Source organism: Bradyrhizobium huanghuaihaiense (assembly GCF_025200885.1).
Taxonomy (GTDB): domain Bacteria; phylum Pseudomonadota; class Alphaproteobacteria; order Rhizobiales; family Xanthobacteraceae; genus Bradyrhizobium; species Bradyrhizobium huanghuaihaiense.
In genome coordinates this window covers 8,183,051-8,413,736 of record NZ_CP104172.1, presented here as the reverse complement: position 1 = coordinate 8,413,736, position 230,686 = coordinate 8,183,051, and the positions used below count along the sequence as shown (strand labels likewise).

Here is a 230,686-nt window from a genome sequence, read left to right as displayed (position 1 = left end):
GCGGATTTCAGACGGGTCCTGAATGGCACAATTCGATCTCTTGCCGCTTCGATAGAGGCTCGCGCTGAGGTCAATCCATGCACGGCTTTGACATGCCAAAAGCGAAACCGATCACCTCTGACGCACCTCCAGGAGCACCTGTGGTTCTTGGCGCAGCTTGATCCATCTGCCAAGAACTACATCATTCAAGGCGGGCTGCGGATTAAGGGAACTATCAATTTAGCTCGGTTCAATCGCGCCTGGACCGAGGTCATTCATTCCCACCAGGCACTTTCGGCGCGCTTTATCGACGAAGATGGTCCGGCTCAATGCTTTGATGCTCCGCCATGCACCAGTCTTGAATTGATCGATGTATCTCATCTCACCTCCTCCGAGGCTGAGAAGCTCATCGCACAGTTTCGGCGAACGGAGCTGAAAGACAATTTCGATCTCGGACAAGGCCACTTGTTTCGCGCGCGTATGATCCGGCTTGGTCCTGACAATCATCTCATATTGATCACCGCTCACGAAATCATCCTCGATGCCTGGTCGATCTCTATTCTGCTCAGAGATCTTCAGCGAAGGTATTCAGATGCCGCCGCGCCTTGGCCAGAGAACCGGGCGTCACTCTCGGCATACGCTGCGTGGGAAAAACAACACGTTTCTCCAGAGGCGCTGGAGAACCAACGTCACTATTGGCGTCGTCAGATCGGTGATGATCCGCCGGTGCTTTCGCTCGGAAAGGCGCGCCCGCAAACAAATTCATACCGCGGCGGCTCGCATCCAGTGCTGCTTGGCAGCGATCTCTCCAGTCGAGTAAGAGAATTCGCGCGCCGAAATGGCTGCACCACGTCGACAACACTGCTGGCGTGCTTCCAGCTGCTGCTACGAATGTATGGCGGTCAGGATGATATTATCATCGGCATGCCACACGCTGTACGGGATCAACCTGGCAGCGCCGACATCATTGGCTTCTTCCTGAATATGCTGCCGATCCGTGCCGCGATCGATGCCGGTCAGTCCTTTGCTGCTCATGCCACGCGCATCCAGGGCCTGGTCAGCGATGCCATCGCAAACTCGGCCTATCCATTCGGATGGATGGTCAGGGATACAAGGTTATGTCGCGAACCTGGTCGATCACCGATCTTCCAGGTCATGTTCAACATGTACTCTGAGGCTGCCGAGCCACTTGGTCAAGACGAGTTGGCTCTGACATTCCGCGAATACGACACAGGCTATGTCAAATTCGACTTAACATTGTACGCGCAAGATCAGGGCGATGAAATTGCGCTCCAGCTGGCGTATGCGGAAGACATATTTTCGAGTGATTTAGTTGTTCGCATGGCCAACAATCTGCGCTGTCTGATTGCCGCCTGCGTTGACAAACCGCTTGCGCCCATTGAGGAACTGAGCTGCCTCAGCGCGTCAGACGTCACTCTACTGAACTCGCTGGAGGGGTCCAGGCAGCCATATGAGTCGGAATGTCTGCTTGTTGAAGCCTTCGAGCAGATCAGTGTCTCTAATCAGAGCAAGGTAGCATATTTTGGCGAGTTCGGTGAAGTCACATTCGGCCAGCTGCGTGAGCGCGTAGCAGCTATCAGGTTCTTCCTGCGGGATTTGGACGTGGGCGTTGGCGATATGGTCGCCATGCTGGTCGACCGGTCGCCTGACGTTGCCGCTGTTATGCTGGCGGCGCGAGCTTTGCACTCTATTGTCGTGCCGATACCGCCGGATTATCCGCCTGATCGGATCCAACATATCCTGCGAGATAGTCAGGCAAAGGTGTTGGTTGACGCAAATACCACGGAGACTGGCTTTGACATACCTTCGATTTGTCTATCGACGTTAGACAGTTGCAGGGCGCTGATGGATAATTTCGAATCCAGCGACTCACCCTCAGATCACCAAATTGCGAACCTCATATACACGTCGTCCTCAACAGGGCGGGCGAAGGGGGTTCTTATTCCGGAATCGGCCATTCTCAATCGGCTGAACTGGATGTGGCGACGCTTTCCTTTCGATAGTACCGACGTGATGGTTGTCCAGAAGTCCGCTTCCCTTGTTGCGTCCGCTTGGGAGTATTTTGGTGGGCTTCTGAGAGGTGTGCCCACGCTGATCCTCACTTATGGGCAGGTGCTAGATCCGGATCTATTGTTGTGCAGTTTGGCAAAACATCGTGTGACACGCATTTTTGCCTCTCCGCCACTCCTGTCCGGTCTCATCGGGTCCCAGGAACGACGACCGCAAAGGACCGCCGTGAGATTGGTCACAAGCAGCGCCGAACCGATGCCGTCCTCGCTGCCCGCTCGCTGGCGTGCGTTTTTTCCGGGCGTGCCGTTGTGGAACTTCTATGGTGCGACGGAATGTGCGTCCAATGCAGCCGTGCACGAAACGTCGGATGCCGATGACAACTCGGCGCTTGTGCCGGTGGGGCGGCCAATCGACAACGTCAAACTCTACGTGCTCGATGCACGATTGAAGAGAGTGCCTGTTGGAGCCCCCGGCGAACTGTGCATCGCGGGCCGTTGTCTCAGCGCTGGGTACTGGCGGGATCAAGATCGGACTGACCGCTGTTTCGTGCCGAATCCGTATGATGGCGGACAATATAACGTGCTTTATCGAAGTGGGGACATCGCACGCATCTCAACCAGCGGCCTTCTCGAGATTTGCGGCCGATCGGACAACCAGATCAAGGTGAGGGGCTTTCGCATCGAGCCGGAGGAGGTCGAACTTGCCCTTGAGTCTCATCCGGCAATCGCAAAGGCCGCGGTCTTCGCAGAAGGCATCGATGAGGATCGCCGCTTGACGGCGAGCGTGGTGCCCGCTCGGGAAAATCTAAGCACTGGAGAGATTCTCGCCCACCTGCGCAACAGATTGCCATCTCCCATGGTTCCCACAGCCTTCAGGTTGGTTGACAGTGTTCCCCTGACGACAAGCGGAAAGATAGACCGTGCTCGCCTTTCCTCCGTTCCTTACCGCGAGATAGAAACTCGTCCATCTGCTGAGCCCCGCACCAGGAACGAGCGAGTTCTTGCTCGGATCTGGGAGGATCTATTAGGCGCCAAGGGGGTGGGAATCGACAGCAGTTTCTTTGATATCGGCGGCGACTCTCTTCTGAGCGTACGTTGCGTCACGCTGGCGCGCAAAGCCGGGCTGAATCTCACCGTCAACCAGCTTTATCGAACACCAACCATCAGGGAGTTGGCCGCCGGGGAAGCGGAGGCGGCACCCCACAACGTCGCTTCCGCGGACGGCTTACTGCCTGTGCCCCCTGTAATATCGTTCTGGAATTCTCTTCTCGGCTTTGACGAGCATTTTAACATCGGCGATCTGTTCTTCTTGCGCGGCGGCATCCTGAACATCAAGATCCTGGACCGCGCTCTCGCCCATGTCATCGAGAGGCACGAAGGCCTCAGGCTCCGCGTTGCCCGAACCCAAGATGGACTACGGCTGGGGATTGGGCCTTGTCCGGCCGAGCACATCGTGGAGGAGATCGATCTTGTCCGGATGACCGGCCCAGACCAGCGCAGGACAATTGAGAGCGTCTCGGCAAGACGTCAACACATATTTCGGTTTGACGGCTACACGCCTCTTGTTCACGTCGTGGCCTTCCGTACTTCGGAAAGGGGCGATTACTATCTGCTGGTGTTGATGCATCATTTCGTAGCGGATGGGATGGGCTATCGGCTATTTCTGGAAGCATTGGAGAGCGCATACCACGCTCTTGCTGCAGGCCACCACGATGTGAACGGTCCCGCGACCGTACAAAGGCTCTCTCCCTGGTTGAAGCGCCTCGAGCACTACGCGAACAGCGAAGCACCAGACGAGCTCAAGTACTGGGAGGGCATCGACTACGACCAATTCAACTTGCGTATCAGCGACGCGTCATCGCGGGGCACGAGTGTTGCCGAAGGAAGCGCGAGAGAGTTTCACGATGCAAGTGTCGGAGGTCATCGGGAGGATGCGAACGGCCGTTCGCTTTGCGTAGATCAGGCCAAGTACCATCTTGAGATCGACGGGGAAGCGACAGCGGGTCTCCTCAGTATTGGAGCCAGATCAGCGCATTGTCAGGACTTTGATGTCTTTCTTGCTGCCCTGTCCGGTGCGTTTGGCGCCCTGTTCGGCAATTATTCGCTCTGGATTGATAGCCTCACCTCGACACGAGGTCGGCTGTTTGACGATTTCGATTCATCTCAGATCATTGGACTTATCAGCGAGCTCGTTCCGCTTTCATTGAATGTCACAGGAAGGGAGTCGCGTGCCGACCGTGCTCGCTTAATATATCGGCAGCGCAATGCGCTGCCGCGTGGGGGAATAGGCTTTCGGGCCCTGAGATTCCTAAACCGAGATCCAGCCGAGCGGTGTCGGCTCGATCGCCTGCCACTGCCCAGAATTGGGGTGAATTATCGCGCCCGTTTGCAGCGCCATTTCCCACGCCGTTTTCTAGACACAGACCCTTATCCACTTTGGATCGGCGAGCACATGCATCAAGCGGCGGCGATCCACGTCTTCTGGTTCGATGTCGGATATCAATCGGGCAATCTACAGATTGACACCACGTATGATTCGAGCGTGGTCGATTATGAGGTGACCCGCCATCTTTGCACGGTCTTGCAACAGGAGCTGTTGCAGACAATCAGCGAAATTCCGAAGCTCTCGGGACACCTTCATCCATGAATGAGCCCGATGCGGAATTCGCCGCCGAGGTCGATCACGATGTGATGCCGAACAAGAACGCGCGCATCGATCTATCAGACCCCAGTCTGTTCAGACTTATCCTACGGCTCGCTATTCCGTCTGTTGTTGGCTTGTCGATCAACGCGTTGCAGCAGGTCGTCAACGCAATCTTTGTTGGCACACTCGGCGCGCCGGCGATCGCAGCCGTCAGCATGACCTTGCCGATCGTGGTCCTGCTCGCGGCGGCCGGACAGGGGATAGGAGTTGGAGCAGCGTCGTTCATATCTCGTCATCTTGGTGCTGGTGAGTACCTAGAAGCGAGTCGAGGCGCCAGTACCGCTCTCGCGCTCGCCGCGCCGGTCGGCATCGCGGTCACAGTCGCTCTGTTTCTAAACATGCGAGAGATCTTCCTAGCGCTCGGGGCAACTCCAACCATCATGCCCCTGGCGCTCGACTACGCGACGACGCTTTTGTTCGGATGCACCTTAATGCTTCTGAATATCGTCAACGGTTTCATCGTCCGAGCCGAGGGCAACACACGATTCAGCATGTGGACGATGATGACCGCCTTCATACTGAACGCTGGCCTTGATCCGCTGCTCATATCCGTGCTGGACCTCGGTGTGCGAGGCGCCGCTATCGCAACGCTTGTTTCTCAAGCTGCGGCTATTGGCCTTTATATCGCGTATTTTACCAAGCGACGCGGAATGGTCGTCGTCAGGATGTCTCACATCTCTTTGCGAGCAGATCGCATCAGACAGATCGCGTTCGTGGGGGCGCCAGCGACCGTGACCAGCATCTTATCTGCTATCGCCGTTATGCTCTTGTACGGAGTAGCTGCGCCCTTCGGCGAGGAGTCCATCGCAGCCGTGGGAATAGCCGTACGAATCCTAACGATTGGCGCGCTGCTTATCAGCGGTTTCTGTATGGGTTCTCAAGCTATCCTGGGTTTTGGCTGGGGCGCACGCGATTTTTCTCGTGTATTGAGGGCTGCAAAAGTCATGCTTTCTATGACTGTCGCTCTTTCGGTGACATATTCAGCAGCCGTTGTGATTTTTGCCCGACCTTTGGTCAGGCTGTTCAGCGATAGCGATAACGTCAGGGAAATTGCCGTTTCTGCCTGCACTGTCTTCCACCTTTTTTTTGGGCTGTATGGTATTGAGAGTGTCGTCACGGCGATGCTTCAATCGCTCGGCAGAGCGCGTCTCAGCGCGGTTGTGTGTTTTGCGAGGCATTATCTCTTCATTCCGGCTGTACTGTTATTCCCTGCCATATCGGGCTTTAGCGGAGTATTGGCCAGTCAAGCCATCGCTGAGCTGGGCGCCGGAATGATCGCGCTGTTTGTGATGTTCCGCCAGTTCGCTGAGCTCAGACAAGGAGACCGGCACATTCAGCCTGGAATTGAAAGTGCTCTTTGATCTGATAAGGAGATGATCGGAGCCGGCATTTAAGCCTGGATGGCTGGCGAGGGGGATGGCTCCAAAATTAGTGTGATGAGCAAGAGCTAGTCGCTATGTGTCGGTCTTTATCGCTGCGACCGCGATGAAGGCAAAGCCGAATGTTACACGCGGCGGAAGCGACGCCGATGGACGTTTTCATAGCGGTCAAGGCGGAGGCGTGCTTGTCAGGTGCGAACCAGGTTGCGATCGCCAAGTAGTCCAGCTCGGCGCCGCCGGCGTCGGCCTCGTTGCTACCACCTCACGCGCCGATCGCATCGACGGACCTCACCATACACTCCTTGGAGTGGACCCATCTCAGCGCCGGACTCCCGACGGGCTAGTGTAAGCCACCGGTATAGCGCCTTGACACTGCGATGATTGCGCACCTCGGCGCTCGCGCGACTTGTCGCAGCTGTGACGGGTCTTGTCGGCTCTCCGGCGTGGCCATGGAAAAAACATCGAATACGCAGCGTTCAGGGCGGCGCGGAAACTGCTCACTGCGACCGTCCTGGGAGCGACGCCAGAGCAACGACCGTTCGGGCTACGTTGCGGATGGCGCGCATGTTATTGTGAGGTGATATGCGACCTGGAGTTCTTGTTTGCGGCGCGGCAGTAGTTTCGCTTGCAACATGCAGTCTGGCTAACTCAGCGGAGCTGACCCCGGCGGCGAGGGTCTCGTCGACATTGTGGAGCTGGAATGGAGGATTTGGCTTTCACGGCGGTGGTGGTTATGGCCGCACGTCCTTCACTGATCCCTACGGGCCGTCAATCTATGGCGACATCGTCAACACCCCAATATTCATGGCCGGCGGTCAGATCGGCTATAATTGGCAAAGCAACGGATGGGTTCTTGGCGCCGAGTTGGATGTAAGCCATGCTGTGTCCGACAGCACAAATAGCTGTATTGCCTTCTCCGGTAATGTTGTGATCGCCACCTGCAAGGCAGGTCCGAACGTCTTTGTCACAGGCACCGCCCGGGTCGGTTACACTTTTGGTGCCCAGGGTCGCACGCTCACCTATGTGAAGGGCGGCGCAGCTTGGCAGAACAATCGCGGGAGCATCGCTAACAACGACGAATTTCACGACGACGGGTCTCCTGGATTTCCGTAGCACACTACGCAATTTAACTACGGTCGTTTCGGATGGACTGTCGGATTCGGTGTGAAGCAAGCCTTGACGGCCGCTTGGTCCCTCAAATTTGGATACGACTATTTGAGGTTTGCTGGACCGCACCTGGCGACGCCCCCGACCATGCAGTCCCCGCCGCTCGCCATCATCCCCGCCAGCGCAAGCGATTTATCGAGCAGTTATCAAGTTGGAAAGGTCGGCTTGAATTATCATTTCGGAAGCAGCCCGAGTCAGCCGGAATGGTCCCATGGATCGCTGTTCCCCGACAGAGGGTGGGCCGGTCATCGTCCATATCCCGATGATTGGTCGATTGAAGGCGGCTCACGGGTTGCGAGCTCGCGACCGTCGGCGCCGCTTTGTAGTCCGGAAAGACTCCGGGCATCGGTACGACTGCCGACGTAGCGGTTGACCACGCGGATCAGGGCGCTGATCGCCGCCTCGTTGAGGTGATGAGGCACATCTTCACGTTTCTCGAGCAGCGTGACCTGACCGCTGCGCAAGCTATAGCAGGGTCGCCGAAGGGCGGCGGCGCACTTGCTGCAGCGGAGTCGGCTGGCCAGGTCTTGACGAACGTCGTGCGCGGGTGGCGCAGCGCGGCAAGGTCGACGTCGCGCCTGGTCTCGGCGAGCACTCGATCTCAAGCCAAGGATAAGAGAGAGCGATCATGAGGAAGCTACATCGGTGGCTTTTGATCTGAAATCCGACCGCCCTGCAGTGTCGTGTCGCTCATAGTGAGGCAAGACAGCCAGCCGGAATTTGCGGCTTGCAGCCAGAGAACGCAAAGGCGCCTTCGGAGCGATATTCCTGGCCGTGGGCGCTCTGTTTCGATTGTGTGTGCTCAACTACCGCGAAGCCAAGCGGCATGTACGCCAGAAGGAAAATCTACGTCTCCGGGTACAACGAAAGACACGGCATCACAGGGACGACCTGCATTCGTGCCGAGTGCAATTTCGAAAATCGAGGGATTAAGCCCGTTGTTTAAGCTGCATCTGAAGTTGCAGCCTTCTTATTTTGCGCTTCTCCCGCTAGTCCAAGGCATGACAGCAAGTGATCAGCTGATGAAACAGTCGCGCATTGAACAACTCCAACTCGCAAAAATATGATTAGAAGCGCGTTGAAGTAGTGTGTATAATATCATACATCTTTAGGTAGATGATTTCGAGGCGGTGGGTCCCGACCGCTTCGCCGGTGCATGCCGCGAACCAGTTCTAATCTTCATCGTGCGCATGAGGCCTTGCGGGATGAATGAGGTACGACGCAGTCGGTGTTCGAAGATTTTCCAAGCATGAGTTCTGGGACGAGGCGAACGTTGCGCGAGCTTAAAAAGAAAGCTGGTTTCGTTTCATGGACTGGACATGGATCGCCTCTATGATCTGCACTGTTGATCAGGCTGCAAATCGATCTGCTGGCCTTACATGCGAGTGTCCTTCGATGAGAACGGCACTGGCCGTGCAGGCACGCAGAGGGAGTCGGATTCTAAGATGCTGGCGGTGTGTATCAGAATTCAGCCGCCTAATTGAGCGGCGCGGTGACCGCATGCTCAGACAATTCGGGTGTGTAGCAAGCTTGTTTTGCCGGGTTTGTCGCCAGACGCGACCACCACTGAGCTTGTTTAGACATTCACAGAAAGAGGCACCGTCATGAGTGGAGCAATGGCTGTTGAAAATGTCATTCCGCGAGCAGACATCGTCAAGCACGCGGATCGGCTTGGTGCCGAAATCAAGAACATTGCGCTGTCGGACGATTTGCCTGACGATGTCATCGTAGCGTTCAACCGGCTTCTGCTAGAGCATAAGGTCATCTTCTTCCGTGATCAGGGACATCTCGACGATGCCCAGCAGCAGCGTTTTGTGCTCCGTCTTGGCTCGCTGGTACCCAATCCCACAATGGCGGACACAATGGGCGGTTTAACGATCCGGCAGGAACTGCCTGGTCGCGCCTGCAATCATCTCAACCAGATGAACGATGAGCGGATCCCTGCAGCCATTTCGGTGCTACGGCTTGCAGCGGTCCCGCCTTTTGGCGGCGACGTTGCTTGGTCGAGCAGGGCGGCCGCGTATCTTGATCTTCCCGATCCCCTGCGGATGCTCGCAGATAACCTCTGGGCTGTGAGCTACGTCGCATCTGATCTCACTACGACAGAGAGGGCCGCCGAAACCAACAAGCGGCCTTGGTGCGGCGTATCCACTGGAACGATCTACGAAACGACACATCCGATTGTTCGTGTTCATCCCGAGACCGGCGAACGCTTGCTATCGCTCGGTCGTTCCGTGAACAACTTCGTCGGCCTGCAGCGCTATCCCAGCCAAAGACTGTTTGAACGGCTGCAGTCCTATCTCATTGCGCCCCGGAACACCTTGTGCTGGAACTGGAGATCAGGCGACGTCGTAATCTGGGACAATCGCGCGACTGAGCCGTACCCTGCGAACAACACCGGCAGTCCTCACTGGGCCATGGACCAGCTTGCGATTGACGCCCGCGTACGGCACGTGAAGAGGCCAAAATCAAGGGCCGCAGAAGCTGCCTGACATTGTCCACATCTCCCTGATTTCGCAAGAAGCCGCGAGACCTAACACTAAGTTGCGGCCCTGCAATGTCGAGCGGTGCCGGCCTTCTTATGCGCCAGACCGGCTAACGGCGCAGCTGCCACCTGCCAGGCTTCTTCCAGGCCCAACAGCATTGATCTTCAGGCATCGGCTCTGCTCGCCGGTCAAACCAATGACGCTGCATATTTGATAATCTGATGCATCCGTTGGCTCTCGCTACGCGAGCAGCATCCCTTCATCGCATCGTGATCGTCAGGCTCGGCCGAGCTCACACCCAATTCAGAACATATTCGCCACCATCTTGCGACGCGTCGGATGACCTTGTTCACGGCGCCTCGGCGCCGGCTGAAACTATCCCGCTCGCGATCGTGCCGACATCTGTAAGCGACAATGAGACCCATCTGGCGGACTGGATGAGCGATCGGCTAGGCGCCGCAGGTAGGCGCAGAGCCAGGTGAAGGCAAAGGCTGAGGGCCGCTACAAGGGAACGCCCCGAGGACATCGAACGCAACGAGGGCATCGCTCGCTTGCTCGCTGCTGGCCGGTCATGAGGCGCCATCCAGCGGGGCCACAGGATGCAGCCGCGCCACAATTGCCCAGATTGCCAAGCGTCAAGAGGAGCCGGCGTGAGGAACTGGCGCTAAGCCCCTCGCTCCGCCTTCTCCCTCTGGCGACCTAGAGAAGCACGCATTTGGCGCGAGAAACCTTCGTATTGGGAAACAAGAGCGCCCCGTATTGTGCTGACGAAGTATCGGTTCCACTTTGACGACCGCGCGGGCCGGTAGTGCCGGCCATCTGTTGTGAATCGTGCCCGAGCGGCTCCGCAAATATCGCGTTTGCAGAGCCGTGGGACGGTCACTGTCGCGTGAGACCTGGAAGACAGCTGCGTCTAATACTGTCGGCTTACCCAACTTTACCCCGATGCTGAGTTCGTGCGCTGTGACAAATCCGACAACTTTTGAACAATAGGGACCCGGGGCCAGAATTCCTTTCTTATCTCTTCTCCGCTGGCAGACCGGTTCGTCGGCTTTCTCCCAAGACTTGAGCCGCTGCCGGAGAAATCCGGCGGCGGTTTTTTGGAGCGTCATCATACCACTTTGCAGTCGAGATATACAGCCGGTCCAATGGACGGACAGCGTAACGATAGTCGTGCCTGACACATCCCGCCCGTTGCGGCGTGTCATGTAACGAAAAGGCGGGCTACGAACAAGATCATGGGACGGAGCAGCACCGGAAACGATGTGATAAGTGGTTCATGCTCATCCGAGCCCCAGAGCCGGCGAGTTCATCGAGCTGGAAGTGCGCGCTGTCGCTGCGTCCCGATGCTGTGCATCCCCGCTGCAAAGTCGCGCGCTCGGAAATCTGTAATCCCATGCGGTTCTTCAGCGGCGTCACCACGATCGCCTTGACCATCTACCACCCTCGTTTGTGGCGGGGAATATGTGCTCGGGTCCGGGGCGCGCATCGATAAAAACGTCGGCCCCGACCCGCGACATCCTCGAGAGGGCGGCCGGGTTCGAGTTTGGTGAGCCCCGGCGGAGGGGGAGATCGCCGCACCAACTGTCTTCGATGTATCGCAAAGAGCTGGGCTCCCAACAGGTGTTCCAAGACATATGACAGCGGGTGAAAACGATCGTTCAACAGCTAGGCGGCGTGGTGAGGAGTCGAAAATGTCAGGACAAGCGGCGCAGGCGTCTGCTTTCCCGACGCGATCGCAATCCGCTGGCCGCGAGGCAGTGATGCAACTCGACAAGATCGATTTTCGTCTTCTTGATCTCGTCCAACGAGACAATCGCCTCTGTAGTGAACAACTTGCAGGGAAGGTCGGCCTATCAGCATCCGGAGTTCAACGGCGGCTGAAGCGCCTTCGATCGACGGGTGTCATAGAGGCCGACGTTTCCATCATTTCTCCAAAAGCAATTGGGCGGAATGTGACCGCAGTGGTTCTCATTTCCTTGGAGCGCGCGCGGGCCGATACCGTTGATCGTCTAAAGAGGCAAATTACCAAGAAGCCTGAAGTGATGAGCGCATTCTACGTTACAGGTCTGGCTGACCTCGTCTTGCTAGTTACCGTAAACGATATGGAAGATTACGAGCGGTTTGCCCGGCGCCTTACAGACGAAAGTTCAGACATCAAGCGCATTGAAACAATGGTTGTCATGGATCGGTTCAAAGTAGGATTTAGTTTGCCAATAGCCTCCATCGCATGGTGTTGAGCGACTGACGAAGAGGACATTGGCTTGCTCAACTGCCGTCGACCGCAGTCCGGAATGCTAGGCTTTGCTCTTTACGGCTAGATCGATCACAATCGTCGGATAGGGGACACGTTGCGTCGCTCGCGTCACGCGCCAAGATCCTGGCAACAGTCGGTCCGGCAAGTGCCGAGCCTGAGAGGATACGTGCTCTCTACCTTTCTGGGGTAGATATCTTTCGGCTAAACGTCAGTCACGGAACCCACGAAGATCACGCCAAGAGTTATGTGTGTAGTCGCCGATCTCGCCGTTGACAGCTGGGCACTCCTCTCAACGCAGAACTCCGGTGGCTCGCCGTAGCGATAGCTCGCTACGTGACGAATACGGCCGCCCTGGCCGCACGTCCTCGAGGTTGACGAACGCAAGGTTCATTTCGATAATTTTCGCGATCGGGCTCTCGGCCGGAACAGCAACCGCGACTTGTCAAAAAAGGTCCGAATCGGTCATAATGAGGTAAATCCTTGATTTGACACCGAAACGTTTTTGAAACTTAGCCCTTGTAGGGTGTCAGAAGTTCTCCTATATTTCTGACACTTGGAGTGAGAGCCATGACCGCCCTTAGCACCCGGATTTTAGAAGTCACCAAAGAACTGCCCGAAGGCGCACCGATTGCTGCCAAGGCGCTTTTGCATCTTGGAAAGCGTGCTGCTGTTGATCAGGCCCTTTCGCGTCTTGCCGAGCGAGGAAAACTTCTGCGCGCGAGGCGAGGGGTGTATCTGCGTCCGGTCGAAAGCCGTTTCGGGGTTAGAGCTCCGTCGGTCGAAAAAGTCGTTGAGGAAACCAAGGCTCGCAGCGGTGAGACCATTGTTTCCAGCGGCGCGGCGGCGGCCAACCATCTTGGCTTGACAACGCAGGTACCTGTCCGTCAGGTTTACCTGACCTCTGGTCCTTCGCGCGAGCTCCACCTTGGCAAGCAAGTTGTCCAGCTCAAGCATGCGCCCCTTTGGCAGCTTACGCTGGCCAATCGTCGTGCTGGTGAGGTGGTGCGTGCGCTTGCCTGGGTTGGTCCCAAGACGGCAGAACGAGCATTGCGGTCGGTCAGTCAGAAACTAACCCCAACCGAAGTGAGTGAACTAAAGTCCGCGGCGTCTTCATTGCCGACTTGGCTTGCCAAGCCGGTAAGCGAACTGCATGTCTGACAAGTTCCTAAATCTGTCTGACGCCGAGCGCCGAGAGGCGCTCGGCGTTGCTGCTTCCAATTCAGGACGTCCGGCACATCTTCTTGAGAAAGATGTCTGGGTTGTTTGGTGCTTGAATGCACTCTTTTCCTCTCCCCTAGGAGAGCACCTCGTTTTCAAGGGCGGAACGTCCCTTTCCAAGGCATACGGCGCAATCCGCCGCTTCTCAGAAGATGTCGACCTTACCTACGATATTCGGGCAATAGCCCCTGATCTCGTGAAAACAAGCGAGAGCAATCCCGTCCCTCAGACCCGTAGCCAGGGCAAAAAATGGAGCGACCAGGTCCGAGAGCGACTTCCAGTTTGGGTGAAAGAAAAGGCGCTTCCCGTTATCAATCAGTGTCTGGAAAACGACAAGCTGAGTGCGAAGGCGGAAGCCGACGATGACAAAATCTTCGTCCGATACGCTCCCTTGGAGACAGGCAACGGCTATCTGAGCCCCGCCGTCATGCTTGAATTCGGCGCAAGATCCACCGGCGAGCCGAGCGAGCTTCACGACGCGGTTTGCGACGCCGCCCAGTATCTTGAAACGCTCGAGTTTCCAACTGCCAAGCCAAGAACCATGAAAGCGGAGCGCACCTTCTGGGAGAAGGCGACTGCCATCCATGTTTTTTGCGCCCAGGGTAAACTGCGAGGCGAACGTTTCGCTCGCCACTGGTACGATCTCGTGAGGCTGGATGACGCGGGGATCGCGGACGCTGCATTGAAGGACCGAAAGCTGGCTGACACGGTGGCAGAGCATAAAACATGGTTCTTCTCTGAAAAGGACCGTGCCGGCACGACGATTGACTATCACAAGGTGATCAATGGTGCGCTGAAGCTCGTCCCTGAAGGCGAAGCGCGAGCCGTTTTAGAACAGGACTATCAACACATGGTTGACGACGGGCTCTTGCTGGACGAGCCAGAGACCTTTGATACGCTAATGCAACGGTGTGCGGACATCGAAAGCCGAGCGAACAGACCAGCCTAAACCTCCAAAGATGGTCGGAGTTCATGCGCTGGCCTCGATCAGATATCGTGCAGATCACCCAATTGGCCTCCACCGAGTGCGAATGATCGATGTCAATCAAATGCGCGAGCCCGTTCGGCTTGACGGTGGGAAAGCTCATAAATCTGCTTAACGACACGTTGCTTCAACAGACGCGAAACGCCTCGAAGGTGTTCTGCATAGAGCTGCGCAATTTCACCACCAGCCGGCCGACGGCAGGTTGATCGGCGGCTATGCGCGCGCCTGAATTCAAGTTCTAGGGCCGGGCTCAGGCGGGTAGTCGATCTCGTCCATTTGCGCGAGCTCGCGCAGCATCTGCTCCTGGTTCTGCCGAATGGTCTCCGACGAGACGACGCCACGATCGGTGCCCTATCGGATTGGCGCCGGTTAGTTGGAAGATGTGGGGCATACTCGGCAGGTTACCGACTCAGCCGTGCCTCGAAGAGGCCGAGGATCGCCTCAACGTTCGTTGTCATCGAATGATGGTTCGCGGCTTCTCGTGGACGGCTAGCCGTTGCCGTTTTCTTTCCGCGGCGACATCGAAGCGCTATCCCCGAGGTGCCGCCGCCAGCGAGGCAGTTTCTATCTCGCGGTCCAGGCGCAAGCTCAGGAGCTGAGACAATCATAAATTGTAGCGATTGTTGCGTTCCGGTCACAGACTCTGCCCGCCTTCGGGCTCTAAGTTGGTGCCAACGGGCTCGCAAAACCCATGGCAGCCGCCGCAAGGAGCGCTGCCGCACGGGGATGGGAGCGTCGCAGGACGATTTTAGGCTGGTTTGAGCTTGGCTTGCCGTGATGAAACGGTGCGCCGGCAAAAGGCGATGTTTTCATGAGATTGCTGCACCTCATTTTCGGGGCCGTTTGCCTGTCGCTTACCGGCTGCGGCACTTACATTCCAAGCCAGCGGGATTGGCCAAGATCCAGCTCACGTGAAGTCGAAGACATGAATTCGACGCTCATTCGCAGCATCGTTTGCGAGTTGAGCTACGCCGTGACTTTGACGGTCAAGGAGGATCTGGCCCAAGCCCGCGAACGAGCCAATCATCGCGCCTACAGCAGCTTCCTCGCCGGCTGGGGTGTCGAGGTTGCGACCGACTTGACGGTCTCGGAAAACTCGACGGTCAATCCGACCGGCCTCTGGGAGCCAGTGTCTCCACTCTCGCCGGTATTCAGTCTCGCAGGCGGCATCAGCGGTGGGGCCGTTGCGACGAACGAGAACAACTTCAACGTCTTCTATCCGATCGCAGCGCTCTACAAGCCAAATCTCTTTCAACGCAACAGCACGGAGCGTCCGTGCCGCGATCCTTCCGGAAACAAGGAGGGTTCGCCGCTGGTCGACATCGATCTGAAGATCCTGCCGCTATTGGAGTCCCGCATCCAGATCGTCAAGCTCGGCCTGGCCAACGATCCGGACAACGTCGAGCTGATCAAGGACGAGAAGAACGTCCTGACGCAAACAGTCTCGATCAAGGAGACGGTTTCAGGAGACATCACGCCGACGTGGAAGTTTACGACCGGCACGGTGAATCCGTCTGAAAAGCTGTTCAGCACAGGGCGCGAACGAACGCATCAGGTCGTCTTCACCTTCGGCCCCCTGGCAAAGGGCGGCAAGTCGTTGTCACCGCTCGCGCAGGCGTTTCACATCAATCAACAGCTCAGAGCCGGTCTTCGTGTACCCGCATAATTCCGTAAGAGGAGGAACGCAGTGAACGCCTCGCGCAAAAAGGCTGGTCGAGCGGCAAAGCCGAAGAAGGACAAGGCGAAAAAGCCCCAAGCGATTGCAGCAGTGCAACCGCCTGCCGCCAATCCGCCCGCTGCCAATCCGGACGTGGACAACGGTCGTCAACGCGTGCGCACGATTATCACAAGCCTGGACGTGCCGTCTCTGCACAGCGATGACATCACCGATATCCTGCTGCACTGCGCATCGGTGCTCAATTTGCGAAATGCTATCGACAATCCAAACGCCTCATTGGCGCAGTCCTCCGCCCGCTACTGCTACACGAAATCGGGAGATGATCCGACGGTCAGTATCTGGAGCGGCGGCTTCAAGGTGGGAGAGACCACGGAGGCGAATGCCAAAGCCAGCGGTATCCCGCCCTGCGGGTGATCGCACAGTGCTCGCAGGCAGAGTTCTGAGCGCTGAAAATCTCCGCATCGGGTATGTTGCATTCCAGCAAGGGCCAAAGCGTCGTGTGCTGCTAACATTATCGGCTCAGTCGCTTCACTGTTGGGCCGAAATCGCCGGCCGACCGCCGAGGCTGCCACAGATGACCGGCTTGCCTCGATGGAGTACCAGCCCTTGGGCGAAAGAGCTTAATCCAAAGGCGGAGTCATAGATCGAGATGGCTGTTCCATCGACACCAAGCTTGAGTTGAGAACTCCAGTAATTCATCGCCGCCGTCGCCCCAGCGCTTGGTCGCGACACTTCCAGTGTCGCAGTCGCCCAACCGTCTCACGCCAATCGGTCGCTGACGCTTGACGGCGAAGAGGATTTGGTCGGTCGAGGTCGCGACCGGACGGAAACGCATAATCATCTTTCCAGACTGTTGAGGATCTGAGCCCCGGAGTCACCCGAAGAAGAATTCCTTTGCCGCCATCTTCGCACGATCCGCGCGTCTGCCCGCCGATCTTGAGTTCTTGATCCCCGGCCGTCCGCCGCAATAACCTGCAGATCCGAAATCTTGAGCGTCTTGCTCACTTGGAAAGTCGGCGCGTCGAGCAGATAGACCGTTGCTTCGAGAGGTCCCTGGCAGAGGGTCGGCAAGCCGAACGAAGGCCTCGCTGGTGCCGAAATTGCCAAACTGCCGCGAATTAACAATCAGCGCGAGATCGGCGCCGAACCGGGAAAGAAGTGCCCATTGCCCGATGATGAATTCGGACATCCCGACCTTAACCTCCTTTCGCGCAACCTCGTTCCCATCGCGGTCAAATCGGACGAAACGCGCTATGCGCTCGTCCTTTATAAGCTATCCTACTCGCTGATTTCGAGAGTATTTCCCAAGAATCCATAGGGAAATGGGATAGGGCGACGAAGGACGAGAAGGGCGGTTTGATCGAGATCGGAAGGATGCCTGCAGAGCATCGGGCGCCATTAATCGGGTGCCTGACAATCTCGTCGGTCCCCCCTGGCTGTCTGCATCTGACCCAATTTCGATCCGAATCGCGCGGTCAGCTTTAGTCACCCATGTTGTTCCGACGCTCGCCGAGGTCGGTGAGCTGGACGAACGCGGGCGTCGATCAAACAAGGACGGTGATCAAGCCGCCGCCGCGACCGAGTGCCTGCCGTCGATGGTGGCGTGATTGGCGCGCCCTCTATCCATAGAGTCGCCAAGATGCGGGGTATTCGAGGCGGGAAGGCCGCGCGGACGTCTTAAGTCGGATCGAAAGTCTATCCGACTTGGTATCCTGTCTCGGAGTGGCCGACATCGAGCTCGCGCGACAGAGAAAAGGGCAGCTCGGTCCTCCAGATTGCGTTCGACTGCGATCTGCTCTTGGGAATTAAGGCGTGCAGCAGGCGTCAGTCGACCTCGTACAGCCGCGATCTCGCCCGCAGGAGTCCTGGATTCGACGAGTCGGCAGCCTACGACCGTCACGTCAAGAACAGTCTCGAACGTTCAGTCGGGCAGTGGCCGAGATACATATCCGACATCTGGCACTGCTGGTGTGCTGATGGCACCGGCACGGACGCAGACAAGCCGAGATCACATGTTCCCGGTGGCGGACAAGCAGGTTGCAGATCGGTCAGCTCGCAGGCGTGAGGTCGCAAAGCTTCAATAAAGTAGCGGATTGCCTGACGCGGTCTGCGCGTCCGTAAGCATTGAAGCCCGCGTCCGGTGGTGACGACCTGCGGTCGACCGATCACTAGAGTGAGGTGCGGGCATGCGGCTTTATTGCGTTCTAAGCAAATGAGTGAAGAAAAAATGCGCAAGGTAACCGGATCGAGAGCGCAAAACGTCGACATCACAGGTTTGATCCTCGGCATCTAAAATCTCTTGACGATTCAAGAGAATATTCGATAAATCGCGCCACTACTGTAGGTTACATTCTCAATTTAAGCAGAGCAACGCGGATTGCTTGCAAGTGAAATTGTTTCACCTTTTGAATGGATCCGTCGCAGCTGCATTCGAGGCTTAGGGACGCCAAGCTTGCAAAGGCCGCTTACGCCGATAAGTTGGAGAAGGAATACAGGCCCGCTTCAAAGATCAAGCCGCAACCGTTACTTGCTTGCTATGAGAGCAAGTGGGTCGGCTTCCCTGCGACCGATGTCACCGGAATACGAGACAAGGTCGAGAAAGACCACGATCGGACGATCATCGACTTCCGCTACCGGCAAGTACCGTACTCGGTCATTTTCCTAGAGAGAGGCCATCTCTACCTGGAATAGGGACGACATGAACACCTACGCCACGCTCGAGATCGTGGCGTCCTATAAGTCGGTGCTCGGGCTGGATATATCGCGCGACATTTCCAAGGACTTTGACCGCTGGCATTTCGATAACGTTTTCGCCTTCGAGCCGGGTGAATGGATGAAGCATATCGTGGAAATGGCCGCGTATATCGACGCCAGCCAGTCTCAGCGGATGAACAACTTTGTCGACGAAGACGCGCTCCGCCGCGCTTCGAGGATCAATCTCTGAACCGAACACTCACTGTTTCGCTCTACAACGGCCTGTCCATCCCTCATTGCTCTCTCTTTCTATTCTCCCCGTCTATATCCGCTGCCCGCTCCGCGGGCTGATATTGCTTGCTTTTCCGCCCTGTTTCGCCACGCTTCCAGCTGCGACTTCCTTATTCTGGTTTGCTCTCTTTCCCTTGCTGCCCTTCATCTTCCTTCTCGTCGATGAGGGACACCCCGTCACCCAAAGCTATCGGACACCTCCCTCCGGTCGGCGTCGCGATAGCTTGTGCGCCGTGTGTGTCCCTGACATGTCCATTACTCCGTAATGGGACGGGCTCCGTTCCAGAATAAGGAAGTCGCGGCTGTGCTCCACTGGGCGGTCACTTCACAGTGCCGACCACGGCAGTGCAGTTGTCCCCAGTGCCACCAAGCCCGCAAGCGCGATTGCACACGTTCGCATGATACGATGGAGCGACAACAGTTCATTTATCACTATGGAGCAACAAACACAGAGGGTTATCAAGTTCAGGGCGTCGAACGGCAAAGTGCGCGACGCCGTCGTTTCTCTGACCACGCATCATTGGCGGCCCTGACGGATTTCGGAGTGTTGGCCTCGACCGCTGCACCCTTCAGCAGTTCACAGGCCTCCACGACAAGAACGGGAACGGGATCTACGAGGGGACATTGTTCAAGCGATGTCAGTTCGCTGGCAGATCGCCTGGAGTAAACAGTCACACCAATGGTACGGCAAAGGAGTGGGCGGTCACGATGACGTTCCTCTTGATGTAATTCAGCACACTGAGCACTTGATCGTCATCGGCAACATTTACGAGAACCCCGAGCTCTTGAAATAGATATGGAGCATTGCACACACAGAGGGGCTACCGGCCAAAGTTACGTAAATAGCATCGACGGACGTTGCGCCGTTTGTGGCGAAAAAGTTGGCTCAAGTTGCGGGGACCGCGCCTCCCCAACATGCCCAGGGCTTGATCTATGCCAGACTGCCACGCCTGCGGACATGCAGCGGCCCACCACCAGTGGGCCGTTCGCCCTATGTGGGGAAGGTGCGAAATCCGCCACAACGGACGGCGGTGCCTGTGCTCCCGATATTTGCCACCGCCTGACAGGCGGCCCAGCCAATCCCCTTATCGGAAGGCTGCGCAAACGGACGTAATGGACGTCCTGAACGGAGCTCGCTCCGCTCGCTCAATCCATCCGCCTCAAAAACACTCACGAACAGCTCCCTCCGGTCGCCGTCAGGTGAGCGTCCACGAGGCGCCGGCCACAATTTTCCTGACAGTTTTTAACGACTTTCTTAACCATCTGCGCCTATGTTCAGGGTGCCGAAGTGCCGAATCACCTGCAATTTGAGGCCCGAAATGAGTAACAACAGTAAGAATGTCCAGAAAATGGACGTTCACCCCGTAGACGCCATCCGATCCGCTCTAAATCAGGGCCTGAACCGGCTCAGCATCCGCAAGCGATCGTTCCGGCTGGACTTCTGGCGGGGGTCCTTTGCCGCTGAGGAAATGGTCACCACTGTGGAGCCGAACCATGACCGGAAGTGAACTCCGGGAGTGGCGGAAGCGCAACCGCTTCACCCAGGACATGCTCCGCGAGAACCTCAATCTGGGTTCGCGGCAGACGATCATCACCTGGGAAAAGTCCGAGGCGCCGATCCCGCGGACCGTCGAGCTGGCGTTGCTCGCCCTGGAATATCTGCCGGAGAAGTGCCGGAAAATGGACGGTCATCGGTTCACTGCGGCTGAGCTGCCGGCTGTGCGTGAGAATGTGCGGATGCGGACTTAGCCTTTTTGTTTTCCGCTTCTCTGGCCTCGGTCGGTCGCCAGCATGATGAACATGCCGCAGTGGTGGATCGCGCTCATCACGACCTGCGTGTGGGTCACCTCCCGGACGGCTTTCTTTTCCGGCTCGGTTTCCATCTGGGCGACGTACAGTTCGCGTACGTTCTCACTCAGTCTTTTGCTCTCGTCATCATTGAGGGATGCGCAAGTTCGTTTCGCACCCACGAGCATTTTGACAGCAGGTGCCAGATCGGCTGCTCGACTTCCGGCGGATCGATCTTTTTGCACTCTTTGATTTTGTTCTTCGTGAAAAAGAAGTGCTTCGAGTCTCTGCCATGGGCTTCGAGTAGGGCGATCATCTGCCGTTCGATGACGATCTGCGCCTTTAGCGCCGTCAAGATCATGTCGTCGACCCGCTTCAGGTCCTCGTCAAACCGTTTGCGGTGTTCTGCGAAAAACAGCTCACGTTCAGTCGGCACCCGCTCCTCAAGCTCCCATATCTCTTTAGCCATCAGCTTCCTCCCAGGTTGAAGTGAACCATGACATAATTCTGAGGGCAGTTCTATTTCCGGTCGGCGATCCCGCAGGACTTGGCACGGAGACCAGCCTGCCGTGACTGCCGGCCATGAACATCTTGAAAATCGGCTTAGCCGACAAACACTTTTCATATCCAAAGGGCTCGCTCGCCATTTGCGATGAGCCCATTTTGAAGCGGGGCGAGAAAGCTATTTGACCCCGCCAAGCACGGCCTCAACCCGCTCCCGATGCCATACCGAGAAGCTCGAGAATTTGCCGCTGCAGTATTCCCCGACAAAGACCTGATGACCTATCGAGAAGGCCGCCGCGCGCTCACCCGCTTGGTCATGAATGCCGATCGCCTTGACCGGCTAAAATACACCCGGAATGACGACGACGAGGAAGCCAAGGGGGTATGGAGGATCTTCTGCTCTCGCCGCTGTTACGGGAGGCGCTGCGCAAACCGATCCCCCGATGGTTTTATTCCGGCGCCACGGTCATGGTGCGGCTCAATCGAAAAGAGATCGGCGACGAGGACGCCAAGATCATCGCTAGCATTCTCATTTCTCAATTCAAGGGTCAGATCGCTATCGAGGACTTCGGCTGCTATGCTCGACCATTCCACTCTGCCCTGGTCCGTGAGAACCGCCTGATCGCCGGCGTCTATACGCTCTCCGAGCTCGACGACAAGCTGCGGCAGATGTGCGTGCTCATGGAAAACCGAGGCGGCCGGATGCACCTATGAGGACGCGGAAATGTTGGCCAGGTACGAGGAGCATATACCCGGCACCAACGCGTTCAATTCGTTTGTGATGCGGGTAATGGTAGCGTAGAAACTACATAGAAGGGAGAGGTTGGGGCGCTCAATTGGCGGGTCAGAAGCATCACTACCTTCCCGAGTTTTATTTGAAGCAGTGGGCCGGTCCCGACGGCCGCCTGTGCGAGTACGCGCGTCCCTATGACAAAGTGAAGGCGCAGATGAAGCATCCCGGCGGGACGGGATACGTGCGCGGGCTCTACACACTGAAAGGCGTCCCGCCCGAACTCGAAGACGCTTTTGAAAACCAGTTCTTGAGCATCGCCGACGGGACCGCTGCGGTTGCGCTGCGCATCATGCTCGACGACCGGAAGATCCCGCCGATGCGTGAGAAGTGGGCATGGGTTCGCTTTATTCTTACACTCATTCACCGTAACCCCGAGGGGGTCGAACGCAATTTCGCGAAGCTGAAAGCATGTTTCGATGGCGAGCGAGTTAGAGAGTTATTGAAAGACTATGACAAGCTGAAGCAAAAGGACGACCCGCCCACTGCGGAAGAATGGCTGGAAAGGAACAAAGATCGAGTTGCAGAGATCAGCAAATTGGAGGTGATGGCGAACGTCATGCAGAGCGAGCTGGTCGGAAATCGACTGCTCAGCATGTGCTGGCACCTCGGCAGGTTTGAAAATCTTAAGCACACAATCCTCACGTCCGACAGACCGATCATCATGACGAACGGGTTGAAGGCCGACGATTCCCACATGGTGATGGCTCTGTCGCCGCAGCACATGCTCGTCATTGCAGCCACTGAAAAGGTGGCGAAGGAAGTCACATCCATGCCGTCGCTCGAAATTGTGCAAACGTGGAACGACCGTATGGCACGCCAGGCGCGGAAGTATGTCTACGGCACCAATAACCGGCATCTCCGCTTCGTAGAAAACCGTCTCGGAGAAAAACTCGTCTGGTCTCCGTTCGAGTAGTTAGAACGCGAACGCTTCAAGTGCGCGGCGCACAACTTCGGCCTCGCTCAACTTCAGCGTGCGCGGTGCTTTCTTGATAATGGCGCGAAATCGCTGGAAGACCGTAGTCATTGCCTCGTCCACATCTGAGTTCACCGTCGCCCACATTCAGGTTGGAGGTTTGCGCTCGCCGTGCGGAGTGGTCGCGCATCCGTTCAACCGCCTTACCTGATACCATTGGTCGAGGTCGCCGCGGCGTAGCAGCTGCTACCGCCGCGGACGAGACGAGCATGTCATGAGTGTTCTCCTGCTGATCTGCGCCCAGCTCGGAGGAATCCCGCCAGCAAGCGATGTGGTTCGCGCTCGTGTATTTCGCCCTACTGCTTCGAAGACCCGCGGAACGTCAAACATTGGTCTCAGTCTCATCCCGGAGCTTCCGATTTCCGGAGGCGCAGTGAAATAGCCCAAGCGCCACCCAGTGATCGCTAGCTCCTTCGAGAATGTGTTGACCACGATCGTCCGTGAACGCACGCCGGGGTGCGCGAAGACGATCGACTCATGACGACCTGCGCCGGTGAATACAAACCCAGAGCTGCACTCGTCGGAAACGATCCAGAGCTGAGAATTGATTGCAAGCTCGCCAACACTTTGAAGGCCCATCATCCGCCATCGGTCTGAAGATGATCTTCCATTCCTCGGGGAGGTATTGCAGCGCCTCTTCGGGCAGAACGCAGTATTCTCCCGCATCTTCCCGATGAGAGATCAGATCGCCCTACGTCTGTGCCATCAGCGTGGATTCCTTGTTCATTGTGGCGGCGACGCGTTCTGCGTGAACTTTTGTGAGGAAGCAACCTAGCGAGTTGCAGTAGGTGTTCCTTACGATCCAGAGGGGCCAGGACTTGTTGCCCTTCATGCTGGCCGTGTCGGCGTAGAATGCTGGCCTCACGCCGATATCGCGCCGTGTCTTCAGCATCTCTTTGGCGAAGTCATCAACGTCTTCGTCGTCCACTTGCGATGTTTCCGATACAGAGGTTCGCGGCTTGTGCGGTCGACTAGACCTCTTTTTTCCTTCATGCCCCTCGCGACAATCTTTAGGGAGTCCGGCAGCGGCCGCTGCAATGCCTTGGCTTCTGCCCATGACGCGGTCATCCAAATTTCGACCTCATCGAGCGCGGCCAAGAACACCGGCATCGCTTTCGGGTGGATAGCGCCCACCTTCCCGTTGGGCTGGCGCCGGTCCGGACGATCGGCGCTTTGTAGTCCGGAAAGACTCCGGGCATCGGTACGACTGCCGACGTAGCGGTTGACCACGCGGATCAGGGCGCTGATCGCCGCCTCGTTGAGGTGATGAGGCACATCTTCACGTTTCTCGAGCAGCGTGACCTGACCGCTGCGCAAGCTATAGCAGGGTCGCCGAAGGGCGGCGGCGCACTTGCTGCAGCGGAGTCGGCTGGCCAGGTCTTGACGAACGTCGTGCGCGGGTGGCGCAGCGCGGCAAGGTCGACGTCGCGCCTGGTCTCGGCGAGCACTCGATCTCAAGCCAAGGATAAGAGAGAGCGATCATGAGGAAGCTACATCGGTGGCTTTTGATCTGAAATCCGACCGCCCTGCAGTGTCGTGTCGCTCATAGTGAGGCAAGACAGCCAGCCGGAATTTGCGGCTTGCAGCCAGAGAACGCAAAGGCGCCTTCGGAGCGATATTCCTGGCCGTGGGCGCTCTGTTTCGATTGTGTGTGCTCAACTACCGCGAAGCCAAGCGGCATGTACGCCAGAAGGAAAATCTACGTCTCCGGGTACAACGAAAGACACGGCATCACAGGGACGACCTGCATTCGTGCCGAGTGCAATTTCGAAAATCGAGGGATTAAGCCCGTTGTTTAAGCTGCATCTGAAGTTGCAGCCTTCTTATTTTGCGCTTCTCCCGCTAGTCCAAGGCATGACAGCAAGTGATCAGCTGATGAAACAGTCGCGCATTGAACAACTCCAACTCGCAAAAATATGATTAGAAGCGCGTTGAAGTAGTGTGTATAATATCATGCATCTTTAGGTAGATGATTTCGAGGCGGTGGGTCCCGACCGCTTCGCCGGTGCATGCCGCGAACCAGTTCTAATCTTCATCGTGCGCATGAGGCCTTGCGGGATGAATGAGGTACGACGCAGTCGGTGTTCGAAGATTTTCCAAGCATGAGTTCTGGGACGAGGCGAACGTTGCGCGAGCTTAAAAAGAAAGCTGGTTTCGTTTCATGGACTGGACATGGATCGCCTCTATGATCTGCACTGTTGATCAGGCTGCAAATCGATCTGCTGGCCTTACATGCGAGTGTCCTTCGATGAGAACGGCACTGGCCGTGCAGGCACGCAGAGGGAGTCGGATTCTAAGATGCTGGCGGTGTGTATCAGAATTCAGCCGCCTAATTGAGCGGCGCGGTGGGACGCATGCTCAGACAATTCGGGTGGTGTAGCATCAAGCTTGTTTTGCCGGGTTTGTCGCCAGACGCGACCACCACTGAGCTTGTTTAGACATTCACAGAAAGAGGCACCGTCATGAGTGGAGCAATGGCTGTTGAAAATGTCATTCCGCGAGCAGACATCGTCAAGCACGCGGATCGGCTTGGTGCCGAAATCAAGAACATTGCGCTGTCGGACGATTTGCCTGACGATGTCATCGTAGCGTTCAACCGGCTTCTGCTAGAGCATAAGGTCATCTTCTTCCGTGATCAGGGACATCTCGACGATGCCCAGCAGCAGCGTTTTGTGCTCCGTCTTGGCTCGCTGGTACCCAATCCCACAATGGCGGACACAATGGGCGGTTTAACGATCCGGCAGGAACTGCCTGGTCGCGCCTGCAATCATCTCAACCAGATGAACGATGAGCGGATCCCTGCAGCCATTTCGGTGCTACGGCTTGCAGCGGTCCCGCCTTTTGGCGGCGACGTTGCTTGGTCGAGCAGGGCGGCCGCGTATCTTGATCTTCCCGATCCCCTGCGGATGCTCGCAGATAACCTCTGGGCTGTGAGCTACGTCGCATCTGATCTCACTACGACAGAGAGGGCCGCCGAAACCAACAAGCGGCCTTGGTGCGGCGTATCCACTGGAACGATCTACGAAACGACACATCCGATTGTTCGTGTTCATCCCGAGACCGGCGAACGCTTGCTATCGCTCGGTCGTTCCGTGAACAACTTCGTCGGCCTGCAGCGCTATCCCAGCCAAAGACTGTTTGAACGGCTGCAGTCCTATCTCATTGCGCCCCGGAACACCTTGTGCTGGAACTGGAGATCAGGCGACGTCGTAATCTGGGACAATCGCGCGACTGAGCCGTACCCTGCGAACAACACCGGCAGTCCTCACTGGGCCATGGACCAGCTTGCGATTGACGCCCGCGTACGGCACGTGAAGAGGCCAAAATCAAGGGCCGCAGAAGCTGCCTGACATTGTCCACATCTCCCTGATTTCGCAAGAAGCCGCGAGACCTAACACTAAGTTGCGGCCCTGCAATGTCGAGCGGTGCCGGCCTTCTTATGCGCCAGACCGGCTAACGGCGCAGCTGCCACCTGCCAGGCTTCTTCCAGGCCCAACAGCATTGATCTTCAGGCATCGGCTCTGCTCGCCGGTCAAACCAATGACGCTGCATATTTGATAATCTGATGCATCCGTTGGCTCTCGCTACGCGAGCAGCATCCCTTCATCGCATCGTGATCGTCAGGCTCGGCCGAGCTCACACCCAATTCAGAACATATTCGCCACCATCTTGCGACGCGTCGGATGACCTTGTTCACGGCGCCTCGGCGCCGGCTGAAACTATCCCGCTCGCGATCGTGCCGGCGTCTTTGTCCCATGAACAAGCCGCCAGTCGAGCCTTCCCAGGAGCGCCTTAACTGCGCGCGTGCAAGCGCATCACACCTTCCGATCTTCGGCCAGCGGAAAGGTCCCATAGTCGAGGCGCACACCAGCTTGCTCTCATGCTCTTGCGCACCAGGATAGCACAGTCCCTCCGTACCCTCGCGGACTCCCGGTTGGGGCGCGGCCATCAACCGAACCGCACCCGTCGCCCCCAACCAGGCTCTTCGAAAACCTCGGGTTCAAGCCACCGCCGGTAGGTTTACGCGAGCGGCGCAAGCCCTCATTTCGAAGATGCTCAACAGACCGTTCCGAGGGAGCGCTAAGCGGAACTCTGCTGGGGCCACATCGGCTGGAGTAGGAGATCGGAAGCGTCGGTTGTATATCGATAAAACACGTGGGCCGCTCCGGCTCGATTCCGCCCAAGCGTTAGCCGAAACATGGCTCGCTCAAGAATTACGTCTTGTTTCGGCCAAGCCGTGCCGGCTTGCGTCCTCTGGACATCGTCTTGGGGGGCATTGCACCTTTAGCCGGCTGTGTGAATAATTCGGACAAGTGAACGCCCAAAGTCGCAGCGATGCGTTCCAGGAGATCAAATCGTCGGGTTCTCTTTCTTCTGCTCAATGCGTCCCATGTATGAACGGTCGATCCCGGCATCATAGGCCGATTGGTCCTGCGCAATGCCGCGCTCTACGCGGATCCGGCGCACATTCCAGGCCACAAGCGCACGAGCGTTCATGCGCAGAGGCAGCCATTCCGATGATTATAAAACCACTGGTTATAGCCAGACTATTACGATAAGCTCGCAACACTAGTGGCTGTCTTTCCCAATTGCTTCGAGGAATCAGGCAACGGTGGATGCAGGCGCAGCTAGCGCGTGCCCGTCTTCTCGTTGACCATCACATGCGTGCTAGCGGGCAATAGCTTGCCATTAGCGGCAGAGAAGAAATAGCGCTCAGGGGTACCTGCGGCGTTTTCCCGAGACTGCGACGAAATAGGACGGATGTGCAACTGTGGGTCGAAACGGAAACGAATATTCTCCAGGTTATTGTCTTTCACGAGTGCGGCCGGGCTCGTCACCACGGATCACCACGCCTTCCGCCAGGAACAACCGAGTTACAGGGCACATCTGCAATCGCTTGCAGTATGGACAGCGATGAAAAGGAAAAGCGCAGGATGGAGCCACCCCAGCTCGATGTGAGCCGATATGCGATTGCCGTCTCGGCGCGAAAAAGGAGGTCGGCGTGCGGCCATTGGACGAGTACCAAAACGACATCAGATTAGTTATCGTTGCTCTGATTTCGGTAGATTTTTCAGCCGGGTAGGAGTTTCAGGCAGTGCCGGCCGAGCCGAAGATCGCAGAATTGGCGCCCAGCGTCGACGAACTCACGTCATATGACAGGGAGCACGCTGTTGCCTACATGCGACTGCTTGATGCGGACGCTGACAAGGCAGATTGGCGCGAAATCGCACGAATTGTGCTTGGGCTTGACCCCATCGTTGAACCGGATCGAGCGCGACGCACATTCGAAAGTCATCTGACTCGGGCCAAGTGGCTGGCGGGCCACGGCTATCGCGATCTGCTACGTAGCGGTTGGCCGAAACAATGATCCCCGCGGATGTCAGGGGCGCCTTAATGCGTCCGATCGCAAAAGTTGATCATTCCATCGATTAAGTGCATGCAAGGCGTGCACACGGTACGCCAGCAACCGGAAAGTGCCACAATCATCGGATGCATTTCGACGCGTCTGAAGATTGTGCGGGAAAGGTGCGATGCCGGATACTGACTGGAGATCTGAGGAAGCGTACAGCGCCCTGAAGAAGGCGGATGCTGCCGACCTGGCCTGGGAGTGGCTGCGCCGGGATCGCGCCTACCAAGAGGATTACAAGCGGCTATCTCGCCGCGAACGTTCAAGCGCAGCGGCGGGCGAGTTCCGACGCAAGTGGGGGCTCTCGTTTTCCTGCTGATCCGCAAAAGACGTTCGACAAGCAAGCAGTCTTTTGGGCACCCGAGGTGCTGCCGACCGTACTGGGTGTGCGGGCGGCCAATTGCATTGCGCCCAGAAGTTATCAGCTCGATTTCGACAGTCTGCCGGGCAGCGAGCTTCGCCATGCGCCGGATGGATGGCATGCGATCGTGTCGCTCGGGGGCACGAAGCATCGCCTCTGGCTAAGAAAGCTTCCGGTGAGCGCACATGCTGTCGTCGTTGATCTGCCGCTCGATGCCGATTTCGAGCTTCGTTTGGGGGCCGCACGTCGATTTTGGCTCGCCCTTGAGCGCCGGGCGCTCGGAATGTCCCCTCTTGCTTTGCCTGCCTTGAAGCAGCGTCGGTTAATCCTTGCGCTACGCGCAGTGGATGCATGGCAGAAAGGGAATAGCTACCGCCAAATCGCGCAGGGCCTGTTTGGAAGCCGTCGTATTGCCGAGCGCGCCTGGAAAACAGACGATTTGCGCAGCCAAACCATTCGACTTGTTGAGCTGGGGCGGCGCCTCATGCGCCTTCGCTGGCGAGCATTGCTCCACAAACGCAGGCGCAGGGATGACAAGTAAAATGGTTGTGGCGAAAAATAAATGGCCTACCTTCCGCTCTGTCAGCCAATTCTTCTCCTGCCATGGCAAGATGGCGGACAGGATAAAGTCTTTGCGCTCCGACGTCTAACTGTTGGAGGCGCTGCACCAGAGCAGCGCCATCTCCGTAGGCTTTGACGACTGTGCTCGAGGTTTTCTTAAATTGAGCGCTCAACTTGAGCATTGATCTCCCGCTGTACCGGATTGAGGGACACCGCTAGACCTCAGGCAGCCTGCGGAAGTGCGACCTTTTTGCAAAGACGAGCCAGCCATCGGCAAAAAGAACGCGCGATCTCGGGGTGCGCGCTGCGATCTACGGCATAGGCGCGATATTGCATGCCACTTGGAGCGCGGGTGCCTGGGATGACTTGCAAAGCGCCCCCTCGCACGAGGTCACTGACGATGATTTCCGGCGCGACAAGAAGGCATTTTCCTGTCATGACGGCCGGCAGAGCAAGATAGTTGTGGTCATACCGCGCGCCCGCTCGTATGTCACTCGAAGACAGGTTCATGGCCCTCAGCCATGTCGGCAGGATGTCGGGGCGGGAGGTGATGTTCAGTATAGGGGTTGAGCGAACAATCGAGAGCTCTTTGCCCCCGACGAGATTTGGCGGGCCGACGCACACCAGCACCTCTTTGTAGATCTCCCAACTGTCGGCGGGCTCGATGATGGAAAGATCCCGTGTAATCAAAATATCGAAATCATCCGAAGATGTCGGCGGCGCCAGCGAGCTGACGATGTCCACGATAACGCCACCCGCTTCAGAAGAGAAAGCCTGCAGATTCGGAATAAGAAGAGAGAAAGCAAAGGTCGATAGTGAGGTGCGGACCACAATCCGATTCGTTCCTGCGCCTGCACGGCGTCGCATTCTCTTCGCGGTGAAGCTGACGGTTTCGAGCGGCTCAGACACCGCGTTTGCGAATAGCCTCCCGAACTCGGTCAAATCGCTGCCCCGTCTACGCCGCTCGATGAGATCAGCACCCAGATAATCCCGCAGTACAGCCAAATAACGGCTGACCGAACTTTGCGTTGTTCCCAAAGTGGTGGCCGCGCGCGTGGCGCTGCCTTCGCGGGCAACGGTCACAAACGCGCGGATGGCATTTAAAGGAACTTCCTCGTCTTGAGCCGCCATTGTCTGCTCCGGTGCCAGAATGAACATCCATCACATTATTCGATGCCCATAGCCGGATCGCCGCATATATGGGGCGGCCACGCGTGAAATCCTCGTGGGAGCGTGATACCGGCGCCAGTACCGCACAAGATCTGCGTCTCAGCTGGTGTTTGTCAGGGGCTAAGTCCTTTCGCCGCGTGCCGGCTTCGGCTCGCGACCTTTAGGTAATGTTGCAGGTGGCGGCGCGCCCTTGGATGGCCGAACAAACAGCTCGGAGACAGCTACGCCGAGCGTCTCGGCAAGGCGATCGAGAAGATCGATTGTGGGGTTCGCTTGTTGGCGCTCAAGTCCGCTCATGTAGGAGCGATCAATTCCTGCATCGTAAGCCAATTGCTCTTGCGGAATACCGCGCTGGACGCGGATCCGGCGCACATTGTAAGCCACAAGCGCACGAGCTCTCATGCGCGAAAGCAGCCATTTCGATGGTCATCAAACCACTGGCTATAGCCTACCTAAAACATCAGCAAATTGGAGGTATTCGCTCGAATTATTCGATGCGTTTCACTTTCCCGGACGCTACTGGGGCGGCCCGCACAAGCGCCAATATGTCGACCCGTCTTTCAATTCGCGCCGGCGCAGGTTTTCTGGGCGCTGGCCGAAGCTCACCCGAACTGCTGCCTCGGCAGCGGTTCCGCTGCCCAACTCGCACGAACGGCCTCGAAGCAAGGAAAGATGCTGACTGAGGGAGGCGATGCTCCTCCATTCATCGAAATGGAGTTGCAGCTCCGATGAAATGAGCCGGCGCAGACTATCGCGATCGCAGCGACAGCCGTTTTGTTCAGCGATAGCGATAACGTCAGGGAAATTGCCGTTTCTGCCTGCACTGTCTTCCACCTTTTTTTTGGGCTGTATGGTATTTAGAGTGTCGTCACGGCGATGCTTCAATCGCTCGGCAGAGCGCGTCTCAGCGCGTTGTGTGTTTTGCGAGGCATTATCTCTTCATTCCGGCTGTACTTCCCCATCATCTTTTACTTCAGCGGAGTGTTGGCCAGTCAAGCGATCGCGGAGCTAGGCGCCGGAACGATTGCACTGTTTATCATGCAGTGAGTTCGCTGAGCTCAGGCGATGCGACCGACACATTCGGCAAGGAGGAATGGGGAGTGCTTCTTGGCCTGATTAGACATCTTCGGAGCCAACATCAGACCGGTGAGTGCTCCAGGGTGACGACGAGCGTGATGTGCGAGACTGACGCGCTATATGACATCCATTCTCGCCGGCACCCGTGATTAAAGAAAAAGCGACTGTCGCGCGGGCCGGAAGCGAACGCTGGGCGAGAGTTTCGGGCCCGTCAAGACTGAGGCGCTTGATGGGGCGAGACCAAAGTCAAGACTACCGAGTGGTGCAAGTGGCCGCTGGAGGATTCCGCATCGCTGCGTGATGGAGCTACTTGGTGCTCCGTTAAGAAGGCTCATGAGCGGGATGGGAGGGCGGAACGTGCCCGATAACTTGACCAGAATGAGGCACAAGAGTTCTCTGAGCCAAATGAGGATGCGACTGAAGTCGTGGCCGACGGCTGAACTGATGACGTTAGCCGCGGCCGCAGTGACCATCGGCCTTCAGGTGTCCGATGGTCGGTTCGATGGCGGAGCGGCGGCGCAGCTCGCGCTTGATCACAAGGAAGGCGCCGCGCTTCTGGGGCTGCGATAAAGACGTGCTGGGGATTTGTGCCTCGTGGCTACGACATCCTTATCGAGTCGGCCCGCTCGCTCGCAGTCGGTGACTGTATCGGTGACGTGGATGACGGCTCGCAAGGTGTAACCGTCGTACTGGGGCAGCGCCCTGGCTTGCAGCACGAACAGACCGCCGGAAGAACGGCGGTTTGGTGACGATGGAGACGCAACGTGCGGATGCTTGCCTTTGCCAATGCAGGCCACCTGCACGGCCTGGAAGGAATAAGCTTCCAGCCGCGCTCGCGCTGCTGTTGCGGCGGATCTGCGAGGCCCGGCTGAGCGGGGGAACGCGTTCTCGAGCACAGCCGACCTTCGATCTTGCGATGGATGTCGCGGATGATCCGGCCCAGCTAGCTGTGCAGGATGCGCAACTGCCTCTGATGCCCCTTGATTTGCTTGGCGTGGGCGTAGCGCGCAGCCATCATTGACGCGGTTCTGGTGATGCGCAGATAGGACTGCTGCAGCTTGATGCTTGCTCGCCAGAAGGTCGAGCCCCTTGATGCCCCGTGCAGCAGCTTGGCATCAGCATGAAGGTGATCGCCTTCGGTTGCACGGTTGTGTCGACCGTGAGCGGCTTGAGATCTGGCTGCGCAACCGTGCCGGCCTCGTGCGCCGCCCCGCAAGCTCTCGGCCAGTAATAGTTCCAGCTTGTCGCTAAGCCGCTTGCGCCGGTGGCTCAGGTCCGAGCGCTCGTTCGGGAATGTGAGCTGGAAGAGTTCTTCGCCGGTGAAGCACTGGAAATATGGGCGCGGACCCAGCGCTCGCACACCCTTCTCCGACAGGCCGTAAATGTCCTCGAGCAGCAACGACCCGATCATGGAGCGGGTTGCGATCCTGGCCGACCATCTCGGTGTAGAGCGGCGCGATCTCGCAAGCGTGGCAGGGTGTTGTTGCACACCTCCAGAATAACTCCAAAAAGGTCACGTCGAACGACGAGATCGCCCAGGTCGCCACCATCTCCGCCAACGGTGACGCCGAGATCGGCAAGTTCGCCGCCGACGCGATGAAGAAGATTGGCAACGAGAATGACGATACTCGCAGGCCCTTCTCCGAAACCCGGATGTAAGAAACGCGACAGTTGGAGTATTGCGAGCGGCCCAGATCCGCTCGTCCTCACATGAACCACAGCGTGGACCTTTGGACATTGGTTGCGAACCCGACAGTGTGGGTACGACGTATTGCTTTTGAAGATGAGTGCAGGGGAGGCTGTGCGCGATCACCTGTTGGACCCCTCCTCGAAAAGATCGTCCAGACCTCGGCGAAACATGTCCGGCCGTTAGGCCTGACATTCGTGCCGACAAGGTAGGGTGCGGCTCACCATTGCGATCTCCGATCCTTGTTAAAAGGAAAACTGGATGCTTATGCGACTGAACACAGCAGGCTCCTCGAACCCGTCGAAACCGCAGCATTGATACGCACATACTCGAAGCCTTTATCCACACTGATCATCGAAGGCGGGCGGAACGGGTGCGAAGTGGTCAACGTCGACCGGATCTGACCAGCAACACTCGCAACGTTCGGAAAGTTCAAGTTTTCAGACTTGTTGCTCCCCTTCCCCTCCCTGGACGAGAAGGCCATCCTTTGGGACTCTGCGCGATTCATCTCGGCTTCAATCTTGACGACCGAGATCATGCGGAGCTTCGCGACGGGAGGAACTCGTTAGACTTTCTCCGTTGCTATTGAGCACTACGGCAGCGACGACGCTTACCTGCCGCGGTGCGCTCATTGGTACAGTGAGCGGATGTGCCGTCGACGTCCTCTTCCGAAGCCAGCATCGGGAGGGTTATTGCTCGGATGAATGGGAAGCTGATCGTTATTGGAACAACCGAAAGCGTTGGTGATTGGCGCCAGGTCAGCTCGTCGGACAGCCCGGTGAGGCGCCGAAATGCGTGCGGAAGTGATCCCGCCGCAGCTCAGAAACGCTGCCGCTGTTGCTAGCAGCTACCTGCGAACGCCGCTTCCTCAACATATGATTCCAAGTTTCCATACCAAGTTAAGTAGGTTTCGATACGTCGTTCACTGTGTACCATCGGTGAGTAAATGGCCTGCGGGTCAGGACGCAGCTCATCACGATAGGACAAGATGTAGCAATGACGAGCGCAGCTAATTCCCCGCCCGTTGGAGGGCATGTCATGAAATTCATCGAAGGGACGCGGGTCGTCACTGAGGGTGAATTGCAAGCCAACAACATCACCCGCCATCATGTCACGAAATACTACCGCAATCAGATTACTAAGGGTGGTTACTACGAGCAGCTCAAAAACATTGTGGAGCCCTCACTTCAGGAGTTCGAGAGTCGTGGCAGTTTAGATACGAGCGGCGAACACGATAACACGGTCGTGCTCGGCCTCCAGCATAAGTATCCCCAGACCGGTTTGTTGCTTGTCACGGACCGATGCGCTTCATATTGCCGCTATTGCTTTCGCAAGCGCCTGGTCGGCACGGAGTCCGATGAAGTGGCACCCGATTTCGCAAGGGTTGCCCAATATATTCGCGACCACCCAGAAATGACGAACGTGCTGCTATCTGGAGGCGACCCATTCGTGCTCAGCACCGCCAAGCTCAATGAGATTCTTGATCATTTGCTGCCCATCAGACATTTAGAGTCAATTCGATTCGGCACGAAAATGGTGGCCTTTGAGCCCAAGCGTTTTGACGATTCCGCTCTACCGGCCTTGTTCCAACGACTCCAAAAAACGGGTAAGACTGCAATAATCGTCACACATTTCGATCACATCGGTGAAATTTCGGGCGATGCGGTGCGCCGAATTCAGTCCTTGCGCGCACAGGGCGTACAATTCCTCAATCAGTCCGTTCTTCTCGCGAAAGTCAATGATGATCCCGAGGTGTTGGCGGCGACCTTTGCCAAATGTCATCAAATCGGGGTGCGTCCTTACTATCTTTTTCAGGGCAGGCCGGTCAAGGGCGCTTCGCACTTTCAGGTTTCATTGCGTCGCGGACTAGAGATTACGCGCGGCATTAACCAACGTCTCAGCGGCATCCAGAAGACATTCAAATACATCATGTCCCACTACACGGGCAAGATCGAGATCCTCGATCTGGGAGAAGATGGCCGCGTGTATATGCGATACCATCAAAATAAGATGCCCGAAAAGATCGGAAGGATCTTTTCCCGGCCGCACCTGGAGGATGCTTGCTGGTTGGACGACTTGCCCGAGGGATGAGATCGGTGGGACGCAATGATGAGTACTGCTGCACTGCGCGGGGACTACCAAAGTGCCGCCGGTATACGGTCAGCGCGGGTGGTCTGCTAGCCGCGCTCTCCAGAGGAATGGCCACGCCGCGGCGACGTGGGTAGGACATCTGCATGTGTGAGCCGAGTGCGTGTCCGACTGGCGGCAAATCGTGTTGCTCCTTTCATTTCGTGAATGATCGAATGTAGTTATCAGTGGGGCGCGGTCAGTCCCAGCGTTACTGCCAAGCGTAGTGGCTCCCGCGAGCAGGCGCGCAGAAATTCCCGTGCTGCTCGATGTAGGGCGGCAGAAAGGCGGGTGTGGCCCGCCCAATGACACAAGTCGGCCTCTGCGTCGGCCACAAGCATGCCGGTATAAGGCGCGAGAAGCCATCAACGTTCCGTCGCCTCCTGCTGGCATAAATCCTGCTCCGCCCCTAATCACCAAAAGTTGGAAGGACCTCATGCCGTTTCGCAACTTGCCTCAGCTCATTTTTGGCAAAGTCAAAATAAGTGTATCCTCCTACTGCAATCTTCATTGCAAGCACTGCTATGTTCCCGAACAGTATAGATATCAATCCAAGAGACGCCGGGATCCATCACAGTTGACTATCAAGGAAATCACTAATTTTGTGGACCTCCTCGTTGAACGACATAGGTTGGAAAAAGTCATCGTAACCGGTGGTGAGCCGCTTCTCAAAATCGTGTTTCCGCGTTCTGCAGCCCTGATGGCGCACGCTGCAAACAGACGAGGCATTCATGTCCAGTTGAACACTGGGGGACTTGGTCAGGTTCCAATTCGTGATGTTGCATCAATCTTCGACGATCGCGAGAAGCTCGCCTTCCAATTCAATCTTGATGCTGCAAACGCGGAGGCGCTTGACCGCGTTCAGACAAAGCGGGGAGTTCACAAAACGGCACTTCGGCAGATGGCAGAGGCAGTTAATTGCGGGGCCTTGGTGCAGGCTAGGATGATTGTGAATCGGCACAACATCCATGGGGTGTTGGACGCCTATCGCACATTGTCATCGATCGGGGTCGACACTTGCACAATCATGCCGCTGTTCGCCGCAGGCGCCGCTCTCGACTACGAAGACGCATGTTTGGACTCGGCTGAGGAAGTTAGAGAACTTCAGACGGCACTAATTGCAATGGCTGCACAGGCCTCGACGCGCCTTGAGCTGCTAACGCCAATTCTCGTCGAAGTGGCAAAGCAGCCACCGAACGTTCGATTCACCGAATGTAACTGTTATTTCGCTTCGGGCTATCTCTCTACAAACGGCGACCTCTATCCCTGTTCCTGCGCGATCGGCGATCCCGACAGCCATAAACTTGTTGTCGGAAACGTCCGGTACCCGGGGTTTGACCTAGAAACTGCTTGGGGAGCCGCCCTTAAGAAATACCAGACGAACAGCTGCGCCAAGAGTCCCATAGCCCTTCTCAATCATATTGAGAGCCGAGCGCGTGCTTGCGCTTAAACAAGAGAACGCCCTACGCCACATGCCTCGACTTCAGCGGTAGTCGAGAGTGCCTCGGGCCTTTCGATTATCAGCTTAAAGTGAGGCAACGATCCGCGTCGATCAAGGCAGCGAGTTCGTATCGCGCGATCTTGACCTGGGCCCATCGGCGCGCCGCCACGCTGGTCTTCTCGCGGCTCGGAAAGCCGACCGATAGCGCCTTCATCGAGCCTTCAACGGCCGCCTTCGAGTCGAATTCCTCAACGCCCATTGCTTCATGTCCCTCGCGGAGGCTCAGGAAAAGTGGAGACTTGGCGCAGTTGTCAGTAAGCGCTAAGCGGGAACCCTTGCTTCGGGACTGGGATGGCTGTGCGAAGAAGCCTCCGGTTAGGACGGAGGCTTCGGATGGGATTGGACAGCAAAAAGGACGTCTATTTGGACGGCTCATCGGCGGGGTCGGTGAGCCGGCTGGAAGTTCTTGAAGGGCCGTCAGGACGTCGTGTGCGGTCGGAAGCTGAGAGAGCTCGGATCGCCGCGGAGAGTCTGTTGCCCGGCGTCCAGGTATCCGAGGTGGCGCGCAAGCACGGAGTGACGCGCTGGCAGGTCTACGATTGGCGACGGCGGCTTCGACAGCGAGGTATGTTGCCGCCGTGCGAGGCGTCTCCACCAACGTTTGCGCCGCTGGTTGTTGAAGATGCGTTGGAGGAGCGTCAGGCTCCGGCGGTCAAGCTTGAGATTGCGATCGGCGATGTCGTGCTGCGGACTGACACAGCCATAGATGCTGACCAGCTATCCCGGGTGATCCGTGCGGTGCGAGCGTCACGATGATCGCGGCCGGTGCTGATCTGAAGATTTACGTTGCCACGCGGCCGATCGACTTCCGCTGTGGCCACGACGGGCTTGCGGCGAAGGTACAGGGGATGCTTCGTCTCGATCCGTTCAGCGGCGCAGCCTTCGTGTTCCGATCGAAACGAGCGGACCGGATCAAGATTTTGGTCTGGGATCGAACGGGTCTGGTGTTGGTGCACAAACGCCTCGAAGGTTGCAAGTTCGTTTGGCCAACGATCGCGGACGGAGTGATGCGCATGTCGCCGGCGATGTTCGCTGCCTTGTTCGAAGGGCTGGATTGGAGATTGGTCCGCCCGGAAGAAGCGCGGCGCCCGCAGGCGGCGGGATAACTGCGGCAGAATGACTCGGCAGCTATTTTGAGCGTGGCACGCGCGGCGGCGATGCGCTCGAAATAGCGCATGAGCATCGCGACACTACGCGACGAAAACGAACGCCTAAAGGCGCTTCTGGCGCAAACGCAGGCGGCCTTGAGCGAGCATCAGGGGGCACTGGCGGTATCGGAGGAAGCGCGGCGTCGGCTGGAGGTCATTCTCGGCGAATTGCGACGCGACAAGTTCGGCTCGAAATCCGAGAAGCTACGACCAGATCAGTACCATTTGCCGCTCGAAGACGTGGAGATCGCGCAAGGCATTCTGGACGCGGCGCAGGAAAGAGCCGAGAAGGTCATCCAGGGTCGATCGCGCAGCGATCCGGATCGAGGCTCCCATCGCAATCGCGGCTGTCTGCCTGCCCATTTGCCGCGAGTGGAACGGATCATCGAGCCTGCGAGCACGCTCTGTCCGTGCGGTTGCGGCGCCATGACGAAGATCGGCGAGGACGTCAGCAAGCGACTCGACGTGATCCCGGCGCAATGGCGCGTGCTGGTCACACGCCGCCCGAAATACATCTGTCGCCGCTGCTCGGGCCCTGTCGTGCAGGCGCACGCACCGGAGCACGTCGTGCCTAGCGGGCTGCCGACCGAAGCGGCTATCGCGCATGTGATCGTCTCCAAGTTTGGCGACCACACGCCGTTTTACCGTCAGGCCGAGATCTATGCGCGCCAGGGCATCCGACTTGATCGGGCGACACTGGGCAACTGGTCCGGTCGCGCCTGCTTCCATCTTCAGCCCATAGCCGACCACATGCGTCGCCGCCTGGCCATGGCGGATCGTCTGTTCATGGACGAGACCACGGCGCCGGTACTCGATCCGGGGCGAGGCCAAACGAAGAAGGGCTACTTCTGGGCGATCGTCTCCGACGACCGCGGCCATAGCGGCCCAAGTCCGCCGATCGTGCTGTTCCGATATGCTCCCGGTCGCAGCGGCGCCTTCGCGGAGCAGTTCCTGGACGGCTTTGGCGGAAGCTTCCTGCAATGCGATGCCTATGACGGATATGACCGGCTGACCGAAGTCGTTCGACCGCAAAGGCCTTGGACGCTCGTGCATTGCTGGAGCCATTTGCGTCGGCGCTTTGTGAAATTGGCCCGCAACAGCAAGTCGCCGATCGCCGAGGCCGCCATTCGGCACATCGCCCAGCTTTACGCCATCGAAGCCATGGTGCACGGCGCATCGCCGGACATCCGGCTGGCCGCGCGCAAGGAGCACTCGCTGCCCATGGTCGCCGCGTTGAAGTCCTGGTTCGAGAAACAGCTGTCGATGATCTCCAGCGGTTCGACGCTCGCCGAGGATATCCGCTATGCGCTCAATCATTGGCAGGGGCTGACCCGCTTCCTCGAAGACGGGCGTCTCGAGCTCGACACCAACCCGGTCGAGAACGCCATCCGGCCGATCTGCTCGACCAGGAAAAACGCGCTCTTCGCCCGACATGAAATCGGGGCGGAAAACTGGGCTTTGCTCGCCTCGATCGTCGCCACCTGCAAACTCAACGACGTAAACCCTGCTGCCTACATCGCCGAAACACTCGAGGCGATCATCGACGGCCATCCCCACAGCAGGATCGAAAACCTCATGCCGTGGCGATTCCGCAAAGCGTCAAGCCCGCATCAATAGGGTGACGCCTAAGCGCTTACAGTTGTCAAACCTCCATCGGAATACCCGCCTGCCTATGTGATTGATGAGAAGAGATTTCGCTGGTTGCGAGGCGATCCTGTGGGAGCTTTGGGTTTGCCGCGCCCTCCGGTGATGGATTGTGCGGCGGACGTTGTGAGGGCGGCGCGGGCGAAGATCTAATGACCATCCAACAGAGATGAGAGATTGGATCTGAGCTTGCCCCACGGGGCTTAATCCAGTTTGAAGTGCGCTCTGGCCCACAAGGACCAGAGCATGAAGCGCCTTGCGCTCGGGTAGTGTGCGGAAGGTTCTGCAAAAGCTGAGCGGCTGAAGCGGTCATGGTAAGTCCGGTGGTTGCGAAGATCACCGCTCGTAGAGGAGCAAGGACCACCATGACCGTGACAAAGATTAGGACGGATGTATCTGCCGTCAAACAGCTTTTGGCGTCGGACATGGAGTTCCTCAAGCCACTGATCCATGCTGCAGTGCAGGAGACGCTGGAAGCCGAGATGGCGGAGACGCTGGGCGCGGAGAAAGGGGAACGCACCGAAGCGCGGCTCGGCTATCGCTCCGGCTACTACACGCGCTCGCTGATCACCCGGGTTGGCAAGATCGAGCTTAAGGTGCCGCAGGACCGTCAGGGGCGGTTCTCGACGGAGCTGTTCGAGCGCTATCAGCGGTCGGAGAAGGCACTGGTTGCGGCGCTGGCCGAAATGTACGTGCAGGGCGTTTCGACGCGGAAGGTGAAGCAGGTCACCGAGGAACTGGTCGGACATGCCTTCTCGGCCTCGGCGATCAGCGCCATCAACAAGCGGCTCGATGCATCACTGAAAGCGTTCTGCGAACGCAAGCTGAGGGAGCCGTTTCCCTATCTGATCCTGGACGCCCGCTACGAGCGGGTGCGGGAAGACGGGATCATTGCCAGCCAGGCGGTGCTGATCGCGATCGGCGTCGACTGGGAGGGCCGGCGTCAGGTGCTTGCGGTTGAGCTCGCCAACCGGGAGAGCCGATCGAGCTGGAAGGAGTTTTTGGAAGCGTTGACGGCCCGCGGCCTGCACGGCGTCGAGTTCGTCGTCTCCGACGATCATCCCGGGCTGAAGAAGGCGATCGCTGAAGTCCTCGCAGGGGTCTTCTGGCAGCGCTGTTATGTGCACTTCCTCAGAAACGCGCTCGACTACGTGCCGCGCAGGGTCGACGACGATTGTCTGCTCGAGCTCCGATGGATGTACGACCGGCGTGATCTTGGCGAGGTGCGGCGCGATCTCGCCGCCTGGCTTGCCAAATGGGGCGGCAAATACCCCAAGCTCACCGGCTGGGTCGAGGAGAACATCGAGGAGACGCTGACCTACTTCCGTCTGCCGCTGGTGCATCGCAAGCACATGAAGTCGACCAATATGCTGGAACGTCTCAACGAGGAAATCCGGCGGCGCACCTATGTGGTGCGAATCTTCCCCAATGCCGAGAGCTGTTTACGGCTGGTGCGGGCGCTGACCGTCGAGCGCCATGAGGCGTGGCTCGAGGATCATCGCTATCTCAACATGGATCTGTTGAAGGAGCACAAGAAGGAGGCGTTACGCCAGGCGGCCTGACGATGCTCAGGCTCACCAAGGGGATGGGCCACCCCTCTCCGCCGCCGTCGCTCGCCAGCGCTACGCTTTTGGGCAAGCGAGCGACGGCGGCTCCGAGGGGATGGCTCGGCCGGACCCCATGATCAATTTTGCTGAACTTGACGCACAGAACTTTGCGCTCGAATGCTGGCGGGTCGACTACAACGACGCACGACCATACTCGCAGCTAGGGTGGAGGACGCCCTCCGAGTTCGCCTTCACCTGCCATCCGCGCCGGGATTTGGCGCTGCGCTAGGCCGAGGGCTCCTCGCCAGCTCCCGTCGCTACCACCGCCCAACCGGGCAAATCCAACAGCCGGGCGAACTCAGGACTGGATAAAACTTGGGGGCAAGGTCAGATCTCTGCCCCTTCAGCCGCCAGCCGGAGCGTCTTGGGGGCGTGACGGCTAAGGCGATCTGACCGGCGCAGGCCGGCAGAGGGCAATGTTCAACAACAGGCGATGAACCATGCGATGAAATCCCGAAACGAGTGAAGCTACTGCCCCCATGCGCTCAAGCGCGTAAATTTGGTTTAGCTCAAGGCTAGCACCATGTGCCGCGCGAAGGCCGGAGATATATGACCGCACCGTTCCGATGTGTGAAATCAACTGAAAAGCTCGTGCCACGTCGGCCGTTCCAGCTGTTGCGGGCGAGGTCAGCGTCTCTGCAACAAAAACTACCCAGCCTAGTAGGTTCGTTGTTCGCCATTCTTGGATAAAAACTCGCCAGGGTGTGAATCGACGAAATCAACGATCTGGAATGCATCATGATGACCCGGTCGCTACAGTCTGAACATTTGTCGCCAACTAAACGTGTTCAGTCCCTATCGCTCAATGAGATGCATGCACACGGATCTCCAAGATGAATATCGACGTCTTCTCCGCTCATGAATCTAATGTTCGTCGCTATGGACGGTCGTTTCCCACTGTCTTTACGAGGGCGCTTGGGGCGACGGTTTGGGACGAGGGCGGCAAGAGCTATATTGATTTCCTCGTGGGGTCCGGCGCACTCAACTACGGGCACAACAATCCCAGTATCCTTGCGCCGGCAATTGATTATCTCGCCGGCGGCAACATTCTTTTGTCACTCGATATGCAAACTGCGGCGAAACGTGAATTTATTGAAGTATTTGTTGATACGATCCTGAAGCCGAGGGGCCTTTCGTATAAAATACAATTTCCTGGACCGACTGGCACAAGCGCTAACGAAGCGGCCCTTGCGCTGGCCCGTAAATATACCGGCCGTTCCAGTATCATGGCCTTCACAAATGCGTTCCACGGAATGTCACTCGGCTCCCTGGCTGTATCAGGTTCAGCCTCTACCAGGGAGCTCGGCGGCGTGGCTCGCCACGATGTGATCCGCGTCCCTTACGACGGTTATGCACACGGAGCTTGCGATTCAGCGAGTTACATCGACTACGTCCTGGGCGATCTCGGGAGCGGCATAGAAAAACCCGCCGCAATCATTCTGGAGACCATCCAGGCAGAGGGCGGCATGAACACTGCGTCCGCACGTTGGCTAAAGGAAATTCAGCGAATTTGTCGTGACTATGGCATAGTTTTCATCGTCGACGACATTCAAGCAGGAGCAGGCCGAACAGGTGATTTCTTCTCGTTCGAATTCGCAAAAATCGAACCCGACATCGTCTGTCTTTCCAAGTCCCTGAGCGGTTCAGGAAATCCGTTCTCCATCGTTTTGATTCGCCCCGACATAGACATATGGAAACCCGGAGAACATAGCGGCACGTTTAGAGGCAACAATCTTGCTTTCGTGTCCGCGGGCGCCATGTGCAAAATGTGGTCAGAGAGCAAATTTACTGCTGGCGTCGAGCGGACAGCTGTCAAACTGCAACGACGTCTTGATGATCTCGTCGCCAAATTGCCGAGTTGCATTGAAGAAAAGCGAGGCCGCGGTCTGATGGCAGGCCTCAAGTGTCGCTCAAGCGCGATTGTCAACCGCGCACACGACGTCGCTTTCGCAAACGGACTGCTGATCGAGTCTTCGGGACCAAACCGAGACGTCATCAAAGTGCTCCCGCCGATAACAATCACGGATGACGAGCTCGACCGTGGCATCACGATTCTCAAGCAGGCAATACAGGAGTAAGACAATGGCAACTGCCCAGCTGTCTCAAGTGCCAGCGATCTCTCTTATCACGACCAAAGAACGAACCGGCTCGATCAGGATTGGGGAGATCATCTCAGTCCTCAAGGGTGAGATCACCGGTCTGCACATCAAGCAGGCATTCAGTCCCGAGCTGGCCGAGGAGATTACCACGAACTTTAAGCGAAACCCCGGTCTCAAGGAGCGCAAGGATGGCGTTCCCGGCCAATATGTCGGCGCATCGCACTACAGCAGGAATGCAGCCACCTATTTAGCCGAGTCGGAAAGTGCGCGTCCTTTCGTGGAAGCCCTTTTTGCGGATCTGGTAGATCCAGTTCGCGCGCTATTCGACGCGCTGAAACGCGAGCTTCACAAACAGGAAATTGAGTTGCGGCCGGCTCGTTCGGAGCACGGTCAAGCTAATCTTTGTCGTGCCATCTGCTGGTCTGGCACAGGGATGTATTCTTTAGAACCCCACGACGACGTCGCCCAAGTTCTATGGGCTGGAAAAGATAGCGAGATTCCGCCGGTGGCGAACAATACGGTTGTAGCGCTAAACTTTTACCCCAGCATGCCCGATGAAGGTGGCAATCTGCGCATCTGGAGCCATAAGCCGACGGAGAGTGACCGAAAATCGCAAGGCCTGGAGACTACAGGCTATCCCTTTTCAACTGCTTATCTTGAGGACCTTCCTTATCACGATTTTCAGCTCAAAGCAGGAGATATCGCGCTCATCGACGGCGGCTACGTTCATGGGGTGACCCGACAGGCAGGCAATGGGAAGCCTCGCCTTCTGCTGAACTGTTTTCTCGGGTTTGCGAGACCGGATTTGGTCCTTTGGTGGACTTGAAGTCGGGCTTGCACGGACGGACGGCTCTACCTGCGGCCATGCTGTCTGACATTGTGGCGAGGAGGGCTTCTATCTATCGAATGTCCGGCTTCAATTGGATAGCGTTGCCGCACGCGCGCAGACACATTGAAACGCGTGGCTCCGAGCATATGCTGGCCTGATGATCACGAGGATCCACCAGCATGCTGAGCTGCTGCCGGTTTGATGGACACCAGGTTAAGCTAATCCCAGCTTGCGCTCGAACTCAACCGGGCTGAGATAGCCGATGGTCGAGTGCCTGCGGACCGTGTTGTAAAATCTTTCCATATAGTCGAACACATCGGCTCGTGCCTCGTCTCTGGTTCGGTAGATCTTGTTGGCGGTCCGTTTGGTCTTGAGCGACGAGAAGAAGCTCTCCATCGCCGCGTTGTCCCAGGCGTTGCCGGAACGGCTCATGCTGCAGAGAATGCCGTGGTCGGCCATCAAGCGCTGGAACTGCTCGCTGGTGTACTGACTGCCCTGGTCGGAGTGGTGCAACAGGGCGTCCGGCTTGCCGCGTCGCCAGACGGCCATCAGCAGGGCATCGGTTACCAACTGAGCTGTCATGGCGGCGCTCATCGACCAACCCACCACCCGGCGTGAGAACAGGTCGATCACCGCTGCGACGTAGAGTCAGCCCTCGGCCGTCAGAGATACGTAAAGTCGGCGATCCACTTCTGGTTCGGCCGCTCGGCGGCGAACTGCCGGTCAAGGAGGTTCGCCGGCACGGTCTCGAGCTGTTGATCGCCGCTGTCCTTCGGCAAGCGCCGGCGTCGCGGCCGCGCCCGCAAGCCTTGCAGGCGCATCAGCCGTTCGATTTGGTGCAGGCCACAGTCCGCCCCATCGGCGAGCAGATCACGCCACACCCGGCGCGCACCATAGGTGCGGTCGCTCGCCATGAAGCTGGCCTTCACCTTGCCGCCGAGCTCTTCGTCGCTGCGGGATCTGGCGCTGGGCGAGCGATTCAGCCAGGCATGGAAGCCCGACCGCGACACCCAGCGCATCGCATAGCCATGCCACCGGCCAGATCGCCCGGTGCTTCGCGATGAAGACGAACTTCATGTCGCTTCCTTCGCGAAGAAGGCTGCGGCCTTTTTAGGACATCCCGCTCGGCCTTCAACCTGGCGACCTCACGGCGCAACCGCTCGATCTCCTGCTGCTCCGGCTTCATCTGCCCGTGGCCGGGAAAGGCCTGCACCGGATCGGAGCCGAACTCTTTCACCCATTTGCGCAGAACGTTCTCATGAACATCCAGGTCGCGCCCGGCCTGCGCCACCGACACCCCACGCTCCCTAACCAGCTTGACCGCCTCGAGCTTGAACTCGCGACTGAACTTCCGTCTCTTCATCGCCCACCTCCGGCTTCATGAAACACCTAATCTCGCTGTCCATCAAACCGGCAGCAGCTCATGCGTAGAGAACGGCGTTAAGATACTCTGGGAGCCGGGTCGCTTTCAGCCTTCAACTTAACGCATGCGTAATAGCGTCTTCGGAGCGAGTCTACCGTTGCGATAAACTGAAGAGAGACGAAGCGAATGTGACTGAATAGGGACCCCATATCTTCACCGGCTCTCGTGAGGTGAGAAGCGAATGCTCCCAGTCTCCTCACGACTGCAAACTCATCAATTAACGGCGGACGTACGGCGCGCCTAGAACTCGGGTACTCAACGGAGTTTGGTCGCGGGGGTGAAAGAGATGAGGATTTCCAGCGCCTGAACGGAGCCAACGTCTACGCACACAGGTGACCTAATCACCTGAGTGTTGATGAACTGTAAAGTGTGCCTCTCTGGAGCAGCCTAAATCATGGCCAGTAGCGGGGATGTTGACTTTGCTCACCGCCCAACCTCCAAAAGTCGTTTACTTGTCGGATTGGCCGCCGACATCGACTACACCGAGACACTCACCGGCTGCGCGATCGAGCGGGCCTAAGTCGACAAAGGATACCGCGACCACGACGCACAAAATCCCCGCCGAATCTTCATCGCTGGCCAGAAGGGCGGCATCTTCGGTGTCATCAAGCGCGAGCTGCGGCGCCGCTCCGCCATCGAACCCGTCATCGGACACCTGAAGGCCGATGGTCACCTTGGCCGCTGCTACCTCAAAGGCCGCGCCGGCGATGCGGCCAACGTCATCCTCTCCGCCGTCGGCCACAACTTCCGCCGCATCCTCGCCTGGCTCAGGGAGCTCTTGCGCTTTATCCTGATCGTCCTTTGGCGCGCCTTGCAAACCTAATCGCCCTTAACCCCATTTGTTAACGGACGACTCGCACGTGAGAATAGTCGGCGATAGAATGCTCCGAGGGCCTTATCGCTGGCCCGTTGTTGTTGCTGTCAACCGGCCGCCCGACTGGAGAATCTCCCTGTCCGCGAAGATAACACCTAAAGCCAGAGAATTTGTTGCCGGTTGCGGGGTAGAGCCAGAACGTGAAGTGCTTGGGGCTTGACCACGCCTTATCTGAGCTGCATTCACCGACTAGCTTCAGTGCGAGCGACGGTCATAATCCGTGGATCCCGTGAGATCGACGCCGAGCATTCCATTGAGTGCCGTTTGTTGCCGGCGAGTGCCGCGCGGGAAGAGCGGCATCGGCCGTTAGATTGCCAAAGATCAGGTGCTATTGAACGTGCCGAAGAGCCCACTGAGTTGTGGGACGCCGCAATGCGCGACACCGGATCCAGCCCCGGCTCCCAACCACCGGCGAACACTGAATCCGGCAGCGCAGTTCCTTGACGACCCATGTAACTGAGCCGCCGTGCGACAGGACGAGCCCGAGCCCAACAACCTTCCGCTTATACTCCCTGGTAAACGGCCGACGCCGACGTTCCATTCGATACCTCCGGGTTCAACGCGCCTACTGCAAGTGTCCACTCATTTGGAGGAGAGGTTCATACGTCACCCAATTCCGAAGAGAGTGTCCGCTCACCTCAGCCGTGTTGCCCGGAGCTACATCCTGTCGGTGACTTATCCTAATCTCTCGACGCAACTAAGCCACCCACTCATATTGGGAGCTATCCTTCTTGGGCGGGTCTCCGACGCTGGATAATAAGCTACTCTTCACTCTCGAACTTGAATGAACGTCGACTGAAAGGCAAGAATTTCGTTCGATATCACCGGAACAACGACCTGTCGTGAGGAATGGAACGAAGGGAACGATCAATGTTCAAAAATAGTAAGGCACACTCAATGGGAGAAAAGGTCTTTGATCGCGGTAACGCGCTGTACGTCAAAACTGTGCCACGAAAGGGCCGCGGCGTATTTGCAAACATTGCGTTCAAAACCGGAGATGTAATCGATCGCGCTCCTACTTGGGGATTTGATCATGCTGCGGCCAAGCTGCTAGATCGTACGGGACTCTTGGAGTATTACTTTGTGCGGCACGAAAGGAATAAGGCGGAGCATCTGACGGGGTACGTTGTGTTCGGTTTGAGTTCGCTAATGAACCACTCCGCGAACCCAAATGCACAAAGAGTGTGGGCTGATAAAGAGTCCGGCACGTGGGTGAGCATTGTGGCGATACAAGACATCGCCGTTGATGAGGAAATAACGCATCGCTATATCAATGTTTCCGCTTATCCTCATAGCATCAAATTCATCGACTAAAGGGGAAGCAACGTTGATCAAAGCGATTTACGACTTGGCTGTGACCGAGAGAGACTCAGCCGGGCTTTGGCCTGCACGACGGCTGGCAGGTCAAACCCGCATCGTATTGGCCAATGCCTCGAACTTCGAGAACCAATGATGGCTTGACAAATTGTGGAGGTAAGGGGCGACGCGCGCTACATAAGAGAGTCGTAGCTCTGCGTCGAAGACTCCCAGGTCAGACCTGCTATGCAGATGGAATGTGGAGCATAAGACGCCATCTGTTGCCCGTCAGTGCCGATATACAGATTTCGCTGAATACGTTCTGCAGGTAGTCGCGTGCAACAAGGCCAAGGCTCCAGTCGCAGCCGGGTGTTTACAGCGACCGGGAGGCGCGATTGCACGAGAGTACTTGTAGGCTAGGGCCATGACGTGGATGAGAGAGCGGCGAATCAAGGCGGCGCGCGACACATGCCCGAGCCTCCAAGGAGAGCGATACGCCTGGGACCGAGACCATCACTTTACCCCTTGGGTGGCCATCTCCGAGGCTCACCGATAGAGTATTTGCGCAGTGTGAGTTGCTCGCCGAACGCCTACACGATGCCTGGCGGAAACTGGACGGCTTTATCGTGCGCGCGACATCGTCACGAAAACCGGCGCAAGGGAGGTCGCCTGGCCCAGGCCAAGCCAAGACGAGAGCAGCCTTGCCGCTGTCATCGCCATTCCGCCGCTGGGGCGGCCTGATCCCAGAGGTCCTCCTTGGGACGCTTCCTCCCTGACTTGCGGTCACTCTTTCGGCGTGCTCCCCCCTTCTTAGTGGCGTCCTCACTCGGATTTCTGCAAGCGGAGATCAAGTACGTACAAAAAGGGGCGCTCGCCATGCGTGATGCCAACTGTGCGACTCATCAAAGGAGACAGGCCGCGTCGCTGCACACACTCACAGCTGCTGGGCTTGTACGAAGATATTCTTTGAATACCTGGAAAATCGAACATGTGTCCGTAACCCGAGTACACGATCGCGGTGCATTAGGCTTATCTCGGAATCCAGAAGCTCGGATTCGAGAGTTTCGCCGTAGTCCGAAACCGTAGTGGAGAATAGCGTTAGCCATTGTCGGGCCGTATTTCGGACGCAGCATAGTCGGGCACGTCTTCTTTCCACCGCACTGATCCGAATGGGCGCTCCAGCATGCGGCGGACGCGCACCGGGTCAGGACCAGCATGGAAAGCCGCCGCGCGCCGGTCTAGCGCGCGCTCCGACTTGGTCGAGCGATTGCGTTGGTGCAAATAGTCTAGCCAAGTCGGGCAGTGATAGCGCTCGGTCCATAGTTCGGGGTCGGCGATGTCGCGCGCAATCGACCAGCCATAGGCTCCGTTGCGTTGCCGCAATAGCTGCACATCCCGCATGACGTTGTGAAACGCCCGCGCATTTTCCTGCGAGACGCGATATTCGCGCGCGATAAGCGGCATCAGCGCTGAAATTGAACCGCCTATCACACCGGTTAAGCACGTGCGCGTCAGCACGATCTTTGATCGACGGCGAGTTGGTAATATAGCGCACGCCTGAGACAATGGCGTGACCCAGTTGTTCGCGCGGCAGCCACGATGGCTCGGCGACACACTTCGAGGAATAGTGCGATCAGCAGTGGCAGGTAGAACCATGCGTTTGAGCGCGAATGCTGCAACTGCGCCCGCCATTGCAACCACAATACCACCGATTGCAGGACCAAAGCTGCGCGCAATATTGTAACTTATCCCATTGAGCGCAACCGCAGCCGGCAACGAGGCGGGCGGCACCTGCTCGCTGACAGAGGATTGCCAAGCCGGCCCACCTCAATGCCATGCCGCTGCCCATCACAAAGCAAAGTAGGTGCAATACAAATGGCGTGGTGAAACCTGACCATTCGAGTACAGTCAGTGCGACTGCGCCGCAAAGCTCAATCGAGAGCGCAACCAAAGCCACGACGCGACGATCGTGCATGTCAGCAATAGCCCCAGCTGGCATCGCAATCAGCATTATCGGCAGCAGGAGCGCCGTCTGCACCAGTGCGACCTGGTTCGCGGACGACGCCATCTGGGTCATTGCCCAAGCCGCTCCGACGCCTTGCATGAGGATGCCAAAAATTGGCCAGCAGGCTGGCAAGCCAGACACGTCGGTAGGTCCGAAAGCGCAACGGAGCAAAGATAGCGTCGGAGCTGAATGTTTGTGGTCTGAGCGGATCGATCATTGCTCTCGACTTCGCCTCTAGAGCCTGATTTTCGGACCAGATGTGCCATGTGAATCTTATCGCGAGCGCAAGTACTTTTCATATTCCGCAAGTACTTTTCATATTCGTTGGCGCACCTCGCGTTTGAGAGCGAGGGCAAGTCTGGATTGGTGCTTGCCTCCTTGCACGCGTGAACTCAACCTAGCTTCGGGCGTGCATACCTATGAAAGTTGTGAGAGGCTTGGGCGGAGCAGGATCATCATCCGCAGCAGTGCCGTAGTGTCCCGTGTTCGCAACAGAATCGCAGCACGTGAAGACCACGCTCCTACGTCTGGCGCTTGAGTTGGAGGAGGCGTATGCCGACTGCATGACGTCGTGACCGCCACATTGAGATCTCGCTGTCTTTGTTGTCGCAGCGATGAGCAGCGATGCTCGTTCTCTTTGAAGCTTGAAAGTAGCAAACCATACGGCAGCGCGACTGCAGAGTTTTCGCGTTCTATGAGCGTGAGCGGTGACAGCGCGCGCAAACGCATCACTCTCTGGAGCAAGATGCCGAAACCAGCGTTGCTTAATCCTCTGCAGGCTCGATTGGAATTGCAAAGCCCACCTTTACGCGATCTACGATAACCATCGTCTTAAACCCCTTGATGTTTGGATTTTCATAGAAGAAGCGCCGTGTGAATTGCTCATAATCGTCCATGGTGCGCGCTGTGACGTACAGGACAAAATCAGCATCGCCCGTGACATAAAATCCATTGACGACCTCAGCTGACGATTTGATAGCTTTCTTAAACCTATCGATGATATCCGTGCGCTCTCGCTCAAGGCTCACTAGCACGAGCATCTGAAGAGGTCTTCCTACGGCTTTCGGCGAGACGATAGACACATCGGCCTCAATGATGCCATCGGAACGAAGTCGCTTTAGTCGTCGTTGACACGCAGTAGCAGAAAGTCCTGCCATCTCCCCAATCACCTCGGAAGTTAGACGATTGTTTTTCTGCACGATCTCGAGGATGCGGGCGTCTGTTCGATCATACTGCATAACGGCTCCGGCCTTTGGGTGAATCGCAGCGCCGATCGCCTATACGATGCAGGAAATCTTCTGAACGACAGGAGATACGACGCAAATATGTGCATCACATCAGTATCCTGAATGCATAGGCATTTCAACAAAAGGGGCGAGTCGGACTTAAAGATGGTCGTTCGAACTATTCAGCAGCCGGTGCACACTCCGCCGGATGGAGTGGGGCTGCGCGGAGTGTCCGTCATGGCGGCTCTCGCGCTGCAGGAGGTGAGTGAAGGCTTGCTGAGTGCAGCGGGAGATGAGCTAGGACGGACTGTGCCTATCCTTCCCTTCGCTGATGCGCGTCTCGTGGCTGCCGGAGAATTGGAAAGTTGGCGTGCAGTCTTTGTCTGTATGTCGAGCTCCGGCAGGCTCATGCGTCCTAACTTAGGTGAATATAATGCGGGTGATAATCGCCTGAATGTTGGTTGGTCGCTCCGCTGCCGGAGCTAGGGAGGTGGCCGACCTCGTCCATCAAGAATCGGCGCATACTACGTTGAGTCCCGATACGTCTGCTTTGCAGACCTCGCAGCTTAAACAGAGAGTGGTGCACAATGGCAATCGATATCAAAGAAATTAGCGAAAAAGACAAAAACAGCGTCCTGCATCCCTTCACGCATCTCAAGGACTTTGCGATGGGTAAGCTGGGCGAGCCGACGATCATTGAAACCGGTAAGGGTATCCGTATCCAGGACGCCAGCGGCAATCAGCTCATCGACGGCTTTGCCGGCATGTACTGTGTCAATGTTGGCTATGGTCGAACCGAAGTAGCCGAAGCCATCTCGCGTCAGGCCTACCGTCTCGCGTACTACCACTGCTACGCAGCGCACACCACGGACGAGCTGGCGATTCTCTCCGACCGTCTCGTCAAGATGGCGCCAGGGAAAATGAGCAAGGTCTTCTACGGCATGTCTGGTTCGGATGCTAATGAGACGCAGGCCAAGCTCGTCTGGTACTACAACAATCTTCGAGGTAGGCCCAACAAGAAGAAGATCATCGCGCGAGAGCGCGGCTATCATGGTTGCAGCGTGCTTTCCGGATCGATGACCGGCATGAGCTTCTACCATGACTATATGGATCTCCCGCTGCCGCACATCGTGCGCACAGGCGCTCCGCATTACTATTGGGGATGCGCTTCTGGTGAGACCGAGCGCGAGTTCTCAGCCCGTCGCGCTGTCGAGCTGGACCAGCTTATCGAGCGACTCGGCCCGGACAACGTGGGCGGCTTCATCGCCGAGCCGGTGCTCGGCACAGGTGGTATCACGCCGCCTCCGGTGGGCTACTGGGAGGCGATCCAGGCTGTGCTCAGGAAGCACGACGTTCTCTTGATTGCCGACGAGGTAATCACGGGCTTCGGTCGCACTGGCTCGATGTTCGGCTCCGAGCACTACGGCATCGAGCCCGATCTGATAACGATCGCGAAGGGGCTGACTTCGGGCTACTTCCCGCTCTCTGCCGCGATTGTTGGGGACAAGGTTTACAAAGTGTTCGAAGACGGTGCTGACAAGGTTGGCGCATTTTCGCACGGCTACACATATTCGGGTCACCCGATCGGCGCGGCAACGGCGAATGCCGTTCTTGATATTGTGGAAAAGGAGAACCTTCCTGCTAATGCGCGCGAGGTGGGCGCCTACTTCCAAGCCCAACTCAAGGAGAAGTTTGCGCAGTTGCCGATTGTCGGTGAAGTGCGCGGGGTCGGACTGATGGGGGCCATCGAGTTCGTTGCCGATCGCGATAAGAAGAGGCGATTTGATGCGTCTCTTAAATTCGGTGCTCGCGTCTCCAAGGCGGCCCGTGACCGGGGACTTATTGCCCGCCCCATGCCGCATGGAGACATCCTAGGCTTCGCTCCCCCGCTTGTAATCACCAAGGCGGAAGTTGATGACATTGTTTCGATCGCCGAGAGTGCCGTCCGCTCCGTGATGGACGAGCTCGTGCGCGAAGGTGAAAAAGTCTAGCAAATGGTGGTTGGATACTTCGGCCACCTTACCCAGATCGCCTCCAGTGAGAGCTGATATGGAGCAGCATCCGCTTCTTGCGCGCGCTTGAAGTCGTGGGCTGCTCATCACCATCGGGGAATGGGGCACCGAGAGAAAAGCTGGGTCGTAGGGGCGAGTTCAAGCGGTACGCTTGAACTCGAAACGATCAAACGAGACAGGCACCGAACGGCAGAGCTGCGAGCACGCATGTCCGATAGCACGAACTGCAAACTCTTTATCGATGGTGGTTGGCGCCCAGGCGGGGGTGGCGTCGATCTGCCTCTTCTCAATCCTGCCACTGGGCATGAACTCGGGCGTGTCGCTGTCGCCTCGGCGTCGGATCTTGAGGATGCATTGGCTTCCGCGCAGGCGGGTCTGCTACAGTGGTCGAATACACCGGCCGAGGAACGGGGGGCGCTTCTCATCCGCGCTGCACGAATCCTGTCGGACAAAATCGAAATTGCGGCGGCGTCCCTTTCGGCGGAACAAGGTAAGACGCTGGCGGAAGCGAAGGGGGAGTATGCTCGCGCAGTCGAAATGCTCGAGTGGAATGGTGTCAACGCTGCCAAAACGTCGGCTCCATTCTCGATAGACGAAAAACGGGTCATCATACCAGAACCGGTTGGTGTGGTGGCCGCGTTCACGCCTTGGAATTACCCGGCCGTCCTCAACGCACGAAAGCTCGGCGCTTCGCTCGCTGCCGGCTGTTCGGTCATCCTGAAAGCGGCAGAGGAAACGCCTAGCGCCGGGATCTATATGATCGAGGCGCTACAGGAAGCAGGGATTCCGCCGGGTGTTGTTAGTCTGGTCTTCGGACATCCGCCTATGATCTCCGAACGCCTGCTCGCCTCGCCTGTTGTTCGAGCTCTGTCGTTCACGGGCTCCACACCGGTCGGAAAACAACTGGCAAAAATGGCCGCAGAAAATCTGCAGCGATGCGTTCTGGAGCTTGGTGGTCATTCCCCCGTTGTGGTCTTTGAAGACGCGGATCTCGCGAAGGCCGCCTGGGCAATATCGGAGTACAAGTTTGAATGTGCAGGTCAAAGCTGCAATGCTCCAAGCCGCATTCTAGTAGCAAGATCAATTTACCGGGAGTTTCTCTGCAAGCTTGTTCACGCGGCAGAAAAGATCAGGGTGGGGGCGCCCGATGATCCTGAGACAGACATGGGACCAATGGCGAATGCGAGACGCATTGAAGCGATGGAACGGCTGACGAAGGATGCTGTCAAACGCGGAGCGAAGGTTGAAACTGGTGGGGAACGCCTTGATCGACCGGGCTTCTATTGGGCCCCTACAATTCTAAGCAACGTCCATCCTGAGTCACAGGTGCTTCACGAAGAGCCCTTTGGACCCATCCTTACTGTTGCCCCCTTCGACACCATTGAAGGAGCGATTGAGGAGGCGAATAGGAGCCAATATGGCCTTGCGTCTTATTTCTTCACCGGATCTCCTGCAATTCAAGAAAAGATGATCCGAAGCCTTGCGGCCGGAGCAGTGAGCATGAACCACCTCAAGGGTGTGTCTGCCGATGCGCCAAATGCTGGGGTCAAACAGAGTGGTTATGGGTACGAAGGTGGATTGGAAGGCGTGAGGGCATTCCAAAACCTGAAGCTCGTTAACGGGATCAAAGCTGCTTCTGTCTCATGAGAGTGAAAATCAAGAACACACACGCGTGGTCCTGATGCACTTGTGCGGCAATAGTCCAAGTGCTTCTCAGCGCGGAGTGCCTCGTACAATTCGGTTGCTTAACGAATCGCCTCTCCCGGCGGAAGCCCTGGCTGTTCATAAACGCTACGGCCGAATGTCTACGGGTGGAGCGTACGACCCACGTGGACGTGGGTTCTTCGGCGTGAATGGCAGTCGATATGGCTGCGTGGATTGAGGCGCAATGAGAAACTCTCCTACGATAAAAGATGTGATTCTGGCCCCCGGAAACGGTAGCTTCTTCTATGACGATCAAGCTGCAATACGCTCCGGCTCTGCTCAGGACGGATTTCGCTATCTGGGTGCGCCTCTGACGCCGGGTTTCACGACCATCCGCATGCCATCGCGTTCGCTCAGCATCGGCCTCGTCATGTCCGACGATACGATCGTGTGGGGCGACATGATGAACGTGCAATACTCGGGCGCAGGCGGTCGGGACCCGGTGTTTCAGTTAGACACAATCGAAGCACTCACCAAATCTGTTGTGATCCCGCGGCTTTTTGCCTGCGATGCTGCCAATTTCCTGACGGCTTGTGATCGTGTTCTCGCATTCCATGATAACAAGCGCCTACCCCTTGCCATTGAGTATGGTGTGAGCCAAGCGTTGCTGCGCGCCGCGGCGCATATTGCACGCAGGACGCTGGCCGAAATGATCTGTGCCGAGTATCACCTGCCATTGCCGGACAAGCCGGTCCCAATATACGCCCAGAGCGGGGATGCAAGAGAAATCAATGTCGACAAGATGATCCTTAAGTCGGTGGATGTACTTCCGCATGGCTTGATCAACTCACGTGAAAAGTTCGGCCCTTCCGGCGAGAAGTTTCGCGACTTCGTCAAATGGGTCGTTAGACGCACAAAGGAAATCGGCCAGCCTGGATATCACCCTGTTTTGCATTTCGACGTTTACGGTTGGATCGGGCTCGAGATTGGTATGCAAGCGGAGAAAATTGCCGATTTCATCTCGCGCGTTGCGGAGGACGTGCCGGGATACCGGCTTCACATTGAATGCCCGGCGGACTTCGGATCAACTGAAGCTCAGCTCGAGGAGTACACCAAGATCGTTGCGCTTCTTGACAGCCGTGCCACCGAAGCCCGGGTGGTCGTTGACGAGCAATGCAACACGCTTGACGACATCCGGCTCTTCGCGGAAGCAAAAGCTGCTCATATAATTCAGATCAAGATGCCTGATGTGGGCTCGATCGCTGACTCTGCTCGAGCGGTGTTGGTCTGCAAGGAAAACGGCGTCGGCGCATATTTGGGCGGTAGCTGCACGGAAACCGACTTGTCGGCAAGAGCGGCCGCCAACATTGCAGTGGCGACACAGGCTGACATGGTGCTCGCAAGACCCGGGATGGGCGTTGACGAGGGCATATCCATCGTTGGAAATGAGCAGAGCAGGCTGCTATCCATTCTTGGCTACCGCCGGTCGCAGAACTCTCGTCAGAATGTTGGCGCGTCATTCGTATGAGGAAAGCACTTGAAGGTATCACGGTCGTTGCCGTCGAGCAGGCGGTAGCAGCGCCTTATGCGTCTTCCCGCCTTGCCGATGCTGGCGCGCGTGTCATCAAAGTCGAACGCCCCGAGGGCGATTTCGCGCGAAATTACGATAAGCTCGTTGAGGGCCAAAGCGCATATTTCGTCTGGTTGAACCGCGGAAAAGACTCTATCTGTCTCGATCTCACGCTTGAGCAAGACCGTGCAGCTCTCGCGGAGATGATCGCTCAGGCTGATGTCTTCATTCAAAATCTTAAGCCGGGCAGCATCTCAAAACTGGGATTCGGATCGGCGGATCTTCGCAAGCGCCATCCTCGTTTGATAACTTGCGACATCTCCGGCTTCGGTGATGGCGGTGCATTCTCGCATTTGAAGGCCTATGACTTAATCGTGCAAGCAGAGACTGGGCTTTGCGCGATCACGGGAACAGCGCAAGGCGCCGCGCGCGTCGGGGTCTCTGTATGTGATATTTCGGCCGGCATGACCGCTCTCAACGCCATCTTGGAGGCGTTGCTTCTGAGGGCGCGAACCGGGAAAGGAACGGCCATTCAGGTGTCACTGTTTGACGCTATCGCGGACTGGATGAACGTTCCGGTTCTTCAGTTCGATTATAGCGGCTATCATACCGCTCGCGCTGGCGTAAACCACCCCTCTCTCGCACCATACGGGGCGTACCGCTGTTCGGACGGTAAGGAGGTCATCTTCTCCGTTCAAAACGACCGCGAATGGGTCAATTTCTGCACCAAATTCCTTAAACGACCGGAACTCATCCGCCATCCCGATTACGCGGACAACATGGACCGGATCCGCAACAGGGCCAGTCTGGATGAAATTGTGATGGATTGGTTTGGGAAAATGTCTAGCCACGATGCCATGCGTGAGCTGGAAGCCGCCGGCCTTGCGTACGGACGGCTGAATCAGATTGAGGATGTAACCAAGCACCCACATCTGCGTCGAGTACCCGTGTCAACGCCGGCAGGCCAAATTCACGTTATCGCGCCGGGCGCGATTTTTGACGGAGAAACAGCTCCGGCACTGCGGCCAGTGCCCGCTCGGGGAGCCCATTCGGAGATGTTGCGCCAGGAGTTTGGGCGCTCTTCGTAGCGGCGGACCAGTAAGTCATTTGTCCTCGCGAGCGAATGCGCTCATCGATCGCATCACCAGGAGCGCACGCTCTGGTCTAGTCGACATTTACTTGGAAGCTGATGGTACGTATGGCGCCCATATTGTTGCAGGCAGAGACTCATTGTGCCCATCGGTCACCGATCGACCAACTTGACTAACACCTCGAGGGCCAGGACCGTTGTTGCTCCATCCAAGCTGATGGACGGCGCGACCGCGCTGAGCCCTCCGCAATGATCTGAGCGGGCGATCTTGCGCAGCTCCCAGGCCCAATCGTCTGTCGGGAGGAATTCGCCCAGTTGGACTCCAATTGCAGCGAAACGCCGTATAATTCGTCCAGGTGGAGAGTTCCGGCCACAAAGACCCAAATTAACAGGAATTGGGCGTGCAACATAGCGTATATATGTCGACGATCTTGCAGACCTCCTCGCTCTCCGGTCAGCGTATCAGTGACATCTCAGACCCCGCGCTCTCTCGGAATACTGGACCTCGAACGCGGGCTGCCTCCTGGCGGCGCGCGGCCGATGCTTCCAGGCTCGCTGATCAATCCAACTACGTTCGAATTCCCAATCATATTGGAGACTGTCGCGGGGGCTTGGACGGATATCGTCCTCCCTGGCGACCCATCGCTTGAGCCAGCTTGCATCGCAGCTGCCCGGCGGCTGATCGATCAAGGCGCCGTCGCAATAACCGCAAACTGCGGCTTTTTTATCCGACACCAAGCGGCCGTGGCCGCGGCTGTGAATGTCCCGGTGGCGCTGTCGAGCCTTCTCTTGATTCCTACCTTGCTTCGTCAGCTGCCGCCCGCTGCCAAACTTGCCGTCCTGACGGCTTACTCGCGGCATTGCGGCGAGGACATGCTGGGAGTAGAGGATCCGGTCGAACGCGCTAGGATCGTCGTAGACGGCATCGAAGGTGGTAAGTACTTGAACGATGCGATGAAACGTCCCTTACCACCGCCTGACGTCGAAGCACTTCAGACGGATGTCATGGGCTGCGTGGCGCGGGTTCATGCCGCGCATCCGGACGTTTCGGCAATTCTGTGCGAATGCACGGCGTTTCCCCTAGTCGCCCCGTTGATGCGCCGCGCTGCCAAACTGCCCGTCTACGACATCACGAACCTTTCGCGCTTGGTGATGGCGACGATTGCCTGAGGGCGGTCATTTGTGTGTCGCAGTGGTCGCGCCGCTACGACGTGATCGACCCGAACACGGCGCTGGCTGCCCGGCCCGCATACCCAAGCAGAGATGCCGCCTGGCAGGGGCGATCGTGCCTAGTGACAACTATGCCTGAACTATTTCACCCGGTGGTCGTAAGAGCGAGTGGCCGAGCGAGCGACAAATCGATGCCCGTCCCCGATCCTCTTAAGCCTGAATACCTAACCGGCTACCACGCCAACCCATTCCCATCGACTCAGGTATTTGCGCTTCGGGACAACCTGACGGCGGGCGGTTGCATCGACGTCCCTCGCGTCGGCATAAAGGTCTGAAAGCTTCACCTTGTGTCCATAGACGCGGAATTCCTTCCGTATGAGCTCGGATATCGATGAATTCCGTATCTGTGGACCGGTAACATTCATGTAGTGCCCAGTCCTAGGCAGAGCGGGGACTCCGCTCGATCTGGCGGGCATGCCGATCTATCAACCTTCGCAAATTCCAGCAACAAGTAGCCCGACGGAGGCAAGACAATGGCAATTGGCAAAGCACCTCAGGCCTTTCCCAGGTCAGAGTACCTTCGCCGTCTTGGCTTAGTTAAATTAGAAATGGCACGGCGCAACGTCGATGCGCTTGTCATCAACAGCTGGGCCAACATCACTTACCTGACGGGTAACTTCACCCGGATGCTTGCCATGCACGCGCTCGTGGTATCAACCCGCGAAGAGGAGCCGACCCTCATCGTACGGCGGATGTGCGCGCCTGGAGCGTTTCATCAATCGTTCCTCTCGCATGACAAAGTGATCGGCTACTCGGAAGGCTATGTAGGAAAGCATGATAGAGACGGCTTTGACGCGGTGATCGATTTTCTCCACGATCTCGGTGTCACAAGCCAGGGCGTTGGCCTGGAACTGGGCAACCTGACGGCGCAGGCAGCAGAGAAGTTCAGGGCGCGATTGCCCAATGCGAAGATTGTAGACTGTACTAAAGCTGTAGACTGGATCCGGGGAGTTAAGTCCGATCTGGAGATAGAGATGATGCGGCAAGCTGCTGCCCTCGCTGATGCCGCTGTCATGCGGGCGGCCGAAGTAATTCGGCCGGGAGTGCGGGAAGCGGATGCCGCGGCCGAGATCATGACGGCGCAGGTTCGCGGTGCAGAAGGCGTTCCACCTGCAACCGGATTGCGGCCGCTCTTGATGAAGTCTTCGCCTCGCGTCTGTACGCCCCACATTCTGTGGAGCGAGGACGTCTTTCGCGACGGCTCACAGATTGATATGGAAGTAAGCGGCAATCGCCACCAGTACATGGCTGCGCTCATGCGCAGCTTTTCGATCGGCGCTCCGTCCGACCACCTGCGCCGCCTAAATGAGGCGCACGCTGCCGGTATTGAAGTCGCGCTGAACGTCATCCGGCCGGGGCGCACGTGCAGCGATGTCGCCGAAGTCGTCTATCGCGCGATCGAAAAACATGGCTTCAAGAAGGAGTCGCGTTGCGGTTACGCGATCGGTATTGAGAGTCAGACTTCAGCATGGATAGAGCCGACAGCAAGCTTCGGAATTGGCGACATGACAGAGCTGAAGCCCAACATGACCTTCCACTTGATGATGGGCAACTGGGTAGAAGAGGAGTTTGGTTATGAGATTAGCGAAACGATTCGGGTGACAGATTCCGGCGTTGAAGTTTTAACACGCGCACCACGTCAGCTTTTCCAACTTTAATTTGCCGCATCAAAAGTTGCCGACTGAGCATCACGGAACGAATCTTGCGGGAAGCAACATGGTCAAAAAGACACTGGGCATTCTAGAGCTCGAAAACGAGCCGATTACGCGACCCGGGTTCTTGGCGGGTCCCGGGACATTTCAGTTTCCGATCAAGCGCATTAAGGTCATGGGCGCGACTACCAAGAGGGTGACCGATGGCGATAGATCCGTCACGAGTAACTATGTCGAGTGTGCCCGCAAGTTGGAAAGCCAAGGTGTCGCCGCGATAATGGCGAACTGCGGTTTTGCTCATTTGTATCAAACGGAGGTTGCCGGCGCGGTTTCAATCCCCGTTGCCCTCTCTAGCCTATTGCTGGTGCCTTCTATCGCCAAAACTCTTCCGCGCGGACGCAAGGTCGGAATTGTTACCTACGATGCCAACAAACTAAGAGAGGACCACTTTGTGGCTGCTGGCTGGTCGTCCGCAGAGCTAGATGTCCCCATCGTGGGTATCGAAGGAAGCAAGTCCTGGCATCGCTTGAGCCAAACTGTCCCTGATGCGGAACCCGCTGAGCTCGTTGAGGACGTGACGACGGCGGTAAAGCGTCTCTTAAAGTCGAATCCCGGCGTGGGAGCTTTGGTATTTGAGTGCACCGGCTTTCCAATCGCGGCGGAAGCCGTGCGGCGTGACACGGGCCTGCCGGTGGTTGACTGTACGGTTTTGGGAAAGATGCTGGTCGAAATAAGTCCTCTGCCTCATGACTAGAATGTGGATCGGATTAAGATCGCGCCGAGGTCAATGCTGGAGGATGCCGCAGGTTGAGAGGCCCCCTGCGCCCATTGTACGTTCGTCAAAAGCTGAATGTTTCACTTAACACAGAGCGCAGATCGAAGGTGCAACCCAGGTCGGAGGATCGCGCGGCGTTTCAATGAAGCGGCGATCGGAACGTTGTACGTTGAGCATAGCGCCCGATTCAACGGCCACATCGAACAAGCTCTTACGCGGTGCGGGAAACGCCAAACCGATCAAGGACAACCGATCGAGAAGCCTCCTGGTCGCGGCGATTACGCAGAGTGTCGGTGGCTCGCAATTTTGAGCGCATGTTTTCGGTGCATCGTAGGCGATCTGTTTCCCTCAAGATAATCCCATAGCAATTAGGATGGTCGGCATGAAACCGAATAGCATTCACCCAGCTAGCGCTGAATTGTCCAAGGTTTTTGAGCACATCGATGCGAATAAGGATCAGTTCGTCAGTCGTCTAATCGACTATCTGCGGCATCCCAGTATCAGCGCTCAGAACATCGGCATCAGCGAGGTTGCCGAGCTGCTCGTGAGCATGCTCCAGCGGGTGGGCTTCGAAGCGCAGAGTTTTCCGACACCCGGGCATCCGATGGTGATGGGCCGTTGGGAGCGTGCACCTGGAGCGCCGACCGTCTTGCTATATGGCCACTACGACGTCCAACCGCCGGACCCGATCGAGGCCTGGATCAGTCCGCCATTCGAGCCCTCCATTCGGGGTGGTCGAATCTATGCGCGTGGTGCTGGAGACAACAAGGGCCAGCATTTCGCTCAAATTCTGGCCGTGGAATCGTATCTGGCTGTGCATGGCCGCTTGCCTTGCAATGTGATCATCCTCCTGGAAGGGGAAGAAGAGAACGGGAGTCCGAACATCGCAGAGTTTGTTCGGGCACACCGCGACCTGCTCAAAGCCGACTTGGTCATAACAGCCGACGGCCCTCTGCACGAGTCAGGCCATCCAGTCATTACGCACGGCGTTCGCGGGATCGTAACGTTCGAGTTGCGGGCCCGTGCGGCCAATCAAGATGTCCATTCCGGTAACTTTGGCGGCGTTGTGCCCAATCCGATTTGGACGCTGGTCCACTTGCTGGCGACCATGAAGAACTCAGCGGGCGAGATTACAGTTGAAGGCTTTTACAATGATGTCGTTGCCCCAACTGACCTTGAGCGCGGCGCGGCAGCAAGGTTGCCGCTGGATCCCGAGGACGTCAAGCGGACGCTCGGCCTTTCAAAGCTGGACAATCCGCCAGATCGGCCATTGGCGGATAGGCTGATGTTTCATCCAACCTTGACGATCAACGGATTTCACGGCGGTTATGGAGGGCCTGGTCCGAAGACAGTCTTGCCGCACGAGGCGATCGTTAAGTGTGACGCTCGCCTCGTAGACCGACAAACGCCTGACGATGTCCTCGCCAAAATTGAAGCGCATATCAAACGCCACGCGCCGGAGGTCGAGTTCATTCGTCTCGAGGGCATGCTGCCGTCCAAAACGTCGCTAGAATCGCCGTTTTCGGAACGTGTTCAGCGTGCAGTACGTACTGCACATGGCATCGAGCCGCTCATTTATCCCTCGCTCGGCGGCAGCTTGCCGGACTACGTCTTCACGAAGATTTTGGGCACGCACTCGTTCATCGTGCCCTATGCGAACGCCGACGAGGCCAATCACGCGCCAAACGAGAACATTAAGATAGACTGCTTCATAAAGGGAATACGCACTGGCGCTGCTCTGCTGGACGAGTTGGGCAGGTCTGTCGGTTCATCGAGTCAGTCTCATCTCTAAGTTGGGCAAGCCAAGTTGGGCCAAGTCGCAAGGCTGGTGCTACGGCGGCTGTTCCCGCGCAAAGAAAGCCTGAAACAGTCGCCTTCAATTCGATTAGCTGGTTAGATCAGGAGGAGCTTGTTCGCACAATCAAAGCTCCCCGCCCAGCTCGGAGCGTGATGGAGTAGCGTCAATGGCCACTCGGTGCTGCGAAGGAAGTTCTGGTGCGCAATATGATGAATCGCGAAAAGAGGATTCAGCGTCATTCGTGCGGAATAGCTCGAGACGAATAAGTCCGAAAGGAACTGCAAGATGGTGGTCGCGTTTTCAAAGGTGGAATATCTCGGACGTCTGACGAGATTGCGTCAGCAGATGCCCGAAGAGGGTGTCCTTGCTGGTCGTGGTCGATCCGGCCCATATGAACTACATTTCAGGATTCGATTCCTGGAGCTATCAAAATACACAAGTTCTGCTGGTGCCAGGGAACGATCTGGAGCCGGTTTGGATCGAGCGCGGCGTTGATGCTGGCGGCGCGCGCCAGACAACGTGGCTCTCCTCGACAATATCGTGTCGTACGCCGACTTCTATTCCGATTCCCATTCACATCACGCGATGGAAGCCGTAGCAGACGAGATCAAAAAACGCGGCTGGAACAGTGGCCGGATCGGGTACGAAGGTGATACCTACTACTTCAGTCCTCGCGCCTTTTTCGTGCTTCAGACGGCAATTCCCAAGGTGGCATGAGTGGATGTCGGTCTCTTAATCAATCAGCTCAAGACCATCAAGACACCGCGTGAGAACGGATTTATGCGCCGGGCTGGGAAGATCGTCGACAAGGTAATGGACGTGGCCATCGAATCCGTTCATCCCGGAATACGTGAAAACGACCTCACAGGCCGGATCATGCAGGCACAGGCCGAAGGCACCAAAGAGTTCGGGGGAGCGTGGCCGAGCTCTGTTCCCCTCGTTCTCACCGGGCCGCGCGCCGCTTATCCTCATTTACCTGGACGGACCACACCATACCAAACAATACCAGCATAGCTTTCGAATTGGCGGGCTGCTATTTGCCCTACAATGCCGCGCTCGCCCGTACAGTCAGTCTCGGCAAACCCAGTACCGATCTGGTCAGACTTGGAGATACGGTTCGGGAAGGCCTTGAGGCTGCGATGTCGGCTATGAAGCCAGGCGTGATGTGTCACGACGTTGGGCGGCATGGCAAGCCGTTCTGGCGCGGGAAGGTTTCGAAAAGCACTCCCGCATTGCCTACTCCTTAGGACTAAACTATCACCCAACTCGGCGCGATCACACCGCAAGTTTGCGTTCTGGAGAACAGGTCGAGATCAAACAAGGCATGTGTTTCCACATTCTCTGTGGGATGTGGGCGGGGGACGGCACGAAGAAGGGAGGGGAGAACTACACACTCAGCGAGACGGTTCTTGTCACCCAAACTGGCAAGGAGACACTGACAAATTTCGAACGAGAGCTTTTCGTGAAGGGTTAAAGGGCACAATTGTGGCCGGAGGAAGCATCGCTTTGAGGCATCCATTGCGGATCGTATCGGCGCCCGTCAAATATTCCGATACGCGAGAGCGGAGAGTACAGCTGAATTCGGCGGCATAGGCTCTTGCCGCCAGAGATATAGGCTCTGTGTCATGCTTCGCCGAGACAGTGAGGCTCAACGTGCTGAGTTTAGACGGCCCATTCGCGTGGGATGCAGTCGGTAGAATGCGCGGTCGAGCGCTTCCCGAACTTGCAATCTGACTGGATCCGCCCACCAGGGCCGACAGACGCCTTCCTAGCGTGCCGCATGCATCTACAATCACTTTTACCGCTCCCTGAAGGCTATTGGGCGCTGCGGTCTCGGGCAAGGAGCACGCCGGTTTGTTGGAGTAGCTGGCGCTCTATTTCGGCAGATCGTGTCGAGAAGTCCTTTCGGGCAACTACATCGCCAATTGAACCGCGCGATCCTGCGCGCCTATGCGAAAAGCAGCTGAAATTCTGCGCTGATCGTCCCCGCTTCGCAGCGACGAAATGTCTTATCCAGTTAAAGATGATGGTGCGGTGCAAACGATTGCGTAAGCGTGGTCTCAGTCATTAATGCACGCGCAGGTGCCGGAACATCGTGATCAGCGCGGCGCGGATAGCAATGCACCAACGACTACTAATGATCGCGATCGGGTCAAGGAGCCTGTAATGTTCCAGTACAAATGCCAGCCATGCTGGAAGCATATGAACTTCGATGCTACTGCGCGATCGCAGGGGCTCGATTAAGCGAGTCTGATTGCGCGGCCAACTCCAACCCCGGGGTAGTGCGAGGTTAATTTAGAGCGTGCCAACCGTGAACAAGCCTGCTTCCCCCAAAAAATCGACAATCCACAAGCTGCTCGTTGCGAATCGCTCCGAGATCGCGATTCGCATCTTCAGAGCCGCGAGCGAGTTGGGGCTACGAACATTCGCGGTCTATGCGGAGCAGGACAAGCTGTCGTTGCACAGGTTTAAGGCCGATGAAGCCTATCAGATTGGCGAAGGCAAAGGGCCGATCGAAGCATATCTCTCCATCGACGAAATTCTCAGAGTCGCGAAAGACCGAGGCATAGACGCGATCCATCCAGGGTATGGTTTTCTCTCGGAGAGCCCAGAGTTCGCGGAGGCCTGTGCCTCCGAGGGCATCGTCTTTATCGGTCCGTCGCCGACGACCATGCGCACCTTGGGCAACAAAGTCGCTGCACGTAATCTCGCGATTTCTTGCGGGGTCCCGGTCATGCCCGCTAGCGAGCCCCTGCCGGACGATGCCGACGGAATTCTTTCCGCGGCAAGGACTATCGGCTATCCCGTAATGATCAAAGCCTCATGGGGTGGGGGCGGTCGTGGGATGCGACCAATCGAAAGTGAGGATCGCCTTGTGGAGGCCGTACTGAGCGCGAAACGCGAGGCGCGCGCAGCGTTCGGCAAGGACGAAGTTTACCTCGAAAAGCTTGTGCCGCAAGCGCGGCATGTCGAGGTCCAAATTCTTGGCGATCGCCACGGCGGACTGGTGCACCTGTTTGAGCGCGACTGTTCGATTCAGCGGCGCAACCAGAAAATCATCGAACGGGCCCCCGCTCCGTATCTCGATTCCGGAACGCGCGAGGCACTCTGCGCGGCTGCGCTTCAAATTGGCAAGGCGACGCAATACGTCGGCGCCGGCACGGTCGAATTCCTGATGAACGCCGAGACCGGCCACTTCTACTTCATCGAGGTGAATCCGCGTATTCAGGTCGAGCACACGGTGACTGAGGTGGTGACGGGCCTTGACATAGTCAAGGCCCAAATCAGGATCGCCGATGGTGGACACATCGGCGAGGTAGTCGAGACGGGAATTCCGTCGCAATCGAGTATCCGCCTGTTCGGCCACGCGATGCAGTGTCGGATAACTACCGAAAATCCAGAGAACAACTTTATTCCCGATTACGGGCGCATCACCGCCTATCGTGGCGCGATGGGATTCGGCATCAGGGTTGACGGCGGTACGGCCTATTCCGGCGCCGTGGTCACACGATTTTACGATCCCCTGCTGGAAAAGATCACCGCATGGGCTCCGGCGCCGGACGAGGTCATCGACCGGATGGCCCGAGCGCTGACAGAGTATCGCATTCGCGGCGTAGCGACCAATCTCGCGTTTCTACACAACGTCATCAGCCATCCGCGCTTCCGCGCCAACGAGTATACGACGCAGTTCATCGACGACACGCCTGCTTTGTTCGATTTCAGTGCGCGTCAGGATCGCGCAACCAAACTGTTGACCTGGATTGCAGATGTCACTGTGAACGGCCACCCCGAAACCCGAGGTCGGCTAAGGCCGCTCTCCAGTGCGCCAACGCCGACCCTTCCGCAGTTTCCAAATTCTCCGGCCGCGGGGACGCGACAACTGTTGGAACGACTAGGTCCCAAAGCATTCGCCGAGTGGATGAAGGCGGAAGATCGCGTGCTGGTGACCGACACAACGATGCGCGATGCGCATCAGTCGTTGCTCGCCACGCGGATGCGCACGAAGGACATCGTCACGATCGCCCCGGCTTACGCGAGCGGAATGCCGCAGCTGTTCTCTCTTGAATGTTGGGGGGGCGCAACGTTTGACGTGGCAATGCGATTTCTGGCCGAAGATCCTTGGGAGCGCCTGCGCGAGATCAGAGCGAGCGTGCCAAATATACTCACGCAGATGCTGCTCCGGGGCGCAAACGGCGTCGGATACACCAACTATCCGGACAACGTCGTCCGTCATTTCGTTCATCGCGCCGCGGAAGCCGGCATGGATCTATTCCGAATCTTCGATTGCCTGAACTGGGTCGAAAACATGCGGGTCTCGATCGACGCGGTGATCGAAAGCGGAAAGCTGGCTGAAGGCGCGATCTGCTACACTGGCGATGTTCTCGATCCAGCCCGCTGCAAATACGGCCTCAAATATTATGTCGCGCTAGCTAAAGAGCTCGAAGCGACCGGGATCCACATTCTCGGGCTGAAGGACATGGCAGGCCTGCTAAAGCCCGCCGCGGCGCGTGCCCTGATCACCGCATTGAAACAGGAGGTGGGCCTGCCGATCCATTTGCATACTCACGATACCTCGGGCGTCGCGGCAGCCACGATTCTTGCTGCTGTGGAGGCCGGCGTCGACGCTATAGATGCGGCAATGGACGCGCTGAGCGGAACGACATCGCAGCCGACCCTTGGATCGATCGTGGAAGCGCTGGCGCGCACGGAGCGTGATACCGGTCTCGATCCAGATGCAATCCGGCGCATCAGCTTCTATTGGGAGGCCGTACGGTCCCAATATACCGCCTTCGAAAGTGATCTTAAGGGGGGGGCTTCGGAAATCTACTTGCACGAAATGCCGGGCGGCCAGTTCACGAATCTGAAGGAGCAGGCACGCTCGCTGGGACTTGAGACGCGTTGGCACGAAGTCGCAAAAGCCTACCGCGCGGCGAACGAGATGTTTGGTGACATCGTCAAAGTAACCCCCTCGTCCAAGGTGGTCGGGGACATGGCATTGTTGATGGTCTCGCAGGGATTGACCTCGGAAGATGTATTGGCCGAAGACCGCGACATCGCCTTTCCTGCATCCGTGGTTGAGATGCTCCGGGGCGATCTGGGACAACCGCCGGGCGGATGGCCGACGGCGCTGCAAGAAAAGGCCTTGAAAGGCGACGCTCCGATCACAGTGCGACCTGCTTCGCTCCTACCGGAAGAGGATTTCACCCTCCGGCGCGAGGAAGCAGAGAAATCCTGCGGTCGTGCGCTCGATGAGGCCGAACTCTCCGCGTATCTGATGTATCCGAAGGTCTTCGCCGACTTCGTGGCTGTCCAGCGTAAGTATGGACCGGTCTCTGTGCTGCCGACGCCAGTGTTCTTTTACGGTATGAAGAGCGGCGACGAGATGACGCTCGAAATCGAGCGAGGGAAGGCGCTGGTGGTGCAGCTCACAGCGATCGGCGAGACGCGCGATGACGGCCAGGTCGAGCTCTTCTTCGAGTTGAATGGCCAGCCGCGGGTGATCACAGTTCCTGATCGGGCTGCGGCAGTCGGCGGCCAACTGCGTCGGAAGGCGGAGAGCGATAATGCCGCTCACGTTGCCGCGCCAATGCCTGGCGTCGTGTCGACTGTCAACATCGTCAAGAACCAGGAGGTCTGCGCCGGAGATGTCTTGCTTACGCTCGAAGCCATGAAGATGGAGACTGTGCTGCATGCGCCTCACGACGGAATCGTAGTCGAACTACTTGTCGGTCCTGGTGCACAGGTTGACTCGAAGGATCTGTTGATCGAGCTGAGGCCAACTCCAACTGCCTGAATCTGCTCCTTCTCTGATTCTACTGAAGTAACTGTGTCGTTCTTGTCCAATACTGGCAGGTTTCTCTATCAGCATAAGCTGTTTGCGAGCGGGTTTGTGCATGGCCCCGGGGACCAGTTAGAACTTAGTTTGAGGATGAGTGCATTCAAAACGCCGTTGAAAGGGGAGCTTATTACCATGGCCTTTGCGCTCTACGACGCAAGTGTTGCGACCTACCTGCAGATCCTTGGGGCGCTCGGAGGTGTCCTCCAGAAGGGCGCCTCGCATTTTCGCGAGAAGGGTGTCGATCTCGCTGAGATTATTGAAGCGCGACTTGCACCCGACATGCTACCGCTGACCTACCAAATCGCGTCAGTCACCCATCACTCGCGTGGTGCGATCGAAGCTGCGAAGAACGGTGTGTTCGTTCCGCCGAAAGTGCCGCCCGGCATCGACTATGCGGGCCTGCAGGCCCAGGTGAAGAACGCGCGCGACGAGCTTGCGGCGTTGACGCCCGAGACCGTGAACGGCCTCATCGGCCGTGAGGTCACGTTCAGGTTCAGCGAAAGCGCGCTGCCGTTCACGGCGGAGGGTTTCCTGATGTCGTTCTCGCTGCCGAACTTCTTCTTCCACGCAACCACGGCCTACGACATTCTGCGCCACAAGGGTGTGCCGCTTGGCAAACGCGATTTTATGGGACCGCTGAAGCTGAAGACGTGAGGTGTGCGCCTTGCGTTAGGGAATTTGCGTGCTCGGCTTCACAAATCCAGCTGAACGCTACTCACCGCCCGCACCAGTATGGGCGCCAAGGCTGAGGTGCAAGCGCGCTGGCGCCGCAACGTTGCGGGTGCTCTTCACCGTCCATCACCAATCGGCTGAAATCCGTCGGAAGGGGTGCTGAGATGCGGGATTTCATCGTCCATTCGCCGCTCATTGCACCAATCAAGCGAAAGTTCAGCTTATATTTTGCATATCCGGCGGAGCGCTGCAGGCGTGCCCGGTGCTACGAAAGGATCATACGCCGGGTGTGCTGAATCGTTGTTCCAGGATACTGGCGAGATTGTACGAACGTGAAGAAGACGCGGAGCCCAGTTGCGAGCGACGGGAGCTTTATCTGTCCACATGCAGTTGGGTCCGACGAGTAGGCTCGCCAAGCTACTTGATCCATCAGGAATTCATCATGAATGCTGTCCGAATTGATGGAAAGGTCATCGCAGAAGCTCTTCGAGCTCGCGTCGCGCGCGACGTAGCCTTGCTCCAGACCAAATGGAATGTGACCCCCGGCTTGGCCGTCGTGCTCGTTGGAAAGGATCCTGCCAGCTCCGTTTATGTGAAGACGAAAGCCAGGCAAGCCCAAGCCGTGGGCTTCAAATCTAAGCAGTTCTTGCTGCCGAGTAGCGTCGAGCAAGCTGAGCTGTTGGAATTGATCGAGGAGCTTAACGCTGACGACTCCATTGATGGTATTCTTGTTCAGCTTCCGTTGCCGGCTCACATAGACCGTTGGCATGTGCTGGAGGCCATCGATCCGGCGAAGGATGTCGACGGGTTTCATCCCTACAATGTCGGAAGGTTGGCCGCGGGTCGACCTGCTCTTGCTCCATGCACTCCGCTTGGGGTGGTCCATCTCATCAACACGGTTGTGAACGACCTGAGCGGACTTGACGTCGTCGTGATTGGTCGATCGAATATCGTCGGAAAGCCACTCGCAACTCTCCTGGCTGACGCCGGATGCACCGTGACAGGTGCGCAGCTCCAAACGAGAAACCTGCCGGAGCTTTGTCGAAGGGCCGACATCGTGGTCGCGGCCGCCGGTTGCGCCGGGTTGGTTCGAGGCGATTGGCTGAAGGCAGGCGCAATTGTCATCGATGTTGGCATCAATCGCACGGTTGATTTGAGTGGGGCGGCCAAGATAGTGGGAGATGTAGTCTTTGCTGAGGCGAGCAAGCGCGCGAGCCACATCACCCCGGTCCCTGGCGGCGTCGGACCGATGACCGTTGCTTACTTACTTGCAAATACCGTAAGTGCCGCAATTTCTCGGCGAGATCTGGCGATGAGTTCGGATAACCGCCATATTTGTCCGCCGCGCTTGCCAAGCCGGGCCCTGCAGGTTGATCTACAGAATGAAGGCTAGAAGAACCGTCATCAGCGGGTCCCAATGAATCGCACCCTGGCCCTGGGCACGTATTATTGCTCGTCGTCGGCGATCAATTCCACTTAGCGATCCACGCCTCACAATGAGAATGCAAAAATGTTCGTCGTAAGCGCGTTATGCGCCCTGACTGCGCCCACCGACAATATACGTTTTTCAAGCGAGCTGACTTGCCTGACAGCGCAGCTGTGAAAGCAACCTCAGCCGGTCGGGCGTTACGAACGCTTGTCCCCAATTTAGCGTAGATTGCTCGATAACTATGGCTGCGGTCGTGGCCTGTCGACTCCATCGCTCCCGCCCCTTTATTCAACTCAGCCAGAAAAAAGACGTGTCTCGCTAATTGCGGCACTTCTAGCGCTCCGGCCGACCAGATCATAAGGACCAGAGTATGACGACTCAAAAACTCCTGCTGCTTCCCGGTGACGGTATCGGTCCCGAGGTGATGGGCGAGGTGAAGCGGCTGATCGACTGGCTCAACACCGCGGGAATCGCCAAATTCGAGACCGATACGGGCCTCGTCGGCGGCTCCGCCTATGACGCCCACAAGGTGTCGATCTCGGAAGGCGACATGGCCAAGGCCAAGGACGCCGACGCCGTGATCTTTGGCGCCGTCGGCGGCCCGAAATGGAATGCGGTTCCTTACGAGGTGCGTCCCGAGGCCGGCCTGCTGCGCCTGCGCAAGGACCTCGCGCTGTTCGCCAACCTGCGGCCTGCCGTGTGCTATCCGGCGCTTACGGAAGTTTCGACCCTGAAGCGCGAAGCGGTCGAGGGCCTCGACATCATGATCGTGCGCGAGCTCACCGGCGGCGTCTATTTCGGCGAGCCCAAGACCATCACCGATCTCGGCAACGGCCAGAAGCGCGCCATCGACACCCAAGTGTACGACAGCTACGAGATTGAGCGCATCGCCCGCGTCGCCTTCGATCTAGCGAAAAAGCGCAAGAACAAGGTGACGTCGATGGACAAGCGCAACGTCATGAAGTCGGGCGTGCTCTGGAACGAGGTCGTGAAGCGGGTCCACAAGCGCGAATATTCCGACGTCAAGCTCGAGCACCAGCTCGCCGATTCCGGCGGCATGATGCTGGTGAAATGGCCGAAGCAGTTCGACGTGATCGTCACCGACAATCTGTTCGGCGACCTGCTGTCCGACGTCGCGGCGATGCTCACCGGCTCGCTCGGTATGCTGCCCTCGGCCTCGCTCGGCGAGGTCGACGTCAAGAGCAAGAAGCGCAAGGCGCTGTACGAGCCTGTGCACGGTTCGGCGCCGGACATTGCAGGCCAAGGCCTTGCCAATCCGATCGCGATGATCTCGTCCTTCGGCATGGCGCTGCGCTATTCCTTCGACATGGGCGCGCTCGCCGACAAGCTCGACACCGCGATCGCCGCCGTCCTAGCCAGCGGCCTGCGCACCGCCGACATCAAGTCGGAAGGCACCACGGCCGCCTCGACCACACAGATGGGCGAAGCAATCCTGAAGGAATTGCAGAAGCTGCACGCGTAAGTGCTGTGCTCCTCATCCCCGACCGAAGCATTCATCGAATTGAGGGGAAATCTCGGGGGCCGGCTTGCCTCGCGGAATCCATAAGTGACGGTGGGGGAGCGCAGGCGGCCGGAGACGAGCAGCCATTACAATATTTCGGCGTCGGTCTCGCAGTTGGGCTCGCAAAAGCGTCGATACCTGCGGACGGCGCGCAGAATTTCGGCGTCTGTGTGTTCGATATTGAACAAATCCAGAGTCAGTCGTCGGTAATATGTCATGGCCTAAAGCTTCCGGCTGACGAGGTTACGGAACGAGCGCGCGTGGGAGGGAATCGAAACTTGTATGCTTCCGTACACGTCGCGCATGACGGAGTCGTCAGTCGGCTAGAGCGCAAGGATGGCACCAAAGTGCCGCATGCTGCGCGAATATCTCATTGCATCTGCGGCGAAACTGGTGCGCAGTTCGAATTTGGCTCGCGGCGCCAACCGGACGATTTTGCTACTCAACATTCCAATAACAGAGGGCAGGGCGCTACTCTCTTCCTGCATCGCGCTGTCCGATGGTGGGCGCGTGCTCAGCCAAATGGAGCCCGCGCCGACGCGAACGCAATGAGATTCGCGATATGACTCCAATCTGAACCGAACCCGCCCCTCTCAGTTATTTTGAGTTCTCGAATGCAAAGCAAGCTGCCCTCCCATGCGGAATACGTCATCGTCGGCGGTGGCATCATCGGTCTATCGACTGCCTTTCATCTCACGCGCCTCGGGCATCGCGACGTTCTCCTGCTTGAGCGTGACCAGCTCACCTGCGGGACTACATGGCATGCGGCCGGATTGGTGACTCAGCTTCGAGCCAACGAGAATATGGCGAAGTTGGCCCAGTACACCGCGGGATTGTTTCATGAACTCGAGAGCCTGACAGGTCAGTCCACGGGCTTCCGGCAATCCGGGTCTATTACGATTGCGGCCACGCCTGCCCGACTCGAAGAACTGAGGCGAGGTGCGTCGATGGGCCGCTCCTTTGGCCTCGAGGTCGAGATGATTGACGCTGCCGAAGCCAAAAGGCGTGTACCTTTGCTCGATGTGGCAGATGTTATTGGCGCAGCGTGGATCCCCTCCGATGGCATGACTAGCCCGGTGGATACGGCGCGCGCTTTCGCGGCGGGAGCTCGGCAGGGCGGAGCCAGAATCCTCGAGCGCACTCCGGTAACTCGCATCATTGTCGAAAAGGGCCGCGTCGCCGGCGTCGAGACCGCGGAAGGGATCGTGCGTGCCGAAAAGGTTATCATCTGCACAGGCATGTGGACGCGGACCTTGGCTGCCGATCTCAATTGGACGGTACCGCTGCAGGCGGCGGAGCATTTCTATGTCGTCACAGAAGCTATTGCCGATTTGCCGTCTGATCTTCCGACCATTCGCGATATGGATGCGCATTTCTACGCGAAGCCCGACGCAGGCAAATTGCTGGTCGGGTTTTTCGAGACCCGTGGCAAACCGTGGGGCATGGATGGGATTCCGCACGATTTCAGCTTTGATTCCCTGCCAGACGATTTTGAGCACATCGAGCCATATCTCATCAATGCAATGCGGCGCATGCCTGCACTGGAAAATGTGGGCCTACAACTAAACTTCAACGGGCCGGAGAGCTTTACCCCGGATAATCGGTTCCTGTTAGGACCTGCACCAGATATCGCGAACCTCTTTGTCGCTGCCGGGTTCAATTCGTGCGGCATCGAGTCGTCTGGTGGTGCTGGCAAAGTGATGGCCGAGTGGATGTCGACGGGCGTCCCCGTCAGTGACTATTGGGAAATGGACGTACGGCGAGCCATGCCTTTCCAGCGCAATCGGCGATATTTGCGCGATCGAACGGGGGAGGCGGTTGGCAATCTTTGGGCTCTCCATTGGCCTCACAAGTCACCCGAGACGGCGCGGAACGTGCGGGTTTCACCGTTGCACGATAGGCTGGCTGCGGCCGGCGCAAGCTTCGGCGAAGCCGCGGGGTGGGAAAGAGCGCAGTGGTTTGGTGGAGCCGGGTCACCGAACAGCACCCACGCTACGTTTGGTCGCGATGATTGGTTTAAGGCAAGCCGTGCGGAACATGAGGCTACTCGTTCGGGGGTTACGCTGTTTGATCAAACTTCCTTCGCGCATCTGCTGGTGCAGGGACGCGACGCCCTTGCCTTGCTTCAACGTCTGTCGACCAATAACGTCGATGTTCCCGTAGGCCGTATCGTTTACACGCCGTGGCTCAACGAGCGGGGCGGCATGGAGTCCGACGTCACAATCGCACGAACGAGCGACGACGAGTTTCTGGTGGTTACGGCGGCCGTACAGCGCATCCGGGATCTCGCGTGGCTGCGAACGCATGCCAAAGATGCAGGCCATGTGTCCGTTGCCGACGTCTCATCGGGATACGCGTGCCTCTCGGTCATGGGGCCACGTTCGCGTGAGCTGCTCATGCGTGTGAGCCCTGCGGATTTCTCGGATACCGCCTTTCCTTTTGCGACGGCCCGGGAGATCGAGATTGGCTATGGCCTTGCCTTCGCGTTCCGTATGACGTTCGTCGGAGAGCTTGGATGGGAATTGCACATTCCTGTCGAGCAGGCCCTCGGTATCTACGATGCGCTGATCGCGGCAGGCCGCGATCTCGACCTGCGACACGCGGGCTATGTGGCCCTGAATACGTTGCGCCTGGAGGCGGGATACCGAGATTGGGGCTCCGACGTCAGTGATGAAGACTCGCCGCTCGAGTCGGGGTTGGGTTTCACAATCGCCTGGAAAAAAGACGAGGATTTCATCGGACGGGCCGTCCTCGAGTCTCAGCGCGCGCACGTTCCACGCCGGCGTCTTGTTCAACTAGCTGCCCCGAAGGCGGTGCCGCTCATGTTCGGAACTGAGCCCGTCTGGCGCAATGGATCGCTCGTCGGCTATCTGCGGTCCGCGGGCTTCGGCCACACCCTGGGCTGCGGTGTTGGTATGGGCTATCTGCGCTCTGAAAGCGGGGTGAGTGCCGAATGGCTGGCCCAAGGAAGCTTTGAGATCGAGATCGCGGGCGAAAAACACGCTGCGATCGCATCTCTTCGCCCATTCTACGATTTGAACCGCACGCGTGTGAAGGGCGAGTGGCGGAAGGCCGAGGACCTCATTGCCCCGGAGCTGCTGCTAGCACGCTCTAAGGAATGATCACTGTTACCGCCTTTTAATTCCGTTTGCGAAGGGCCGCCAACTTGGCGTGTTTGTTATGTCTGACCATTCGATGATCCTCGTCTTGTCCTGCCCTGACCGCCCAGGCATTGTTTCGGCCGTCTCCAGTCGTCTATTCGAGGCTGGCTGCAACATCCTTGACGCACAGCAGTTCGACGATACGGAGACAGGTCAGTTTTTCATGCGCGTCGTCTTCGTTCGCGGCGAGCAAGCGCAATCAGAGCTCGAAATCAGTGGATCAATTGCGGAGCTCGCCGAACGTCTTGCGATGAAATTCACTCTGCGGCAGAGCTCCGCAAAGAAGCGCGTGATGCTGCTGGTTTCAAAATTCGATCATTGCCTGGCCGATCTGCTTTACCGCTGGCGCATCGGCGAACTGCCGATGGAGGTGACCGCCATCGTTTCCAATCACGGCCGCGAGCATCTGTCTTCGACCGATCTGGCCGAATTGCCATTCTACCACTTGCCTGTCACCAAGCAGACAAAGATGGAGCAAGAGACGCGCATCTGGGAGCTCGTGCAGGAGACAAATACGGATGTCGTCGTCCTTGCGCGCTACATGCAGATTCTATCGGACGGTTTCTCCGCCAAATTGTCTGGGCGTTGCATTAACATTCATCACTCGTTCTTGCCAGGATTCAAAGGCGCTAAGCCGTATCATCAAGCTCACGAGCGCGGCGTCAAGTTGATCGGCGCGACGGCCCATTATGTGACCTCCGATCTCGATGAGGGGCCAATCATCGAGCAAGATGTTGAGCGGATCTCGCATCGTGACACGCCGGACGATCTTGTTCGTAAAGGTCGCGACATCGAACGCCGTGTACTCGCCCGCGCCGTGCGTCATCACCTCGAGGATCGCGTGGTGTTGAATGGAAGAAAAACTGTAGTCTTCACTGGCTAAACACCGAGACGAGAACCGAAGACGATGACCTGCGGCGTAGTAGCTAAGCCCATGCGCGCATTGGTCATGAGCAGCTAGCAAGTTTGCGTAACAAGCAGACTGAAATTGAAAGAGGATCGATGAAGGTCTTAGTGCCGGTAAAGCGGGTGGTCGATTACAACGTCAAGGTCCGCGTCAAGGGCGATGGATCGGGCGTTGAACTCGCCAACGTCAAGATGTCGATGAACCCCTTCGACGAAATCGCAGTCGAGGAAGCGCTGCGCCTGAAGGAAGCCGGCAAGGCCACCGAGGTCGTGGTGGTCTCGATCGGACCGGCGCAGGCGTCCGAGACGATCCGCACCGGTCTGGCCATGGGCGCCGATCGCGGCATCCTGGTGAAGGCGGAAGGCACCGTCGAGCCGCTCGCCGTCGCCAAGATCCTGAAGAAGGTCGCGGAAGAAGAGCAGCCGGGCCTGATCATTCTCGGCAAGCAGGCGATCGACGATGACAGCAACCAGACCGGCCAGATGCTGGCCGCGCTGCTCGGCTGGTCGCAGGCGACCTTCGCCTCCAAGCTCGAGGTCGAAGGCTCTGACTTCAAGGTGACCCGCGAAGTCGACGGCGGCCTGCAGACCGTGAAGCTGAAGGGACCGGCGATCGTCACCACCGATCTCCGCCTCAACGAGCCGCGCTACGCCTCGCTGCCCAACATCATGAAGGCGAAGAAGAAGCCGATCGCGGAGAAGACCGTCGCCGATTACGGCGTCGACGTCGCCGCGCGCCTCGAGGTGCTGAAGACGGCTGAGCCGGCGGGCCGCAAGGCCGGCGTCAAGGTCAAGGACGTCGCCGAGCTGGTGTCGAAACTCAAGAACGAAGCCGGGGTGCTCTGATGACGACGCTTCTGATTGCCGAGCACGACAATGCGTCGCTCAAGGACGCCACCAACAAGGCCCTGACCGCGGCTGCCGCGCTCGGCGCGGATGTCGAGGTGCTGGTTGCCGGCCAGAACGCAAAGGCCGCGGCAGATGCCGCTGCCAAGCTCGCCGGGGTGAAAAAGGTGCTGCTCGCCGATGGCGACCTGTACGCGCACGATCTCGCCGAGCCGCTGGCTGCGTTGGTCGTGTCGCTGGCGTCCGGCTATGACGCGATCGTTGCGCCGGCGACCTCGCGGTTCAAGAACGTGATGCCCCGCATCGCCGCTCTGCTCGACGTCATGCAGGTCTCGGAGATCACCAAGGTGGTCGCGCCCGATACCTATGAGCGTCCGATCTATGCCGGCAACGCCATCCAGACGGTGAAGTCGAAGGACGCCAAGAAGGTCATCACGGTCCGCACCTCCACCTTCGCCGCAGCAGGCGAGGGCGGCAGCGCCCCGGTCGAGACCGTGGCAGCGGTCGCCGATCCCGGCCTGTCGACTTTCGTCGGTGAGGAGGTCGCCAAGAGCGATCGTCCCGAGCTGACCTCGGCCAAGATCATCGTCTCCGGTGGCCGCGCCATGCAGAGCCGCGAGAATTTTGCCAAGTACATCGAGCCGCTCGCGGACAAGCTGGGCGCCGGTGTCGGTGCCTCGCGCGCCGCGGTCGACGCCGGCTATGCCCCGAACGACTGGCAGGTCGGCCAGACCGGCAAGGTCGTGGCCCCCGAGCTCTATGTCGCTGTGGGCATTTCCGGCGCGATCCAGCATCTGGCCGGCATGAAGGACTCCAAGGTAATCGTCGCGATCAACAAGGACGAGGACGCGCCGATCTTCCAGGTCGCCGATTACGGCCTGGTCGCCGATCTCTACCAGGCGGTCCCGGAGCTGACCGACGAACTAGAGCGGTAGGACGATTATTGGGGGGAAGGCGACGTGTGTTCTCCTTCCTCAAGAGGATGTTTGCAGCTCACCATTGCATGAGGCAGCGCGACCGATTGTCGGCGCCTTACTGATCGTAAAGGTGTCCATCGATGTGCCCTGAGTTCGACATCGGCTGAGGGCATCGGCGTCGCAACCGGGCTCTGGAAGACGTACGGCGCCAAGCTCTACGCGCTGCTCGGCATCGGCGACGTCGCACCTCTGACCGAGGTCCTGAGCGAGGATCGCTCGGCTGGTGCTGGCGTGGAAGGAGAAGCTCGCCGAGGCGACGTCGTGGTCTGGCTCGACGAGCGCGGCTTCGACGTACGGCTGCCGAAGAGATCATCCGCCTGTGGGGCGCGGAGGCCGCAGCGAGGCTGCGGGAACAGCCCTACACGATGATGGCGCTCGCAGACTGGCCGGCGGTAGACGCGGCCGGCAGGCGGTCGGCATCGCGGTCGAAGTTCCGAGACGCCTCGTCGCCGCCGTGGAGGCCGTGCTCTACGCGCGGCTGGACCAGAACCACACCTGGATCGGCGGGCGCGACCTCGTCGCTGCGGTCGGCCGGCTTCTGAAGTGCGCTCTGGCGCGGGCCGAGCAGGCGGTGGCGGCCGCGGTCGCGCAGCGGGCGGCGATCCCGATCGCGGGCGGCTACCAGGCCGCCGGCGCCCACATGATGGAGCGCTACGTCGCCGACCGGATCCGGGAGATGCTGGCCGCGCCGGCCATGGGCGACCTCATCGCCCGCGAGGTGTCCGATCCGAGCTCTCCGGCTGGCTCGACCGGCGGGCCCCACGCGTGGCGCTCGACTAAGAGCAGCGCGAGGCTGTGCGCATCGCGGTCCAGGAACGGTTTGGCATCGTCCGCGGCGGCGGCGTCGGCAAGACCACGATCCTGAAGGCCGTCGCCCGTGCGTGCGGGGCGTTCGGCCGGACCATCCACATGATGGCCCTCGCAGGGCGCGCAGCCGTCCGCATCAGCGAGGCGACCGGCTCGCACGCCTCACCATCGCCGCCTTCCTGAAGGGTGTCGAAACCAGGCAGATCGCGCTCGGCCCGGAATCGCTGGTGATCATCTACGAGGCCTCGATGCTCGACCAGCCGACCATGTACCGGATCCTGCGGGTCTTACCGGACGGCTGTCGGCTTCTGCTGGTCGGCGACCCCCGGTCAGCTGCCGCCCATCCAGTTCGGCCTGATGCTGCACCGCGTTGGTCGAACGGGCCGAGATCCCTTCGGTCGATCTCAGCAGGGTCTACCGCCAGACCGAAGCGATCGGCATTCCCGCGGTCGCCGGCGCGATCTGGGCCGGCCGGTTGCCCAACCTACCTGACCAAGTGGATGCCACAACCGGCGGGGTGATCTTGGTTCCGTCGGGCGAGGTGACCACCGACCAGATCATCGATGTCGTCGCCGACCTCGGCGGCTTCTCCGAGGACCTGCGGATCGTCTGCGTCGTGAAGGCTGGCCCCGCCGGCACCGAGGCGTTGAAATTCACGCTTCCACGACATCTTCGCGGTCGGCAAGCGCCGGCACCCGACCAGGCGCTTGGCCGAGGGCGAGCCGGTCATGTTCCTCAAGAACGACTACCAGGCGAGCCTGCGCAACGGCAGCCTCGGCTGCATCACCGTCATCGAGGACGGGAAGGTGACCGCCGACTTCGACGGCACCGAGATCGAGCTGAGCGGCTACGGGCTCGACGATCTCGCGCTGGCCTACGCCATCACGGTTCACAAGGCCCAGGGCTCGTCGTTCAAGCGGGCGTGATCCCGATTCAGAAGACCCGGCTGCTGGACCGATCCCTGACACCGCAATCACCCGGCCCACGGACCTGGCGGTCATGGTCGGCACCGGCGAGGTGCTGCGGCAGGCGCTGGAGCGGGACGCCCATGCCGACAGACGGGAGACCGCGCTGGGTATCTTTTTCGGTTGAAGGGGGGAATTTTCCCGTGGATCTGGCCGATTCCCGGGCGCAACGTAGTGACTTCGGTCCGTCTGGGTGATTCGATCTGGTCGATTCGGTGAGGTTGTATATGATGCCAGGATACAACCACTAGCCTTCGAGGTCGGCGGAGCGTGGAGTGGAATGGATGCGAGGTTGAAGCAATCAGCGGGCGAGGTTGCGGTATCGTCGGTCACTTTACCCGAAATCGAATTCGTGAAGAAATTCCGGTTAGGTCGCCACGTCAGCTTGCTGCGATCGAGTAAGACCGACGAGGTCGTCAAGGTTGTCCGCGAACTCGCCTACGGCCGCACGTCCTTTGACGTCTGGGAGCTTGCGAGTGGCGACCGCGTCATGGTCGTCGATCGCAGGCTCCGCACGATTCCCGAGGGCATCACCGGCGTTTTGGAGACGACAGATCAGGGATACCGTTGGCAATGGCATTCCTTGATGGACGATTTCAGGTCGCGCGTGAACGCCGACGCCGGCTCGGTCGCCGATGACATCCAGAAAGCCTGGAAGGACAATTTCCGTTTCCGCATGGAGGAGACAGATGCGACCGGAGCGGTGCTCCCGGGCAACGAAGGGTTGAGGCCACCCCAGATAGGCGCACTGCACGCGATCGGCGCCCACTGGAGCATTTTCCCGCACGAAGTGGCCACGGTCGTCATGCCGACGGGTACCGGCAAGACCGAGACGATGCTTTGCACCGTGGTGAATTATCGTCAGGGTCCGACGCTGGTGATCGTGCCATCTCGCGCACTGCGGGCGCAGACCCTCAAGAAGTTCAGAACCCTGGGACTATTGCGCGATCTCGGCCTCGTCGATCCGGCCATTCCCAACCCGATCGTCGGCGTCGTCACCAAAGAGCCAAGCTGCGAAGAGGATCTCGAGATCTTCCGGGGCTGCAACGTCGTGATCGCTGCTATGGCGTCGCTTGGTGCTCCAGGCGTTGCCCCCTTTCGGCCGGGCATCGCGGCCGCCTTTAGCTCCCTGTTCGTCGACGAAGCTCATCACATTCCTTCCGACACGTGGAGCGAATTCCGCTCGCATTTCACCGCCCATCGGGTCCTACAATTCACCGCCACACCGTTTCGATTGGACACGAAACTGGTCGACGGCCGGGTCATCTTCAATTATCCGCTCGCCGCGGCGCAGCGCGACCGATATTTCAAGAAGATCACTTTTCTCCCGGTATTCGAGCTTGACGCCGAGGAGGCGGACGAGGCAATCGCGCGAGAGGCTCTGCGTGTTCTGCGCGACGACATACAATCGGGTTTGCGCCACCTGCTCATGGCCAGGTGCAGGCTCATTGCCCGGGGCGCAACTATCAAGGCGATCTATGATCGTCTGGCACCGGAATTCAATGCGCTTGTCGTCGATTCGGAAATGGAAGACTCCGCGATCGAAGCCGCGCTAGACCGCGTTCGCGCAGGCGAAAGCCGCATCGTTGTCTGCGTGAATATGCTGGGAGAGGGGTTCGATCTCCCTGAACTGAAGATTGCCGCGCTTCATGACCTGCACAAGAGTTTGCCGATCCTCCTGCAATTCACGGGACGCTTCACGCGCACCTCTGCAGCCGGCATTGGAGATGCAACCGTCGTCGCGAACATCGCCGACCCCAGGGTCTCGCAGAAGCTCGAAAAGCTTTACAGCGAGAGCGCCGATTGGAACGTTCTACTAAGCGAGCGGAGCTCGGAAGCCGCCAAGGAGCATGCCGAACTGGTGGAATTCCTTAGGAATTCGGACACGCTGATCGACGACTCCGGCATCGACGACATCAGGATCTCGAAAAACCTTCTGCGGCCCAAATACAGCACCATCGTCTTCAGATGCGCGAAATTCAGCCCCAAGAGCTTCCAAAAGGGCCTTCCTGACGGCGTCGTCGTTCACAACGCCTGGTTCAATCCGGGCGCCAACCTTCTGTTCTTCGTGTCCCGCAGGGAGGACGCCGTCCGCTGGACGAAGGGCAAGGTCCTCGCCGACCGGGAGTGGCACCTGTTCGTCCTCTACTACGACACGGAAGCCGGTCTCCTGCATCTCAACTCGTCCGACAAGGAGTCCATGCACGACGAACTTGCCAAAGCGGTCGGCGCCGACAGCCGGATCCAGGGCGAGACGATCTTCCGATCGCTTGGCGGCATCAATCGCCTGATCTTCAGCAATATCGGCGTCCGAAAACACGGCCGTCGCAACATGAGCTTCGCGATGTACACGGGCGCGGACGTCAAGCAGGCCTTGACGGTCACGGAGACCGGCGACGCGACCAAGTCCAACCTCGACGGGCGAGGTTGGGAGTATGGCGGAGTCGTCCACCCCGGCTGCTCCGCCAAAGGGCGGGTCTGGTCGAAGGCGCAGGGCTCCATTCCGCACCTGGTGAGGTGGTGTAGGCCAGTAGGAAGGAAGCTCATCGACGAGACCATCGACGCCACCAGGATCCTCGACAACGTGCTGATCCCTGTCGAGGTGAAAGAGAATTTTCCAGACGAGCAGGTGCTCTCCGTGGAATGGCCGCCGGAGCTTCTGAAGACGTCGGACGAGCGTGTTTTCATCCTGAAGGGCGAGCAGGAAGTCGCGACTGCTTTCTGCGAGTGGTCGTTCGACGAGGATAACTCCATGTCGACCGCGTTGTCGTTCCGCCTGATCTCTTCGACCGACGATCTGGACGAGCGGATTGTGCTGAAGCTGGAAACCGGACGAGGTTACCGGTTCGAGGGCGCAGACGGGGTCAGGATCAAGTCCGGACGGCTCGACATGCCGCTGTCGGACTACCTGTACGACTACCCCTTGCTCGTCCGTTACGTCAGCCTAAAGGAATTGGAGGGCGACCTTCTCTACGAGCAGAACAACCCGGCGGCAATCAAGCTTGACGAGCGCAGCCTCGTTCCTTGGCAGTGGCCTAGGTCCGAGGTTGACATCACGGTGGAGTCGATCTGGAAAAAGGGCCTGGAGCGGCCGAAGTCCGTCCAGGCCTATGTGGCGGCATACTATCAGGAGGAGGAGTTCGACGTCGTCTTCAACGATGACGATGCGGGTGAGGCCGCCGACCTTGTCTGCCTCAAGGACGAAGGCGACCGCATTAGGATGGTGCTGGCTCACTGCAAGTTCTCGGGCGCGGCCACCGAGGGGAGCCGGGTCAAGGACGTCGTCGAAGTGACCTCTCAGGCCGTTCGAAGCGCCGTCTGGCGCGGCAACTTCGACCGACTGTATCGGCACCTCCTGGCCCGGCAGAAAGTCAAGGGGTCGGGCAGCGAGGGGCGAAGCCGCTTCATCGTCGGCAACCTGACGTCGTTGGGGAACATCGCAAAATCGACCCGAAATAAGTCGGTCTCGTTCGAGATCGTCATCGTGCAACCTGGCGTCAGTCGCTCGGGGTTGTCTGATGACCAAAAGCTTGTCCTCGGCGCGGGTTTGACCTTTCTCAAGCAAACCGTCGGCGTGGACGCCCAGGTAATCTGCAGTGAGTGATCGGTTGAATGCGGCAATGCGGCGATCCAAGCTTACGATGTCATAACGCGCGGTCTGAAATTCACCTGTATGATCAAAGACTAACACACACAGATGACACACCTTTCTACACCCGTTCGTACCAGCGCGCGTGCCGGACGCATTCGAGACGTTTAGCGCTGACCTCAAGACTTGGTTCATCTTTTCGGCGCGCAGGGCGGCTATTCGACGGCTGCCCAGCGGTTGGAGGTACGCTCATCCCGGCGTGCCCATTGTCGGCTCCTCGCGGCCAAGCTTTCGCTCACGTAGAAAAATGTAGAACCCTGCGCCGGTGATGATGGCAGCGCCAACTAGCGTTGCAAGTGACGGCACGTCGCTGAAAACGAGAAAACCGAAGATTACGGCCCAAAAGATCTGAGAATACTGATAGGGCACCACGGCACTCGCCGGTGCGAGCTTCAATGAGCGGCTCAAGCACAAGAGTGCGCAGACTGAGATCATGCCTGCGGAGGCGAAAAGCAGCATGCTTTGAGGCGTCGGCGTGACCCAGCCTATAGGTGCGAGCACCGCGCCCAAAAGGAACGTCCCGGCAAATTGCCACGTGACGATCACGACATCGGGCGTCCCTCGCAATTGTCGGGTGATCAACATCAACCCGGCAAAGGAGAGGCTTCCGAACAGAGCGATTAGTCCCGGCCAGCTGAAGCTCTGTGCCGAGGGCTCCAGTGCGATCAGGACGCCAGAAAATCCAACGAGAATTGCACTCCAGCGCCGCCAGCCGACCTGCTCTCCCAGTACGATCGCTGATAGGGCGGTGACGAAGATTGGACATGCAAGATAATAGGTCACGACGTCGACGAGAGGCAGATACACCGTGGCCAGAAAGAAAGAGGCGACTTCGCTCGTTGAAAGTGCAACACGGAGAAATTGGAGGCCTGGCCGCTCGAGCTTTGCGAACTCCTCCTTGTTACGCCAGATCATGGGAGCGAGCAGTAGGAGTGCGGCGCAGGCTCGCAACCACAGCAACTGACCAACCGAATAGGTCGAGACGATCAGTTTTCCGAGCGCATCGCCACAGGAGAACACCAATACTGCAAAGAGCATCAGCGCGATGCCTGCCAAACGCCTGGAGTGCTCGCTACGAAGCGACGAAAGTCGTATAACTATATGCATTTAAATCGCCTTCCGTGTTTTCCATTTTGCGCGAGCTTTGCCCGCCTCTTCCGACGCTGCTCTAGAGAGACGATCGATCAGCGATCAGGTCGTTGGACCGGTGCCCTTCCCATCCGAGCTTAGGGTCGGTCAAGCCAATCCGGTCCTTTAGCGGGAAAACGTCAAATACCGAGCATAGGGAAACAGATTGTACTAATGTGATGCCAACCTCCGCAGGAACACTGCAACGATTTGGCCCCCGCGAAGCTTTGCTGCGGCACAACCAACCCGCTAGTTTAGTCAAGCACCTGACTTGCTAGCGTTGACGATAAACCGGGCAGCCGAGAGCTAAGGAGAGCAAGGCAGATCGAAGTCCCGGCCCTGGTGTGGATGGTTAGCGATTTCGATCGCCTCACCACTTTGAGCGCACCGCGCTGGGAGACTACGTTAAAACCTCGCGCATCGCCGGCCAAGCGCAGGATTGCTGCTCATGTGCGTATCATATTGGTCAAATTCGGATCCGGCGCTCGGTAAACTTTACACGAGAACGCCTCTTTTCAGTGATCGAGGCGAAAAAGAATTCGCGGAAGCGAGCCGACTTTACCAGAGTAGGCGCGGACGCCTGGTCGGCCGCCGGACTGTCGCTCAGCTGGCGCTTGCATGCTCTCGGTGCAAAGCTGTTCAGGACTTTAATGCAAGGCGCGCAGCTCCTCGCTCTGCATGCGCAGGGCAGGCGCTCGGTGGAATGAAAGGTCAGAAGTCAATGCGAAGCGTTGAAGTGTTCCGGGATTTGCACAGCGAGGCGACTTCTTGGCGGCGCTATCTTCATCAAAACCCCGAGCTCGATTATCGGCTACACAACACGGCGGGATTCGTTGCCGACAAGCTGGCGTCATTCGGTATCAACCACATTGAAACCGGGATAGCGGAAACCGGAATCGTGGCATTGATACAGGGCGAGGGCGGAGAGGGCCCAACTATCGGGTTGAGGGCGGATATGGACGCTCTGCCGATACTAGAGGAGTCAAACAAGCCATGGTCGTCGAAAACGCCTGGCAAAATGCATGGGTGCGGCCATGACGGTCACACCGCCATGCTGCTCGGTGCCGCAAAATACCTTGCTTCGACACGCAAGTTCAAGGGATCTGTTGCCCTGATCTTTCAGCCGGCGGAAGAAGTGCTTCCATCAGGTGCGCTGAAGATGGTCCAAGAAGGAATTATGGACCGCTTCGATATTTCCAAGGTGTTTGGCATGCATAACACGCCCGGCATCGAAGTCGGACAGTTCGGCATTTGCCATGGGCCAATTCTGGCGTCGCTTGACGAGTTCGACCTGGCTGTAACCGGTAAGGGCGGCCATGCGGCCAGGCCGCACGAGACAGTCGACCCAATTGTCATTGCGGGCCAGATCATAGTCGGTCTGCAAACATTAGTCTCGCGCAATACGAACCCGCTTGAATCGCTTGTCGTTTCCATCACCAAGTTAAACGCAGGCACGTCCCATAACATCATTCCCGGTCATGCTGGCATGGGGGGGACTGTCAGGACGTTTTCACCCGCTTTGCGCGATTTGGCCGAGAAGCGGATCTTGGCGTCAGCCCAAGGGATCGCGCGCGCATTTGGTGGTGACATTGAATTCCAATACCGGCGAGATTGCCCCGTCACCTTCAATCATTCAGGGGAAACCGATCTAGCAATTAGGGCCGCGCGTAGCCTCGTAGGGCTCGCCTCCGTGAATGACAAGATGACTCCGAGGATCTCATCGGAGGACTTCGCCTACATGCTTGAGGCGCGGCCTGGCGCCATTATCTACATTGGCAACGGATCGACCGCCGCTTTGCACAATCCGGCATATGATTTCAATGACGAAGCTCTGCCGTACGGCATCGGCTATTGGGTAAACTTGGTGGAGACAGTGTTGGCCCCCTGACATCGGGGTTTACCATGCCATCACGAAACTACGCAGGAGTTTGCGAGGGCTTCTTACTCTGCTGCGGAGTGCGTTCCTACTGAACTATGCCTGCCTAGCGCAGCGGCACCAACAATGAAAAGCCCACGTATCGTGTTCGGTTGCAGAAAATGCCGGCAGGTGCGTTCTTGCGAAGTCGGGCTCGAGGGGGCTGCAAGTTGCGCTTAACGGGCGAACCGTTTGGATCGCTCCTTCACAAAAGGGGATGTCATTGTTCCGCGCGCGCTGAGAGGTACGCAACCACTATTACCACTGGAAGGACAAAACGGAGGACATCAGAAATGAAAAGGCGTACTTTTCTAAGGTTTACGACAACGGCTGTGGCCGGCGCCCTGGCTGCACCCTACGTGCACGCCCAATCGAAGAAATTTGCTGGCGTTACTCTGAGAGTCAACGGATTCGGAGGGCTTTACGACGAAACCCTCAGGAGGTGCGTAGGCGCGCCGCTCGAGGAGAAATACGGGCTGAAAGTCCAATTTATCGCCGGTAGTCAGTCGGCGGACCTCGTAAAACTGATCGCTAATAGGGACAATCCTCCCTACGACCTTTTTCAAGCCGATAGTGCTTACATGGTCGAACTCCTCAAGGCCGGGGTCATCGAAGAAATCAAAGCTTCGGACGTTCCCAACATCAAGCGAATCCTTCCCGAGTTCCGCGAATACGGTGATCACGGCGTGCCGTACAGCGTCGCGAGCTCTATCCCTGTTTACAACTCGAAATACATTAAGCAGCCCCTTACGTCCTACTCGGATATCGCTCGTTCCGACCTAACGGCCCGCACCGTTATTCCGACCCCGGTACAGGACAGCATCAGCCTCTATCTTCTGGGTATTGCTGACGAGAATGGTGGATCAATCTCAAACATGGAGCCAGCATTCCAGGTCATGGCGGCGGCTAAGCCGAATATCGTCGCGCTCGCGCAGACAACCGTGGCCGAGTTGCAGATGTTTGAATCAGAAGAAGTCTACGCAGGCATCTTCTGGGATAGCCGCGCGCACGAATTGCGCACCAAGGGCTTTCCCATCGTGACTGTAATTCCACCTAAGGGCCTCTACTCCATCTGCAGCTACTTCAATGTTGTCAAGGGAATGAAGTATCCGGAAGCTGCACACGCCTTCGCGCAGCAATTGCTCTCCGACGAGGGCATGAGCGGTTTACCTCAGGCCCTTGGAATTGGAGTGACCACGGACGTTAAGTTGTCCGACGAAATTCAAAAGAACCTAGTGTACAACTCGCCGGAGCGCATCGCCCTCAAAAAGAAAGTTGATTGGCAAAAGTGGATGGCTGACCGGGGTGCGCGGATCGAGCGGATTAACAAGATAATTCGAAGTTAAGTGGGGCCTTCCTGCCGGACACACCCCACGCGCCAGTCTGCGCGTGGGGGAGCAGAGTTCCACGGCGTTAAACTATCTCAAGTTCGGGAGGGGACAAAGATTCGTCGATCTCTCATTCTCTTGTAGTGGCCCTCAGGTCCGTTACGAGCGAAAACGTTGAAGCGGACGTTCCGTGTGAATCCGCCTTGTCCCAACATGACGAGACCTCGCCGACGCTGCACGTTACCGACTCCTCCGGCTTCTCGGCATCATGCAGGGAGACTCAATTGCGTCAGCGAGAGCACGTCAGGCTGAAATCGTCCCGAAGCAGGGCTGCTCAGTTGTCCCAGACGCTTATCAAAGGAGCGCATCAATCGCCCCGAGAAGTCCTGGCTGCGCTGACACCTGGCGGGCCCGCCGTGCAGAAATCGATAGCGATCAGGCTTTCGTCGCAGCGGAGCAACTCCTCAGTGCTGAGGCATGTACAGGAACGCCTGGAATCTTCGGAGGCGGCCACATCGTTGCTGATCGTCTAGGTGCCGGAAACTCGTCAAGCAAAAGTTCCACTCGCACACTGTTTCTGCGCGTTCAACACTCGAATATCGCTGGAATCGCGCGCGCTTTCGCGCCTATGCGCGGGTAAAGTGCGACGCAGCGCGATAACATTGCGGTACAGTGCAAAAGCTTACCGTCGTTTCTCACGTGAAGAGATATGAGACCTGATCGCAAGCAGTGCCGAGGCCTCATCGGAAACTCGTTAGTGGACTAACGACAGACCTGTAGTCTTGCCCGAATGTCACTCGGGGATGATGCGGCGTCAACGCAATGTAGTGAATATTCGGAGATACACCGTATGGAAAAGATGCTGAACTTTGAGCGAGCTGAGTTCGATACTCGGCTTGCGGCCGCGAAAAGCGAGATGGCTAAGCGCGGAATCGACATTTTGCTCGTTTCTGAGCCGCCGAACCAGAATTACTTAACCGGCTATAACGCTTATTCCTTCTATACTCCACAGATGGCGGCCGTCGCACTTAAGCACGCCGAACCCATTTTCATCACACGGGGCATAGACACTACATCGGCAAGACTAACTACTTATCTGGCTGACGAAAACATCAGAGGCATACCGGATGAGTATATGAACTCGGCGACCTTGTCCGCGTACGATTTCATGGCGAGCGTTGTTAAGGAGCTCGGCGGTGAAAAGGCGAGAATCGGCGTTGAGATGGGGGGATATTATTACTCCGCACGTGCTCATGCTGATCTTGTTCGAGCGCTACCCCTTGCGAGCTTTGTAGATGCCGACCTCTTGGTCAACTGGATCCGTCTTATAAAGAGTCCGGCCGAACTGTCGTTCATGCGTCAAGCGGGCCGTGTTGCCGACGCGATGGTGAAGCGGGCTGTAGATGTCGCAGAGCCAGGTGTGCGTGAATGCGATCTCGCAGCCGCTATTTATCACCAGCAGATTTCAGGAACGCCCGAATTTGGGGGAAGCTATGATTCTTCATGCCTGCATTTCTGTGTCGGCGAACGTGCTCTCGCGCCGCACTCTACGTGGTCAGACAAGCCGCTGCCGGCTTCTACGACAATCAATTTCGAAGTCCACGGGCTTCGGCATCGCTATCAAGTCAATCTAAGCCGTACGATTTCCATCGGGAAGCCGTCACCAGCATACCAAAAGTTCTCGGAGATCGCCGTGGAAGCTCTGAATGCCGGCGTTGAGAGCGTCCGTCCCGGCCGCACCTGCTCGGAAGTTTTCGACGCCTTTGCAAAAGTACTGGCACACCACGGAATCGATAAGAACGAGAGGATCGGCTATCCCACTGGAATCGGTTACCCACCGTCGGTAGCAGAACGCACTGCAAGTCTGCGCAAGGGAGACGAAACGGTGCTTCAACCGGGCATGTGCTTCCATATGATGACCGGCCTGTGGCTGGACGACAAGAGCATTACCATTACCCAACCGTTTGCCGTCACTGAAAGCGGTCATGAAGCATTGACATCGACACCGCGTAAACTGTTCGTCAAATAGTCGGAAAATGGAAAGATTAAAGACCGCTCCATTATCGCATCGGCAGCATTCTTGTTGCCGGTGCCGCGCCCTCAATTGAGCGCTGCTGGCATCGGCGGCACGTTCAGGCAAAAGAAGCCGGGACGTTTACCGCCGATGTTGTATCGTTAGAAGCCGACCATTCCCGAAGCGCACTCTGCTCCCCACGAGCCGTTTGGCGAGCGTCGCTCGCAGTCTATTTTCCGATTGCTCAGGCGCCGCCGATTGAGTGGCTCGTGATCAGAGGTGCCCCGGAGGGGTTATTCAGCTATTGGACGTCGTGCTGAGCTCGCTGCGCTGCGGTCACGTTGCGCCGCTCCACTCATGACGAGCAGCATCGTGAGCTGAAGGGAGGCGGCGAGCACAATGTGGAGCAAGCCTTCCGTTGTGGAATGTGCGACGGCTTTGGCCCTGCTGCCGATTAGGTCCTGGTCTACCGCTGAAAGTCTACTCTTGGTCAAAGCGGGCACACCACGTCATCCGGCAGAGCGAACATCCAGTGCTGCGTATCTGGCTCAGCGGGGCGCACCATGTCAGCCTGTCGCGAGCTTCGAACCGGTGCGAGCTCTCAGCTAGACTACTGGGCCACGTTTGATGTGCCCTGTTTCCCAGCGCCTACGCGCTGAACAGGTCTACCGACCGACCTCGCGGTTCGAACCGCTCGTCGCGGCAAGAGCGCGCTCCACCAGATGTCCGCTCTCGAAAGCGTCGTGATTCGGGGCAACCACGCAGAATTTCTGCCTATTGTGACGCTAGATCGAGTAAATTCCTATTCAGAGTGCGGTATTTTTTAGATCAAATCGAGCTTGCGACTGATCGGGGGTCAGCGAACGGGAGGAGATCGGATCTGTCAACGTCGCGCACAGGTGCAGTGCTTCACGGCTCATCATTCATGCGACGCGTTCCTGACATTCTTGTTGGGCTTGAGCCGGACTACAGTGGCTGTGCTTCAGGTCGCCTGATGAGCGACCGGGGATTGGTGGCTTGGCAGTTGAACCATGGCTGCAGCGAGGCCTAGGGGATCTTCCTGTAGGCAGGGCCAGGATTTCCGCTCGAGAGCGTGCGGCAGAAGGGGGGGCTCAACAGAGCGTCCTCGCCGCGGTGCTTGCGCGGCCGAGTGGCGGCCTGTCCGGCGCTTAGCGCGTCTCGGCGATGGGAACGATCCTGCAGCCCGCCAGCGACGTGGTTCAACCGACCATAAAAAAACTAGGATATATTCTCGAGGTTGCCCGACGACCTCCGAGAGAAGCAGGTAACCATCATCTTCGCTGGGGCGAAGTTAAGGAGAGGAGATCGGGAGATGAAAAGGCGACTTTTTCTAAAGTCCGCGGCGGCGACTGCCGCCCTCGCTCTTGCTGCGCCTTACGTCCGCGCTCAGTCCAAAAAGTTTTCTGGCATTACACTGCGTGTAAATGGATTCGGCGGGGTCTGGGACGAAACCCTTAACAAGCGGGTCGTTGCGCCGCTCGAGGAGAAATACGGACTGAAGGTCCAATTCATGGCCGGCAATCAATCGGCGGACTTCGTCAAATTGGTTGCGAACAAGGACAATCCACCGTTCGACATGTTTGAGGCCGACAGCGCCTACATGGTAGAGCTTCTTAAAGCGAACCTCATCGAAGAGATTAAAACCACAGACGTTCCCGGTATCAAGCGCGTTCTTCCGGGCTTCCGCGAATACGGCGACTACGGTGTGCCATTCAGCGTCTCGACCGTCGTTCCGGTGTATAATTCAAAATACGTCAACCAGCCGCTTACGTCGTATTCAGACATCGCTCGGCCAGATCTGAAGGGTCGCGCGGTGATTTTGGCTCCGACCTTGGACACGAGCAGTCTTTATCTTCTTGGCATGGCCGAAGAAAATGGCGGCTCGATCGCGGACATGGAGCCAGCGTATAAGATTCTTGAGGCGGCGAAGCCAAACATTGCCGCCATCGCGCAGACAACGGTTTCAGAGCTGCAGATGTTTCAAGCCGAAGAGGTCTATGCGGGAATATTCTGGGATGGCCGAGCCCACGAATTGCGCAGCAGAGGCGTTCCCATCGTGACCGTTGTCCCACCTAAAGGCGTCTACTCAATCGTCAGCTACATGAACGTCGTCAAGGGCACAAAACATCCTGCGGCGGTACACGCGTTTATGGAGCAGTTACTCTCTGATCAAGGTATGCTCGGAATACCTGAAGCGATGCGGTACGGCGCGACCACCGATGTCAAGTTGCCAAAAGGTATCTACAAAGACCTGCTATTCAACTCGCCCGAGCGCAATGCTTTAAAAAAGAAGGTTGATTGGCAAAAGTGGATGGCAGAGCGCGGCGCCCGAATCGAGCGGGTTAACAAGATAATGCGAGGCTAGGTGTGGGCGCTTGGTCCCATTATGGTTCTACACGGATCCTCTGGGATACGCATAGCATCGCCGCTTACTCAACAGGTCCGTAGCAACTGTGAAAGGTCGACTCGTGAAGGAGCCTCTCCTCAAACGCCCCATGGTAACCGCGGCACTCTTGCTGGCGCCGATGGTCTTGCTTCTCGTCGGCTTTATGGTCGTGCCGGTGCTACAACTGCTGCGGTCGAGCTTTTTGCCCTCTAGCCATCTTCTCGATGGCTCCGGTTTTAGCCTGATCCAATACGTTCGCTTCTTTTCGGATTCGTATTATTCGTCCGTCCTACTGGAGACGTTCGTTGACGGGCTTATCGTCAGCCTGATCTGTTTAATCCTCGGCTTCCCCACCGGATACTCTCTAGCTCGTCTTCCGCCGTTAGCGCGGCGATGGCGAACCATTATCGTCATCATGCCGCTGACGCTCAGCCTTGTGGTTATTGTATTCGGCTGGTTGATCATTCTTGGCCGCAACGGTCTTCTCAATTCGGTGCTCACAGGTCTGGGTATCGCTGCTTCGCCAAAACAGCTTCTCTTTACGCGGCCTGCCGTATTAGTGGTCCTGGTGCAGCAGTTCCTTCCATTCATGATCTTATCCATCATGAGCGTGGTCACGCAGATAAATCCTGTGCTTGAGCAAGCCGCTGCGAACCTGCGCGCCAACCGTTTCGTCACTTTCCGAAAAGTCGTCATTCCACTTGCGGTGCCTGGCATTCTCGTCGGCTTCAATCTCGTCTTCGTACTCTCGATTTCAGCGTTCATCACGCCCCGTCTCATCGGCGGAAGTCGCGTTGCCATGCTCGGAAGCCTCATCTATGAACGCATGATGTCGGAGCTTAACTGGCCTTCGGGCGCAGCGATGGCCTTCGTCCTTTTTGTGAGCGGGCTTGGTCTCACAGCGGCGTTCAACGCTTTGGCGGCGTCACGTCTCATCACTGGAGGGCGGCGACATGCGGTCTGATCTTAGTGACTATGCAATGGCTGCTGTCGGCGCCTTCATTCGCGCACTTGTCTACGCGATGCTCGCGCTGCCGGCAATTCTGGTGATCGTGTCGTCGTTCACCAGCGGCGACACCATGAATTTTCCGCCTAGAGGCTTTTCGCTGCGCTGGTATCAGAAGGCCGTGGAGAATGAGCTGTTTATGAATGCGCTCTGGACCAGCACCTATGTTGCCGTGCTCGTTGCTATCATGGCGCTGGTGATTGGTTTTGCCGGCGCTTTCGCGATCAACCGGTATTCCTTTCCAGGAAAAGCGTTCTTCCAGGGGCTCGCCTTCTCCCCCTTGATCGTCCCTGCCGTCGTACTCGGCATTGGGCTATTGCAGCTCTTCGCCTGGCTAGATCTTACTCAAACAATCTATCCGTTGCTCCTGGGGCATTTGGTCCTTGCGATCCCATACGTCGTGCGGACGATTCTCGCGAGTCTGGCCCTGCACGATCGCGTGCTCGAAGAGGCGGCAATGAACCTCCGGGCCGCACCGTTGCAAGTCATTCGACGCATCACCCTGCCGCTCATCCTGCCTGGCTTACTCTCGGCTGCGATCTTCGCCTTTGTAACGTCGTTCGGAAATGCCACGGTTTCGGTGTTTCTCACGTATGGCGGCAACGTGACCCTACCGGTGCAGATCTTTGCGTATGTCGATACCAGCTATGATCCGCTCGTCGCGGCCGTATCGAGCATCATGATCGTGGTGACACTGGTCGTCATTCTCGCGATCGAGCGCCTGATTGGCGCGGAAAGACTAACGTAGTGAGGACAAATGATGCTGGCTTCATCTAAAGAGTACGAGAATATGGCGTCTAAGCGAAATGAAAATGCTATGCAAGATGTCGGCGATCTCGTCGTGCAATTGCGCTCCGTCTCCAAACACTACGGTGAAACAGTCGCTGTAGCGAACGTTTCGTTGGATGCGCATCGCGGCGAACTGGTTTGCCTCCTTGGTCCATCAGGCTGCGGAAAAACAACAACATTGCGCATGGTCGCCGGCTTCGTAGAGCCGACATCGGGTACCATAAGCATCAACAACGTCGACATGACACATCAACCGCCGTATCGGCGGGATACCGGAATGGTGTTTCAGAGCTACGCTCTATTTCCGCATATGACGGTCGCTGAAAACATCGCGTTTGGCCTGGAAAACTTGAAATGGCCTCGTGCGGAACGGGAAAGCCGTGTCAAGGAGATGCTCAAGCTCGTCGAGCTTTCACACCTTTCTCAGCGATATCCGAGCCAGCTGTCGGGCGGGCAGCAACAGCGGATCGCACTGGCGCGCGCGCTGGCGATGCGGCCGGCAGTGCTACTTCTTGATGAGCCGTTCTCAAATTTGGATGCGCAATTGCGCGTTCGCATGCGGGAAGAACTGCGAGAGGTGATCCGGGGTGTGAATGTTACCACGTTGTTTGTCACACATGACCAGGAAGAGGCCCTGACAATGTCAGATCGCATTGTGGTCATGAACGCCGGACAAGTCGAGCAGGTTGGCACCCCTGGCGAGATCTATGAAACTCCGGCGACGTCTTTCGTCGCTAAATTTATCGGCTGGTGTTCTCTGCTGCAAGGAACGGTTGGGCCCGACGGTGCCTTTACGTCAACGGCCGGCCTGCGCCTCGCGGGCAAATGGGGCGTTGGCCCTGGGACCGCGGTGATCCGGCCGGAGCAGATCAAGCTGTCCGCGGATGGGGCTGCTGGGCAGGCGTTGTCGGCTCGAGTGATCCAGTCTCACTACTACGGCGGAGCAACGCGGCTCGTGCTTGAAGTCAACGGTGAGCGACTGACCATGCAGGAACGCTTTCCGTTTGGGTGCCATCCAACGCCCGGTGATCTCCTCAGCATTACTGTCAGCACGAGCGAGATCCGCGTCCTTCCATCCACCCAAGCGCAATCTTGAATGCCGCATTCAAGCAGATCCACAGATATGGTTTTTCGGCGAGCAGCTATCCGTTCTCGGATGCGCTCGCCACGTCACTTTTTCTGCGTCTGAATATGGTGCGTTGCCAGATAGGTCCGCACTGATGACTCGGGTCGATGAACAAAGTCCCAACTTCATCCCAGATAGCCTACAAGAGGATCCTCGGCCTCAGCTTCCGGCGACCACGCGAGGGTGGATAGTCGTTGGTGGTGGCGATTGTCTCGCCGGATTCGAGTGATCTGCGGCGAAACCGTACAGATAGCTTGGTCCCGACGGCTGCAGTGCCGTAATGGGCTGGCAGGGTTGATCTCGCGGAGCGATCCGGTCCGGATCGCCTGCGCTCTCAATCGCCGCGACATCCTCCACCGTCGTAGTGGCGCTGGCGGCCGGCGACCGGCATGGGTGTCGAGGATTGAACGACAAATTCGACGTCTATGCCTTCGACAGCGAGCCCGAAGGATCCTTCGCGCTGAATCCGTCAGCCGCTTGGCGTGTAGTGCGCAATTCCGGCATCAGTGGATATGCACATCAACCGGCCACTGTCGATTCGCACAAAAACCGGGGTTTTGGGTGAATGCTATGGCTCAATTTCTGCGTTCCTCGGGACTCCTCCGAAGAAAAGGAACTTGAATGTGAGGTATCATTTTCTAGATGATTTCGCAGGCGGCGTTCGTGGCAACAATGAACGTTCAGAGGCGCATGATGGAAAGCGGTTTACTTAGGGGCGGGCAAAACGTTTACGGTCATCGGGTCGGGATACTGATGATCGAAACACTTATTCCGCGGCCGCCCGGCGCGATTGGAAATGCATCGTCATTCGCCTTTCCAGTTCTGCACTATGTCGTCAAAGGCACCTCGGGGAATGGCACAGTACGCGATCTTGGTGCGCTCGATCCGGAAAGCATGGAGTTCCGGCAAGCCATTGAGCCTTGGCTCAACGGTGCTCGTTACTTGGAACAGCAGGGCTGTCATGCCATCACGACGTCGTGCGGGTTCTCGGTGTTGTTTCAACATCAATTGCTCGAGGCGGTCGGCATCCCCGTGTTCTCGTCATCACTCATGCTGATCCCATTCATCGCTGCCACTCTACGAAGAGAGCGTCGTGTCGGTGTTATTACCGCCGACGCGCGGAGCTTATCCGCACGCCATCTCTCAGCAGCGCACATCGACCCCGCGAGGATCCATGTGGCGGGAATGGACGGTTGCCCGGAGTTCGCCAAAACGGCATGGCAAAATGACACGACCCTAGACTTCCCACGTATCAAGAATGAAGTGGTTACAGTGGCCAAGCGACTCGTGGACGAGGCTCCTGATACTGGAGCTCTCCTTCTAGAATGCGCCTTATTGCCGCCCTATGCGGGGGCAATCCAAGCGGAAGTCGGCCTGCCAGTGTTCGATTTCACGCATTTGGTGACCCTCATTCATAACGCATGCGCGCGCACCTCTTTTGCGGGGTTGGTCTGACGCCAAGTGCTGGCATGACGGATGTCCTTCCATCGCGAAAACGTTCGCGTGTCTCATATGTCGTCTGCTTATCGGATCAAGTGATCGGGTGCGTCGGCGAATGCTTCTTGCTTCCGCCGTCATAGCCGAGTCTTGATCCACATCAGGGTAGTGCCGGTTGGTCGGTGCCGCTCGCAATGGTTCCAGTCGCAGAACGGGTATTGAAATGTACGCCGAAAACACAACCACGACGGGTCGGCCTCGCTCCGTTGCTCTGGTGCGTGATAGGTGCGACTTGAAGGTGGTGATCGGATGTGTTGCGCAGATGCGCATCGATGTCGTCCCAAGGTGTTCGTAGAGAGCTAGTGTAGGTCGCTTCTATCAGTGCCAACGATGCTGCTGAAATACACGTGGTGCTGGAGACTATGTGACTTGAGCAGCTGGCATGCTCCGGCACCTTTGCGGATCACGGCGGCACGATCTTCATCACTCACGCACGCGTCAGTGAACACATTCGGATTTTGGAGGAACTAGTCGTGACAACCCGAGAAGAAGTCTTCAGATCACATCGTCCCATCATTATGGGTGATCGCGGGATGGTGGTCGCTGGTCATCCCAAGGCCGCGGAAGCCGGAGCCGCTATGCTGCGAAGCGGCGGTAATGCGATCGATGCGGCAATTGCGGCCGCCGCCACCCTTGCCATTGCCATTCCGTTCATGAACGGCCTTGGAGGCGACGCTATCGCGCTGTATGCGAGGTCGGATGGCGATGTCACCGCAATCAATGGTTCTGGCGCAACGCCACGCGCTGCATCGTCTCACGAGCTGCGCAAGCGCGGTCTGACTCTAATGCCACAGCGCGGACCCCTGCCGGTCACAGTACCTGGCGTTGTTGCGGCCTGGGGTGAGGCACTCGATCGGTTCGGCACTCGCTCATTCGCAGAAGTGCTAAAACCGGCCATTGAACTCGCCGAGCAGGGCGTTGCTCTCGACGCGTCGGCGATCCACTTCTTCAACGGAGCCGAATACGCGGACCTCGTGAAACAATTCCCAGCGCTGGCTACCAATTTCGGTCCGGCAGGGGGGCGTCGCCTCGGAGAGCGTTTGAAGCAGCACGCTGCTGCCGCAACGATGCGGGTTCTGTCAGCCCAAGGTTGGCGATCATTCTATTCCGGTGATCTTGCTCGGAAGTGGCTCGCCGAAGCGCGCGCTAGCGGCGTGCTGATAGATTGTGAGGACTTAGAGGGGCACGCGACGGTGTTCGAGCGCGGATTGTCAATCCCGTGGCGAGGGCGGGAGGTGCATGTGGCGCCGCCGAACTCGCAAGGGCTTGCATTACTCGCGATGCTAGCCCTGTCGGAAGTTCAGCCAGCGCCGCCGCCCCCCGACAGATCGGATCCCCTCATCGATCCTGTTGCCTATCTGGCGCGGAAAACCGCAGCATTTACTATGCGCGACACCTACTGCGCTGACCAGCGAAGGATCTGTCTGCCGCCAGACCTGCTCTCGCCCGACCGCCTCAGGAAATTGGAGCTTCAAGCAGGCCCCGCCATGAGCGTTGCGGGCGGTGGCGACACGTCGACGTTGGTTGTCATAGATGCCGAGGGAAGCGCGGTGTCGTGGGTTCAATCGCTATTCGAATCTTTCGGATCAGGAATTGTCTGCCCAAGTCACGGACTCGTCTTGCACAATCGCGCCATGCTCGAGCGGCTCGATAGCGATCCGGTTCGCGGTCTTCGTGCCGGGTTTCGCACCTTCCATACGCTCTGCCCGGCAATGGTGACGGGGAAAGGGGGCGTGGAGCTCGCAATAGCCACGCCGGGAGACCATGGCCAGCCGCAGGCACTGCTCCAGGTCATACGACGCCACTTCGAGCAGGGGCTCGACATCCAGTCCGCTATTGAGTGGCCGCGCTTGCGCCACGACGACGGGCGGGAGGTTGTGCTGGAGAGCAGATGCCCCTCCGAGTGGAACGATGCGCTGACCAAAGCCGGCTGGACCGTGAAGCGAGTTGACAGCTGGTCCCGCTTCATGGGCGGAGTGAACGCGATCCGAAAGAGAGACGATCTGGTAATGGGTGGCGCAGATCCGCGGCGATCGTCATACGCGATTGCGGAGTGATTGAGGCCAGAAGGATCGCGCGCGCTGACGCTTCTCCGCGAGATAGCTGGCCCGATCGTATGCATCGCAACCCAACGGTCCGGCGGCACGTTCCCGTAGAACACAATTGCGTATACCCAGCTGCAGCTAGTGGGTGCCTGCGGCTGCGAGTTCAGGCAAAATAGGTAATATATTACTACGCTGACTCAAGACTAGTCCCGATAACGCGTGGGCGATCGCGCATGTTGAGCGAGCCGCGCCCGCGCCAACGACGGCAATATTCGTCGGAGATCGTGAATGCGACTTAGGTGCGCCGGCGCGGTCTTCGAGTGTGAAGCGGCTCACGATGTGACTCTAACCGAGTAGTCGCGCGGGCAAGGATTAGGGAGTGATGCTGGGCAATTCGCTCGGGCTCCGCCTCCTATTCCCGTCAAAGCGTGCATGCGAGGCCAACGCTTCTCAGGCTCGCATGGCCATATGATACGCGGCAGATGATAAAAGCACCGCACCAGGTATCCATTCGCCGCTAATCAGAGCGGCTATCGAGTTTGTCCTACACCCCATGCCCGTCGGTCGCCAAGTAGCCTAACGAAAACGTTCCGGCACCCGATCTTCGCCCCTTCGACGGCGGTCTTAGTGCCCCTCGAACTCGGGGAATGTGACCCGACGACGAAATGGAGAATCAGCAGAAAGCGTCGGTCACGCCCGTTGCGCACGCGTATGAAAGCTTCATATCGTTCGAGATTGCGCCGAATTTCATCGACGCAAGCTCTATAACAGCTAAATCCAGACCTCGCGACTATTAGTCTTTGCGATAGGTGCAAGCATCTCCAAAGGTTTGCAACGAGCAGTTGGGCGTGATCCGGAAGCTGTGGCTGTTCGGCCCTCGCAGCGAGTTCATAGACGCTCTGGCTACGAGCTATCCGCGCTGGACGGCAAGCTCAACGGCGCTCGGAGATTCGAGCGCCCCGAATGCGCTATCCCAACACCTTCAGCCCGTCGGCATACGGCCGATAATCACAACCTTCAAGATGTGCACTCCGGTTCCGCGAAACGTGGAATGATTGATCCATATTGCCGGGGAGTTTGTGGAATGAGCCGAGTAGCTGGCATTTTCAGAGAGCGAAACGAATAGAGAAGGGTGCGGACATGCAACGGCGAACATTCCTGAAGTTCGGAACAGTGGCTGCTGCCGGCGCTCTGGGTGCACCTTTCGTCCATGCGCAATCAAAGAAGTTCACCGGCATTACATTGCGCTTAAACGGATACGGTGGACTTTACGATGAAACCTTTTTGAAGAGCGTGGGGGCGCCGCTCGAAGAAAAGTACGGATTAAAGATTCAATTCAATTCCGGTGCGACGGGGTCGGACCTGATCAAACTGATCGCGAATAAGGACAATCCTCCGTACGACATGTACATGGCCGACAGTGCCGTTATGGTCGAACTCCTTAAGGCCGGTGTGATCGAAGAGATCAAGGAATCAGACGTTCCCAACATCAAGCGCATCCGTCCTGGGTTCCGCGAGTACGGCGATTACGGCGTTCCTTTCAACGTGGCGTCCGTAATTCCCGTTTACAATTCGAAATACATCAAGCAGCCGTTGACCTTGTATTCAGATCTCGCTCGGCCGGATCTCAAAGGTCGCGTGGTCATTCCAGCCCCGACACAGGATACTGCCAGCCTATATCTTCTCGGCTTGGCAGAGGAGAATGGTGGCTCAATCACGAACATGGAGCCGGCATTCCAGCTATTGACGGCCGCGAAGCCGAATATAGTCGCGCTCGCACAGACCAACGTCGCCGAGGTGCAGATCTTTCAGAGCGAAGAGGCTTACGCGGGCAGCTTTCTGGGATGGTCGCGCGCACGAACTGCGCACCAAGGGCCTTCCCATTGTGACCGTCGTCCCGACCAAGGGCATTTACTCGGTCGTCATCTACATAAACGTCATCAAAGGCATGAAGCATCCAGAGGCAGCACATGCCTTGGTTGAGCAGCTACTGTCCGATCAAGGCATGCTCGGAATACCACAAGTGCTTCGGTATGGTGTAACGACGGATGTCGAGTTGCCAGGAGAGCTTCGCAACGACCTCCTGTTCAACTCCCCCGAACGCAACGCCCTGAAAAAGAGGGTCGATTGGCAACGGTGGATGGCAGACCGCGGCGCTCGGATCGAGCGCGTCAACAAAATAGTTCGAGGTTAGGTGTTTAAGCCGCGCGCGTCACCATCGTTTCGGAGCACGAAGGTAAGACGCGCCGAACTCAAAGCAGGAATGCTGCGGGTGAGCTCGCTCCTCTGCTTTCAAAACGCCACCTCTGTGTAAGTCAAGCGTCTCTTCTCTAAGCAAGCGCCCCAAGGGAGGGTGATATGAACGAACCGAAAAGACCGTTTTCGAATGCAGAAATGACCCAACGGGTCAACAACACAAAACGCAAAATGCAAGCGTCAGGCATTGACCTCCTGCTTGTCAGCTGTCCCGCCAACATCTTTTACCTCTCGGGATACGATGCCTGCTCATACTATACGCATCAGATGCTGATCGTTTCTCTCACTCAAGATGAGCCGATCTTGGTGGTACGAAACATCGACGAGCTTGGTGCCCGACTGACGGTCTACATGAAGCCGGAGAACGTGCTTTCCTATGGAGATGAATTTGTGGGATCCGAGTCATCGCATCCGATGGCTTTTATTGCTTCTGTCATTCACTCAACAAAAATGAACGCAAAGACCATCGCAGTCGAGATGGATAACTACTATTACTCAGCGCGCTGCCACCAAGTGCTCACGACACAGTTACCGAATTCACGGTTCAAGGACGCAGATCGACTTGTCAATTGGGTCAGAGCCGTTAAGTCGCCCGCAGAGATCGAATACATGATGCAGGCGGGAAAGATCTCAACCCAAGCGATGCATGATGCCGTATCTGAGATCGCTCCAGGCGTAAGACAAAGCCAGGTCGCAGCAAAAATCTATTATAGAGAGATATACGGAGATGATGATCATTCTGGAGAGTACATGTGTAAGCCACCGTTGCTACCGGCTGGTCGGCTATCGGCAACACCTCATTTGACGTGGATAGATGGTCCACACAAGCAGGGCGAATTAACCAGCATTGAGCTCGGTGCATGCCGGCATCGTTATCATGCTCCCCTGGCAAGGGCGGTTCACCTAGGTAGGCCACCCACGCGATTGAAGGACACGGCAAATATATTGATTGAAGGTCTTACGGCCGTTGTCGACTCCGCCCGTCCAGGTATGACGTGCGGCGAGGTTGAGGGTCTCTGGCGCCAGGTCATCAATCGCTACGGGTTGACCAAAGAGTGCCGCATCGGATACCCCATTGGAATTGGATATCCGCCCACATGGGGTGAGCTCACCTATAGTCTACGGCCATCAGACCGCACTGTCCTCAAACCAAATATGACGTTCCATTGCATACCTGGCATCTGGACCGATGAGTGGGGTTTGATGATCAGTGAATCGGTTCGGATGACAGAGAGCGGAGCCCAATGCTTCTCCGATTTCCCACGAGAACTCATCGTCAAGTGACGTCTCTCTCCGCAGCACCGTTTCAACTGTGTACCCGGTCCGAGACGCCAACCGTCGTGTGACAACGGACCGGGGCGGCGCGCGGAGAGATGGTAAGTTACGCAGGGTCCAGAACCTAGAGGCTGTGTGGTCGGCAGAGTGCGCTCAGGCGCGATCGCTGACTAGCAAGTAGGGAAGGAGATTACGCCGACGGCCCGCAGTACGTTCGCACCGGCAGCTGAGCTAGAATAGTTCGAGATCGCGAGGCTCAAGCGCGGCAGTCCCGCCAGCGGCCCCGGTGTGACGGATGGCAAAGGGAATGACGAGGAGCCCGAAGGCCCAAGACAAGAGACGTGCCGGCTAGGCCGCGCCCATTCGAATTTCCCAAGTCGGCGGCCGAGCTTATCGAAAGACCACTGACATGAAAGCGTCAAATTCGGCCTGTCAGGCGCAGTATTTCTGCTAGGGGGTGTCTCATCCCGATATTTTTAAATCTGAAGAAGCGGGTACCGTCGCTTGAGAAATGCGACCCTCGGTTCAGCAAAACCCATAACTGAAAACGCGCGGGAGGATAGTGCAGCAGAGCAGGGCAAGCATATACCGGCGTATAGCGGGAGCCGAGCCACTAATCGGGATAAGTTCTTGATTGGACCGACGTTCCCGAAGGTTATCCTCCTGCCAGCGCTACCGAGGCACAGTATTTTCGAGCGGGAAAAGCGAGGGAGATCGGAAAATGCAAAGGCGACGATTTTTGAAGCTCGCGACGGCTGCCACGGCCGTTCTGGCCGCGCCCTACATTCAGGCTCAGTCGAAAAAGTTTGCGGGCATTACGCTGCGTGTAAACGGGTTCGGCGGTGCCTGGGACGAAGCGTTAATGAAGAGCGTAGCCGCGCCACTTGACGAGAAATACGGGCTCAAGGTCCAAATCATCGCTGGCAATCAATCAGCCGACGTCGTCAAACTGATCGCAAACAAGGACAATCCGCCATATGACTTGTTTCAGGCGGATAGTGCCCTCATGGTCGAACTACTTAAGGCAGGCATTATCCAGGAGATGGGGGCGACAGACGTTCCCAATATTCGACGCATCCTTCCGAACTTTCGCGAATACGACGGCTACGGTGTGCCATTCAGTGTCTACACTGTCGTTCCGGTGTACAACTCAAAATACATCAAGCAGCCGCTCACCTCATATTCGGATATCGCGCGGCCGGATCTGCAGGGACGCGTGGTTATTCCAGCGCCGACCTTCGACGCCGGCAACCTCTATCTTCTCGGCTTAGCGGAGGAAAATGGAGGCTCGGTCTCAGATATGGAGCCCGCATACAAGATTCTGGAGGCTGCGAAGCGGAACATTGTCGCTTTAGCACAGAGCAGCGTCGCTGAAATACAGATGTTGCAGAACGAAGAAGCGTACGCAGGCATCTTTTTCGACGGTCGCGCCTACGAGTTGCGTAGCAAGGGTGCCCCAATTGAGACTGTCGTTCCTGCTAAAGGCCTCTATTGCGTTAGCACGTACATGAACGTGGTTAGGGGCATGAGGCACCAGGAAGCCGCTCACGCCTTTGCTGAGCAGCTTCTCTCTGACGAAGGTATGCTAGGGCTGCCGCGGGCAATTCGGTATGGCGTAACCACCGACGTCAAGTTGCCGGAAGAGATCCGCAAAGATCTGTTGCTCGACTCGCCTGAGCGCAATGCGTTGAAAAAGACAATTGATTGGGAACGATGGATAGCAGGTCGCAGTGCTCGACTCGAGCGAGTTAACAAAATAGTGCGCACGTAAGTGGGCGGACGCCGATTGTCGCTTCGTTTGGAATGGAGCTAGAGGGCTCGAATTGAGGTCGAGAAACTGCCCGCGCTGCGCGCTTCCAGTTAGGAGCGACCGGGACCCCGCGAACTGTCAGTACTACAATCATCGATAAGACGTGTCACTAGACCTCCTTTCCTTCCCTTAGATGCGCTCTCGGGCGGCAGCAATAGGACAACCTCACTATGGCATTTTCCACGCCTTCGGCAGCGGATGCGATCACCGTTCTCATCCACGATGCGAGCGCCGATGACTATCTGCGTTTGATCCGTGGGCGATTTCCCAATGTTCGCGTGTTGTGCGCCAAAGATGCGAAGTCGCTAGAACGTCATGTGCCAGAAGCTGACGTCATTTTGACGAGCCCCTCGGGTTTTCCTGCCCGTCTTTTCGAAAACACGCGCAGACTGCGCTGGGTCCAGGCTACCGTCGCTGGTGTTGAAGCGTTCGTACCGATCCGCGAGCGCATTAGTGACATCATTGTTACGAATGCTCGCGGTATTCATGGCGACCTCATCGCCGATTTCGTAATGACTGGTATCGGCATGATGCAGTGGGACTTCCCGACGCTTATGAGCGAGCAGTCTCGAAAGGAGTGGCGTCCACGATGCGTTCCGCCCCTGGCGGAGCGCACGCTCGGCGTAGTCGGGCTTGGATCAGTTGGTTCAGCAATTGCTCGACGCGGCAAAAGCGCAGGAATGACGGTGATCGGTTCCAAACGAGACGTGAGCCAGCCGATCGCCGACGTCGACAGGCTCGTGCCACCGGATGCCCTTCCTGAACTCTTAGCGCTCTCCGACTTCGTTGTTCTAGCCGTTCCGCGCCTGCCAGAAACGTCGAGGCTAATTGGCGGCGACCAGCTTCAAGTCATGCGCCGGAGCGCCTTCCTGATCAACATCGCAAGGGGCTCCGTGGTTGTCGAAACCGAGCTGGTCGAGGCGCTGCAGGCCGGCACGATCAGCGGAGCCCTTCTCGACGTGTTTGAGCGAGAACCACTCCCAGCCGATAGCCCGCTCTGGACGATGCCTAATGTCATCATCGCTCCCCACATCGCAGGTTACCCGAGCGATTACAGCGCCCGCGTATTCGAAATTTTTGGCGACAACCTGCAGCGATTTATCGAGAAGAGACCTTTACGCAACGTGGTTGACCTGACGCGCGGCTACTGACGTCTCATTTACGTGAAGTTCCGCCGCCTATCGAAGGGACAATTGCGTGGCGCTACTCAAAGATCAGATCGCGGCCAACTTCCTGGGCGCGGTCGCAATGCAGCCCAACGTGAAGCGTTGTCGAGCTATCGGTCTGGGGATGGCACCCAATTGGTACCTGCGTCTCGATAATAACTGTCAAGTCGAAGGGCAACTCGGGTGAGCCGGCAGCGTGAGGCGTGACGCAGCACCGAAGCAGACCAATGACTTTGCCGTGCTTCAAGAACTGAATGTCAGCGCACGCGCGTCAAGCTGGTCGCCGTGAACCCTATGCGAGCGGAAAAGCGTTCTGCTGCAGAATAGAGCTAAGTGGAGATTGTGTCAGAGCCAAGTTTTACATGCCAAGTGAACTTTAGCGCCGCAACGCGCTTTCAAGGAACCTCACGGCGGCGAGTGCTTTGGCGTCGTCGCCGAAGAGTGTAATGATTTGCACTCCGACAGGTAAGTCGTTCTCTGCAATATGAGCGGGCACATTGACGCATGGCGCGCCCAGGACTGTCCAGAGGCTGTTGAAGCGCGCTCCACCTGTCGAATCCAAACTGATCGGTGCGGCGTCAGGCGCGGAATAGGTTAGGACCACATCCAGATCGGATAGTGCATTGGGGAATGCAGCGCGCGCGCTGTTTGCGGTGTGCAACGCCGCACGATAGGCGCTGGCGGAATGTCCACTGTTTCATCCATTCTGGCACGCAGCTTCGGCGCAATCGCGTCGTGATGCGTCTGGTATTCCCAGGCTAGCGCGCGGTGCAGCTCGAAATCCCAGATGTTGGCTTGGATCTGCCATGTTTCTGCAAAGATACCGGGAAGCTCGAGGTGCTGGACGTTGGCGCCCGCGCGCTGCGCCGCTGAAGCCGCTTTCCGCAATGCCGCTTCGGATTCTTCTTCCGCTGGGCCGGCAAAATCGTGCGTAACTACGCCGATGCGTAGCGGAGTCGGACAACCTGTAACCTGCAAACTCCGACTGCTCGGATATCGCTGCAAGAGCGAGCCCAAGGTCCTCCGCGCCGGCCGCAAACAGCCCGACTTTATCAAGCGTCCACAAATAACATTTCAGACCGACGGTCGGCAGCAGCCGATAAGACGGCTTGATCGCAGCTACGCCGCAGAAGGAAGCGGGGCGAATTGCCGAGCCAGCGGTTTGCGAACCTACCGCGAGTGGAACCATGCCGGCGGCGACGGCCGCCGCTGAGCCTGCCGACGAGCCGCCCGGTGTGTGGTTATGATTACGCGGAGTGAGTGTGGCAGTGGGATCGTGCCCGGCGAAAGCACACGTTGTGGTCTTGCCAACAATGCTGGCGCCCGCACGCTTGAGCAGCGTCACCACTGACGCGTCCGCACGCGGCTGCCAGCCCTCGTAGATCGGCGAGCCCATTTCTGTCGGAAGTATCTGATGTATCGATGAGATCCTGGATTCCGACGGCAATGCCGGCCCGTCATTTCTGGCCCGCGGGCTGTTCGCGCGGCAGACAAAGGCGCCGATTTTCTCTTCGTGCTTTCGATCGCCGCGAGTGATTGCGAGAGTGCAGCAGCCGGCGAGAGCTCGCCCTCATCGATGCGGCGCTTGAGATCCGAAAGCGAAATCATGACCAAAGCGACCCAGCGGAGTTTTCGGTTTGCAGGAATTTGCGTGGCGCGGCACAGCCTAAGGCTCTTAGGCCCTTCCGTTCGCGTTTACATGCGTCAGCAGCGAACAAGCGATCATTGAGGTATGTCGAGGACCAATAACAGCAGGAATCGGCCCGAATTCGAACAAATGCTGCGGAATGAAGGCGAGGCTTGAGTAATTTGAGCGCGTCGAATTGCAACGGCTAAAGTTGCTTTAGGCGAGGGACGCATGCAGCTGGCCGCAGGACACCGCTGCTGGTGCCCTGTACCGATCGCATACGTGCCGCGAAAGCAGGCCATGGACGCGATCAGTGTATCCTTGCGCAGACCTTAGCGAGAGAGACTGCGCGTCGACTTGCCCACCCGAAAATCTGTCGATTCGAGACAGCGCCTATCTTGGCTGATGGGTTTACCTGGCCTTCTCGGAGGACCCAGCGTCCATGTTCGTCATTCCATGTGCATGGTCGCAGTTTCGGACGTGCGCAGAACCGCCCAACTCTTGTGGCCGCAAACACTCGGGCTTGCACGTGATCCGGGACCTAAATCTCGCGAGGCACCCGCAAAACGCCGGGGCTCTTCAAACAAGATGCGCCGGCAGAGGAGCCCAGGTATGCGCCACGCGGGGCTCGCCGGAATGAATCGGCAGACGGCCTTCCATCGCAGGATTTACTCGCCGAATGCCGTCCCATTGCATGAATCGGGGGCGGCGCATCGCTAAACTAAGAATCAACAGTCCGTGAAGAGGGTGATCTAAAAAGATATCCTTAACAGAGGCGGACCGCAGCATGACCGACCAAGTACCCGCCGTCCGCGAAGCGCTTGAAGTCTCCGGCGCTGCAGCTCTCACGCGAACCTCCGACGCAGATCGGATGCTCCAGCGGTCCGGTGCGGCCCGCTCTGGTTCGCGGCGCTTTCTCAAAAACGAGATTCTGGCGAGGATTTCCCTTCAAGAGCTCGCGGCGATAGGGGAATTCCTTGAGCCCGTCATTCTAAAAGAACGCATGGTCCTGCAAGAGTCGAAGAGGCCACTCGATCATGTCTATTTTGTAGAGTCGGGACTTGTCTCGCTTAGAATTGTCGCCGCGGGAAGCGTTCTTGAAACAGCGGTGATAGGAATTGGCGGAGCTATCGGCGCTTCGCTCCTATTCGGGCCCCATCTTGCCACCCATCAATCTGTGGTGCTCTTTCCGGGAAGTGCGCACAGAATTCGCGTTGAGGACCTTCGACGCGTGATGCGCGAGCGCTCTGGAATTCGAGAACATCTTCTCCGGTACGTTCATGCACTGAGCTTGCATTGCGCTCAGACCGGATTGTGTGGCGTCCGACATGATCGTGAGAGACGGCTCGCGTGCTGGCTGTGTTTGGCGAGTGACGCTATTGATGCTGATGTGCTTCCAGTAACACATGATTACCTCTCTTCTGTTTTGGCGTTGCGCCGCGCTGGGGTGACGGAAACTCTGATCCGATTCGAAGAACAAGGATTGATTCGCAAAACTCGCGGCGTGTTGCGGATTGAGGAACGCGCGTGCCTCGAGCAGAAGGCATGCAGCTGCTACAAGCTTATTTCAGGCGCTTACGCTTCAACCGAGCCCTTGATGCCAGCCATCGATCCATAGCGACAGATAACGGGGGATGTCCCGATCGCTGTTGAACTACGTCGGCCGACGTTGCCGGAATGAATGTTACGCGGCCCTCGTGACGTGGGCAACGGGCTTGATCGTCATGCGATCGTGGTGAGCTTGAGGGGCCGCACGCAGAACCGGCAATTGCTTATGCGCCTTCAATCGTCGGAAGCCCTTGTTGGCCTAGATCATGCCGGCCGTGACCCAGCGCAAGGCCGTCCCGGCATCCCGCCAGCGTTTGACGTTGCACGTGACGCGGCGAATGGTGCCCATCATGTTCTCGGCGATGTTGGTACAGGCGAGCGATCGACGAAGCTGCTTCGGCAGCTTCAACCGGACGACAGTCAGGATTTCGTCGAGGCCTTCGAGGATGCTCGCCGCTACGCCCGGCCATTGCTGGTCGAACCGGCGCGCGAGATTGCGGATCGATTTTTCAGCCTTGTCGGCATCATCGAGCTCCCAAGCTTGGCGCAGCACCCGACGGGTTGCCGCATGATGCTCTTTCGGCAGGCGTTCCATGATGTTGCGCGCCTTGTGGATCTGGCAGCGCTGGATCGCAGCGGCCGAACCGAAGGTGCGGCGGATCGCCTTCGACAACGCTTTCGCGCCGTCGACGATGAACAGTCTTGGCACCGTCGGGTCGAGCGCGCGCGAGACCAGGTTGTCCAGCAGGGCCTGAACCGTTGCGGCGTTCTCGGTCGCCCCTTCCACCAGCCCCGGCGGATGCTTGTTGCCTTCGCCGTCAACCCCGATCGCGGCGACCAGCACGAGATCGCGCCGAGATGCAGCCCGTCGATTTGGACCACCAGAAGGTCGAGCGCGGACAGATCGGCAGCCATGAAGTCGGCCAGCCGCGCCGCCGACAGCGCTACGAACCGCCGCGAGGCCGCCGATTTCGAAACTCCCGATCCGGGCGGTGCCGGCACGTCACCCTCGGGCAGCCGGACAGCGCGGCCGAACCGGCGCGTCGACACATTGATCAGCATCAGGTTCATCGCCCAGCGACCGAGCCAGTCCTCCTGCGCCGCCGTTTCCCAGCTCGGGATGGTGACCTCGCGGCCGTCCACGCCCCGGACCCGCGGACGCTCGACCTCGATCTTGCCGCCGTGGAAGCCGATCCGGCCCCGCGTTCGGCCCCAACGGTGCGCCCGCCGCGCCGCATCGCGGCCGTGGCGCGGCCCCAGGCCGCCGTGACATCCGCCTCCATCATCGTGCCGAGCGCCTCGATCCGTGCCGCAAGGCAGAACCGATCGAAGCTTGCCCGCACTTCTGCAAACGCTTCGTCCACGGCCCCGGTCGCCAGCGCACCAGCCGGTGTGATATCTCTCGTCATGGCGTTGCTCTCCTTTGGAATCAGCACCCCGAGCCTACCGGCTCAAGGTGGGCAACGCCGACCTCTTCAGAAATTCAACAGAACCCGGGACATCCCCAGATAACGCGGGGCGGGCGGCTTGAATGTGTGCGACTGTTCATTACCGAGCCTGGCCTGATCGCGCTGGCCATTCTCGATCACCTCGCCAAAGCATGCCCCGAACAATGCGGACCACCGAAGCACACCATTGTGCGGCACAGTCACGCTCATTCAAAAGTTCGCGGCCCCCTCGATCGGCAGGGTCGTGCTGATTGGGTGCATGCAGCTCTGTTCTGCATTCGACACAGCCCTGGAATCTAGCTCTTCGTCAGATTGGGCGATGGTGCTTTCCTGTTCATCTGCGGTTCTCATGACTCCAAGGCGCTGGCTTTACAAAGCATTGCTCTCGGCGGAGCCAAGGCATGGACCGAATGTCCTTGCTGATTGCCGGCTTCAGCACGTCTACTTCATTCAATCTTCAATCAACACGAAGAGAAATCTTGGAGTAAACCTTCAAGATAGTCGAACCTGAGTTTGCCCGAGCGCTAATATAATCATTGGAGTAGTGCGTCCGATGTCTTGAGGAGATGTTCAGGCCTCAGACCTGGGAAACCTACCGCATGCCGAATTCAGCGCGTATCAGGGCGAACAAAGCAACGTGTAGATAGTCGTGCCACCGCAATCGGGTGTGCGAATTCGAAAAGCGAGGGGTACGCAACGTTTCGGTGATCCATCAACACGTGCGCGACGTTGCGCTCGTCCTCTCGAATCGTTGTGCTGTAGCTAGCTGTTCGCGCTCATTCGCATCGGCGTCGAAGATTGCGTGCGACGGAGCGCGCTGATTAAGCCTGATCAGATCTACATGCCTCTCAGCATGCAGCTCTCGAATTGAGTATCAGGCGCTCGCGAATAATCTCGGCGTGCAATTCAACCCGGACCCAAATGAATGATCGTGCGTACGAAACGTACGTTCATCTGCATCGTCCGTACTAATCGTACGGTTATGACGCGATTAGAACACTCTGGCTCAGTGCGGTGGCGCGTTCGTGCGTTTCGTACAAAGTTTTCACGCCGATATCGAACGCAATCTGTCAACGTAACCCTGCGAGCGGCGGGATGATCCGCACCGCGACGCCAGCGGTCAATCTAGTAGCCGGCGTTCGAGGAAGACCCTGTCGGCCGAGACCGATTGGGGGGCGAAGATGGTCAATCGCCGGGGTGAGCGGCCAATCTTCAAGTGAAACACTGGAGGTCTTTTATGAAGATGGCAAAGAGCCTTTTTCTGGGTTCGGCAGCGGCACTGGTCTCCTTGGGCGGGGCACACGCGGCTGATCTCCCGGTCAAGGCTAAAGCGGTTGAGTACGTTAAGATCTGCTCCTTGTATGGCGCTGGGTTCTTCTACATCCCGGGTACTGATACGTGTATCAAATTGGGCGGCTACCTGCGCGCTGAAACGACATTTAACACGAGTTACCATTATGATGCGCCGAACAACGGCGTCGGTGCCGCGCACAATCGCCTGAGCGACTATTACAGCTGGCGCACTCGTCAAGACCTCTTCGTCGATACGCGTACCGCGACCGAATACGGTCTGCTTCGCACTTTCGCCGAGTTTGCCTGGACCTATACAGGGGGTACCTACAGCGGTGCCGGGACAGGCGGCACGACGTATACGACGGGCATTGGTAATCAGATCGATCAGGGTACCCCCGGTCTCTATTACGCTTTCATGCAATTCGCCGGCTTCACGTTCGGCAAAGCGTCGTCCCAGTTCAGCACTCCCTGGGGCCAGTATGCGGCGAACTCTTTTGAGCTACCGGGCGCCGCCGGCTGGGACCCCGCGCTCCAGTTTGCCTATACGTTTGATTTCGGCCAAGGCATCTCGGCCTCCTTCTCGGCCGAGGATCCGGTTTCCCGTAACCAGCTTGCTATCTGGAACGTGAGCTCAGCGACGGCGGCAGGGCTTGCCACTGGTGTTTACGGTGCCAGCGACTTCGGTGGCGCGAGGGTTCCAGATTTAGTCGCCTCCGTTACTGTTGATCAGACTTGGGGTTATTTCAAAGCCTCTGTCGGGGCGCATAATAACCATGCTGCCTACTATGGCGCGACCGAGGTCACCGGCCACCCCGAAGATAAGTGGGGCGGGGCGGGTCAGTTGGCATTGTCGATCAAGAATATTCCGACCGGTGCTGGTGACACGATCAATATGTCAACTGTGTATACGTATGGTGCAAGCCGTTACAACTTTCACGACTATACATTTGCACCCAGCGTCGCGATGTACGGAAGCACGGGTTTAGCGGGTGCTTATCAGAGCGTCGGGCTCGCTGGTGTGTCTGACTCGGTCTTTGTGACTGGCTCCGGTCAGGAACTCACTAGGACTTTTGGCTTCAACGGCGGCTACACTCACAACTGGGATCCGCACTGGGCCACCAGCATCTTCGGTGCATGGGCCGCTGTGCGCTACAACAGTACGGCCAAAGGCTACCTCTGTGGCGCGTTCGTCGCAAACCTCGCGCTCTCGACTGGTCTTGGCGGCTGCAACCCCGACTTCAATTACGCGGCAGTTGGCACGCGCACGGGTTGGACACCGGTCAAAGGCCTAACTTTCTCGGCCGAACTCGTATACACGATGCTCGATCAGAAGTATGCGAGCGGAAGCACGGTGACGCTGCCGGTGCAGACAGCGATCGCCAAGCCGGGTGGCCTGTATGAGCTGAAAGACCAGAATGCTCTCACGCTCCTGCTCAAAGCTCAGCGGAATTTCTGATTCTCTATCAAGCCAGCGGAAGGAGACACGAAGCTCTATACATCTAAGTTAACCTCCAAGAAGGCCTCCGGCATGCCCGCCGGGGGCCTTTCTATTCACTGGTTCACAGCACGTGCAGCGAGACGGGTCCCCCGCGATCACGCGGCGGTAAAATCCGAGTAGGTGTTGACATCGGGTTAACTTGATCGGGGCGAGTTGCCGCGACGAAGCACGCATGGCCAAGCTAGATTGGTCGTCCGTGAAGAGTGGCTAAGCGATTGAGCTAGAATCGCATTTGTCGTTGTGGACTGTTTTGCGTTTGCAGGGGTTTGGTGCTTCGGGCGTCGGAACCTTGCAATTTCATTTTCAGGATTCCGTCGAATCGCCAACCATGATTCCGTCATCGCATCGGAGGTGGCGATGCGACCGAAGAAGCACAGGACGACGGGATCGGGCGATCTGTTCCGGGCCAGGCTGGACCAAATCATCAATATGAAGCACGAGCTGGTTCAGCTCGCCGGCAAGGTCGATTGGGACTGGATCGACGGCGAGATCGCGCCGCTCTATAGCGAGAATGGTCGGCCCGGGATCGCGACCCGCTTCATGATCGGGCTGTTGCTGCTCAAGCACATTTACGGGCTGTCCGATGAGGGGGTGTGCGAGCGCTGGGTCCACGACCCATATTTCCAGCACTTCACCGGCGAAGAGTTCTTCCAGCACGCATTCCCGCACGAGCGCTCGGACCTGAGCCACTGGCGCAAGCGGCTCGGCGACAAGCTGGAGCTGTTGCTGGCCGAGAGCTTGCGGGTGGCACACGAGGCCGGCGCGTTACGCAGCCAGGACATCAAGCGGGTCACAGTCGATACCACCGTGCAGCCGAAGGCGATCACCTTCCCGACCGATGCGAAGCTCTTGCACGCGGCGATCAAGGGGCTCAACCGGCTGGCGAGGAAGCACGGGGTCAAGCTGCGGCAGTCCTATCTGCGCATTGCCAAAACCGCGACAATGATGGCGGGACGCTACGGCCATGCCAAGCAATTCAAGCGGCATCAGCGGCAGTTGCGCATCCTGCGCAGCCGACTGGGCCGGATCATCCGCGATATCCGCCGCAAGATCGAAGGTCAGGCTGTGCTTGAGAACACGTTCGCCCTCCCGCTCAGCCGGGCCTCGCAGATCCGCTCGCAGCAGCAGCGCCAGCGCGGCTTCAAGCTTTATTCCTTCCACGCCCCGGAGGTGGAGTGCATCGGCAAGGGCAAAGCAGCCGCGCCTTACGAGTTAATGGCATGGACCACGCCCGCTCTCAGCGGCAACGTGCAGCCCGGCGGGGGGCAGCAGCAGGAGCGCAAGCCATGTCGAATACGAACCTTGTCACAATCGGCATCGATCTCGGGAAGAACACATTCCACGTCGTCGGTCTCGATGCCACAGGCGCAATTACGCTACGCAAGAAGCGGTCGAGAAATCAGCTTGACCAGTCGCTGGGCAATATTCCGCGTTGTCTGATCGGAATGGAGGCGTGTGCAGGCGCACATCATCTGGGGCGCAGGCTCGAGAAATTAGGCCATCAAGTACGGCTCTTGCCGGCGCAGTACGTCAAACCATACCTCAAGGGTCACAAGAATGACTTTCGGGATGCTGAAGCGATCGCCGAGGCCGCTCAGCGGCCGACAATGCGGTTCGTTCCAGTGAAGTCAGCCGAACAACTTGATTTACAGGCACTACACAGAGTTCGCAGCCGATTGGTGACGCAGAGAACGGCGGTCATCAATCAAATCCGGGGCTTTTTGCTTGAACGAGGGCTACCAGTGCGGCAGGGAGCGGCAGCACTCCGACTGGCACTTCCTCAGATTCTCTCAGCGCCAAACGACAACTTATCGCCTCGCGTGATCCAGCTCATTCAGGACTTGGCCGAGGACTGGCGCTATCTCGACCGACGGGTCGCGTCAATGACGAAAGAAATCGACGAACTCGCTGATCAAGATCCACACTGTCGCCGCCTAATGAGTGCGCCCGGCGTCGGGCCGATCATCTCAAGCGCGATGGTCGCCGCCATCGGAACCGGTGATGCCTTCCATAAAGGCCGAGACTTTGCAGCATGGCTTGGTCTGGTACCAAAGCAAATCTCGACCGGCGATCGAACCATTCTCGGGTGCATATCGAGGCGCGGTAATCGGTACCTGCGAACGCTGTTTATTCAAGGTGCCAGAGCCGTACTTCTGCAGCGTCAGAGTTGGCCTCGGCATGGCTTCGCAGCCTGGTTAGAGGCAGCGTCGAAGCGGCTCCACTCCAATGTCTTGGTTGTTGCCCTGGCCGCAAAACTTGCGCGCATGGCCTGGAGCATGCTCGCAAAGGGCCGTGACTACGACGCCAACCTCCTGGGCCGCACCGCATAAGAAACAGGGCCGGAAAGAAAAATCCAAGGTCGGGATCAGAAGGCACAATAACCCGTCGAGGTTTGCGAGACGGAAAGGACGAATGGAGAAACGGTTCCACCGACACTTCTGAAGCCTGGTTCGACTCCATGGCCCTTCTTGAGGCCGGCGAGTTATTGAGGACAGAAGTGAGCGGATATCCATGATGGCTCGGGGCAACAGCCCCAAATTGAAGCCGGATAGATTGGCGCAAACCGCTTCATCCCTTTGTCGATTCCTCTTGCAACGCGGGCGTGGTCCATAGATCGGCGTCAAAGCCTCCATCGTCACCAACAACCGCCGTTCTCCCGGGGGCCTGTTCGTGCTGCACGCCAGGGCGCTACCCGATAACCCGTACGACGGTCACACCTTGCGGGACGTCATCGACCGCACCGAGACACTCACCGGCTGCGCGATCGAGCGGGCCTATGTCGACAAGGGATACCGCGGCCACGACGCACAAAATCCCCGACGGATCTTCATCTCCGGCCAGAAGCGCGGCGTCTTCGGTGTCATCAAGCGCGAGCTGCGCCGCCGCTCCGCCATCGAACCCATCATCGGACACCTGAAGGCCGATGGTCACCTCGGCCGCTGCTACCTCAAAGGTCGCGCCGGCGATGCGGCTAACGTCATCCTCTCAGCCGTGGGCCACAACTTCCGCCGCATCCTCGCCTGGCTCAGAGAACTCTTGTGCCTCATCCCGCTCCAGCTATGGCGCACGTTCGGCCGTCCCGCCCCGCTCAATTCGCCTTCTTAACGGACGACTAGATTGGGCCGTGATCCATCGGGCTAAAGAAGGAGCGCGTCGCGCCTGCGATCTCTGGAGCAGCACATGGTCCGGTACTGACGAACAGCCGGTTCTGCAATCTTTGTCGTAGAGGGAAACGCTGTCGGTCACGATGCGTTAGAGCGATCGTTACGAGCCCACAGGTCGTATTCTGTCCTCGACTAAGAGCCCCCAGGAGTGCGTGGATAGTGGCCTGCACCATTGCGGGCGAAAGGTTCGGCGACGCGCAGCGGCAAACAATGCGCCGCAACGTCGCTGGCACGCGTGACGACCGCTCGCTTAACGATACCTAACTTTGCAGGCAACCCCTGGCGCTTGCGAACTGAATAGCTCGGGGTTTGCGGTTGCTGCACAGGACATTGAACTCTCGCGGCCTGCTCTCGTGAGCGCCAACGCCGACGAGCCAAAAGCTTCGCGTTCTGATGATTCGGCGCAGAATTTCTGGTCTGCGAAGTGCTGTATTGATTAGATTCAGATCCCGCGACCCGGTACTACTACGTCGATAAGACCTGTCGCAGACTGGGCTACGCCAGGAGCTCACGCTCGAAGTTCGTGCCCGAGGAGTTAAAGGCGATGCCTGAGATGCCGTCGTTTTTGCCGGAGAGGTCGCGAGTGGTCGCGCCGCTGGGCGCGGGGCATGATCGGTTTGCGCCAGACGGACGGCCTCCCATGCATCGGCGCGATCAATCGCGTTATTACTATTCATTATGCGCTCGTGCGCGAAGGACTAGGACAAGCTGGCCATGACAACCTCCGCACCTGCGGCTAACGGTGCCGTCACCATACTCATCGATGATTCCGACGGTGCTCACTATGCATCCTTGATCCGTCAGCGCTTTCCCGATCTGCGCGTTTTGGTCGCTAAGGATGCGGCTTCCCGAGACCGCCACGTTGCAGAGGCCGACGTTCTCCTCGCCTCCCGTTTTCCTATCGAGGACTTCGACAAGGCGCGCCGGCTGCGTTGGTTCCAGTCCACCGCGGCTGGCGTAGACAAGATATTGCCGATTCGCGACCGCCTCGGCGATCTCATCGTCACCAACGCTCGCGGGCTCCATGGAGAAGTCATCGCCGATTTCGTAATGGCGGGTATGACCATGATGCACTGGGATTTCCCCCGGCTTATGCGCGAGCAGTCTCGTAAGGAATGGCCCGATCCCCGCTACATCGCACCGCTCGCCGAGCGGACGCTTGGCGTGGTCGGGCTGGGCTCGATCGGCGCTGCCATCGCGCGTCGCGGCAAAAGCGCTGGGATGACGGTGGTCGGCTCGAAACGCGATGTCACCAAGCCAATCGAGGGAGTCGACCGACTCTTCCCGTCGGATGGCCTCGCTGAACTTTTGCAACTCTCCGACTTCGTTGTACTGGCCGTTCCTCACATTCCCGAAACGACCAAGCTAATTGGCAGCGAGCAGCTTCGACTTATGCGCCGCACGGCCTTCCTGATTAACATTGCCCGCGGCTCAGTGGTTGCGGAGAGCGAACTCATCGAGGCGCTCCAGGCAGGGACCATCGCCGGAGCCGTCCTCGATGTGTTTGAGCGAGAACCGCTGCCCGCCGACAGCCCTCTCTGGACGATGCCAAACGTCATCGTTACTCCCCACGTCGCCGGTTATGCGAGTGACTACACCACCCGCCTATTCGAGATCTTCGGCGATAACCTGCAGCGATTCATCGAGAATAAACCGCTACGGAACGTGGTTGATCTGACGCGAGGCTACTAATCGGATCCCTAAGCGAGAAGTCCAGGAGCTTTGAGCTGGCCGCCGAAACTCGGTGTGGTCAAGACGACGTCGCGCAGGTGGTTGTCACGCAGCCGCTGGATGGCTTACGCGATGAGCGAAGGCCGCGAGCAACTGACACGACCAAATGATGAGAGCATTAGGCCATCATCTTAATAGGATGCGACCCACTGAAACTCGCGCGGCTCTGCGAAGAAGGGTAGACGGGCCGTCGGTTTCAAGCGTGCAGCGCATACCGCGGCCTTGCTCTGCAGCCTCAATCGAATTGAGACATTCAAGCTTTCGATGATCCGCATTTTGTAACCCACGCGGGCAATGTGGTCGGCCCTCAACGTCCCCGCAGCCCGGCGTGACATCGTCCTGTGTGGACAAAAGTCTCAAATGAAGGCGCTCGACAGCAGAGCCCATGTTCCCCAAGCGCCCCAAAGCACGCCGAGCTCGATTATCATGCGTCATTCTCAAGTGGCTGCTACAATCCAAGTGCATGTTCCGTAGCCACATGCCTTGCGAACCTGCAGATCGTATTCCGGCCTGCTATTGAGAGCGATTCGGAATGCCCGGGTAAAACGACTACGCGCACTGACAGCGAAAGCTTCGCCGACCCCGAGCGGCGACCAAAGTGGCAACGTGCCGGCAACTCTGACCACTGATTCGTTAACGATGCCTCCGGTTGTGCGCGACAGTTCTTGCGAACCCGGGATTTCATAGCCTGTTTTGCTCCCTCGAGCGCCAAATCCGACAAGATAAAAGCTTCGCATTCTGGCGGTCAGGCGCAGAATTTCTGCTCCGTGTCTTGCTCTATTAGTTAAATTCAGACCCCGCGACACGATAGTACTTACTTGCGACAAAACTTGTCGCAGGATTGGAATGCGGTTGTTGGGCGCCGATGACGTGCGCGAGAAGCTCGGCTCAAAGTTGGTGCCTGAGAGGTCAAAGTCCATGGCGGAGGTGTCAAAGTCCATGGCGGAGGTGTCAATGTGCTCGCCGGGGAGGCGACCGCGAGAGGTCGGCCTACTGGGAGGGGGCATCATCGGCGGTGGGTGGGCCGCACGGTTTCTCCTTAACGGAGTGGACGTGCGTCTATATGACCCCGCGCCGGGTGCGGTCGAGAGAATGCAGGAGACTTTGAGCAGCGCGCGGCGGGCGTATCGAAGGCTGACGCAGGTCCCGCTGCCAGCCGAGGGGGCGCTGACGGTGGTGACTTCGGTTGCCGACGCTGTGGAGGGCGTGGATCTCGTGCAGGAGTCCGCGTCGGAGCGCCTTGAGCTCAAGCAGCGCCTGCTCGTAGCTGCCAGCCAGGCAGCCGCGCCTGAGACCTTGATTTGCTCCTCGACCTCCGGATTTCGGCCGTCGCTGCTCCAGGCGGGGGTGGATCACCCCGAGCGCCTGCTCGTCGCCCACCCGTTCAATCCAGTGTATCTGCTGCCGCTGGTTGAGTTGTGCGGGGGGCGGAGCACCACGCCTGAGGTCCTAGGTCGGGCGGCGGAGATATACCGGACAGTGGGAATGCACCCGCTAGTGGTGCGCAAAGAGGTGGATGGATTCGTCGCGAACCGGATGCAGGAGGCGCTATGGCGCGAGGCGCTGTGGCTGGTGCATGACGATGTGGCCACGGTGGAGGAGGTTGATGATGCTGTCCGGTACTCTTTCGGGCTGCGCCGTGCAGTCGTGGGGCCCTTTCGGATGGGGGGCGGGGGGGCTGCGATGCGCATGTTCCTGGAGAAATGGAGACCCGAGCTGACGTCGCCGTGGACAAAGCTCACCGATGCGCCCCAGTACACCGACGCCTTCATCGACAAGCTAGCCGAGCAGACGGACGCTCGGGCTGAGAAGCTCACTGCCGCAGAACTCGAAGAGAACCGCGACAATGCTCTTGTGGCCGTGCTGCGGGGGCTGCGCTCAGAGGGATATGGCGCGGGCGAGACGCTCGCGCGCTGGGAAAAGGGGCTGCTTGATCGCATTCCCCAGCTCACAGATGGTTCCGGCCCGCTTCGAATAGCAACAGTAGAGATACCGGCCGACTGGATCGATATCCACGGGCACGTCAACCAGGGCCGCTATCTCGAGCTCTGCGGCATGGGCACCAGAAGCCTGTTCAGTTGGATCGGCATGGACGCCGTGTACCGCTCAAGATACGGGTCGTACTACACGCGCGAGACGCACCTGTCCCATCTCCGGGAGCTGTATGCCGGCGAGCGCGTGCAGGTGCTCACACAGGTCCTCGGCGCTGACGACAAATGCCTACATATCTTCCACGTGCTCACGTGCGAGGGCGAGGAGCGGCCGGCGGCCACGGGCGAGCAGATGCTGATTCACGTCGACGCAGCCAGTCGGCATAGCGGTCCCGTGCAGGGGAAAGTGCGCGAGCGCGTGCTGAAGCTAGCCCGACTGCACGCGGACCTGCCTCGTCCCCGGCGCGCCGGCGCAAGCATCGGCCTGCACTGAACGGAACGTCGCTGCGAAACCTCTCAACTGCCGCTAGTCGTCCCGGGCCAGCCCTCAAATACTGAGAAGCATTTGATTGTATGAAGGAGATAAACGCCATGGGAAGCGCGAAGCGCGATTTAGCCCGCGGATCAAGGGTGTCACTAGGAGTGCTGCAGTTTTAAACGGGCTTTGCTCGGCTCCTGCCAAGAAAGAGGCTTCAAGCTTCGAGGGAGAGGGCGTCCGGATCGCCGATGTGTTGCTAATGCTTGGAGAGAAGAATGACTGACGTTATCACTACCCGCCGCGATGGCGCGGTTCTCGAAGTTACGCTTGACCGGCCGAAGGCCAATGCCATCGATCTCAAAACGTCGCGGGTGATGGGGGAGACCTTCAAGGCGTTCCGCGACGATCCAGACCTACGCGTCGCAATCCTCAAAACTGCCGGAGACAAGTTCTTCTGCGCCGGTTGGGACTTGAAGGCCGCAGCCGCGGCCGGCGGGACGGACGACGGCGCCTACGGCGACTACGGCGTCGGCGGCTTCGGCGGCCTGCAGGAGCTGCGGGATCTCAACAAGCCGGTGATTGCCTGTGTCAACGGGATGACCGTCGGCGGCGGCTTCGAGCTCGCACTCTCCTGTGACTTGATCTACGCTTCCGATCATTCCTCCTTCGCGCTGCCGGAAATTCGCGCAGGCGTCCTGGCCGACGCGGCGTCGATTAAGTTGCCGAAACGCATCCCTTATCACGTCGCAATGGACCTTCTGCTCACCGGCCGCTGGATGGATGCCGCAGAGGCGCATCGTTGGGGCTTGGTCAACGAAGTATTGCCCAAGGAAAAGCTCGAGCAGCGCGTTCACGAGATCGCGGGCTTGCTTGCAAGTGGTCCGCCGCTGGTCTTTGCCGCTATCAAGGAGACAGTACGCGTGGCCGAGCCGCTCTCCTTCCAGGACGCCATGAACAGGGTAGGACGCCGTCAGCTCGCGACAGTTGATAGGCTGAGCCGCTCAGAGGATAGGCTCGAGGGGCCTCGAGCGTTCGCTGAAAAGCGCGCTCCGGTTTGGAAAGGCAGATAATGCTGTCCCTCAGAATAATCGCGATAGCTCGAAACTGAATTCGCTCAAGGGGACACTCTCATGGATCTCGCGTTTACAAAAGAAGAGCAGGCGTTCCGCGAAGAGGTGCGTCAGTTCCTGCGTGACAACGTGCCACCGGGGATTCGGCGCAAACTGATTGAGGGCCGGCCGCTATCAAGAGATGAGGTGGTCGCGGGCGCACGCGTCCTCAACAAAATGGGCATTCCCTATTGGCCTAAGGAATATGGGGGGGCAGGGTGGACCCTTATGCAACGTTACATCTTCGAACAAGAGGTGCGAGCGTATCCCGCGCGGATCGTGCAAAACTTCGGCGTGTCACTGGTGGGACCGGTAATCTACACCTTCGGAAATGAGGCGCAAAAGAAATACTATTTGCCGCGTATCCTCAACCTTGAGGACTGGTGGTGCCAGGGCTTCTCAGAGCCCGGTGCGGGCTCCGATCTCGCCTCACTCAAGACGCGGGCCGTGCGCAATGGCGACCACTACGTCGTGAACGGCCAGAAGATCTGGACGACATCGGCGCAATACGCCAATTGGATCTTCTGTCTGGTCAGGACGAATCCCGATGTGAAGAAGCAACAGGGCATCTCCTTCCTTCTCATCGATATGAAGACGCCGGGCGTTAGTGTGCGTCCGATCCAGCTGATCAACGGCGGTCACGAGGTGAACGAGGTCTTTTTCTCTGATGTTCGCGTTCCGATCGAGAATCTTGTCGGCGAGGAGAACAAAGGCTGGGAGTATGCCAAGTTTCTTCTCGGCAACGAGCGCTTCAGCGACTCCAGCGTGGGCAATTCCAAGGAGCGCATCCGGCGCATCAAGGAACTTGCGGCCCGGACTTGCGCCGACGGTGAGAGGCTATTTGACCAGGCCGCCTTCCGGGAGAAGGTCGCCGCAGTCGAAGTCCAACTGAAAGCGCTTGAAATAACCCAGCTTCGGGTGATCGCCAATGCATCGAAGCAGCAGACGAGCGCGGACCCAGCAAGCTCCATCCTTAAGCTTCGTGGCTCAGAAATCGAGCAGGCGACGGCAGAGCTTCTGATGGATGTAGTCGGACCTTATGCGCTTCCGTATTTCTCGGAAGAGGAACTCGAGAGCGGTAGCGAACAGCAGATCGGCCCTGACTGGGCCGCGACGATCGCGCCTGCTTATTTCTACAGCCGCGCGGCGTCGATCTATTCGGGCTCCAGTGAAATTCAGAAGAACATTATCGCCAAGGCAATCCTCGGCCTCTGATGCTTTGAAGCCCGCACGCCCCGATTCAGGAGAAATTCGCCAGTGAACTTTGATTTATCGGAGGAGCAACGGCTCCTCAAGGATAGCGTCGAGCGGCTAGTGCTCGACAGCTATAGTTTCGAGAACCGCCGCCTGTATCAGGGGGAGGAGCGGGGCTATAGCGAGGCGATGTGGACGCGCTATGCCGAACTTGGGCTTCTTGGATTGTCTTTCGGCGAGGAATATGGCGGCTTCGGCGGCGGCGCGATCGAGACGATGATCGTTATGGAGGCCTTCGGTACGGCGTTGATCTTGGAACCTTATTTTGCGACTATGGTGCTTGCCGGCGGGATTCTCCGGCACGCGGCGAGCGAGGCGCAGAAGGCGGAGATCATCCCCGCGGTCGTGGAAGGCCGGACAAAACTATCCTTCGCCCATGCGGAGCCGCGGTCGCGTTACGACCTTTTCGCGGTTGAGACGCAAGCGAAGAAGGACGGAGAGGGGTGGGTCCTGAACGGCGCCAAAGGCCTAGTCCTCCACGGCGATACCGCCGAGAAAATCGTCGTATCGGCGCGAACAGCCGGAGGACCGCGGGAGAAGGATGGGATCGGCCTTTTCCTGGTCGACACCGATGCGCCGGGCCTCACGCGCCGCGGTTATCCGACACAGGATGGTCTACGCGCGGCGGAGATGGCGCTCGAGAATGTACGCGTTAACACGGTCAATGTCATTGGCGACCCGGCAGGGGCGTTTCCAGTCATCTCGCGGGTGGCGGACGAGGCGGTCGCAGCGCTCTGCGCAGACGCCGTCGGCTCCTTCGCCAGAATGCAGGCCATCACACTCGACTATCTCAAGACGCGCGAGCAATTCGGTAAGAAGATTGGCACCTTCCAGGTGCTCCAGCATCGGGCCGCCGACATGTTTGTCGAATTGGAGCAGTCGCGCTCGATGGTCATGTACGCCGCCATGAAGGCGGGCGAAAGCGACGCGACCGAGCGTGCGCGCGCCATTTCAGCGGCAAAAGTCCAGATCGGCCGGTCGGCGAAGGTGATTGGCCATCAATCGATTCAGCTCCATGGTGGCATCGGAATGACCATGGAGCACAGCATCGGCCACTACTTCAAACATGTGACCGTGATAGACAGACTGTTTGGCGATGCCGACCATCACCTGAAGCGGCTTGCCGCTCTCGGAGGGCTCGAAACCGAGCAAACGAATTGACAGAAACCAACTGAGTAACGCGCGTATGCGAGTTGATGATGTGGCGAGGGAAACATCCGATCTTGCCGGCCAGGAGGCCGGTCAGCGCGACTCAGCAAGAAGGATCGACGGGCTTTTCCGGCCGCAATCCGTCGCCGTTGTAGGGGCTTCCCTGAAGGGGGGCTATGCCACGGAAATTCTCGCGAACATCAACAAATGGGGTTTTTCGGGCGAACTCGCGGCGGTCAACCCGCGCTACGAGCGGATTGAGGGTATTCCGTGCTTTCCGAGGTTGACTGCGATTCCGCATCCGGTCGGACTTGCCGTGATCGCCGTCAACACCAACGCCATCGCCGCAGTACTCGACGATTGCGAATCCGCGGGTGTTAGTGCGATCCAGATCATCTCAACGGGCTTCGCCGAGCAGGGCGGGGAAGGCATCGCGAAGCAGCGCTGGCTCGCCAATTGGGCCGAACGAACAGGCATTCCAGTCGTCGGTCCGAACTGCTTTGGGCTGATGAACGCGGCCAACCGGCTGGTGGCGACTCCGATCGACTTTTTTTCCATGAAGGCGGGTGGCGTCAGCGCCGTCCTGCAAAGCGGCCAGCTAGGCTACAGCCTGATCGCACCGATGCTGGCTCGCGGAATAGGAATCGGTCGCGTCGTTACCACGGGCAACGAAGCCTGCCTCGACGTTGCGGATTTTATCGATTATCTGGTTGACGATCAGGAGACCCGCGTCATCGCCTGCTACTGCGAGCAGTTCAAGCGGCCGCTGGAATTCATCAAGGCGTGCGAGCGTGCGGCTGACAACGGCAAGCCGATCGTCATGATCAAGGTCGGTCGATCCAAGGCCGCCCGCGAGGCGGCCTTGGCCCATACTGGCTCGCTAGTGGGCTCGGACGTGGCGGTCGACGCCGTGCTGAAGAAGCTAGGCGTGGTCCGCGTCGACACAGTCGATCAGCTGATCGAGACCGCGGCCGCGCTGTCCTCGACCAAGCGGCCCCGCGGCCGACGCGTTGCCTTCGTGTCCTTCTCAGGCAGCGCGGGCGGCATGCTGTCCGACCTCGCCGAGCCCTGCGGCATTGAATTCCCCCCGCTGCCTGTGGCCGTGAAGGCACGACTAGAGGCCGTCGTGCCCCAGGCCGGGAACTTCGCCAACCCACTCGATCTCACCGCGCAAGGCTTCTTAAACCCGCGCGTCATCGATGAATCTCTTGAGGCACTCAGTACGTGTAACGCATATGACGTGGTGGTCTGGGGCCGTGCCTTCCCTCACTACCTTGATATGTGCTCCGACCTTGGTCAGGCGCTGACGCGCGCTGCGTCGGCCACGCCGGACGTAGTTTTTTCTGCGATGAGCCTTGTCGGAGGCCATTTCCATCCAGGTATCGGCCCGAAGTCCGCGGCGATCGAGCCTGCGGCCGAGTTCGACGGCATGCCCCTCCTGCAAGGCATGGACACCGGACTGAAGGCGCTCTCTGCGCTTATTGGCTATTCCGAGTTTCTGCGCGCCCACAAATCCAGCAATCGCCTCTCCGAACATTCGGGCCAGCGCAGCGCCCATTATGCTGAGGCGGTGCGCATAATCCGCAACGCCAAGGGCGACATTCTGACGGAACGAGAAGGCAAGCGTTTGCTTGCACTTTACGGAATCCCTGTTACCCGCGAAACGCTCGCGACTGGAGCGGATGAAGCGGCACGCGCCGCCAAGGATATCGGCTTCCCCCTGGTTATGAAGGTCGAGTCGGCGGAGATTGTGCATAAGACAGATGTCGGTGGCGTCGTGCTCAACATCTCCTCGCCCGAAGAGGCTACGAGCGCGTTCGAGCAGATCACCTCCTCGGTCCGATCGCACCATCCCGAATCGCACATCGCTGGCGTGGTGGTGCAGGAGATGGTCAAGCCGGGTATCGAGGTGATGCTCGGCGCCACTTTCGACGCGCAGTTTGGGCCGGTCATTGCCTTCGGTTTGGGCGGGATCTGGGTTGAGGCGATGAAGGACGTCCGTGTGTTGCTACCGCCTTTTGATGCGTCCGATGTCAGTGCAGAGATCTCTCAGTTGCGGGCGGCAAATGTGCTACGCGGCACTCGCGGTGGAGCGAAAGCAGACTTGGACAGCTTGGCCGAATGTATCGTCAGATTCAGCACACTCTGCACGGATCTTGCCGACGAGATCGGCGAGATCGACATCAACCCCGTCATCGTCGCGGCCAATGGCACTGGACTGTCCGCGGTCGACTGTCTCATCGTCAAAAAGACCGTTGGTGTTACCAGGCAGCCCAGCGGACGCTGATGCCGTCTTACGGTAGGCTTGGAAGCCTTTTGTGCCGCACGATGATCTGTCAGTCGATGTAGACGGCAGCACTGCTCACTGCAACGTCACTCCCACGATGTGTTTTAGGCGTCCCATTCAGAAACGAGCCATGCACCGCAACATTTACCGGGTGGTACGCTCGCGAATTCAAGGTGTTCACCATTTTCTCTGCGGGACTGCTTAGCAGCGCCGGCCGCGTTGTCGGCTTGGTCGTGCTGGACGTTCCCGCATTGTTGATGCGTAATGGAGCCCACCTCCGATACTGCATGACGACGCCGACCATCACCACACACTCCTCGGAAGCCATCTTTCCGTACCTACAAATCCAAGACGATGTAAGTATCTTCGACTGAGACACTAAAGGTCTCTGCAACGAAAGGCCCCCTTTCAAGTTCACGGCCGGATTGAACTTCCACATCGTAAGCTTTTGTCTTCACCGATCCCGGGCTGCAGTATGACCGACCTGACCGAATATCAAACTCCCAGCCATGCCAAGGGCACTTGATGATCTCTCCTGGGCGCGAGTAGTTGAAGCAGCCTGGGCCATCCGACCGAAGCAACCCGGTAAGAACTCCACGACTGAGACGTGCACCGGAATGAGGGCATCGGTCAAGCAGCGCGAAGTACTGTCCGTCGCGATTGAACACCACAATCGGGCGGCCTTTCACCGTTGTCGCCAATCGGCCACCATTCGGTATATCACCTACGGCCGCGATAACGTGCTTAGCCATTCCGCGGCTCCAGTCCGTACAATTTGGCGGCGTTCGCGAAGTAGATTTGGCGCCGCTCTGACTCTGAAAGGGCGTACTTGAAAGCCCGACTAGGATCGTCAAAATCCCAATGTGGATAATCTGACGAGAATAAAATCCGATCCCAGCTAAACCAGGATATTATTTCACGAATGTCATTCACCCTCTCGGGCTCTTCCATAGGCTGCGTCGTTAAATAGACAGACCGTTTGACATACTCCGACGGAGGCATTCTTAGGTGCGGCACCTCGGTTCGCATGCGGTGCCATTGACGGTCTGCACGCCAGCACCAAGCATTGATCCACGCGAAGCCGCCCTCAACAAGCACCACTCTTAAGGTTGGAAAGCGCTCGAAAACGCCCTCGAAGACCAAGCTTGTTAGAAGCTCGCTGTGTTGACAGGGAAATGCTTGGTGGCCCTCTTGATAAAACGAAGCCCACCCCGCCCCTCCGGGGCATCCGTTTCCGCCGTTAACGTGAAGTCCCAAAGGCAAATTATGTCGTACCGCTGCTTCATAGATCGGCCAATAGCGTTTGCGACCTAGCGGCTCGGTGACGCGGGGGGCCATGCAAATCTGAACAAAGTCACCTTTGTCAGCCCAACACTCAATTTCCTTCACAGCACCTCGGGCATCCTCTCCATTAATAATCAAGCTAGCCTTTAGCCGACGATCCTTTTGCGTCCACTCATTGTACTGCCACCAGTTGACCGCACTGGACATGGCCGTTCCGAAATCCAAGTTCCTCTCCATCATCCCGGATGGGTGTAAAAGGAACAGGATCCCATAGTCGACCCCGCACGGGTCTAGATATTGTTCTTGCATGAACGACAGTGAGGATCCGGGAGCACCATCCCCTGGTGGCCAAGCATCGCGCCTACTGAAGGCGGGGGTTCCCGGCGGACATCTAAAAGCATCGACAAACGGTTCGCGATAACGCATTCCGAAGGCATCGAAATGCTCGCGCCATCTCTGGCTTAAGTAAGGGAGCAAATCATTGTATGACCGCAGGGACGGATGGATATCGCAATCGATGATCCTTTGTTTGACCTTTCCAGCCGACTGGAAAGCGCCCTGCTCGATTGGCTTGTTCATCGTTGAAGCTCCTTCAAACGAGGATAGGTCGTCAAGGGATTGTCAACGCAAATCTTCCGCGCGAGCGTGGCCGAAATGCCTGTCGGCAACGCTCGGACACCATCAAAATGATGGTGCGGATAATCGGTGGAAAAGAGGATCATCTCGTCAGATTGGAGTTGGTCGAAAACTCGCTCAAAGACGTCGGGCGCAAGAGGTGCGTCGGCCGGCTGGAGCGTAAAACGAAAATTATCTCGAATGATTTCGACAGGGGATTTGTCGACCCATGGCGTCTCAAAACGAAGACCCCGCCAGGTCTTCAAAGTGCGCCACAAGAAGGCCGGAAGCCACAGAAAGCCTGATTCAGAACAAACAAACCGCAGCCGAGGAAATCTCTTGAACACGCCCTGAGTAATAATATTCAATATTTGCAATTGAAAAATACTGGGATGATCGACGTATTCGGCGACGAAGTACGATTGCCAGCCGAGAAATGAAGGCGCGTGTTTGTAGTTGCTGCCGCAATGAATCGCGATGGGCAATCTGTGATTGTTCGCGGCCTCGTAAATCGGCCAGTAGAATGGCCTTCCAAGCGGGAGCTCATTACCTGCGAGCATTAGAACTTGGACAAATCGCCCATTCGAAGCCAACCTTTCGATCTCCTGAGCAGCGGCACCGGGATCCTCAGGAGTAACGACAATTGAGGCGCAAAAGCGCATGTCGTATGGCAGCCATTCCTTTGCAATCCAGTCATTTAACGCTTTGGTAAAAGCCACTGCCATTCCGATATCGGCAATGGATTGAACTCCAGACAGCGGGTTCAATATTGCCGCGCGCGTGCCGAATGGCGCTATTGCGTGCTTGATCAGGTCTTCCGGACGGGAGCCCGGCCTCCCATGTTCGGGGCGCCAGTCTGGCCGGCATAATCCCGGAGCATTAGGTGGGAAGCTGGAGCTGGTAAAGTCGCTACGATAAATTGCGCGTTCGACCACTTGCCTCTTCCAATGCTCGTCCATGTAGGGGAGGAGCGAAGCTATGCCAGGCACCGTGGGATGGATGTCGCAGTCTATACAACCTACATCGGGCACACTTTCCCCATCGGAAAAAGCGGCAGTGCGATCAAGTGTCTCATTTTCCATTTTGGCCACGAGCCTCTACATGCCGATAGTCGGATTCACATACTGGGGCAAAAGGACTTCAAGCCGACCGCCACAGATGCGAGTATCAAGAACATTTAGATCGCAAGTAACAGGATCTCCGAGGGCGAGGCCGGTTTTCAGATCGAACTGACCGGCGTGCAGGAGGCATTCGAGAATGTTCTCCTCTAACCATCCATCAGTTGAGATCGAAAACGCATGCGTACAAACATCGTGTGCGGCGACGAACTGAGCCGATTGTGATCTGCCGATCGCCGACTTCAACGCCAACTATTTCACCACAGGCCAAGCCTTTGATACTCAAAACGTCGGTCCATTTGCCGACAGCTTCTTTCATGGGTGCGCCCCTCTCCGAGGCCGTCAATCAAAGCCATGGTTCTTTTACAGACTTACGTGCCGGCTGAGCTCTCAGTTCCGATAATCTGGCGTTTCCCTGCGCTCGAGCATGCGCTTCAACGCATCGAAATGGACCTCGCAAGCTTTGCGGTCCGGTTTCGGGTTGCCAAAAATGTAGCTACGCGCGGAGGATTCGGTCATGTCTTTGACCACTAACGGGTCCACTTGGCGAAGCTCCTGGTGCGTCCACATCGCGTAGAGTTGCACCTGGCAGGCGCGTTCAAGGTAATAGAGTCGATCATAGGCCTCGGCGACCGTCTCGCCGACAACCAGCACGCCATGATTGCCCATAAACAACACCGACTTGTCGCCGAGGATCCCGGCAAGACGCTCACCTTCCTTGATATCATTGGCACCACCGGGATAGTGCTCGTCATAGGCGATGTCCTTCATACATAGGATTTCCGTCTGGCCTATCGCTTTGATACGCGAATCCTTAAGCCGGGTGAGCGCGCTGGCATAGGGCATGTGAGTATGGAGCGCGGCTCTCGCCTTCGGGTTTAGGCGATGAACTGGCGCGTGGATACAGAACGCGGTCATTTCAATATCACCCTGGCCGCTTAGAACCGTCCCGTCATAGCTCACTTCAATGAGCGAGCTGGCAGTGACCTCCGACCAATGCAACCCGAACGGAATCGAGAGGAAACCGTCGGACTTGCCTGGCATCGCTACCGTGAAGTGATTGAAAATGCCCTCGCTGAAGCCCTGGATAACGGCAAGACGATGAGCGGCCGCGAGATCGACCCTTGCCTGCCATTCGGCAGTGTGATGAGAAGCAGTTTCCGCGGTGTCGGATATGTCCTTAGATTTTTGAATCAACATTGGCTTGTCTCCTTACCTTTACGTCCTATTCGCGGGGTATAAAGACATTCCCAACTGGCACGTCCCCAGTCCATTGCTGATTGGAACAAAGAACTTGCTGAACGGGCAAGATCGGTGGTTCAGCGACTTGCGAGATTCTCATTGATTGCGGTATTGTGACGTTGGCAGGTCGACAAAGATATGAACCATGTTGAGCCGCAGAGTTATCCCCCCGACTAACCTGCTGGTCACCTTTTGCGTCACCGCAAAATATTGCAGCGTAGTCCGGGCGTCGGAAGATCTGAACTTGGCCCAAAGCGCCGTGTGCCGCCAAGTGCAGAAGCTTGAGGACCTGCTCGGCGTGAAGATGTTCGAGAGGGTCAAAAAGCGGCTGGTGTTAACGGAAGCCGGCAGGGCCTATGCCGAAACCGTTCGCCCATTGCTCGACGCCATTGCCTCCGCCAGCCCTGCACTTACATCACTCTCCGATGAGAACATTCTGAACATCGCGATCTTGCCGACGATCGGTAGCCACTGGCTGGCGCCCCGGATTCGCTCATTCCACGACAGGCATCCGGACATCGTCATCCGCTTCACGAACCCATGGGAGCCGTTTGACTTCGGGGTCACTGCCGTGGATGCGGCGATCCTTAGTTACGAGGATGGATGGCAGGGGGCCACGTTGGATTTCCTGGCAGATGACATCCTAGTAACGGTCTGCAGCTCCGCCTATGCCGAGGAGCATGGGTTGCGCGAAGAGGGGGATCTCGACCGATGCAGCCTGCTCCAACTTCACTCGCGAGACGAAAGGTGGCCCCTGTGGTTTGAACAAGGCGGCTTGCCGAGAAAGGCTATGCATCTTGGCCCGAGTTACCAACTCCACTCGATGATGACCGAGGCAGCCGTATCCGGCCTAGGTGTTGCTCTGGCGACAATCTTTCTGGTTGAACGTGAGCTGGAGACCGGGCATCTGATCGTGCCGCTGCCGCGGACGTTCAAGTCCAGCGTGCGGTATTACCTCGCTTATCCGCGACGCACGCGCTCAATCCGCGCCTTTCAAGCTTTCCGGGACTGGTTACTGTCCGAGGCAAAGTCCCTACCCACGGCCGGATGGCAGCCGGAGGTGGCTGCCGTCGCGACCATACCAGCAGCCGGCATCAGCGCATCGGGACAAGTGGCCCACGGCCACTAAGTGCCTCAACCAGAATGCCGGATTTCACTCGCGCGACTGCCGAAGCTCGATTGCGCATCAGGCGGCGAAGACGGATCAGCCTTACCTAATCGAAGTGGCCCGCGTTGGGATGCTCCCTTTCCGATCGCAAGCTTCGGGATACACTGCTTGCGCAAAAAGCTTCGCGATTGCGGACCAGAAGCAGCATTTCCACGAGATCTGGTCCGAAATCGGGGAAATGCAGCCGTGCGTGTCAATAGTCTAGCGAAGTGCAAGCTCTTGGAGACCTGAATGGTGTCGCAGTCCACAAGCTCTCTTGGAATTCTGGATCTCGAACGTGGGCTTCCAGCCGGCGCTACGCCGCCGACACCAGCGCCCGGATCGCTGATGAGTTCGGCTACGTACGACTTTCCTGTCATTTCGGAAACCGTCGCCGGAGCTTGGGCAGATGTCGCTATGCGCGGTGATCCTGAACTCGAGCCGGCCTATGTCGCGGCTGCTCGGCGATTGGTCGAGCGAGGCGCCGTCGCGATCAGTTCAAACTGCGGCTTTTCAATACGCTATCAGGCGGCGGTAGCCGCATCGGTCAATGTCCCTGTGGTGATGTCGAGCCTGCTTCTGGTGCCGGCTTTGCTCCGCCAGCTGTCGCCGCACGCTAAGCTCGCCGTAGTAACCTCCGATTCGAAGCAATTCAGAGAAGATCTGCTTCCGATCAGTCGTCCGGACGAGCGCGCGAGGATCGTTATCGGTGGCATTGAAGACGGCGTGTTCTACCAGAACGTGATGAAGACTCCGCCGGTACCGACTGATGCAGCCGACATTGAGAAAGATGTCGCTGCCTGTATCGCACGGCTGCGCGCCGCAAATCCGGAAATCGCCGTGATCGTATTTACGTGCACGGGGTTTCCGGTAATAACGCCAGCGATCCGTCGTGCGACGGGCCTGCCTATCTACGATATCACGACCCTCTGCCGATCGACGCTTTCGTCGCTGGTCTAATGGACTGCGTCCTGCAGCATTCGAGATGCTGCCTTCGTCCGCAACGGCCGTTGACGAACATCGTCAAGCGACCCGCGAGGTGAGGGGCCGCTTGCATCTCGATTTGAGGGGCGCATTCATGGTGCATTCCTCCATGCTTCGGCCGCCTCGCTCTGGTCGAAAACGATAGCGTAGAGGCATCACTGACGACTTTCGGCGCACCCCGGAAAATTGTGCCCTGACCGGCCTGGAGGAATTGATGTTCATCTATCGTTGCCATGTTCAGGCGTCTTGGCTTGACCTAAACGTGCATATGAGCGCTCGCGCGTATCTCGATGTATTTACGGATGCCGGCGTGTTGGCCCTGCGAGACTTGGGGCTCGGCCCGTCCTATCTCGAGGGAGGTCACTCCGTTTTCACAGGCGATTTCCACATCACCTACGTGCGCGAGATTCGTGCCGGAGGAACCCTGACGGTCGCCACCCGCATTCTCGATTTGGACACGAAGCGCTTCGTGTTCCACCAAGAAATGACAGACGACTGCAACGGCGCGCTCGCGGCAACGGCGGAGCACCTGCAACTCAACGTCGGCCTCGCGAGCCGAAAGGTTGAGCCGTTTCGTCCAGAGATCTTCGATCGTCTTCGGAAAGCGCAGCAGGACCAGGGTTCAAGCCCGCCGCGTAATGTCGGCCGCGCAGCGTCTCTGATGGCAGCCGCGCCCGCCCGATGAGTTGGCTGCGCGAAGCGATCGGCGGCTTCAGACTGTTTTCGCCAAGCATTGCCGCTTTCCTTGTGCCAATCGAGCGTTAACTGCGTGAGTTTATGCTCCGGGCTTGCAAGTGTCGGCCCCCAATTTCGGATATGTCCCTGAGGGAATGTACTTGGCTAGCTGAGCGCGAAAATCCGCTGGATCGAGGAGCGACTGAACGCCCGCCTTCACGAGGCAGACCGTTGCAACTCAGATTTCGTTCCGTCTCTGATTCCATCGATTCAGGCTTTCGCGGAAAAGCTTTGCGAGTCGCGCCCTAGCGCACGATTTCGCTTGGGCGGATGGTTGTTCCGGCGCAATTCGACACGTACAGCAGTGTATCCTCTATTCTTTAAATCATAGCCCCGCTCGCTCGGAATCCTGAATCCAACGGGTCCTACCGCGCGACGGCCGAGTCCCTGATGATCAAATCCGTTTTGCAAGCCAGGAAGAAGGGCGCAAACGAACGGCTGAGTTCGCCTGCCATGAAACAAGAAGGAGTATGAGAATGATTGAGCTACCCTCGCTGGAGCTTGCGGGACGGCGCGCAGTTGTGACCGCGGCAGCGGCCGGCATTGGCCTTGTTATCGCGAAGCTCTTCGCTGCGGCCGGAGCACGGGTGGAGATCTGCGATCTTAACGATGGAAACTTGAAGGCCGTCACTGAGACGACTCCGTCAATTGGCGTAAGCCGGTGCGACCTAGCCGATGCAGGGGACGTTGAACGTTTTGCTCGGGATGCCTTCGGACGGCTAGGCGGCGTCGACATCCTGATCAATAACGCCGGCATCGAAGGTCCTATTGAATCTATCGAGACAATGAAAGTCGAGGAGTGGAATCGAACGCTGGCGGTCAATCTCACCAGTCACTTTCTGCTCGCTCGGACGGCACTTCCTTACATGCGTCAAGCCGGCGGAGGCGCCATCGTGAATATTTCTTCGGTTGCGGGTTTGACCGGGTATCCATTTCGCGCCCCTTACAATGCGAGCAAATGGGGAGTCATTGGACTCACCAAAAGCTTGGCTAAGGAGTTGGGCCCATCCGGCATCCGTGTAAATGCGATTTGCCCAGGTACGGTTGAAGGGGACCGTTTGGAACGAATCATGGCAGCTAAGGCGCGGGGGCGAAGCACTACGGTGACTGCGATCCGCTCGCAGATGGTGGGGGATTCCTCACTGGGAAAGACGGTACGGCCCGAGGATATTGCGGCCATGGCGCTATTCCTGGTGTCGAATGCCGGCGCCAGTATATCCGGGCACGTATTTCCGGTGGACGCGGATGCCATGTGATTTTCGTCTCTTTTGCTCGGGGTGAGTGCGAGTGCTGCTGTGCCCGGATTGTCAAGCCGCACGCAGGCGGAACCTGCTTCTTGGCAGGAACGCCTTAGGGGCAGGGGGGCGAGCTTGCGCGGGTGGCTAGACGTGACTCGCCGCGCTGCGCGGCGAAGAAAGCTGGTGCGTTGGCCGTCGCCTCCGAGGCGGCTTCAAACAGTATGGCCGTGCGTTAGCACGGCTTTGTTGGTGGATTGGATAGGCTGGGCCGGTGCGAATCCGAACTGCCATACGGTCGGGTTCGGCCAACGTACAGACCAAGTTGTCGGAAAAGCCAAGAAGGCGACATCGCCGCAGCGATGGCAAACGTTCCGGCATGTTGCCGCCGGTGGATGAATGTCAGGTGATGCTGCATTCGAGCGGCGGTCCAGGTCCCGCTTCATAGTGGCGACCTCTTCGGTCAGCCGGTCACCTCGCGCTAGCGCTCATCCATACGCAATGGTTGTGCGGCCGGCCACGCCCCTTCTTTTTGGTTAAAGAGATCGGTTACCGGCGGCTCGGATCAAAAGCGTGGGTACAAGACGTCGGTGGCAATGATGTCTGAGCGATCAGGCGTGTTCGACCCGGCTGAAGGTTCATGGGGCTTCGCCTGGAGCGATGAGCGTCGTCATCGTTTGTTCAAAAGCTCAGCCGGTTCCTCGGGCTTCGCGCGCGTACTCGTTTTACCTGCTAGGACGCAGGATTTCGGCCGCTCCCTGCGCCACATTGCTGAAATGCGGCTCTAAGGTTCGATAACCTTTCTGTGAAAGCCAAGCCTCGTGTCGGACGAAGCGTGCAGCGTCAAAGGCAGGTAGGGCAGGATGCGCCACTTGGTCAACCCCAAACGTGCACTGCAGACCTATTCCTGCGACCTCGATCGCATGGTGAAGAAGCTGCAATCGGTCCAGAAAGACCATCGTGGTCTGGCGGTCGGCGATGCCTCAGCGGGAGAAGCGCCAAGCCCGCGGGGAGGGGGATGCTAGGCATGGACAATGTCTCTGTGAGATTTTCCGAGATCCAGAAGACCTATGACGGCGAAATGCTGGTCGTTAAGAATCTCAATTTGGATATCACTGGGGGAGCTCTTGACCATGCTGGGGCCCTCCGGCTCGGGCAAGAGGACGACGCTCTTGATGCTCGCCGGCTGCGACGCGTCCCCCCGGGGCGGCATTATTCCGGAGGAGCGCTCGATCAACAAGATGCTTCCGCACAAGCGTGACATCGGCATGGTGTTCGAGAACTACACGCTTTTTTCGCACACGACCGTGGAGGAGAACCTTGCCCTCCGGCTGAAGGTCCGCATCGGCAAGGCCGAGATCGAGACCGGATCAAGCGGATGCTCGAGATGGTGCGGCTCGGTGCGTACGGCAACCGCCGGCGCAGTCGGCTTTCCGGCGATCGGCAGCAGCGCGCCGCGCGGGCCGGCGCCTTCGATCCCGAGCTTGCGCTGATGGATGAGCCGCTCAGCGCGCTGGACAAGCAGCTGCGCGAGCAGATGCAGATCGAGATCAGGCATATCCACGACGATCTCGGCGTCACTGTTATCTACGTGACGCACGGTCAGGGCGAGGCGCTGACCATGTCGGACCGCACAGCCGTGTTCAACGACATCCAGCAGCCCGACCTCACCCGTACGAGCGGCTGCAGAACGCCTTCGTCGCCAAATTCATGGGGCGAGAACAACCGGCTGCGCGGCAAGGTCGTGGCGATGAATGGCGCTGCCTGCAACGTGGAAATTGCAGGCGCCGGCATCGTGCATGCGCTGGCCAATGTCGAAGCGGGCGGCCGGCCGACCGTGCTGTCGTTGCGGCCTGAGCGAGTGGAGCTGAACCGGTTCTCTGCCCAATGTCTTCAGCGCACAAATCGCGGAGGTGATCTACCGGACGACCACGTGCGTATCCAAGCTCCGATCTGCGGCCCATGATGATTTGGTGATCAAGCTGCAGAATTCGGAAGGCATGGTGCAGGCCAAGCCGGGTGCAACGATCACCGTCGGCTCGACAACGGAGGATTGTCGAGGCGCCATGACGATGATCCGCGGACTGGACGGGCCGGTTTTTTGTAACGCCGCTCCCATCCTGGGACGGCATAGCAGGAGAGGGTCTAGCAAGATGACGAGGACATCCTTGATGATGGTCGGCGCTCTGGCCAGCGGCTTGGCGATGAGCGCGTTGATGCCACTAAAGCCCGCGTTCGCGGCCGAAGAGCTGAGGATCGTCTCCTGGGGCGGTGCCCTTCAGACGGCTCAACGCAAGGCCTTTTTCGAGCCTTTCACGAAGGAGACCGGGATCAAGATCAAGGAGGATGAGTATAACGGCGAGATCGGCAAGATCCGGGCCATGGTCGAATCCAAGACCGTAAGTTGGGATGTGGTCGGCGGGTTCAATGACTGGGTCCAGCTGCTGTGCGACCAGGGCATCATTGAGAGGATCGACTGGAAGAGGCTGGGCCTCGACCGGTCCAGGTTCGTGGGCGCTTATGACTGTGGGGTGCCTGCGGAAATGTCCGGCACGGCAGTTGCCTATGACAAGGACAAGCTACCAAACGGCCCGAAGACGATCGGCGACCTGTTCGACTTGCAGAAATTTCCCGGCAAGCGCGGACTCTGGAAGCAACCGCGCCAAAATCTCGAATGGGCGCTCATGGCCGACGGAGTTCCCATCAATGACGTCTACAAGGTCCTCAATACGCCTGAGGGGGTCGACCGCGCCTTCAGGAAGCTCGACACAATCAAGCAGGATGTCATCTGGTGGACGTCCGGTGCCCAGCCGCCACAGCTCCTCGCCGATGGCCAGGTCATCATGACCTCGGCCTATACCGGTCGAATCTACGATGCCAACAAGAACTCCGGCAAGCACTTCGAGATCATGTGGGATGCCGCGACCTGGAGCGCGGGTGACGTCTGGGTGATTCCTAAGGGCACTCCGAATCTGGACAATGCCTACAAGTTCATCGCCTTCGCCTCTACGCCTCAGGCGCAGGCCAATCTATCAAAGTACATCGACTACGGGCCCAGCAACAAGGACGCGATGCCGCTCATAGATCCGGCGATCGTGTCCCATTTCGGAAATGCACCCGAGCATACCAATACTTGGACGATCGACAGCGCCTTCTGGAATGTGAAGGGCGACGAGTTGCGCCAGCGCTTCAGCGCCTGGCTCGCGAAATAGGTCAGGGAAGGAACGGTGGGTAGGCTTGCAGCCTGCTCACCGCCTCCAACAGACGAACTGAGAGGGGCAGCCGATGGTGACGATGGCCGTCCAAATCGCCGACAGCTCCGACGGAGTGCCGAAGGCGCTTGGAAGACGGCTGCTGCGCTGGGCGATTGTGGCAAAGCGTCGAGGGCGCGCGTGTGCAAAACGGCGCGCGCCGACGTCGCAGAGTACCTGGCCTGGTGCAACAGCCAGTGAATGCATTCGAAACTCGAGCGGCTCACGCCCGACGAAAAGTACTTCCGCGGCATGCCGCAACTGAAAACTCGCCGCGTAAACCCGAATCCCTCTTGCGCCCCGGGTTGTTCACGACGCTGCATCTGTCGCACGCGACACTCGCCGCACAGTGGACAACTCTGCACCGTGGCACCCCTCCTGGGTTAGATTATGAATCGGGGAAAGCAGTTCAAACAGCGAAGCCACTTCTGAATTCAGACCGCTAGTGGACGTAGCCGATTCAAGCCGAGCGCCGCAAAGATTTCGAATTACACACTCGATACCCCGCTTCAACTATCATTCGTGTCTTGGCTGCGTCCATTTGACGACGGGACGATGAGCGCATCGACAGCGACGACACCCCGTTCGCGCACGAAGAGAGGATTGATATCAATCGAGCGTATTTGGTCGCCAAGGCCTCGCGCAACTGCGTCTAGCCGCCTCACAGCTCCAACAAGAGCTTTCGTGTCGAGAGCGGAAGCACCGCGTACCCCGCGGAGAAGTTTTTCTACGCGCAGTTCAGCGAGCATGTGCTCCGGTTCATCGACCCGAAGTCCTGCGGGGCGCAGTGCTACGTCCTCCATAATCTCCGTCCAGATACCGCCCTGACCAACCAGTACGAACGACCCGAGGACGTCATCGGTTTGCAGGCCTAGGATCATTTCGATGCCGTCCCGTACGTACGGCTGAATCATGAGAAATTGCGAGCCTGCTGCGAACAGCTTTGTCGCTGCCGCAGATAATTCCTCCGCATTTCTCAAGTTTGTTATCACGCCGGACAGCTCGGTTCGGTGCAGCACGCCCGTATCACCGATCTTCGCGACAACCGGGTATCCGAGTTCGTCTGCAGCGCTGATGGCGGCGCCGGCGCTCGTTACGAAACGGCTTTCGATAACCTGAATGCCCGCAGCGGCCAGGAAATCAAGCGCCGGCTTCCCCGCGAACGGCTTCCCCCCGAACTCATGAAGCCGCGTCGCCATGCTGGATATGTCGATCGGCTGCTCGTCTGCTATCGGTGGTGTAGGTCGCGCCCATGCCACGGCGCGATCGAGCGCGCGAAAGACGTCTCGCTGACCCAAAACCAGGACATTCTTGTCTAGGAACTCCTCAACTTTCTCGGGCGGGATCGATCCATCCACCGGCGTAATCAAGGTAACGAGCTTGTTGGTTGCGGCGGCGGCTGCCACCGCACAGTCAGCCCACAACTTGTACGCGGCGCCGCTCGCGCCAGGATGATTGGGATCATAGGGGGCTGCGAAAATGTCGACGTTCGGGTCGCTTGCGATCGTCTGAAAAATCTTTCTGGAGCCCTCCTCCAGGTCTTCGATTCCCCAAAAGTCCAGAAGATTCCGGCAGGGTACCGAATCCGGTAAGAGGCTGCGGAGTGCGTTCACTGTACGCGGTTCAAACTCAGCGTAGCTGAGCGCTGGGCATTTCGCGGACTCATCCAGGTACATTTGGACCAGCCCACCTGACGGACAGGCCACTCCAAGCCTTCCTTCACCCGGAGATCTTCCCGCCTGTGCAATGAGCGCGGACGCAAGCAATTCCTCGAATGAATCCACCTGCACCACGCCGTGTCTTTTAAACAGTTCGCGGTAGAACTGATATGGCGAGGTAAGTGCGCCTGTATGCGCAGCGGCCATCTCTCGAGAGGCCTCCGTCCGTCCTGGCTTCAGCAGGATGACTGGCTTTCCGGCGGCGCGTGCCCGGTCGCATTCGAAGAAGAAGCGGTCGGGATCGCGAACGGCTTCAACGAAACCGCAGATCACTCGTACGCGCGGGTCGTCGACGAAGTAGCGAAGAAAGTCGGCACTCCCTGTGACGGCTTCGTTCCCACATGTGATCGCGTGGCTCCAACGCACTCCGCGCCTACTTGCGATTAATGCGGCCCGTGTTCCTCCGCCTTGTGAGAAAAAGGCAACCTGGCCTGGACGGCGAACCTCGAATGATGACATGTTGAGGTGCACGCGATCGAGCCAATTGATCACCCCACCTGAGTTCGGACCTAGAACGGCCATTCCTGACGTTCGCGCTATATCCACGAGCCGTGCTTGCGCTGCGGTCCCCTCCGCTCCAGCTTCTGCGAATCCAATCTCGGGGACCACTGCCGCCCGCACCCCGACGTCTGCGGCCTCCTCAAGCGCGGCCAGCGTCGCCTCACGATTTCGGAGAATGAGCACAGCATCCGGCACGAATGGCATGCTCTTGAGCGATGGATAACACGGATAGCCGGCAATCTCTTCGTACTTGGGATTCACCGCAGCTACTTTCCCCGAATACCCGATCTGTTTGTAAAGTTCGAGGGATTGACGACGTACGTCTGAAGTTGGACTTGCACCGATCACCGCGATCGAGTTCGGTCGGAAGAGCGCCGATAGCCCGCCCTGGCTAGCTGGCGTCGACAACGCGGAACGGGAGTGTGGAAGCATCTTATCCTCTCTGCTCAGGGTGGGCTGGCTCAGGCAGCCGCAGGAAGACAAATCTTAAGCTTGTCGTCGCCAAGAAATGGCAAAGTTTGGGATTTATTGGAGGAAATTATGCAAAATGAAGTGCTTTCGCGCCGCGTCCTAGCTGTGGTCTTTCAGGAGGTTGTCCATCTGGTCTGAACCGAGGAAGCTGAGGTTGCGAAGCTTCAGTGTTCCAAGGAGAGACCAGATGAACGTGCACAAGAATGCGCCTTTGACGCCCAAAGGTCGAGAGGCGATGGTCCGAAGCGTGGTGCAAGGTGGGCTAAGCCAAGCTGGCGCGGCCGACCTGTTCAATACGACGCCGAAGACGGTCGCCAAATGGGTCAAGCGGTTCCGCGCGGAAGGTGTAGAGGGATTGCGAGATCGGTCCTCCAGGCCCCTTTCATCGCCAAGCCAAACCCCGGTCGCCACGTGCACCGCTGTGGAGGCGTTGCGCCGGCAGCGCCACACCGGCAAGCAGATCGCTGCCGAGGTCGAGGTGTCACCGGCCACCGTCAGCCGCATCCTGCGCCGCTTGGGATTAAACCGGATACGCGACCTGGAGCCGGCCGAACCGGAGCGCCGCTATGAGCGCGAGAACCCAGGCGAGATGCTCCACATCGACATCAAAAAGCTCGGGCGTTTCGAGCGTGTTGGCCACCGCATCACCGGCGATCCGAGTGGTCCAAACAAGAGCCGCGGCGCTGGGTGGGATTTCGTCCACGTCTGCATTGACGATCATTCCCGCGTCGCGTTCTCCGAGATCAAGCCCGACGAGACAGCGGACAGTGCTGTTCCCTTTCTCAAGGCGGCTGTGGCTTATTACAAAAGCCTCGGCGTCACCGTCACGCGCGTCATGACCGACAATGGCAGTTGCTACCAGTCCTTCGCCTTCCGCGACGCTTGCCGGGACCTGGGCATCAAGCACATTCGCACCAAGCCCTATACGCCCAGAACAAACGGCAAGGCCGAGCGCTTCATCCAAACCGCGCTTCGCGAATGGGCCTATGCCAAAGCCTATCCAACATCAGATCGGCGCGCCCAAGAGCTGCCGTTCTGGCTGCACCAATACAACTGGCATCGGCCCCACGGTGGGATAAAATCTCAAACGCCGATCAGCAGGCTCGGTTTGACCAAGGACAACCTCTTGAGGCTCCACACCTAGCGCGGGACTTGGCTAGGTTGCCGTACGCCGCCTCAACCCGTGCGGATGATGGCTTGTCAGCTCGGACTGGGGCAAGCGCATGAGTCTGATTGAGCCTGAACAGGCCGGTCTACCGGCCCGGAGCGCGAGGCAATATTGGCCACCGCCATGAAGGTGCGGAGGTCGAAGCAAAATGAAGCGCCGGCCACGCAAATGAACTAGCTTAGCAAGCCTGCAAGGCTCTCTGGTGGTGGCCGCCCATCGGCCTTGCGGCTATCAAATGACGCATCCCGTGGCCACGCGCCGCCACCTTCGCGTGCTTCCGGTCGGTAGCGAGAATGCACTGGTTTGCCCGAAACAGCATCTAGAGTGTAGCGCGCCCGTCGACGTTATCCCTCTCCTTGCTTTCGATTAGTTCGCTGCGGTGAACTGCTGGCGAGGTTCAATTCTCTAGACCTCAGCCCAAACTGCGCCGTCGTTCATAGGCCGGGCACGGCAGCTTAATCATGGTCAGATCGCTTAACATGCATTCCCAATGCGATGGAAGATCGCATGAAAGCTTTGCTCGTTCCCCGCTCAAGCGCACGATTTCAGCCAAACCAGCTCAAAAATTGATGAATTCGGCTTCAAACCCTCGCCTATGATCAAACCAGATCGCGAAAAGCCGCTGTGCTCGCGGCTGAGCTATCAGCAGTTGGGGGTCCCTTTTCCGCGCCGATCGCTCTTATTCCTGTTTTATGAGCAGGTTCGGCTCGGCCGCAAAAAAAAGCGCGATCATTTTCTAAGTCTTTAGTGGGAGGAAATCAGGAATGAAAAGGCGAACTTTTCTGAAGTTTACGACAGCGGTTGCCGCCAGCGCTCTGGCCGCGCCCTACGTCCACGCTCAATCGAAAAAATTTTCTGGCATTACATTGCGTGTGAACGGATGGGGCGGCCGTTGGGACGCAGCCATTATGAAGGGCGTGGCCGCTCCGCTCGAGGAGAAGTATGGGCTGAAGGTTCAGATGGCCGTCGGAATTCAATCGGCGCAGTTCGTCAAACTAATTGCCGAAAAGGACAACCCTCCGTTTGACATCTTTCAGGCTGATAGTTCTGTCATGGTCGATCTCCTCAAGGTCGGCGTCATCGATGAGATCAAGGCCTCGGACGTTCCCAATATCAAACGGATCCTTCCCGGTTTCCGCGAATTTGGCGACCATGGTGTGCCATTCAGCGTCTCGGCCTTAGGTCCAGCTTACAATCCAAAATTCATCAAGCAGCCATTGACATCGTACTCGGATCTGGCTCGGTCGGATCTGAAAGGTCGCGTGATCGTTTACCCCCCAACCTCACCAACCCCCAGCCTATATCTTCTTGGCTGGGCTGAGGAAAACGGCGGCTCGGTCTCAAACATGGAGCCGGCATTCAAGATTCTTGAGGCGGCGAAGCCAAATATTGTAGCCATCACGCAGAGCCAAACGCCCCAATTGCAGATGTATCAAAGCGAAGAGGCCTATGCGGGCCCATTCTGGGCAGGCGGTGCCTACGAATTGAACTCCAAAGGTTTTCCGATCGTGTTTGTTGTCCCACCGAAGGGCATTTACGCGACAACCACCTATTTCAACACCGTCAAGGGTATGAAGTATCCGGAAGCCGCGCACGCCTTTGCAGAGCAGCTGCTCTCTGATCAAGGGATGCTCGCAATACCTGAGGCTGCGCGCTACGACGTAACCACCGATGTGAAGTTGCCGGAAGAGCTTCGCGAGCAACTCCTATTCACCTCGCCGGAGCGCGTTGCCCTGAAGAAGAACGTTGACTGGCAAAAGTGGACGGAAGACCGAAGTGCTCGCATCGAGCGGTTCAATAAGATCATTCGAGTGTGAAGGATTTAGCCTTTTCGCTGGCGAGGTGACCAGGGCGATCGCTTGTCGGCACTTGCATCACTCCTACGAGAGTCGCCCCCGGAATCGTTCGAGGCGGTGTGGATTGAGATGCGCAGCGATTGATTGTCCAGCATCGCGCAGGATCGTGCCTCGATCTCGGCCGCATAAGCCGAGGTCCGCAGGAGCTCGTTGGCGTGCATCCGTTATTGGCGCCTCAGCACCTTTAGCTGCTACGCTATCGCACCGCCGATTATCTCCTGAGCCAGAGCAAGATTGACCAAGCTGCCGCCTATGGCGGGACTTCGTGCCAGGCTTGGCGATTTCGTCGTATTGCCGATGCACTGAGCGTTCGATTGATGGCTGAATGCCACGACCCGCACCGAGTCTAAGGGGCGCTTTCGGTGAGATCAACAGAACTGAGGGAACACGAGATGCAGGATGATCTGGAAAATGCCTCGCGCAGATTCAGGCAGCTGGAATCCGTGTATGAGACCGTCACGGTGGCTCAGCTGGTCTCAACGCGGGCGCGAACACACGGCTCAACAATCGCCATCGACATCTTCGAGCGGGGCGAACGGGCGACCTACTCGGAGATGGACCGCAGGTCCAGCCAGTACGCACATGCGCTGCGCGAATTCGGGGTGGGAAAGGGCGATCGCATCGGCGTGATGCTGCCCAATCGGATCGAATTCCCGATCCTGTGGTTCGCGTGCGCGAAGCTCGGTGCAGTGCTGGTCGCGATCAACATGCGCTACACCGCGAGGGAAGTCGCGTACGTCCTGGGCGATGCACAAGCGAAATTCGCCGTCGTCGATGAGTCGGTATCATCCGTGCTCTCCGCGATAGACACTTGGCCGCAATATCTGGCGAAAGAGCGAGTGATCTTCGTCGGGCGGCCTTCGGACGGGACAGCCACTACGCTCGATAAATTGCTCAAGCGCGTCGACGACTTACCTGTAGAGGAGGATGTCCGCCCGGGCGACCTGCTGAACATCCAATATACTTCGGGAACGACAGGCTTTCCGAAGGGCTGCATGTTGACGCACGACTACTGGGGCGTGCAGACGTACCAATATGCCCTCATAGACCGTCAGCCCTACAAGTCGTATCTCTGTTGGTCGCCCTTCTCCTATGTTCTTGGGCAACTGTGTCTCTTGAAGTCATACAGACAAGGTGGGACGCTGTACTTGGCTCAGCATCTCAGTTCAACGCGCTTTGTTAGTTGGCTCGAGACATACCGCATCGAGTGGTGTCCATTCCCCGGGCCAATAGCGGAAACCGCTGACCTCGTATCGACGTGCCTGAAGGAGGCCGCGCAGACCGGCGGCTCCTGGAGTGTGGACACGGTGCGGCGATTTCGCGAGCGGTTCAGCGTGCGTGGCCAGAACGCCTACGGAATGACGGAGATCGGATGCGGCACGCAATTCCCCAACGACTTCGAAGAGATGGACGACTCCGGCTCAGTCGGGATTTGCTCCCCGTTTCGGGCGGTCCGGTTGGTGTGCGACGACGGCAGCCCGGCGCCAGCCGGTGAGATCGGCGAGTTGTGGATCAAAGGTCGTGGACTGTTTGTGGGTTATTGGAACAAGCCGGAAACGAATTCCGAATGCTTTGAAGGCGAATGGTTCAAGACCGGCGATCTCTTCCGCAGGGACGACGCTGGTCTCCACTGGATCGTCGGACGCAAAAAGGACATGATCCGGCGCTCGGGTGAGAACATCGCTGCCCGCGAAGTTGAATCTGTCATCCGAGAGATCCCCGAGATCGCGGATGTGGCTGCGGTGCCGGTTCGCGATGCTAAGCGCGGGGAGGAAGTCAAGATCTACGTGGAATTGCACAAAGGTCTCAAGATGGCCGATCTGCCGGTGGAGCGCATCCTTGGGCATGCTCGTGCGCGGCTGGCACCGTTCAAGGTGCCCCGGTACATCGCTTTCACACCAGCGCTCCCAAGGACCACCACCAGCAATAAAGTGCTAAAACGTGAGCTGATGGAAACCAGCGATCCGATCTCGGGTGCATACGATACTGAGGAAGAAGGCTGGCGCTGAACGGATCGGCGATGGACGTTTTAGCGGAGATAAATGTCGAGATGATGTCGTAACGCAGAGGCAGGTCGTGCCGCCCATCGCCAAAGAGCTGCCGGGAAATGGGCGATTCTACTTCGCGCCCCGAGGAACGCTGAAACGTCCCTTGTTGAAGTCTGGGACCCTGACAGCACGCGGCGACAAGCGCGGTCGCGGTGATATTTGCCAAGGCTCGCGGTCTCACGAGCACCCGGCCCGCTCTTGCTGGGGCTGACGCCCATTAGCAGGCACTTCAAACTTCGAGGAAGTTGGACCTAGCGATTTTGGCGCAACACGTAGGCCGCCACGGAAGTGATCTACTCGCGTTGCGGGCCTTGACGTGCACAAGCAAACGCTCATCTTCTGCTCGGCCATTGCAGCCTACACGAGGCTCGCGCAGCAAGCACCAACGTTCGAGACGCCTCTTCCGGACTGCGACAGCTTGCGCTTTAAGCGCTCAGGCTGAAGCAGATCTGGGTCACCAGCGAGTGTCCCGCTCCGGTAGGCAGGCGGGTGAAACCGCACAAGCGATCCCGGCCGTTTACTCGTAGTACACGAAAAAGCGAGCCTCGACGCTCTCACGGGGCTTTGCATCGGGGTGTCTGCGGCGATCGTCAAATGCCGAGTGAGCAGACCTCGGCTGGTAATGCTCCTCGGAATCATAGCCCTTAAACAGAACAAGCTCGTCAGGGGTCATGTTCGGGAAGTAGTACCACCGCTGAGCAGGATCGAAGAGAAGGTAGGAAGTCTTAAGCGCACTGTCAGCTTGATTCTGGATTGAAACGTAGTCCGCCACGGAAAAATCCGTGTCGCGAATGGTGGTAGCATCGCAGAATGCCAAGGGGAAATCCTGCGGAGGGGGCGAGAGAGCACGCCAAGCCTGAATGACCATCAACCGGGAGTACGGCCGAATGGGAATGCCCTGCACTTGGTTCTCGGCCGCGGCGAGCATGTGGGCGGCGATCGGCGCGAAATCAACATGAGCAAGTCCGGCTGGCGCCCTTACCGTATCGGCGTTCCAACCGTCTTTGGGAAGGGCGGTCCCAGCAGCGCGGCGAACATGGACGCGGCTGCGGTTAGGCACGACCCAAGAGGCATTGAAGTAGTTCTTGATGAACGGAACCATTTCTTCGGTATACTTCTCGCGCATGACCTCTGGGTCGCGCAGGTCCGCACAGGAGGTCTTGTGCCGAGTCAGGATGAAGCCTTCCCTGTCGAGGGATAGTTCGTCCACGATCGGGCGCGCGTTCCGCATAGGAACGTCGTACATGACCATAGGATAGTTCTCATGGCCCGGCACAACAATCGTAGGAGCCTTTTCGTCGGGCGTGCGCCGGGCAAAAACAATTTCACCTCGCCCGCATTCCAACTGATCGCGGTTTACTGGGCCCGTCGACCAGGCTGATTTCGCACTTGTCATAGCTGCTTATCTCCATAGCACGATAATTAAAGCCTACGGAAAGTCGACGCCTAAAGCAGCCGAATAAGTGTCTAGATCGGCAGAAATCCTGCAATCCGGGCGGCGCCTACTGCCAATTGGACGGTAAACGATTGCGTAAACGGCCGCTTGTGTCTCAGTGGATTGGCAAGACTTTCATTCGTGTGCTGCCGCAGCTTGGCGAGGGTGTGTTAAGTTGGGCGGGCGTGCGCGATAGCCGCAGAGCCAGATAGCCGCGCATACGACTGACAGGCTGAGCACGTCGCGTTGAAGCCCGGCCGGCCTATCCGTATGAGGCTCTCCGCAGGATAGGAGACTGAGTTCAGGATCCTATTGTCCGGGACCTACGGCCGCCCTTCGCGATCGGCCTTGTCTCAACTTCGCACGCCTCCTCCGCGATGCCCAAGAATGTTCATCACCTCAAGCTCTGGTCCGCCTTTGACGTGCGCACCGCGTCCAACTTGAAATCCAGACTGTAGCAACGCACTAGAGCCATGACTCTTTGTCATCGTCCCGTCCTCCGATGGATCGCCACTGGAATGGATGTGGGTCCCGACCCAAGTGATTAGAGGGCCAATAAGCCGGGGTGACGATGAAACAGAGCGCGGAAAAGAAAGTCTCCGCGACCTAACGAGTTACGTGCGTTCCCTAATGCGCGAGGGGGACGGCTCCCAATTGAACGCACAATTTCGGCTAAACCTGCCAAAATTTGATGAATTTAGCTTCGAATCCTCCCCTACAATCAAGCCGGTGATTTCTGCAAGGCGCTGTTTACAAGCAGGCTCGGCGCAGCTGCAAAAAGGGCAGCGCCGAGAAGCAAGTGATTGTCATCTTCTCTGGGGATCGGGAATGAACAGGCGAACTTTTCTAAAGTTCACGACAGCGGCTGCTACCGGCGTTCTGGCCGCGCCTTACGTCCACGCTCAATCGAAAAAGTTTGCGGGCATTACATTGCGTGTGAACGGATGGGGCGGCCGCTGGGACGCAGCCATTATGAAGGGCGTGGCCTCGCCGTTGGAGGAGAAGTACGGGCTGAAGGTTCAAATGGCTGTCGGCACTCAAGTAGCGCAGTTCGTTAAGCTAATCGCAGAGAAGCAAAACCCTTCGTTTGATCTGTTTATAGGGGATAGCTCTGTTATGGTCGAGCTCATCGAGGCTGGCGTCATCGAAGAGATCAAGGCGTCAGACGTTCCCAATATCAAACGGATCCTTCCTGGTTTCCATGAATTTGGCGATCACGGTGTGCCATTTTGTCTCTCGGCCATAGGTCCGGCATACAATCCAAAATTTATCAAGCAGCCGTTGACTTCATACTCGGATATGGCTCGGCCGGATCTAAAGAGTCGCGTGGTCCTTTACTCCCCGGCCACGAACACCAGCAGCCTATATCTTCTTGGCTGGGCCGAGGAAAACGGGGGCTCGATCTCTAACATGGAGCCGGCGTTCAAGATCCTTGAGGCGGCGAAGCCGAATATTGTCGCCCTCGTGCAGTCGCAAACTCCTCTAATGCAGACGTATCAAAGCGAAGAGGCCTATGCAGCCATAGTGTGGTCAGGCGCGGCCTATGAATTAAACTCCAAGGGTATTCCCATGGTCTTCAACGTCCCACCAAGAGGCATTTACGCGGCGACCACCTATTGCAACCTCGTCAAGGGCATGAAATATCCGGAAGCCGCGCACGCTTTTGCAGAGCAGTTGCTCTCCGATCAAGGTATGCTCGCAATACCTGAGGCTTCCCGGTACGACGTGACCACCGACGTCAAGTTGCCGGAAGAACTTCGCAAGGACCTCCTGTTCACCTCGCCTGAGCGCGTTGCCCTGAAGAAGAACGTTGATTGGAAAAAATGGACGGAAGGCCGCAGTGCTCGTATCGAGCGGTTCAATAAAATCATTCGAATCTAGCAGGGACTTAGCAGCGCGAGGGAACAAGCGCGGTCGCGATGATGTCTTCCCAAGGCTCGCGGCCTCACGCGCCGCCGGCCCGTTTGCGCCGGGGGGGGGGCTGGCGCCTCTGAGCAGGCAGTTCGCACTTCGAGGACGTTGCCACGCGGCGATTCTAGCGCAACACGGATTCTGCGACGGGAGTGATCTACTCGCGTTGCGCAGGTTTGACGTGCACAACCAAACGCTCGTCTGCTGTGCGCCCATTGCTGCCGACACGAGTCTCGCGCAGCAGGCACCAACGTTCGAGACGCCACCACGGGACTGCTGCATCTCGGCGATGGCTGCGGTCCTAAAGATCCGGCATACCGCTCCGCGCTCTTACACGATGCATGTCGGCTCATGCGTGGCTTTCCAGATCGCTTCGGCATCGGCCGCCTCCCTTGACGAATCGCATCGCGTAGTCTGGCGGCGATAGCCAGGTCGGGGCCCAGCTTGGCGGAGTCTCGACCGGCGCGGGTGATGCCGCGCGAACGCCAAGATCCCGGGGAGCGCTCGTCCCGCACCAAGGCCGCGCCAAACTATTCCATTGTGCAGAATTTCCTCCAGTCACATGCGAACCTTGCGGTTTCTTGGCGCCAACAGGCCTTACAGTTTGTTTGCGCGATACCCGAATGAAGTGATCGGCGTGATCTCGGCAATTGACCTCAAGGAGGCATTTTCATGGCGTACAGCACCATTCTCTACGAAGCGGACGATCGTGTCGCGTGGATCACTTTGAATCGCCCAGATAAGAACAATGCGTTTTCCATCGAGCTCTGCAACGAATTCCAAGATGCGCTCGCGATCGCCGAGCGGGATCCGGACGTGCGTGTCGTCGTAATCAAGGGAGCGGGTGGTCGGGCATTCTCTAGTGGCTTCGATATGAGCCAAGATAAATCAGAGTTCGGCCCCAAAGAATCTGGTGATTGGGGTTTTGATGAACTGAGCAGGTACTTCGACCACGGCGTCAAATTCATGCGTTCCGTGTTCCACTTCTCCAAGCCGGTTGTCGCGATGATCAGCGGCTATTGCCTAGCCGGCGGCTTGGACTTGGCCATGTGGAGTGATGTTCGCTACTGCTCTGATGATTCGCGCTTCGGTGCGATCGAGGCCCGCTTTGCAATCGGCGACACGGAAGTGCCGATGATGTCGCACTTGATCGGCCAGCGTTGTCGTGAGCTGGTCTACACGGGAGATATGTTCGACGCGCAGGAGGCGTACCGGCTCGGTATCGTTAACCGTATTTTCGCCAGAGATCGCCTTGAGGAAGAGGTCACGCGTATCGCGAAGCGCATGTCTCGGGTTGCATTGCCAACGTTGGTATGGAGTAAGAAGGCACTCAACAACACACTCTTCGCGGCCGGATTGGAGTCTGCTCTACGATACAGCTTCGCCGCTGACCTTATCATTAACAAGTCGGATTCCGAGTTCCGGCGGTTTGGTGAGTTGCTACGCACTGAGGGTGCGAAGGCAGCATTCCAGTGGCGTGATTCGGTCTTCGCGCCGTTCGAATCCGAGACATCGTGGGCCCGCACGGCGTCCAAACAGCCGGCTAAGCCTAAGGATGGAAAAAGCTGATTTTCATTCAGCCCGGATGCGTCTTAACCAGCGCGAGACCAATGGCCGTGCCGAGCCCATTCCGGACTTCCCCGTAGTGAGTAGCGGCTAGGGGACGCGCCCGACGACTAGGCGCGTCCCAAGTCGTCGATCCCTAGCCTTTTCAGCGACTAAGGATCGACTTCCAGCGGAGCGCCTGTGACGGCGTACAGGACCATTCTCCACGAAGCGGTCGGTCGTCGCGTGGATCACACTGAATCCACCGAGCCAATGCAATCCGCCATCTAGGGCTGTGAGGCTCTACGCCGAAGCCCAAGATGTGCGCGTGATCGTCGATCGCAATTAGCCCGCAGACATGAGCGCAGGGTCTGTGCCCTTGCCGACTTGCAGACTGCCGCCGTTCGAATCCGGGTGGGCATCATGGCACGTGCTAACCCGCTCCTTCCTAATGCTCAGGTGATTTCTCGTGGCTTGCGTAGGTCAGCGCCAAAGTTGAGGAGCTGAAAGCCCACGTTTGACGACAAAGGCGCAGAATTTCTGCTCTGCGATGGGCGCTATTGGTTAAATTCAGCTCTCGGGCCCCCGTACTATGTATTTTGACATGAGGCCTATCGCCGGTCTGGCCCGGCTTGGAGCAGGTCAGGCATTCAGCGAGGGAGACGGCGAGAATGATTTCCGAGGTGTTCATCACGTGTGCGGTGACAGGGGGCGGGAATTCGGTTGAGCATAGCCCGCACGTGCCGGTGACGCCGGAGCAGATCGCGGACTCAGCGATCGAGGCGGCGCGAGCGGGCGCGGCCGTAGTGCACATCCACGTCCGTGACCCGGAAACTCGGCGTGGCTCACGGGATCTGGCGCTGTATCGGGCGGTGGTGGAACGGATTCGGCAGTCGGATGTCAATCCGGTGCTCAACCTAACCGCGTCCATGGGCGGCAGCCTCGTGCTGGGCGGAGTGGACTCTCCGCTGCCGCTGGACCCGGCGGCGACGGACATGTTGGGCGCCGAGGAGCGATTGGCGCATGTTGAAGAGCTGCGCCCCGAGATCTGTACCCTGGACTGCGGATCGATAAACTGGGGTCGCCGTAGTGATTACATTATGGCCAACAGTTCGGCGGTGCTGTGCGCGATGGCCGCGCACGTGCAGAAACTTGGGGTGCGCCCTGAACTCGAGGTGTTCGATACCGGGCATTTGGTGATGGTGCACGATTTGATTAAAGAGGGCTTGATCAACGATCCGCCGCTAATCCAGCTTTGCATGGGGCTTCGGTATGGCGCGCCGGACGATTTGACGACATTGATGGCGCTCGTGCACAGCCTACCGCCGCGCGCCGTCTACTCGGCCTTCTCGATCGGGCGGATGCAACTTCCGTATGTGGCGATGGCGCCGTTGGTCGGCGCGAATGTGCGGGTGGGGTTAGAGGACAACCTGTATCTCTCGCGCGGGCAGCTGGCGACCAACGACGAGCTCGTGCAGCGGGCGGTGGAAATTCTCCAGCGGATCGGGGTGCGGGTGATGAGTCCAGATGAGGTCCGCGAGAAGCTCGCGCTCAAAGTTCATGCCCGCGAGGTCAAGCTTCATGTCTGAGAGTTCAAAATCCATGTGTGAGAGGTGCCCGCAAGCGGTCGGTTTGCTAGGGGGCGGGGTCATCGGCGGAGGGTGGGCCGCACGTTTTGTCCTCAACGGGGTCGACGTGCGTCTGTATGATCCGGTCGCTGGTGCGGTCGAGCGCGTCCAGAAGGTGCTCGCCAGCGCCCGCCGGGCTTATCAGCGGCTGACGCAGGTCCCTCTGCCAGCCGAGGGGGCGCTGATCGTGGTGAACTCGGTCGCGGACGCCGTGTGCGGCGTGCAGCTCGTGCAGGAGTCCGCGCCTGAGCGGCTGGAGCTCAAGCAGCAGTTGCTCGCCGCAGCTAGCCGGGCCGCGGCACCGGAAGTCGTGATTTGCTCCTCGACCTCGGGTCTGCGGCCATCGTTATTGGCCGAGGGAGTGGATCACCCCGAGCGTGTCCTAGTGGGTCACCCGTTCAACCCGGTTTACCTCTTGCCGCTGGTTGAATTGTGTGGCGGGCACCATACGGACTCCCAAGTGATGGACCGGGCGGCGGAGATCTACCGGGCCGTCGGGATGCACCCGCTCGTGGTGCGCAAAGAAGTAGATGGGTTCATCGTGAACCGGATACAGGAGGCGATATGGCGCGAGGCCCTGTGGCTGGTACACGACGATGTGGCTACCATGCAGGACGTCGATGATGCTGTCCGCCACTCCATCGGACTGCGCCGGGCGATCTTAGGGCCCTTCAGCATCGGCGGGGGTGGGACCGGTATGCGCCAGATGATGGAGCAATGGGGACCCGAGCTGAGATCGCAATGGACGAAGTTCTCCGCCGTACCCGAGCACGACGAGGCCTTCCTGAACAAACTCGTCGAGCAGTCAGACGCGCGTGGCGACAACCTGACCGGCGCTGAATTCGAACAGAAACGGGATGACTGTCTTATTGCTGTGCTGCAGGGATTGGGATCACAAGGCTATGGCGCGGGCGAGACGCTCGTGCGCTGGGAGCAGGGGCTGCGCGACCGCGCAAACTGACCCACGTTCGAGCATATAGTCGATCGGTTCGGCGACTGAAGTTGATCGCGAGACGCGGGCTGTTCGTGCTGCCCATGCTTCCATCTCCACCAGACGCGGCGCGCTCTCATGCTCGGTTTCGAGAGCCTAGTGGATAACATCGCCGAACTTCCCTCGGAGAAGCGAGAGAACGGACCGAAATGCAATCTAATTATGTGCTACGGAGAAACATTCGGCGTCGTTAGCCAGGAGGCCGGTCAGCGCGAGTCGTCATCCGGCAGGATCGATCAGCTTCTTCGCCTGACATCCGTCGCGGGCGGCAATGCGCGGCGCGCGGATAGCACGAAGACAGACCTAGCAGACTGTTTGTCAAATTCGCCACGCTTTGACATCGATCTCGTCAACGAGATCGAAGTTAGCGCAGTCATTCGCGAGGGCAGAAAGGCGCCCAGAACTCAGTTAGTTCCATCCTCAAGATCAGGGGTTCTGAAATTCAGCAGGCGACAGCAGGGCTTCTTCTGGAGGTGGTCGGCCCCTACGCGCTGCCGCATGCGTCAAAAGAGGATCTTAATAGCCGAAACAAGCTGCCGATTGGACCCGATTGGGCTGCAACGATCGCACCCGCTTTTTTCAACGCCAGAAAAGTGTCGATCTATGGCGGCTCTGACGAGATCCAGAAGAACATCATTGCGAGGGGGATTCTCGGCCTCTGACAAGATGGCAGGTCGGCCAGGCGCCCGCAAGATTTCTATAAGGCGGCGGCGATCGCGATCAATCCACCCTTGGGCAGCACGACGGCTTGAGCCCTGGTGAAGCGCGGCTTCTCGGCCTACTGCATTCGGTCCGTCACAATATCCCGAGCCAAATCGTTGCCTCGCATGCTCACTGGGCGTAGAAATCGCGAGAGGCGCCCTGATTTTGCAGAAATTATCCAATCCCAAGCAGCCTTTTGCGGCCTTTATGCGTCCCAGCATTTTAGTGTTTTGTCTTCTCGGCTGGTTTGTTCGAGATGCCGATTGCGTCCCATCGGCTAGGCTCCCTCGCCAACGGGGCGGTCGGAGAGAGGACGACAAGAATGAAAAGCCAAGTGGGGTACCGTGGATAAAGTAGTCGAGCTCGTACGTCATGACGTGATTGCCGTCGTGACCATCAACAATCCTCCTGTGAATGCATTGAGCGCTGCGGCCCGCCGCGGGATCTTGGAATCGCTAAATGTTGCGATCGCCGCTCCCGAGGTGAGGGCGATCGTTCTGACCTGCGGGGGGCGCACCTTTGTCGCGGGGGCGGATATCACCGAGTTCGGCAAGCCGCCGCAGTCGCCCGGGTTGAATGAATTGCTGGCGGCGGTCGAGAACTCGCCAAAGCCCATCGTGGCTGCAATCCACGGCAACGCTCTCGGTGGAGGGCTGGAGCTGGCCTTGGTTTGCCATTTTCGGGTTGCAGTCGAGGACGCCAAGTTCGGCTTTCCCGAAGTCAAGCTTGGAATTTTGCCCGGTGCCGGCGGTACGCAGCGCCTGCCGCGCGCGGTAGGGCCTGAGCTTGCAGTTAAGATGATCGCTGGAGGCGAGCCGATTTCCGCAGCGGAAGCGCTGAAGGGTGGCCTGATCGATGAGATTGTTCAAGGACCCGCCTCGGGGGCCGAAGCATTCGCGCGCAAGGTGCTGGCCGAGAAGCGCCCGCTGCGCAAGCTTCGCGACGACGACTCCAAACTTGCATCCGCCAGGGCCGACCGCTCGATTTTCACGAACGCGGTCGCCGCCATGACCAAGAAATCGCGCGGCTTGCAGGCGCCGTTCGCGGCCGCCCACGCGGTCAGCTATGCCATCGACTTGCCGTTTGATGAGGGACTGAAGAGGGAGGGCGACGACTGTATGAAGCTGCTCGTCGGCGACCAGTCCAAGGCGCAGCGCTATGCCTTCTTCGCCGAGCGGACAGCGCAGAAGATCCCGGACGTGCCGGCCGAGATTCCACTCCGCCCAGTCAAGAAAGTGGGCATTCTCGGTGCTGGCACAATGGGTGGCGGCATCGCCATGAACTTCGCTAGTGCCGGTATCCCGGTGACGATTGTTGAGATCAAGCAGGAGGCGCTCGACCGCGGCCTGCAGGTCATCAAATCGAACTATGACCGGACGGCCGCGCGCGGCAAGCTGACACCCGAGCAGGTGGACCAACGCATGGGTCTGCTCACCGGCTCGCTCGATATGAACGACTTTAGAAGCTGCGACCTAGTCATCGAAGCCGTGTTCGAGCGAATGGATGTCAAGAAGGGCGTCTTCGAGAAGCTCGACATCATCTGCAAACCCGGCGCAATTCTGGCTACCAATACCTCGGCCCTCAACATCGACGATATCGCCTCGGTGACCAAGCGTCCGCAGGACGTGATCGGCCTCCACTTTTTCTCCCCGGCCAACATCATGAAGCTCCTTGAAGTGATACGCGCCGAGCATACGGCCAAGGACGTGATCGCCACTTCGATGAAGCTCGCCAAGCAGATCGGCAAGGTGCCGGTTCTCGCGGGCGTCTGCCCCGGCTTCATCGGCAATCGGATGCTCTCGAAGCGCGAGCGTCAAGCAAACGAGATGGTGCTTGAGGGCGCGATGCTCTCTGAGGTAGATCGGGCATTGTACGACTTCGGCTTCCCTATGGGGCCGTTTCAGATGAACGACCTCGCGGGCCTGGACATCGGATGGGTGAAAGAGGAGTCGAGGAGCTCCACGTTGATCGAATTGCTTTGCGAGGTGGGTCGCTTCGGCCAAAAGACTGGCGCGGGCTACTACGACTACGACGACAAACGCAGCCCCAAGCCCAGCCCCGTGACTGAGAAGCTTATCGACGAGCTTATCGGTAAGTCAGGCAAGAAGAAGCGCCAGATTTCGAACGACGAGGTCCTGGAGCGCTGCATCTACTCGATGATCAATGAGGGCGCGAAGATCCTCGAGGAAGGTAAGGCAATCCGAGCTTCCGATATCGACGTGGTCTGGGTGAATGGCTACGGCTGGCCGGTCTACCGCGGCGGGCCGATGTACTACGCCGACCAGATCGGCTTGGCTAATGTCCTGGCCAAGATCAAGGAATTCCACGTCAGTTTGGGCGACGACTTCAAGCCGGCTGCTCTCCTAGAGAAGCTGGTCGCGCACGGCAAGAAGTTCGCCGACTTCGAGCAGTCGCCGCGCTAGCGGTCCAACGTGACAACATGAACCTCCGCTTCCCATTTCTCCATCGTGCAGAAGTGGGCGACGCGAGGAGCCGGGCGAATACGTGATGCGCGCTCTAGTGCAGGTAATCTCGGCCGGCCGATTGGGCGTGCCTGCCTATCGCGAGCGGAGGTTCCGGTGCGCACCACCACCGCCTTCGTCTATCGGAAGCGACCGCAACCGGTGCTATCGCGGCGGGATGACGACGACTTGGTGCAAATCGACCGAGGCAAGGGGCCTCATGGAGTGGTTCTGGAATGGCTCTGAAGTTTTCAAAAGTTGAACGCGCCGGGCCGGTCACAATCGTGACGATATCGCGGCCGGAGGTCTTGAACGCGGTGCATTACGAGGTGAGTCTCGAACTGGAAAAGGTGTTCGACGGCTTCGCCGCCGACCCCGACCAATGGGTCGCAATCGTCACGGGCGCGGGCAACAGATCGTTCTGTGCCGGCGCCGACCTGAAGTGGCTGGCCGCAGGTGGCAAGTGGGCTAAAGTCAAGTCGGGCTTCGGGGGCCTCAGCACGCGCTTCGACTGCGACAAGCCGATCATCGCCGCTGTCAACGGCTACGCAATGGGCGGCGGCTTCGAGATGGCGCTGGCCTGCGACCTCATCGTCGCTGCGGAGAATGCGGTCTTCTCGCTGCCGGAGCCGCGTGTCGGGCTCGCCGCTCTTCCCAGCGCCGTGTTGCTCCTTGCGCAGCAGATCGGCACGAAGCGCGCGATGGATATCATCCTCACGGGCCGGTGCGTGTCGGCACGCGAAGGGCACACGATGGGCTTTGTAAATCACGTGGTGCCGGAGGGCCAGGCACTGGCTACTGCCTTGCAGCTGGCCGAGGCGATCTGCGAGAACTCGCCGATGGCTATCCGTGCGTCGAAGCAGGCCCTGCAGCGCGGCCTCGGCAGGCCGATCGAGCAGGCAATAGCTGAGCAGGACGACTACCCGGCGGTGACGGCGCTCTTCAAATCACAGGACTACATCGAGGGGCCAACGGCCTTCGCGGAAAGGCGTGCGCCGAAGTGGGTGGGGCAGTGATCGAGCCAGGAGGAAACATGCCGTCGCTTCCACTTTCCGGCTTCAAGGTCCTCGACCTCACACGTGTGCTCGCGGGGCCGATGTGCGCGCAAATCCTCGGTGATCTCGGGGCCGACGTGATCAAGATCGAGCGTCCCGCCACAGGCGACGAATCGCGTAGCTACGGCCCACCCTGCCTTGAGGATCCCGAAGGGAAACCGACGGATGACAGCTACTTCTTTCTGTGCGCAAATCGCAACAAGCGCTCGGTCACAGTCAATCTCACCACTTCGGAGGGCCAAGAGATCATCCGCGCGCTGGCCAAGGTGTCCGATGTGATGATGGAAAATTACAAGGTCGGCGACTTGAAGCGCTTCGGCCTGGACTACGAGTCCATCCGCAAGATCAATCCAAATATCGTCTATTGCTCGATCACGGGCTACGGTCAGAGCGGTCCCTACGCCACTCGCGCGGGTTACGATGCTGTCTTCCAGGCCACGACCGGCATGATGAGTCTGATCGGCCACGCCGATGGCGAGCCTGGCGCCGGGCCGATGATGGTCCCGCTCGGCATCATCGATTACATGACCGGCCAGAACGCCGCGATCGCAGTCCTGGCGGCGCTCCACCACCGAAAAGCCGGTCGCCGGCAGGGCCAGCATATCGACGTCTGCCTGTTCGACAGCGCGATGGCCTCGCTATCGCACCTAGGGCAGCAGTATCTCGAAAGCGGCAAGCCGCGCCCCAGGTGCGGCAACCGCGTGATGGGCAACCTGCCCTCCGGCGTGTATCACTGCGACGATGGTGAGCTGATACTCATGCTGGGCAACAATGGGCAATTCGCACGTGCCTGCGCCGCACTGGGCCTTGAGCACTTGAGCAACGATCCAGACACAATTGGCAAGGGAAGCGATCTGGACGGCGACGCTTTAAGGGCAATCTTCGCCGCGCGGCTCGCGACGAATAAGGTGGCCCACTGGCTTGCCGAACTGGGCGCGGCCGCCGTGCCCTGCGGGCCGGTGAACGATCTCGCTCAAGCATTTGCAGACCCGCACGCGTGCGCACGCGGCATCCAGGTAAATGTGCCTCACCCGCTCGATGAGTCGCTGACCCTCATCCGCAACCCGCTTACCTTCTCGGCCACCCCATTGAAGGAGTATCGTTATCCACCGCGGCTCGGGGAACACACGCAGAAAATCTTGTCATCGGTGCTTGGGTATGATGAGCGGAAGATCGCCGAGTTGAGGCGCAGCGGGGCGATTTAGCTCAACTTGCGCAGAAACGACATTTCCCCGTAGTTGAATCAACCTTAGTCAAAAAACTGGAATGCATTGTTTGCAGGATGCTATTGTTCGGCGCTGCGCGGGAGCGGCAGGCGCTCGTGTTAACGAGGCACATACTTCGAGACGATCGGGAAGAGCGGCCTGAGCCGAAACGGGTTGAGCTGTACGCAGACAGTCTGGCCGTGTATTGCGGTAGGTAACACTGGGTCGCGTGAGCGGAAGTGCGCGAGTGCTTCAAGTGCTGTGCACGGCGATTTTTCCGAGACGGCGCGCTGCTGCGATATCTCGAGGCTCTTCAGGACGAAATCGGGAAAGCACATGGGGACGCGGGCCTGCATTTGGACCGCTCATAGCAGATTGGCCGCGCGTAGTCCTTCTGGATCCGAAGGGCGGATTCGGCCTCGTTGAGCTGGACGTGACCTCCAGAGTTGCTCATCGCTCCAGTCGACAAGGTCGGAGCGCAGCCGAGCAATCTTGAAGTCAATCGCTCGCGCCGGCCGACTTAAACCCGGCAGTATTCCGAAGGCCGGAATCCTCGTTGTTTCCCCCCGGGTGCGTCTTGTCGACCCGATGCGTCCTACAGCACGACCTCCCGTCAGCCTGCTCGCGTCGCCGTAAAGTTGACGAGACAAAGCTTCATGTTCTAACCGTCAGGTGCAGAATTTCTGCTCGGCGACGGGCTCTATTAGTCAAATTCACACCGTGCAACCCGCTAGTACTTGCTTGCGATCAAGCCTTGCGCAGCATCAGGGTGATTGTGATGAATCCAGATGACGTGCGGGAAAGCTCGCGCTCATGTCCTGATCGACCGCAAGAAAGGGGCTGATCAGTCAGGTGGTTTCAACGGTGTTTCCGACGATTACCGAGGTGAGGCAGCCAAAGACCTCTATCAAGCTGTGTGACGGGGCAAAGCCATTCTCGATCAACGAGCGGCGCACCTTCTTGATCGGCAAACCTTCGCGCCACGAATTACGCAAGCAGACTCACATCCAGCTCAGGCAACAACTCATAACAGGAGGTCGTTCATGGCCGACGCCGTCATCGTTTCCACCGCCCGTACGCCAATTGGCAAGGCCTATCGCGGCACGCTTAACGTCACCGAGGGCGCGACCCTGCTCGGCCACGCCATCGGTGAGGCGGTGAAGCGCGCCAACGTGGATCCCAAGGAGGTGGAGGATGTCGTAATGGGTGTGGCCCTCCAGCAGGGCGCGACCGGCGGAAACATCGCCCGCAAGGCGCTCCTGCGCGCCGGCCTCCCGGTCACGGTCGCCGGTGCCACCATCGATCGGCAATGCGGGTCGGGCCTGCAGGCAATCGCGCTCGCCGCGCGCTCGGTGATTTTTGATGGTGTCGGGATTGCGGTGGGCGGCGGCGGCGAGTCCGTCTCGCTGGTGCAGAACGATAAAGTAAACACATTCCACGCCCAGGATCCTGCGCTCATGAAGATCAAGGGCGAGGTCTACATGTCAATGATCGACACAGCGGAAGTCGTGGCAAAGCGGTACGACATCTCTCGCGAACGCCAAGATGAATATTCGCTCGAAAGCCAACGTCGCACTGCGGCCGCGCAGCAGGAAGGCAAGTTCAAGGACGAGCTTGTGCCGATCACCACTCAGATGGCGGTGACCGACAAGGCGACCGGCGGGGTGTCATTCAAGGAAGTTCTGCTGTCAAAGGACGAGGGCAACCGTCCCGAGACGACGGCAAAAGGCCTCGCCAGCCTGAAGCCAGTGCTCGGTGACGGTTTTACCGTCACTGCAGGCAATGCCAGTCAGCTCTCAGATGGCGCCTCGGCGAGCGTTATCATGAGCGACAAGGAGGCGGCGACGCGTGGCCTCAAGCCCCTCGGCATCTTCCGTGGCTTCGTCGCCCATGGCTGCGAGCCGGATGAGATGGGCATCGGGCCGGTCTTCGCGGTGCCGCGACTACTCAAGCGTCATGGCCTGAAAGTCGACGACATCGATCTTTGGGAGCTCAATGAAGCCTTCGCGGTGCAGGTGATCTATTGTCGCGACAAGCTCGGCATCGATCCTGAAAAGATGAACGTCAATGGCGGTGCAATCTCAGTCGGCCATCCCTACGGCATGTCGGGCGCGCGACTCACCGGCCATGCCCTGATCGAAGGCCGCCGCCGCAAGGCGAAATACGCTATTGTCACGATGTGCGTCGGTGCCGGAATGGGCGCGGCCGGCCTGTTCGAGGTACTTCAGTAAGTCGGCCAAAGAACAGAGATTCGATTGACCTCAGCTTCACGAATAAAGGGCATGCTATACGGCTTTTTTCATGAGCCCCACTTGGAAGCGGTCCCTCGCAAAGCCGGGTTCTTGGCCCACATGAGTGTGCCATCTATCAAGGCCAGAGCGGTAAGCGCGATTATCCGCTTCGGTGGTTAGCTTGCGCCTGTAGCGCGCGTGCAGGTCCTATATTCGCCGTGCCTTAAGGTTTCTCCCGCCTCGCGTGTCATTGCTGGAGTCTCTTCGATCCAAAACGCAAGCTGATACAAATCTTCAATCGGTCCGGGAGGCGGGGCAACAATGAGGCATTTAACCAACCACAGGCTGTTGCATCTCGACGGACCACGCAAGTGCTGCAATCCGTCGTCCGCGCCTTAGTCCTCGATCCAAGCTCGTGCTGATGGACAAGCCGCTCCGACCAGCAACTGCGCGAGAAGATGCAGCTCGAGATCAAGCAGATCCGCGAGGATCTCCATCGTCTACGTGACGCGCGACCAGGACGAGGCGTTGACCATGTCGGACCGCATAGCTTGTTCAACGAGGCGGCATCCAGTACGCTCGCCTCACCTGAGCCGCCGCAGAACGCCCTCGTCGGCCGGTTCATCGGCGAGTACAACCGGCTACACGGCAAGGTCGTGGCTGTCGTTGCTGCCTGAACGACTGAAGGTGGATCCGATGCCAAGCTCGCTGCCGGGAATTTTCAGTGTGCAGGCTATTGAGTTGATCTGTCTCGGCGACTACGTGCGCACCCGACTTTTGGTCTACGTATCGGTGAGCTGGCATCCAACGCGGATGCACTCGGAATCCGGCAGGAGACACACCATGCTGGACCCTCGAGCCCAAACACTTAGCTTCTGTCAGTCACGGGTCCGCACGCTTGGATCTAACGATAGCTGTTTGAAGATTGTCGCGGGGCCGCGCGCGCGCCAGCGAACATCGCGATTCGCATGGACGAGTCTATGGAGGATCGTTCATTTAGGTTACACTTGCTCTAATTGATGATGTCCTGCGTGGTTGGACACGACCAGATCCCGGCCGATAACGCGATCACAAGGGCCTTTGTGCACGCAAGCATGGATCCGGCTTATCCCTCCAAGGCTCAGAACGTCGCTCGTGGTTGCACGCGTCGACTGTGCTCGCGGACGACATAAAGCGCCGCACTTCGCCAACACGGCGCAGGATTTCGGCGGCCGGTGCCACACAATCAATGAAATTTCGCTGTTCGCGCCGAATAATGTTCCCCCGAACGACAAGGCTTCTGTGCGAGTTCTAAGTTGCACAGAGAGGTGGGGAAACAATGCACTATTTGGTTCGCAGGCGTCTCATACAGGCCCGTCCCCGCGGTCTCGACCGCGCGCTTGCGAAGCTGCAATCCGTTAAGCAAGACCATGGTGGTGACGGGGCCGGCAGCAGTGGGAGAAGCGCCAGCCCCTGGGGAGGGGCGATGCCAGGCACGAACGATGACTTTGTGAAGTTTTCCGACATCGAGAAGACCTATGACGGCGAGACGCTGGTCGTGGAGAATCTCAACTTGGAGATCGCTCGCGGTGAATTCTTGACTATGCTGGGGCCCTCCGGCTCCGGCAAGACGACGACGCTCATGATGCTCGCCGGTTTCGAGGCGCCCACCCGGGGCGACATTTTTCTGGAGGGGCGCTCAATCGACAAAATGCCACCGCACAAGCGCAATATTGGCATGGTGTTCCAGAACTATGCGCTCTTTCCGCACATGACCGTGGAGGAGAACCTCGCCTTCCCGCTGAAGGTCCGCAAGATCGGCAGGGCCGAGATAGAGGCCAGGATCAAGCGGGCGCTTGAGATGGTGCGGCTCGGCGCCTATGGCAAGCGCCGGCCCGGCCAGCTTTCCGGCGGTCAGCAGCAGCGCGTCGCGTTGGCCCGCGCCTTGGTCTTCGATCCCAAGCTTGTGGTGATGGACGAGCCGCTCGGCGCGTTGGACAAACAGTTGCGCGAGCGGATGCAACTCGAGATCAAGCGTATCCACGACGATCTCGGCGTCACCGTGGTGTATGTGACGCACGACCAGGGTGAGGCGCTGACCATGTCGGACCGCATAGCGGTGTTCAACGACGGGGTCATCCAGCAGCTCGCCTCACCCGCCGAGCTGTACGAGCGGCCGCAGAATGCCTTCGTCGCTCAATTCATCGGCGAGAACAACCGACTGCACGGGAAGGTCGTGGCCATGAATGGCGTGAACTGCCACGTGGAGATTGCGGGCGCCGGCAACGTCCAGGCGCTGGCAATCAATGTCGATGCGGTTGGCCGGCCGACCGTGCTGTCGTTGCGGCCGGAGCGAGTGAAGCTGAATCCGACACCGGGTTCGCTGCCTAACGTCTTCAGCGCGCACATCACGGAGGTGATCTATCTAGGCGACCACGTACGAATCCGGGCTTCGGTCTGTGGCCATGATGATTTTGTGATCAAACTGCAGAATTCGGAAGGGGTGGCGCAGGTCGAAGCTGGCGCCGCGATCACCGTCGGCTGGAAAACGGAGGATTGTCGGGCGCTCGAAGCGTCATGATGATTGAGGCGCCACAGCAAGGGTTTGACGATGGCGTTCCCATCCTGGGGCGGCATAGCAAGGGAGAAGCAAGTTGTTCGAAATGTGTTTGAAAGTCGCCGCGTGCGCGGCCATAGCATCCCTAGCGCTCGGTTCCGCTGTGGCGGCTGACCAAGTAACAGTCGTCTCGTTGGGGGGGGCTTTCCAGGCGGCACAGCGTAAGGCCTATTTCGAGCCCTTTTCCAAAGACTCCGGAATCAAGGTCATCGAAGACGAGTACAATGGCGAGATCTCGAAGATACGCGCCATGGTGGAGGCCAAGAGCGTGAGCTGGGATGTGGTCACCACTAGCGCACTCTGGACCATTGAAATGTGCAACCAGGGCATCGTCGAAAAGATCGACTGGGCGAAACTCGGGCTCGACCGCTCCAGCTTCATCGGCGCCGAGCAGTATGACTGCGGGGTTCCCGATGCTGTTTCCGCCACAGTCCTCGCTTACGACAGGGACAAGCTGCCGAACGGCCCGAAGATCATCGCTGACTTGTTCGACACGCAGAAGTTCCCCGGCAAACGCGGACTGTACAAAGGTCCAGACGTTAACCTCGAATGGGCGCTGATCGCTGATGGCGTTGCCATCGGGGATGTCCACAAGGTCCTCAGCACGCCGGAGGGAGTCGACCGCGCTTTTAGGAAGCTCGACACGATCAAGAAGGACGTCATTTGGTGGTCGTCGGGTGCGCAGCCGGTGCAGCTTCTCGCCGATGGGCAGGTGATCATGACCGCAGCCTATAATGGCCGCATCTACGATGCCGTTAAGAACTCCGGCAAGCACTTCGAGATCGTCTGGGATGCCCACACGTGGAGTCCAACCGTCTGGACGATTCCGAAGGGCACTCCCCGCCGGGACGAGGCCTACAAGTTCATCGCTTTCGCAGCTTCGCCCCGAGCCCAGGCCAACCTCACCCTGCATATCCCCTATTCCCCGACCAACAAGGAAGCGATGACATTCGTAGATCCAGCAATCGTGTCCCAGCTTCCGACCGCGCCTGAGCATGTCGCCAGGTCCGTCATCTACGACACGAAGTTCAAGGTTGAGAAGGGCGACGAGCTGCGCCAGCGTTTCAACGCTTGGCTCGCAAAATAAAAACCGCTGCAACGTAGGGCGGGGTAGTTTGAGCCCCGCCTCTACATGGACACCAGCAAAGGACTCGAGCTCGATGGCAACGACGGCGGCCCAAACCTACGACCGAGCTTTTGGCGAATTTCCGTTGCGGATATCGTTTCAGCGGGTCGAACGACGTCGCAAGGCGCGGGCCTTCATGCTCGTACTGCCGCTCCTCCTCTTCATCCTAGTTACTTTCGTTGTGCCGATCGCGCGGATGATCTTCAACTCGGTCCACGACGACACCTTGCTGACCAGGATGCCGAGAACGATGGCAGAGCTTAGGCATTGGGACGGCAAGGACTTGCCCAGCGAAGCGGCCTTTGCGGCTCTGGCGGCGGACCTTAAGGAGGCAGTGGAACAGAAGACCGCAACCCAGATCGGCACGCGGATCAACTACGAATTTCCCGGCGCAACCAGCCAGGTGACATCGAGCGCCAATAAGATGAGCGAACTTGCATCCGGCCCGTACAAGTCAGCGTTAATCGGGATTAGTCCCCTTTGGGGACGTCACGACGTCTGGAACATGCTGAGGCGCGGAACGTCCGCCTACACAGCCTATTATCTGCTTCGCTCCGTCGATCACCAGTTCGGCCCAGATGGCCAAGTCGTGCCCTCACCTCGGGACATTGCCATCTTCCAGGACGTGTTCGTGCGCACGATGGCCATCAGTCTCGGCGTCACGGCCATGGCACTGTTCCTTTCTTTCCCCGTGGCTTATCTTTTGGCGACATTGCCCGCGAAGACCAGCAACCTGCTGATGATCATGGTGCTGCTACCGCTCTGGACCTCGCTGCTCGTGCGCACAACTGCTTGGGTCATTCTTCTGCAACAGAACGGTGTTGTCAACGAGGTGTTGATGGCGCTTCACCTGATACCGAGGCCGGCCGAACTCATTTTCAACAGGATCGGCACTGTGATCGCCATGACTCATATCCAGCTGCCCTTCACGCTGTTGCCGATCTACAGTGTGATGAAGAACATCCCGGACAGCCATGTTCGCGCGGCGCGTTCGCTCGGTGCTGGCCCGTTCTACGCATTCTGGCAGGTCTATTTTCCGCAAACGCTCCCGGGCATCGCCGCAGGCTGTCTCCTAAGTTTCATCATGTGCCTAGGCTACTACATTACTCCGGCGCTCGTCGGCGGAGCATCCGATCAGATGGTTAGCTACTTCGTCGCCCTGTACACGAACGAAGAGCTCAACTGGGGTATGGCATCGGCGCTTGGCGCCATCCTCCTCACCGCGACGCTTGTGCTTTATTACGTTTTCAACAAGGTGGTCGGCATCGACCGGATCAAGATGGGGTGAGAACGATGTCGATGTCTGCCTATGCCTCCCCCGTCGAAAAGGCATGGTACTACCTGCACCGGCTCATCGCGGGAGCAGTGCTTCTATTTCTGATCGCGCCCATTCTCGCGATTATCCCGCTCTCCTTCAATTCCGTCCCGTTCTTCACCTATCCTATGCCCTCGCTGTCACTGCGCTGGTATCAGGAATTTGTCTTCACCGCGCGATGGCAGGGCGCGCTCCAGAATTCGATGTTTGTAGCGGTGTCGGTGACATTGCTGTCGACCGTGCTCGGCACCCTCGCCGCCCTTGGTCTCAGCCGGCCGCACTTTCCTTGGCGAACGGCTGTCACATGTCTCCTGATCTCTCCGATGATCGTGCCGGTGGTGATCACCGCGCTCGGCGTGTACTTCTTCTTTGCCAACGTGGGTTTGCTCAACAGTTTCGCCGGGCTAATCCTCGCGCACACGGTCTTGGCGACTCCGTTCGTCGTCATCACCGTGACCGCGACGTTGAAGGGCTTCGATTATTCGCTCAGTCGTGCGGCAGCGAGCCTCGGCGCGACGCCGGCCACGGTGTTTTTCAAGATAACCCTGCCGCTGATCCTGCCCGGCTTGATTTCCGGCGCGCTCTTCGCCTTTCTCACCTCATTCGACGAGGTGGTAGTGGCGCTGTTCGTCGCGGGCCCCGAGCAGCGCACGCTGCCCAAGGTCATGTTCTCAGGCATTCGAGAAGAAATTAGTCCGACCATCACTGCTGCGGCAACGGTGCTGATTCTCATGGCCATTACGCTGCTGGTCACCCTCGAACTGCTGCGTCGCCGTTCCGAGAGGCTGCGCGGGATCCGCGAAACATGAGGCGCTACCCTCGGCGCGAACACTTCCCACGTGCCGACGAAACGGACTTCACCCGATGAACACCCGCAGAGGGGCACCTCCCGTCGTCCCGACCGCATCCGCCGTGTCGCGTTTCCGGGCACGGGCCTGATCGGCGGTGAGTTCGCGGCGCCCGTTCTCGCGCGGTGACCGTTCGCTGACAGCCGCGCGCAGCGCATACCAGGCATCGAGACCCTATCATGGGATCCAAGTGGCGGGTTGCGGGCGACCAAGGGCTCGCAGGTCCTGCATCGGATTGCCAGTTGCCGACAGCGATAGTGAATCAGTACGCCGTTTGCGGATCGTCGGACGCTTGACGCGCTGCGACGACGACTGAGCCTTCGCCGCGAGCGCGTGGTTTAGCCATGTATCGCCTGCCGGCTGACGCTCCAGCGCGCAACGATTACGCCCTTATCAACGGACACAATTGCGTCTGGCGAGCCGATGAGCTTGATATTTGCCCGATGCATCAGCCACACGTCGGTCGGATGCGCAACACCCTTGGGCTGCACGTTGGTATCGACCACCAACCGTGCTAGGTTCTTAAGACCGAGGGCGCCAGTCTCGTGCGCCACCGACAGGCTTTCCTGGATCAGCGCGACGAGCTGTTCCTAACCAAGCCGCTGGCGACAGCTCGTCATGGGCGATCGATCTTTCGGGGACCACAGGCCCGCCTTCCCAGCAGCAGCGCCCGCTGCAATATTCCCGTAGCGCCCACAACTCCGCAGCTTCGTTTCGGCCGTCTATGAGGTCGCACGCACGACAGCGCCTGCCACGCGACCTCACAGGACCCTCAAGACTCCTTTTTTCTGCGAGCCACGATTCTGTGGCTTGTCGGAGGGAAAGGTGCGGCCGAAGAAGCACAAGACGACGCGATCAAATGATGTGTTCCGGACGCGACTGGACCAGATAATCAGCATGATACACCAGCTGATTGGCCGACTTTCAATTACCCATAACTTTGACCACTCGGCCTGATTTGCTGATCGGCGAAATCTTGAGTCGAAAGAATCACTTGTGATTCCTTGCTGAGCACCTGATTCGCGAGGGGGTGCTCTATGGGGCTGACATTAAGGGATCGATCGGCAAGAGGCCGGTTGCGATCCTTGGAGGGTGAATGTTGGATTGATCGAGAGACTAGTGGATGCGAGTTTAGGGACGTGCGGCTGGGCGACAGATTCCGCAAGCTGCTCACGCAGATTGGAAGCGCCATGGGACAAAGCATTCCGCTCGTCTGCCAGGATTGGGCGAATACCAAGGCAGCCTACCGCTTCTTCTCTAATGACCGGGTCAGCGAAGCGGACATTCTGGCCGGCCATTTCCAATCGACAAGTGATCGCGCCGCAGCCACAAAAGGTCTCGTTCTTGTGCTGCATGACACAACCGAATTTAGCTATCGGCGCGAAAATTCCGAAGCAATCGGCATCACCAAGAGCATAAACAGTGGATGGGATAGGCGGGGCGCCTCAGATCTCACACGGTTTGCGGCATCCTCATGCATTCGAGCCTCGCAGTTACAATCGAGGGTGTGCCGCTGGGGTTGGCGGCCGTTAAGTTCTGGACCCGGAAGAAATTCAAGGGGACGGCAGCGCTTAAAAGGAAGATCAATCCGACCCGGGTTCCCATCGAGAAAAAGGAAAGCGTCCGGTGGTTGGAAAATCTCAAGCAGTCTACGCAACTCTTGGATCATCCGGGACGATGCATCCATATTGGTGATCGCGAGAGTGACATCTACGAGCTCTTCTGCGCAGCACAGGAGATCGGAACCCATTTCCTGATCAGGACCTGCGTCGACCGCTTGGCTGGAGACGGGGATCACACGATCGCTGACGAAATGGACGAGGTCGCCGTCAAAGGGCTCCATCGCATCGAAGTCAGAGACAGCAACGGCGATCCCGACCAGGCCATTCTTGAGATCAGGTATCGCAAGATTCGCGTCCTGCCGCCGATTGGAAAGCAGAAGCGCTATCCCGCTCTGACCCTGACGGTGATCCATGCCGAAGAGCGCGGGACGCCGAAAAACAGGAAGAAGATCGATTGGAAGCTGATCACCGACCTGCCTGTTGGTTCCCGCACCGACGCCATTGAGAAGCTGGAATGGTATGGTTTGAGATGGAAGATCGAGGTGTTCCACAAGATCCTCAAATCGGGCTGCAAAGCTGAGGAGTCGAAGCTCAGGACCGCCCAGCGTCTGACCAATCTGATCTCGCTCTTTTGCATCCTGAGTTGGCGGGTCTTCTGGATGACGATGCTCAACCGTTCCGCCCCAGACGCGCCGCCAACCCTCGCATTGACTGCGACTGAAATCGGCGTGCTCGATCGCCTCGTCAACGATAAACCAAAAGCAAGACGGAAAACGCTCTCGCACTATCTGATCAAGATCGCCCGGCTCGGCGGTTACCTCGCCCGCGCCAGCGATCCGCCGCCCGGCAATACGGTCATGTGGCGCGGGCTGTCACGCCTCACCGACATCGCGCTGGGCGCCATGGTCGGAGGAGAATTTGTGGGTAATTGAAAGATTGGCCGAGCGCCTACCAGTGGCTCACGAGCTCGGTGCATTGCGCAGCCAGGACCTCAAACGCGCCACGGTCAACACCATGTGTGCAGCCGAAGGCCATCACTTCTCCGACCGATCTTGCATGCAGCCATCAAGAGGGTTCAACCGCCTGGCGAGACGAGGTTAGCAACCATCGCCCGAGAGGGACGAGCCGAACGTATAACCCCACGACCGACTCGCTCCCATCCCGCGGTTCAGCCGCCGTTCGACAATAGCCTTCCAGGTGCGAACGCTTCGAACTTGTAGATGTACCCTCCGTTCTTGCCGCCCACAACCATATAAGCCTCGGTCGAACCGGACCGAATTGCCAGATTTGTTACGAAAAGCTGCGAGCCTTTCGGAAAATCATCCTTCGCCTGGATGATGCCAATCAGTTCGCCGCTAGGCGCATACACCATGAGCCGACCAGCACCCCACACGCTCTGGTAGATGTTGCCAGCAGAGTCCGTTGCCATTGAATCCAGCCAGCCGCTGCCAATATTGGCGTGAATGCCGACATCCACTACGGTCGACTTGGTGCCATCCTTGGACAGATACACAACATTGATGGTAGATCGGTATCCCTCGGAGACCCAGAGCAGGGAATAGTCCGGCGCGAACGCGATTCCGTTAGCTCCCGCAAACTTATCGAACAATACGATCGGATTCCGCCCCTCTTGGTCGAGACGGAACAGTTTTCCGCTAGGGTTATCCAAAGTTCCGTTCTCATCGGTGACGTACATATAGCCGTTCCGATCGAAAGCGATGTCGTCGGACTTTGCTCGATAATCGCCTATCATGCCGTTGAAAGTTGTCTCCAGGGTTTTCGTCTTAAGATCGAATCTCGACACGGCCCCACTGGCGAAGTCGACAACATATGCGTTTCCATTGTGCGGGCTGAAATGGATCGCAGAGAGTTCGCTATGATTGTCCTTGTAAAGCTCTTCGACCTTTTTTGTTGCAAGGTCTATCCGAGCAATCTTGGCCTGATCCGGACTTGCCATGACGTTAGTAAAATAGAGCTTTCCATCAGGTCCGAAGGCAGGTGACTCGAGCACGGCTACGTCGCCATATCGTCCAGGAGCAGTCTCGGCCACCTTTGCGAATACCGTTGCCTCGACGACCTTCACATCCCCGTATTTCCAGTCGGCAGCCTGAACACTGCCAATACACAGTGTAGTGGCGGTCAGAAACGTACAAATCTCAGCAGATATAGCTCTAATGGGCGACGCGATTGACACAATTTTCCTCCATACATAAAGACGTTCGTTGCCTCTTCATTTTGGTCGGACTTTCAAGAAGAGGCACTTTTTCGATCGTTACTTATATCGGCTGACAGTTTCCGCCGTAATTTTATCCTCGTATGCAGAGAATCCGGCGAGTATGCCGTATGTGCGCCTTATTTCGTCGCCCACGGAACGCGCCATTGTTGCTAAGGGAGTTTCTTGCGCCTCCGCGAGCAGCGCGCGATCGCGTGTGTCGATCGATCAATCCAATCAAATGTGCCGTCCGCCTACTTGTTGGCTTTGCGTTGCCGTGCCTTCCTTCGACCCACAGAACGTTCGCGGGCTGCACAGCTCACGTCCCACTATGAGCGCAGGCCCAAGGACAAAACCAAATTAGAAGTGCCCGCGCAGATCACCGAGGCACTGGCTCCTGGCCCGGCTGCGCAAAGAATGACCATCGATTGCGTGGTTTTCAACTTCTCCATCGACCTGAAGGGGCAGGCCGCGCTGTCACAAGAGCCTCTGCCGGACTAAGCGCCCTGTTTACGAAACGCTTGCGCACTGCGGCGCGCAGGTGGCTCTCTGACAGCGCGGCTGCTCAATCGTCTTGAAGGTGGCGCGGCGAAGATCGCGCGGCACGGGCGGCAAGGAGGGTCGCTCTCAAGATGCGCCAGGATCCTGATCTTGCCTAGGATCATGTGCGTCGATCGTGCGATCTCTGCTAAGCGAACTTGTCTTTTGCTGGTTGGTGATTTCGTTCCGTTACGCTCGAGAGTAAGAGCGGTGCCCGTTCAGCTTTGGCGTGAGCGAACTCCGCGGCTACTAGCGTGTGCCTTCTTCGTGCCTCCACTCACCTGCATTCATATGTGAGTATCGCCCGACGTAAATCTCCGTATTCGCGGCGTGGGCGCAGAATTTCGGCTATTCGAGGTGCCACATTAATGGAATTCGGCTTCAGTGCACCCCAATAGTTTGGGGAACATAACAACTCCGAACCGCAACGTCGGAGTCAAGAGCGCGGGTGGGGAAACAGTGAGGCAACCGCAGCCGACTCAACCGTACGCATTTTAGCATATTGGCAGCCCACGCAACTGCTGCAATCTGTCGAAAAAAAGAACATCGTGGTCTTGTGGTTGACGACGCCGCGGCAGTGGGAGAAGCGCGGGGACCGGGGAATGTGGCAATGCCAGGCACGAACAATGCCTTTGTGGATTTTTCGATATCCAGAAGACGCACAACACCGAACCGCTGGCTCGTTGAGAATCTCAACTTGGAGATCGCGCGGTGAGGTCTTGAGGAAGCTGGCGCCATCCAGCTTCGGCAAGACGACGACCCTCATGATGCTCGCCCCGCACAAGCGCACTATCGGAATGGTGATCAGAACTACGTGCGTTTTCCGCACATGACCGTGGAGGAGAGTGTCGCCTTCCCGCTAAAGGCCGCGCGCTGCCCATCGTGGGGTGGCATATAAGGGAGACTAGACGATGAGGACGTTATTAATGATCGCAGGCGCTTGGTCGTAATGGGCTCAACAGCGGGGGTGCTCGCGCCAACGAACCCAGCCTTTGCAGACGATCAGCTCACGATCACCGCGGGGGCGGAAGCTTCCATCAGGTCCTACGCAAAGTTATTTTCGGTCTCTTCTCGAAGACGAGAGGGTCAAGATCACTGAAGCCGAGTACGAGTACGGCCTCGCCAAAATTCGCGCCATGGTCGAAACCAAAACCGTGAGCTGGGACGTGGTGTAGGCCAGCGAGTCGGGGGTGCGGCAATTGTGCGCGGAGGGTACCATCGATTCGATTGACTGGAAAAAGCTGGGCCTCGACCGGGCCAGCTTCGAAGGACCTAGCAACACGCAATGTGGGGCGCTGTGATGCTCAACGGGACCTCTTGGGTGATTCCCAAGGGCACTCCGCGATTGGACAACATCTACAAGTTCATTGCCTTCGCCAGTTCGCCCCAGGCGCAGGCCGGCGTGGCAAATTACACCGCCTACGGGAAGGAGGCGATAGCCTAGTCGAGCCGTCGATCCTGCCGAACCTTCCGAATGCGGCCGACCATATGGGGAATGCTCTGCTGAGCGACTCAAGCTTTTGGAGTGAGAAGGGCGACGAACTGCGTCAGCGCTTTACCGCCTGGCTTGCGAAGTAACGCCGGCGTAAGAGCAAAAGGGTGTCGGCAGCGAGGCTGCGTCGACGCGAGTCAAAAAACATAATCAATAGTGACGGCAACCGTGCAAATCTCTGGCCGCAAGCGGTCGCCATAGGCAGTCGTGCGGCTCTGCCGGTTCAGGATGTTGGGAATTATCGCATCGGGATAATGCACCACCGTGGCGCATCAATTCATCTAACCTGCTCAGAAAGCTGGATTCATGCGAAGGTTGATGGTCTATCGCATAAAAAGGGAATTGAAGCGTGTTATGCTTGTGCTCAAGAAATCTCGTTGTGAACGCTGAGCAGACTGCTGATGTCCGCCGCGCACCGCTTCACAAATGTCAGTTTCGTTTGGCGGAGAAGCCTGTCGCATGATGATCCTGCATTCGCACCCAGCTTCGCCCTTTGTCCGCAAGGTGCGCATTGCCATTCAGATGCTCGGTCTTGCCGATCGCGTCGAAATGCGCGACGCCGATGTCAACGATCCCGCTGACCCGCTCCGGCGGCACAATCCGCTCGGGAAGGTCCCGGCGTTTGTGCGTGAAAACGGCAGCGCCCTTTACGACTCACCCGTCATCCTCGAATATCTCGATCATCTCGCCGGTGGCGGATTCATCATTCCCCGCGAACCCGAGGCGCGCTTCGCCGCCCTGGCGCTGCAGGCGTTGTGTGACGGGGCGCTCGATGCGAGCTACCTCCTCATGTGCGAGGGCTGGTACCGGACTCCCGAGCAGCGCGTCGCCCGCTGGATCGAGAAGCAAGCCGGAAAGGTCGAGCGCGCCCTTACCACGCTCGAAGCCGCGTCGCCGGCGCTGTCCGGCATGCCCAATGTTGGCCAGATCGCGCTCGCCTGCCTCCTCGGCTATCGAGATTTTCGTTTCGACGGCACCTGGCGCGAGACCCATCCGCGCCTGCACGCTTGGCACGACGCCTTCGCGGCGGCGGTGCCCGCCTTCGCCGCGACCATGCCCAGTTCAGGATGAATTCGACCGTGAACTTGATCTATCAGAAGAGCGTTGCTTCATGAAAGATGGCGTCGAGCGGCTGATGCTCGACAGGATGGCTTCGACAACCGGGGAAACAGGTCTCGGCCCTTCTTTGAAGAACTCTCCAATCCCGGGATCGAGTGTTCTGCCCTTTAGGCGTCGACACGCTTTACATTCATTGGCTCATCCGACTGCTCAGTCTGTCCATTGCTCCGTACACCGCAGAGCGAAGGAATAATCCACGATGAAAAATAGACTTAGTTCTAAAAACTCTCGCGCGGCACAGGCCCGCGACCGTCGAGACGTGGTTGGTTCAGGCCTTTGCACCGGATGTGGACTATGCGCCAGCATCGCCGGTCCGGCGGTATCCATGGGTATCAATTTCGAAGGCGATATGCGGCCCCTCGTCAGAAAGAAAGTCGAAGACGAGAAGAACACGCAGATCATGGCCATCTGCCCAGGCGTGTCGGTACAAGGGCCCGGCAGACCAGAAGGAGTCGCCGTTCATCCTATGTGGGACCGATGCGTGAGATCCACCGATCCTGGTCGACCGATCCGGGCGGCCGTCATAAGGCCGCGGCAGGTGGCACTCTGAGTGCGCTTGGCCGCTATCTTCTGGACAACGGTCGTGTTGAAGCTGTGTTGCATGTCCGCGCCGATCCTCGAAAGGCATGGCTTACAATGTCAACAATATCGAGAACGCCTGACGAGGTGCTGGCTTCGGCTCAGTCGCGCTATGGCCCATCATCGCCTCTCGTCAACGTGCACCAGTTGCTCGACAAGGGCGCACGGTTCGCCGTGATTGCGACGCCTTGTTACATTTCCGCTATTCGCGCCCTTGGTCGTACCGATCCTCGGGTTGAGCGGCTTGTTCCATACATGCTGACAATATTCTGCGGCGGTATTCCTAGCGCTCACCTTGCTAAGGCCATTGTGCGCCACCATGGCGTCGACGAGCAGGACGTCGACTTGTTTCGATACCGAGGAGAGGGGTGGCCTGGCCCGCTACGCGTCCGCACTCGAGGCGGAGCCATTTATGACTTGTCATACGAAGACGCTTGGCGAGGAAAAAAATGCGGAATGAAATATGGCTATGAAGTTCAATTTCGCTGCAAGATTTGTCCCGATGCGATTGGAGATGTGGCAGATATCTCTGCACCCGATGGCTGGGTACTGCAGGATGGAAAGCCCATTTGCAAAGAGGCGCCCGGAACTAACTTGGCCATCGTTCTCTCTGTAGCTGGTGAAGAATTGTTACATGCGGCCATCTCCGCCGGATACCTTGAAGTTTCCCCGGTCTCGGTTGACGAAATCGGACAAATGCACGGGGGCCAGTCAGAGAGGAAATTACGCGCCTCTGCCGCTTTGTTCGCGCTGCGGCTCATGGGCCAAAGGGCAATCAGGGCTCCTGGGTACCGAAGCGCAGACGCTGTGAAGCGCGCCGGGATACGCGCTGTCTTTCGACAATTTGCAGGTACGGTCAGACGAGTCAAAGCCGGAGAGAACCGAGAGCACCTTATTTAGCCATTGACGATCATGTTGTTAGAGCGAGTGCGTTAGGCTTGACCTCGCAACAAAAGCCAACCCAACCAGCGGTTACCTGCTGGATAAAGCCAAGCATGCTCCGGAGCCTCTCAGGGCACGATGACCCTGTCCGGTTGGCTAGGCAGCGAGCCGAGCCGTGCCGTCCTAAAGCCCGGATGACTTCCCCGTTAGAAAGCCTCGCGTTCTGACCATGGCGCGCAGTATTTCTGCTGCGCGAATGCCCACTTTAGTCAAATTAAGATCCCGAGCGCGGTACTACCTATTGCGCGATAAAGGCTGTGGCCGGTTCTAGCCGACGTAAGCAGATCACGGTTCCAGCGAGAGGAAAGTTCAGAGAATGATCTGCGAGGTGTTCATCACCTATGCGGTTACAGGGCTCCAGGCTTTGTTTGACCGAAGCCCGTGTGTCTCGGCGCTCCTGCAGATTTCAGACTCCCTCGAGGCAATGCCTCTACGATGGGAGGCGCTTCATCAGGAAATACTGGTGCTGCGCATTCGGAGACCGAGTGTGAATTCGCTGATCCCCTTGATCGCAAAGAAAGCCGGCGACCGCCTGGCGGGTGCGTCAGACTGTTCCTTGGATCCAGGCGGGACTTGTGCGAGCTGCCGCCAGAACGCATTTGATGCGATACCCGCGGCGAGCGCGTCAGGGAAGTGCGTCGGACCGGCGCCGTATCATCCCACGGGCGCTCGTGCGCCGGTTGCCGGAGCGATTAATGCATAGATTGGAGCGTCTTCTGCGTCCGAAATCAATCGCCGTTTTCGGTGGCCGGCAGGCGGCCACTGTTGTGGCGCAATCGATCAAGATGGGCTTTGCGGGCGAGATCTGGCCCGTGCACCCCACCAAGGACGAAGTCGCTGGCCGCAAGGCCTATCGCTCGGTGGCTGATCTGCCAGGCGCGCCCGACGCCGCTTTTGTAGGCGTCAACCGGCACCTCGCCATCGAAGTGATCAAGGCGCTGGCCGAGCGCGGTGCGGGCGGCGCAATCTGCCACGCGGCCGGTTTCCTGGAGAGCGAAGCCCAAGATGAGGACGGCGAGAGGCTACAGGCTGAGCTTGTCGCCGCCGCCGGCGAGATGCCGCTTATCGGCCCGAACTGTTATGGCGTGGTCAACTATGCCAGTGGCGCGGTTTTGTTGCCGGACCAGCATGGCGGCGTCAGGCTGGCTGAAGGTGCGCGTGGTGTCGGAATCATCACGCAGTCCGGCAGCATGGCCGTCAATATCACAATGCAGAAACGGGGGCTGTCGATCGCCTTCATGATGACCGCCGGCAACCAGGCGCAAACCGGCATTTCCGATATCGCGCTCGGCATGATCGAAGATGATCGCGTCACCGCGCTCGGCTTGCACATCGAGGGCTTCGATTCCGTGTCCGGCTTCGAAAGGTTGGTGGCGCGGGCCCGAGAGCTGAAGAAGCCAATCGTTGCGCTGAAGGTAGGCCGTTCCGAGCAGGCGCGGCAGGCAATGATGTCGCACACCGCTTCTCTTGCCGGCTCGGACGCCGCATCAGGCGCCTTTCTGAAGCGACTGGGTATCGCGCGGCTCGATTCCATTCCATCATTCATCGAAGCACTGAAGCTTTTGCACGTCACCGGACCTCTGTCCGGTTACCGGCTATCGTCGATGGGTGGCTCGGGCGGCGAAGTCTCGGTGATGGCTGATAGCGCGGTGGGGCGCCTGGTGTATTTCCCTCCTCTTGCCGACCAGCACCGGGCCCATGTCAAATCGACGCTCGGGCCGCTGGTGGCGGTGGGTAACCCGCTCGATTTCAACACCTTCACCTGGTACGACGAACCAGCGCTGACCAAAACTTTCACCGCGATGGTGTCGGGTGGTTTCGACTTCAACTTGCTAGTGCTTGACTTCCCGCGTTCAGACCGTTGCACGAACACCGACAGACTGGCGCTTGTACGTGCGCTCGAGGTGGCGCTGAAGACCAACAAGGCGCAGGGCGCCATCGTCTCCTCACTGCCGGAGAATATGCCAGAGGAGTACACGGCCGAGGTAATAGCGCGCGGTATCACCCCCTTGTTCGGCTTTTCGGAGGCCATGGACGCCGTTCAGGCCGCTGCTTTCATCGGCAAGGCTTGGCGCGAGCCGAAGGCGCAGCCGGTCGACACCGCGGCTGTCGACGCGTCCAGCGGCTCGCGCGTGGCGCCGGACGAAGCCGAGGCCAAGCAAATGCTAGCCAAGGTGGGTCTGCCGGTGCCCAAGGGCAAGCGCGTTAGTAGTGCGGTCGAGGCAATGTCCTCGTCCAAGGCGCTCGGTTTTCCGGTTGCATTGAAGGCGCTCGGCGTCGCGCACAAGACCGAGGTTGGCGCGGTACGCCTCGACCTTAACGACGCCGAATCGGTTAGCGCGGCCGCACACGACCTGCTGAAGATCGGCAACGGTCTCTATGTCGAGCGCATGGTGCGCGGCGCAGTCGCCGAACTCATCGTTGGCTTCATCCGCGATTCGATGTTCGGTCCTGTGATGACCCTGGGCAGCGGCGGCGTACTGGTGGAGCTCTTGCGCGACAGCGTCACTCTGATGCTGCCGGCCACCCGCGACGACATCGAAGGGGCGTTGCGAAGCCTGAAGGCTTTCCCGCTATTCGAAGGCTATCGCGGCCGGCCGAAAGCGGATCTCGCCGCTGCCGTCGAGGCGATTTCCGGCATCGCCACCTTCGTTCAGCAGAACGCGGGCAAGATCGAGGAACTGGACATCAACCCGCTTATCGTCTGCGCCGAGGGGCAGGGCGCCTGGATTGCCGACGCGCTACTGGTGCTCAGAGAAAAGAAGATAGAATGTCCGACACCATCACCACCCAACGCGACGGCACGATCGTCGAAGTCGCGCTCAACTCGAAGGCCAATGCCGTCCGTATCAAAACCTTGCGGCTGATGGGCGAGACCTTAAAGGCGTTCGGCGGCGGCAATCCGGACCTGCGCGTCGCCATCAAGGCGGCGGTAGACAAGTTCTTCTACTCCCGATGGACCTCAAGGCGGCGGCGAGCGGCGAGGCAGCCAACACCAACTATCGCGCCGCGGGCACTGCGCGAAGTCAAGCTGGAATGCATGATTTTCGAATTCGAGCTATGGGCAGGGTGGTTGAGTGACATATGTCGACTAGAATGGCGCGCTTGAGTTACGTGAGTAGTCGATATTGGCCGACCCAGTCAGCCTCGAGATGTAATGGAAAGGAGCAATGATGTACAAGGAAATCCTCTATTCGGTCACCGACTATGTTGCGACTATCACTCTCAATCGCCCAGATCGATTGAACGCTTGGACCCCCCAAATGGGGGCGGAAGTACGAGCTGCACTGACCGCCGCAACTGCTGATGATAACACCCGAGCGATTGTGATCACGGGGGCCGGGCGCGGCTTTTGCGCTGGGTACGACATGTCGCTTCTGACCCCCCAACAGAGCGATGACGAGGGGGTAGATGTGGCGGGCAGCTCCGACAATTTTAACCAGATGTTCTCCTATCTGCTCGCCGTGCCCAAGCCTATCTTCATGGCGATCAACGGTCCGATCGCAGGATTCGCGCTGTGCTTCGGCGTTTTCGGCGATTTCCGCTATATGGCCGAAGGTGCAAAGCTCACTACGTCTTTCGCCAGGCGAGGCCTAATTGCCGAGGCCGGTATATCCTGGATGCTCCCTCGCCTAATTGGCACGATGAACGCACTCGACCTTCTTTGCTCGGCGCGCGTCATCGACTCCCGGGAAGCGGAACGTCTCGGCCTAGTGCGCACGCTCCCGGCAGAAAACTTTCTTGCGGAGGTGCAAGGAATCGCGCGCGAGATGGTGAAGATGGCCTCGCCGCGTTCAATCTCGGTCATCAAGCGACAAATCTACCTTTCGCATTTCCAGTCGCTCGCCGAAGCCTGCTCGTTAGCCGGCAAGGAAATGAAGGCCGCGAGCACTTCGGAAGATTACAAGGAGGGAGTCGCGCATTTCGTGGAGAAGCGAGCACCAAACTTCACGGGTCGCTAGCGCTGCGGTAGCGGGACGACGACGCTCATGATACTCGTCGCATCGGCGAGGCCGAGATCGCGGCCGGATCAAGCGGCCGCTCGAGATGGTGCGGCTCCGTGCGTACGGCGAGCGCCGGCCGGGTCGGCTTTCCGGCGAACGGCAGCAGCGCGTCGCGATGGCCCGCGCCCTCATCTTCGATCTCGAGCTTGTCCTGATGGACGAGCGGCTCAGCGCGCTGGACAAGCAACTGCGCGAGCAGATGCAGGTCGAGATCAAGCATATCCACGACGATCTCGGCGTCACCGTTGTCTACGTGACGCACGATCAGGGCGAGGCGCTGACGACCGCATAGCCGTGTTCAATGACAGGCTCATCCAGCAGCTCGATCTCACCTGTGCGAGCGGCCGCAGAACGCCTTCGTTGCCAAGTTCATGGGGCGAGAACAACCGGCTGCACGGCAAGGTCGCGGCGATGAATGGCGCGGCCTGCAAGCTGGAGACTGCAGGCGCCTGCATCGGGCAGGCGCTGGCAGCCAATGTCGAAGCGTTCGGCCGGCCGACCGTGCTGTCGTTGCGGCCTGAGCAAATGGAGCTGAACCGGTTCTCTGCCCAATGTCTTCAGCGCGCAAATCGCGGAGGTGATCTACCTGGGCGACCGCGTACGTATTCAGGCTTCGGTCTGCGCCGATGATGATTTTGTGATCAAGCTGCAGAATCCGGAAGGCATGGTGCAGACCAAGCTGGCCCAGCGATCGCCATCGCCTGGAAAACGGAGGATTGTCGGGCGCTCGAGGCGTCATGACGATGATCTAGGCGCCGCGAACATGGGGGCGGGCTTTTGGTAAGCCAACAAGAACCCCGGCAAGCATTTCGAGGTCATGTGGGATGCCGCGACCTGGAGCGCGGGTGACGTCTGGGTGATTCCTAAGGGCACTCCGAATCTGGACAATGCCTACAAGTTCATCGCCTTCGCCTCTACGCCTCAGGCGCAGGCCAATCTATCAAAGTACATCGACTACGGGCCCAGCAACAAGGACGCGATGCCGCTCATAGATCCGGCGATCGTGTCCCATTTCGGAAATGCACCCGAGCATACCAATACTTGGACGATCGACAGCGCCTTCTGGAATGTGAAGGGCGACGAGTTGCGCCAGCGCTTCAGCGCCTGGCTCGCGAAATAGGTCAGGGAAGGAACGGTGGGTAGGCTTGCAGCCTGCTCACCGCCTCCAACAGACGAACTGAGAGGGGGAGCCGATGGTGACGATGGCCGCGCAAACGCTCCGGGTGTCGCTGCGGATCAAGTTGCAGCGGGTCGAAGCGCCGGCGCTTTGCCGCGAACAATGTTCGGCGGGACTCCAGTAGTAATCGTCCCAGTCTCTGATACTAGAAGCGGGCGGATTGCTCATCTAACCGGCTCGGGTGGAACGAAAGCGACGTAGCTAAAATTGGCTGAAGACATGATCCCCTTGGGCGAAAGGCTGTCCCGCCGTGCCTAGGCGACGCCCGACGCTCCGGCAGTCAGTTGCAGCGAGACCACCCCCTCCTGGGCCAGCTGGAGGCACCGACCAACGGCATCGCCCGCACTTCAGGGCTGGGCGTCAAGTTCGGCGACCTGATCACCATCGGCTTGCCAAATGGGATCAACTTTATCGAAGCCTGCTGGGGCGTCTGGAACTTTTACGCGCAACACCGCAACCAGTGTCCTTCCGATTACCGCGTGCCGAGCTGCAAGCCGTAGTGGAACTGGCCGACCCATCGATCGTGATTGCCTTGCCGGGCATGGGACCGACCGACGGCGTGTCGCGGCCGACGACTTCATTGATCTATGCGGGGATGATGGGCCCATGGAGCCACGAATAGCTCCAGTCTTAAAATGAGCGCCAACGGCAAAGCGCAAATATGGGCCTGGGGAGGTCCGTTCCGAATCATCACGGACCTCGCCACCCTTGGCGCCCGTGCCGAGCGCGAAGAGCACTATGCCACGGTACGTGCGCGCACTTGCTATGCATAGAGCGCGTGAAGAGTTAGCTATTGATGGGCGCCATATGCGTCGGCTACGCGAGTGCTGCCAAAGGCTCGTAATCGGACGTAACCTGGCGTCGCGACGATTGAGGTGCTGGCGGAAATCGCGACCCGATTGGCAGCCCGATCACTGCAGCGTCAGATAGCGGGGCGTTCAGCGTGGCGGCGATATCCCCAAGGGGTCAATGCTCAAACGGTGTTTGAAACAGTTCCTCGTACGAGCCGAGTTCGCGCCTAGCCTTTAGCCGATATAAGGAAGTGCGGTTGATCACGGCCCCGGGGAGAAAGAGCGGTGTGCCGTTCGGTGTTAGCTTTCGCCTCTGCGGGTTCTATATTCGTCGGTCGTCGTGCTCTTTTGCTTAGTTCTCGCTTGAAAAAAGTGCTCGACACTGTCGGTCGAAAATGCGGCTGACAAAAACCTCAGATTTGCCCGGATCAACGCAGGATTTCGGCTACCGCGGCGGCCACATCAATCAAAACAGCTCGAGCATGCCGATAATATTTGCGTGAGAGAAAACGTAACGTAGGCGGAGGACAGTGAGCCGTTTGGCCGCGCGCAGATGCTTCCTGCCGATCTCGACCGAGCACGCAAGTGCTGCAAATCAGTCAAGAAGAACATCGTGCCTGACTGTCCACGGGCGCCGCAGTAGCGGGAGCGCTAGGACGCACGCGGCGGGATAGAGCATCGGTGTCAGGCACGCACAATACCTTTTGTGAAGCTTTCCGGCGGCCAGAAACGGCGCTTGCCCGCGCCCTCATCTTCGATTCCCAAGCCTGTGCTGATGGACGAGCCGCTCGGCGCGTTGGACAAGCAGTTGCGCGAGCGGGTGCAGCTCGAGATCAAGCATATCCACGAGGATCTCGGCATTACCGTGGTCTACGTAACGCACGAGCAGGAAAGGCGCTAACTGCGTCGGACCGCTTGGCAATTTTCGAGGACGCCATTATCCAGCAGCTCGCCTCACCTGGCCCAGCTGTACGAGCGGTCACACAACGCCTCTGTCGCCCAGTTCATCGGCAAGAACACTGCACAGCAAGGCCGTAGCAATGAATGGCGCGACCTGCAACGTGGAGATTGCGGGCGCCGCCAACGTGCAGGCGCTGGCGATCAATTTGGAGGCGGTCAGCCGGCCGACCGCGCTGTCGTTGCGGCTGAAGCAAATGAAGCTGAACCCGACGGCGCGTTCGCTGCCCAATGTCTTCAGCGCGCAAATCGCTGAGGTGATCTATCCGGGCGACCACGTACGTATTCAGGCTTCAGTGTTTGTGATCAAGTTGCAGAATTCGGACGATCAAGCCGGGCGCTGCGATCACGATCGCCTGCAAACGGAGGATTATCGGCGCGCTCGATGCGTCAGGCGACGACGCGAGACGCCGCGCACCGGGCGGGACAGGTGTTTGACAACGCTGCTCCCATCCGGGGACGGCATGGCAGGGGAGAGTGGACGATGAGGAAGTCATTGATAATCACGTGCGCGCGAGCCGTGATCGGCCTGCAAGTGATCGCGCTTGCACCAGCGAAGCTCGCGTTTGCAGGCGATCAGCTCACGATCACGGCCTTTGGGGGCGCCGTGCAGACAAGCCAGCGCAAGGCCTTTTTCGAGCCCTTCTCGAAGGCTACCGGGATCAAGATCATCGAAGACGAGTACAACGGCGAGGTCGCGAAGATCCGCGCCATGGTCGAGACTAAGACCGTGAGCTGGGACGTGGTCGACACGGCCGCGGGTGGGGGCTTTATGCAAATGTGCGCCGACGGCATTATCGAGAAGATTGACTGGAACAAGCTGGGCCTGGACCGGGCCAAGTTCTTGGCCAACGACAAGCTGGACTGCGGCGTGCCGACGATCGCCGCTGCCACGATTATCGCCTATGACAAGGACAAGCTGCCGAACAGCCCGAAGACCATCGCCGACCTGTTCGACGTGCAGAAATTCCCTGGCAAGCGCGGACTAATTAAAGATCCTTGGGGCAATCTCGAATGGGCGTTGATCGCGGACGGCGTGGCCGTCAAGGATGTCTACAAGGTGCTCGGGACGCCCGAGGGTGTCGACCGCGCCTTTAGGAAGCTCGACGCCATCAAGAAGGATGTCGTCTGGTGGACGGCCGGCGCCCAGCCGCCGCAGCTACTGGCCGACGGCCAGGTCGTCATGACCGCGGCCTATAACGGTCGCATCTACGATGCCGTCAAGAACTCCGGCAAGCATTTCGAGATCATGTGGGACGCGGCGTTGCTGGCCTGGAACGCCTGGGTGATTCCCAAGGGCGGTCCACGGCGAGACGACGCCTACAAGTTCATCGCGTTCGCCGCTTCTCCTCAGGCGCAAGCCAACCAGACGCGCTACATCCCCTATGCGCCTGGCAACACAGACGCGATGGCGCTTGTTGATCCGGCAATCCTTCCTAATCTTCCGACTGCGCCCGAGCATATGGGTAATGCTATCCTGACCGACCCAACCTTTTGGGCCGAGAAAGGCGCCGAGTTACGTCCGCGCTTTACCGCCTGGCTCGCGAAATAACACCAGATGAAGGAATGCCGGAGAGCGCTCCCGTTCTCCTCGCCGTCTCCAACGGACGAGCCGAGAGAGCAATCGGAGGCGACGATGCCATCCCATATCCTCGGCCGCGCCGACCACGAGCCGCTGCAGATCAAGCTGCAGCGAATCTATCGTCCGCGCGGGCTTGAAGAGTACTTCGTCCCGCCGCTCCTGTTGTCCATCTGATCGCCCTTGTGTTGCCGATCGGCCGCACGATATTTCAATGGTGCCAAAGATAAAGATAATGCGCGAATGGCACTGCTGCCGCCGATCATGGCGGCGCTCGGCGTGCGCGACGACAAGGACTGCTCCACGAGAGCGTCTATGCTGCGCTGGAGATGATGATGGTGGCGAGGGCCCGCCGCACCGTTGGGTTGGTTGGAGGTCTTATCTTCGTTCTGCAGGCTCGCGCCGCTGCTGTCGGCGAGAGGAGAACAGTTAAACCTCACGGCTTCAGCAGGCAATCATCAAAAAGCCCGCAGCTGCAAAGGAGCACCGCGTGTGGAGATTCAGGGATGCAGTGACAATACTGTGCGGTGGAACGGTGTCGAGATGCGCGCTCGAACGCACCATTTAGTGGTCGACCTGCGGTCCGTTGCAGCTAAACCATTTTTGCCATCGCGCGAAAGAAGGGCCGCGACAGAGGTGATACAACGTCCAACAACCTCGAGCGGATCGGCAGCGGAACAGTTTCGAGGTACCGAACACGTGGTCATGCGCGCGGACAACGTGATCTTATCATCAAGCAGGAAATGAAATGTCTTTGATCCGGCGCTCCGAAAACCTTTGGGAATTTCCGGATACCTGTAACGTTTATGTTCTAAAAAGTGGCACGGAGTGCCTGCTGATCGATACAGGGTCCAGCGCCGTTATACAGCATCTTGCCGCTATCGGTATCGAGCGAGTCGACTGGGTTCTACATACACATCACCATAGGGACCAGTGCTGGGGAACGCCTAGTCTTCAGCAGGCCGGAGCAAAAGTCGCGGTGCCGGAATACGAACGCCACTTGTTCGACAATGTCGAGGCATATTGGCAGGCTCGGCGGGTCTATGACAACTACAATGACAGCAACACATTTTTCTCGCTGGGCGAAAATCTTCCGGTCGATGCTGTTCTCGAAGACTATGGCACTTTTGTCTGGAGGGAATACCAGTTCCGCATCTTGCCGGCAAAGTACATATGGCATGATCGCTCTGATTGCGGAAGTGGACGGAAAGAAGATCGCTTTTATAGGCGATCTAATGACACGAGGCGGAAAATTATATCAACTTCACGCTATGGAGTATGCCCATGGCGATCTTCTCGGCGTTGAATTTACAATGCAATCGATCCTCGCCTTGAAAAAGGAGGGGCCCGAGGCCGCCTATCCTTCGCATGGAGCGCCGATCAGTGAGGTGAAGGCGGATGTTGAAAGGCTTGAATCAAGGCTTGAGACGCTTGCTAATGTAGGTCGGCTTTTTACGTCAGGATACGGCAGCCCTTTCAAGGACAGGGAGACACTTCGCGAGAGCAGGTTGCAGAGAATCGCTGAACATCTGCTGTGGGCCGGGTCGTACACTTGCTCCAATTTCTATGTTGTTCTGAGTGGAAGCGGCCACGCGATGCTGATTGACTGCGGGCTGGCGACGGCAGGACATGCTCATGCGGCCTCCGATCACGGTGGTTCGCAAGCGCTCCGCTTTATCGAACACCATATCGATCAACTGGGCGACGATTATGGAGTGCGAGATATCGAACTCGTGGTTCCTACCACATTCACGACGATCATGTCTGCGGAATACCTTTCCTTCAGCAACATTTCGAGACCCAGTGCTGGGCGCTGGATCGCATCGCTAAGGTTATTGCCGATCCTGCTGCATGGGCGAGTACGCCATGCTGCTTCCACAAACCGATCGAAGTGCAACGGATCCTGCGCGATGGTGAAGCATTTCACTGGAGAGGAGTCGATTTTCAAGTTCATTATGCACCCGGACAAAGCGAATTCCATTCGATGGTCTTTTGTGAAATCGACGGAAAGCGGATTGTCTTTGGAGGGGACAATCTGTTTCTGTTCAATCCTCAGGCCGGAGGAATTGAGCGCGAAATTCCTATCCAGACGACAGTTATGCGCAACAGCTTTCAGCTAGAGATGCATCACCGATGTGCGAAGGTGATGCGAGCGACCCTGCCTGATCTGATATGCCCCGGGCACGGAGAGCTGATTATCATGGATCAGTCGAGGGTCGCCGAGTACACGGATTACATCGAACGTAAGGAAGCAGCGTTCCGCGATGTCGTAGGTGAGCCTGTGAACCATTTCATCGATCTATTTTGGGCGCGAATGCTGCCGTATGTTTTGGAGGTCGGTCCGGATAGCGAGGCCGAGTACACGATTGAGATACGCAACAATTTGGAGCGCAGGGCTGTCTACAGCGCTCGCCTTCTGCCGCCAGTCGGTTGGAGCTCGCATGGAAAAGCGGAAAGCATCGCGCTTCAGCCGGGGGAGCAAGGCAAGATGCTGCTTTGGGCTACTGCGCCATCTCAAGTCGATCCGCAGCGTAAGCTCATGACGGCTGAGATTCTGATCGACGGTGTATCACAGGGGCCTGTCTGTGAAGCCCTAGTTTCAGTTTCCGGACGTCCGCTAGGTGGGCCTTTATCTGTCCTTGCGGGCCGATAAAATGCTAGACGCAACATTCTTGCCATTAGCCCTCTCGCGCTGGCGAGATCGGCTATGCGCTGGTAATCCAGCAGTTTACGCGGTTGAGCTGGTCATCTCGTGCTTCTCGAAAGGACGCTTCCGGTCCCAAGTCGTGCAGCGCGCTCGTCTGATGTGCTCACTTCGCGCTTCACGACCGACGACTGAGAGCGGCCGGCGCCGAACGAATTCGGAAGGGCCGCGCGCGCCTTCGTGCCGAGCCTCAGGCGCCTGCCTCCATGCGATACCGCGGGCCCCACGTCCCTCGCGCACGGCTATTGGGACTGATGCCGCCGAAGACGGTGCCGTTCAGGCGGAGCAAGGAGTTGGCCGACGGGAGCATCTAGTGCCGTTCTCGCCAAGGACCTCAAGCAGGCCCAGGCGCAACGCGCGCCTAGCTTGATTGAACGATGATGCGGGCGACCACTGCGCGATCTCACGAAATCCGGATCGTCTTCCAATCATACGAGCTCTACGACAATCCGCGCTTGTGAATGAAATCTTCGCAGGCGCAAATCCAAACACACAATTTCGGCGATGCCCGCCCAGAATAGAGGAAATTCGGCTTTAGAGGGCCTCTATGTTGAGCCAATCACGCTCCCTCGGAAGGCCTGATGGCACCGCAGACCGCCAGCTCTCGCGACGTCCTGGACCTCGAACATAGGCTGCCGCCCGGCGCGCCCAAGCCGGAGCTTGGAGTGCAGACGAGGTCGGCCGCTTTCGATGTTGCTGTCATCTCGAAAATTGTTGGCATGCCCGGCAGCCCCGTGCTCTTGCGGTGCCGCTTACTGCGCCCCGGCAAGTTGTCGAGTGAGGTGGATTCACATTGGTGTCGATTGCATGTCGATCCGGAATCGGCGAGTTGGCGCGAGGTGGTGTCTGAACCGTAATGTCGAGCCTGCTCGCGATACCGGTGTTGCTCCGCCGCAGCTGTCGATGGTCACTAAGCTTGCCGCGTCGTTTCGTGCCGAGGATGCGGTTCGCGTCGATCCCTGGGCGGGACAGTTTTTTTAAAAAACTCCTAATCCGAGAGAAGGAATCGTAATGGACATTTATCATGCCGGTGGGCTCAGCGGGCTTGAGGTCAACCCATGAGCGGCTTCCGGGGACCTGATCGCATCCGCAGGGTCGCCTGCCTCGGGACAGGACTGATCGGCGGTGGGTTCGTCGCGCTCTTTCTCGCGCGCGGGCTTGATGTGGTCGTGTGGGACCCGGCGGCAGACGCCAGGGACCGTCTCGACCAACTCCTTGCTACGGCCTGGCCGACGCTGGAGCGTCTCGGCGCGCGCGCCGAGGACCGCGGCACACTGAGCTGGGCGAGCACAGCGGCTGAAGCCGTGACAACGGCAGACTTTGTGCAAGAGAACGCTCCCGACCGACTAGAGCTAAAGCGAAGCCTCTACAGCGTGCTTGAGCCCCTGGTGCCAGCCGACGTGGTTATTGCATCCTCCACCTCGGGGTTCACTGTCACCGATCTTCAGGCGGGAGGGCTGCGCTCGCCACGCGTCGTGGTCGGACATCCGTTCAACCCGCCTTACCTGATCCCGTTAGTGGAGGTCGCCGGGGCGCCGTATACCAGTAGAGAAGCGCTCGCTGCTGTAGAAGCGTTCTACCAGTCCATCGGAAAGGTCGTGATCCGCATGGATCATGAGATCCCGGGCTTTATCGCCAATCATCTGCAGGCGGCGCTGGAGCGCGAGGCCATCCACCTCGTCGCGGAAGGCCATGCGACCCCCCAGCAAATTGATACCGCGATCGTGCATGGTCTCGCCCCGCGATGGACCGCAATCGGTCCCTTCATGGTGCGCCATCTGGCTAATGTAGCCGGCGTGGGTGCCTATTTCGAGCGCTTCCCTCTCGGCAGTGAACCGCTTCTTTCCCACCTTCGTCCCCCAGAAGGCACGCCTAAGCTTATTCAAGCGATGGAAGAGGGGTGCCGCGCCATGGCGGCTGATCGCGACAGAGCCGCCCTTGCGGCCGCGAGGGACCGGATGGTAATCGAGACAATCCTCGCGCAGCGCCGCGCGAAAATTTCAGAACACGGTATCTGATGAACCTGGACCAACATCGGCCTTTGTCCCGGTAAGATTATCGTGATCTGCGCCGTAAACGACGATAACAGCGCTGTCGTCGTCGCGGAATACCCGCTCATTCACATGTGCCTGAAACCGTTCGCGTGTGATCCAAACGCCACTCGTCCGACGCCGGCTGGGGCTCGAGCTCGCGGCAATAATATAGGAGTTCTTGATGTCGCAGAAAGTTATCGTCACGTGCGCAGTCACCGGTGGGGGAGCCGCAGTCCTCGCGAAACACCCGGGCATCCCGAAGACTCCGTCGCAGATTGCGCAGGCCGCACTGGAAGCAGCGAAAGCGGGCGCTGCGATCGTTCACATTCACGTCCGCGATCCAGACACCGGAGCCCCATCGAACCGATTCGATCTCTACGAACAGGTCGTCAAGAAACTTCGGGACTCGGCCACTGACGTAATCATCAACTTGACGAGCGGAATGGACGCCGAGTTGGCGCTCGATTCAATTGAACCGATAAAAATCGGCGAAGCGACGACACTTAAGAAACCTATGGCGCGTTGTCTCCACGCCATCAAACTTCGACCAGAGATCAGCACCTTGGATTGCGCTACAATGGCGTTCGGAGAGCGCATTTTTGTTGCGCGCATGTCGGATCTCAGAGAGATGGCGACACTTATGCGGGATGCTGGCGTCAAGCCCGAGCTTGAATGCTTCGATCTGGGCCATATTGCAACCGCCAAGAAGCTGATTTCAGAAAACCTGATCGAGGGTTATCCCCTGTTCCAGTTCTGTCTCGGAACGGACAATGGTGCTCCTGCTACTCCCCTTGCTCTACAGGCGATGCGAGAGCTTCTACCTGAAGGGGCGCTGTGGGGTGGATTCGGCTGCAGCGCTGATGCAATGCCAGTGGTTGCCCAATTGATCGCAATGGGCGGGAACGTCCGGGTCGGGCTGGAGGATAACATTTATCTTCGACGTGGCGTCCTGGCATCCAACGCCCAACTTGTTGACAGCGCGGTTGGGATTATTGAGCGCATGGGCGCAAGCGTCGCTACACCGGCTGAGGCACGGGCGATTCTTGGAGTCGAAAAGCGCGGGTAACCGTTGTCGGAGTTCGGCAGGAGATTATGACTAATAGTCAACATCCTCGCCGGGCGAGCGCAACAGGCAAACTCAAGCGCCAAGGGCGGCAAGTGCGTCCACAGTCGCTCTAATAGAAACTGCGGTTGATAGATCAAGCACTGGATTATTCATCATCGTAGTCCAGCGGCGTTCCTACCCTGAGTTCATCAGGTTGGAACGCCGCGCTATTCAATCTCGAGCATGCGACTCTCGCCGAGCGATCTACGAGCCTACCTGTTTCGTCGTCGCTTAGGCAAAGGGACCGCTCGATGCGCCTTGCAGGACCACTGGGAACGCGAGCAAGCACCTCAGTGTGCTCGTGATCGAGCTACACCGCGACGCCAGGTGATCGATCGCCGGCTTCAAGCAGCTCGATCGTACCCCTGTGCGCGAACACGCACGTCTCTCTTCGCTTCCAAGATAGGACACCTCTCGCCAGTGGCGTGCCCGTGCTTGGCCACATTGAGCGGATGCGGTCGGCGTTGACCCGGCTGCGTGCACACTCGAAAGCAGCGCTCAAGCGCGACGCGGCCTTATTTAGCGCAAAGCATCCCACGCGTATGAGGTTAGCGGAAAAGGCGCTCAAATACTGATAGAGGCGCTTGCCCTAAGAAAACGCGACCTTGGCAGAACTTGCGGCGTACGCCCACCCCTATCCTGACGGGGCGAGACTCCCTGCGAGCCGCAAGAAGTTCAAAAGCAGCTTGTCGCCCTCCTCCGTAAGTATCGATTCCGGGTGGAATTGCACGCCAAACGTTGGATGATGACGATGCTCAAGCGCCAGAATCTCTCCCTCCTCCGAACGAGCTGTCACTCCGAGGGAGGGATCTGATGACTCATCAAGTTCAACAACAAGAGAATGATAGCGGCCCACGCAAAGTGGAGAAGGGAGTTCTTTGAACAAACCTTGACCAACATGCGTTACGTACGAAGCCCTACCGTGCATAGGACGTTTTGCGCGAACCACCCGTCCTCCAAAAATGCTGCCAATGCACTGATGCCCGAGACAAATGCCGAGAATCGGAATGCGACCTGAAAATTCGCGGACAATTGTTGTGGACAATCGAGCCTCGGTTGGACTGCAAGGGCCGGGCGAGATGACGATGGCGCGCGGTTTCAATCGAACAATATCGCCGACGCCGACGATGTCATTGCGGATTACCTCTGTTGCTTCACCAAGCTTGCGGAAGTAGCGCGCAATATTGAAGACGAAAGAGTCGTAGTTGTCGATGATGACAATCAAGAGGCACCGGATGTGGCCGCACCAAACGCGTCAAAGATTCGCTGGGCTTTGACCAGCGTCTCGTCGTATTCGGCCTCTGCGTTGGACATAGCCGTTACACCGCCTCCCGCATGAAATACAGCCAGCCCGTTCGCGATCGTTACGGTGCGGATCGCTATATTCGTGTCCATACGACCGTTAAATCCTATGAAGCCGATCGACCCGCAATAGATCTCTCGCGCGACACCCTCGATTTCCGTGATAATTTCCATCGATCGCACCTTTGGAGCCCCGGTAATTGACCCGCCGGGAAAGCAAGCTCGAACAAGCGAGACAGCATCTTGTTCTCCTGCAAGCTCACCCGAAACGACGGAAACCAGGTGGTGGACCGAGGCAAAGGATTCAAGCCGACACAACGCTGCAACGTCGACTGAATCCGCGGTGCAAACGCGCGACAAATCGTTGCGCAGAAGGTCGACGATCATGATGTTCTCGGCCCGGTCTTTTTCGGATGCAGCCAGCATTGCGGCTCGACGCTGGTCTTCCTTAGAATCATCACTACGGGAAATCGTGCCTTTGATGGGGCGCGTTTCGAGGTGCCGCCCATCAAGCTTGAGGAAGCGTTCCGGCGAGCTCGACGCGATGGTGAGCTCGCCATAACACAGGAGGGCTGCAAATGGGGCCGGGTTCGATGTTCGCAGCTGGAAATAAAAATCGAGCGGATCAAACGAGGCTGGTAGCTTGGCGCTGAAGCGCTGCGCGATATTGGCTTGGAACACGTCTCCGGCTAAGATGAGTTCGATAACCCGGCGTACCGCCGCAATGTAGGCTTCCCGACTGAAGTTTGAATGCCACGCGCCCACCTTGCCCGCGAAGAGATCTCGGCGTGTTTCTGAGCCGGCGAGCAGTCCAATAAATTCGTCCGCTCGGCGGTGGGCACGCTCTCTTCGGCGCACGGAATCCTGCTCCGGCCATCCAGTAGAAACAATCCAGCATCTGTCATCACGGTGGTCGAAGCTCACCACCACGTCATAGAAATGCAGTATTGATTGCGGTAAGCCCTGACCGGGAGTTGCGGGGATCGGTAATCGCTCCAAAGTCCTGTTCAGATCGTAAGCCAAGAAACCTGCCGCACCTCCTTGGAATGGCGGCAGATCATCGTGATGGTCTTGGGTATACTCGGCGAGCAGATCGCGAAGAGCTGCCCACGGATCTCCGTCGAGAGCCGCTCCATCGCAACTCGCTTGTCCGTCATCGACCCTATAGGTGCTAAACGGGTCACAGGCGAGATACGAGTAACGTCCGAGCAGCTCATGCCGGGCCGCGCTATCCAGGAATGTGAGGTGCGGGCGATGCGCGAGACGTCGCATTGCCGCGACAGGTTCAATCCACTGCAATTCGCGGACACGCATCTTTATGAACCGCCTGCAAGCTCATGAAATCGACGATCCGCGGGCATCCCGCGATTTGCTGCTGCCTTGCGCGCGATAACTTGGGTTATCAAGTGCTTCAAGGTAACGCCGGCTGTGTTGGTACATAGTAATCGGCTGCGAACCGTAGCTCTCGAAGCGGCCGTACCCGCCTGATCGACTCCTGGTATAGCTCATGGGCTTTGTAGGCGGCGAGTTCCATCTCGTTGTCAAATTCACCATAAACCACGACGTCAATCTCATTTCCGAGCTGATCGGTCTTCTGGTTGCGAGCAATCTCGATCCGGCGCGCATGCGGAATTGTGGTCAGAATGGACAGGCCCTCAATCATTTGAGTGATGTGCGCTCTATCCTTGGCGGTAAACAAGACGATGTGACGAATCATGGATGACGGTGGTGGTCCTGTGACTGGCCACCCCAATTAGCTTGGGACCCGCTACACCGCAACAGCTGCAGCCAGTTCTGCTGCGCTCGATGCGGTCTCCCAGGATTCCCAACCTGGGGCAACACGATCGAGACTTTGCCGTGGTGCTGCCCCGACGATCTGAACCGCACTCGGCTTCGAGTTCACACTCACCGAGCTGGCTGAGCTTAACGACGGATTTCTGCGCCAAAGCAGTAATAGACGCATGATGAGCGCGCGTCTCATGAAAGTTGGCGATTTTTCCCCATTCTGGAAAGTGTAGAAGCTCCGCTTGCGAGTTGCGCTCGACAGTTTAGCTAGTTGGAAACCGACCTTATGGTTGCTGCTGTACGACACCAACAGAAAGCCGGTGACCGCAGCGCGCCGGTCCGCAGTGACTGGGGGCGTGCCGAAGCCGAAGCGCTCTACGGCCTGTCATTCTCCGACCTGATGCATCAGGCACAGAGCATTCATCGCGAGAACTTCGATCCAAATCACGTAGAAGCGGCAAGCCTGCTCAGCATAAAGACTGGCGGCTGCCCAGAGGATTGCGGCTACTGCTCACAGAGCGCGCACTACGACACGGGATTGAAAGCCACCCGCCTGATCCAGGCCGACGCCGTGGTTGCAACCGCGCGCCGCGCCAAGGACGCCGGCGCAACCCGCTTCTGCATGGCGGCGGCCTGGCGCAGTCCAAAAGATCGCGATCTCGATCAGGTCTGCGAGATGGTCAGCGCAGTCAAGGGCCTTGGCATGGAGACATGTGTCACCCTTGGCATGCTGACGCCCACACAGGCTGCTCGGCTCGCCGGGGCTGGGCTCGATTTCTACAATCATAACGTTGACACCTCGCCAGAGTTCTACAGCAAGATAGTCACCACTCGCACCTTGCAGGATCGCATCGACACCCTGGCGCATGTCCGTGAGGCCGGAATCAAGGTCTGCTGCGGCGGCATTATCGGCATGGGCGAGCGCGCCGAAGACCGGGTCGGCATGCTGGTGCTGCTAGCCAATCTGCCTAGCCATCCGGAAAGCGTTCCGATCAACCTGTGGAATGAGGTTTCGGGTGTGCCGGTCAATGACACGGCCGAGCGCCCTGATCCGATCGCGTTGGTTCGCCTGGTCGCGACCGCCCGGATCATGATGCCGAAAAGCGTCATTCGGCTGTCGGCGGGGCGGCAATATATGACCGATGAGCTGCATGCGCTGTGCTTCCTGGCCGGAGCAAATTCGATCTTCATTGGTGATGTGTTGCTCACCACCAAGAACCCGCAGCGCGACCGTGACGCGAATTTGCTGCTCCGACTCGGCGTCAAGTCCAATCTTGCTTGAAAACAGCTCTGCGCCTGCGCGATGCGCAAAATCGCCAGCTTAGGTGAACAATGAAGATCACGTTGATGAAAGGCAAAATCCATCGGGCCTCGGTGACCGAAGCCGATCTCCACTATGAAGGCTCGATTTCCATTGATCGCGCTCTATCGGAAGCGGCAGGATTCCTGACCAATGAACGCGTCGAAATCTACAACATCGACACTGGAGCGCGGTTCGCCACCTACGTGATCGAAGCGCCGCCAGGGTCGGGCATAATCGGCTTGAATGGTGCGGCCGCACGACTGGCAATGCCTGGAGACAAAATCATCATTGCTGCATATGCGTTGTTTGATGAAGCGGAAGCAAAAGTGTTCAAGCCACGCGTCGTGCTGGTCGGCCGCGAAAACCATATTCTGCCACGCTAAGAGCTGCTCGGCGGATCGGTTACTTTTAGTCCTTTGCGGCCATCAAAGCCGGCTCATAGCTGTCCCCGGAGTGAGCAATGAACCCCACCGGTATCGGCAAAGCTGATAGGTACGCCAGGGCCTTGCATGCCCTGAAAGATGACAACCGCTTGCGAACTCTAAAGCCACGCGTAGGGATAGATTTTACCTCGAACGACTACTTGGCGCTCGCGAGCTCGCCGCGTATGAAGAATGCCGTCTTGGCAGCGCTCGAGGCGGGCATCCCGATTGGAGCCGGCGGGTCACGACTTCTTCGCGGAAATTGCGAGGAACACGAACATCTCGAAGCGGAAGCTGCGAGGTTCTTTGGTGCGGAGACGGCGCTGTTCTTTGGGGGCGGATATGTCGCAAACTTCGCTGTCCTGACAACGCTGCCGCAACGGGGCGATCTACTTGTTCTCGATTCTCTTGTGCACGCGAGTATCCATGAAGGCGCGCGAGCCGGCCGGGCAGAGTATCGGATAAGCGCTCATAACGATCCCCAATCAGTTGAGAACACCATCCGTGACTGGCGGTCCCAGGGCGGCATAGGTCGCATCTGGATTGTCGTCGAAAGTGTCTACAGCATGGACGGCGATTTCGCGCCGCTCAAAGACCTGACCCAGATCGCGAGCGGGCATGACGCGTTCCTGATGGTGGACGAGGCGCATGCCACCGGGGTTTACGGGGAGCAGGGACGAGGACTAACTGCGCCCTATGAGAGAAACGACAACCTGGTGGTCATCCATACCTGCGGCAAAGCGCTGGGCGCCGCCGGGGCGCTTGTAACTACTTCCGCGGCGATGCGCGATTTCATGGTCAATCGCTGTCGTCCGTTCATCTTCGCGACGGCGCCATCGCCCTTGATGGCTGTTGCCATCCGTGAGGCGCTGTTGATCCTGCAGCAGGAACCCGAACGCCGACAGCGATTGGCAAAGTTGGTCGCGTTCACCCATCGCGAGATGAAGGCGCGCGGTCTGCAATCTCCGTCGGAATCGCAGATTGTGCCGTATATTGTCGGCGACAATGCGCAAGCGATGCAACTTGCCTCAGCGATGCAGGCGCATGGCTTCGATATTCGCGGAATCCGCCCCCCAACCGTACCGTCAGGCACAGCCCGGTTGCGAATATCGTTAACGCTCAACGTCGAAGAGCAGGACGTGCGTGCGATGCTTGACGCACTGGTTGAGCAAACCAGAGTCGGGTCTCGATGAGCCTGCGGATAGTAGTAACCGGTACAGGTACGGGCATTGGCAAGACGGTATTCTCCGCAGGGCTCGCCGACCTTATTGGAGCCGATTATTGGAAGCCGGTCCAGGCAGGGCTTGAAGAGGAGACTGATAGCCAAGTTGTTGCAAAGCTGGGTGGTCTCTCGCCTGATCGCATCGTTCCTGAGGTATATCGCCTGCGAACCCCCGCTTCGCCACATCAAGCCGCCGAGCTTGACGGAATTCACATCGATGTGGATTCGCTCAACCTGCCAGACACCGGGGACCGACCGCTCGTGATCGAAGGCGCTGGCGGGCTCCTTGTGCCCTTGGATGGCCGTACACTCTACATAGACATCTTCGAGCGATGGCGAATTCCAGTCGTGCTTTGCGCGAGCACGGCGTTAGGCACGATCAATCATTCCCTGTTGTCGCTGGAAGCGCTGCGCCGGCGCCAGATTCCTGTCTTTGGGATTGCATTCATCGGCGATCAAAATGCCGAAACTGAGAATGCTATTTGCGACATGGGGGGCGTGCGCTGGTTGGGTCGATTGCCGTTTCTGTCTCCACTCACATCGACGACGCTAAAGGCTGCGTTCAAATCCGCATTTCCTGCACGACGATTTCAGCCAACGACGCAAAGGAAGACCTCGCCGATCTGGCATCCATTTACACAACACGCGCTCGAACACAAAATGAGCAAGGTGGTGCGCGGCGATGGCGCCTATCTTCACACCGCAGACGGCCGTCGTGTCATCGACGCGATCTCATCGTGGTGGGTCGTGACCCACGGCCATTGCCATCCAGCGATTGTACGCGCTATTCAGGAACAGGCAGGCAAACTCAACCAGATCATTTTTGCCGGCTATACCCACGATCCTGCTGAGGACGTTGCGGCACGCATTCTGAGACTCGCACCGCGCGGCCTTGATTATGTGTTCTTTTCCGACAGTGGCTCAGCCAGTGTTGAAGTCGCCATCAAGATGGCGCTCGGGTATTGGCATCACAACCGCAAAGACCGCACTCGCATTGTGGTGATGCAACATTCCTATCACGGCGACACCATTGGAGCGATGTCGGTCGGCGCCCGCGGCGTCTTCAACGCAGCGTACGGTCCATTGCTATTCGACGTTGCCTCCATTCCGTTCCCCGCAAAAGGTCGGGAGCGAGAAACGCTAAATGCGCTCGCATCTATATGTCAAAGCGAACGACCGGCGGCCTTTATCGTGGAGCCCCTGATACTAGGGGCGGGTGGCATGCTGATGTACCCACCCTGGGTGCTCAGAGAGATGAAACGGGTCTGCGAAGTCTATGACGTCCTGTTCATTGCCGACGAAATCATGACAGGTTGGGGCCGCACGGGAAGCATGTTTGCTTGCGAGCAGGCGAATGTCACGCCCGATGTCGTCTGCTATTCCAAGGGAATCACGGGGGGAGCGCTTCCACTCGCTGTGACACTTTGCCGTGCAGAGATTTTTGAGGCCCACTATTCGACAGATCGAACGCGTACGTTCTTTCATTCAAGTTCATATACGGCAAACCCGCTGGCTTGTGCGGCGGCCAAAGCGAACTTGGAGCTCTGGGAGGATCCGGAGACGCGTCGTCGCCTAATTTCGGTTGTAGCTATGCAAGAGAAGGCACTTGAACCGTTCCGCACTGACGCGCGTTTTGAAAACGTCCGTCGGACCGGCACTGTCACGGCACTTGATCTCAAAGTGAACGATGCCGGGTATCTCGCGGGGGTCGGTCCAAAGCTTCAGTCGTTCTTTAAGGATCGAAATCTGCTGTTACGACCACTCGGAAATACGATCTATGTGATGCCACCCTATTGCGTCACGGCAGCAGATATTGACGAAATCTACGCCGGCATACGAGAAGCTGCCGATGCCTGCGGCGGTCTCTGTGGTTCTAAAGCTTAGCAACCAGAACTCAGTGTGGCTATTCAGGTGGCTGACGCGATCGTCTCCGAGGCGACCCGAGGAAATCTTGCGTAAAATGCCCAGAATCGCTGAACTCCTGCGCCATCATGGCGTGCTTCAGGGAGAATCGAGGCGCTTCTCCAATTACAAAGACCTTTAGCGTCGTAAGCCGCAATGGCCTTTTCCCGATCGAAAGTTTGGAGGGCCTGGTGCAACGATCTGGAGCATTGTCGTCTTCAGACAGACCGGCATCCACCTAGAATGACCGCGTCGAAGCGTCTGCGTTGCCCAACACGGGGCATTGCCTTCACGCGCTGAGTAAAGTTCATAGCCCGCGTCCGCGCTTGATATCTATGGACGATTGTGTTTGCGGATCGTTCGGCAACCGAGTTCACTCAAAGCAAAAAGTGGGTTGATGCAGATTTCCGCTCTTGATTTTGTGGCGCCCCTCTTTGTTCCAGCAAACCGGCCTGAGCGGTTCAGGAAGGCCGCTACTTCGGGTGCGGACGCCATCATTCTAGACCTTGAGGATGCGGTTCCGCCGGAGGCAAAACAAGAAGCGCGTCGATTCCTTCACCTTTGCCGCGGTCTTTCGGATCATCCTGTGCTTGTGCGTGTCAACGGTATGGGTACCGCGTGGCATGGCGATGACGTGGCGCTTGTCTCATCGCTTCCCGTCGACGGGGTTATTCTTCCCAAAGCTGAAATAGGCAAACCGCTGTTGCGGTTAGCCGCTGATTTAAGGCGGCGCTTACCGATAATTGCCCTTATCGAGACAGCTCGAGGGCTCAGGTATGCCTTCGAAATTGCCGCTTTCCCCGGCATAGCCCGGTTAGCTTTCGGCTCTATCGATTATTGCGCCGAATTGGGTTGCTCCCACACCCGCGAAGCCTTGCTTTCGGCGCGATCCAGCCTAGTGCTTGCCTCCCGACTTGCAGGAAAGCCGCCTCCACTTGACGGCGTCACGACGTCGGTAGATGACGCGGACCTTGCAAGGGAAGACGCCCGCTATGCGCGCGATCTTGGATTCGGCGGAAAGCTCGCGATTCATCCCCACCAGATTGAGCCGATCTGCTCAGGTTTTCGCCCCGACGATCGAGAAATCGCGTGGGCACACAAAGTGCTCCGGGCGGGCGAGGGCGCAGTTGCAGTCGATGGCGCCATGGTGGATGCTCCGGTACGGAGTCGTGCTCGCTCCATTCTTGCCAGAGCGCAAGCTCCGCCGCTCTGCTGAACTTGTCAGTGTTGATGGTGCACTCGATGAGCTCAGCGCAGTTTCAGAGTTTGTCCGGGGCGGCCCTGCGCGGGCGGCTGGCTCGGAGCCGGCACATCGTGCCATCTTCCTCATATGCATCATCGCGCAGTACTGGATAGATAGGAATTTTGTATGAGCCACATGTCGGAGCGGTCCATCGAACGCGTCACAATTCCAAGTCTCCAGCAATGGAAGGAAGAGGGGCGCCGTATTGTAATGACTACCGCTTACGATGCCGTTACGGCACGCATCGCCGATCCGGTCGTGGACATCATCCTTGTCGGTGATACCGTCGGAAACGTCTGTCTCGGATTTGAAGACACTTTGCCGGTCAGCATGGCCATGATGAAGCATCATCTCGAGGCGGTCGTGCGCGCAAAGCCTCGTGCCTTACTCGTTGCCGATATGCCCTTTCTCAGCTTTCATCTCGGTATCAAGGAGACGATACGCAATGCGGGCGATTTCGTGCGGCGTGGCGCCGCGGCCGTGAAGTTAGAGGGGGGCGCCAATCGTGTCGAAACGGTCCGCGCTTTGGTCGACTGCGAAATTCCTGTTATGGGCCATCTTGGCCTCACTCCGCAGAGCGTCAATGTCATGGGCGGATACAAGGTGCAGGGCCAGCGAGCCGAGGCCGCCTTACGCTTGCTTGATGAAGCGCACAGACTCCAGGAGGCTGGATGCTTCGCGCTGGTTTTGGAGGGGATTCCCGCCGAGCTTGGTGCGCGAGCGACCGAAACCCTGACGATACCGACAATTGGGATCGGTGCGGGACCGGATTGCTCAGGTCAAGTCCTCGTCTTCCATGATGTGCTGGGACTAACCGAAGGTCGACGTCCCAGATTCGTTCGCGTCTATGAAGAAGGCTTTGCATTGTTGCAGCAGGCGCTGTCACGCTGGGCCGAGGATGTCCGCAATGGTGCATTTCCGACCCCACAAGAATCCTATCGCCTTCCCCAAGGGCTGGAAGACCAGATCTCAAACTGGACGCGTTCGAATAAGGCCTGACGTGGAACTCGACATGAAAACAATTACAACGGTCGCCGGGCTTCGTGTAGCTCTTGCAAAAGCTCGCAAGGCCGGCAAGCGCATCGGATTCGTCCCGACGATGGGTTACCTGCACGATGGACATGTGGCGCTGATCGAGGCAAGCCGCGCGCAAAGCGACACTACGGTCGTAAGCATCTTTGTAAATCCCACTCAGTTTGGGCCGACTGAGGATCTTAGCAGGTATCCGCGCGACCTTCTTCACGACGAAAGGCTGTGCCGAGATGCGGGAGTCTCATTCGTCTTTGCACCAAAACCGCGGGAGGTTTATCCGAGAGGCTTTGAGACCTTTGTTGAACCGGGCGAACTCGCAAAGCCGTTGTGTGGAGGTTTCAGGCCTGGCCACTTTCGCGGTGTAGCGACGGTCGTGTGCAAGCTGTTTAACATCGTACAGCCAGATGTCGCGTTCTTCGGACAAAAGGACTTTCAGCAATGCGCTGTCGTACGTCGCATGGCGATCGATCTCGATTTTTCAGTTGAGATCGTGACAGTGCAAACTGCTCGCGAACCGGACGGTCTCGCGATGAGCAGTCGCAATCAATATCTGAACGGCGAGCAGCGCCAGCGCGCCCTTGCGATTAGCCGCGCTCTGTTCGCGGCAGAAGCCGAATTCCGATCAGGCGAGCGAGCGGGACGTCGACGCTCTCGTAGGAATTGCCAGACGTCATTTGGATCGAGTCGATCTGCTGCAGTACTTGGAGCTCGTCGACAGCGACACTCTGAAGCCTGTCGAAAGTCCCCTCAGGCGTCCTGCGGCTCTTTGCGTCGCGGCCCACGTCGGCAGGACCCGGCTCATAGATAATGTGGTCCTTAGTCAGCAAGCGCACGCGCCGGCCGCGTCGAAGGCCGTAGCGAAATGACGTGGCTCGACCGAGCACGGATGATAGCAAATGCGAGGTGACGCTGGAACTTCCTCCATCGTAGCAGCCGAGTCGGACGGTCCGGTGAGATTACGATCGAGGCGATCTTCGGTGGTAACCAAGACGAGCATGTCAGTCCGGACGGTCCGGCAACACTCATAAGAACAACGATACGGAGGCCAGATATCTGGAAGCATTGGACACCATTACCTCGATGTAGCGCTGCGATACTGCGATCGACCATTCCGAGAGGCAACGATAAGTCTTGCGATCGCGCACTACATTACGATGTGAGCCCCCAACTGTGATGGGCCTATGAGTACTGTGGGCAGACCACTGGCAACGGTGCGGCGCCGGGTTTTCGGTGCGGATAGCCGGTGTAGAAATTCTTAATGCAGTACGGATTCTTGCCGCTTCCGCATTTGTGGCACCTGGTGACGCAATCCTCGTAGGTCACTCCGGGCCGTATCTTTTCAATCAGCATAGGTTCGCGGTGCGATTTCTGAGCAAGTGCTGGACTGACGAGCAACCCGGCAACGAGTAATCCAACCGCGTGCTTCATGTGCTCCTCCTGTCTTGACGGAGGCGTTGATTCAGGCCGCGAGCTCCGCCGAGCTTCTGACCAAGCGAAGCTCACAGCAATAATCGCTTGACCGCTCCCAGTGCGGGATTCAAGCAGCTTAGAATGGCACGTCAATGTTCTCGCCCGCCCCCTAGATACTTAGGCACCATCCCGTCGTTTCCGACGGCCGAGTAAATGCGACACATCGATTCCTGGAGGCAGATTCCTGGAGGCGATCGCAGCCATGCGCAGGCGCGGTCAGGCGCGTCGAACTCCGTTGATAGATCGAAGATCCACGCAGTATAGCAGCGACAAACCGCAAATGATCACAGTAACTAGGATTGCAATACCGGTACAGTTAACCATTCAGACTTGGCTGGCGAGGCACGCGACGCAACGTGCCGCTTCGCTTAGCGGGTGCTCATCAGTGAACTGTTGCGCCAGTATCTGTTCAAGCAGTGGGAATCGGATTGTTGACACGCACTGAGCGTGCGGGCGAGTGCGACGCCGCAAAGAGGGGCGGCTCCGCATGGCATCAACAGGAGGCGAGAATGCGCAACAGCTCTCATAAATCCCTCCATGGGACGGCAGAGTTCTGTGCCGTCTGCGGCGGAAAGTTCGGGCTGATCCGCCACTGCTCTTGGCGGACTGCCCTTTGCTCCAAGAAATGCGTGGACCGCTTTACGGCGCGCCGACAGGCCGACCACAAATGGTTCGCTGCTGCGATCGGCTTGATACGGCCTACCGAGCACCGGTGCCGACTTTGAAGGCGAGTTAGGCAGACTCCGCGCGCAGTTCTTGAGTGGGCCGGCCCAAGCCATGAGTTCAACCCTAACCAGGTTGGGTCATGCGCAGCCGCAAATGGAGCGGAAACAGGAGCAGGGGGCCTGCGGCCATCTGCACCATTGGGATGATTAAGGCCATTGGCTACGCATACCCCGGCAGACGCTCCACTTAAACCGTGACTTTCGGGCGCCGTCGAAGACGGTTGCCTCGATCAGTAGCCTAAAGCCGCTCTACAACGGACGGGCGAACAGGGGCGCATTCGCCTGCCGGCGTAGCTTGGCAGAGTTCTATTGGATCAAACTGACCGACAGGCCTCCTCTGATTGTCCGATCGTCCTTGCAGTCTTGTCAAATCCTCGCGCGTCGATTGACCCGACTTTCTTGATGAAGTTCTGCAGCAAAACGTAAAAATAGCCGGATGTGTGCATGTCAATCTACGAGTCGGCCGAATTTCTTCGTCAATCCAGCATAAGTATCATTTGTAGACGGCGCCAGGTGAAGAGCGCAGGCGAAGGAATCAAGCCAAGAAATGAGCGCACGCACCAGCAGCGTTTTTATCGGATGCCGAGCGCGAGGCAGCGGTTGGGCTAACCAAACACGATGCGCCGAAAGAGATGGCTCTCGGACGCAGTATGGCGCACGCGGGCGATGCGGCCCCGAGGCGTACTGCAGGCCTTTCGGCTTATCGGCGTCATGCCTTTTCGATACTGGTCGCTATGTCGATACCGAAGGCAGAACCTCCGGCCCGAAGCGATCAACATCGTACGCAGTGACATCGTTGCGCAGTCAATCAAGGAGGCGCAAGAGGACCTTCCCCACTCCCAGGTCACTGGTCTTACGCGTGCCCGGGGATGACCCGCACCACTGCATCGCGCTCGGCATTGCGCGCGTTCGCTTCCTTAGGCGATCGCCATCGGCCTTACCGGATGCAATCGGCAATCGGTACAGGACTCGTTTTCAGCAAGCAGCTACGGATCAGGTGCTGGTCGGCCCTCGCAGAGACAAACCCATTCCCCCGGCGCCGACGCGTTGCTACGATTTCGCCTAACAGCCCGGGCCAGTATCAGCGGTCCGCTTCGGACCTTAAGCCCTCCATCAGGTCAGTCATTCATGAACAAGGTCTATCCCGACGCCAAGTCGGCCCTCGACGGCATTCTCAAAGACAACATGATGATCATGTCGGGCGGCTTCGGCCTCTGCGGCATTGCCGAGTCGCTGTCGGATGCGATCGGCGACTCCGGTGTGAAGGGACTGACGGTCGTCTCCAACAATGCTGGCGTTGACGGCATCGGGCTCTCGCGTCTGCTGGAAACCCGCCAGATCAAGAAGATGATCTCGTCCTATGTCGGCGAGAACAAGCTGTTCGCCCAGCAATTCCTGGCCGGCGAGCTGGAACTCGAATTCAACCCGCAGGGCACGCTGGCCGAGCGCATCCGCGCGGGCGGCGCCGGCATCCCGGCTTTCTACACCAAGACCGGCGTCGGCACGCTGATCGCCGAAGGCAAGGAAGTGAAGGAGTTCGACGCCGAGAAGTACCTGATGGAGCGGGGCCTGTTCGCCGACCTCGCCATCGTGCACGCCTGGAAGGGCGACACAGCCGGCAACCTGATCTACCGCAAGACCGCGCGCAATTTTAATCCGATGATGGCGACCGCCGCGAAGATCACGGTGGCCGAGGTCGAGCATCTGGTTCCGGCCGGTGAACTCAATCCCGACCACATCCATACGCCAGGCATCTTCGTGAAGCGCATCGTCGAGGTCGGTACGGCCAAGAAGCGCATCGAATTCCGCAACACCCGCCCGCGCCCCAGCGCATGATCCAGACCCGAAGGGCCGCGTTAGCGCAAAGTGGAAGCCGGTTTTCCGATCAGATCATGCGCCATTAAAGAATCGACAGGAGATCAAGATGGCCTGGACCCGTGAACAGATGGCTGCGCGCGCCGCGAAGGAATTGCGCGACGGCTACTACGTCAATCTCGGCATCGGCATCCCGACGCTGGTCTCGAACTACATCCCCGACGGCATGGACGTCAGCCTGCAGAGCGAGAACGGCATGCTCGGCATGGGTCCGTTCCCCTATGAAGACGAAGTGGACGCGGACCTGATCAATGCCGGCAAGCAGACCGTGAGCGAGCTGCCCTCGACCTCCTATTTCTCGAGCGCCGATTCCTTCGGCATGATCCGCGGCGGCCACATGGACCTGTCGATCCTCGGCGCCATGCAGGTGGCCCAGAACGGTGATCTCGCCAACTGGATGATCCCTGGCAAGATGGTCAAGGGCATGGGCGGCGCGATGGACCTCGTCGCCGGCGTCAAGCGCGTCGTCGTGGTGATGGAGCATTCGGCCAAGGACGGCCCGAAGCTGTTGAAGAAGTGCAACCTGCCGCTGACCGGCGAGCGCGTGGTCGACATGGTCGTAACCGATCTCGCCGTCTTCACCATCGACAAGCATGGCAATGGCGGCATGGCGCTGATCGAGCTGGCCGACGGCGTCTCGCTCGACGAGGTCAAGGCCAAGACCGAAGCCGAATTCCGCGTCGCACTGAAGAATGCCTGAGCGCCTGCGTATGGGCCCGCGTGGCGACATCGTCTGTGCGTCCTGATTTCATCGCCGAAACCATCCGGTCCTCGATGCGCCGTAATCGCGCGGTCAATTCGATGTCACGGCTTGCTTGAACCGCACTGAAGCCAAACTTGGCAGGCAGCGGTCGAGACAGCGAGCACTTTGTATTCAGGCGGAGACAATTAAATCGGATGGTGCGATTGCCGAAATTCGAGTCATTATCGGAGGCATTGCGGCGATCGCCCTTACGGTAGTTGAAGCGATCCGAGAGCCGGAAACCACGAGCAAAGGCGTTACGCTGCGGGCAGCGTCAACAATGACGGCTGAGATAGCAGCTAGCTAGAACCGGTGGGGCTTGGATGCTGGTCCTCATATCCGCCGAACTGCTGCCCAAAGAAGGCTGCCAGCTGAAGCGCGAACTAGGATTTCGGCGGCTTAGAGTGGCTCGGCTATTCTCGGAGCAGGAAGAAACAACGCTAGAAGACACCGACTCTGGCGAACAGAGCAAGGGCACACTCATCGATCACCGGGACCGAGCTGAGTCGTGCGCTCCCGAAGCGTTGGGGGGCCATTTGCGTTGGCCGATCCGGGCCAGACGCAGGATTACAGCGCCAAAGTCCAAATCATTGCATTAAGCATGATGGACTGCACCCCTTAAGTGAGACACGATAATTACAGTGACAGTGGGGTTGCCACGATGCGTTATCGCGCGTTGTTTTGCGCGAACGCGGTTTCGAACTCAAGGGGCGACTGGTATCCGAGCGCCGAGTGCAGACGCTCTTTGTTGTAGACCTCCGCGATGAAGCTGTTGATGTGGCGGCGGGCGTCGACCAAGTCGGCGAAGGCTTTGCCGTTGATCTGTTCAGCCTTGAGCGTTTTCATGAAGCTTTCAGCCTTGGCGTTGTCGAAGGGATTGCCCGGCCTGCTCATGCTGATGGTGATGTCGCGATCGGCAAGCCGCTGGCGATAGGCGATGGAAGCGTATTGCACGCCGCGGTCGGAGTGATGGATCAGGCTGCCGGGGGCCGGTCCCCGAGCCGCGATGGCTTTCTCCAGCGCGGCGATGGCGAGCGAGGCATCGAGCGTGTCCTCGAAAGCCCAGCCAACAGCCTTGCGCGAGAACGCGTCGAGAATGACGGCGAGATAGGCGAAGGTTTTGGCGAGATGCACATAGGTGATGTCCGCGACCCAGATCTGGTCGGGCGCGGACGGCACCAGGCCTCGGACCAGATTGGGGACGACGAGAAAGCCCGACGGCCGTTCCGCGGGCGGCTTCAGGAACGGCGTCTTGCGCTGCGCGAGCAAATTATCCTCGCGCATAAGCCTTTGAACCTTCTTGGCATTCACGACCATGCCCTGGCGCCTGAGGCTCGCCGTCACGCGCCGATAGCCATAGAAGATGTGTTTGAGGCAAATGCGTTGGATCAGGTCGCGCAGCTCGCAATCTGCGGCCTTGCCGTCGTGACCGGCGAGGTGTCGATAATAGGTCGCGCGCGGCAAGCCCGCGAGGCGGCACAGGCGTTGAACATCGGCATGGGAATTGGTTGCCTGCGCTGTCATGGCTTTGACGACTTCGGCGATGCGGATGCGGTTTTGCCTTGCGCTGCCGGCCGCTTCAATGCGCGCAAGGCTTGCCGAAAAAAATCGAGGTCCATCTGCTGGCGGCCCACCAGCCGTTCGAGCTCGGCGATGCGGGCTTTGGCAAGCGCGAGGGCGGAGCGCTTGTCGTCGTACGTCGGAAGCGGCTTGAGCTTTCTGGGACCGGGCTTGGGTCCAGGTTTGCGATTTAGCCCCTCCGGCCCATGAGCGTTCCAGGCTTTGATCCAGTCATGGAGAATCTTGCGGGAGATTCCAAGCTCGCGGGCTACAGGGAGGACGCCTTCGCCCCGCTCCACCCGCTTGATCGCCTTCAATTTGTAAGCCGTCGGAAACTGACGTCGTCCTGCCACAGGTCATCCTCGGAATGCCTGTCACCGTAATTATCGTGTCTCACTTAAGGGGTGCAGTCCAATGAGTCAAATATGGTTACAGTTAAACAATCAAGATCCGGCTAGCGAAGCACGCGATTGAGCGTGCCGCGTCACCCAGCAGGCGCACATCGCCCGGATCTGTTCATGCAATGAGACTTGAAATGCCGACGCCTTACCTGGCGTGCGGGTGTGCTGCGCTGAAAAGGCACGAAGCCTAACGACGTAACATCAAGAGGAGGTTCGCATGCGTAACAGCCTCCGTAATGCCGCCCATGGTACGGTAAAGTGCTGCGGCGTATGCGGCGGAAGGTTCGGGTTGATCCGGCATTACTCTTGGCGGACTGCTCTTTGTTCCAAGAAATGCGTAGACCGCTTAGCGGCTCGCCGAGAGGCCGACCACAAATGGTTCGCTGGTTGCGCGTCGTCTAGTGCAACTCACCAATTACCAGAGAGACTTTGAGGGAGATTACATGGAGCTCTGCAATGAAGCTCAACGTCGGATCATGCGCCCGGCGGGAGAACGCAATGCGAAGAATGCTGCGATAGTCCGCTGCTGATCTGTCGCGTGTCGTATCCCCGGTTCACCCGGTGCTACGTCGCATCACGGCGCGCAACCTGCCCTCATCTGGGTGAGTCACCGAAAGCGACCCATCCGACGTGCCTCTTGCTTGTTGCGGCCCAATCAAGGACGGCCATTGTCCACCAGTCGAATCACGGTGAAGTGGTCGAGACCCAACCTGAAGACACTAACGAGCCAACGCGATGCAATTCATCCTCGTAAATCACAGATCCCCGTGTGGCCATAAGACTTGCGTCGGATGTGGTCGGTTCTTAGGACCAGGCTATCTGCGAGATGTGAGGTCACAGAGACATTACTGCGATCACGATTGCTACCGACGCAACTATTGCAGGGATGTCCTCTTCCCTTACTTCACGGCAAGCGCTCATGACCCGGTGGGTATCCTCCCTCTTGGCCTCCGGGTCTTAATCACCGCAACGTCCTGCTGGTTTCAGATCGCGGGAGCCTCGATGCCGTGGCTCAATACATCCACTCGTGCCGGCGAGCAGCCCAGGACTGACCGATAACCCTCAGGCAAATCCTGCTGAGCCCTGCAAAAGATGGAGCCTCAGGTGCCGAAAATCAGTACGCATCCGGCGAAGGCCCCGGCCAGGCTGTTTTTGGCGGAAGGCTGATCGCGCTATGCGGCGTAGGCGACGTTCTGAGGTCGCCAATTCCAGGGCATGAGTTCGTCAATGCGCTTGGCGGGATGATCCGGCAGGCGGGCCAGCACGTCGGCAAGCCAAGCCTGTGGATCGATGTCGTTGAGCTTGGCGGTGGCAATGAGGCTGTAGATGGCAGCCGCTCGCCGGCCGCCCTCATCGGACCCGGCGAAGGTCCAATTTCTTCTGCCCACGGCGACAGCCCGTAGCTCCCGCTCGGCGGCATTGTTCGACATGCAAAGCCGTCCATCATCAAGGAAGCGGCTAAATGCATCCCAGCGGCTGAGGCAGTAATTGATCGCCTTGGTCGTGTCGTTGTTCCTGGAGAGCTTGACGCGCTGCTCGCGTAACCACGCCTCCAGCTCGACGATCAGGGGGCGGCTACGCTCCTGGCGCACACGCAAACGCTCCTGCGCAGTAAGACCCTTGATCTCGCGCTCGATGGCGAACAGAACATCGACGCGCTTGACCGCCTCGACCGCGATCGGCGCCTTGCTGAGCCGCGCGAGATCAAAGAACTTGCGCCTGCCGTGCGCCCAGCACGCGGCCTCGATGATCGGGCCGCCCTTGCGATTGGCCTCGTAGAGCCTACCGAACCCGGCATAGGCGTCGGCCTGCATCAGTCCGGCATAGCCGGCCAGATGCTGCTCCGGATGCGCACCGCCACGATCGGGCGAGTAGAAGAACACGGCCGCCGGCGGGTCTGGGCCGGCAAACGGACGGTCGTCGCGGACGTAGGTCCAGAGCCGGCCGGTCCGGGTCTTGCCCTTGGCCATAACCGGCACCGTGGTGTCATCCGCGTGGATGCGCTCCGCCGCGAAGACGTGGCTCCGGATCGCATCGACCAGAGGCATCAGGGTTGCCGCGGAGGCACCTACCCAGTCCGCGAGCGTCGATACGTCGAGGTCGATGCCTTCACGCTGATAGACATCGCTCTGACGATGAAGCGGCAGGTGCAGGCCGTACTTGGCGAACAGGACATGGGCCAGCAGCTTGGACCCTGCACGCCCGCGCGCAATTGGATGCGAGGGGGCCGGCGGTTGAGTGATCGCTTCGCAGGCCCGGCAGACGAGCTTCTCGCGCACGTGCTGGATCACCTTCCACTGGCGCGGAACGAGCTCCAGCGTCTCGGTTACGTCCTCGCCAATCTTGCGCAATCGACTGTCGCCGCAGCATGGGCAGGTGGCCGGCACGGGATAGACAATGCGCTCCCGCGGCAAATGCTCCGGTAGCGGCCGGCGGGCTGGCTTGCGGCGCTCGAACGATGGCACCGCGATCTTCTCGGCGGCCACCTGCGCCGCGGTCTCGGCTTGCGCCGCGTTCTCCTCCAGGTCGGCGAGCTGTAGCTCGAGCTGGTCCAGCAATGCGCTTCGCTCGGAGGACTGTCCGAACTGCTCGTGCCGCAGCTTCTTGATCGTGAGCTTGAGCTTCTCGATCAGCAACGTCCGTGCCTGGGCCTCGGCTTCCGCGGCCAACCGGGCCGCTCGCTCGGCGCGCAGCATCGCCTGCAGCGTGGTCACATCGTCGGGAAGAGAATCATTGGCGCCCATCGCCGACCAGAGAATCACAAGGCGCGGTCTCTGTCCGGACCGCTGATCGTGCCACCGATTCAAATCCCAGCGATCAGCCAGCCGCCTGCGGTCGCCAAGTCTGTTGTGGCATCCGCCAGTCGATGCCCTCAAGCAGGTAGCCAAGCTGGGCTGGGGTGATTGTCACCACGCCATCAGCCGACGACGGCCACAAGAAGCGGCCGCGCTCCAGCCGCTTGGCATAAAGCGACATGCCCAGTCCATCGTGCCAAAGGATCTTAATCAGCTTGCCGCTCTTGCCTCGGAAGACATAGAGGTCGCCGCCGTGCGGGTCTCGCTTGAAGGCTTCCTGCACCAGCAAGGCCAGCGAGTTCATGCCGCGACGCATATCGGTGTGGCCGGTCGCAATCCACACCCGCACGCCCGACGCAATGGGGATCACCGCGGCCGTCCATCTGCCAGTGCCGCCACCGCGGCCTTCAGCGTCGCCGCATCGACCGTGCCCGTGATCCGCATCCGAGCCCCGGCCGCAAACTCGATCTCGATCGACCCGCCGCTGCTGGACGGCGCGACTGGACAAGGCATCGGCCCTGCTTCCGCGACCACCATCGCCGGTACGAAGCCAGGTTGATGGGCGGCATCCTTCGGCTCAGGCCGAAACGACCGTCGCCATCGCAGCAGCAATGAGCGCGAAACGCCGTACCGCCGCGCCGTTGCCGCGACTTGGCGCGGCGCCTGCAAGCTCTCCAGGACGATCTTGAGCTTCTCATCCTCGGACCAGCGTCGCCGCCGGCCCGTATCCACCACCTCTAGCCGTTCGACTTGGGCACTGCGCCTATCACTGTCCATAAGGACAGTTCTCAACAACACGCCTCATTCGGCAAGGCGGCCTTCACCGGCTTTCAATTACCCATAACTTTGACCACTCGGCCTGATTTGCTGATCGGCGAAATCTTGAGTCGAAAGAATCACTTGTGATTCCTTGCTGAGCACCTGATTCGCGAGGGGGTGCTCTATGGGGCTGACATTAAGGGATCGATCGGCAAGAGGCCGGTTGCGATCCTTGGAGGGTGAATGTTGGATTGATCGAGAGACTAGTGGATGCGAGTTTAGGGACGTGCGGCTGGGCGACAGATTCCGCAAGCTGCTCACGCAGATTGGAAGCGCCATGGGACAAAGCATTCCGCTCGTCTGCCAGGATTGGGCGAATACCAAGGCAGCCTACCGCTTCTTCTCTAATGACCGGGTCAGCGAAGCGGACATTCTGGCCGGCCATTTCCAATCGACAAGTGATCGCGCCGCAGCCACAAAAGGTCTCGTTCTTGTGCTGCATGACACAACCGAATTTAGCTATCGGCGCGAAAATTCCGAAGCAATCGGCATCACCAAGAGCATAAACAGTGGATGGGATAGGCGGGGCGCCTCAGATCTCACACGGTTTGCGGCATCCTCATGCATTCGAGCCTCGCAGTTACAATCGAGGGTGTGCCGCTGGGGTTGGCGGCCGTTAAGTTCTGGACCCGGAAGAAATTCAAGGGGACGGCAGCGCTTAAAAGGAAGATCAATCCGACCCGGGTTCCCATCGAGAAAAAGGAAAGCGTCCGGTGGTTGGAAAATCTCAAGCAGTCTACGCAACTCTTGGATCATCCGGGACGATGCATCCATATTGGTGATCGCGAGAGTGACATCTACGAGCTCTTCTGCGCAGCACAGGAGATCGGAACCCATTTCCTGATCAGGACCTGCGTCGACCGCTTGGCTGGAGACGGGGATCACACGATCGCTGACGAAATGGACGAGGTCGCCGTCAAAGGGCTCCATCGCATCGAAGTCAGAGACAGCAACGGCGATCCCGACCAGGCCATTCTTGAGATCAGGTATCGCAAGATCTGCGTCCTGCCGCCGATTGGAAAGCAGAAGCGCTATCCCGCTCTGACCCTGACGGTGATCCATGCCGAAGAGCGCGGGACGCCGAAAAACAGGAAGAAGATCGATTGGAAGCTGATCACCGACCTGCCTGTTGGTTCCCGCACCGACGCCATTGAGAAGCTGGAATGGTATGGTTTGAGATGGAAGATCGAGGTGTTCCACAAGATCCTCAAATCGGGCTGCAAAGCTGAGGAGTCGAAGCTCAGGACCGCCCAGCGTCTGACCAATCTGATCTCGCTCTTTTGCATCCTGAGTTGGCGGGTCTTCTGGATGACGATGCTCAACCGTTCCGCCCCAGACGCGCCGCCAACCCTCGCATTGACTGCGACTGAAATCGGCGTGCTCGATCGCCTCGTCAACGATAAACCAAAAGCAAGACGGAAAACGCTCTCGCACTATCTGATCAAGATCGCCCGGCTCGGCGGTTACCTCGCCCGCGCCAGCGATCCGCCGCCCGGCAATACGGTCATGTGGCGCGGGCTGTCACGCCTCACCGACATCGCGCTGGGCGCCATGGTCGGAGGAGAATTTGTGGGTAATTGAAAGCTTCACCGGACGGATACGAAAATCACGGTCGCCCAGACGCTACAGATATCTTCGTTAGCGGAGGGTAGGACGCGAGCGGATGGCTGAGCTGCTCCGGGCCGACGGCCACAGGGGGTCTTTCGAAAGGTCGGGCGAACCGGATAGCGCTCTTCGAGTCCAGCTGCTGCTCTGTGCGCCCTGCATAGCCAAGGCCCGATGTTGCGACAATGCGTTGGAGAGGAGATTGCCCGTAGCTTGAGATGGCACGTCTCGCCAGACGCACTCAGATGTGCCTATCATCGGTCGTATGCATACGATACGCCCGGGCACAGCGGGAGCTTGAAATTGGCTTGGCTTGAATCGGGATATCGATCAGACGCCTATAAGATACGTTTCGTCTCGATCTTTCCGCGTAACGACCACGCTAGTGGTGCCCCGCAGCGAAGGCTGAGTACTTGCAAGCTCCCTCGCAAATCGTTCGGCCGCACGAAACGCCTGCAGCTCGTTTTCGAATGCCAACCCAAAGGGGTCGTCGACATTTTGCTGCCCAGCAAGACTGAAATAGAAGCGAAGCATTGGCTCGCCGACCTCGTTAAAATGGAAACTATAGGCAGAAAGATGCGGTACTCGGTTGTGGCCCGCATTCGGATATGCCTTCGCGACTAAACTGACCACGATGGCACAAGTTGTTGCTTATTGGCGCTACTGCATCCCGTCACAGGCCACACGGGTTGCAGATGAAAAGAATGATCGACTGTGACGGGAGCGACGGCCGATCGAGTTGGAAGATAAGGAATTCTGGCGCATCGTAAGCAGCATTCCATCGTTGGTTGTCACACATACGTCAACTTGAAAGGAGGAACAATGACGCCGATAGAAATCAAATACTCCGTACGTTTCAGACGGATCAGGCATTGTGATTGCAGCGACGGTATCAAGGAAACGCCTTGGACTGACGTCGAAGCTTAAGAGCCCGCAAACCTCACAGAGATCTGATAGAAGCCGTAGCGTTGGTGGCGCTGAGAGATCGCTCGTTTCGCGCAAGCTCCGATGTTCGTCTCACTCGGCTTTCTAGATACCGCAAGCGGCACTCTAAAGTCTCGGCGGACACGAACGCCGAGTGCGAGTTCCTTTAGAACTCCAGAGCGGCTCTCAGCCGAGCTTTCTCTAGACGATTCTCTTGGCAAAATCGGTCAGCTCGTGAAACGCGAGGTCACCAAAAACAAATTTATCGAGTGCTTCCTCTTGTGCGGTCACACTCGCAAGATGCTCGTAAGTCTTGTACGTTAGCGACATCTCGACGACCCGGGCATCGCTTGTGGAGGGCTTGCGCCGCAAAAAGCCTTTCTTCTCCAGTACTTTTGATTGGGTGGTGACGAACGAAGGATCGACGTGGATGAATTGGCGCTACCACGTGCATAGGAACGCCGCTTTCCTTGTCCAGCTCCATTAAAGCCATCAAGATGAGCCACTGTGGCCCGGTGCACCAAGTGCATCGGCGCGAAACTGGCGGAGCTTGTCCAAGCGAAAATTGATGGTTCTGATTTCCCACATCAACCGCCAGACCGTGCCCTGACGCTTTGCTGAGCGAACACCGGCCACACTTGCTGGACTTGGAAGATCCGCAGGCATCTTTTCTCACGGTCGTTGGTCGCGCGTTATACCGAACAAGCGGTCCCGCACATCGCGCGCTCGCGTTACGCAACTCGGATCACCTTGGCGTCACCGCAGCATCAGTTGTTTATCGACGGTGTTCATCATCCTGGACGAGTCAGCGTAATGAAATTCATCGAAAATCCGTGATCAATTGCCGAATTCCGGCGCTAGTCCATTCCTTCATGCGTTAATCACGTTCGGTAGATCGTTATTATGAAGGGGGCAAGCGCGGCGTTTTCATGAACAGATTGAAGGCGGTTTGCGAGGAAGCCACCTCGTTTCAGGAGGCGTAAGGGGAAGGCATGACCAACTACCTTTATCAACTCCGGATGGGCACGTACGCCAATGCCTTGTGCCGGCGCAGCAAACGGGAAAAGCAGCAAACGATCTGGCTGCAGTACAACCCGATGCTGCTAGGGTGCGAGCTCGCGCGACCTGAGCAGCCGTCCGTCCCGGCCGGCAAGTGCCAGAGAAGCAGCGCGAAAATGCCAGCTCGCTGATGTAAACCGCAGCTAGTCCGTGCGGAGTTCGGGAGAGCCTCGGACTGTGCGGGCCGGAAGGCGCGCTGTAGGGCGCAAGAGTGGGTCGAGGTCGCCGTCTGGGAGGCTGAGAATGCCGCATTTGGTTGCCGGGTGTTCTTGATCCACTTGAATTATGGAGCGTCCAGTACGTACTATCCTCCTCACGAAAGGTTGGGGGAGATCTTGAAATGCTCGATGGCCCCACTTCCGCGCTGCTGCGTGCGGTCCTTGACGAAGTCTGTGAAGATATTTCGCGGGACGAGACCGATGTTCGCGCGCATGTTGCGTCAAAGCTTCTGGAGGCGGCCAGCGGAGGCGAGACGATGCCCGACCGCCTCAAACAAATCGGCCGTGACGCCCTTCCGCCGACCATGTGGCGCTAGGCGTCGGCAAAGTTGATGTCATCACACACGTGATTTCCAGGTCACAGTCCTCAAGAGCCTGGTGAGCTATCCGGACGGGTTCGCGACCATGTTGGATGTTAAGCGCGACATGGCCATTTGAGCGACGAGCGGTCGGGGCTGGGCCGAGCGCACGAAGAGATTGGCCGCCCGTGTGCCGAACTTAGATGTTTTTTCCCAGAGACTCATTGAGCGTGTGAACGGCGGATGGCGCATCACTGATGCGGGCCGTGCCACCTTCAAATTCATGGAGGCGCGGCCGAGTCTTGCGCGAGCGATGCCAGAGACGGAGCTCGTCGCTCCCGAGCGGCTGGCACCGATGGTGGCTCAATCCCTCGCTGTCGACCCGGTTCGGCGGCGTCATGAACGTCAGCAGCAACGTCGCACCGCGAAGCGAAGGCGCGACACCCGCTCTTAACCGTGCACCGTGCATTTTCGTCCTGAAGCGGTCCTCCAGAAATTGGTGCGTTCAGCCACAAGTGGAAACTCGACAATGGGATGCCGCGCGCACGTCTGATTGAGACATCCAGTATGTCGATGGTCATGCTGAAGATCCTCCAAAAGGATGCTGTAACACGGGGTTTAGGGCGTCCGCGCTTGCTGAGTTGCATTCACCATATTGCTGCACGGCTGCTAAATGGGCGACGGAGGCGAGACGGGGATACCAATCTGACGTAACTTAAGCTGAGATGGCCGGACGATTTTGTTCACCCTCCCAACGAGACAGTTGTCCGCGGACAGCATCGATAGCGGTAGCGATGGATCTTCGTGCTGGTGCATGCCGCAACGGCCGTGCTTGCCGCAGGCTCGATTGGGCCGCGGACGATTGGCGTGAGGGCCGCGCTTGCGAACCTCTGCGTGCTCGGGGTTGATGCAAACACGGATCCCGCGTTAGACGATGACCTGATCGCCCGGCGAGACCTCTCGCTGCTTGCTCAATCCCAGAGATGAGGTTTTATCGAGCGCAACTTCCGCGTCGGGTCGGGCGGAGTGCTCCTCGGCTTAGTCCGCACAGAGTTCTCTTGTCGCCGGTTAGCTTCGCCGAATCGCGCGCCGCTTAGTCGGCTGCCATTATCCAGGTTTTTTGTCGAAAATCGTTGCATTTCGTCTCTATTAGGTCGATTTTCTGCAACGCAGCGAGATTTGGCGGTGAAGTTCACCTCATTGGTAGCAGAATATGCGATACGATCGAATAGACGCCCGCATCCTCGAGATTGTGCAAAAGAACAACCGTCTGACTTCCGACGTCATCGGGGAAATGGTCGGCCTTTCCGCTACAGCGTGTCAGCGACGACTGAAGCGGCTCCGCTCGAAAGGCATCATCGAGGCCGATATCTCGATCGTTTCTCCGAAGGCGGTCGGTAGGCCCATTCAAATGCTCCTGCTGGTGAGCCTGGAACGGGAAAGTTCGGAGATAGTCGATAGATTCAAGAAGGCCATCAAATCGTCTGCTGAAGTCGTGAATGGATTTTACGTCACTGGCGATGCTGACTTCCTTCTATACATTACCGCGGCGACCATGGAAGATTATGAGCAGTTCACCAGGCGGTTCTTCTATACGAACCCGAACATTAAGGCGGTCAAGACAATGGTCGTAGTAGACCGCGTAAAGGTGGGTTTTGCCATCCCAGTTGAGGAGTCGCCGGAGGATTGATGAAAATTGTGACGCATGCGGCTGCGTCCACGGACCAGGCAGCTCCTAAAGGGCGCGCCATATTGTGCTCGTTACCAAACGTCCTTGTCTGCGAGTCCCCTGAGCACCGCTCGCCGTATCAGCGGATGTTATGGACCTAATCCGAAATTAGCCTGAGCGCGGGGCCTGTAGCCGTAGCTCTACGTAGTCTCCGGACTAATCCAATCGGACCTCGATGACCTCATGTCGGCCGGTTCTGCCAGACAGACCAGGCGCGAGTCTTTTTCAGCAGTCGTAGCTGATGTCCACGCACTTCCACGCGGGGTTCGACATCAACGCTAGACTCTCGATTAGTCTCAGCGAAGCGATCAGCCAAGAAAAATGGCCGTGCAAGGTCTTCGCACGGCCAAGTCAGGGAGGAAACGCCCCAAAGCGGGCGACTGAAGGGAGTACCGAAGTGAGTAGATCGATCACTCACCGAATACTCCAGAACTTGCGCCGACGTGTCCGGCTGCGCAAGTTGTGCACCCAAATACCCGCTTTTTCGCGCTGGTTGTCGGCGATTTAGATGCTAATTTCGCATGTATTGTGCGCAAAGGAAGCTTCGATCGCAGTAGTTGCTCAGTGGTTGACGCAAATCCCTCGAACCGGAAAGTGGAGCGTTGTCCTTGATCGAGACAGCAATCGAGTTCTGCTGCTATTGCGTGTCGCCTTTCGCGCACGAGTTCAGGATTTCGAAATCAATTTAAACTACGCAGCGGCTTGTTATCGACCGCGCGAACCAAATAACGCGATTTTCGCTCAACGTGGATGGGCGCTTAATGCGCCAATTGGACACCACCTGTAGGGTCAAGTCATGTCAAATGGACACGAATGAGCAGCATTGCCTCCGGTGATTGTCAGAGATCATCGATCCGTCGCGGCACTCCGAATTGGACTGCGCGAGCAAATGGCGCTGCTCGGGCTTTCCGGCGTCCTTGTCACGGCTGCAATATGTATTGGCGCGTGGAACTATGCGAGCCTGGTCCAGCGCTAGCAATGAAGTGAAAGCTCTTGTTGTATCGTTGTCACAAAGCTTCCTGGAATCCGGCCAAATCGCGAGCGACTTCCTCCACAAGCCGACTGAAATGCTGATCAAGAGGCATGCCGATCATCACGAGCACCAGTTGACAACCCTATCTCGCCTCCAAGAGTTGGGGTCCGCGTTGCCGGACGATAGCCGCCGAAGCAGGCCGGCGTTCTGCAGCCGATTATCAATCTCTATGCAACCCGCTTTCAAAACGTGGTCTCAGCTCAACGCAACCTCGGCTTCAATGAAGATGATGGCTTTCAGGGCATGTTGCGGAAGGCCGTGCACGCTGTAGAGCAACAGCTGGCCGAAGCGAACCAGCCGCGCCTCACGATTTTGATGCTGACTGCGTCGGCATGAAAAGGACTTCATTTTGCGGGGTGAAGATAAGTACGGGGATAAACTGACCAACCTGGAGACGGAATTCGAAGCCGAACTTGCTAAGGCGAGCCTGCCTGCAGAAGCAAAATCTGACATTCTCAAACTTGCCCGCGCTTACAAAGACAATTTTGTGTCGTTCATGACGCAGCAAACGCTGACCGACCAGGTGAGCGATCTGGGACAAATCTATGACCGTATTCGCCCGGCAATCGTGCGAATCATGACTGCTGCTGACGCCTATTCGCAGGCCGCGGAAATGCGGGCGGAAGACATTCGGCAGAAATTGCTCTGGGGGGATCGGGCTAGCAACGCTGCTCGTAGGTGTGCTCGCCTTCCTGTTCGGTCAGAGCATTGCCAAAACAGCCGCTTTGATGGCCTCGGCGATGCGCCAGCTCGGCCAGGGGCAATTTGATGTGGTTCTGCCAGGTCTGGGCCGGAGGGATGAGCTTGGCGAGATGGCCGAAGCAGTAGAGAATTTTAAGCTGAGAGCTCGCGAGAAGGTGCAGGCTGAGCTCGACGCCAAGGCCGAAAGGGACGAGACTGCCGCCGAGCAGCGCAAAGCCGAGATCGCTTTGTTCGCCGGAGAATTTGAAGCAGCCGTGGGGCAGGTGATCGATACCGTCTCGGCCGCCTCCGCGCAACTTGAAGCGTCGGCACGAAGCCTGGCTATTTCGGCTGATCAAAGCCGAGAGCTCTCGATTCAGGTTGCATCGTCATCGGAAGAGGCGTCCGCCAACGTCCAGCGTGTTGCGGCCTCAACAGCGACAACGATTTCTGATGCCGGCCATCAGGTTGAGGTGGCGGCCGATATGGCCCGCGACGCGGTTCGCAAGACCGAAGTGCGGCCGCAGCCGAGCGGATGGGCAGCGTCGTCCAGCTAATCGCAGCGATCGCCCGGCAGACCAATTTGCTCGCATTGAATGCGACGATCGAAGGCGCACGCGGGGATCGCGGCAGAGGTTTTGCGGTTGTCGCCCAGGAAGTGAAATCTCTCGCGACGCAAACTGCGCATGCGACTGTTGAGATCCGTGAGCAAATTGAAGGCATTCAGACAGCGACACTCGAAGCGGTCGGCGCAATTACCGAAACAGGCGTTATCATCGCTCGTATTTCGGAGATCGCCAAAGGCGTCGTCGCCTCGATCGCGAAGCAGAAGACTTCAATTTGCAGGAAGCTGCTGTCAGGACTAGTCAGGTAGCCGAAAGCGCCAGTGATGTCACCGATCGCGCCAAGAAAGCGGCGGGGCTTTGATGCAGGTGCTGAGGTCCGCCGAATTGCTGTCCGAGGAAAGCTATCGGCTGAAGCACGAGCTAGATGGTTTCCTCGGAAGAGTGCAAGCGGCCTAACTAGGATATCAACTCGCGCTCGCGTAATTCAGTTATTGATCTTCCTTCGCAGCTGGAGCCGACCCTTCCTGCGAGGCGGGCGAGGGGCATCAGTTTGAGGCTTGCCAACCCGTGCAAGTGCAATCGATTAGCGGCCTACGCTCAATTGCGATACCGACTCATCTGAAATCTCTGAGACAGGAGCACGTCTTCGGACAGATGGATGGACGGACGTCTGGAATCTCGTCAATTCGTCGTACTGCTTGCAAGGACAGGACCGGCCTGCAGCCGGCGTGAGTTGGTCCGGTCAGATGGTCAGGAAGTGCGCGTAGCCGGGCTCTTCGGCCCGACCACGGCGGGCAGTAGATCCGGCCCCATCTCAGATTAGACCACAACTCGTCTCCATGCGGCCGATCTTGGCGGGCATCGACATCCTGTCCGATGCCCCCATCTGTTCACCCGTGAAGCCGCGACGGTGGCATCGATCTAGGACGGCGCCCCCAAGATGACGTGTGATGCGCCCAGCTCTCTGGGGAGCGTTGCGCCGGCTCCGGAAGGGGATTGATATTGTCGCGCCTAGACCGCTTCTCCAACAAGGCCGGCGCTATCGGCTCCTGCCGGGGGTATTTTCATTGAGCAGAACGTCGTTCTCGCGGTTGGACTTGTCTTCCTTCGAGCGCACTGATCCAAACGGGCGCTCTAACATGCGCCGAATCCGCACAGGGTCAGGGCCGATGTGAAACGCTGACGCCTCCCTCTCCAGCGCGCGCTCAGATACAGTCGCTCGGTTACGCTGACGCAGGTAGTCGAACCAAGTCGGGCAGTGATAACGCTCCGTCCACGATTCCGGGTCGGTAATGTCGCGCGCTATTGACCATCCATAGGCGCCGTTGCGTTGACGGAAGAGCTGGACTGCCAGCATCGCGTTGTGGAACGCACGCGCATCCTCCTGCGCAACTCGATATTCGATCTCGACAATCAAAGGGCCACTCCGGCCGGTCAACGCCAGCTGCACGTCGGGATCCTCGAGCAGCTCGGCTTCTTGACCCCGAGCGCCGACGCGCGGCATCGGCAACCAGAGCCCTATCAGGGGCGAGAGCAGCATTAGGGCGCCTGACATCAGAAGTGCAGTGTCGATACCAGCCGCGTCAGTCAGCCTGCCCCAGCCCCAACTACCGATCGCAATCCCGCCCGATCCCGCTGCCTGATAAGCCGCGAGCGAGCGCCCGGCAACCCAGCGGGGCGCTGACAACTGTATGCCGAGGTTGAACAGCACCCACGCCATCATCCATACGGCTCCCGCCAGCACCAGTGCGGCCGCTGTCCAGATCAGGTCTCGGCTCAAGGCCACTGCGAGAAGGCTTCCACCCATCGACAGCGCGCAAGCGCGAATGGCCGCTTCGGCGCTCAAGCGCTTGCGCATTTCGGGTACATAGAGTGCGCCGATTACTGCTCCGAGGCCAAAGGCGCTCAGCAGAAGCCCATAGGTCTGCGCGCCACCGTGCAGGAGATCTCGCGCAACTATCGGCATCAGGGATATGATCGCGCCGCCAAATACACCGGTCACCATCGAACGGATCAGGACGATTTTGATGGAAGGGGAGTTCGTGATGTATCGAATGCCGGAGACAATGGCACGGCTGAACTGTTCACGCGGCAGTCGCGAGGGTGGGACCACGCGCTTCCAGACCAGCAGTGCGAGCATCAGGGGTAGATACAGCAGCGCGTTTAATGCGAATGCAGCGACTGCGCCAGCGGTCGCAACGACGATGCCGCCGAGGGCTGGGCCGACGCTGCGCGCGATATTGTAGCTGATGCTGTTCAGCGCGACGGCGGCAGGTAAGGCGTCGGGCGGCACCTGCTCACTTATCGAAGATTGCCACGTCGGATCCATTAGCGCCACGCCGCTGCCAACGACAAAGCAGAACGCGAGCAGCAGGAGCGGTGTGACCATATCGAGCCATGCAAGCGCTGTCAGCGCACTGGCACCCGTGAGTACGATTCCGAGCGAGATGAGCGACACGATTCGGCGGTCATGCATGTCCGCGATCGCTCCCGCTGGCATTGCAATCAGCATGGTCGGAAGCGTCAGCGCAGTCTGAACGAGCGCGACCATGTCGGCCGACGAGGTCATTTGCGTCATTGCCCACGCAGCCCCGACGCTCCGAATCAGAGCCCCCATGTTTGAGAGAAGGCCCGCCAGCCAGACGCGACGAAAGGTAGCATGGCGGAGCGGGACGGTGATGCCGTCGGCGACAAACGTCTCGGGCTTGCGTGCCTGGCTCATATCAGCCCTTGCCGTGCCTGGAACTAGAAGTCCGAGCGTCAGGAGGCACGATGACGCGGAGCTTCTGGCCGGGGTCAGGTAATGCTCGTCCTTCGGTTTTGGGCGTCGTTCTCGAAAAAGGGGCGATCGCACTGTAGTTTGACATCATAAGGCACGGTCGCACAAAGCTTGAGCCCGTCGATTTAGCTGGGAATTCAGATTCTCGGCGAGTTCTCGCATTTGGCCAGCTTTGAGCGTAGATGGATCATTCACTGCAACGCCACTTGCATCCTTGTTTGAGAGTGCCGGGCTCTCAGCAATTGCTAGGTTACTGCATCAGCAGTGCATAAATCTCTCGTAATAGAGCAATGGAGCGAAGAAAAACCGCGCGCACTCCGCTTGGTCGCCATCATCACGGTTCGAGAGGGGGCTGGGTGGCTCACGATGATCGCCGAGATGCAAATGCCCCCTGAGCTGTGGCATTCAAACGCTCGGACCTTCACCCGAACGGGGTCAGCACACGCCGACAACCAACGCAAAGATAAAGGCAGCGAGCAAGGCCCGGCCAAGGTAGTCCAGGCAGACGTTGGCTCGCGTCCTATGCAGCCGCTGCAAAAATGCGCAAGCACCTACGTCGAGAAACCATGTCGATGGATCTGTGGTGCTTGCGGACCCTAAGTCGAGACGAAATGTCCCGTCTAGCCACGCGCCAGGATGAGCAGAGCGGCGCACGATAAGTTCGTCAGCTTCGATAAATTGCCCATGTCTTCTTTTATGATCATTTTCTTGCACAGAAAGCGTACTCGAGTTGGAAGGTAATAGCCGATTGACTGACTGCGACAAATTTGGGAAGGCATGGTGCAAATGGTCGCGATTGCCGGGTGTGGATCACCGCAAGATTATTCCGAATTGCCCGGGTAGCTCGTGTTTGCCCCGCATCGGCGCGAGAGGAGGGGGCTACAGTCATACGACTAACCTAGCATCGCGGGATCGAGATAAGATCTTCGGGCGACTGGAGAAGTGGCCCGCAAAAGAGAGGCGTGCACGGGATCATCAGTGCCGGGAAACTTTGATCGAGACCGTGAGTTGTCGGTTCGAATAGCATAACGCGACGACAAATGATCCGTGCGCCATCGATTTAAGAACGCAAGTTTTCCAATTGCGATGGAATATAGTTCGTCTTCGACTCGCGCGATCGATCGTTCTTTGCGACTATTGATTAGCTGATCGTGCTTGCGAGAACTGAGCGCGCTGATCTGGAATGATCTTTTCGACCAACGCATTATCGCTGGACGATGCACGTCTGAGCGCTCGTGCGATGGGGGGCCTATTGTTTGATCCAATCGCTGCGTCCCCGCGTGTTGAAATTGCAGGTCGCGAGGCTATTGCGCAGCCACGCTCCTCCGCTCTCCGGGCGATGGTGTTGGCGAGGAGTTGAGCGAATAGGTCGTCGCCTCTCGATGGTGTGAAGCAAGGCGTCATCCGACGTTCAACATGACAGCATATCTGTCTGGGCGATTACCGCGGCAGCTTTTCCCGCGTTGACGCAGCGGCTGAGCTACGTAGTGAGTTTGAAGGAGGATTTGACATGGTGACCACACGTGAAGTGTCTGTCGATGACGCCACAACGGTGACCCGGATGGTTGCTGCTCTGCTTGCCGAACTTGGGGCTGGCCACACGCAGTCAGCACTAGATGAGCAGCTGGTCGCCGATCTCCTTGCGATGAAGGAGCGCGTCTCAGGCCTTCTCGCTTTTTCAGAGGAATGCCCAGTCGGCATCATCATGTTATCAGAGGGCGCTGCCCTTTTTGCGCGAGGAACCTACGGCATAATTACCGAGCTCTATGTCGTGCCGGATCAACGGTCGTCGGGCGTTGCAATGCGCCTCATTGAGGCCGCGGCGGCCCTGGGGACGAAGAAAGGCTGGGGCCAGCTTGAGGTGGGAGCGCCTAATCAGCCGATGTGGAGCCGCAGCCCCAAGTCGGCATTGTACCTCAAGGCCGGTTTTGCAGAGATCGGCCCCCGGCTCAAATTGCCATTGCATGGCTTGGCCAGCCGGCGAGCGCAAGCGTGCCCTCCAGCGCCATCGCGGTTGGATCGTCGGCAACGACGTTCGCCTCGACGCGATTCATCCACTGCAAGAGTTGCCTGAGCGACGATTCGCGGCAACGCACTTGGCCCACAACGAGCTTGTGATTACTGGCTCGAACTCGGTCGATATATCGGAGAGCGCCGCGTAGCAGCGCTCGCCGATCCGCTCGCCACAACTGAGCCGACCTCTTGTCCAAGCTACAAAGGCAAAAACCTGCAACATCGCAGGGGAGCCATCGGATGCTTGCGGCTCTACCCGCTTCGTACGAAAAACAGAAACCGACGTTGTGTGGCCGATGATCTTCGATCGCCAAGTACCGAGCGTTTGCAGGCAAGCCGCCAACACACCAGCGGTGCCAGCCTCGCCTATGCAGAGGTCCGCGGCCCGATTCGGCCACGGATTGAACGTCGAACCAGGATCTCGGCAAGCATGAGACCTCTATCCCGCTAACATTCCCTGGTAATGAGTTCTGCTTGAGGAGTCGATTGGGGCTTCTGAAAAGCGATGCTGGCTGACTTGGCTAAAGCCGGCTGGCCGGGTGAGGCGGCGATCGACGCGACCGTGAAGTACATCGCTCAGGGCGAGCGGTGAAGGGGGGCCCAACGGGCTTGCGATCGGCCCTCGCGCCGCGGTCAGCCATGCCCTCGTCATTTTCTCGGCCGTCCCGGCGTTCCCTTGCGGAACAAAGCCAGCGACGTGCGCACCGCCCATGACTTTTTGGCCGACGCGCCCGGTCGTATCCGACGCTTGATCGTCGGCTTACGACGCCGACCCGCTACGCGTCGATCGGTTAGCCATAGTATAACTTCAATCATCCTCAGCGAACGCTAGCGCAAGAGCTAAGCGAGAAACGGCCGTTCCACTCGCTCGATAGCAGCTATGGGTGCAACGGACATCATTCTCGTGATATCCGGGCCAGCTCCAACAGTTAAGAGCGGTGAACATAAATCATGAGTTGCGAGCCAATGCCGAGAAGGCGATTGCCGCATATCGACTTCGTTCAAGTGTGCACAATGCGGTAGCGCCAGATGCTTCAGGAAAGTCCACCTACGACCCTCCGAGCGCATCATCGAGAATGGCTTTGAGGCGCGCTGCCCCTTTTGCCAACTCAGTATCCAAGTCCACTTTTATGGCTACAGCGTAATCGTTGCTAATGTCCACGGGATGGCTCGTGTCGTTGTGGTCGGGCGTTCCTGGCGGCAGAAGCTGATAAGCCCTTAGTCCGACAGCGTGGGTATCGTTGACCCACGCGGCGATGCGTGCTTCGTCATATGGCGGCGCTTCCACGGCCGGTAGCGGATTGGCATCGAGCGCGTCCGCGTAACTGCCCCACGAATATGCCTGCAGGTCGATCAGGGAGTCGTCCCACATGCTGTGGAATGTTGATGCCCGTGTGTACGCCGTGCCGTCGGAGCGCCTGGCATGCAAGACGACATGCAGTTTATTGCCGCCTTGATCGCGATTGCGTTCGCTTGCATGCAATTGCTGCTCCAGATCTCCAGATAACGAATTTGAGCGCGCGCAATCTGTCTTCCCTTGGAGCGAGAATTGTCCTTCAAAATCGCAAGGGCGGCGGGCAAGCCTTGGACGATGCAGGCACCCTGGTTGTTAACGTCGTTGCAATCGAAAGCGGCGTCGTAGCCCGAACGTTCGATGTTGATATCGACGAAGTGCCACCGATAGGTGTTGTTCCGTTCTGGCGTGAATTTGAAGTCATCGGCTCAATTTGAGATCGCGGCCGGAGAGGTATCTCCGATCAAATCCCTGAGCTTGGCTTGCGCGGCAGGACTTGAGCGCCGCTGCGCCAGCTCTGCAATGACAGAATGACCTAGTTGACCCCAGGCAAGGACGGATGACGTGCTGGCGACGAGGGCTGCAGCGCAGATCGGGCGTATGAGTCTGAGTGATGTCAATATGATCATCGGGATGAATTGTCTCAAGTAAGTTGCTGCGCCCTCCAAGGTTTGAGTCACGGACAATTGTGGGGTTGCATCGGCAAAGTCGGGAGTTGGTACGAAGCAGCGAATCTGTTTCTAAAAGTCCCCAACTCAATATCCCCTCCGCCTTGCTGCAAAAACCGCGAACATCGGCATGGCGACGGCGAAAAGGTGACGCGGTCCCGCCTACGTCATTGTCGCGCTGCCGGACGGCCGGCCGCGGGCGGTTCGGATCGCGTCGACGGACCTTGCCGAGATGTCGATCGCTTCCTGCCCGAACGCCGCCGATCTGTCGCGCATCAGTGTACGTACGCTGATCCCACTGATGCAACATTTGAGCGCGAGTCTGAGCCTTCTCGAGGAGAAGGTGGTTCGCGATGACCCATCGACCTGCCCCGAGGTCGCGTCGGGTATCGACCCCTGCCAACGTTGGCAAATCCGCCCGGCCGTCCGACGGCCGACATTCCGCGCCTCTGGCCGAATCTGTCGACCGCGATGCAAACCCCAGATCATTCAAACAATCGCCGCGCCGATGCGGCGAATGCAAGCGATCCCCGGCACGCCCGGAAGGGGAGCGCGCGCCTGGGTCGTACCGATCAGCTCGACCGTCGCTGGCTGCTTGGACCATCTCCACACGAGATCGTCTGGCGTGTGCCAGATAGTCCACGCGTCCTCAATATCCTTCAGAATCCGGCCTATGTTACAAGGAATTCGGGTCTGCGGTCGTTGTGGACGGCGCATGAGCATGCGTTAGACGGGCCCGAATGCCGACTATCCGGTCTATTGCTGCCGCTCGGATCGGGACCAGCAAGGCAGTGCACTGTGTCAGGGAGTCCGCGCGCCTTGGCGGTTGACGCGCTGGTCGAGCGGATGGTCCTCGATGCCCTGGTGCCGGATCAGATTGAGATCGCACTCGCGGCCGCGGGCCAACTGGAGCAGGGGAGCCGTCAGCTCGAGCGCCAGTGGGCGCTTCGCGTGGAGCGCGCCCGCTACGAGGCCGAGCGCGCTCGGCGTCAGTACGACGCCGTAGAGCCCGAGAACCGTGTTGTGGCGCGCTCCCTTGAGCGGGCTTGGGAAGAGAAACTGCGTGTCGCCGAGGCGGTCGAGCAGGAGCATGCGCGCGTTGGCGCGTGCAAGAGCCGCTTTGATTGGTCCAACGGAACGCGCAGGGCTAGGAGCGCTCGGCGAGAACCTGCCGCGGATTTGGAATGCAGCCACCACCTCGGTAGCCGATCGCAAGCGCATTCTGCGATTTGTCGTTCGTGAAGTCGTTCTTGACCAGAAGCAGACCCGAGGTCAGGTGTGGCTCAAGATCGTCTGGTATACCGGCGCAACCAGCGAGCATCACGTTCAACGGCGCGTTCAGACCTACCGCGATTAGGTCGACATCGATCGACTGCGGCAACGGATCGTCGAGTTGAACGCTGAACACCAAATGGATGGCGAGATTGCGGCAATACTCCATCAGGCAGGCTTCGTCGCGGCCCGAGGCTGTGCCTTCAAAGGCGAGAATGTCCGTCTGTTGCGGACCCGCTGGGGCATTCCTACCGTCAAAATCAACGGCGTGGCAAGAATTTGATGCGCTGGCCCGATGGGAGCTTCTCAATTCAGGACGCAGCGGCTCAGCTCGGCGTAACCCCGCAGACGAGTTCGACTATCTCGCGCGGGGATTGCTGGAAAGGTCGTCAGCCATGGCAGATCGAGCTCTCAGACGACCAAAGCCGTCAGCTTCGCAACCGGGTACGACGCGTTAAGCGTTCGCTGAAGGGGCATCATGAAGTCATAGGCTCGGGGAAGATACGCCCCCGCGGCTGATTGGCCGTGATCAGCAGCGAGCGTCGCTCGTAACGGGCGACGATCAGCTTTAACCATACGGTTTCAGCCTGATCCTTGCTCACATTTGTGATGTAGTCGAGGATCAGGAGGTCGTAGCGATCGAGTTTGGCGATCGCGGACTCCAGCGCCAGCTCGCGCCGACCACCTGCAGCCGCTGCACCAGCGTGCGAAGAGAACGCGCCAACCGTTCTCGACAAGAGCCAGGCCGATCGCTGACCCGAAATGGGTCTTGCCTCCGCCGGGTGGACCGAACAGCAGCAGATTGGCACCCGCCTTCAACCAGACGCCGCCGGCGGCGAGCGCCATCGCCTGTGCCTTTGATAGCATCGGCACCCTCGTGGCGAGCGTCTTGCCGGCGGGGAACTGCGCTTCCGCCATGTGTCGCTCGATGCGACCGCGGGTGCGATCCGCAGCCGCGTGCTCGGCAAGGGCCGCGAGGAAGCGGGCGGCAGGCCATTCTTCCTTGTCCGACTGTGCGGCGAGCTTTGGCCAGATCGCCTTGATGCCGGGCAGGCGCAGCTCATTGAGCAGCAGCTCGATGCGAGCGGCATCAATTAAGGTCGCTATGCTGGTCATGCTGCATCTCCCGCGTTCGAGTGGCCGACACGGTGCTGACGGAAGCAGCTCATCGTAGTCCGTCGAGCGGCCGCCAGCTTGACGGCAACACTCGGGATCGAGGCCGCCGCGGGTCGGAAGCGGTCGCGTAGCGTGGCAGGTCGGGTAACCGTCCGGCATCGAGATCCGTCGCGATTGTCTCGGCGAACTCAGCTTCGCAGGCTCGCTCGTGGCCATCGCCAGAAGCTCAACCGTCACCCTGCAGGCGCGCCGGTCATCACCATGTTCCCGCATGGTCTCGAACAGACGTTTGTGAGCCGTGCGCGGAGTTGGTGGCGACGGACGAGGCTGACGAGCGCCATCGGCTTGCGGCGCAGGGCATGGATAACGTGCCGGTAATCGACTACATGCCCGCTTAGCTTTCCGAGACAGGCCGCCCGCGCCACAGCGTCACGACCGGCGTGACGCCGAGGAAGCATCCGAGCCGGTCGGCGAGCACACGCAGGCGATGGCCAATCAATCTTGAAGGCACAGTGTAGAACACGCTCCGCGGGATGAAGCCGCCTGACGACGTCACCGGAGTCACCTTCTCCTCGAAATCGGTCGTGCGGCGTTGGGCAGTGGCGCCAGTACTTCCTTCTCAAGCGCGTTCCGCTTGGCGAGGTTGGCGTTGCGTCGGCCAACAATCTCGTCGACAAAAGCCCGATAGGCATCGAGACTAACGAAGTCGCGCGTGCCCCGCAGCAAAAGTGCATCGTCCAGAGCTCGTTTGAAACGGCCTTGCGCACTCTCGATCGAGCCGTTCTCACGTGCGATGCCCGCATTGTGCGCGTTGGTGCCATGCCGTAGTGGCCCATCGATGCGGCTAGCGCTGTGTCAGATCCTTCCGCGCGTCGGCCACCAGATTGCGGAATGCTGCCGACAGGCTGTCGCTGCGATGCTCCAGCGGCACGTCGCCGAGCGCCCAGCGTTCTGCAAGCCCTCTGCCAGCGCGACGAAGCTTTCGCTACCCAGCACGATTTGGGCATGCTCGAAGCCCGAGAACGCCAGCCGGAAGTGATAGAGCCGGTGATCGAGCGCCTCACCCGCGATGGCAATCCCAAGCGCGCTTGTATCGGTAAAGTCGGACAGACCCAAAAGACCCGGCGCGTGCTCCTGGCGGAAGATCACGTCCTGTTCAGGGCTGTTGAGCGCCCGCCAGGCGTTGCGACGCGGATGGCGCAGTCTCACCCTGATTGTCGCTGAGTTCTCACCTTGATCGCCGCCGCCCACATACCCGAGCCAGAACGCATCAGACACCGTGATCCAGCCCTTTTCTGCTGCAACTCGCGACTCCTCGGCGACGGCGTCGTCGTACCAATCTACGCGGTTCTCCCGTTCCAGCGCCTTCAGCTTCTCGGCCATTTCGGTCGGAACGCTAGCTCGATGCCCGCTGTCGATCTCGGCCTTCTTGACCTGGTCATGCAGCGTCTGCGGCGTGCAGCCGATCTTCCGCAATCGATGTCACTGCCGCCCAGCGCGACGAGTGATGGCTGGCGTAATCCTGAAACCATCCGAACCGCAAGAGCTCGGAGCTTGGGTAAAAACTTGTTCGGTCGCCGTGCTTGTCATCGCTCCATCCTCTCAGCAGTTGGAGCCTCCGGCAAACCGGGGGTGGCGGTTCAGCTCGAGCCTGTTGAAGCCAAGGCCAATCTTCAAGCGGCGATCGCATCGCTCTTTTAGACAAACACCGAGACGATGGAATCGGCGCCGCTAAACTGTTTTGCGGCCGACGAGGCGGCAAATGCCAGCAGACCTTCGAGGTCAGCATGAGTGGCGACCGGCATCGCCTTAAGCCCCCAATGCTATGCCATCCGTGTTCGATTGATGACGCCGATGTCCCGAACCCAACAAAGCGTGCCGTCCATTCCAGCTAGCACATCGGCAGCTACGCGTCTCGCACTCTTGCTAGCGAGCGCGCACCTCGTTTCGCGAGTGGCATGCCGGTTGCTTGGATGCGGCAGAACAGTGCGGAGATCGACCTATGAAACTCGCTTTCGGATACAAGGCCTTTTGGGAGGCCGCTTACCAGAACTACCCCGATCAAATGAAGCCCGGCGGGCTTCTTGATCAGTCGATGTTTGAGGGAATAAACAACGTCCTGAACGCGGACCATTCTGACCGCTTTGCAAAGCCATCCGACCGATCATGGATGTCATCTATCTACCCATGGAGTGCCGACAAGCGCTCGACAAAAGTTGGAGCATTGGCCAAGACTTATAGAGGGCTGATACTGCTCAAGACGCCCTTTGATCTGGCTCTGTATCCAAGGCTCATTTGGGAACTTCAGCCGAGGACAATTCTGGAGCTCGGCTCCTATCAGGGTGGCAGCGGATTGTGGTTTGCTGATAACATGTCGGTGCTTTGCGAGAATCCCGGTGAAGTTCACTCCTTTGATTTGCACACCAAATGCGTCCATGAGAACGCAAGAAGGCATCCACTGCTTACGTTCCATCAAGTTGATCTTTCTGAAGTCTCTAACTTAGATGAAAAGTTGCTGATGAGGCTACCTCATCCCTGGCTTGTGATCGACGATGCGCACGTGCAAATATTTTCGATTTTTTCTTACCTGAACAACTTTCTGGTGTCAGGGGACTATTATATAATCGAAGACAATCCTGCGGCCGCAAATAGACAGATCATTGATGGCTTCCAGTTGGTCGAGCAATCAGGATTCTTGATCGATACTTATTATACCGACGCGTTTGGTACTAATGTTACTTGTGCGCCGAATGCATGGCTTCGAAAATCGTAAACATGAACCGAATAGCGGCCGTGCCTGGGAACGTCATCGCGCTCACAGTTGAGCGATTTCGGTATAGCGTTAGCTGAACGGATCTACGGATCTTAAGAGTGGCCCCGAAGAAGCTGTAAAGCCCTCATGTTTCCGGTGAAGGCGTTTTTTGACATGATGTGCCACGGTGATCCCAGCACCTGGAGACCGATGACGTGCTGGGGGCGTTCGTATCGATTGGCTAAGACCGCATTCGGGCGGAATCTTAGATGGGTGCCACTGCGCCCGCAGGTCTTCGGGACTGCAAACGTGAGCAGATGCTCGCTGAACTAGTAGCACGAGGGAGGACCCCGCCGCGACCGTATGCAGTGCTGTTGTTCTCGATACCAAGGACTTCTTGAAGCTACGAGGAGCTAGACGCGATTGTGCGAAGCCTCGGAGTTCAAATAGCTAGATTGATATCGATGCGGTTTTGCCGGGACGTCAGCAAGCGATCGGCAAACGATGTTGCTATGTCGAGAGCATGAAGATGTCTTCGCCCAGGCGGCGCCGAATTCGGGTTGAGCCCAAACGACATGAATGAGAAGTGATCGGCGTGATCTCGGCAATTGACCTCAAGGAGGCATTTTCATGGCGTACAGCACCATTCTCTACGAAGCGGACGATCGTGTCGCGTGGATCACTTTGAATCGCCCAGATAAGAACAATGCGTTTTCCATCGAGCTCTGCAACGAATTCCAAGATGCGCTCGGGATCGCCGAGCGGGATCCGGACGTGCGTGTCGTCGTAGTTAAGGGAGCGGGTGGTCGGGCATTCTCTAGTGGCTTCGATATGAGCCAAGATAAATCAGAGTTCGGCCCCAAAGAATCTGGTGATTGGGGTTTTGATGAACTGAGCAGGTACTTCGACCACGGCGTCAAATTCATGCGTTCCGTGTTCCACTTCTCCAAGCCGGTTGTCGCGATGATCAGCGGCTATTGCCTAGCCGGCGGCTTGGACTTGGCCATGTGGAGTGATGTTCGCTACTGCTCTGATGATTCGCGCTTCGGTGCGATCGAGGCCCGGTTTGC

At 58.3% G+C, this 230,686-nt stretch carries 175 protein-coding genes and 24 pseudogenes (2 of these 199 cut by a window edge); 147 read left to right on the top strand and 52 right to left on the bottom strand.

Translation table 11 applies throughout. From position 1 onward, the window contains the following. The 3 genes from N2603_RS39380 to N2603_RS39370 form a co-directional block, all read left to right on the top strand. Positions 1-4,656: the 3' portion of a non-ribosomal peptide synthetase gene (locus N2603_RS39380; RefSeq protein ID WP_260386409.1), read on the top strand. The gene continues 1,815 nt to the left of window position 1, outside the view; 4,656 of the gene's 6,471 nt are visible here — the last part of the coding sequence; the start codon falls outside the window, past its left edge; its stop codon occupies positions 4,654-4,656. Continuing rightward, positions 4,653-6,074, top strand: coding sequence for an MATE family efflux transporter (locus N2603_RS39375; protein WP_260386408.1), 1,422 nt, complete (start codon positions 4,653-4,655; stop codon positions 6,072-6,074). Before N2603_RS39380 ends, N2603_RS39375 begins: the two co-directional genes overlap by 4 nt. Positions 6,075-6,779: 705 nt before the next feature. Next, positions 6,780-7,205: an outer membrane protein gene (locus tag N2603_RS39370; RefSeq protein WP_482151227.1), complete on the top strand. Its 426-nt coding sequence runs from the start codon at positions 6,780-6,782 to the stop codon at positions 7,203-7,205. 299 nt (positions 7,206-7,504) lie between these two features. Here the strand turns inward: N2603_RS39370 and N2603_RS39365 are convergent, their stop codons facing one another. After that, entirely contained in the window at positions 7,505-7,723 is a 219-nt protein-coding gene (locus N2603_RS39365) for a hypothetical protein (protein WP_260386406.1), read from the bottom strand. A gap of 1,152 nt (positions 7,724-8,875) precedes the next feature. Between N2603_RS39365 and N2603_RS39360 the strand changes: the two genes are divergently transcribed. Next, the gene (locus tag N2603_RS39360) at positions 8,876-9,751 is read left to right on the top strand and encodes a TauD/TfdA dioxygenase family protein (protein ID WP_260386393.1); all 876 of its coding nucleotides are present in this window, start codon (positions 8,876-8,878) and stop codon (positions 9,749-9,751) included. Positions 9,752-10,981: 1,230 nt separating this feature from the next. Here N2603_RS39360 and N2603_RS39355 read toward each other — a convergent pair. Beyond that, entirely contained in the window at positions 10,982-11,182 is a 201-nt protein-coding gene (locus N2603_RS39355) for a hypothetical protein (protein ID WP_260386405.1), read from the bottom strand. Between the two features lie 326 nt (positions 11,183-11,508). Here N2603_RS39355 and N2603_RS39350 point away from each other — a divergent pair, with 326 nt between their 5' ends. From N2603_RS39350 to N2603_RS39325, 6 genes are all read left to right on the top strand, one after another. Beyond that, positions 11,509-11,985 (top strand): Lrp/AsnC family transcriptional regulator, encoded by a 477-nt coding sequence (locus tag N2603_RS39350; protein ID WP_260424369.1) that lies wholly within the window; start codon positions 11,509-11,511, stop codon positions 11,983-11,985. 32 nt (positions 11,986-12,017) lie between these two features. Further along, positions 12,018-12,275, top strand: a complete 258-nt coding sequence (locus N2603_RS45100) for a pyruvate kinase (protein WP_425249020.1) — start codon at positions 12,018-12,020, stop codon at positions 12,273-12,275. Between the two features lie 294 nt (positions 12,276-12,569). Beyond that, complete coding sequence (locus N2603_RS39340) at positions 12,570-13,160, top strand: DUF6088 family protein (RefSeq protein WP_084299184.1); 591 nt, start codon at positions 12,570-12,572, stop codon at positions 13,158-13,160. Continuing rightward, the gene (locus tag N2603_RS39335) at positions 13,153-14,169 is read left to right on the top strand and encodes a nucleotidyl transferase AbiEii/AbiGii toxin family protein (protein ID WP_260386404.1); all 1,017 of its coding nucleotides are present in this window, start codon (positions 13,153-13,155) and stop codon (positions 14,167-14,169) included. The genes N2603_RS39340 and N2603_RS39335 overlap by 8 nt, the downstream gene beginning before the upstream one ends. A gap of 847 nt (positions 14,170-15,016) precedes the next feature. Beyond that, positions 15,017-15,871: a hypothetical protein gene (locus N2603_RS39330; protein ID WP_260386403.1), complete on the top strand. Its 855-nt coding sequence runs from the start codon at positions 15,017-15,019 to the stop codon at positions 15,869-15,871. A gap of 21 nt (positions 15,872-15,892) precedes the next feature. After that, the gene (locus N2603_RS39325; RefSeq protein ID WP_260386402.1) at positions 15,893-16,297 is read left to right on the top strand and encodes a hypothetical protein; all 405 of its coding nucleotides are present in this window, start codon (positions 15,893-15,895) and stop codon (positions 16,295-16,297) included. Positions 16,298-16,757: 460 nt separating this feature from the next. On the opposite strand, the gene N2603_RS39320 is transcribed toward N2603_RS39325, so the two are convergent. Then, positions 16,758-17,072, bottom strand: coding sequence for a hypothetical protein (locus N2603_RS39320; protein WP_260386401.1), 315 nt, complete (start codon positions 17,070-17,072; stop codon positions 16,758-16,760). A 1,509-nt stretch (positions 17,073-18,581) separates the two neighbouring features. On the opposite strand from N2603_RS39320, the gene N2603_RS39315 reads away from it, so the two are divergent. The 3 genes and pseudogenes from N2603_RS39315 (at position 18,582) to N2603_RS39310 (ending at position 20,617) form a co-directional block, all read left to right on the top strand. Then, positions 18,582-18,827 (top strand): hypothetical protein, encoded by a 246-nt coding sequence (locus tag N2603_RS39315; protein ID WP_260386400.1) that lies wholly within the window; start codon positions 18,582-18,584, stop codon positions 18,825-18,827. 665 nt (positions 18,828-19,492) lie between these two features. Beyond that, positions 19,493-19,662: pseudogene (locus tag N2603_RS45095) on the top strand (YopX family protein). A gap of 700 nt (positions 19,663-20,362) precedes the next feature. Then, the gene (locus tag N2603_RS39310) at positions 20,363-20,617 is read left to right on the top strand and encodes a hypothetical protein (RefSeq protein ID WP_260386399.1); all 255 of its coding nucleotides are present in this window, start codon (positions 20,363-20,365) and stop codon (positions 20,615-20,617) included. On the opposite strand, the gene N2603_RS39305 is transcribed toward N2603_RS39310, so the two are convergent. Continuing rightward, the gene (locus N2603_RS39305) at positions 20,614-20,751 is read right to left on the bottom strand and encodes a hypothetical protein (RefSeq protein ID WP_260386398.1); all 138 of its coding nucleotides are present in this window, start codon (positions 20,749-20,751) and stop codon (positions 20,614-20,616) included. The genes N2603_RS39310 and N2603_RS39305 overlap by 4 nt on opposite strands. Before the next feature lie 32 nt (positions 20,752-20,783). Continuing rightward, a complete protein-coding gene (locus N2603_RS39300) occupies positions 20,784-21,125 on the bottom strand; it encodes a hypothetical protein (RefSeq protein WP_260386397.1) in 342 nt (113 codons plus the stop codon). A 419-nt stretch (positions 21,126-21,544) separates the two neighbouring features. Between N2603_RS39300 and N2603_RS39295 the strand changes: the two genes are divergently transcribed. Then, positions 21,545-21,874 (top strand): hypothetical protein, encoded by a 330-nt coding sequence (locus N2603_RS39295; protein ID WP_260386396.1) that lies wholly within the window; start codon positions 21,545-21,547, stop codon positions 21,872-21,874. A gap of 122 nt (positions 21,875-21,996) precedes the next feature. Next, entirely contained in the window at positions 21,997-22,866 is an 870-nt protein-coding gene (locus N2603_RS39290; protein WP_260386395.1) for a DUF4238 domain-containing protein, read from the top strand. A gap of 246 nt (positions 22,867-23,112) precedes the next feature. On the opposite strand, the gene N2603_RS39285 is transcribed toward N2603_RS39290, so the two are convergent. The 3 genes and pseudogenes from N2603_RS39285 to N2603_RS45090 form a co-directional block, all read right to left on the bottom strand. Further along, positions 23,113-23,505: an aminotransferase class I/II-fold pyridoxal phosphate-dependent enzyme gene (locus N2603_RS39285; protein ID WP_260424368.1), complete on the bottom strand. Its 393-nt coding sequence runs from the start codon at positions 23,503-23,505 to the stop codon at positions 23,113-23,115. Positions 23,506-23,617: 112 nt separating this feature from the next. Then, on the bottom strand, positions 23,618-23,854 hold the full coding sequence (locus N2603_RS39280) for a hypothetical protein (RefSeq protein ID WP_260386394.1): 237 nt from the start codon (positions 23,852-23,854) through the stop codon (positions 23,618-23,620). A gap of 56 nt (positions 23,855-23,910) precedes the next feature. Beyond that, positions 23,911-24,075 (bottom strand): annotated as a pseudogene (locus tag N2603_RS45090) (SOS response-associated peptidase); the annotation flags it as partial. A gap of 1,325 nt (positions 24,076-25,400) precedes the next feature. Between N2603_RS45090 and N2603_RS39270 the strand changes: the two are divergent. Further along, positions 25,401-26,276: a TauD/TfdA dioxygenase family protein gene (locus tag N2603_RS39270; RefSeq protein ID WP_260386393.1), complete on the top strand. Its 876-nt coding sequence runs from the start codon at positions 25,401-25,403 to the stop codon at positions 26,274-26,276. Positions 26,277-27,140: 864 nt separating this feature from the next. Here N2603_RS39270 and N2603_RS39265 read toward each other — a convergent pair. Both N2603_RS39265 and N2603_RS39260 read right to left on the bottom strand, forming a co-directional pair. Beyond that, positions 27,141-27,423, bottom strand: a pseudogene (locus N2603_RS39265) (helix-turn-helix domain-containing protein). Between the two features lie 131 nt (positions 27,424-27,554). Then, complete coding sequence (locus tag N2603_RS39260; RefSeq protein WP_260386392.1) at positions 27,555-27,764, bottom strand: hypothetical protein; 210 nt, start codon at positions 27,762-27,764, stop codon at positions 27,555-27,557. Between the two features lie 257 nt (positions 27,765-28,021). Between N2603_RS39260 and N2603_RS39255 the strand changes: the two genes are divergently transcribed. The 3 genes from N2603_RS39255 (at position 28,022) to N2603_RS39245 (ending at position 29,235) form a co-directional block, all read left to right on the top strand. Further along, positions 28,022-28,294: a DUF2285 domain-containing protein gene (locus N2603_RS39255; protein WP_260386391.1), complete on the top strand. Its 273-nt coding sequence runs from the start codon at positions 28,022-28,024 to the stop codon at positions 28,292-28,294. 163 nt (positions 28,295-28,457) lie between these two features. Beyond that, positions 28,458-28,652 carry a transcriptional regulator domain-containing protein gene (locus tag N2603_RS39250; RefSeq protein ID WP_260386390.1) on the top strand — a complete coding sequence of 65 codons (195 nt, stop codon included), beginning with the start codon at positions 28,458-28,460 and terminating at the stop codon, positions 28,650-28,652. 46 nt (positions 28,653-28,698) lie between these two features. Then, positions 28,699-29,235: a DUF2285 domain-containing protein gene (locus N2603_RS39245; RefSeq protein ID WP_260386389.1), complete on the top strand. Its 537-nt coding sequence runs from the start codon at positions 28,699-28,701 to the stop codon at positions 29,233-29,235. A 242-nt stretch (positions 29,236-29,477) separates the two neighbouring features. Here N2603_RS39245 and N2603_RS39240 read toward each other — a convergent pair whose 3' ends face one another. The 3 genes and pseudogenes from N2603_RS39240 to N2603_RS39230 form a co-directional block, all read right to left on the bottom strand. Beyond that, a complete protein-coding gene (locus N2603_RS39240) occupies positions 29,478-30,386 on the bottom strand; it encodes a LysR family transcriptional regulator (protein ID WP_260386388.1) in 909 nt (302 codons plus the stop codon). A 159-nt stretch (positions 30,387-30,545) separates the two neighbouring features. After that, entirely contained in the window at positions 30,546-30,827 is a 282-nt protein-coding gene (locus N2603_RS39235) for a helix-turn-helix domain-containing protein (protein WP_260386387.1), read from the bottom strand. A gap of 1,019 nt (positions 30,828-31,846) precedes the next feature. After that, positions 31,847-32,965 (bottom strand): annotated as a pseudogene (locus N2603_RS39230) (transposase); the annotation flags it as partial. 1,262 nt (positions 32,966-34,227) lie between these two features. Between N2603_RS39230 and N2603_RS39225 the strand changes: the two are divergent. The 10 genes and pseudogenes from N2603_RS39225 (at position 34,228) to N2603_RS39180 (ending at position 44,141) form a co-directional block, all read left to right on the top strand. Next, positions 34,228-35,280 carry a KamA family radical SAM protein gene (locus N2603_RS39225; protein WP_260386386.1) on the top strand — a complete coding sequence of 351 codons (1,053 nt, stop codon included), beginning with the start codon at positions 34,228-34,230 and terminating at the stop codon, positions 35,278-35,280. Between the two features lie 472 nt (positions 35,281-35,752). Continuing rightward, entirely contained in the window at positions 35,753-36,766 is a 1,014-nt protein-coding gene (locus N2603_RS39220) for a radical SAM protein (protein WP_260386385.1), read from the top strand. 88 nt (positions 36,767-36,854) lie between these two features. After that, positions 36,855-37,055: pseudogene (locus tag N2603_RS39215) on the top strand (integrase core domain-containing protein); the annotation flags it as partial. Between the two features lie 95 nt (positions 37,056-37,150). Continuing rightward, positions 37,151-37,573, top strand: coding sequence for an IS66-like element accessory protein TnpA (gene tnpA, locus N2603_RS39210; protein ID WP_260386384.1), 423 nt, complete (start codon positions 37,151-37,153; stop codon positions 37,571-37,573). Beyond that, on the top strand, positions 37,570-37,923 hold the full coding sequence (tnpB, locus tag N2603_RS39205; protein ID WP_260386383.1) for an IS66 family insertion sequence element accessory protein TnpB: 354 nt from the start codon (positions 37,570-37,572) through the stop codon (positions 37,921-37,923). Before tnpA (N2603_RS39210) ends, tnpB (N2603_RS39205) begins: the two co-directional genes overlap by 4 nt. 69 nt (positions 37,924-37,992) lie before the next feature. After that, positions 37,993-39,582: an IS66 family transposase gene (gene tnpC, locus N2603_RS39200; protein WP_260386382.1), complete on the top strand. Its 1,590-nt coding sequence runs from the start codon at positions 37,993-37,995 to the stop codon at positions 39,580-39,582. A gap of 392 nt (positions 39,583-39,974) precedes the next feature. Then, the gene (locus N2603_RS39195) at positions 39,975-41,171 is read left to right on the top strand and encodes an IS256 family transposase (RefSeq protein WP_260386381.1); all 1,197 of its coding nucleotides are present in this window, start codon (positions 39,975-39,977) and stop codon (positions 41,169-41,171) included. A 154-nt stretch (positions 41,172-41,325) separates the two neighbouring features. Beyond that, positions 41,326-41,528 (top strand): annotated as a pseudogene (locus N2603_RS39190) (IS3 family transposase); the annotation flags it as partial. A 521-nt stretch (positions 41,529-42,049) separates the two neighbouring features. Continuing rightward, complete coding sequence (ectB, locus tag N2603_RS39185; RefSeq protein ID WP_260386380.1) at positions 42,050-43,294, top strand: diaminobutyrate--2-oxoglutarate transaminase; 1,245 nt, start codon at positions 42,050-42,052, stop codon at positions 43,292-43,294. A gap of 4 nt (positions 43,295-43,298) precedes the next feature. Further along, positions 43,299-44,141: a 2OG-Fe(II)-dependent halogenase WelO5 family protein gene (locus N2603_RS39180; RefSeq protein ID WP_260386379.1), complete on the top strand. Its 843-nt coding sequence runs from the start codon at positions 43,299-43,301 to the stop codon at positions 44,139-44,141. 216 nt (positions 44,142-44,357) lie between these two features. On the opposite strand, the pseudogene N2603_RS39175 reads toward N2603_RS39180, so the two are convergent. After that, a pseudogene (locus N2603_RS39175) lies at positions 44,358-45,507 on the bottom strand (IS3 family transposase). Between the two features lie 532 nt (positions 45,508-46,039). On the opposite strand from N2603_RS39175, the pseudogene N2603_RS39170 reads away from it, so the two are divergent. After that, positions 46,040-46,390: pseudogene (locus N2603_RS39170) on the top strand (transposase); the annotation flags it as partial. Between the two features lie 921 nt (positions 46,391-47,311). Continuing rightward, a complete protein-coding gene (locus tag N2603_RS39165; protein WP_260386378.1) occupies positions 47,312-47,755 on the top strand; it encodes an SET domain-containing protein-lysine N-methyltransferase in 444 nt (147 codons plus the stop codon). 1,080 nt (positions 47,756-48,835) lie between these two features. Here N2603_RS39165 and N2603_RS39160 read toward each other — a convergent pair. The 3 genes and pseudogenes from N2603_RS39160 to N2603_RS39150 form a co-directional block, all read right to left on the bottom strand. Further along, positions 48,836-49,528: an MFS transporter gene (locus N2603_RS39160; RefSeq protein ID WP_260386377.1), complete on the bottom strand. Its 693-nt coding sequence runs from the start codon at positions 49,526-49,528 to the stop codon at positions 48,836-48,838. Positions 49,529-49,622: 94 nt separating this feature from the next. Further along, a pseudogene (locus N2603_RS39155) lies at positions 49,623-49,805 on the bottom strand (MFS transporter); the annotation flags it as partial. Positions 49,806-50,506: 701 nt separating this feature from the next. After that, positions 50,507-50,980, bottom strand: coding sequence for an Lrp/AsnC family transcriptional regulator (locus N2603_RS39150; protein ID WP_260386376.1), 474 nt, complete (start codon positions 50,978-50,980; stop codon positions 50,507-50,509). Positions 50,981-51,555: 575 nt separating this feature from the next. Here N2603_RS39150 and N2603_RS39145 point away from each other — a divergent pair. The 22 genes and pseudogenes from N2603_RS39145 to N2603_RS45075 all read left to right on the top strand — a co-directional run bounded on the left by N2603_RS39145 (position 51,556) and on the right by N2603_RS45075 (position 79,419). Next, a complete protein-coding gene (locus N2603_RS39145; protein WP_260386375.1) occupies positions 51,556-52,959 on the top strand; it encodes an aminotransferase in 1,404 nt (467 codons plus the stop codon). 228 nt (positions 52,960-53,187) lie between these two features. Continuing rightward, positions 53,188-54,627, top strand: a complete 1,440-nt coding sequence (locus tag N2603_RS39140) for an aldehyde dehydrogenase family protein (protein WP_260386374.1) — start codon at positions 53,188-53,190, stop codon at positions 54,625-54,627. Positions 54,628-54,868: 241 nt separating this feature from the next. After that, entirely contained in the window at positions 54,869-56,152 is a 1,284-nt protein-coding gene (locus N2603_RS39135) for a methylaspartate ammonia-lyase (protein ID WP_260386373.1), read from the top strand. After that, the gene (locus tag N2603_RS39130; protein ID WP_260386372.1) at positions 56,149-57,282 is read left to right on the top strand and encodes a CaiB/BaiF CoA transferase family protein; all 1,134 of its coding nucleotides are present in this window, start codon (positions 56,149-56,151) and stop codon (positions 57,280-57,282) included. Before N2603_RS39135 ends, N2603_RS39130 begins: the two co-directional genes overlap by 4 nt. A gap of 542 nt (positions 57,283-57,824) precedes the next feature. After that, the gene (locus N2603_RS39125) at positions 57,825-58,454 is read left to right on the top strand and encodes an aspartate/glutamate racemase family protein (RefSeq protein ID WP_311740810.1); all 630 of its coding nucleotides are present in this window, start codon (positions 57,825-57,827) and stop codon (positions 58,452-58,454) included. Between the two features lie 533 nt (positions 58,455-58,987). After that, positions 58,988-60,172: a M24 family metallopeptidase gene (locus tag N2603_RS39120; protein ID WP_260386370.1), complete on the top strand. Its 1,185-nt coding sequence runs from the start codon at positions 58,988-58,990 to the stop codon at positions 60,170-60,172. 58 nt (positions 60,173-60,230) lie between these two features. Next, entirely contained in the window at positions 60,231-60,920 is a 690-nt protein-coding gene (locus N2603_RS39115; protein WP_260386369.1) for an aspartate/glutamate racemase family protein, read from the top strand. A 403-nt stretch (positions 60,921-61,323) separates the two neighbouring features. Then, complete coding sequence (locus tag N2603_RS39110; protein ID WP_260386368.1) at positions 61,324-62,733, top strand: M20/M25/M40 family metallo-hydrolase; 1,410 nt, start codon at positions 61,324-61,326, stop codon at positions 62,731-62,733. A gap of 370 nt (positions 62,734-63,103) precedes the next feature. Next, entirely contained in the window at positions 63,104-63,337 is a 234-nt protein-coding gene (locus N2603_RS39105; RefSeq protein WP_341850462.1) for a hypothetical protein, read from the top strand. A 182-nt stretch (positions 63,338-63,519) separates the two neighbouring features. Then, positions 63,520-64,213 (top strand): annotated as a pseudogene (locus N2603_RS45085) (M24 family metallopeptidase). An 837-nt stretch (positions 64,214-65,050) separates the two neighbouring features. Then, the gene (gene pyc / locus N2603_RS39095; protein ID WP_260386366.1) at positions 65,051-68,533 is read left to right on the top strand and encodes a pyruvate carboxylase; all 3,483 of its coding nucleotides are present in this window, start codon (positions 65,051-65,053) and stop codon (positions 68,531-68,533) included. 177 nt (positions 68,534-68,710) lie between these two features. Then, complete coding sequence (locus N2603_RS39090; protein WP_260386365.1) at positions 68,711-69,232, top strand: DUF1993 domain-containing protein; 522 nt, start codon at positions 68,711-68,713, stop codon at positions 69,230-69,232. A gap of 460 nt (positions 69,233-69,692) precedes the next feature. Further along, a complete protein-coding gene (gene folD, locus N2603_RS39085) occupies positions 69,693-70,643 on the top strand; it encodes a bifunctional methylenetetrahydrofolate dehydrogenase/methenyltetrahydrofolate cyclohydrolase FolD (RefSeq protein WP_260386364.1) in 951 nt (316 codons plus the stop codon). A gap of 406 nt (positions 70,644-71,049) precedes the next feature. After that, a complete protein-coding gene (leuB, locus tag N2603_RS39080; protein ID WP_260386363.1) occupies positions 71,050-72,162 on the top strand; it encodes a 3-isopropylmalate dehydrogenase in 1,113 nt (370 codons plus the stop codon). Between the two features lie 393 nt (positions 72,163-72,555). After that, positions 72,556-72,753, top strand: coding sequence for a hypothetical protein (locus tag N2603_RS39075; RefSeq protein ID WP_260386362.1), 198 nt, complete (start codon positions 72,556-72,558; stop codon positions 72,751-72,753). A gap of 62 nt (positions 72,754-72,815) precedes the next feature. After that, positions 72,816-75,323, top strand: coding sequence for a GcvT family protein (locus N2603_RS39070; RefSeq protein ID WP_260386361.1), 2,508 nt, complete (start codon positions 72,816-72,818; stop codon positions 75,321-75,323). A gap of 58 nt (positions 75,324-75,381) precedes the next feature. Then, positions 75,382-76,245, top strand: coding sequence for a formyltetrahydrofolate deformylase (gene purU, locus N2603_RS39065; RefSeq protein WP_260386360.1), 864 nt, complete (start codon positions 75,382-75,384; stop codon positions 76,243-76,245). Positions 76,246-76,364: 119 nt separating this feature from the next. Further along, positions 76,365-77,114 (top strand): electron transfer flavoprotein subunit beta/FixA family protein, encoded by a 750-nt coding sequence (locus tag N2603_RS39060; protein WP_128954187.1) that lies wholly within the window; start codon positions 76,365-76,367, stop codon positions 77,112-77,114. After that, positions 77,114-78,049 carry an electron transfer flavoprotein subunit alpha/FixB family protein gene (locus N2603_RS39055; protein ID WP_260386359.1) on the top strand — a complete coding sequence of 312 codons (936 nt, stop codon included), beginning with the start codon at positions 77,114-77,116 and terminating at the stop codon, positions 78,047-78,049. Before N2603_RS39060 ends, N2603_RS39055 begins: the two co-directional genes overlap by 1 nt. Positions 78,050-78,314: 265 nt before the next feature. Then, on the top strand, positions 78,315-78,956 hold the full coding sequence (locus N2603_RS39050) for a hypothetical protein (RefSeq protein ID WP_260386358.1): 642 nt from the start codon (positions 78,315-78,317) through the stop codon (positions 78,954-78,956). Beyond that, on the top strand, positions 78,887-79,081 hold the full coding sequence (locus tag N2603_RS45080; protein WP_425248954.1) for an AAA family ATPase: 195 nt from the start codon (positions 78,887-78,889) through the stop codon (positions 79,079-79,081). The genes N2603_RS39050 and N2603_RS45080 overlap by 70 nt, the downstream gene beginning before the upstream one ends. Continuing rightward, positions 79,066-79,419, top strand: coding sequence for an AAA family ATPase (locus tag N2603_RS45075; RefSeq protein WP_425249019.1), 354 nt, complete (start codon positions 79,066-79,068; stop codon positions 79,417-79,419). Before N2603_RS45080 ends, N2603_RS45075 begins: the two co-directional genes overlap by 16 nt. On the opposite strand, the gene N2603_RS39045 is transcribed toward N2603_RS45075, so the two are convergent. Next, a complete protein-coding gene (locus N2603_RS39045; RefSeq protein ID WP_260386357.1) occupies positions 79,313-79,555 on the bottom strand; it encodes a hypothetical protein in 243 nt (80 codons plus the stop codon). The two genes, N2603_RS45075 and N2603_RS39045, sit on opposite strands and share 107 nt — an antisense overlap. Before the next feature lie 71 nt (positions 79,556-79,626). On the opposite strand from N2603_RS39045, the gene N2603_RS39040 reads away from it, so the two are divergent. Both N2603_RS39040 and N2603_RS39035 read left to right on the top strand, forming a co-directional pair. Beyond that, positions 79,627-79,824 (top strand): hypothetical protein, encoded by a 198-nt coding sequence (locus N2603_RS39040; protein ID WP_260386356.1) that lies wholly within the window; start codon positions 79,627-79,629, stop codon positions 79,822-79,824. A gap of 331 nt (positions 79,825-80,155) precedes the next feature. Further along, a complete protein-coding gene (locus N2603_RS39035) occupies positions 80,156-83,467 on the top strand; it encodes a DEAD/DEAH box helicase (RefSeq protein ID WP_260386355.1) in 3,312 nt (1,103 codons plus the stop codon). A 234-nt stretch (positions 83,468-83,701) separates the two neighbouring features. On the opposite strand, the gene N2603_RS39030 is transcribed toward N2603_RS39035, so the two are convergent. Then, positions 83,702-84,619, bottom strand: a complete 918-nt coding sequence (locus N2603_RS39030; protein WP_260386354.1) for a DMT family transporter — start codon at positions 84,617-84,619, stop codon at positions 83,702-83,704. 742 nt (positions 84,620-85,361) lie between these two features. Between N2603_RS39030 and N2603_RS39025 the strand changes: the two genes are divergently transcribed. From N2603_RS39025 to N2603_RS38960, 14 genes are all read left to right on the top strand, one after another. Further along, positions 85,362-86,528 (top strand): M20 aminoacylase family protein, encoded by a 1,167-nt coding sequence (locus N2603_RS39025; protein ID WP_260424366.1) that lies wholly within the window; start codon positions 85,362-85,364, stop codon positions 86,526-86,528. Between the two features lie 320 nt (positions 86,529-86,848). Then, the gene (locus N2603_RS39020) at positions 86,849-87,901 is read left to right on the top strand and encodes an ABC transporter substrate-binding protein (RefSeq protein WP_260386353.1); all 1,053 of its coding nucleotides are present in this window, start codon (positions 86,849-86,851) and stop codon (positions 87,899-87,901) included. A gap of 832 nt (positions 87,902-88,733) precedes the next feature. Beyond that, positions 88,734-89,912, top strand: a complete 1,179-nt coding sequence (locus N2603_RS39015; RefSeq protein WP_260386352.1) for a M24 family metallopeptidase — start codon at positions 88,734-88,736, stop codon at positions 89,910-89,912. A 1,318-nt stretch (positions 89,913-91,230) separates the two neighbouring features. Continuing rightward, positions 91,231-92,283, top strand: coding sequence for an ABC transporter substrate-binding protein (locus N2603_RS39010; protein ID WP_260386351.1), 1,053 nt, complete (start codon positions 91,231-91,233; stop codon positions 92,281-92,283). A 103-nt stretch (positions 92,284-92,386) separates the two neighbouring features. Next, entirely contained in the window at positions 92,387-93,268 is an 882-nt protein-coding gene (locus N2603_RS39005; protein ID WP_260386350.1) for an ABC transporter permease, read from the top strand. Beyond that, positions 93,258-94,058 carry an ABC transporter permease gene (locus N2603_RS39000; RefSeq protein ID WP_260386349.1) on the top strand — a complete coding sequence of 267 codons (801 nt, stop codon included), beginning with the start codon at positions 93,258-93,260 and terminating at the stop codon, positions 94,056-94,058. The genes N2603_RS39005 and N2603_RS39000 overlap by 11 nt, the downstream gene beginning before the upstream one ends. Positions 94,059-94,067: 9 nt before the next feature. After that, a complete protein-coding gene (locus N2603_RS38995) occupies positions 94,068-95,195 on the top strand; it encodes an ABC transporter ATP-binding protein (protein WP_260386348.1) in 1,128 nt (375 codons plus the stop codon). 433 nt (positions 95,196-95,628) lie between these two features. Next, positions 95,629-95,790 carry a hypothetical protein gene (locus N2603_RS38990; protein WP_260386347.1) on the top strand — a complete coding sequence of 54 codons (162 nt, stop codon included), beginning with the start codon at positions 95,629-95,631 and terminating at the stop codon, positions 95,788-95,790. Between the two features lie 77 nt (positions 95,791-95,867). Next, complete coding sequence (locus N2603_RS38985) at positions 95,868-96,680, top strand: aspartate/glutamate racemase family protein (protein ID WP_260386346.1); 813 nt, start codon at positions 95,868-95,870, stop codon at positions 96,678-96,680. 515 nt (positions 96,681-97,195) lie between these two features. Then, positions 97,196-98,779 (top strand): gamma-glutamyltransferase family protein, encoded by a 1,584-nt coding sequence (locus tag N2603_RS38980; protein ID WP_260386345.1) that lies wholly within the window; start codon positions 97,196-97,198, stop codon positions 98,777-98,779. 1,128 nt (positions 98,780-99,907) lie between these two features. Then, the gene (locus N2603_RS38975) at positions 99,908-100,750 is read left to right on the top strand and encodes an ABC transporter substrate-binding protein (RefSeq protein WP_260386344.1); all 843 of its coding nucleotides are present in this window, start codon (positions 99,908-99,910) and stop codon (positions 100,748-100,750) included. 375 nt (positions 100,751-101,125) lie between these two features. Beyond that, positions 101,126-102,307, top strand: a complete 1,182-nt coding sequence (locus N2603_RS38970) for a M24 family metallopeptidase (protein WP_260386343.1) — start codon at positions 101,126-101,128, stop codon at positions 102,305-102,307. 712 nt (positions 102,308-103,019) lie between these two features. Further along, on the top strand, positions 103,020-104,069 hold the full coding sequence (locus N2603_RS38965; protein ID WP_260386342.1) for an extracellular solute-binding protein: 1,050 nt from the start codon (positions 103,020-103,022) through the stop codon (positions 104,067-104,069). 209 nt (positions 104,070-104,278) lie between these two features. Next, a complete protein-coding gene (locus N2603_RS38960) occupies positions 104,279-105,259 on the top strand; it encodes a D-2-hydroxyacid dehydrogenase (RefSeq protein WP_260386341.1) in 981 nt (326 codons plus the stop codon). A gap of 609 nt (positions 105,260-105,868) precedes the next feature. Here N2603_RS38960 and N2603_RS38950 read toward each other — a convergent pair. Both N2603_RS38950 and N2603_RS38945 read right to left on the bottom strand, forming a co-directional pair. Further along, positions 105,869-106,252: an amidase family protein gene (locus tag N2603_RS38950; protein ID WP_260424455.1), complete on the bottom strand. Its 384-nt coding sequence runs from the start codon at positions 106,250-106,252 to the stop codon at positions 105,869-105,871. 55 nt (positions 106,253-106,307) lie between these two features. Next, positions 106,308-106,670, bottom strand: a pseudogene (locus N2603_RS38945) (amidase family protein); the annotation flags it as partial. A gap of 1,018 nt (positions 106,671-107,688) precedes the next feature. Between N2603_RS38945 and N2603_RS38940 the strand changes: the two are divergent. Next, a complete protein-coding gene (locus N2603_RS38940) occupies positions 107,689-108,519 on the top strand; it encodes a Crp/Fnr family transcriptional regulator (RefSeq protein ID WP_260386339.1) in 831 nt (276 codons plus the stop codon). A gap of 66 nt (positions 108,520-108,585) precedes the next feature. On the opposite strand, the pseudogene N2603_RS38935 reads toward N2603_RS38940, so the two are convergent. Together N2603_RS38935 and N2603_RS38930 are read right to left on the bottom strand one after the other, a co-directional pair. Next, positions 108,586-109,858 (bottom strand): annotated as a pseudogene (locus N2603_RS38935) (IS256 family transposase). Positions 109,859-109,924: 66 nt separating this feature from the next. After that, positions 109,925-110,107, bottom strand: coding sequence for a hypothetical protein (locus N2603_RS38930; RefSeq protein ID WP_260386338.1), 183 nt, complete (start codon positions 110,105-110,107; stop codon positions 109,925-109,927). A 1,027-nt stretch (positions 110,108-111,134) separates the two neighbouring features. Between N2603_RS38930 and N2603_RS38925 the strand changes: the two genes are divergently transcribed. The 5 genes and pseudogenes from N2603_RS38925 to N2603_RS38905 all read left to right on the top strand — a co-directional run bounded on the left by N2603_RS38925 (position 111,135) and on the right by N2603_RS38905 (position 117,544). Then, on the top strand, positions 111,135-112,646 hold the full coding sequence (locus N2603_RS38925; RefSeq protein WP_260386337.1) for a porin: 1,512 nt from the start codon (positions 111,135-111,137) through the stop codon (positions 112,644-112,646). 399 nt (positions 112,647-113,045) lie between these two features. Continuing rightward, positions 113,046-113,951 (top strand): annotated as a pseudogene (locus N2603_RS38920) (IS5 family transposase); the annotation flags it as partial. Positions 113,952-113,974: 23 nt separating this feature from the next. Beyond that, entirely contained in the window at positions 113,975-115,018 is a 1,044-nt protein-coding gene (locus tag N2603_RS38915; protein ID WP_260386336.1) for an IS110 family RNA-guided transposase, read from the top strand. Positions 115,019-115,304: 286 nt separating this feature from the next. Further along, positions 115,305-115,793: pseudogene (locus N2603_RS38910) on the top strand (transposase); the annotation flags it as partial. A gap of 773 nt (positions 115,794-116,566) precedes the next feature. Then, positions 116,567-117,544, top strand: a complete 978-nt coding sequence (locus N2603_RS38905) for a D-2-hydroxyacid dehydrogenase (RefSeq protein ID WP_260386335.1) — start codon at positions 116,567-116,569, stop codon at positions 117,542-117,544. Positions 117,545-118,020: 476 nt separating this feature from the next. Here N2603_RS38905 and N2603_RS38900 read toward each other — a convergent pair whose 3' ends face one another. After that, a complete protein-coding gene (locus N2603_RS38900; RefSeq protein WP_260424454.1) occupies positions 118,021-118,524 on the bottom strand; it encodes a hypothetical protein in 504 nt (167 codons plus the stop codon). Here N2603_RS38900 and N2603_RS38895 point away from each other — a divergent pair. The 5 genes from N2603_RS38895 (at position 118,430) to N2603_RS38875 (ending at position 125,791) form a co-directional block, all read left to right on the top strand. After that, entirely contained in the window at positions 118,430-120,007 is a 1,578-nt protein-coding gene (locus N2603_RS38895) for a 3-hydroxyacyl-CoA dehydrogenase NAD-binding domain-containing protein (RefSeq protein ID WP_311740803.1), read from the top strand. The genes N2603_RS38900 and N2603_RS38895 overlap by 95 nt on opposite strands. Positions 120,008-120,267: 260 nt before the next feature. Beyond that, positions 120,268-121,062 carry a carnitinyl-CoA dehydratase gene (locus tag N2603_RS38890; RefSeq protein ID WP_260386334.1) on the top strand — a complete coding sequence of 265 codons (795 nt, stop codon included), beginning with the start codon at positions 120,268-120,270 and terminating at the stop codon, positions 121,060-121,062. A gap of 60 nt (positions 121,063-121,122) precedes the next feature. Further along, positions 121,123-122,316, top strand: a complete 1,194-nt coding sequence (locus N2603_RS38885) for an acyl-CoA dehydrogenase family protein (RefSeq protein WP_260386333.1) — start codon at positions 121,123-121,125, stop codon at positions 122,314-122,316. A gap of 42 nt (positions 122,317-122,358) precedes the next feature. After that, complete coding sequence (locus N2603_RS38880) at positions 122,359-123,516, top strand: acyl-CoA dehydrogenase family protein (protein ID WP_260386332.1); 1,158 nt, start codon at positions 122,359-122,361, stop codon at positions 123,514-123,516. Between the two features lie 25 nt (positions 123,517-123,541). Further along, the gene (locus N2603_RS38875; RefSeq protein WP_260386331.1) at positions 123,542-125,791 is read left to right on the top strand and encodes an acetate--CoA ligase family protein; all 2,250 of its coding nucleotides are present in this window, start codon (positions 123,542-123,544) and stop codon (positions 125,789-125,791) included. A 338-nt stretch (positions 125,792-126,129) separates the two neighbouring features. On the opposite strand, the gene N2603_RS38870 is transcribed toward N2603_RS38875, so the two are convergent. The 6 genes from N2603_RS38870 to N2603_RS38845 form a co-directional block, all read right to left on the bottom strand. Next, a complete protein-coding gene (locus tag N2603_RS38870; RefSeq protein ID WP_260386330.1) occupies positions 126,130-126,543 on the bottom strand; it encodes a Rieske (2Fe-2S) protein in 414 nt (137 codons plus the stop codon). Next, on the bottom strand, positions 126,536-127,654 hold the full coding sequence (locus N2603_RS38865) for an amidohydrolase family protein (protein ID WP_260386329.1): 1,119 nt from the start codon (positions 127,652-127,654) through the stop codon (positions 126,536-126,538). The genes N2603_RS38870 and N2603_RS38865 overlap by 8 nt, the downstream gene beginning before the upstream one ends. Continuing rightward, a complete protein-coding gene (locus N2603_RS38860; RefSeq protein WP_260386328.1) occupies positions 127,651-128,772 on the bottom strand; it encodes an amidohydrolase family protein in 1,122 nt (373 codons plus the stop codon). Before N2603_RS38860 ends, N2603_RS38865 begins: the two co-directional genes overlap by 4 nt. A gap of 15 nt (positions 128,773-128,787) precedes the next feature. Continuing rightward, positions 128,788-129,042, bottom strand: coding sequence for a Rieske 2Fe-2S domain-containing protein (locus N2603_RS38855; RefSeq protein ID WP_260424364.1), 255 nt, complete (start codon positions 129,040-129,042; stop codon positions 128,788-128,790). Then, positions 128,969-129,127, bottom strand: coding sequence for a hypothetical protein (locus tag N2603_RS38850; protein WP_260424453.1), 159 nt, complete (start codon positions 129,125-129,127; stop codon positions 128,969-128,971). The genes N2603_RS38855 and N2603_RS38850 overlap by 74 nt, the downstream gene beginning before the upstream one ends. Positions 129,128-129,198: 71 nt before the next feature. After that, entirely contained in the window at positions 129,199-130,008 is an 810-nt protein-coding gene (locus tag N2603_RS38845) for a class II aldolase/adducin family protein (protein WP_260386327.1), read from the bottom strand. A gap of 187 nt (positions 130,009-130,195) precedes the next feature. On the opposite strand from N2603_RS38845, the gene N2603_RS38840 reads away from it, so the two are divergent. From N2603_RS38840 to N2603_RS38810, 7 genes are all read left to right on the top strand, one after another. Next, positions 130,196-131,179, top strand: coding sequence for a LysR substrate-binding domain-containing protein (locus N2603_RS38840; protein ID WP_260386326.1), 984 nt, complete (start codon positions 130,196-130,198; stop codon positions 131,177-131,179). A 270-nt stretch (positions 131,180-131,449) separates the two neighbouring features. Then, the gene (locus N2603_RS38835; protein WP_260386325.1) at positions 131,450-132,157 is read left to right on the top strand and encodes an aspartate/glutamate racemase family protein; all 708 of its coding nucleotides are present in this window, start codon (positions 131,450-131,452) and stop codon (positions 132,155-132,157) included. A 238-nt stretch (positions 132,158-132,395) separates the two neighbouring features. After that, entirely contained in the window at positions 132,396-132,866 is a 471-nt protein-coding gene (locus tag N2603_RS38830) for a thioesterase family protein (RefSeq protein WP_260386324.1), read from the top strand. 526 nt (positions 132,867-133,392) lie between these two features. Next, positions 133,393-134,172 (top strand): SDR family oxidoreductase, encoded by a 780-nt coding sequence (locus N2603_RS38825; protein WP_260386323.1) that lies wholly within the window; start codon positions 133,393-133,395, stop codon positions 134,170-134,172. Between the two features lie 1,112 nt (positions 134,173-135,284). After that, positions 135,285-135,644, top strand: coding sequence for an ATP-binding cassette domain-containing protein (locus N2603_RS38820; RefSeq protein ID WP_260386322.1), 360 nt, complete (start codon positions 135,285-135,287; stop codon positions 135,642-135,644). Then, the gene (locus N2603_RS38815) at positions 135,530-136,117 is read left to right on the top strand and encodes an ATP-binding cassette domain-containing protein (RefSeq protein WP_260386321.1); all 588 of its coding nucleotides are present in this window, start codon (positions 135,530-135,532) and stop codon (positions 136,115-136,117) included. The genes N2603_RS38820 and N2603_RS38815 overlap by 115 nt, the downstream gene beginning before the upstream one ends. A 7-nt stretch (positions 136,118-136,124) precedes the next feature. Beyond that, positions 136,125-137,363 (top strand): ABC transporter substrate-binding protein, encoded by a 1,239-nt coding sequence (locus tag N2603_RS38810; protein ID WP_311740797.1) that lies wholly within the window; start codon positions 136,125-136,127, stop codon positions 137,361-137,363. A gap of 548 nt (positions 137,364-137,911) precedes the next feature. Here the strand turns inward: N2603_RS38810 and N2603_RS38805 are convergent. Continuing rightward, positions 137,912-140,053 carry an acetate--CoA ligase family protein gene (locus N2603_RS38805; protein WP_260386320.1) on the bottom strand — a complete coding sequence of 714 codons (2,142 nt, stop codon included), beginning with the start codon at positions 140,051-140,053 and terminating at the stop codon, positions 137,912-137,914. Positions 140,054-140,279: 226 nt separating this feature from the next. On the opposite strand from N2603_RS38805, the gene N2603_RS38800 reads away from it, so the two are divergent. The 3 genes from N2603_RS38800 (at position 140,280) to N2603_RS38790 (ending at position 145,125) form a co-directional block, all read left to right on the top strand. Beyond that, positions 140,280-141,236: an IS481 family transposase gene (locus N2603_RS38800; RefSeq protein WP_260386063.1), complete on the top strand. Its 957-nt coding sequence runs from the start codon at positions 140,280-140,282 to the stop codon at positions 141,234-141,236. A gap of 788 nt (positions 141,237-142,024) precedes the next feature. Then, entirely contained in the window at positions 142,025-143,077 is a 1,053-nt protein-coding gene (locus N2603_RS38795; protein WP_260386319.1) for an extracellular solute-binding protein, read from the top strand. Between the two features lie 431 nt (positions 143,078-143,508). Continuing rightward, positions 143,509-145,125 (top strand): class I adenylate-forming enzyme family protein, encoded by a 1,617-nt coding sequence (locus N2603_RS38790; RefSeq protein WP_260386318.1) that lies wholly within the window; start codon positions 143,509-143,511, stop codon positions 145,123-145,125. Positions 145,126-145,681: 556 nt separating this feature from the next. On the opposite strand, the gene N2603_RS38785 is transcribed toward N2603_RS38790, so the two are convergent. Continuing rightward, the gene (locus N2603_RS38785) at positions 145,682-146,560 is read right to left on the bottom strand and encodes a CmcJ/NvfI family oxidoreductase (RefSeq protein WP_260386317.1); all 879 of its coding nucleotides are present in this window, start codon (positions 146,558-146,560) and stop codon (positions 145,682-145,684) included. Between the two features lie 693 nt (positions 146,561-147,253). On the opposite strand from N2603_RS38785, the gene N2603_RS38780 reads away from it, so the two are divergent. The 14 genes and pseudogenes from N2603_RS38780 (at position 147,254) to N2603_RS38715 (ending at position 166,175) form a co-directional block, all read left to right on the top strand. Then, a complete protein-coding gene (locus N2603_RS38780) occupies positions 147,254-148,480 on the top strand; it encodes an ABC transporter substrate-binding protein (RefSeq protein ID WP_260386316.1) in 1,227 nt (408 codons plus the stop codon). 702 nt (positions 148,481-149,182) lie between these two features. Further along, positions 149,183-150,079 carry an enoyl-CoA hydratase/isomerase family protein gene (locus N2603_RS38775; RefSeq protein ID WP_260386315.1) on the top strand — a complete coding sequence of 299 codons (897 nt, stop codon included), beginning with the start codon at positions 149,183-149,185 and terminating at the stop codon, positions 150,077-150,079. A gap of 647 nt (positions 150,080-150,726) precedes the next feature. Further along, the gene (locus N2603_RS38770; RefSeq protein ID WP_260386314.1) at positions 150,727-151,644 is read left to right on the top strand and encodes a beta-keto acid cleavage family enzyme; all 918 of its coding nucleotides are present in this window, start codon (positions 150,727-150,729) and stop codon (positions 151,642-151,644) included. Then, complete coding sequence (locus tag N2603_RS38765) at positions 151,616-152,644, top strand: 3-hydroxyacyl-CoA dehydrogenase NAD-binding domain-containing protein (protein WP_311740795.1); 1,029 nt, start codon at positions 151,616-151,618, stop codon at positions 152,642-152,644. Before N2603_RS38770 ends, N2603_RS38765 begins: the two co-directional genes overlap by 29 nt. A gap of 419 nt (positions 152,645-153,063) precedes the next feature. After that, positions 153,064-153,336, top strand: a pseudogene (locus tag N2603_RS38760) (acyl-CoA dehydrogenase family protein); the annotation flags it as partial. Between the two features lie 384 nt (positions 153,337-153,720). After that, complete coding sequence (locus N2603_RS38755; RefSeq protein ID WP_260386313.1) at positions 153,721-155,799, top strand: 3-hydroxyacyl-CoA dehydrogenase NAD-binding domain-containing protein; 2,079 nt, start codon at positions 153,721-153,723, stop codon at positions 155,797-155,799. A 275-nt stretch (positions 155,800-156,074) separates the two neighbouring features. Continuing rightward, the gene (locus tag N2603_RS38750; RefSeq protein WP_260386312.1) at positions 156,075-156,854 is read left to right on the top strand and encodes an enoyl-CoA hydratase-related protein; all 780 of its coding nucleotides are present in this window, start codon (positions 156,075-156,077) and stop codon (positions 156,852-156,854) included. Positions 156,855-156,871: 17 nt separating this feature from the next. Continuing rightward, positions 156,872-158,098, top strand: a complete 1,227-nt coding sequence (locus tag N2603_RS38745) for a CaiB/BaiF CoA transferase family protein (RefSeq protein WP_260386311.1) — start codon at positions 156,872-156,874, stop codon at positions 158,096-158,098. A gap of 1,043 nt (positions 158,099-159,141) precedes the next feature. Next, positions 159,142-160,329 (top strand): acetyl-CoA C-acyltransferase, encoded by a 1,188-nt coding sequence (locus tag N2603_RS38740; protein ID WP_260386310.1) that lies wholly within the window; start codon positions 159,142-159,144, stop codon positions 160,327-160,329. 458 nt (positions 160,330-160,787) lie between these two features. Continuing rightward, entirely contained in the window at positions 160,788-161,006 is a 219-nt protein-coding gene (locus N2603_RS38735; protein ID WP_260386309.1) for a hypothetical protein, read from the top strand. Between the two features lie 788 nt (positions 161,007-161,794). Beyond that, the gene (locus N2603_RS38730; RefSeq protein ID WP_260386308.1) at positions 161,795-162,889 is read left to right on the top strand and encodes an ABC transporter ATP-binding protein; all 1,095 of its coding nucleotides are present in this window, start codon (positions 161,795-161,797) and stop codon (positions 162,887-162,889) included. An 82-nt stretch (positions 162,890-162,971) separates the two neighbouring features. Next, positions 162,972-164,012 (top strand): ABC transporter substrate-binding protein, encoded by a 1,041-nt coding sequence (locus N2603_RS38725; protein ID WP_260424361.1) that lies wholly within the window; start codon positions 162,972-162,974, stop codon positions 164,010-164,012. Positions 164,013-164,085: 73 nt separating this feature from the next. Further along, complete coding sequence (locus N2603_RS38720) at positions 164,086-165,339, top strand: ABC transporter permease (RefSeq protein WP_260386307.1); 1,254 nt, start codon at positions 164,086-164,088, stop codon at positions 165,337-165,339. A 5-nt stretch (positions 165,340-165,344) separates the two neighbouring features. Beyond that, positions 165,345-166,175, top strand: a complete 831-nt coding sequence (locus N2603_RS38715; protein WP_260386306.1) for an ABC transporter permease — start codon at positions 165,345-165,347, stop codon at positions 166,173-166,175. A gap of 377 nt (positions 166,176-166,552) precedes the next feature. On the opposite strand, the gene N2603_RS45070 is transcribed toward N2603_RS38715, so the two are convergent. Next, the gene (locus tag N2603_RS45070; RefSeq protein WP_425248953.1) at positions 166,553-166,768 is read right to left on the bottom strand and encodes a hypothetical protein; all 216 of its coding nucleotides are present in this window, start codon (positions 166,766-166,768) and stop codon (positions 166,553-166,555) included. A 483-nt stretch (positions 166,769-167,251) separates the two neighbouring features. Here N2603_RS45070 and N2603_RS38705 point away from each other — a divergent pair. Together N2603_RS38705 and N2603_RS38700 are read left to right on the top strand one after the other, a co-directional pair. Then, positions 167,252-167,425, top strand: a pseudogene (locus N2603_RS38705) (transposase DNA-binding-containing protein); the annotation flags it as partial. A gap of 263 nt (positions 167,426-167,688) precedes the next feature. Continuing rightward, a complete protein-coding gene (locus tag N2603_RS38700) occupies positions 167,689-168,708 on the top strand; it encodes an IS4 family transposase (protein WP_247449756.1) in 1,020 nt (339 codons plus the stop codon). A 236-nt stretch (positions 168,709-168,944) separates the two neighbouring features. On the opposite strand, the gene N2603_RS38690 is transcribed toward N2603_RS38700, so the two are convergent. After that, positions 168,945-169,859 (bottom strand): SMP-30/gluconolactonase/LRE family protein, encoded by a 915-nt coding sequence (locus N2603_RS38690; RefSeq protein ID WP_260386305.1) that lies wholly within the window; start codon positions 169,857-169,859, stop codon positions 168,945-168,947. Between the two features lie 315 nt (positions 169,860-170,174). On the opposite strand from N2603_RS38690, the gene N2603_RS38685 reads away from it, so the two are divergent. The 17 genes and pseudogenes from N2603_RS38685 to N2603_RS38610 all read left to right on the top strand — a co-directional run bounded on the left by N2603_RS38685 (position 170,175) and on the right by N2603_RS38610 (position 188,971). Further along, entirely contained in the window at positions 170,175-170,489 is a 315-nt protein-coding gene (locus tag N2603_RS38685) for a hypothetical protein (protein WP_260386304.1), read from the top strand. Between the two features lie 1,990 nt (positions 170,490-172,479). Further along, positions 172,480-173,091: a glutathione S-transferase family protein gene (locus N2603_RS38680; protein WP_260386303.1), complete on the top strand. Its 612-nt coding sequence runs from the start codon at positions 172,480-172,482 to the stop codon at positions 173,089-173,091. 525 nt (positions 173,092-173,616) lie between these two features. Further along, positions 173,617-174,618, top strand: a complete 1,002-nt coding sequence (locus N2603_RS38675) for a Coenzyme F420 hydrogenase/dehydrogenase, beta subunit C-terminal domain (RefSeq protein ID WP_260386302.1) — start codon at positions 173,617-173,619, stop codon at positions 174,616-174,618. Between the two features lie 737 nt (positions 174,619-175,355). Beyond that, positions 175,356-177,527, top strand: a complete 2,172-nt coding sequence (locus tag N2603_RS38670) for an acetate--CoA ligase family protein (protein ID WP_260386301.1) — start codon at positions 175,356-175,358, stop codon at positions 177,525-177,527. Then, positions 177,431-177,769 (top strand): Clp protease/crotonase-like domain-containing protein, encoded by a 339-nt coding sequence (locus tag N2603_RS38665; RefSeq protein ID WP_260386300.1) that lies wholly within the window; start codon positions 177,431-177,433, stop codon positions 177,767-177,769. The genes N2603_RS38670 and N2603_RS38665 overlap by 97 nt, the downstream gene beginning before the upstream one ends. Positions 177,770-177,830: 61 nt before the next feature. Beyond that, positions 177,831-178,622: an enoyl-CoA hydratase-related protein gene (locus tag N2603_RS38660; RefSeq protein WP_260386299.1), complete on the top strand. Its 792-nt coding sequence runs from the start codon at positions 177,831-177,833 to the stop codon at positions 178,620-178,622. An 85-nt stretch (positions 178,623-178,707) separates the two neighbouring features. Further along, on the top strand, positions 178,708-178,956 hold the full coding sequence (locus N2603_RS38655) for an ATP-binding cassette domain-containing protein (RefSeq protein ID WP_260386298.1): 249 nt from the start codon (positions 178,708-178,710) through the stop codon (positions 178,954-178,956). Positions 178,957-179,481: 525 nt separating this feature from the next. Beyond that, positions 179,482-179,784: an extracellular solute-binding protein gene (locus N2603_RS38650; RefSeq protein ID WP_260386297.1), complete on the top strand. Its 303-nt coding sequence runs from the start codon at positions 179,482-179,484 to the stop codon at positions 179,782-179,784. A 341-nt stretch (positions 179,785-180,125) separates the two neighbouring features. Then, positions 180,126-180,341: a hypothetical protein gene (locus N2603_RS38645; protein WP_260386296.1), complete on the top strand. Its 216-nt coding sequence runs from the start codon at positions 180,126-180,128 to the stop codon at positions 180,339-180,341. 997 nt (positions 180,342-181,338) lie between these two features. Then, on the top strand, positions 181,339-181,533 hold the full coding sequence (locus N2603_RS38640; protein WP_260386295.1) for a hypothetical protein: 195 nt from the start codon (positions 181,339-181,341) through the stop codon (positions 181,531-181,533). Positions 181,534-181,672: 139 nt separating this feature from the next. After that, positions 181,673-182,077: a hypothetical protein gene (locus tag N2603_RS38635; RefSeq protein ID WP_260386294.1), complete on the top strand. Its 405-nt coding sequence runs from the start codon at positions 181,673-181,675 to the stop codon at positions 182,075-182,077. Beyond that, the gene (locus N2603_RS38630) at positions 182,074-183,141 is read left to right on the top strand and encodes an ABC transporter substrate-binding protein (RefSeq protein WP_260386293.1); all 1,068 of its coding nucleotides are present in this window, start codon (positions 182,074-182,076) and stop codon (positions 183,139-183,141) included. Before N2603_RS38635 ends, N2603_RS38630 begins: the two co-directional genes overlap by 4 nt. Positions 183,142-183,916: 775 nt before the next feature. Then, the gene (locus tag N2603_RS45065) at positions 183,917-184,474 is read left to right on the top strand and encodes an MBL fold metallo-hydrolase (RefSeq protein ID WP_425248952.1); all 558 of its coding nucleotides are present in this window, start codon (positions 183,917-183,919) and stop codon (positions 184,472-184,474) included. Between the two features lie 300 nt (positions 184,475-184,774). Next, a pseudogene (locus tag N2603_RS45060) lies at positions 184,775-185,293 on the top strand (MBL fold metallo-hydrolase); the annotation flags it as partial. 75 nt (positions 185,294-185,368) lie between these two features. Continuing rightward, positions 185,369-185,821, top strand: coding sequence for a hypothetical protein (locus N2603_RS38620; protein WP_260386291.1), 453 nt, complete (start codon positions 185,369-185,371; stop codon positions 185,819-185,821). A 1,109-nt stretch (positions 185,822-186,930) separates the two neighbouring features. Beyond that, a complete protein-coding gene (locus N2603_RS38615) occupies positions 186,931-187,890 on the top strand; it encodes a 3-hydroxyacyl-CoA dehydrogenase NAD-binding domain-containing protein (RefSeq protein ID WP_260386290.1) in 960 nt (319 codons plus the stop codon). Between the two features lie 196 nt (positions 187,891-188,086). Continuing rightward, a complete protein-coding gene (locus tag N2603_RS38610) occupies positions 188,087-188,971 on the top strand; it encodes a beta-keto acid cleavage family enzyme (protein WP_260386289.1) in 885 nt (294 codons plus the stop codon). A 673-nt stretch (positions 188,972-189,644) separates the two neighbouring features. Here the strand turns inward: N2603_RS38610 and N2603_RS38605 are convergent. The 3 genes from N2603_RS38605 to N2603_RS38595 form a co-directional block, all read right to left on the bottom strand. Continuing rightward, on the bottom strand, positions 189,645-190,235 hold the full coding sequence (locus tag N2603_RS38605; protein ID WP_260386288.1) for an anthranilate synthase component II: 591 nt from the start codon (positions 190,233-190,235) through the stop codon (positions 189,645-189,647). Continuing rightward, positions 190,232-191,626, bottom strand: coding sequence for an aminodeoxychorismate synthase component I (gene pabB / locus N2603_RS38600; protein WP_260386287.1), 1,395 nt, complete (start codon positions 191,624-191,626; stop codon positions 190,232-190,234). Before pabB ends, N2603_RS38605 begins: the two co-directional genes overlap by 4 nt. A gap of 97 nt (positions 191,627-191,723) precedes the next feature. Then, a complete protein-coding gene (locus N2603_RS38595) occupies positions 191,724-192,029 on the bottom strand; it encodes a Dabb family protein (RefSeq protein ID WP_260386286.1) in 306 nt (101 codons plus the stop codon). Between the two features lie 354 nt (positions 192,030-192,383). On the opposite strand from N2603_RS38595, the gene bioB reads away from it, so the two are divergent. From bioB to panC, 8 genes and pseudogenes are all read left to right on the top strand, one after another. Beyond that, complete coding sequence (gene bioB, locus N2603_RS38590) at positions 192,384-193,379, top strand: biotin synthase BioB (protein WP_260386285.1); 996 nt, start codon at positions 192,384-192,386, stop codon at positions 193,377-193,379. A 50-nt stretch (positions 193,380-193,429) separates the two neighbouring features. Then, complete coding sequence (gene panD, locus N2603_RS38585; protein ID WP_260386284.1) at positions 193,430-193,783, top strand: aspartate 1-decarboxylase; 354 nt, start codon at positions 193,430-193,432, stop codon at positions 193,781-193,783. A 77-nt stretch (positions 193,784-193,860) separates the two neighbouring features. Beyond that, the gene (locus N2603_RS38580; protein ID WP_260386283.1) at positions 193,861-195,015 is read left to right on the top strand and encodes an 8-amino-7-oxononanoate synthase; all 1,155 of its coding nucleotides are present in this window, start codon (positions 193,861-193,863) and stop codon (positions 195,013-195,015) included. Next, positions 195,012-195,527, top strand: a pseudogene (gene bioD / locus N2603_RS38575) (dethiobiotin synthase); the annotation flags it as partial. The gene N2603_RS38580 and the pseudogene bioD, both read left to right, overlap by 4 nt. A 177-nt stretch (positions 195,528-195,704) precedes the next feature. After that, positions 195,705-196,928, top strand: a complete 1,224-nt coding sequence (locus N2603_RS38570; RefSeq protein WP_260424360.1) for an adenosylmethionine--8-amino-7-oxononanoate transaminase — start codon at positions 195,705-195,707, stop codon at positions 196,926-196,928. Positions 196,929-197,343: 415 nt separating this feature from the next. After that, positions 197,344-198,162, top strand: coding sequence for an HpcH/HpaI aldolase/citrate lyase family protein (locus N2603_RS38565; protein ID WP_260386282.1), 819 nt, complete (start codon positions 197,344-197,346; stop codon positions 198,160-198,162). Between the two features lie 153 nt (positions 198,163-198,315). Beyond that, a complete protein-coding gene (panB, locus tag N2603_RS38560; protein WP_260386281.1) occupies positions 198,316-199,188 on the top strand; it encodes a 3-methyl-2-oxobutanoate hydroxymethyltransferase in 873 nt (290 codons plus the stop codon). 13 nt (positions 199,189-199,201) lie between these two features. Beyond that, a pseudogene (gene panC / locus N2603_RS38555) lies at positions 199,202-200,087 on the top strand (pantoate--beta-alanine ligase). A gap of 313 nt (positions 200,088-200,400) precedes the next feature. Here panC and N2603_RS38550 read toward each other — a convergent pair. Then, on the bottom strand, positions 200,401-200,649 hold the full coding sequence (locus tag N2603_RS38550) for a hypothetical protein (RefSeq protein WP_260386280.1): 249 nt from the start codon (positions 200,647-200,649) through the stop codon (positions 200,401-200,403). A 1,895-nt stretch (positions 200,650-202,544) separates the two neighbouring features. Here N2603_RS38550 and N2603_RS38545 point away from each other — a divergent pair. Both N2603_RS38545 and N2603_RS38540 read left to right on the top strand, forming a co-directional pair. Then, positions 202,545-203,252 carry a CoA transferase subunit A gene (locus tag N2603_RS38545; RefSeq protein WP_260386279.1) on the top strand — a complete coding sequence of 236 codons (708 nt, stop codon included), beginning with the start codon at positions 202,545-202,547 and terminating at the stop codon, positions 203,250-203,252. Positions 203,253-203,340: 88 nt separating this feature from the next. Further along, positions 203,341-203,991 (top strand): 3-oxoacid CoA-transferase subunit B, encoded by a 651-nt coding sequence (locus tag N2603_RS38540; protein WP_260386278.1) that lies wholly within the window; start codon positions 203,341-203,343, stop codon positions 203,989-203,991. 708 nt (positions 203,992-204,699) lie between these two features. Here N2603_RS38540 and N2603_RS38535 read toward each other — a convergent pair. The 5 genes from N2603_RS38535 to tnpA (N2603_RS38515) all read right to left on the bottom strand — a co-directional run bounded on the left by N2603_RS38535 (position 204,700) and on the right by tnpA (N2603_RS38515) (position 209,566). Next, positions 204,700-205,557 (bottom strand): IS3 family transposase, encoded by an 858-nt coding sequence (locus tag N2603_RS38535; protein WP_260386277.1) that lies wholly within the window; start codon positions 205,555-205,557, stop codon positions 204,700-204,702. Then, a complete protein-coding gene (locus N2603_RS38530; RefSeq protein WP_260386276.1) occupies positions 205,554-205,910 on the bottom strand; it encodes a helix-turn-helix domain-containing protein in 357 nt (118 codons plus the stop codon). Before N2603_RS38530 ends, N2603_RS38535 begins: the two co-directional genes overlap by 4 nt. 1,256 nt (positions 205,911-207,166) lie before the next feature. Further along, complete coding sequence (gene tnpC / locus N2603_RS38525) at positions 207,167-208,738, bottom strand: IS66 family transposase (RefSeq protein ID WP_260424359.1); 1,572 nt, start codon at positions 208,736-208,738, stop codon at positions 207,167-207,169. 73 nt (positions 208,739-208,811) lie between these two features. Continuing rightward, positions 208,812-209,159, bottom strand: coding sequence for an IS66 family insertion sequence element accessory protein TnpB (gene tnpB, locus N2603_RS38520; RefSeq protein WP_092239832.1), 348 nt, complete (start codon positions 209,157-209,159; stop codon positions 208,812-208,814). Beyond that, on the bottom strand, positions 209,156-209,566 hold the full coding sequence (gene tnpA / locus N2603_RS38515; protein ID WP_260386275.1) for an IS66-like element accessory protein TnpA: 411 nt from the start codon (positions 209,564-209,566) through the stop codon (positions 209,156-209,158). The genes tnpB (N2603_RS38520) and tnpA (N2603_RS38515) overlap by 4 nt, the downstream gene beginning before the upstream one ends. A 166-nt stretch (positions 209,567-209,732) precedes the next feature. Between tnpA (N2603_RS38515) and N2603_RS38510 the strand changes: the two are divergent. After that, positions 209,733-209,906, top strand: a pseudogene (locus tag N2603_RS38510) (transposase DNA-binding-containing protein); the annotation flags it as partial. Positions 209,907-210,169: 263 nt separating this feature from the next. Then, the gene (locus N2603_RS38505; protein ID WP_260386274.1) at positions 210,170-211,189 is read left to right on the top strand and encodes an IS4 family transposase; all 1,020 of its coding nucleotides are present in this window, start codon (positions 210,170-210,172) and stop codon (positions 211,187-211,189) included. A 354-nt stretch (positions 211,190-211,543) separates the two neighbouring features. Here N2603_RS38505 and N2603_RS45055 read toward each other — a convergent pair whose 3' ends face one another. Together N2603_RS45055 and N2603_RS38500 are read right to left on the bottom strand one after the other, a co-directional pair. Next, complete coding sequence (locus tag N2603_RS45055) at positions 211,544-211,747, bottom strand: DUF6894 family protein (RefSeq protein ID WP_425248951.1); 204 nt, start codon at positions 211,745-211,747, stop codon at positions 211,544-211,546. A 591-nt stretch (positions 211,748-212,338) separates the two neighbouring features. Further along, entirely contained in the window at positions 212,339-212,509 is a 171-nt protein-coding gene (locus N2603_RS38500; protein WP_260386273.1) for a hypothetical protein, read from the bottom strand. Between the two features lie 620 nt (positions 212,510-213,129). On the opposite strand from N2603_RS38500, the gene N2603_RS38495 reads away from it, so the two are divergent. From N2603_RS38495 to N2603_RS38465, 7 genes and pseudogenes are all read left to right on the top strand, one after another. After that, positions 213,130-213,327, top strand: a complete 198-nt coding sequence (locus N2603_RS38495) for a hypothetical protein (protein ID WP_260386272.1) — start codon at positions 213,130-213,132, stop codon at positions 213,325-213,327. Positions 213,328-213,536: 209 nt separating this feature from the next. Continuing rightward, on the top strand, positions 213,537-213,731 hold the full coding sequence (locus N2603_RS38490; protein ID WP_260386271.1) for a hypothetical protein: 195 nt from the start codon (positions 213,537-213,539) through the stop codon (positions 213,729-213,731). A gap of 88 nt (positions 213,732-213,819) precedes the next feature. Next, positions 213,820-214,167, top strand: a pseudogene (locus N2603_RS38485) (hypothetical protein). 759 nt (positions 214,168-214,926) lie between these two features. Next, a complete protein-coding gene (locus N2603_RS38480) occupies positions 214,927-215,403 on the top strand; it encodes an Lrp/AsnC family transcriptional regulator (RefSeq protein ID WP_260386270.1) in 477 nt (158 codons plus the stop codon). Between the two features lie 1,421 nt (positions 215,404-216,824). Then, positions 216,825-217,244, top strand: a complete 420-nt coding sequence (locus tag N2603_RS38475) for a hypothetical protein (protein WP_260386269.1) — start codon at positions 216,825-216,827, stop codon at positions 217,242-217,244. Next, on the top strand, positions 217,204-217,713 hold the full coding sequence (locus tag N2603_RS38470) for a HAMP domain-containing protein (RefSeq protein ID WP_260386268.1): 510 nt from the start codon (positions 217,204-217,206) through the stop codon (positions 217,711-217,713). The genes N2603_RS38475 and N2603_RS38470 overlap by 41 nt, the downstream gene beginning before the upstream one ends. Then, positions 217,692-218,030 (top strand): methyl-accepting chemotaxis protein, encoded by a 339-nt coding sequence (locus N2603_RS38465; protein ID WP_260386267.1) that lies wholly within the window; start codon positions 217,692-217,694, stop codon positions 218,028-218,030. Before N2603_RS38470 ends, N2603_RS38465 begins: the two co-directional genes overlap by 22 nt. A 731-nt stretch (positions 218,031-218,761) precedes the next feature. Here the strand turns inward: N2603_RS38465 and N2603_RS38460 are convergent. After that, positions 218,762-220,444: an MFS transporter gene (locus tag N2603_RS38460; protein WP_260386266.1), complete on the bottom strand. Its 1,683-nt coding sequence runs from the start codon at positions 220,442-220,444 to the stop codon at positions 218,762-218,764. Between the two features lie 1,567 nt (positions 220,445-222,011). On the opposite strand from N2603_RS38460, the gene N2603_RS38455 reads away from it, so the two are divergent. After that, complete coding sequence (locus N2603_RS38455; RefSeq protein ID WP_260386265.1) at positions 222,012-222,575, top strand: GNAT family N-acetyltransferase; 564 nt, start codon at positions 222,012-222,014, stop codon at positions 222,573-222,575. 438 nt (positions 222,576-223,013) lie between these two features. Next, positions 223,014-223,268 (top strand): annotated as a pseudogene (locus tag N2603_RS38450) (IS5/IS1182 family transposase); the annotation flags it as partial. A gap of 294 nt (positions 223,269-223,562) precedes the next feature. Here N2603_RS38450 and N2603_RS38445 read toward each other — a convergent pair. Beyond that, positions 223,563-223,997, bottom strand: a complete 435-nt coding sequence (locus N2603_RS38445) for a S1/P1 nuclease (RefSeq protein WP_260386264.1) — start codon at positions 223,995-223,997, stop codon at positions 223,563-223,565. Between the two features lie 29 nt (positions 223,998-224,026). Here N2603_RS38445 and N2603_RS38440 point away from each other — a divergent pair, with 29 nt between their 5' ends. Continuing rightward, a complete protein-coding gene (locus N2603_RS38440; protein WP_260386263.1) occupies positions 224,027-224,245 on the top strand; it encodes a hypothetical protein in 219 nt (72 codons plus the stop codon). A gap of 1,032 nt (positions 224,246-225,277) precedes the next feature. On the opposite strand, the gene N2603_RS38435 is transcribed toward N2603_RS38440, so the two are convergent. The 5 genes and pseudogenes from N2603_RS38435 to N2603_RS38415 form a co-directional block, all read right to left on the bottom strand. Continuing rightward, complete coding sequence (locus N2603_RS38435) at positions 225,278-225,568, bottom strand: hypothetical protein (protein ID WP_260386262.1); 291 nt, start codon at positions 225,566-225,568, stop codon at positions 225,278-225,280. A 55-nt stretch (positions 225,569-225,623) separates the two neighbouring features. Beyond that, positions 225,624-225,917 carry a hypothetical protein gene (locus tag N2603_RS38430; RefSeq protein ID WP_260386261.1) on the bottom strand — a complete coding sequence of 98 codons (294 nt, stop codon included), beginning with the start codon at positions 225,915-225,917 and terminating at the stop codon, positions 225,624-225,626. A 319-nt stretch (positions 225,918-226,236) separates the two neighbouring features. Next, a pseudogene (locus N2603_RS38425) lies at positions 226,237-226,864 on the bottom strand (ATP-binding protein); the annotation flags it as partial. A gap of 394 nt (positions 226,865-227,258) precedes the next feature. After that, a complete protein-coding gene (locus N2603_RS45050; RefSeq protein ID WP_425248950.1) occupies positions 227,259-227,429 on the bottom strand; it encodes a hypothetical protein in 171 nt (56 codons plus the stop codon). A 779-nt stretch (positions 227,430-228,208) separates the two neighbouring features. Continuing rightward, positions 228,209-228,396, bottom strand: a pseudogene (locus N2603_RS38415) (IS3 family transposase); the annotation flags it as partial. Positions 228,397-228,866: 470 nt separating this feature from the next. On the opposite strand from N2603_RS38415, the gene N2603_RS38410 reads away from it, so the two are divergent. Further along, positions 228,867-229,637 carry a CmcI family methyltransferase gene (locus N2603_RS38410; protein WP_260386260.1) on the top strand — a complete coding sequence of 257 codons (771 nt, stop codon included), beginning with the start codon at positions 228,867-228,869 and terminating at the stop codon, positions 229,635-229,637. A 609-nt stretch (positions 229,638-230,246) separates the two neighbouring features. Next, positions 230,247-230,686, top strand: partial view of an enoyl-CoA hydratase/isomerase family protein gene (locus tag N2603_RS38405; protein ID WP_260386259.1) — the start only. It continues 457 nt past the right edge of the window; 440 of the gene's 897 nt are visible here — the first part of the coding sequence; its start codon is at positions 230,247-230,249; its stop codon lies off the right edge, out of view.

What these genes read in the sequence shown, in the direction of transcription:
- N2603_RS38680 (WP_260386303.1), top strand. Translation starts at nt 172,480, where the DNA reads ATGATGATCCTGCATTCGCACCCAGCTTCGCCCTTTGTCCGCAAGGTG.
- N2603_RS38630 (WP_260386293.1), top strand. Translation starts at nt 182,074, where the DNA reads ATGAGGAAGTCATTGATAATCACGTGCGCGCGAGCCGTGATCGGCCTG.
- N2603_RS39075 (WP_260386362.1), top strand. Translation starts at nt 72,556, where the DNA reads ATGCTGCGCGAATATCTCATTGCATCTGCGGCGAAACTGGTGCGCAGT.
- N2603_RS38930 (WP_260386338.1), bottom strand. Translation starts at nt 110,107, where the DNA reads ATGAGCGTGACTGTGCCGCACAATGGTGTGCTTCGGTGGTCCGCATTG.
- N2603_RS38610 (WP_260386289.1), top strand. Translation starts at nt 188,087, where the DNA reads ATGTCGCAGAAAGTTATCGTCACGTGCGCAGTCACCGGTGGGGGAGCC.
- panD (WP_260386284.1), top strand. Translation starts at nt 193,430, where the DNA reads ATGAAGATCACGTTGATGAAAGGCAAAATCCATCGGGCCTCGGTGACC.
- N2603_RS38465 (WP_260386267.1), top strand. Translation starts at nt 217,692, where the DNA reads ATGGGCAGCGTCGTCCAGCTAATCGCAGCGATCGCCCGGCAGACCAAT.
- N2603_RS38620 (WP_260386291.1), top strand. Translation starts at nt 185,369, where the DNA reads ATGGATCAGTCGAGGGTCGCCGAGTACACGGATTACATCGAACGTAAG.
- N2603_RS38970 (WP_260386343.1), top strand. Translation starts at nt 101,126, where the DNA reads ATGAACGAACCGAAAAGACCGTTTTCGAATGCAGAAATGACCCAACGG.
- N2603_RS39235 (WP_260386387.1), bottom strand. Translation starts at nt 30,827, where the DNA reads ATGAGAGCTCGTGCGCTTGTGGCTTACAATGTGCGCCGGATCCGCGTC.
- N2603_RS38805 (WP_260386320.1), bottom strand. Translation starts at nt 140,053, where the DNA reads ATGCTTCCACACTCCCGTTCCGCGTTGTCGACGCCAGCTAGCCAGGGC.
- N2603_RS38845 (WP_260386327.1), bottom strand. Translation starts at nt 130,008, where the DNA reads ATGTTGATTCAAAAATCTAAGGACATATCCGACACCGCGGAAACTGCT.
- N2603_RS39055 (WP_260386359.1), top strand. Translation starts at nt 77,114, where the DNA reads ATGACGACGCTTCTGATTGCCGAGCACGACAATGCGTCGCTCAAGGAC.
- N2603_RS38490 (WP_260386271.1), top strand. Translation starts at nt 213,537, where the DNA reads ATGCTCGATGGCCCCACTTCCGCGCTGCTGCGTGCGGTCCTTGACGAA.
- N2603_RS39165 (WP_260386378.1), top strand. Translation starts at nt 47,312, where the DNA reads ATGTTCAAAAATAGTAAGGCACACTCAATGGGAGAAAAGGTCTTTGAT.
- N2603_RS38635 (WP_260386294.1), top strand. Translation starts at nt 181,673, where the DNA reads ATGAATGGCGCGACCTGCAACGTGGAGATTGCGGGCGCCGCCAACGTG.
- N2603_RS38670 (WP_260386301.1), top strand. Translation starts at nt 175,356, where the DNA reads ATGCATAGATTGGAGCGTCTTCTGCGTCCGAAATCAATCGCCGTTTTC.
- N2603_RS39000 (WP_260386349.1), top strand. Translation starts at nt 93,258, where the DNA reads ATGCGGTCTGATCTTAGTGACTATGCAATGGCTGCTGTCGGCGCCTTC.
- N2603_RS38580 (WP_260386283.1), top strand. Translation starts at nt 193,861, where the DNA reads ATGAACCCCACCGGTATCGGCAAAGCTGATAGGTACGCCAGGGCCTTG.
- N2603_RS39060 (WP_128954187.1), top strand. Translation starts at nt 76,365, where the DNA reads ATGAAGGTCTTAGTGCCGGTAAAGCGGGTGGTCGATTACAACGTCAAG.
- N2603_RS38835 (WP_260386325.1), top strand. Translation starts at nt 131,450, where the DNA reads ATGGTGTCGCAGTCCACAAGCTCTCTTGGAATTCTGGATCTCGAACGT.
- N2603_RS39010 (WP_260386351.1), top strand. Translation starts at nt 91,231, where the DNA reads ATGAAAAGGCGACTTTTTCTAAAGTCCGCGGCGGCGACTGCCGCCCTC.
- tnpC (WP_260424359.1), bottom strand. Translation starts at nt 208,738, where the DNA reads ATGGGCGCCAATGATTCTCTTCCCGACGATGTGACCACGCTGCAGGCG.
- N2603_RS39350 (WP_260424369.1), top strand. Translation starts at nt 11,509, where the DNA reads ATGCAACTCGACAAGATCGATTTTCGTCTTCTTGATCTCGTCCAACGA.
- N2603_RS39375 (WP_260386408.1), top strand. Translation starts at nt 4,653, where the DNA reads ATGAATGAGCCCGATGCGGAATTCGCCGCCGAGGTCGATCACGATGTG.
- N2603_RS38925 (WP_260386337.1), top strand. Translation starts at nt 111,135, where the DNA reads ATGAAGATGGCAAAGAGCCTTTTTCTGGGTTCGGCAGCGGCACTGGTC.
- N2603_RS39360 (WP_260386393.1), top strand. Translation starts at nt 8,876, where the DNA reads ATGGCTGTTGAAAATGTCATTCCGCGAGCAGACATCGTCAAGCACGCG.
- N2603_RS38735 (WP_260386309.1), top strand. Translation starts at nt 160,788, where the DNA reads ATGCAGCTCGAGATCAAGCAGATCCGCGAGGATCTCCATCGTCTACGT.
- N2603_RS38720 (WP_260386307.1), top strand. Translation starts at nt 164,086, where the DNA reads ATGGCAACGACGGCGGCCCAAACCTACGACCGAGCTTTTGGCGAATTT.
- N2603_RS38785 (WP_260386317.1), bottom strand. Translation starts at nt 146,560, where the DNA reads ATGACAAGTGCGAAATCAGCCTGGTCGACGGGCCCAGTAAACCGCGAT.
- N2603_RS38725 (WP_260424361.1), top strand. Translation starts at nt 162,972, where the DNA reads ATGTGTTTGAAAGTCGCCGCGTGCGCGGCCATAGCATCCCTAGCGCTC.
- N2603_RS38435 (WP_260386262.1), bottom strand. Translation starts at nt 225,568, where the DNA reads ATGCTCCTGCTCGACCGCCTCGGCGACACGCAGTTTCTCTTCCCAAGC.
- N2603_RS39295 (WP_260386396.1), top strand. Translation starts at nt 21,545, where the DNA reads ATGGAGGATCTTCTGCTCTCGCCGCTGTTACGGGAGGCGCTGCGCAAA.
- N2603_RS38550 (WP_260386280.1), bottom strand. Translation starts at nt 200,649, where the DNA reads ATGAAGCACGCGGTTGGATTACTCGTTGCCGGGTTGCTCGTCAGTCCA.
- N2603_RS38615 (WP_260386290.1), top strand. Translation starts at nt 186,931, where the DNA reads ATGAGCGGCTTCCGGGGACCTGATCGCATCCGCAGGGTCGCCTGCCTC.
- N2603_RS38915 (WP_260386336.1), top strand. Translation starts at nt 113,975, where the DNA reads ATGTCGAATACGAACCTTGTCACAATCGGCATCGATCTCGGGAAGAAC.
- N2603_RS38750 (WP_260386312.1), top strand. Translation starts at nt 156,075, where the DNA reads ATGGCTCTGAAGTTTTCAAAAGTTGAACGCGCCGGGCCGGTCACAATC.
- leuB (WP_260386363.1), top strand. Translation starts at nt 71,050, where the DNA reads ATGACGACTCAAAAACTCCTGCTGCTTCCCGGTGACGGTATCGGTCCC.
- N2603_RS38800 (WP_260386063.1), top strand. Translation starts at nt 140,280, where the DNA reads ATGAACGTGCACAAGAATGCGCCTTTGACGCCCAAAGGTCGAGAGGCG.
- N2603_RS39250 (WP_260386390.1), top strand. Translation starts at nt 28,458, where the DNA reads ATGCCGGATACTGACTGGAGATCTGAGGAAGCGTACAGCGCCCTGAAG.
- N2603_RS39135 (WP_260386373.1), top strand. Translation starts at nt 54,869, where the DNA reads ATGAGAAACTCTCCTACGATAAAAGATGTGATTCTGGCCCCCGGAAAC.
- N2603_RS38730 (WP_260386308.1), top strand. Translation starts at nt 161,795, where the DNA reads ATGCCAGGCACGAACGATGACTTTGTGAAGTTTTCCGACATCGAGAAG.
- N2603_RS38775 (WP_260386315.1), top strand. Translation starts at nt 149,183, where the DNA reads ATGGCGTACAGCACCATTCTCTACGAAGCGGACGATCGTGTCGCGTGG.
- N2603_RS38830 (WP_260386324.1), top strand. Translation starts at nt 132,396, where the DNA reads ATGTTCATCTATCGTTGCCATGTTCAGGCGTCTTGGCTTGACCTAAAC.
- tnpA (WP_260386384.1), top strand. Translation starts at nt 37,151, where the DNA reads ATGGGATTGGACAGCAAAAAGGACGTCTATTTGGACGGCTCATCGGCG.
- N2603_RS38700 (WP_247449756.1), top strand. Translation starts at nt 167,689, where the DNA reads ATGCATTCGAGCCTCGCAGTTACAATCGAGGGTGTGCCGCTGGGGTTG.
- N2603_RS39220 (WP_260386385.1), top strand. Translation starts at nt 35,753, where the DNA reads ATGCCGTTTCGCAACTTGCCTCAGCTCATTTTTGGCAAAGTCAAAATA.
- tnpC (WP_260386382.1), top strand. Translation starts at nt 37,993, where the DNA reads ATGAGCATCGCGACACTACGCGACGAAAACGAACGCCTAAAGGCGCTT.
- N2603_RS39180 (WP_260386379.1), top strand. Translation starts at nt 43,299, where the DNA reads ATGGCAACTGCCCAGCTGTCTCAAGTGCCAGCGATCTCTCTTATCACG.
- ectB (WP_260386380.1), top strand. Translation starts at nt 42,050, where the DNA reads ATGAATATCGACGTCTTCTCCGCTCATGAATCTAATGTTCGTCGCTAT.
- N2603_RS39335 (WP_260386404.1), top strand. Translation starts at nt 13,153, where the DNA reads ATGTCTGACAAGTTCCTAAATCTGTCTGACGCCGAGCGCCGAGAGGCG.
- N2603_RS39355 (WP_260386405.1), bottom strand. Translation starts at nt 11,182, where the DNA reads ATGGTCAAGGCGATCGTGGTGACGCCGCTGAAGAACCGCATGGGATTA.
- N2603_RS38655 (WP_260386298.1), top strand. Translation starts at nt 178,708, where the DNA reads ATGGTGCGGCTCCGTGCGTACGGCGAGCGCCGGCCGGGTCGGCTTTCC.
- N2603_RS38870 (WP_260386330.1), bottom strand. Translation starts at nt 126,543, where the DNA reads ATGGCTAAGCACGTTATCGCGGCCGTAGGTGATATACCGAATGGTGGC.
- panB (WP_260386281.1), top strand. Translation starts at nt 198,316, where the DNA reads ATGAGCCACATGTCGGAGCGGTCCATCGAACGCGTCACAATTCCAAGT.
- N2603_RS39115 (WP_260386369.1), top strand. Translation starts at nt 60,231, where the DNA reads ATGGTCAAAAAGACACTGGGCATTCTAGAGCTCGAAAACGAGCCGATT.
- N2603_RS38875 (WP_260386331.1), top strand. Translation starts at nt 123,542, where the DNA reads ATGCGAGTTGATGATGTGGCGAGGGAAACATCCGATCTTGCCGGCCAG.
- N2603_RS38825 (WP_260386323.1), top strand. Translation starts at nt 133,393, where the DNA reads ATGATTGAGCTACCCTCGCTGGAGCTTGCGGGACGGCGCGCAGTTGTG.
- N2603_RS38960 (WP_260386341.1), top strand. Translation starts at nt 104,279, where the DNA reads ATGGCATTTTCCACGCCTTCGGCAGCGGATGCGATCACCGTTCTCATC.
- N2603_RS38890 (WP_260386334.1), top strand. Translation starts at nt 120,268, where the DNA reads ATGACTGACGTTATCACTACCCGCCGCGATGGCGCGGTTCTCGAAGTT.
- N2603_RS38740 (WP_260386310.1), top strand. Translation starts at nt 159,142, where the DNA reads ATGGCCGACGCCGTCATCGTTTCCACCGCCCGTACGCCAATTGGCAAG.
- N2603_RS38480 (WP_260386270.1), top strand. Translation starts at nt 214,927, where the DNA reads ATGCGATACGATCGAATAGACGCCCGCATCCTCGAGATTGTGCAAAAG.
- N2603_RS38595 (WP_260386286.1), bottom strand. Translation starts at nt 192,029, where the DNA reads ATGATTCGTCACATCGTCTTGTTTACCGCCAAGGATAGAGCGCACATC.
- N2603_RS39330 (WP_260386403.1), top strand. Translation starts at nt 15,017, where the DNA reads ATGAGATTGCTGCACCTCATTTTCGGGGCCGTTTGCCTGTCGCTTACC.
- N2603_RS38900 (WP_260424454.1), bottom strand. Translation starts at nt 118,524, where the DNA reads ATGGACTTTGACACCTCCGCCATGGACTTTGACCTCTCAGGCACCAAC.
- N2603_RS38895 (WP_311740803.1), top strand. Translation starts at nt 118,430, where the DNA reads ATGCGGTTGTTGGGCGCCGATGACGTGCGCGAGAAGCTCGGCTCAAAG.
- N2603_RS38675 (WP_260386302.1), top strand. Translation starts at nt 173,617, where the DNA reads ATGCGTGAGATCCACCGATCCTGGTCGACCGATCCGGGCGGCCGTCAT.
- N2603_RS38820 (WP_260386322.1), top strand. Translation starts at nt 135,285, where the DNA reads ATGCTGGGGCCCTCCGGCTCGGGCAAGAGGACGACGCTCTTGATGCTC.
- N2603_RS39110 (WP_260386368.1), top strand. Translation starts at nt 61,324, where the DNA reads ATGAAACCGAATAGCATTCACCCAGCTAGCGCTGAATTGTCCAAGGTT.
- N2603_RS39120 (WP_260386370.1), top strand. Translation starts at nt 58,988, where the DNA reads ATGGCAATTGGCAAAGCACCTCAGGCCTTTCCCAGGTCAGAGTACCTT.
- N2603_RS39340 (WP_084299184.1), top strand. Translation starts at nt 12,570, where the DNA reads ATGACCGCCCTTAGCACCCGGATTTTAGAAGTCACCAAAGAACTGCCC.
- N2603_RS38570 (WP_260424360.1), top strand. Translation starts at nt 195,705, where the DNA reads ATGAGCAAGGTGGTGCGCGGCGATGGCGCCTATCTTCACACCGCAGAC.
- N2603_RS38430 (WP_260386261.1), bottom strand. Translation starts at nt 225,917, where the DNA reads ATGGAGTATTGCCGCAATCTCGCCATCCATTTGGTGTTCAGCGTTCAA.
- folD (WP_260386364.1), top strand. Translation starts at nt 69,693, where the DNA reads ATGAATGCTGTCCGAATTGATGGAAAGGTCATCGCAGAAGCTCTTCGA.
- purU (WP_260386360.1), top strand. Translation starts at nt 75,382, where the DNA reads ATGTCTGACCATTCGATGATCCTCGTCTTGTCCTGCCCTGACCGCCCA.
- N2603_RS38840 (WP_260386326.1), top strand. Translation starts at nt 130,196, where the DNA reads ATGTTGAGCCGCAGAGTTATCCCCCCGACTAACCTGCTGGTCACCTTT.
- N2603_RS38650 (WP_260386297.1), top strand. Translation starts at nt 179,482, where the DNA reads ATGTGGGATGCCGCGACCTGGAGCGCGGGTGACGTCTGGGTGATTCCT.
- N2603_RS38795 (WP_260386319.1), top strand. Translation starts at nt 142,025, where the DNA reads ATGAAAAGGCGAACTTTTCTGAAGTTTACGACAGCGGTTGCCGCCAGC.
- N2603_RS39030 (WP_260386354.1), bottom strand. Translation starts at nt 84,619, where the DNA reads ATGCATATAGTTATACGACTTTCGTCGCTTCGTAGCGAGCACTCCAGG.
- N2603_RS38765 (WP_311740795.1), top strand. Translation starts at nt 151,616, where the DNA reads ATGCCCGCGAGGTCAAGCTTCATGTCTGAGAGTTCAAAATCCATGTGT.
- N2603_RS39150 (WP_260386376.1), bottom strand. Translation starts at nt 50,980, where the DNA reads ATGCAGTATGATCGAACAGACGCCCGCATCCTCGAGATCGTGCAGAAA.
- N2603_RS38965 (WP_260386342.1), top strand. Translation starts at nt 103,020, where the DNA reads ATGCAAAGGCGACGATTTTTGAAGCTCGCGACGGCTGCCACGGCCGTT.
- N2603_RS38505 (WP_260386274.1), top strand. Translation starts at nt 210,170, where the DNA reads ATGCATTCGAGCCTCGCAGTTACAATCGAGGGTGTGCCGCTGGGGTTG.
- N2603_RS38460 (WP_260386266.1), bottom strand. Translation starts at nt 220,444, where the DNA reads ATGAGCCAGGCACGCAAGCCCGAGACGTTTGTCGCCGACGGCATCACC.
- N2603_RS38565 (WP_260386282.1), top strand. Translation starts at nt 197,344, where the DNA reads ATGCAGATTTCCGCTCTTGATTTTGTGGCGCCCCTCTTTGTTCCAGCA.
- N2603_RS39025 (WP_260424366.1), top strand. Translation starts at nt 85,362, where the DNA reads ATGCGAAGCGTTGAAGTGTTCCGGGATTTGCACAGCGAGGCGACTTCT.
- N2603_RS38470 (WP_260386268.1), top strand. Translation starts at nt 217,204, where the DNA reads ATGGCCTCGGCGATGCGCCAGCTCGGCCAGGGGCAATTTGATGTGGTT.
- N2603_RS38815 (WP_260386321.1), top strand. Translation starts at nt 135,530, where the DNA reads ATGCTCGAGATGGTGCGGCTCGGTGCGTACGGCAACCGCCGGCGCAGT.
- N2603_RS38885 (WP_260386333.1), top strand. Translation starts at nt 121,123, where the DNA reads ATGGATCTCGCGTTTACAAAAGAAGAGCAGGCGTTCCGCGAAGAGGTG.
- N2603_RS38545 (WP_260386279.1), top strand. Translation starts at nt 202,545, where the DNA reads ATGAACAAGGTCTATCCCGACGCCAAGTCGGCCCTCGACGGCATTCTC.
- N2603_RS39090 (WP_260386365.1), top strand. Translation starts at nt 68,711, where the DNA reads ATGGCCTTTGCGCTCTACGACGCAAGTGTTGCGACCTACCTGCAGATC.
- N2603_RS38715 (WP_260386306.1), top strand. Translation starts at nt 165,345, where the DNA reads ATGTCGATGTCTGCCTATGCCTCCCCCGTCGAAAAGGCATGGTACTAC.
- tnpB (WP_260386383.1), top strand. Translation starts at nt 37,570, where the DNA reads ATGATCGCGGCCGGTGCTGATCTGAAGATTTACGTTGCCACGCGGCCG.
- N2603_RS39020 (WP_260386353.1), top strand. Translation starts at nt 86,849, where the DNA reads ATGAAAAGGCGTACTTTTCTAAGGTTTACGACAACGGCTGTGGCCGGC.
- N2603_RS38745 (WP_260386311.1), top strand. Translation starts at nt 156,872, where the DNA reads ATGCCGTCGCTTCCACTTTCCGGCTTCAAGGTCCTCGACCTCACACGT.
- N2603_RS39140 (WP_260386374.1), top strand. Translation starts at nt 53,188, where the DNA reads ATGTCCGATAGCACGAACTGCAAACTCTTTATCGATGGTGGTTGGCGC.
- bioB (WP_260386285.1), top strand. Translation starts at nt 192,384, where the DNA reads ATGGTTGCTGCTGTACGACACCAACAGAAAGCCGGTGACCGCAGCGCG.
- N2603_RS45055 (WP_425248951.1), bottom strand. Translation starts at nt 211,747, where the DNA reads ATGCTTCGCTTCTATTTCAGTCTTGCTGGGCAGCAAAATGTCGACGAC.
- N2603_RS39285 (WP_260424368.1), bottom strand. Translation starts at nt 23,505, where the DNA reads ATGGGCCTTCAAAGTGTTGGCGAGCTTGCAATCAATTCTCAGCTCTGG.
- N2603_RS38985 (WP_260386346.1), top strand. Translation starts at nt 95,868, where the DNA reads ATGATTTCGCAGGCGGCGTTCGTGGCAACAATGAACGTTCAGAGGCGC.
- tnpA (WP_260386275.1), bottom strand. Translation starts at nt 209,566, where the DNA reads ATGGACAGTGATAGGCGCAGTGCCCAAGTCGAACGGCTAGAGGTGGTG.
- N2603_RS39015 (WP_260386352.1), top strand. Translation starts at nt 88,734, where the DNA reads ATGGAAAAGATGCTGAACTTTGAGCGAGCTGAGTTCGATACTCGGCTT.
- N2603_RS39305 (WP_260386398.1), bottom strand. Translation starts at nt 20,751, where the DNA reads ATGGAAACCGAGCCGGAAAAGAAAGCCGTCCGGGAGGTGACCCACACG.
- N2603_RS39320 (WP_260386401.1), bottom strand. Translation starts at nt 17,072, where the DNA reads ATGTCCGAATTCATCATCGGGCAATGGGCACTTCTTTCCCGGTTCGGC.
- N2603_RS38540 (WP_260386278.1), top strand. Translation starts at nt 203,341, where the DNA reads ATGGCCTGGACCCGTGAACAGATGGCTGCGCGCGCCGCGAAGGAATTG.
- N2603_RS38410 (WP_260386260.1), top strand. Translation starts at nt 228,867, where the DNA reads ATGAAACTCGCTTTCGGATACAAGGCCTTTTGGGAGGCCGCTTACCAG.
- N2603_RS39070 (WP_260386361.1), top strand. Translation starts at nt 72,816, where the DNA reads ATGCAAAGCAAGCTGCCCTCCCATGCGGAATACGTCATCGTCGGCGGT.
- N2603_RS38770 (WP_260386314.1), top strand. Translation starts at nt 150,727, where the DNA reads ATGATTTCCGAGGTGTTCATCACGTGTGCGGTGACAGGGGGCGGGAAT.
- N2603_RS39145 (WP_260386375.1), top strand. Translation starts at nt 51,556, where the DNA reads ATGGCAATCGATATCAAAGAAATTAGCGAAAAAGACAAAAACAGCGTC.
- pabB (WP_260386287.1), bottom strand. Translation starts at nt 191,626, where the DNA reads ATGCGTGTCCGCGAATTGCAGTGGATTGAACCTGTCGCGGCAATGCGA.
- N2603_RS38495 (WP_260386272.1), top strand. Translation starts at nt 213,130, where the DNA reads ATGACCAACTACCTTTATCAACTCCGGATGGGCACGTACGCCAATGCC.
- N2603_RS39300 (WP_260386397.1), bottom strand. Translation starts at nt 21,125, where the DNA reads ATGGCTAAAGAGATATGGGAGCTTGAGGAGCGGGTGCCGACTGAACGT.
- N2603_RS38905 (WP_260386335.1), top strand. Translation starts at nt 116,567, where the DNA reads ATGACAACCTCCGCACCTGCGGCTAACGGTGCCGTCACCATACTCATC.
- N2603_RS39270 (WP_260386393.1), top strand. Translation starts at nt 25,401, where the DNA reads ATGGCTGTTGAAAATGTCATTCCGCGAGCAGACATCGTCAAGCACGCG.
- N2603_RS45065 (WP_425248952.1), top strand. Translation starts at nt 183,917, where the DNA reads ATGTCTTTGATCCGGCGCTCCGAAAACCTTTGGGAATTTCCGGATACC.
- N2603_RS39310 (WP_260386399.1), top strand. Translation starts at nt 20,363, where the DNA reads ATGACCGGAAGTGAACTCCGGGAGTGGCGGAAGCGCAACCGCTTCACC.
- N2603_RS39195 (WP_260386381.1), top strand. Translation starts at nt 39,975, where the DNA reads ATGACCGTGACAAAGATTAGGACGGATGTATCTGCCGTCAAACAGCTT.
- N2603_RS38940 (WP_260386339.1), top strand. Translation starts at nt 107,689, where the DNA reads ATGACCGACCAAGTACCCGCCGTCCGCGAAGCGCTTGAAGTCTCCGGC.
- N2603_RS38860 (WP_260386328.1), bottom strand. Translation starts at nt 128,772, where the DNA reads ATGGAAAATGAGACACTTGATCGCACTGCCGCTTTTTCCGATGGGGAA.
- N2603_RS38660 (WP_260386299.1), top strand. Translation starts at nt 177,831, where the DNA reads ATGATGTACAAGGAAATCCTCTATTCGGTCACCGACTATGTTGCGACT.
- N2603_RS38995 (WP_260386348.1), top strand. Translation starts at nt 94,068, where the DNA reads ATGATGCTGGCTTCATCTAAAGAGTACGAGAATATGGCGTCTAAGCGA.
- N2603_RS38535 (WP_260386277.1), bottom strand. Translation starts at nt 205,557, where the DNA reads ATGACAGCGCAGGCAACCAATTCCCATGCCGATGTTCAACGCCTGTGC.
- N2603_RS39240 (WP_260386388.1), bottom strand. Translation starts at nt 30,386, where the DNA reads ATGGCGGCTCAAGACGAGGAAGTTCCTTTAAATGCCATCCGCGCGTTT.
- N2603_RS39040 (WP_260386356.1), top strand. Translation starts at nt 79,627, where the DNA reads ATGTTCCTCAAGAACGACTACCAGGCGAGCCTGCGCAACGGCAGCCTC.
- N2603_RS38865 (WP_260386329.1), bottom strand. Translation starts at nt 127,654, where the DNA reads ATGAACAAGCCAATCGAGCAGGGCGCTTTCCAGTCGGCTGGAAAGGTC.
- N2603_RS39125 (WP_311740810.1), top strand. Translation starts at nt 57,825, where the DNA reads ATGCTTCCAGGCTCGCTGATCAATCCAACTACGTTCGAATTCCCAATC.
- N2603_RS38975 (WP_260386344.1), top strand. Translation starts at nt 99,908, where the DNA reads ATGCAACGGCGAACATTCCTGAAGTTCGGAACAGTGGCTGCTGCCGGC.
- N2603_RS38665 (WP_260386300.1), top strand. Translation starts at nt 177,431, where the DNA reads ATGTCCGACACCATCACCACCCAACGCGACGGCACGATCGTCGAAGTC.
- N2603_RS38455 (WP_260386265.1), top strand. Translation starts at nt 222,012, where the DNA reads ATGGTGACCACACGTGAAGTGTCTGTCGATGACGCCACAACGGTGACC.
- N2603_RS39130 (WP_260386372.1), top strand. Translation starts at nt 56,149, where the DNA reads ATGAGGAAAGCACTTGAAGGTATCACGGTCGTTGCCGTCGAGCAGGCG.
- N2603_RS39315 (WP_260386400.1), top strand. Translation starts at nt 18,582, where the DNA reads ATGAACACCTACGCCACGCTCGAGATCGTGGCGTCCTATAAGTCGGTG.
- N2603_RS39225 (WP_260386386.1), top strand. Translation starts at nt 34,228, where the DNA reads ATGAAATTCATCGAAGGGACGCGGGTCGTCACTGAGGGTGAATTGCAA.
- N2603_RS38790 (WP_260386318.1), top strand. Translation starts at nt 143,509, where the DNA reads ATGCAGGATGATCTGGAAAATGCCTCGCGCAGATTCAGGCAGCTGGAA.
- N2603_RS38850 (WP_260424453.1), bottom strand. Translation starts at nt 129,127, where the DNA reads ATGAAAGAAGCTGTCGGCAAATGGACCGACGTTTTGAGTATCAAAGGC.